General features: G+C 62.6%; 220 protein-coding genes, 3 tRNA genes and 1 riboswitch (1 of these 224 cut by a window edge). Of the genes, 135 read left to right on the top strand and 88 right to left on the bottom strand.

Features of this window, described 5'->3' with window-relative positions; translation table 11 throughout:
• Positions 1-1,003 (bottom strand): serine hydroxymethyltransferase (glyA, locus tag UB48_RS08485; RefSeq protein ID WP_045195922.1); only part of this gene is annotated, 1,003 nt, incomplete at its 3' end.
• A 196-nt stretch (positions 1,004-1,199) separates the two neighbouring features.
• Positions 1,200-5,030 (bottom strand): EAL domain-containing protein, encoded by a 3,831-nt coding sequence (locus UB48_RS08490; RefSeq protein WP_045195924.1) that lies wholly within the window; start codon positions 5,028-5,030, stop codon positions 1,200-1,202.
• Between the two features lie 267 nt (positions 5,031-5,297).
• Between UB48_RS08490 and ettA the strand changes: the two genes are divergently transcribed.
• Together ettA and gdhA are read left to right on the top strand one after the other, a co-directional pair.
• Positions 5,298-6,962, top strand: a complete 1,665-nt coding sequence (ettA, locus tag UB48_RS08495; RefSeq protein WP_045195926.1) for an energy-dependent translational throttle protein EttA — start codon at positions 5,298-5,300, stop codon at positions 6,960-6,962.
• Between the two features lie 232 nt (positions 6,963-7,194).
• Positions 7,195-8,532 carry an NADP-specific glutamate dehydrogenase gene (gene gdhA / locus UB48_RS08500; RefSeq protein WP_045196574.1) on the top strand — a complete coding sequence of 446 codons (1,338 nt, stop codon included), beginning with the start codon at positions 7,195-7,197 and terminating at the stop codon, positions 8,530-8,532.
• Positions 8,533-8,571: 39 nt separating this feature from the next.
• On the opposite strand, the gene UB48_RS08505 is transcribed toward gdhA, so the two are convergent.
• From UB48_RS08505 to UB48_RS08515, 3 genes are all read right to left on the bottom strand, one after another.
• A complete protein-coding gene (locus UB48_RS08505; RefSeq protein ID WP_045195929.1) occupies positions 8,572-8,928 on the bottom strand; it encodes a lipoprotein in 357 nt (118 codons plus the stop codon).
• An 88-nt stretch (positions 8,929-9,016) separates the two neighbouring features.
• On the bottom strand, positions 9,017-10,870 hold the full coding sequence (locus UB48_RS08510; RefSeq protein WP_045195931.1) for a DUF4105 domain-containing protein: 1,854 nt from the start codon (positions 10,868-10,870) through the stop codon (positions 9,017-9,019).
• A 77-nt stretch (positions 10,871-10,947) separates the two neighbouring features.
• Positions 10,948-11,436 carry a DUF3015 domain-containing protein gene (locus tag UB48_RS08515; RefSeq protein WP_045195933.1) on the bottom strand — a complete coding sequence of 163 codons (489 nt, stop codon included), beginning with the start codon at positions 11,434-11,436 and terminating at the stop codon, positions 10,948-10,950.
• Between the two features lie 277 nt (positions 11,437-11,713).
• Here UB48_RS08515 and UB48_RS08520 point away from each other — a divergent pair, with 277 nt between their 5' ends.
• The 5 genes from UB48_RS08520 (at position 11,714) to UB48_RS08540 (ending at position 16,401) form a co-directional block, all read left to right on the top strand.
• The gene (locus UB48_RS08520) at positions 11,714-14,152 is read left to right on the top strand and encodes a Lon protease family protein (RefSeq protein WP_045195935.1); all 2,439 of its coding nucleotides are present in this window, start codon (positions 11,714-11,716) and stop codon (positions 14,150-14,152) included.
• Positions 14,153-14,324: 172 nt separating this feature from the next.
• Positions 14,325-14,666: a hypothetical protein gene (locus UB48_RS08525; protein ID WP_010226382.1), complete on the top strand. Its 342-nt coding sequence runs from the start codon at positions 14,325-14,327 to the stop codon at positions 14,664-14,666.
• A 101-nt stretch (positions 14,667-14,767) separates the two neighbouring features.
• Positions 14,768-15,256, top strand: coding sequence for a TIGR00645 family protein (locus UB48_RS08530; RefSeq protein WP_010226381.1), 489 nt, complete (start codon positions 14,768-14,770; stop codon positions 15,254-15,256).
• Between the two features lie 135 nt (positions 15,257-15,391).
• Entirely contained in the window at positions 15,392-15,697 is a 306-nt protein-coding gene (locus UB48_RS08535) for a DUF6482 family protein (RefSeq protein ID WP_045195937.1), read from the top strand.
• A gap of 86 nt (positions 15,698-15,783) precedes the next feature.
• Positions 15,784-16,401 carry an FKBP-type peptidyl-prolyl cis-trans isomerase gene (locus UB48_RS08540; RefSeq protein WP_045195939.1) on the top strand — a complete coding sequence of 206 codons (618 nt, stop codon included), beginning with the start codon at positions 15,784-15,786 and terminating at the stop codon, positions 16,399-16,401.
• Between the two features lie 104 nt (positions 16,402-16,505).
• Here the strand turns inward: UB48_RS08540 and UB48_RS08545 are convergent, their stop codons facing one another.
• The 3 genes from UB48_RS08545 to UB48_RS08555 all read right to left on the bottom strand — a co-directional run bounded on the left by UB48_RS08545 (position 16,506) and on the right by UB48_RS08555 (position 18,291).
• Entirely contained in the window at positions 16,506-16,754 is a 249-nt protein-coding gene (locus UB48_RS08545; protein WP_038997219.1) for a hypothetical protein, read from the bottom strand.
• A 125-nt stretch (positions 16,755-16,879) separates the two neighbouring features.
• Positions 16,880-17,221 carry a zinc ribbon domain-containing protein YjdM gene (locus tag UB48_RS08550; RefSeq protein WP_045195941.1) on the bottom strand — a complete coding sequence of 114 codons (342 nt, stop codon included), beginning with the start codon at positions 17,219-17,221 and terminating at the stop codon, positions 16,880-16,882.
• Between the two features lie 101 nt (positions 17,222-17,322).
• Positions 17,323-18,291: a polyprenyl synthetase family protein gene (locus UB48_RS08555; protein ID WP_010225693.1), complete on the bottom strand. Its 969-nt coding sequence runs from the start codon at positions 18,289-18,291 to the stop codon at positions 17,323-17,325.
• Positions 18,292-18,543: 252 nt separating this feature from the next.
• Between UB48_RS08555 and rplU the strand changes: the two genes are divergently transcribed.
• The 5 genes from rplU to UB48_RS08580 all read left to right on the top strand — a co-directional run bounded on the left by rplU (position 18,544) and on the right by UB48_RS08580 (position 22,221).
• Entirely contained in the window at positions 18,544-18,855 is a 312-nt protein-coding gene (gene rplU, locus UB48_RS08560; RefSeq protein WP_010225695.1) for a 50S ribosomal protein L21, read from the top strand.
• Between the two features lie 32 nt (positions 18,856-18,887).
• Entirely contained in the window at positions 18,888-19,145 is a 258-nt protein-coding gene (rpmA, locus tag UB48_RS08565) for a 50S ribosomal protein L27 (RefSeq protein ID WP_010225698.1), read from the top strand.
• 192 nt (positions 19,146-19,337) lie between these two features.
• The gene (gene cgtA, locus UB48_RS08570; RefSeq protein WP_045195943.1) at positions 19,338-20,561 is read left to right on the top strand and encodes an Obg family GTPase CgtA; all 1,224 of its coding nucleotides are present in this window, start codon (positions 19,338-19,340) and stop codon (positions 20,559-20,561) included.
• A gap of 75 nt (positions 20,562-20,636) precedes the next feature.
• On the top strand, positions 20,637-21,755 hold the full coding sequence (gene proB / locus UB48_RS08575; RefSeq protein WP_045195944.1) for a glutamate 5-kinase: 1,119 nt from the start codon (positions 20,637-20,639) through the stop codon (positions 21,753-21,755).
• A 22-nt stretch (positions 21,756-21,777) separates the two neighbouring features.
• On the top strand, positions 21,778-22,221 hold the full coding sequence (locus tag UB48_RS08580; protein WP_045196576.1) for a CreA family protein: 444 nt from the start codon (positions 21,778-21,780) through the stop codon (positions 22,219-22,221).
• A gap of 108 nt (positions 22,222-22,329) precedes the next feature.
• Here UB48_RS08580 and mksF read toward each other — a convergent pair whose 3' ends face one another.
• Genes mksF through mksB form a run of 3 tightly spaced genes read right to left on the bottom strand, consistent with a single transcriptional unit; the run spans position 22,330 to position 27,126 of the window.
• Positions 22,330-25,161, bottom strand: coding sequence for an Mks condensin complex protein MksF (mksF, locus tag UB48_RS08585; protein ID WP_045195945.1), 2,832 nt, complete (start codon positions 25,159-25,161; stop codon positions 22,330-22,332).
• Positions 25,158-25,859, bottom strand: coding sequence for an Mks condensin complex protein MksE (mksE, locus tag UB48_RS08590; RefSeq protein WP_045195946.1), 702 nt, complete (start codon positions 25,857-25,859; stop codon positions 25,158-25,160). The genes mksF and mksE overlap by 4 nt, the downstream gene beginning before the upstream one ends.
• Positions 25,849-27,126: an Mks condensin complex protein MksB gene (mksB, locus tag UB48_RS08595; RefSeq protein WP_045195947.1), complete on the bottom strand. Its 1,278-nt coding sequence runs from the start codon at positions 27,124-27,126 to the stop codon at positions 25,849-25,851. The genes mksE and mksB overlap by 11 nt, the downstream gene beginning before the upstream one ends.
• Before the next feature lie 180 nt (positions 27,127-27,306).
• On the opposite strand from mksB, the gene UB48_RS08600 reads away from it, so the two are divergent.
• Positions 27,307-28,101: a hypothetical protein gene (locus UB48_RS08600; protein WP_045195949.1), complete on the top strand. Its 795-nt coding sequence runs from the start codon at positions 27,307-27,309 to the stop codon at positions 28,099-28,101.
• Complete coding sequence (rimI, locus tag UB48_RS08605; protein WP_045195951.1) at positions 28,094-28,546, top strand: ribosomal protein S18-alanine N-acetyltransferase; 453 nt, start codon at positions 28,094-28,096, stop codon at positions 28,544-28,546. Before UB48_RS08600 ends, rimI begins: the two co-directional genes overlap by 8 nt.
• A gap of 4 nt (positions 28,547-28,550) precedes the next feature.
• Here rimI and UB48_RS08610 read toward each other — a convergent pair whose 3' ends face one another.
• On the bottom strand, positions 28,551-28,874 hold the full coding sequence (locus UB48_RS08610; protein WP_045195953.1) for a hypothetical protein: 324 nt from the start codon (positions 28,872-28,874) through the stop codon (positions 28,551-28,553).
• A gap of 120 nt (positions 28,875-28,994) precedes the next feature.
• Here UB48_RS08610 and can point away from each other — a divergent pair, with 120 nt between their 5' ends.
• Positions 28,995-29,633: a carbonate dehydratase gene (gene can, locus UB48_RS08615; protein WP_038614773.1), complete on the top strand. Its 639-nt coding sequence runs from the start codon at positions 28,995-28,997 to the stop codon at positions 29,631-29,633.
• A gap of 70 nt (positions 29,634-29,703) precedes the next feature.
• Here can and UB48_RS08620 read toward each other — a convergent pair whose 3' ends face one another.
• Positions 29,704-30,843, bottom strand: a complete 1,140-nt coding sequence (locus UB48_RS08620; protein ID WP_045195955.1) for a hypothetical protein — start codon at positions 30,841-30,843, stop codon at positions 29,704-29,706.
• An 88-nt stretch (positions 30,844-30,931) separates the two neighbouring features.
• Here UB48_RS08620 and UB48_RS08625 point away from each other — a divergent pair, with 88 nt between their 5' ends.
• A complete protein-coding gene (locus UB48_RS08625) occupies positions 30,932-31,549 on the top strand; it encodes a D-Ala-D-Ala carboxypeptidase family metallohydrolase (RefSeq protein ID WP_045195956.1) in 618 nt (205 codons plus the stop codon).
• Here UB48_RS08625 and UB48_RS08630 read toward each other — a convergent pair.
• Positions 31,537-32,415: a LysR substrate-binding domain-containing protein gene (locus UB48_RS08630; protein WP_045195957.1), complete on the bottom strand. Its 879-nt coding sequence runs from the start codon at positions 32,413-32,415 to the stop codon at positions 31,537-31,539. The genes UB48_RS08625 and UB48_RS08630 overlap by 13 nt on opposite strands.
• 123 nt (positions 32,416-32,538) lie before the next feature.
• Between UB48_RS08630 and UB48_RS08635 the strand changes: the two genes are divergently transcribed.
• Positions 32,539-33,153, top strand: a complete 615-nt coding sequence (locus tag UB48_RS08635) for a LysE family translocator (RefSeq protein ID WP_045195958.1) — start codon at positions 32,539-32,541, stop codon at positions 33,151-33,153.
• Positions 33,154-33,219: 66 nt separating this feature from the next.
• Here UB48_RS08635 and UB48_RS08640 read toward each other — a convergent pair.
• The 4 genes from UB48_RS08640 to UB48_RS08655 all read right to left on the bottom strand — a co-directional run bounded on the left by UB48_RS08640 (position 33,220) and on the right by UB48_RS08655 (position 37,367).
• Positions 33,220-33,296, bottom strand: a tRNA-Met gene (locus UB48_RS08640).
• Positions 33,297-33,389: 93 nt separating this feature from the next.
• Positions 33,390-35,804, bottom strand: a complete 2,415-nt coding sequence (locus UB48_RS08645; RefSeq protein ID WP_045195959.1) for a TonB-dependent siderophore receptor — start codon at positions 35,802-35,804, stop codon at positions 33,390-33,392.
• Positions 35,805-35,907: 103 nt separating this feature from the next.
• Positions 35,908-36,849 (bottom strand): FecR family protein, encoded by a 942-nt coding sequence (locus UB48_RS08650; RefSeq protein ID WP_045195960.1) that lies wholly within the window; start codon positions 36,847-36,849, stop codon positions 35,908-35,910.
• A complete protein-coding gene (locus UB48_RS08655) occupies positions 36,846-37,367 on the bottom strand; it encodes an RNA polymerase sigma factor (RefSeq protein ID WP_045195961.1) in 522 nt (173 codons plus the stop codon). Before UB48_RS08655 ends, UB48_RS08650 begins: the two co-directional genes overlap by 4 nt.
• Positions 37,368-37,541: 174 nt before the next feature.
• Between UB48_RS08655 and UB48_RS08660 the strand changes: the two genes are divergently transcribed.
• The gene (locus UB48_RS08660) at positions 37,542-38,759 is read left to right on the top strand and encodes an MFS transporter (RefSeq protein ID WP_045195962.1); all 1,218 of its coding nucleotides are present in this window, start codon (positions 37,542-37,544) and stop codon (positions 38,757-38,759) included.
• A gap of 345 nt (positions 38,760-39,104) precedes the next feature.
• Positions 39,105-40,274, top strand: a complete 1,170-nt coding sequence (locus UB48_RS08665) for an MFS transporter (protein ID WP_045195964.1) — start codon at positions 39,105-39,107, stop codon at positions 40,272-40,274.
• A 13-nt stretch (positions 40,275-40,287) separates the two neighbouring features.
• Here UB48_RS08665 and ppk2 read toward each other — a convergent pair whose 3' ends face one another.
• The 9 genes from ppk2 to UB48_RS08710 form a co-directional block, all read right to left on the bottom strand.
• Positions 40,288-41,097: a polyphosphate kinase 2 gene (gene ppk2, locus UB48_RS08670; protein WP_045195966.1), complete on the bottom strand. Its 810-nt coding sequence runs from the start codon at positions 41,095-41,097 to the stop codon at positions 40,288-40,290.
• A 146-nt stretch (positions 41,098-41,243) separates the two neighbouring features.
• On the bottom strand, positions 41,244-42,344 hold the full coding sequence (gene ychF / locus UB48_RS08675) for a redox-regulated ATPase YchF (protein WP_045195968.1): 1,101 nt from the start codon (positions 42,342-42,344) through the stop codon (positions 41,244-41,246).
• 21 nt (positions 42,345-42,365) lie between these two features.
• Entirely contained in the window at positions 42,366-42,950 is a 585-nt protein-coding gene (gene pth, locus UB48_RS08680) for an aminoacyl-tRNA hydrolase (protein ID WP_038997179.1), read from the bottom strand.
• Positions 42,951-43,027: 77 nt separating this feature from the next.
• Positions 43,028-43,627: a 50S ribosomal protein L25/general stress protein Ctc gene (locus tag UB48_RS08685; RefSeq protein WP_045195970.1), complete on the bottom strand. Its 600-nt coding sequence runs from the start codon at positions 43,625-43,627 to the stop codon at positions 43,028-43,030.
• Positions 43,628-43,764: 137 nt separating this feature from the next.
• Entirely contained in the window at positions 43,765-44,706 is a 942-nt protein-coding gene (locus tag UB48_RS08690; protein ID WP_010225730.1) for a ribose-phosphate pyrophosphokinase, read from the bottom strand.
• A gap of 48 nt (positions 44,707-44,754) precedes the next feature.
• Positions 44,755-44,829 (bottom strand) — tRNA-Gln (locus UB48_RS08695).
• 34 nt (positions 44,830-44,863) lie between these two features.
• The gene (gene ispE, locus UB48_RS08700) at positions 44,864-45,715 is read right to left on the bottom strand and encodes a 4-(cytidine 5'-diphospho)-2-C-methyl-D-erythritol kinase (protein ID WP_045195972.1); all 852 of its coding nucleotides are present in this window, start codon (positions 45,713-45,715) and stop codon (positions 44,864-44,866) included.
• Between the two features lie 3 nt (positions 45,716-45,718).
• Positions 45,719-46,336: a lipoprotein insertase outer membrane protein LolB gene (gene lolB, locus UB48_RS08705; protein ID WP_045195974.1), complete on the bottom strand. Its 618-nt coding sequence runs from the start codon at positions 46,334-46,336 to the stop codon at positions 45,719-45,721.
• A 4-nt stretch (positions 46,337-46,340) separates the two neighbouring features.
• The gene (locus tag UB48_RS08710; protein WP_045195976.1) at positions 46,341-48,065 is read right to left on the bottom strand and encodes a tetratricopeptide repeat protein; all 1,725 of its coding nucleotides are present in this window, start codon (positions 48,063-48,065) and stop codon (positions 46,341-46,343) included.
• A 176-nt stretch (positions 48,066-48,241) separates the two neighbouring features.
• On the opposite strand from UB48_RS08710, the gene hemA reads away from it, so the two are divergent.
• The 6 genes from hemA (at position 48,242) to UB48_RS08740 (ending at position 53,605) form a co-directional block, all read left to right on the top strand.
• The gene (gene hemA / locus UB48_RS08715) at positions 48,242-49,519 is read left to right on the top strand and encodes a glutamyl-tRNA reductase (protein WP_045195978.1); all 1,278 of its coding nucleotides are present in this window, start codon (positions 48,242-48,244) and stop codon (positions 49,517-49,519) included.
• A complete protein-coding gene (gene prfA / locus UB48_RS08720; RefSeq protein ID WP_045195980.1) occupies positions 49,516-50,598 on the top strand; it encodes a peptide chain release factor 1 in 1,083 nt (360 codons plus the stop codon). The genes hemA and prfA overlap by 4 nt, the downstream gene beginning before the upstream one ends.
• Positions 50,599-51,429: a peptide chain release factor N(5)-glutamine methyltransferase gene (gene prmC, locus UB48_RS08725; RefSeq protein ID WP_045195982.1), complete on the top strand. Its 831-nt coding sequence runs from the start codon at positions 50,599-50,601 to the stop codon at positions 51,427-51,429.
• Positions 51,423-52,178: a molybdopterin-synthase adenylyltransferase MoeB gene (locus tag UB48_RS08730; RefSeq protein ID WP_045195984.1), complete on the top strand. Its 756-nt coding sequence runs from the start codon at positions 51,423-51,425 to the stop codon at positions 52,176-52,178. The genes prmC and UB48_RS08730 overlap by 7 nt, the downstream gene beginning before the upstream one ends.
• The gene (gene murI / locus UB48_RS08735) at positions 52,171-52,971 is read left to right on the top strand and encodes a glutamate racemase (protein WP_045195986.1); all 801 of its coding nucleotides are present in this window, start codon (positions 52,171-52,173) and stop codon (positions 52,969-52,971) included. The genes UB48_RS08730 and murI overlap by 8 nt, the downstream gene beginning before the upstream one ends.
• Positions 52,972-53,086: 115 nt before the next feature.
• Positions 53,087-53,605 carry an acyloxyacyl hydrolase gene (locus UB48_RS08740; protein ID WP_045195988.1) on the top strand — a complete coding sequence of 173 codons (519 nt, stop codon included), beginning with the start codon at positions 53,087-53,089 and terminating at the stop codon, positions 53,603-53,605.
• 24 nt (positions 53,606-53,629) lie between these two features.
• On the opposite strand, the gene UB48_RS08745 is transcribed toward UB48_RS08740, so the two are convergent.
• From UB48_RS08745 to UB48_RS08765, 5 genes are all read right to left on the bottom strand, one after another.
• Positions 53,630-54,352 carry an SDR family oxidoreductase gene (locus UB48_RS08745; RefSeq protein ID WP_045195990.1) on the bottom strand — a complete coding sequence of 241 codons (723 nt, stop codon included), beginning with the start codon at positions 54,350-54,352 and terminating at the stop codon, positions 53,630-53,632.
• Positions 54,349-55,791, bottom strand: a complete 1,443-nt coding sequence (gene phrB / locus UB48_RS08750) for a deoxyribodipyrimidine photo-lyase (protein ID WP_045195993.1) — start codon at positions 55,789-55,791, stop codon at positions 54,349-54,351. The genes UB48_RS08745 and phrB overlap by 4 nt, the downstream gene beginning before the upstream one ends.
• 9 nt (positions 55,792-55,800) lie before the next feature.
• Complete coding sequence (locus UB48_RS08755) at positions 55,801-56,706, bottom strand: MerR family transcriptional regulator (RefSeq protein ID WP_045195995.1); 906 nt, start codon at positions 56,704-56,706, stop codon at positions 55,801-55,803.
• Positions 56,696-57,664, bottom strand: coding sequence for a DUF523 and DUF1722 domain-containing protein (locus tag UB48_RS08760; RefSeq protein ID WP_045195997.1), 969 nt, complete (start codon positions 57,662-57,664; stop codon positions 56,696-56,698). The genes UB48_RS08755 and UB48_RS08760 overlap by 11 nt, the downstream gene beginning before the upstream one ends.
• Positions 57,665-57,819: 155 nt before the next feature.
• On the bottom strand, positions 57,820-58,806 hold the full coding sequence (locus UB48_RS08765; protein ID WP_045195999.1) for an NAD(P)/FAD-dependent oxidoreductase: 987 nt from the start codon (positions 58,804-58,806) through the stop codon (positions 57,820-57,822).
• Positions 58,807-58,992: 186 nt separating this feature from the next.
• On the opposite strand from UB48_RS08765, the gene UB48_RS08770 reads away from it, so the two are divergent.
• Positions 58,993-59,898, top strand: a complete 906-nt coding sequence (locus UB48_RS08770) for a TIGR01777 family oxidoreductase (protein WP_045196001.1) — start codon at positions 58,993-58,995, stop codon at positions 59,896-59,898.
• A gap of 13 nt (positions 59,899-59,911) precedes the next feature.
• Entirely contained in the window at positions 59,912-60,925 is a 1,014-nt protein-coding gene (gene hemH, locus UB48_RS08775) for a ferrochelatase (protein ID WP_045196002.1), read from the top strand.
• Positions 60,926-60,987: 62 nt separating this feature from the next.
• Here the strand turns inward: hemH and UB48_RS08780 are convergent, their stop codons facing one another.
• Both UB48_RS08780 and upp read right to left on the bottom strand, forming a co-directional pair.
• Positions 60,988-62,262 (bottom strand): uracil-xanthine permease family protein, encoded by a 1,275-nt coding sequence (locus UB48_RS08780; protein WP_045196004.1) that lies wholly within the window; start codon positions 62,260-62,262, stop codon positions 60,988-60,990.
• 2 nt (positions 62,263-62,264) lie between these two features.
• Positions 62,265-62,903, bottom strand: a complete 639-nt coding sequence (upp, locus tag UB48_RS08785) for a uracil phosphoribosyltransferase (RefSeq protein ID WP_045196006.1) — start codon at positions 62,901-62,903, stop codon at positions 62,265-62,267.
• Positions 62,904-63,067: 164 nt separating this feature from the next.
• Between upp and UB48_RS08790 the strand changes: the two genes are divergently transcribed.
• From UB48_RS08790 to UB48_RS08800, 3 genes are all read left to right on the top strand, one after another.
• On the top strand, positions 63,068-63,625 hold the full coding sequence (locus UB48_RS08790) for a hypoxanthine-guanine phosphoribosyltransferase (RefSeq protein WP_010225758.1): 558 nt from the start codon (positions 63,068-63,070) through the stop codon (positions 63,623-63,625).
• 86 nt (positions 63,626-63,711) lie between these two features.
• Complete coding sequence (locus tag UB48_RS08795; RefSeq protein ID WP_045196008.1) at positions 63,712-64,179, top strand: hypothetical protein; 468 nt, start codon at positions 63,712-63,714, stop codon at positions 64,177-64,179.
• A 70-nt stretch (positions 64,180-64,249) separates the two neighbouring features.
• On the top strand, positions 64,250-64,540 hold the full coding sequence (locus UB48_RS08800; RefSeq protein WP_045196010.1) for a PA4642 family protein: 291 nt from the start codon (positions 64,250-64,252) through the stop codon (positions 64,538-64,540).
• A 52-nt stretch (positions 64,541-64,592) separates the two neighbouring features.
• On the opposite strand, the gene mqo is transcribed toward UB48_RS08800, so the two are convergent.
• Positions 64,593-66,098 carry a malate dehydrogenase (quinone) gene (gene mqo, locus UB48_RS08805; RefSeq protein WP_045196012.1) on the bottom strand — a complete coding sequence of 502 codons (1,506 nt, stop codon included), beginning with the start codon at positions 66,096-66,098 and terminating at the stop codon, positions 64,593-64,595.
• Between the two features lie 605 nt (positions 66,099-66,703).
• Entirely contained in the window at positions 66,704-66,937 is a 234-nt protein-coding gene (locus UB48_RS08810) for a hypothetical protein (protein WP_045196014.1), read from the bottom strand.
• Between the two features lie 174 nt (positions 66,938-67,111).
• Here UB48_RS08810 and UB48_RS08815 point away from each other — a divergent pair, with 174 nt between their 5' ends.
• Complete coding sequence (locus tag UB48_RS08815) at positions 67,112-67,696, top strand: YajG family lipoprotein (RefSeq protein ID WP_038997150.1); 585 nt, start codon at positions 67,112-67,114, stop codon at positions 67,694-67,696.
• Positions 67,697-67,759: 63 nt separating this feature from the next.
• Here the strand turns inward: UB48_RS08815 and UB48_RS08820 are convergent, their stop codons facing one another.
• Positions 67,760-67,966: a hypothetical protein gene (locus UB48_RS08820; protein WP_045196016.1), complete on the bottom strand. Its 207-nt coding sequence runs from the start codon at positions 67,964-67,966 to the stop codon at positions 67,760-67,762.
• 169 nt (positions 67,967-68,135) lie between these two features.
• Here UB48_RS08820 and UB48_RS08825 point away from each other — a divergent pair, with 169 nt between their 5' ends.
• Positions 68,136-68,396: a hypothetical protein gene (locus UB48_RS08825; RefSeq protein ID WP_045196018.1), complete on the top strand. Its 261-nt coding sequence runs from the start codon at positions 68,136-68,138 to the stop codon at positions 68,394-68,396.
• Between the two features lie 48 nt (positions 68,397-68,444).
• Here UB48_RS08825 and UB48_RS08830 read toward each other — a convergent pair whose 3' ends face one another.
• Complete coding sequence (locus UB48_RS08830; RefSeq protein ID WP_045196020.1) at positions 68,445-69,608, bottom strand: 1-acyl-sn-glycerol-3-phosphate acyltransferase; 1,164 nt, start codon at positions 69,606-69,608, stop codon at positions 68,445-68,447.
• 124 nt (positions 69,609-69,732) lie between these two features.
• Between UB48_RS08830 and UB48_RS08835 the strand changes: the two genes are divergently transcribed.
• The 3 genes from UB48_RS08835 to UB48_RS08845 are packed head-to-tail and all read left to right on the top strand — an operon-like array spanning position 69,733 to position 70,811.
• A complete protein-coding gene (locus UB48_RS08835) occupies positions 69,733-69,915 on the top strand; it encodes a CPXCG motif-containing cysteine-rich protein (RefSeq protein ID WP_045196022.1) in 183 nt (60 codons plus the stop codon).
• Positions 69,915-70,175 carry a DUF2007 domain-containing protein gene (locus UB48_RS08840; RefSeq protein ID WP_038997143.1) on the top strand — a complete coding sequence of 87 codons (261 nt, stop codon included), beginning with the start codon at positions 69,915-69,917 and terminating at the stop codon, positions 70,173-70,175. Before UB48_RS08835 ends, UB48_RS08840 begins: the two co-directional genes overlap by 1 nt.
• 12 nt (positions 70,176-70,187) lie before the next feature.
• On the top strand, positions 70,188-70,811 hold the full coding sequence (locus UB48_RS08845) for an SOS response-associated peptidase (RefSeq protein ID WP_045196024.1): 624 nt from the start codon (positions 70,188-70,190) through the stop codon (positions 70,809-70,811).
• A 58-nt stretch (positions 70,812-70,869) separates the two neighbouring features.
• Here UB48_RS08845 and UB48_RS08850 read toward each other — a convergent pair whose 3' ends face one another.
• On the bottom strand, positions 70,870-73,011 hold the full coding sequence (locus UB48_RS08850; protein WP_045196026.1) for a methyl-accepting chemotaxis protein: 2,142 nt from the start codon (positions 73,009-73,011) through the stop codon (positions 70,870-70,872).
• Between the two features lie 155 nt (positions 73,012-73,166).
• Here UB48_RS08850 and UB48_RS08855 point away from each other — a divergent pair, with 155 nt between their 5' ends.
• Positions 73,167-73,982: a M48 family metallopeptidase gene (locus UB48_RS08855; RefSeq protein WP_045196578.1), complete on the top strand. Its 816-nt coding sequence runs from the start codon at positions 73,167-73,169 to the stop codon at positions 73,980-73,982.
• A 111-nt stretch (positions 73,983-74,093) separates the two neighbouring features.
• On the opposite strand, the gene UB48_RS08860 is transcribed toward UB48_RS08855, so the two are convergent.
• The 5 genes from UB48_RS08860 to UB48_RS08880 form a co-directional block, all read right to left on the bottom strand.
• Complete coding sequence (locus tag UB48_RS08860) at positions 74,094-74,681, bottom strand: TMEM165/GDT1 family protein (protein ID WP_045196027.1); 588 nt, start codon at positions 74,679-74,681, stop codon at positions 74,094-74,096.
• An 88-nt stretch (positions 74,682-74,769) separates the two neighbouring features.
• Positions 74,770-74,889: riboswitch (yybP-ykoY riboswitch) on the bottom strand.
• Positions 74,890-74,928: 39 nt separating this feature from the next.
• Positions 74,929-75,927, bottom strand: coding sequence for a class I SAM-dependent methyltransferase (locus tag UB48_RS08865; RefSeq protein ID WP_045196029.1), 999 nt, complete (start codon positions 75,925-75,927; stop codon positions 74,929-74,931).
• A 51-nt stretch (positions 75,928-75,978) separates the two neighbouring features.
• Positions 75,979-76,941 carry a 2-hydroxyacid dehydrogenase gene (locus tag UB48_RS08870; RefSeq protein WP_045196031.1) on the bottom strand — a complete coding sequence of 321 codons (963 nt, stop codon included), beginning with the start codon at positions 76,939-76,941 and terminating at the stop codon, positions 75,979-75,981.
• A 20-nt stretch (positions 76,942-76,961) separates the two neighbouring features.
• Positions 76,962-77,330, bottom strand: coding sequence for a MerR family transcriptional regulator (locus tag UB48_RS08875; protein ID WP_045196033.1), 369 nt, complete (start codon positions 77,328-77,330; stop codon positions 76,962-76,964).
• A gap of 12 nt (positions 77,331-77,342) precedes the next feature.
• Positions 77,343-77,921 carry an NAD(P)H-dependent oxidoreductase gene (locus UB48_RS08880; RefSeq protein ID WP_045196035.1) on the bottom strand — a complete coding sequence of 193 codons (579 nt, stop codon included), beginning with the start codon at positions 77,919-77,921 and terminating at the stop codon, positions 77,343-77,345.
• 147 nt (positions 77,922-78,068) lie between these two features.
• Here UB48_RS08880 and UB48_RS08885 point away from each other — a divergent pair, with 147 nt between their 5' ends.
• From UB48_RS08885 to UB48_RS08930, 10 genes are all read left to right on the top strand, one after another.
• The gene (locus UB48_RS08885) at positions 78,069-78,698 is read left to right on the top strand and encodes a LysE family translocator (RefSeq protein ID WP_045196037.1); all 630 of its coding nucleotides are present in this window, start codon (positions 78,069-78,071) and stop codon (positions 78,696-78,698) included.
• 129 nt (positions 78,699-78,827) lie between these two features.
• Positions 78,828-80,510, top strand: a complete 1,683-nt coding sequence (locus tag UB48_RS08890) for a fatty acid--CoA ligase (protein ID WP_045196039.1) — start codon at positions 78,828-78,830, stop codon at positions 80,508-80,510.
• Between the two features lie 334 nt (positions 80,511-80,844).
• On the top strand, positions 80,845-82,743 hold the full coding sequence (locus tag UB48_RS08895; protein WP_045196041.1) for a DUF1302 domain-containing protein: 1,899 nt from the start codon (positions 80,845-80,847) through the stop codon (positions 82,741-82,743).
• Between the two features lie 27 nt (positions 82,744-82,770).
• Positions 82,771-84,135: a DUF1329 domain-containing protein gene (locus UB48_RS08900; protein WP_045196580.1), complete on the top strand. Its 1,365-nt coding sequence runs from the start codon at positions 82,771-82,773 to the stop codon at positions 84,133-84,135.
• A gap of 205 nt (positions 84,136-84,340) precedes the next feature.
• Positions 84,341-87,061 carry a LuxR C-terminal-related transcriptional regulator gene (locus UB48_RS08905; RefSeq protein WP_045196043.1) on the top strand — a complete coding sequence of 907 codons (2,721 nt, stop codon included), beginning with the start codon at positions 84,341-84,343 and terminating at the stop codon, positions 87,059-87,061.
• Between the two features lie 235 nt (positions 87,062-87,296).
• On the top strand, positions 87,297-88,904 hold the full coding sequence (locus UB48_RS08910) for a tetratricopeptide repeat-containing response regulator (RefSeq protein WP_045196045.1): 1,608 nt from the start codon (positions 87,297-87,299) through the stop codon (positions 88,902-88,904).
• Entirely contained in the window at positions 88,901-89,593 is a 693-nt protein-coding gene (locus tag UB48_RS08915) for a sensor histidine kinase KdpD (RefSeq protein ID WP_045196047.1), read from the top strand. The genes UB48_RS08910 and UB48_RS08915 overlap by 4 nt, the downstream gene beginning before the upstream one ends.
• Before the next feature lie 92 nt (positions 89,594-89,685).
• Positions 89,686-90,330, top strand: coding sequence for an MBL fold metallo-hydrolase (locus tag UB48_RS08920; RefSeq protein ID WP_045196049.1), 645 nt, complete (start codon positions 89,686-89,688; stop codon positions 90,328-90,330).
• Positions 90,331-90,425: 95 nt separating this feature from the next.
• Entirely contained in the window at positions 90,426-91,121 is a 696-nt protein-coding gene (locus tag UB48_RS08925; protein ID WP_045196051.1) for an OmpA family protein, read from the top strand.
• Positions 91,122-91,533: 412 nt separating this feature from the next.
• Positions 91,534-91,839: a DUF3077 domain-containing protein gene (locus UB48_RS08930; protein ID WP_082075422.1), complete on the top strand. Its 306-nt coding sequence runs from the start codon at positions 91,534-91,536 to the stop codon at positions 91,837-91,839.
• A 94-nt stretch (positions 91,840-91,933) separates the two neighbouring features.
• On the opposite strand, the gene UB48_RS08935 is transcribed toward UB48_RS08930, so the two are convergent.
• The 4 genes from UB48_RS08935 to UB48_RS08950 all read right to left on the bottom strand — a co-directional run bounded on the left by UB48_RS08935 (position 91,934) and on the right by UB48_RS08950 (position 95,958).
• The gene (locus tag UB48_RS08935; protein ID WP_045196053.1) at positions 91,934-92,518 is read right to left on the bottom strand and encodes a hypothetical protein; all 585 of its coding nucleotides are present in this window, start codon (positions 92,516-92,518) and stop codon (positions 91,934-91,936) included.
• Between the two features lie 68 nt (positions 92,519-92,586).
• Entirely contained in the window at positions 92,587-93,489 is a 903-nt protein-coding gene (locus tag UB48_RS08940; RefSeq protein WP_045196055.1) for an acyltransferase, read from the bottom strand.
• A gap of 2 nt (positions 93,490-93,491) precedes the next feature.
• Positions 93,492-95,588 carry a phosphate acetyltransferase gene (gene pta, locus UB48_RS08945; RefSeq protein ID WP_045196057.1) on the bottom strand — a complete coding sequence of 699 codons (2,097 nt, stop codon included), beginning with the start codon at positions 95,586-95,588 and terminating at the stop codon, positions 93,492-93,494.
• Between the two features lie 31 nt (positions 95,589-95,619).
• Positions 95,620-95,958 carry a DUF3565 domain-containing protein gene (locus tag UB48_RS08950; RefSeq protein WP_082075423.1) on the bottom strand — a complete coding sequence of 113 codons (339 nt, stop codon included), beginning with the start codon at positions 95,956-95,958 and terminating at the stop codon, positions 95,620-95,622.
• Here UB48_RS08950 and UB48_RS08955 point away from each other — a divergent pair.
• The 3 genes from UB48_RS08955 to UB48_RS08965 all read left to right on the top strand — a co-directional run bounded on the left by UB48_RS08955 (position 95,927) and on the right by UB48_RS08965 (position 98,271).
• On the top strand, positions 95,927-96,412 hold the full coding sequence (locus tag UB48_RS08955) for a peptidylprolyl isomerase (RefSeq protein ID WP_045196060.1): 486 nt from the start codon (positions 95,927-95,929) through the stop codon (positions 96,410-96,412). The two genes, UB48_RS08950 and UB48_RS08955, sit on opposite strands and share 32 nt — an antisense overlap.
• 155 nt (positions 96,413-96,567) lie before the next feature.
• On the top strand, positions 96,568-97,050 hold the full coding sequence (locus tag UB48_RS08960) for a glutathione peroxidase (protein WP_045196062.1): 483 nt from the start codon (positions 96,568-96,570) through the stop codon (positions 97,048-97,050).
• A 117-nt stretch (positions 97,051-97,167) separates the two neighbouring features.
• A complete protein-coding gene (locus UB48_RS08965; protein ID WP_045196064.1) occupies positions 97,168-98,271 on the top strand; it encodes an NADH:flavin oxidoreductase in 1,104 nt (367 codons plus the stop codon).
• On the opposite strand, the gene UB48_RS08970 is transcribed toward UB48_RS08965, so the two are convergent.
• Positions 98,240-99,457 (bottom strand): glycosyltransferase family 1 protein, encoded by a 1,218-nt coding sequence (locus tag UB48_RS08970; RefSeq protein WP_045196066.1) that lies wholly within the window; start codon positions 99,455-99,457, stop codon positions 98,240-98,242. The genes UB48_RS08965 and UB48_RS08970 overlap by 32 nt on opposite strands.
• Before the next feature lie 177 nt (positions 99,458-99,634).
• On the opposite strand from UB48_RS08970, the gene UB48_RS08975 reads away from it, so the two are divergent.
• Positions 99,635-100,951, top strand: coding sequence for a PAS domain-containing methyl-accepting chemotaxis protein (locus UB48_RS08975; protein ID WP_045196068.1), 1,317 nt, complete (start codon positions 99,635-99,637; stop codon positions 100,949-100,951).
• Positions 100,952-100,990: 39 nt separating this feature from the next.
• Here the strand turns inward: UB48_RS08975 and cysZ are convergent, their stop codons facing one another.
• Positions 100,991-101,719: a sulfate transporter CysZ gene (cysZ, locus tag UB48_RS08980; RefSeq protein WP_045196071.1), complete on the bottom strand. Its 729-nt coding sequence runs from the start codon at positions 101,717-101,719 to the stop codon at positions 100,991-100,993.
• 271 nt (positions 101,720-101,990) lie between these two features.
• Between cysZ and UB48_RS08985 the strand changes: the two genes are divergently transcribed.
• Together UB48_RS08985 and trxB are read left to right on the top strand one after the other, a co-directional pair.
• Positions 101,991-102,590: a peroxiredoxin gene (locus UB48_RS08985; protein ID WP_038993853.1), complete on the top strand. Its 600-nt coding sequence runs from the start codon at positions 101,991-101,993 to the stop codon at positions 102,588-102,590.
• A gap of 135 nt (positions 102,591-102,725) precedes the next feature.
• Complete coding sequence (trxB, locus tag UB48_RS08990; RefSeq protein ID WP_045196073.1) at positions 102,726-103,688, top strand: thioredoxin-disulfide reductase; 963 nt, start codon at positions 102,726-102,728, stop codon at positions 103,686-103,688.
• 62 nt (positions 103,689-103,750) lie between these two features.
• On the opposite strand, the gene nadC is transcribed toward trxB, so the two are convergent.
• Positions 103,751-104,599, bottom strand: a complete 849-nt coding sequence (gene nadC, locus UB48_RS08995) for a carboxylating nicotinate-nucleotide diphosphorylase (protein ID WP_045196075.1) — start codon at positions 104,597-104,599, stop codon at positions 103,751-103,753.
• A 253-nt stretch (positions 104,600-104,852) separates the two neighbouring features.
• Here nadC and UB48_RS09000 point away from each other — a divergent pair, with 253 nt between their 5' ends.
• The 7 genes from UB48_RS09000 to UB48_RS09030 all read left to right on the top strand — a co-directional run bounded on the left by UB48_RS09000 (position 104,853) and on the right by UB48_RS09030 (position 113,911).
• Positions 104,853-107,042, top strand: a complete 2,190-nt coding sequence (locus tag UB48_RS09000) for a DUF1631 domain-containing protein (RefSeq protein ID WP_045196077.1) — start codon at positions 104,853-104,855, stop codon at positions 107,040-107,042.
• Between the two features lie 79 nt (positions 107,043-107,121).
• Entirely contained in the window at positions 107,122-107,688 is a 567-nt protein-coding gene (gene ampD / locus UB48_RS09005) for a 1,6-anhydro-N-acetylmuramyl-L-alanine amidase AmpD (protein WP_045196079.1), read from the top strand.
• Positions 107,685-108,518 (top strand): regulatory signaling modulator protein AmpE, encoded by an 834-nt coding sequence (gene ampE / locus UB48_RS09010; RefSeq protein WP_045196081.1) that lies wholly within the window; start codon positions 107,685-107,687, stop codon positions 108,516-108,518. Before ampD ends, ampE begins: the two co-directional genes overlap by 4 nt.
• A gap of 153 nt (positions 108,519-108,671) precedes the next feature.
• Complete coding sequence (locus UB48_RS09015; protein WP_045196084.1) at positions 108,672-110,702, top strand: methyl-accepting chemotaxis protein; 2,031 nt, start codon at positions 108,672-108,674, stop codon at positions 110,700-110,702.
• Positions 110,703-110,874: 172 nt separating this feature from the next.
• Positions 110,875-112,089, top strand: coding sequence for an enoyl-ACP reductase FabV (fabV, locus tag UB48_RS09020; protein ID WP_045196085.1), 1,215 nt, complete (start codon positions 110,875-110,877; stop codon positions 112,087-112,089).
• Positions 112,090-112,270: 181 nt separating this feature from the next.
• Positions 112,271-112,957: a GNAT family N-acetyltransferase gene (locus tag UB48_RS09025; protein ID WP_045196087.1), complete on the top strand. Its 687-nt coding sequence runs from the start codon at positions 112,271-112,273 to the stop codon at positions 112,955-112,957.
• A gap of 9 nt (positions 112,958-112,966) precedes the next feature.
• Positions 112,967-113,911 carry an alpha/beta fold hydrolase gene (locus UB48_RS09030; protein ID WP_045196088.1) on the top strand — a complete coding sequence of 315 codons (945 nt, stop codon included), beginning with the start codon at positions 112,967-112,969 and terminating at the stop codon, positions 113,909-113,911.
• Here the strand turns inward: UB48_RS09030 and UB48_RS09035 are convergent.
• From UB48_RS09035 to UB48_RS09050, 4 genes are read right to left on the bottom strand one after another with little or no spacing between them, the layout of a single operon-like run.
• On the bottom strand, positions 113,895-114,236 hold the full coding sequence (locus UB48_RS09035; RefSeq protein ID WP_045196090.1) for a HopJ type III effector protein: 342 nt from the start codon (positions 114,234-114,236) through the stop codon (positions 113,895-113,897). The genes UB48_RS09030 and UB48_RS09035 overlap by 17 nt on opposite strands.
• A complete protein-coding gene (locus UB48_RS09040) occupies positions 114,229-114,525 on the bottom strand; it encodes a DUF1244 domain-containing protein (RefSeq protein ID WP_045196092.1) in 297 nt (98 codons plus the stop codon). The genes UB48_RS09035 and UB48_RS09040 overlap by 8 nt, the downstream gene beginning before the upstream one ends.
• 24 nt (positions 114,526-114,549) lie before the next feature.
• Positions 114,550-115,248, bottom strand: coding sequence for a dihydromonapterin reductase (folM, locus tag UB48_RS09045; protein WP_045196094.1), 699 nt, complete (start codon positions 115,246-115,248; stop codon positions 114,550-114,552).
• A 55-nt stretch (positions 115,249-115,303) separates the two neighbouring features.
• Positions 115,304-115,873 carry an antibiotic biosynthesis monooxygenase gene (locus UB48_RS09050; RefSeq protein ID WP_045196096.1) on the bottom strand — a complete coding sequence of 190 codons (570 nt, stop codon included), beginning with the start codon at positions 115,871-115,873 and terminating at the stop codon, positions 115,304-115,306.
• Between the two features lie 238 nt (positions 115,874-116,111).
• Between UB48_RS09050 and UB48_RS09055 the strand changes: the two genes are divergently transcribed.
• Positions 116,112-117,062 (top strand): MerR family transcriptional regulator, encoded by a 951-nt coding sequence (locus UB48_RS09055; RefSeq protein WP_045196098.1) that lies wholly within the window; start codon positions 116,112-116,114, stop codon positions 117,060-117,062.
• Here the strand turns inward: UB48_RS09055 and UB48_RS09060 are convergent.
• Positions 117,047-117,664, bottom strand: coding sequence for a hypothetical protein (locus tag UB48_RS09060; protein WP_045196100.1), 618 nt, complete (start codon positions 117,662-117,664; stop codon positions 117,047-117,049). The genes UB48_RS09055 and UB48_RS09060 overlap by 16 nt on opposite strands.
• Positions 117,665-117,732: 68 nt before the next feature.
• Complete coding sequence (locus UB48_RS09065; RefSeq protein ID WP_045196101.1) at positions 117,733-118,194, bottom strand: PAS domain-containing protein; 462 nt, start codon at positions 118,192-118,194, stop codon at positions 117,733-117,735.
• A 142-nt stretch (positions 118,195-118,336) separates the two neighbouring features.
• Here UB48_RS09065 and UB48_RS09070 point away from each other — a divergent pair, with 142 nt between their 5' ends.
• On the top strand, positions 118,337-118,792 hold the full coding sequence (locus tag UB48_RS09070) for a flavodoxin (RefSeq protein ID WP_045196103.1): 456 nt from the start codon (positions 118,337-118,339) through the stop codon (positions 118,790-118,792).
• Positions 118,793-118,795: 3 nt separating this feature from the next.
• Here the strand turns inward: UB48_RS09070 and UB48_RS09075 are convergent, their stop codons facing one another.
• Positions 118,796-119,680 carry a LysR family transcriptional regulator gene (locus UB48_RS09075; protein WP_045196105.1) on the bottom strand — a complete coding sequence of 295 codons (885 nt, stop codon included), beginning with the start codon at positions 119,678-119,680 and terminating at the stop codon, positions 118,796-118,798.
• Between the two features lie 96 nt (positions 119,681-119,776).
• On the opposite strand from UB48_RS09075, the gene UB48_RS09080 reads away from it, so the two are divergent.
• From UB48_RS09080 to UB48_RS09105, 6 genes are all read left to right on the top strand, one after another.
• On the top strand, positions 119,777-120,163 hold the full coding sequence (locus UB48_RS09080) for a CidA/LrgA family protein (RefSeq protein WP_045196106.1): 387 nt from the start codon (positions 119,777-119,779) through the stop codon (positions 120,161-120,163).
• On the top strand, positions 120,153-120,839 hold the full coding sequence (locus UB48_RS09085; RefSeq protein WP_045196108.1) for an LrgB family protein: 687 nt from the start codon (positions 120,153-120,155) through the stop codon (positions 120,837-120,839). Before UB48_RS09080 ends, UB48_RS09085 begins: the two co-directional genes overlap by 11 nt.
• Before the next feature lie 186 nt (positions 120,840-121,025).
• Positions 121,026-121,931: an alpha/beta fold hydrolase gene (locus UB48_RS09090; RefSeq protein WP_045196110.1), complete on the top strand. Its 906-nt coding sequence runs from the start codon at positions 121,026-121,028 to the stop codon at positions 121,929-121,931.
• A 123-nt stretch (positions 121,932-122,054) separates the two neighbouring features.
• Positions 122,055-122,969 (top strand): SDR family oxidoreductase, encoded by a 915-nt coding sequence (locus tag UB48_RS09095; protein ID WP_045196585.1) that lies wholly within the window; start codon positions 122,055-122,057, stop codon positions 122,967-122,969.
• A gap of 75 nt (positions 122,970-123,044) precedes the next feature.
• The gene (locus UB48_RS09100) at positions 123,045-123,398 is read left to right on the top strand and encodes a hypothetical protein (RefSeq protein ID WP_045196112.1); all 354 of its coding nucleotides are present in this window, start codon (positions 123,045-123,047) and stop codon (positions 123,396-123,398) included.
• A gap of 503 nt (positions 123,399-123,901) precedes the next feature.
• On the top strand, positions 123,902-126,958 hold the full coding sequence (locus UB48_RS09105) for a hypothetical protein (RefSeq protein ID WP_045196114.1): 3,057 nt from the start codon (positions 123,902-123,904) through the stop codon (positions 126,956-126,958).
• 10 nt (positions 126,959-126,968) lie between these two features.
• Here UB48_RS09105 and UB48_RS09110 read toward each other — a convergent pair whose 3' ends face one another.
• Positions 126,969-127,748, bottom strand: a complete 780-nt coding sequence (locus UB48_RS09110) for an IclR family transcriptional regulator (RefSeq protein ID WP_045196116.1) — start codon at positions 127,746-127,748, stop codon at positions 126,969-126,971.
• A 173-nt stretch (positions 127,749-127,921) separates the two neighbouring features.
• Here UB48_RS09110 and hmgA point away from each other — a divergent pair, with 173 nt between their 5' ends.
• From hmgA to maiA, 3 genes are read left to right on the top strand one after another with little or no spacing between them, the layout of a single operon-like run.
• Positions 127,922-129,223, top strand: a complete 1,302-nt coding sequence (gene hmgA / locus UB48_RS09115) for a homogentisate 1,2-dioxygenase (RefSeq protein WP_045196118.1) — start codon at positions 127,922-127,924, stop codon at positions 129,221-129,223.
• Positions 129,224-129,226: 3 nt separating this feature from the next.
• Positions 129,227-130,519 carry a fumarylacetoacetase gene (gene fahA, locus UB48_RS09120; protein ID WP_045196120.1) on the top strand — a complete coding sequence of 431 codons (1,293 nt, stop codon included), beginning with the start codon at positions 129,227-129,229 and terminating at the stop codon, positions 130,517-130,519.
• Positions 130,520-130,531: 12 nt separating this feature from the next.
• Positions 130,532-131,158 carry a maleylacetoacetate isomerase gene (gene maiA, locus UB48_RS09125; protein WP_045196122.1) on the top strand — a complete coding sequence of 209 codons (627 nt, stop codon included), beginning with the start codon at positions 130,532-130,534 and terminating at the stop codon, positions 131,156-131,158.
• 28 nt (positions 131,159-131,186) lie between these two features.
• On the opposite strand, the gene UB48_RS09130 is transcribed toward maiA, so the two are convergent.
• On the bottom strand, positions 131,187-131,993 hold the full coding sequence (locus tag UB48_RS09130) for a SirB1 family protein (protein ID WP_045196124.1): 807 nt from the start codon (positions 131,991-131,993) through the stop codon (positions 131,187-131,189).
• Positions 131,994-132,118: 125 nt separating this feature from the next.
• Between UB48_RS09130 and UB48_RS09135 the strand changes: the two genes are divergently transcribed.
• Positions 132,119-133,138: a Glu/Leu/Phe/Val dehydrogenase dimerization domain-containing protein gene (locus tag UB48_RS09135; protein WP_045196126.1), complete on the top strand. Its 1,020-nt coding sequence runs from the start codon at positions 132,119-132,121 to the stop codon at positions 133,136-133,138.
• Positions 133,139-133,145: 7 nt separating this feature from the next.
• Here UB48_RS09135 and UB48_RS09140 read toward each other — a convergent pair whose 3' ends face one another.
• The gene (locus UB48_RS09140; protein ID WP_045196128.1) at positions 133,146-133,409 is read right to left on the bottom strand and encodes a YebG family protein; all 264 of its coding nucleotides are present in this window, start codon (positions 133,407-133,409) and stop codon (positions 133,146-133,148) included.
• Between the two features lie 226 nt (positions 133,410-133,635).
• On the opposite strand from UB48_RS09140, the gene UB48_RS09145 reads away from it, so the two are divergent.
• The 18 genes from UB48_RS09145 to UB48_RS09230 all read left to right on the top strand — a co-directional run bounded on the left by UB48_RS09145 (position 133,636) and on the right by UB48_RS09230 (position 152,324).
• Entirely contained in the window at positions 133,636-134,142 is a 507-nt protein-coding gene (locus UB48_RS09145; RefSeq protein WP_045196130.1) for a disulfide bond formation protein B, read from the top strand.
• Positions 134,143-134,707: 565 nt separating this feature from the next.
• Positions 134,708-135,652, top strand: a complete 945-nt coding sequence (gene cyoA, locus UB48_RS09150) for a ubiquinol oxidase subunit II (protein ID WP_045196132.1) — start codon at positions 134,708-134,710, stop codon at positions 135,650-135,652.
• 3 nt (positions 135,653-135,655) lie between these two features.
• Positions 135,656-137,674: a cytochrome o ubiquinol oxidase subunit I gene (gene cyoB, locus UB48_RS09155; RefSeq protein WP_045196135.1), complete on the top strand. Its 2,019-nt coding sequence runs from the start codon at positions 135,656-135,658 to the stop codon at positions 137,672-137,674.
• 3 nt (positions 137,675-137,677) lie between these two features.
• Positions 137,678-138,307: a cytochrome o ubiquinol oxidase subunit III gene (locus tag UB48_RS09160; protein ID WP_026001353.1), complete on the top strand. Its 630-nt coding sequence runs from the start codon at positions 137,678-137,680 to the stop codon at positions 138,305-138,307.
• The gene (cyoD, locus tag UB48_RS09165; protein ID WP_038997063.1) at positions 138,308-138,640 is read left to right on the top strand and encodes a cytochrome o ubiquinol oxidase subunit IV; all 333 of its coding nucleotides are present in this window, start codon (positions 138,308-138,310) and stop codon (positions 138,638-138,640) included.
• An 11-nt stretch (positions 138,641-138,651) separates the two neighbouring features.
• Positions 138,652-139,539: a heme o synthase gene (gene cyoE, locus UB48_RS09170; protein WP_038997062.1), complete on the top strand. Its 888-nt coding sequence runs from the start codon at positions 138,652-138,654 to the stop codon at positions 139,537-139,539.
• Positions 139,540-139,733: 194 nt separating this feature from the next.
• Positions 139,734-140,729, top strand: a complete 996-nt coding sequence (locus UB48_RS09175; protein ID WP_045196138.1) for an isocyanide synthase family protein — start codon at positions 139,734-139,736, stop codon at positions 140,727-140,729.
• The gene (locus tag UB48_RS09180; RefSeq protein WP_045196140.1) at positions 140,729-141,433 is read left to right on the top strand and encodes an HAD family hydrolase; all 705 of its coding nucleotides are present in this window, start codon (positions 140,729-140,731) and stop codon (positions 141,431-141,433) included. The genes UB48_RS09175 and UB48_RS09180 overlap by 1 nt, the downstream gene beginning before the upstream one ends.
• A 27-nt stretch (positions 141,434-141,460) precedes the next feature.
• Positions 141,461-143,221, top strand: a complete 1,761-nt coding sequence (locus UB48_RS09185) for an L-tyrosine/L-tryptophan isonitrile synthase family protein (RefSeq protein ID WP_045196142.1) — start codon at positions 141,461-141,463, stop codon at positions 143,219-143,221.
• A 113-nt stretch (positions 143,222-143,334) separates the two neighbouring features.
• Positions 143,335-144,468, top strand: coding sequence for a hypothetical protein (locus UB48_RS09190; RefSeq protein ID WP_045196144.1), 1,134 nt, complete (start codon positions 143,335-143,337; stop codon positions 144,466-144,468).
• A 113-nt stretch (positions 144,469-144,581) separates the two neighbouring features.
• Positions 144,582-145,802: an alanine transaminase gene (gene alaC, locus UB48_RS09195; RefSeq protein ID WP_045196146.1), complete on the top strand. Its 1,221-nt coding sequence runs from the start codon at positions 144,582-144,584 to the stop codon at positions 145,800-145,802.
• Positions 145,803-145,982: 180 nt separating this feature from the next.
• On the top strand, positions 145,983-146,357 hold the full coding sequence (locus UB48_RS09200) for a YkgJ family cysteine cluster protein (protein WP_045196148.1): 375 nt from the start codon (positions 145,983-145,985) through the stop codon (positions 146,355-146,357).
• 54 nt (positions 146,358-146,411) lie between these two features.
• On the top strand, positions 146,412-146,981 hold the full coding sequence (locus UB48_RS09205; RefSeq protein WP_045196150.1) for a GNAT family N-acetyltransferase: 570 nt from the start codon (positions 146,412-146,414) through the stop codon (positions 146,979-146,981).
• Between the two features lie 88 nt (positions 146,982-147,069).
• Complete coding sequence (locus UB48_RS09210) at positions 147,070-147,588, top strand: sigma-70 family RNA polymerase sigma factor (protein ID WP_045196152.1); 519 nt, start codon at positions 147,070-147,072, stop codon at positions 147,586-147,588.
• Positions 147,589-147,594: 6 nt separating this feature from the next.
• Positions 147,595-148,569, top strand: a complete 975-nt coding sequence (locus UB48_RS09215) for a FecR domain-containing protein (protein WP_045196154.1) — start codon at positions 147,595-147,597, stop codon at positions 148,567-148,569.
• An 80-nt stretch (positions 148,570-148,649) separates the two neighbouring features.
• Complete coding sequence (locus UB48_RS09220) at positions 148,650-151,169, top strand: TonB-dependent receptor (protein WP_045196156.1); 2,520 nt, start codon at positions 148,650-148,652, stop codon at positions 151,167-151,169.
• 73 nt (positions 151,170-151,242) lie between these two features.
• Positions 151,243-151,770, top strand: a complete 528-nt coding sequence (locus tag UB48_RS27080) for a hypothetical protein (RefSeq protein WP_052676506.1) — start codon at positions 151,243-151,245, stop codon at positions 151,768-151,770.
• Positions 151,770-152,324 (top strand): hypothetical protein, encoded by a 555-nt coding sequence (locus UB48_RS09230; RefSeq protein WP_045196158.1) that lies wholly within the window; start codon positions 151,770-151,772, stop codon positions 152,322-152,324. Before UB48_RS27080 ends, UB48_RS09230 begins: the two co-directional genes overlap by 1 nt.
• Here UB48_RS09230 and UB48_RS09235 read toward each other — a convergent pair.
• Complete coding sequence (locus UB48_RS09235; RefSeq protein ID WP_045196159.1) at positions 152,321-152,803, bottom strand: DMT family transporter; 483 nt, start codon at positions 152,801-152,803, stop codon at positions 152,321-152,323. The genes UB48_RS09230 and UB48_RS09235 overlap by 4 nt on opposite strands.
• Positions 152,804-152,891: 88 nt before the next feature.
• Between UB48_RS09235 and UB48_RS09240 the strand changes: the two genes are divergently transcribed.
• Together UB48_RS09240 and UB48_RS09245 are read left to right on the top strand one after the other, a co-directional pair.
• A complete protein-coding gene (locus UB48_RS09240; protein WP_045196160.1) occupies positions 152,892-153,863 on the top strand; it encodes a LysR family transcriptional regulator in 972 nt (323 codons plus the stop codon).
• Positions 153,860-154,243 (top strand): lysozyme inhibitor LprI family protein, encoded by a 384-nt coding sequence (locus tag UB48_RS09245; protein ID WP_045196161.1) that lies wholly within the window; start codon positions 153,860-153,862, stop codon positions 154,241-154,243. The genes UB48_RS09240 and UB48_RS09245 overlap by 4 nt, the downstream gene beginning before the upstream one ends.
• A gap of 2 nt (positions 154,244-154,245) precedes the next feature.
• On the opposite strand, the gene mnmH is transcribed toward UB48_RS09245, so the two are convergent.
• Both mnmH and selD read right to left on the bottom strand, forming a co-directional pair.
• Positions 154,246-155,349, bottom strand: coding sequence for a tRNA 2-selenouridine(34) synthase MnmH (gene mnmH / locus UB48_RS09250; RefSeq protein WP_045196163.1), 1,104 nt, complete (start codon positions 155,347-155,349; stop codon positions 154,246-154,248).
• Positions 155,349-156,383, bottom strand: coding sequence for a selenide, water dikinase SelD (gene selD / locus UB48_RS09255; RefSeq protein WP_045196165.1), 1,035 nt, complete (start codon positions 156,381-156,383; stop codon positions 155,349-155,351). The genes mnmH and selD overlap by 1 nt, the downstream gene beginning before the upstream one ends.
• Before the next feature lie 121 nt (positions 156,384-156,504).
• Here selD and UB48_RS09260 point away from each other — a divergent pair, with 121 nt between their 5' ends.
• The 4 genes from UB48_RS09260 to phnE are packed head-to-tail and all read left to right on the top strand — an operon-like array spanning position 156,505 to position 159,735.
• Positions 156,505-157,359: a putative selenate ABC transporter substrate-binding protein gene (locus tag UB48_RS09260; protein ID WP_045196167.1), complete on the top strand. Its 855-nt coding sequence runs from the start codon at positions 156,505-156,507 to the stop codon at positions 157,357-157,359.
• Entirely contained in the window at positions 157,356-158,150 is a 795-nt protein-coding gene (locus UB48_RS09265) for a phosphonate ABC transporter ATP-binding protein (protein ID WP_045196169.1), read from the top strand. The genes UB48_RS09260 and UB48_RS09265 overlap by 4 nt, the downstream gene beginning before the upstream one ends.
• Complete coding sequence (locus UB48_RS09270) at positions 158,144-158,971, top strand: ABC transporter permease (protein ID WP_045196171.1); 828 nt, start codon at positions 158,144-158,146, stop codon at positions 158,969-158,971. Before UB48_RS09265 ends, UB48_RS09270 begins: the two co-directional genes overlap by 7 nt.
• A complete protein-coding gene (gene phnE, locus UB48_RS09275) occupies positions 158,968-159,735 on the top strand; it encodes a phosphonate ABC transporter, permease protein PhnE (protein ID WP_045196173.1) in 768 nt (255 codons plus the stop codon). Before UB48_RS09270 ends, phnE begins: the two co-directional genes overlap by 4 nt.
• Before the next feature lie 14 nt (positions 159,736-159,749).
• Here phnE and UB48_RS09280 read toward each other — a convergent pair whose 3' ends face one another.
• Positions 159,750-160,415: a hypothetical protein gene (locus UB48_RS09280; RefSeq protein WP_045196175.1), complete on the bottom strand. Its 666-nt coding sequence runs from the start codon at positions 160,413-160,415 to the stop codon at positions 159,750-159,752.
• Positions 160,416-160,719: 304 nt separating this feature from the next.
• On the opposite strand from UB48_RS09280, the gene UB48_RS09285 reads away from it, so the two are divergent.
• The gene (locus UB48_RS09285; protein WP_045196177.1) at positions 160,720-161,013 is read left to right on the top strand and encodes a type II toxin-antitoxin system RelE/ParE family toxin; all 294 of its coding nucleotides are present in this window, start codon (positions 160,720-160,722) and stop codon (positions 161,011-161,013) included.
• A 1-nt stretch (position 161,014) separates the two neighbouring features.
• Positions 161,015-161,314, top strand: a complete 300-nt coding sequence (locus UB48_RS09290) for an addiction module antidote protein (RefSeq protein ID WP_045196178.1) — start codon at positions 161,015-161,017, stop codon at positions 161,312-161,314.
• Between the two features lie 135 nt (positions 161,315-161,449).
• Here UB48_RS09290 and UB48_RS09295 read toward each other — a convergent pair whose 3' ends face one another.
• A complete protein-coding gene (locus UB48_RS09295; RefSeq protein WP_045196180.1) occupies positions 161,450-161,926 on the bottom strand; it encodes a GNAT family N-acetyltransferase in 477 nt (158 codons plus the stop codon).
• A gap of 138 nt (positions 161,927-162,064) precedes the next feature.
• On the opposite strand from UB48_RS09295, the gene sodC reads away from it, so the two are divergent.
• Both sodC and UB48_RS09305 read left to right on the top strand, forming a co-directional pair.
• On the top strand, positions 162,065-162,577 hold the full coding sequence (gene sodC / locus UB48_RS09300; protein WP_045196182.1) for a superoxide dismutase family protein: 513 nt from the start codon (positions 162,065-162,067) through the stop codon (positions 162,575-162,577).
• 72 nt (positions 162,578-162,649) lie between these two features.
• Positions 162,650-162,955 carry a HigA family addiction module antitoxin gene (locus tag UB48_RS09305; RefSeq protein WP_045196588.1) on the top strand — a complete coding sequence of 102 codons (306 nt, stop codon included), beginning with the start codon at positions 162,650-162,652 and terminating at the stop codon, positions 162,953-162,955.
• A 49-nt stretch (positions 162,956-163,004) separates the two neighbouring features.
• Here the strand turns inward: UB48_RS09305 and UB48_RS09310 are convergent.
• Positions 163,005-163,089, bottom strand: a tRNA-Leu gene (locus UB48_RS09310).
• A 108-nt stretch (positions 163,090-163,197) separates the two neighbouring features.
• On the opposite strand from UB48_RS09310, the gene queA reads away from it, so the two are divergent.
• The 6 genes from queA (at position 163,198) to UB48_RS09340 (ending at position 169,279) form a co-directional block, all read left to right on the top strand.
• Entirely contained in the window at positions 163,198-164,247 is a 1,050-nt protein-coding gene (gene queA / locus UB48_RS09315; protein WP_045196183.1) for a tRNA preQ1(34) S-adenosylmethionine ribosyltransferase-isomerase QueA, read from the top strand.
• Positions 164,248-164,261: 14 nt separating this feature from the next.
• Positions 164,262-165,377 (top strand): tRNA guanosine(34) transglycosylase Tgt, encoded by a 1,116-nt coding sequence (gene tgt / locus UB48_RS09320; RefSeq protein ID WP_162195925.1) that lies wholly within the window; start codon positions 164,262-164,264, stop codon positions 165,375-165,377.
• Between the two features lie 47 nt (positions 165,378-165,424).
• Positions 165,425-165,760 carry a preprotein translocase subunit YajC gene (yajC, locus tag UB48_RS09325; RefSeq protein ID WP_010223473.1) on the top strand — a complete coding sequence of 112 codons (336 nt, stop codon included), beginning with the start codon at positions 165,425-165,427 and terminating at the stop codon, positions 165,758-165,760.
• Between the two features lie 63 nt (positions 165,761-165,823).
• Positions 165,824-167,689 carry a protein translocase subunit SecD gene (secD, locus tag UB48_RS09330; RefSeq protein WP_045196186.1) on the top strand — a complete coding sequence of 622 codons (1,866 nt, stop codon included), beginning with the start codon at positions 165,824-165,826 and terminating at the stop codon, positions 167,687-167,689.
• Between the two features lie 9 nt (positions 167,690-167,698).
• The gene (secF, locus tag UB48_RS09335) at positions 167,699-168,610 is read left to right on the top strand and encodes a protein translocase subunit SecF (RefSeq protein ID WP_045196188.1); all 912 of its coding nucleotides are present in this window, start codon (positions 167,699-167,701) and stop codon (positions 168,608-168,610) included.
• A 120-nt stretch (positions 168,611-168,730) separates the two neighbouring features.
• Complete coding sequence (locus UB48_RS09340; protein ID WP_045196190.1) at positions 168,731-169,279, top strand: glycine zipper 2TM domain-containing protein; 549 nt, start codon at positions 168,731-168,733, stop codon at positions 169,277-169,279.
• Positions 169,280-169,405: 126 nt separating this feature from the next.
• Here the strand turns inward: UB48_RS09340 and suhB are convergent, their stop codons facing one another.
• Positions 169,406-170,224, bottom strand: coding sequence for an inositol-phosphate phosphatase (suhB, locus tag UB48_RS09345; RefSeq protein ID WP_010223469.1), 819 nt, complete (start codon positions 170,222-170,224; stop codon positions 169,406-169,408).
• A gap of 145 nt (positions 170,225-170,369) precedes the next feature.
• Here suhB and trmJ point away from each other — a divergent pair, with 145 nt between their 5' ends.
• The 21 genes from trmJ (at position 170,370) to UB48_RS09450 (ending at position 189,007) form a co-directional block, all read left to right on the top strand.
• Complete coding sequence (gene trmJ / locus UB48_RS09350; protein WP_045196192.1) at positions 170,370-171,143, top strand: tRNA (cytosine(32)/uridine(32)-2'-O)-methyltransferase TrmJ; 774 nt, start codon at positions 170,370-170,372, stop codon at positions 171,141-171,143.
• Positions 171,144-171,926: a serine O-acetyltransferase gene (gene cysE / locus UB48_RS09355; protein ID WP_045196194.1), complete on the top strand. Its 783-nt coding sequence runs from the start codon at positions 171,144-171,146 to the stop codon at positions 171,924-171,926.
• 153 nt (positions 171,927-172,079) lie between these two features.
• A complete protein-coding gene (iscR, locus tag UB48_RS09360) occupies positions 172,080-172,571 on the top strand; it encodes a Fe-S cluster assembly transcriptional regulator IscR (RefSeq protein WP_036993915.1) in 492 nt (163 codons plus the stop codon).
• Between the two features lie 42 nt (positions 172,572-172,613).
• Complete coding sequence (locus tag UB48_RS09365; protein ID WP_045196198.1) at positions 172,614-173,828, top strand: IscS subfamily cysteine desulfurase; 1,215 nt, start codon at positions 172,614-172,616, stop codon at positions 173,826-173,828.
• A 46-nt stretch (positions 173,829-173,874) separates the two neighbouring features.
• Positions 173,875-174,261, top strand: a complete 387-nt coding sequence (iscU, locus tag UB48_RS09370; RefSeq protein ID WP_002552476.1) for a Fe-S cluster assembly scaffold IscU — start codon at positions 173,875-173,877, stop codon at positions 174,259-174,261.
• Positions 174,262-174,289: 28 nt separating this feature from the next.
• The gene (gene iscA / locus UB48_RS09375) at positions 174,290-174,613 is read left to right on the top strand and encodes an iron-sulfur cluster assembly protein IscA (RefSeq protein ID WP_045196204.1); all 324 of its coding nucleotides are present in this window, start codon (positions 174,290-174,292) and stop codon (positions 174,611-174,613) included.
• Positions 174,614-174,621: 8 nt separating this feature from the next.
• Positions 174,622-175,143, top strand: a complete 522-nt coding sequence (gene hscB / locus UB48_RS09380; protein ID WP_045196206.1) for a co-chaperone HscB — start codon at positions 174,622-174,624, stop codon at positions 175,141-175,143.
• Positions 175,144-175,185: 42 nt separating this feature from the next.
• Complete coding sequence (hscA, locus tag UB48_RS09385; protein WP_045196208.1) at positions 175,186-177,048, top strand: Fe-S protein assembly chaperone HscA; 1,863 nt, start codon at positions 175,186-175,188, stop codon at positions 177,046-177,048.
• 3 nt (positions 177,049-177,051) lie between these two features.
• The gene (gene fdx / locus UB48_RS09390) at positions 177,052-177,393 is read left to right on the top strand and encodes an ISC system 2Fe-2S type ferredoxin (protein WP_045196210.1); all 342 of its coding nucleotides are present in this window, start codon (positions 177,052-177,054) and stop codon (positions 177,391-177,393) included.
• Between the two features lie 13 nt (positions 177,394-177,406).
• Positions 177,407-177,607 (top strand): Fe-S cluster assembly protein IscX, encoded by a 201-nt coding sequence (iscX, locus tag UB48_RS09395; RefSeq protein ID WP_045196212.1) that lies wholly within the window; start codon positions 177,407-177,409, stop codon positions 177,605-177,607.
• 91 nt (positions 177,608-177,698) lie between these two features.
• On the top strand, positions 177,699-178,124 hold the full coding sequence (gene ndk, locus UB48_RS09400) for a nucleoside-diphosphate kinase (protein ID WP_007964426.1): 426 nt from the start codon (positions 177,699-177,701) through the stop codon (positions 178,122-178,124).
• A gap of 28 nt (positions 178,125-178,152) precedes the next feature.
• Complete coding sequence (gene rlmN / locus UB48_RS09405) at positions 178,153-179,298, top strand: 23S rRNA (adenine(2503)-C(2))-methyltransferase RlmN (protein WP_045196215.1); 1,146 nt, start codon at positions 178,153-178,155, stop codon at positions 179,296-179,298.
• Positions 179,299-179,311: 13 nt separating this feature from the next.
• A complete protein-coding gene (gene pilW / locus UB48_RS09410; protein WP_045196217.1) occupies positions 179,312-180,070 on the top strand; it encodes a type IV pilus biogenesis/stability protein PilW in 759 nt (252 codons plus the stop codon).
• On the top strand, positions 180,070-181,089 hold the full coding sequence (locus UB48_RS09415; RefSeq protein WP_045196219.1) for a RodZ family helix-turn-helix domain-containing protein: 1,020 nt from the start codon (positions 180,070-180,072) through the stop codon (positions 181,087-181,089). The genes pilW and UB48_RS09415 overlap by 1 nt, the downstream gene beginning before the upstream one ends.
• Positions 181,090-181,092: 3 nt before the next feature.
• Positions 181,093-182,202 (top strand): flavodoxin-dependent (E)-4-hydroxy-3-methylbut-2-enyl-diphosphate synthase, encoded by a 1,110-nt coding sequence (ispG, locus tag UB48_RS09420; RefSeq protein WP_038997015.1) that lies wholly within the window; start codon positions 181,093-181,095, stop codon positions 182,200-182,202.
• A 28-nt stretch (positions 182,203-182,230) separates the two neighbouring features.
• Positions 182,231-183,520, top strand: a complete 1,290-nt coding sequence (gene hisS, locus UB48_RS09425; protein ID WP_045196222.1) for a histidine--tRNA ligase — start codon at positions 182,231-182,233, stop codon at positions 183,518-183,520.
• 72 nt (positions 183,521-183,592) lie between these two features.
• Positions 183,593-184,201, top strand: a complete 609-nt coding sequence (locus tag UB48_RS09430) for a tetratricopeptide repeat protein (RefSeq protein WP_176470444.1) — start codon at positions 183,593-183,595, stop codon at positions 184,199-184,201.
• Positions 184,194-185,345, top strand: coding sequence for an outer membrane protein assembly factor BamB (gene bamB / locus UB48_RS09435; RefSeq protein ID WP_045196225.1), 1,152 nt, complete (start codon positions 184,194-184,196; stop codon positions 185,343-185,345). Before UB48_RS09430 ends, bamB begins: the two co-directional genes overlap by 8 nt.
• Before the next feature lie 116 nt (positions 185,346-185,461).
• On the top strand, positions 185,462-186,925 hold the full coding sequence (der, locus tag UB48_RS09440) for a ribosome biogenesis GTPase Der (protein WP_045196227.1): 1,464 nt from the start codon (positions 185,462-185,464) through the stop codon (positions 186,923-186,925).
• Positions 186,926-187,079: 154 nt separating this feature from the next.
• Entirely contained in the window at positions 187,080-188,228 is a 1,149-nt protein-coding gene (locus UB48_RS09445; RefSeq protein ID WP_045196229.1) for a pyridoxal phosphate-dependent aminotransferase, read from the top strand.
• On the top strand, positions 188,216-189,007 hold the full coding sequence (locus tag UB48_RS09450) for an amidohydrolase (protein WP_045196231.1): 792 nt from the start codon (positions 188,216-188,218) through the stop codon (positions 189,005-189,007). Before UB48_RS09445 ends, UB48_RS09450 begins: the two co-directional genes overlap by 13 nt.
• 72 nt (positions 189,008-189,079) lie before the next feature.
• Here the strand turns inward: UB48_RS09450 and UB48_RS09455 are convergent, their stop codons facing one another.
• Both UB48_RS09455 and UB48_RS09460 read right to left on the bottom strand, forming a co-directional pair.
• Positions 189,080-191,635: a sulfite reductase flavoprotein subunit alpha gene (locus UB48_RS09455; protein WP_045196590.1), complete on the bottom strand. Its 2,556-nt coding sequence runs from the start codon at positions 191,633-191,635 to the stop codon at positions 189,080-189,082.
• A 104-nt stretch (positions 191,636-191,739) separates the two neighbouring features.
• Positions 191,740-194,031 carry a TonB-dependent siderophore receptor gene (locus UB48_RS09460; RefSeq protein ID WP_045196234.1) on the bottom strand — a complete coding sequence of 764 codons (2,292 nt, stop codon included), beginning with the start codon at positions 194,029-194,031 and terminating at the stop codon, positions 191,740-191,742.
• Between the two features lie 216 nt (positions 194,032-194,247).
• On the opposite strand from UB48_RS09460, the gene UB48_RS09465 reads away from it, so the two are divergent.
• The 3 genes from UB48_RS09465 to UB48_RS09475 are packed head-to-tail and all read left to right on the top strand — an operon-like array spanning position 194,248 to position 196,281.
• On the top strand, positions 194,248-194,928 hold the full coding sequence (locus UB48_RS09465; RefSeq protein ID WP_045196236.1) for a Fe2+-dependent dioxygenase: 681 nt from the start codon (positions 194,248-194,250) through the stop codon (positions 194,926-194,928).
• Between the two features lie 3 nt (positions 194,929-194,931).
• Positions 194,932-195,690, top strand: a complete 759-nt coding sequence (locus UB48_RS09470; protein ID WP_045196238.1) for a tetratricopeptide repeat protein — start codon at positions 194,932-194,934, stop codon at positions 195,688-195,690.
• A 30-nt stretch (positions 195,691-195,720) separates the two neighbouring features.
• The gene (locus tag UB48_RS09475) at positions 195,721-196,281 is read left to right on the top strand and encodes a hypothetical protein (RefSeq protein ID WP_156160184.1); all 561 of its coding nucleotides are present in this window, start codon (positions 195,721-195,723) and stop codon (positions 196,279-196,281) included.
• Positions 196,282-196,365: 84 nt separating this feature from the next.
• Here the strand turns inward: UB48_RS09475 and UB48_RS09480 are convergent, their stop codons facing one another.
• Complete coding sequence (locus UB48_RS09480; RefSeq protein WP_036993923.1) at positions 196,366-197,529, bottom strand: type III PLP-dependent enzyme; 1,164 nt, start codon at positions 197,527-197,529, stop codon at positions 196,366-196,368.
• A 648-nt stretch (positions 197,530-198,177) separates the two neighbouring features.
• On the opposite strand from UB48_RS09480, the gene UB48_RS09485 reads away from it, so the two are divergent.
• From UB48_RS09485 to UB48_RS09495, 3 genes are all read left to right on the top strand, one after another.
• Complete coding sequence (locus UB48_RS09485) at positions 198,178-198,666, top strand: RNA polymerase sigma factor (protein ID WP_045196243.1); 489 nt, start codon at positions 198,178-198,180, stop codon at positions 198,664-198,666.
• 17 nt (positions 198,667-198,683) lie between these two features.
• A complete protein-coding gene (locus tag UB48_RS09490; protein ID WP_045196246.1) occupies positions 198,684-199,658 on the top strand; it encodes a FecR family protein in 975 nt (324 codons plus the stop codon).
• A 108-nt stretch (positions 199,659-199,766) separates the two neighbouring features.
• Positions 199,767-202,205 carry a TonB-dependent receptor gene (locus UB48_RS09495; protein ID WP_045196248.1) on the top strand — a complete coding sequence of 813 codons (2,439 nt, stop codon included), beginning with the start codon at positions 199,767-199,769 and terminating at the stop codon, positions 202,203-202,205.
• 96 nt (positions 202,206-202,301) lie between these two features.
• On the opposite strand, the gene UB48_RS09500 is transcribed toward UB48_RS09495, so the two are convergent.
• From UB48_RS09500 to UB48_RS09515, 4 genes are read right to left on the bottom strand one after another with little or no spacing between them, the layout of a single operon-like run.
• On the bottom strand, positions 202,302-203,456 hold the full coding sequence (locus tag UB48_RS09500; RefSeq protein WP_045196250.1) for a betaine/proline/choline family ABC transporter ATP-binding protein: 1,155 nt from the start codon (positions 203,454-203,456) through the stop codon (positions 202,302-202,304).
• Complete coding sequence (locus tag UB48_RS09505; RefSeq protein ID WP_045196252.1) at positions 203,453-204,100, bottom strand: ABC transporter permease; 648 nt, start codon at positions 204,098-204,100, stop codon at positions 203,453-203,455. The genes UB48_RS09500 and UB48_RS09505 overlap by 4 nt, the downstream gene beginning before the upstream one ends.
• A gap of 1 nt (position 204,101) precedes the next feature.
• The gene (locus UB48_RS09510) at positions 204,102-205,010 is read right to left on the bottom strand and encodes a glycine betaine ABC transporter substrate-binding protein (RefSeq protein WP_045196254.1); all 909 of its coding nucleotides are present in this window, start codon (positions 205,008-205,010) and stop codon (positions 204,102-204,104) included.
• 14 nt (positions 205,011-205,024) lie between these two features.
• Positions 205,025-205,711, bottom strand: a complete 687-nt coding sequence (locus tag UB48_RS09515; RefSeq protein ID WP_176794347.1) for an ABC transporter permease — start codon at positions 205,709-205,711, stop codon at positions 205,025-205,027.
• 407 nt (positions 205,712-206,118) lie between these two features.
• Between UB48_RS09515 and UB48_RS09520 the strand changes: the two genes are divergently transcribed.
• The 3 genes from UB48_RS09520 to UB48_RS09530 all read left to right on the top strand — a co-directional run bounded on the left by UB48_RS09520 (position 206,119) and on the right by UB48_RS09530 (position 208,518).
• Complete coding sequence (locus UB48_RS09520; RefSeq protein ID WP_275559377.1) at positions 206,119-206,448, top strand: type II toxin-antitoxin system RelE/ParE family toxin; 330 nt, start codon at positions 206,119-206,121, stop codon at positions 206,446-206,448.
• 51 nt (positions 206,449-206,499) lie between these two features.
• A complete protein-coding gene (locus UB48_RS09525) occupies positions 206,500-206,829 on the top strand; it encodes an XRE family transcriptional regulator (protein ID WP_045196258.1) in 330 nt (109 codons plus the stop codon).
• A 105-nt stretch (positions 206,830-206,934) separates the two neighbouring features.
• Positions 206,935-208,518 carry a peptide chain release factor 3 gene (locus tag UB48_RS09530; protein WP_010223431.1) on the top strand — a complete coding sequence of 528 codons (1,584 nt, stop codon included), beginning with the start codon at positions 206,935-206,937 and terminating at the stop codon, positions 208,516-208,518.
• A gap of 42 nt (positions 208,519-208,560) precedes the next feature.
• Here the strand turns inward: UB48_RS09530 and UB48_RS09535 are convergent, their stop codons facing one another.
• From UB48_RS09535 to UB48_RS09595, 13 genes are all read right to left on the bottom strand, one after another.
• Positions 208,561-211,998, bottom strand: coding sequence for a DUF6543 domain-containing protein (locus tag UB48_RS09535; RefSeq protein WP_045196260.1), 3,438 nt, complete (start codon positions 211,996-211,998; stop codon positions 208,561-208,563).
• A 95-nt stretch (positions 211,999-212,093) separates the two neighbouring features.
• A complete protein-coding gene (locus UB48_RS09540) occupies positions 212,094-213,173 on the bottom strand; it encodes a polyamine ABC transporter substrate-binding protein (protein ID WP_045196262.1) in 1,080 nt (359 codons plus the stop codon).
• Between the two features lie 55 nt (positions 213,174-213,228).
• Complete coding sequence (locus tag UB48_RS09545; protein WP_045196265.1) at positions 213,229-213,570, bottom strand: cupin domain-containing protein; 342 nt, start codon at positions 213,568-213,570, stop codon at positions 213,229-213,231.
• 32 nt (positions 213,571-213,602) lie between these two features.
• Positions 213,603-215,009: an FAD-binding oxidoreductase gene (locus UB48_RS09550; RefSeq protein ID WP_045196267.1), complete on the bottom strand. Its 1,407-nt coding sequence runs from the start codon at positions 215,007-215,009 to the stop codon at positions 213,603-213,605.
• A 61-nt stretch (positions 215,010-215,070) separates the two neighbouring features.
• On the bottom strand, positions 215,071-215,880 hold the full coding sequence (locus tag UB48_RS09555; RefSeq protein WP_045196270.1) for a nuclear transport factor 2 family protein: 810 nt from the start codon (positions 215,878-215,880) through the stop codon (positions 215,071-215,073).
• 150 nt (positions 215,881-216,030) lie between these two features.
• The gene (locus UB48_RS09560; RefSeq protein ID WP_045196272.1) at positions 216,031-216,999 is read right to left on the bottom strand and encodes a peptide ABC transporter ATP-binding protein; all 969 of its coding nucleotides are present in this window, start codon (positions 216,997-216,999) and stop codon (positions 216,031-216,033) included.
• On the bottom strand, positions 216,999-217,967 hold the full coding sequence (locus UB48_RS09565; protein WP_045196592.1) for an ABC transporter ATP-binding protein: 969 nt from the start codon (positions 217,965-217,967) through the stop codon (positions 216,999-217,001). Before UB48_RS09565 ends, UB48_RS09560 begins: the two co-directional genes overlap by 1 nt.
• 10 nt (positions 217,968-217,977) lie before the next feature.
• Positions 217,978-218,907, bottom strand: a complete 930-nt coding sequence (locus UB48_RS09570) for an ABC transporter permease subunit (RefSeq protein ID WP_045196274.1) — start codon at positions 218,905-218,907, stop codon at positions 217,978-217,980.
• A gap of 10 nt (positions 218,908-218,917) precedes the next feature.
• A complete protein-coding gene (locus UB48_RS09575; protein WP_036993941.1) occupies positions 218,918-219,928 on the bottom strand; it encodes an ABC transporter permease subunit in 1,011 nt (336 codons plus the stop codon).
• 74 nt (positions 219,929-220,002) lie between these two features.
• Entirely contained in the window at positions 220,003-221,598 is a 1,596-nt protein-coding gene (locus UB48_RS09580; protein WP_045196276.1) for an ABC transporter substrate-binding protein, read from the bottom strand.
• 72 nt (positions 221,599-221,670) lie between these two features.
• Entirely contained in the window at positions 221,671-222,996 is a 1,326-nt protein-coding gene (locus UB48_RS09585; protein ID WP_045196278.1) for an OprD family porin, read from the bottom strand.
• 225 nt (positions 222,997-223,221) lie between these two features.
• On the bottom strand, positions 223,222-224,814 hold the full coding sequence (locus UB48_RS09590; protein ID WP_045196594.1) for an ABC transporter substrate-binding protein: 1,593 nt from the start codon (positions 224,812-224,814) through the stop codon (positions 223,222-223,224).
• A 254-nt stretch (positions 224,815-225,068) separates the two neighbouring features.
• Positions 225,069-225,109: the final stretch of an ABC transporter substrate-binding protein gene (locus UB48_RS09595; RefSeq protein ID WP_045196280.1), read on the bottom strand. 1,585 nt of this gene lie beyond the right edge of the window; only the last 41 of its 1,626 coding nucleotides appear in the window; its start codon lies off the right edge, out of view; its stop codon occupies positions 225,069-225,071.

The following is a 225,109-nucleotide window of genomic DNA, read 5'->3' on the forward strand; positions in this document are numbered from 1 at the left end:
CGGCGTCGGCGTCTTTACCGGAGATTTCCTGCTTGATCAGCGACAGCAGGAACAGGTGGTTCTGGGTACCGCCGGAGACCACGTCAAAACCGCGCTCGATGAACACACCGGCCATGGCCTGGGCGTTCTTCACCACTTGTTGCTGGTAGGTCTTGAACTCAGGCTGCAGCGCTTCTTTGAAGCAGATGGCCTTGGCGGCGATCACGTGCTCCAGCGGGCCGCCCTGGGCGCCCGGGAATACTGCGGAGTTGAGCTTCTTCTCGATCTCGGCGTTGGCACGCGCGAGGATCAGGCCACCACGTGGACCGCGCAGGGTCTTGTGGGTAGTGGTGGTGACCACGTCGGCGAATGGCACCGGGTTCGGGTACACGCCTGCAGCGACCAGGCCGGCAACGTGGGCCATGTCGACGAACAGGTAGGCACCGACCTTGTCGGCGATTTCACGGAAGCGTGGGAAGTCGAGGATCTGCGAGTAGGCCGAGAAACCGGCAACGATCATTTTCGGCTTGTGCTCGACCGCCAGGCGCTCGACTTCGTCGTAGTCGATCAGGCCGTTGGCGTCGATGCCGTACTGAATGGCGTTGTACAGCTTGCCCGAGGAGCTGACGTTGGCGCCGTGGGTCAGGTGACCGCCGTGGGCCAGGCTCATGCCCAGGATGGTGTCGCCGGCCGACAGCAGGGCCAGGTAGACGGCGCTGTTGGCTTGCGAGCCAGCGTGCGGCTGGACGTTGGCGTAATCGGCGCCGAACAGCTCCTTGGCACGGTCGATGGCCAGTTGCTCGACCACGTCGACGTATTCGCAACCGCCGTAGTAGCGCTTGCCCGGGTAGCCTTCGGCGTACTTGTTGGTCAGCACCGAGCCCTGGGCTTCCATGACAGCGGGGCTTGTGTAGTTTTCCGAGGCGATCAGCTCGATATGTTCTTCCTGGCGCTGAGCTTCTTGCTCCATGGCGGCAAAGAGATCGGCGTCGTACTTGGCAATGGTCAAATCACGGCTGAACATGGCGGTCCTCAAGGATCGTGCTGAAATAGGCGGGCATTCTACCTCATCAGCTTTTGTCTGGCATATGAAAGGGCATCATGTCGCAGACAAATGGGGCTCATGAGCGACAAGCTGCAAGCTTCAAGCGGCAAGTCAAAGGCCGGACGCGTAACGCTTCTAACTTGCCGCTTGTAGCTTAAGGCTTGCAGCTTCCTGCCTATTCGAACATGAACAGGGTTTCGTTGCTGAACTGCGCCTCGAACTGATGCGCCGGCATCGGTCGGCCGAACAGGTAGCCCTGCACTTCGTCACAGCCGTGTTCACGGAGGAACTCCAGCTGTTCGTGGGTCTCGACGCCCTCGGCGATCACCGCCAGGTTCAGGCTGTGGGCCATGGCGATGATCGCCCGGGCGATCTGTGCATCCTGCTCGCCCTCAGGCAGACCGTCGACGAAGGTGCGGTCGATCTTCAGCACGTCGATGGGGAACTGCTTGAGGTAGTTGAGCGACGAATAGCCGGTGCCGAAGTCGTCAACGGCGATGCTCAGGCCGAGGTTCTTCAGGCTGTCGAGGATCACCATGGCCTCGTTGACCTCGCGCATCAGGATACTTTCGGTCAGCTCCAGCTCCAGGCATGCCGGCGGCAGGCCGGTTTCCTTGAGGATGGTGGCGATGCGTTCGCCCAGTTGACCGTCGGAGAATTGCCGCGCCGAAATGTTCACCGACACCTTCGGCACCCGCACCTTGGCCTGGTGCCAGGCCTTGAGCTGGCGGCTGGCTTCCTTGAGTACCCAGTCGCCGACATCGACCACCAGGCCCAGCTCCTCGATCACCGGGATGAAATCCCCCGGCGGTACCAGCCCGCGCCGCGGATGACGCCAGCGCAGCAACGCCTCGGCACCGGTCAGGCGCTTGCCGTCGCCGCTGAACTGCGGCTGGTAATAGAGGATGAATTCGTTCTGCTCCAGGGCATGGCGCAGGTCGCTTTCCAGCTCCAGGCGCTCCAGGGCACTGGCGTTCATGTCGGCCTGGTAGAACTGGAAGTTGTTCTTGCCGCGCTCCTTGGCGTGGTACATGGCGGTGTCGGCGTTCTTCATCAGCTGGCTGAGTTCGCTGCCGTCCTGCGGGCTCAGGGCGATGCCGATACTGGCGGTGACGAAGAACTCGCGGTTCTCCAGCACGAATGGCCGCACCAGGCTGCCAAGGATCTGCTCGGCCACGTGAATGGCCCGGTTCAGGGCCATTTCGCGGGTGGCGCGCGGTTGCAGCAGCAAGGTGAACTCGTCGCCGCCCATGCGCGCCACGGTGTCGTCGTCATCGACGCAGTCGAGCAGGCGCTCGGCCATGTCCTTGAGCATGCGGTCGCCCGCGGCATGGCCGAGGGAGTCGTTGATCGGCTTGAAGCGGTCGAGGTCGAGGAACATCAGCACCACCCAGGCCTTTTGTCGCTCGGCTTGCTGCAGGGCAGTGTGCAGGCGGTCCTGGAACAGGGTGCGGTTGGGCAAGTGGGTCAGGGCGTCGTAGTAGGCCAGGCGATGGATGCGCTGTTCGCTGGCCTTGCGCTCGCTGATGTCGGTAAAGAAGCACACGTAGCTGGCCAGGTCGCCTTCATCGTCGAGCACCGCGGTAATGCCGACCCAGGCCGGGTAATGTTCGCCGCTGCGGCGCTTGAGCCACACTTCACCTTCCCAGGTGCCGCGCTGGTGCAGTTGTTTGAGCACGTAGCGCAGGTGTGCATCCTGGTGCTCATCGACGGTCAGCAGGCTCGGCAACTGGTCCAGCACGTCGGCCACGGCATAGCCGCTGACGCGGCTGAAGGCTTCGTTGGCCTGGACGATGTAGCCGGCCGGGTCGGTAATGAGGATCGCCGAGGTCGAATGCTCGAACACCGTGGCGGCCATGCGCAGGTCTTTCTCGGCGCGGCGCTGCTGGCTGATGTCGCGGCCCACGCCAAGGATGCCCTCGAAGCGCTCCTGGTCATCCCAGACCAGCACCAGGCGCAGCTCGATCGGGATCTTGCGGCCATCGGCGCGCAGGCAATCGAACAGGAACAGCTGGGTCGGCAACTGGGTGCGCAGCAGTTCCATCTGTTCGGGGTCGCCCAGGGCCTTGTTGACCCGCTCGACCAGGCTGTAGATACCGGTGAGCTGGGCCGGGTTGGCGATGGTCGAGTGCCAGCCGTTCTCGAAAATCCACTCCACTTCAAAGCCCAGCACCGCCTGGATCGACGGGCTGACGTAGTTCAGTTGCAACTGGCTGTCGGTGGAGAAGATCACGTCGCTGATACTTTCGGCGAGCATGCGGTAGCGCTGTTCGCTGTCGCGCAGAGACTCGCTGGCCTCGATCTGCTCGGTAACGTCCTTGCCGACGCCAATGATCCGCGTCACGCAACCTACGCTGTCGCGGGTCAGGGCCTGCTCGCGGATGTCGAAACGCAGCCAGCGCTGGTCGTGGTGACGGAAGCGCAGCTGGCAATGCAGTTGCTCGACGTAGCCCGAATCGCGTTGCTGCTGGCGCAACTGGTGATAGAGCTGGGCGTCGTCCGGGTGCAGCAGCACCTCCCAGAAATGGTCGCCCATCTGCGCAAGCTCGGTGCGGCTGTAACCCAGGGTCTGGCCGAGGTTGCGGTTGCTGAAGATCATCAGCTGGCTATGCACGTCCTGGACGTACAACTGGTCGGGCACGGTGCGCACCACATCCGACCAGAAGCTTTCGCGCTCGAGCAACGACAGCTCGACCTGCTTGCGGCTGGTGATGTCGCTGATGCTGAGGATCACTGCCTGGTAATCGCGGCGCTGCTGCGGGAAACGCACCATCAGCCACAGGTGCAGGTCGTCGCCACCGGGCACCGGCAGGCGCACTTCCAGCTCCAGCTGCTGCTGGTTGTCGAGGATCGCCCCGAGGAGCTGGATGCCGATGCCTTCGTTGCCGGTCTGCGAGCCTTCGACCAGGCGTTGCCAGGCACTGTCGCAACAGTTGACGCCCAGCAGTTGCAAGGCCACCTGGTTGACCTCGGTGACTTTCAGCTCCTGGAGCAAAATCCGCCGCAATGGCTGGTCGAAAGCCAGGCGCTGTTCCAGCGCCGGGCGGCTGCGCAGGCGATAGCGCTCGAGCTGGCCGGGCAGGCCCGAGAGATCTAGCACGCACAGGGCGACCCCGGTGCCTTCGAAGATATCGTGATAGCGTCGGCGGCTTTCCTGCAGCAGGCGATGGCGGCGGCGCATGTTGATCAGCGCCAGCAGCGGGATCAGCGCGCAGAACAGCCCGAGCATGCATTTGCCGATCAGCGCCGGCAGCAGTTGCTGGCGGGCAAGGCCGGCATCGAACAGGCCGCGCAGTTGCCAGGTACTGTTGTCGAGGAACGCCAGCATCACGCTTTGCAGCGGCTCGTCGCTGCCGGGGGTCGGCTGATGGCGGTTGATGATCTCGCCGGTGCGGCTGTTTTCCAGCAGCCACAACGGGTGATTGGGGCGGTCCAGGTGGTTGGTCAGGTCGCTGTAGTAACCCGGGGCCAGGCGCAGGAACCAGTAGCCGCTGGGCGCCTCGCCCGGCTGGCGCAGCAACAGGTAGACCTGCTGGTTGTCGGCACTGTTGCTGTAATAGAAGTCGCGGCCCTGGTTGAGTCGCAGCAGTTCGTCCAGTGCCTGGTAATCGGGTGTATCCTTCAGGCTGTCGGCCTGCAGGCTGCCATCGGCACCAATCCAGGCGACGCTGAGCAGCTTGGGCTGCTGCTGGCGCAGTTGCGCGATGACCTGCGCCAGTTGCTCAGGGGCAGGCGATGAGCGGTAGGGCTGGATCTGGTTGAGCGCCACCTGGGCCTTGAGCGCCATGTTCAGGCTCATGTGGTCGGCGAGCTCGGCGCTGGCGTTCAGGCTGTGCTGGTACTGGTCAGCCTGGGTATGACGGAACTGGGCGATCAACTGCCACAGCAGCAGGCCTAGCAGCAACAGCACCAACAGGGCCAGCGCGCCTTTCAATGAGCCGCGCAGCGGCGAGCCTGACGCAGTGGCCGGCTTGCGCAGGGATGACGGCTGAGTGAGATTGGTCAAACGTTGATCCTGCGGTATGGCTGGATGGCAGGTTTAGAGCTGCTGGTTGGCAAGTGCCGCGTTCCTGGCGACGGCTCCGGTTGCGCACTATAAGCCGGACGCCCGAAGGGCGGCTAGCATGCCCGCAAACGTGGCAAAGTGCCAGCCCTGTTCGTCGGCGGTTTGCCCAACCCGGCGCATTACGGTAGCTTTGGCCCTTTCCTGGGCGCCACGGCGCCCTTCATCTGTTTCGTTTCTATTTTTTCGTCTCTGACGCTAGGTTTTTCCATGGCTCAATACGTCTATACCATGCATCGGCTGGGCAAGGTTGTCCCGCCGAAGCGGGAAATCCTCAAGAACATTTCGCTGTCCTTCTTCCCCGGCGCCAAGATCGGCGTGCTCGGCCTCAACGGCTCGGGTAAATCCACCCTGCTGAAAATCATGGCGGGTGTCGATACCGAGTTCGACGGCGAAGCCCGTCCGATGCCGGACCTGAACATCGGCTACCTGCCGCAGGAGCCACAGCTGGACCCGTCCAAGACCGTGCGTGAAGTGGTCGAGGAAGCGGTCAGCGTGATCAAGGATGCCCAGGCTCGCCTGGACGAAGTCTACGCCGCCTACGCCGAGCCGGATGCCGACTTCGACAAGCTGGCCGCCGAACAGGCCAAACTCGAAGCCATCCTCCAGGCCAGCGACGGTCACAACCTCGAGCGCCAGCTGGAAGTGGCCGCCGACGCCCTGCGCCTGCCAGCGTGGGAAGCCAAGGTCGAGCACCTGTCCGGTGGTGAGAAGCGCCGTGTGGCCCTGTGCCGCCTGCTGCTGTCGGCCCCCGACATGCTCCTGCTCGACGAACCGACCAACCACCTGGACGCCGATTCCGTCGCCTGGCTGGAACACTTCCTTCACGACTTCCCGGGCACCGTGGTCGCGATTACCCACGACCGGTACTTCCTCGACAACGTTGCCGGCTGGATCCTCGAGCTCGACCGCGGCGCCGGTATTCCGTATGAAGGCAACTATTCGGGTTGGCTGGAAGCCAAGTCCGATCGTCTGGCCCAGGAATCCAAGCAGCAGTCGGCCCATGAAAAGGCCATGAAGGAAGAACTGGAGTGGGTGCGCAAAGGCGCCAAGGCACGTCAGTCCAAGTCCAAGGCCCGCCTGCAACGCTTCGAAGAAATGCAGTCGCAGGAATTCCAGAAGCGCAGCGAGACCAACGAGATCTACATCCCGGCCGGTCCGCGCCTGGGTGACAAGGTCATCGAGTTCAAGAACGTCAGCAAGGGCTATGGCGATCGCGTGCTGATCGACAACCTGTCGTTCTCCATGCCAAAAGGCGCGATCGTCGGCGTGATCGGCGGTAACGGTGCCGGTAAATCGACTCTGTTCCGCATGCTGATGGGCAAGGAACAACCGGACTCGGGCAGCATCGAGATCGGTGAAACCGTGCAACTGGCCTGCGTCGACCAGAGCCGTGAAGACCTCGACGGCAACAAGACCGTGTTCCAGCAGATCTCCGACGGCTCCGACCAGCTGCGCATCGGCACCTACGAGATTCCGTCGCGCACCTACGTTGGCCGTTTCAACTTCAAGGGCGGCGACCAGCAGAAGTTCGTCAAGGACCTCTCCGGTGGTGAGCGCGGCCGTCTGCACCTGGCCCTGACCCTGAAAGAGGGCGCCAACGTCCTGCTGCTCGACGAACCGTCCAACGACCTCGACGTCGAAACCCTGCGTTCGCTGGAGGAAGCCCTGCTGGACTTCCCGGGCGCCGCCATCGTGATTTCTCACGATCGCTGGTTCCTGGACCGTGTGGCGACCCACATCCTGGCCTACGAAGACGATTCGCAGGCGGTATTCTTCGAAGGCAACTACACCGAGTACGAAGCCGATCGCAAGAAACGCCTGGGCGAAGCGGCTGCCCAGCCGCACCGCGTACGGCACAAAAAACTGGCATGACCCTCAGGGGTTTGCACTGAAACGGGGCCTTCGGGTCCCGTTTTTTTTGCCCGAAATTTACCCCGGCCCTGTAGGAGCGGGCTTGCCTCGCGATACGGCTTAACATGTATACACTTATACAAATGCACCATTTAATTTCATAAAAACGACATTGCGCCCTGTTGCGGTGCCGTGGCTTCTTGGTAAAGTCGAGGAAAAAACATAAGTCCAACTCCATCTGGTGAATGTCTACATGATCGAATCTGTCGAAGATTTCCTCGCCCGCCTCAAGCAACGCGACCCGGCCCAGCCTGAATTCCATCAGGCGGTCGAAGAGGTGCTGCGCAGCCTCTGGCCGTTCCTCGAAGCCAATCCACACTACCTGCAGGCCGGTATCCTCGAGCGTATGGTCGAGCCTGAGCGGGCGATCCTGTTTCGCGTGTCGTGGGTCGATGACCAGGGCAAGGTCCAGGTCAACCGCGGCTACCGCATCCAGATGAGCAGTGCCATCGGCCCGTACAAGGGCGGCCTGCGCTTCCACCGCTCGGTGAACCTCGGCGTGCTCAAATTCCTGGCCTTCGAACAGGTATTCAAGAACTCCCTGACCTCGCTGCCCATGGGCGGCGGCAAGGGCGGCTCGGACTTCGATCCGAAGGGTAAGAGCGATGCTGAAGTCATGCGCTTCTGCCAGGCATTCATGAGCGAGCTGTACCGCCACATCGGCGCCGACCTCGATGTGCCGGCCGGCGATATCGGCGTTGGCGCCCGCGAGATCGGCTTCCTGTTCGGCCAGTACAAGCGTCTGGCCAACCAGTTCACCTCGGTGCTGACTGGCAAAGGCATGACTTACGGCGGCAGCCTGATCCGCCCGGAAGCCACCGGCTACGGCTGCGTGTACTTCGCCGAAGAAATGCTCAAGCGCCAGGACCTGCGCATCGACGGTCGCCGGGTGGCCATCTCCGGCTCCGGCAACGTTGCCCAGTATGCGGCGCGCAAGGTCATGGACCTGGGCGGCAAGGTGATCTCGCTGTCCGACTCCGAAGGCACCCTGTACTGCGAAGCCGGCATGAGCGACGAGCAGTGGGATGCGCTGATGGAGCTGAAAAACGTCAAGCGCGGCCGTATCAGCGAGCTGGCCGAACGTTTCGGCCTGGAGTTCCGCAAGGGCCAGCGCCCCTGGAACCTGGCCTGCGACATTGCCCTGCCATGCGCGACGCAGAACGAACTGGACGCCGAAGACGCCCGCACCCTGCTGCGCAACGGCTGCCTCTGCGTGGCCGAAGGCGCCAACATGCCGACCACCCTCGAGGCTGTGGATATCTTCATCGAGGCCGGCATCCTCTTCGCCCCGGGCAAGGCCTCCAACGCCGGCGGCGTTGCCGTCAGTGGCCTGGAGATGTCGCAGAACGCCATGCGCCTGCTGTGGACCGCCGGTGAAGTGGACAGCAAGCTGCACAACATCATGCAGTCGATCCACCACGCCTGCGTGCACTACGGCGAAGAGAACGGCCGCATCAACTACGTCAAAGGCGCCAACATCGCCGGCTTCGTCAAGGTTGCCGATGCCATGCTGGCCCAGGGCGTGGTTTAAGTCTCGGGCTCGACGGCGACGACTTCGGGTGCTTGCGGCCTATTTGTGTCGATAGGCGCGCGCGGCGTCGCGATCCTTTTCTTCCTGCCACTGCTCATCGCGCTCATCCCAGTGACGGGCGCGATACTCCTGCAGGTCCTGGTTCTCCTGCATGGCGTGGCACTGGCGAAAGCCGTCGTCCCAGCCGGACTCGTACTGGCGGTTGTGCAGGTAGCGCGGCACGTCTTTGCGAAAGTCCCCGGCCATCACCCCGGCGGCCTGGCGACCGCTGCTGCAACCGTCCTGGAAGCCATCGGCATAGGCCGGTGGGTAACCTTGATTGATCAATTGCTCATGGGTTGTCTGGCAACCTGTGAGCACACCCATTACCACCATTACCAGCCAGTACCGCCGCATGTTCAGACTCTCCGCTTGCCAGGGAAAGTCTAGGCGGGCAATTGTCGGCGGCGTGTCAAAAGCATGTGATCAAGGTATTGGGGCCTTGCTAATAGTGATACCACTTGAGCTCCAGCATCACCTCGTTCTGCGCTGACGCAAGCTTGCTGAAGTCGCGGCTGGCACTCAAACGTACACCCAGATCGCGGGACAGCTCCCACTGCTGATTCAGACTCAGGCTACGGCGCACCTCGCCATTGGTGAAGTAGTCGGCCTTGGCCTCGACGCTCAGGTTGCCCAGCGGGTTGCGCCACAGCATCCCGGTATTGAAGCCTGCAGCCGGCGCAATGAAGCCGGCGAAGTCATTGTTGTGCTCGACGCGCACCGTGCCCAGGGCAAAGCCCAGTACGTCATCGGCCAACTGCCAGGTAGCGCCGGCGCCGCCATTGACGTGGCTGACCAGCGCCTCGTCGCCGTGCTTGCCCAGCACTCGCTCAAGCCCCCCGGCGACCTGCCAGGACCAAGGTTGCAGCAGGGCGTTGCGCGGGGTCAGCGAGCGGATGGTCGCCAGGTCCAGACGCTGCACCTGCCAGTCGTTGCCTTCGTACTGGCGCAGCTTGAGCTGGAGGATCTCGATCTGTGCGCCAAGGGGGAAGCCGTAGGCGTTGTCGTTGAGGTCGTGATAGGCCATGCGCAGGCCATATTCGGCGTAGGCGCGATCATCGCGGCTGCCCAGGCCCAATTGCCAGGTACGTGACTGGTGGCCGTCCTCAGGCAAGCCGGGGCGCTCGATCTCAAGCTCCGGCGGCGGGTTGCGGTTGATTGCCCGCAGCAGCTCGAAGCTGCGCTTGGTCCGCGCCGGGTCGCGCTCCTGACCGTTGGCGCGGTAACGCTCCAGGCGGTAGGCGGCGTCCTGCACCAGGGCCTGGCGCTCGCGGGGCAGGGCGGTGAACGCGGGGCTTTGTAGCTGCGCGGTGTCGGCACTGACGGCCAGCACCTGTTGCTGTTCCTCGGCCTCCAGCGGCTTGGCGCGCTCCAGCAGTTCGCGCTCGCGCGACGGCCGGTAGTCGATACGCTCGACCAGGCCGGCCTGCTTGACCGCCTTGACCGTGTCGGTGGGGATCGCGGTCAGCGGGAACTGCGAAGTCAGGTCCAGGCTCGGGCGCGCCACCTGCAGCAGCTCGAGCAGGCGGTAGGAGCAGTTTTCGTCGAAGAAGAAGTAGTCGAACTGGATCTGCTTGAGTTCCCAGACGTGCTCGACCATGCGCCCGGTTTCTTCCGGGGTCAGGTTCAGCCGGTATTCCCACAGGTCGCGGTTTTCCAGGCTACGGTACTCGGAGAGTTTCTCTTGGTAGGGCACCAGGGCGAACAGGCCCGGGTAGCCGCCCATCAGGCCCTTCCAGGCATAGAGGATGCTGTTGTCGCTGCCTTCGATATAGGCGCCGAAGTTGATCGCGTAGCTGAGCAGGGCGGTTTCGTTGCTCTGCACGTCGGCCTGGTCGATGCGTAGCAGGGTATGGCCGAACATCGACGAGGGACTGTTGAGGTAGGCGGCCGGGAAGATCATCACCGCACTGTGCGGCGAGACGTCCTTGAACCACTGGGTGTAGTCCTTGCAGTCCGGGCTCGGCAGGTCGTCCAGTTGCAACTGCTCGCGCAGCCAGCGGGTACGTGCCGGGAACACGCACTGGGCATGTTTGTCGCCCAGGCTCGCCGGTGCGTACAGCGCCTTGACGGTGGCGCGCAGCTCCTGGTCGGGGTGATGGGCACCGTCCTGGGCAAGAAAGAAGCGTTGGTCATCGACATAGCTGCGCCAGCCGCCCAGCTTGGCCGTCTCGTAATGGCCGAGGGCGATCCAGTAGCGGTCGGCCGCCAGTTGCTTAAGGCGTGCTTCATCGAATGAAGGGGCAGCATGCAGCGGGGCGCAGGCACAGAGCGCCAGGTAGGCAAGGCGTTTGAGCATGTCGGGCAACTAAGTCTGAATGATGCCGATAGAGGCGGACAACAACCCGCCCCGGTGAAGGGGCGGGTGGGCCGAGCTTAAGCCTGGGTGGCGTATTTGGCCAGGCGTGGATCGCTTTTCAGTACCGCGAGGGTGTTGCTGTGTACATCTTCAGCCGTGACATCGGCGGTTTTGAAGATGTCCTGGAAGTGTTGATGGGTAACCGCGGCGAAGTGCGCGCGATCTTCCGGTGCGACACCGAGCACCACGGCATAGGTGGTCAGTGCTTCACCTTGACCCTTGGCCATGTCTTCGGAGAGTTCGTTCATCATGCCGTTCATGGCGAACCATGATTTACCGCCATAGGTCAGCGCAGCGTTGGTCGAGCAGCCGTTGGTGCCCGAGGTCATGCCGAAAGTGGCGTTGCCGGAGGTGCCGTTGGTGGTGGATGCAAGGAAGTGGGCCGGTGTGCCGCGTTGGCCCTCGAACAGCATGTTGCCCCAGCCGCAATCCGGTCCGCCAGGGGCCTGGGCCATGGCATTGAGGGAGACCGCGGTGAACAGAGTACCCAGAAGAATCCGTTTCATAGCATTGTTCTCTTTCTAGAATTACATACCAAAGGTCAGGGTTGTCTGGCATATCTGTAGGACCAGTTGCCAGGGCGGGTCGGTTATTTACCCAGCCGCGCAGTTTGGAGTTTAGGCACGATCTAAGGGTTCCGTGATTTATTGCGAAAGATTGCCTGAAAATATTGACGTAGATCGGCTTTTCGCCCCTGCGACAATTAGCAGCGATGAGCCTTGCAACGTGCACGCGCACGGCGCCAGAATGCTGACATCCGCCCCGCCGAAGTAAGGAAGCCCGATGCCCGATCCTGTCGCTGCGAGCCTGCGTCTTGCGCCCGAAGCCCTGACCCGGCCGTTTTCCGCTGAACAGTTCGCTTTTTCCACCACCAATGATCTGGAGCCTTTTCGCGGTGTGCTTGGCCAGGAGCGTGCAGTCGAAGCCTTGCAGTTCGGCGTCGCCATGCCGCGTCCCGGGTATAACGTCTTCGTCATGGGCGAGCCCGGCACTGGCCGTTTCTCGTTCGTCAAACGCTACCTCAAGGCCGAAGGCAAGCGCCTGCAAACGCCGTCGGACTGGGTCTATGTCAACAACTACGACGAGCCACGCGAGCCGCGCGCGCTGGAGCTGCCACCGGGCAGCGCCGGTGCGTTCATCAGCGACATCGGTGGCCTGATCGACAACCTGCTGGCAACCTTTCCGGCAGTGTTCGAGCACCCGTCCTACCAGCAGAAAAAAAGCGCCATCGACCGCGCCTTCAACCAGCGATACGACCGTGCCCTGGATGTGATCGAGCGCGCCTCGCTGGAAAAGGACGTGGCCCTGTACCGCGACAGCAGCAACGTTGCCTTCACCCCGATGGCCGACGGCAAGGCGCTGGACGAAGCGGAATTTGCGCAACTGCCGGAAGCCGAGCGCGAGCGTTTCCACGACGATATCGCCGCGCTGGAAGAACGCCTCAACGAAGAACTGGCGAGCCTGCCGCAATGGAAGCGCGAATCGAGCAACCAGCTGCGTCAACTCAACGAAGAAACCATCACCCTGGCCTTGCAGCCATTGCTGGCGCCGCTGTCTGAAAAGTACGCCGAGAACGCCGCCGTCTGTGCCTACCTGCAAGCCATGCAGGTCTACCTGCTGCGCACAGTGGTCGAGCAACTGGTTGATGACAGCAAGACCGACGCCCAGGCGCGCAAGCTGCTCGAAGAGCAGTACGCACCGAGCCTGGTGGTCGGCCATCACGCCAGCGGCGGGGCGCCGGTGGTGTTCGAGCCACACCCGACCTACGACAACCTGTTCGGCCGTATCGAATACAGCACCGACCAGGGCGCGTTGTACACCACCTATCGGCAACTGCGCCCGGGGGCCCTGCACCGGGCCAACGGCGGCTTCCTGATTCTGGAAGCCGAGAAGATGCTCAGCGAGCCGTTTGTCTGGGACGCGCTCAAGCGCGCCCTGCAGTCGCGCAAGCTGAAGATGGAATCGCCGTTGGGCGAGTTCGGCCGCCTGGCCACCGTGACCCTCAACCCGCAGATGATCCCGCTGAACATCAAGGTGGTGATCATCGGTGCGCGCCAGCTGTACTACGCCCTGCAGGATCACGATCCGGACTTCCAGGAGATGTTCCGGGTGCTGGTCGACTTCGACGAAGACATCCCCATGGTCGACGAGAGCCTGGAGCAGTTCGCCCAGTTGCTCAAGACCCGCACCAGCGAGGAGGGCATGGCGCCGCTGAGCGCCGACGCGGTGGCGCGCCTGGCGACCTACAGCGCGCGCCTGGCCGAGCACCAGGGGCGTTTGTCGGCGCGTATTGGTGATTTGTTCCAGCTGGTCAGCGAGGCGGACTTCATCCGCCACCTGGCCAATGACGAAATGACCGACGCCGGGCACATCGAACGTGCGCTCAAGGCCAAGGCCACGCGCACCGGCCGTGTGTCGGCGCGGATTCTCGACGACATGCTGGCCGGCATCATCCTCATCGATACCGACGGCGCCGCGGTGGGCAAGTGCAACGGCCTGACCGTACTGGAAGTCGGCGACTCGGCCTTCGGGGTGCCGGCGCGGATCTCCGCCACGGTCTACCCCGGCGGCAGCGGTATCGTCGACATCGAGCGCGAGGTCAACCTCGGCCAGCCGATCCACTCCAAGGGGGTGATGATCCTCACCGGTTACCTGGGTAGCCGTTATGCCCAGGAATTCCCCCTGGCGATCTCCGCGAGTATCGCCTTGGAGCAGTCCTACGGTTATGTCGACGGCGACAGCGCCTCGCTGGGCGAGGCCTGCACGCTGATCTCGGCCTTGTCGAAAACCCCGCTCAAGCAGTGCTTCGCCATCACCGGCTCGATCAACCAGTTCGGTGAAGTGCAGGCGGTCGGTGGGGTCAACGAGAAGATCGAGGGCTTCTTCCGCCTTTGTGAAGCCCGTGGCCTGACTGGCGAGCAAGGCGCGATCATCCCGCGTGCCAACGTTGCCACGCTGATGCTCGACGAGCGAGTGCTGCAGGCGGTACGCGCCGGCATGTTCCACGTCTACGCCGTAAGCCAGGCCGACGAGGCCCTGAGCCTTTTGGTCGGTGAACCTGCCGGTGAGCCGGACGAAGAAGGCCAGTTCCCGGAAGGCAGCGTCAACGCCCGGGTCGTCGAGCGCCTGCGGGTAATTGCCGAGATGATCAGCGAAGAGGACCTCAAGGAGGCAGAAAAGGAGCACGCCGAGCAGGCCCTGGCCCAGGTCAAGCCGTCCTGATCTGAGTGGTACGAGTCAAAAAAACGGCGCTAAATGGAACATGACCATTCGGCGCCGGTTTTTCCACGCATGGGCGGAATTCTTCTATTCTTCAGTTCAGGGACAGTGGTAGGTACAGGAAGAGACAGCCTTCACCTGAAGGCTGAACAAGGGTTTACCGAGGACCTCCGCCATGCCGCGCAGCCTCAGCCTCACCCGTCAATGCCTGGGCCTGGTGACCCGCATTGAATGCAGCATCCGCCCATTGGCCGGTGACAACGGCATGTGGACCCTGCTGTTTGCCGCCGGCATGGCTGGCGAGCAGCCCTCTGCGATCAAGGCCCAGGGGCCGTTTCACGGGCCATTCGTGGCCGAATCGGTGCTCAACGCCATTGTCGACAGCCTGACCCTGCACGGTTACCAACTGGCTGACGATCCGCAGATCTGGTGCGTGCACCTGCAAGCGCAACTGCGCCGGATCAACGGTGAGCGTGTGCATCACGTCGGCGACTTCCAGTTCCATCCGGAAACCTGAGACGGCCTGCGCCGCGCCTGTGGCAGCGTGCCACGGGCTTTTTCTGTCATGGGTGGCTGTTATACTCGCGCTCGCTTTTTTGCCAACCTGACGAGTTTTCAATGGAACGTATTATCGAAAATGCGATGTATGCCTCGCGCTGGCTGCTCGCGCCCATCTACTTTGGTCTGTCGTTGGGCCTGTTGGCGCTGGCACTGAAGTTCTTCCAGGAGATCTTCCACGTCCTGCCCAACGTCTTCGCCCTGGCTGAAGCCGACCTGATCCTGGTGCTGCTGTCGCTGATCGACATGGCCCTGGTCGGCGGCCTGCTGGTGATGGTGATGATTTCCGGTTACGAGAACTTCGTCTCGCAGCTGGATATCGACGAAGACAAGGAAAAACTCAGCTGGCTGGGCAAGATGGACTCGTCTTCGCTGAAGATGAAAGTCGCAGCCTCGATCGTGGCGATTTCCTCGATCCACCTGCTGCGGGTGTTCATGGACGCGCGCAACATCGAACCCCAGTACCTGATGTGGTATGTGATCATTCACATGACCTTCGTGGTCTCGGCCTTTGCCATGGGTTACCTGGACAAGGTCACCAAGCACTGACCCAGGCCTTTTGCCAGTCTAAATACCGCCCGTCCGTTGCAAAACGGACGGGCGGTTGCGTTTTTGCCTTGTGCTTTGCCTGCCGCTGTACAAAAAATGAACGGTCACTCGAAGTTCCAGTAACGAGGTATCGCAATGAACCTTCAACAACTGAACACCGAGGCCAGGGCCGGTCATGTCGATGAGTTCAACCTGATTGCCCTCGAAGGCGGTGAGTTCGTTATCGAGGCCCGGGTAAGAGGCCATGCCCATCCGCTGGTTGATAAGCACGGCAAGCGTGTGCAAGTGCATTCGGTGGTCGACGCGCAGCGCCTGCTCGACGGTTTGCCAGCCGTGCCGCTGCACCTGGTGCACTGGTCGATGGACGACGAGATGTGCGGTGGCGCGGACGCCGGTGACGGCGACCTGAAAATCCCGATGCCACGACGTTCGGCCTGGTAGCTGATCTGCGCAAGCGCAGTGTGCTAGGCTGCTCGCCCTTTTCATAAAGGGCGCGGCTGTCGTGCGCCCTGCAGCGGAGCAAGCAAATGTCCGAACTCAACCTGTCTACCGACGAAACTCGCGTCAGCTACGGCATCGGCCGTCAGCTGGGTGGCCAACTGCGTGACAACCCGCCACCAGGTGTGAACCTGGACGCCATCCTGGCCGGCCTGACCGACGCCTTCAACGGCCAGGACAGCCGCGTCAGCGAAGCCGACCTGTCGGCCAGCTTCAAGGTTATCCGCGAAATCATGCAAGCCGAAGCTGCGGCCAAGGCCGAAGCTGCCGCTGGCGAAGGCAAGGCTTTCCTGGCTGAAAACGCCAAGCGTGACGGCATCACCACCCTGGCTTCGGGCCTGCAGTTCGAAGTACTGACTGCTGGCGAAGGCGCCAAGCCAAGCCGCGACGACAGCGTGCGTACCCACTACCACGGCACCCTGATCGACGGCACCGTGTTCGACAGCTCCTACGAGCGCGGCCAGCCAGCAGAGTTCCCGGTCAGCGGCGTGATCGCCGGCTGGACCGAAGCCCTGCAACTGATGAACGCCGGTAGCAAATGGCGTCTGTACGTGCCGAGCGAGCTGGCTTACGGCGCTCAGGGCGTTGGCAGCATCCCGCCGCACAGCGTGCTGGTGTTCGACGTCGAGCTGCTGGACGTTCTTTAAGAACGTCAGAGGGCCTTTCGGCCCTCATCGCTGGCAAGCCAGCTCCCACAGGATTCGCTTCACACCGGTCCATTGTGGGAGCCGGCCTTGCCGGCGATGCGGTTTCAGTTCCAATCGGTTCCACCGCCAGGGCGCAACGCCCGGGCATAGCAAAACAGGAACAGGTTTCGCACCAGCTCCTTGAGCACACTCGGCTCACTTGAATTCAAACCATTGAGATCCAGGTCGCCCTGGTCGCGCAGTTCGTCCAGTGCTTCTTCTTCAAGCACGGCACACACCTCGCCGGTTTCCCGGTGCAGGATGCGCAGGTAAGGATGGGGGCGGTCAAGCCAGGCGTCTATCAGATAAGTCATGGCTATTCTCCTTGAAAGCGCTCAATGAGAATAATTCTTATTATCAAAATAGCAAGTGCCTATTGGCGGTTTTTTCCCGCCGGTGGGTTGTCGAGGCCGCAGCGCGACCCCGAAACCCAGAAGAATCAGACCTTGCGGACGAATTCCGATTTCAGCTTCATCGGGCCGATGCCGTCGATCTTGCAGTCGATGTCGTGGTCGCCATCGCACAGGCGGATGTTCTTGACCTTGGTGCCGACCTTGACCACCAGCGAGGTGCCCTTGACCTTGAGGTCCTTGATCACGGTGATGGTGTCGCCGTCCTGCAGGACGTTGCCTACTGCATCCTTTTTCACCGCTTCGTCGCTGGCCGCTTCGGCTTCACCGGCAGCCGACCACTCGTGAGCGCACTCGGGGCAGATCAGCTGGGCGCCGTCTTCGTAGGTGTATTCGGAGTTGCATTTGGGGCAGGGTGGCAAAGTGCTCACTAAGGTTCCTCAAGACGTACAGGTACAAAACCTACATTGTATAGGGTTTTGTCCGTCAGAGGCTAATCGGGCCCATCGAGCGATGGGCCGGGGCAGGGCGATCAGTGCGTGCGGGCGACGGCGAATTCGCTGAGTTCGACCAGCGCATCGCGGTATTCGCTGGCTGGCAGCACGTCCAGGCAGGCGATGGCGCGGGCCACGTAGTCGCGGGCCAGCTTGGCGGTGTAGTCCAGCGAGCCCGAGGCTTCAACGGCCGCGCGGATGCTCTCGAGGTCTTCGATGCCGCCTTTCTGGATGGCCTGGCGGACCAGCGCAGCCTGTTCGGCGGTGCCTTCGCGCATGGTGTAGATCAGTGGCAGGGTCGGCTTGCCTTCGGCCAGGTCGTCACCGACGTTCTTGCCCAGGGTCTGCGCATCGCCCTTGTAGTCGAGCAGGTCGTCGACCAGCTGGAAGGCCACGCCCAGGTGGTCGCCGAAGGTGCGCAGGGCTTCGCTCTGCTCCTCGCTGGCCTGGGCCAGGGCCGCGGCGCTGTGGGTCGAGGCCTCGAACAGCATCGCGGTCTTGCCGCGGATGACGTCCATGTAGACTTCTTCGGTGGTGCTGGCGTCGCGCACTTTGGACAACTGCAGGACTTCGCCTTCGGCAATGACCCGGGTGGCCTTGGAGAGGATCTGCATGACCGGCATCGAGCCCAGTTCGACCATCATCTCGAACGAGCGCGAGTACAGGAAGTCACCGACCAGTACGCTCGGCGCGTTGCCCCACAGGGCGTTGGCGGTGGAGCGGCCACGGCGCATGCCGGACATGTCGACGACGTCGTCATGCAGCAGGGTGGCGGTGTGCAGGAACTCGATGGTGGCGGCCAGCAGGCGCAGGTCGTCGCCTTCGCGGCCCAGGGCCTTGCCGCACAGCAGCACCAGCAGCGGGCGCAGGCGCTTGCCGCCGGCCGAGGTAATGTAGTCGCCGATTTTCGATACCAGCGGTACACGCGAAGTCAGCTGTTTCTTGATAATCTCGTCAACGGCGCTGAAGTCGTCCGCTACCGCACGGTAGAAAGCTTGGGGTTGCATCGGCCACAGGTGCTCCATAAAGGTTGCGCGGCATGCTAGGTCGCGGGTCCCGGCGTGTCAAGGCGCGCTGCCCGCGGGCCGGGGGTGGGACTTGCAAGCAAAGCGGGGCTTGCGTACAATCGCGCACCCTGAACTTCCTGGGCAGCACCTGCCTTACGCAATTGCACTGGGCCGTTCCAGCCCTATGCAGCCATGCCAGCCAATACTCTTCCTATAAAGAGCTGGGTGAGCAGGATTATCGGAGAAATACCCATGTACGCAGTAATTGTTACCGGTGGCAAGCAGTACAAAGTCGCCGAAGGTGAATACCTGAAAATCGAAAAACTGGAAATCGCCACTGGCGAATCCGTGACTTTCGACCGCGTTCTGTTGGTTGCCAATGGCGACGACGTGAACATCGGCGCTCCAGTCGTTGCTGGTGCCAAGGTTGTTGCTGAAGTGATCTCCCAAGGTCGTCACGACAAAGTGCGCATCATCAAGTTCCGCCGCCGTAAGCACCACATGAAGCGTATGGGCCACCGCCAGTGGTTCACCGAAATCAAGATCACCGGTATTTCGGCTTAATCGCCTGAATCCATTTCTGGAGAATTTGAACCATGGCACACAAAAAAGCTGGTGGTAGTACCCGTAACGGTCGCGACTCAGAAGCCAAACGCCTTGGCGTGAAGATGTATGGCGGCCAGGCTATCATCCCTGGCAACATCATCGTGCGTCAGCGCGGCACCCAATTCCACGCTGGCTACGGCGTTGGCATGGGTAAAGATCACACCCTGTTCGCCAAGATCGCGGGTAAGATCAAGTTCGAAGTTAAAGGCGCCTTCGGTCGTCGTTACGTGAGCGTTGTCGCCGAGTAATCGCGCGAACGCTGGAAAAGCCCTGTCTCGCGACGGGGCTTTTTCGTTTGTGGGGTGAGTCTCTTGCAAAGCTGTTTGTATGGGCTGCCGGCGTGGGTTGTTACTGTCGTGACGGGGCCGCCGCGCTCACTTTTGCAAGAGCCTTATGTCTTTGTGTCACTCAGCTCGTCCAGCTGACGAGAGGCGGTTTTTATGAAGTTTGTTGACGAAGTATCGATCCGGGTCAAAGCCGGTGACGGCGGTAACGGTTGCATGAGCTTCCGCCGCGAAAAATTCATCGAGAACGGTGGTCCCAACGGCGGTGACGGTGGCGACGGCGGCTCGGTATACATGGTTGCCGACGATAACCTCAACACCCTGGTCGACTACCGTTACACCCGTCACTTCGAAGCCCAGCGCGGCTCCAACGGCGGCAGCACCGACTGCACCGGCAAGAAGGGCGACGACCTGATCCTGCGCGTGCCGGTCGGCACCACGGTGATCGACTCGGCCACCCAGGAAGTCATCGGCGACCTGGTCAAGCCGGGCCAGAAGCTGATGGTGGTCCAGGGCGGCTGGCACGGCCTGGGCAACACCCGTTTCAAATCCAGTACCAACCGTGCGCCACGCCAGACCACTCCGGGCAAGCCGGGTGAGCAGCGTGACCTGAAACTGGAAATGAAAGTACTGGCCGACGTCGGCCTGCTGGGCCTGCCGAACGCCGGCAAGAGTACCTTCATCCGCTCGGTATCGGCCGCCAAGCCGAAAGTCGCCGACTACCCGTTCACCACCCTGGTGCCGAACCTGGGCGTGGTCAGCGTCGATCGCTGGAAGAGCTTCGTCATCGCCGACATCCCCGGCCTGATCGAAGGTGCCTCCGACGGTGCCGGCCTGGGTATCCGCTTCCTCAAGCACCTGGCGCGTACCCGCCTGCTGCTGCACCTCGTCGACCTCGCGCCGCTGGATGAAAGCAGCAGCGCCGATGCCGCCGAAGTCATCGTCAACGAGCTGACCCGCTTCAGCCCGTCGCTGGCCGAGCGTGATCGCTGGCTGGTGCTGAACAAGACCGACATGCTGATGGACGACGAGCGTGACGAGCGGGTCAAGGAAGTGGTCGAGCGCCTGCAGTGGGAAGGCCCGGTCTATGTGATCTCGGCCATCTCCAAGCAGGGTACCGAGCAGCTCAGCCGCGACATCATGCGCTACCTCGAAGACCGCGCCGACCGTCTGGCCAACGACCCGGCCTACGCCGAAGAGCTGACCGAGCTCGACCAGCGCATCGAAGACGAAGCCCGTGCCCAGCTGCAGGCCCTGGACGACGCTCGCGCCCTGCGCCGCAGCGGGGTCAAGAGCGTGCACGACATCGGCGACGACGATGTCGATGATTGGGACGAGGACGACGAAGACGGCCCGGAAATCATTTACGTGCGCGACTGATTCGTTGCAGTACACTAAACGCCGCTCTCAGGAGCGGCGTTTTGGTATCTAAAGATCTGAATAGGTTGGAAGAAGATGCGGAGCAAGGTGACGGGTGCGCAGCGCTGGGTCGTGAAAATCGGCAGTGCCCTGCTGACAGCAGATGGCAAGGGCCTGGATCGCGCGGCCATGGGTGTCTGGGTCGAGCAGATGGTGGCGTTGCATGAGGCAGGTGTCGAGTTGGTGCTGGTGTCGTCCGGGGCGGTTGCCGCCGGGATGAGCCGATTGGGCTGGGCCAAGCGACCGAGTGCGATGAACGAGCTGCAGGCGGCGGCCTCGATCGGCCAGATGGGCCTGGTGCAGGCCTGGGAGTCGAGCTTTGCCGAGCATGGCCGGCATACCGCGCAGATCCTCCTGACCCACGACGACCTGTCGGACCGCAAGCGTTACCTCAATGCCCGCAGCACCCTGCGCACCCTGGTGGAGCTGGGCGTGGTGCCGGTGATCAACGAAAACGACACCGTGGTTACCGACGAGATCCGCTTCGGCGACAACGACACCCTGGCGGCGCTGGTGGCCAACCTGGTCGAAGCCGACCTGCTGGTGATCCTCACCGACCGCGACGGCATGTTCGACGCCGACCCGCGCAACAACCCTGATGCGCAGCTGATTTATGAAGCCCGTGCCGACGATCCGAGCCTCGACGCCGTGGCCGGCGGTACTGGCGGCGCCCTGGGCCGTGGCGGCATGCAGACCAAGTTGCGCGCCGCGCGCCTGGCGGCGCGTTCCGGTGCCCACACGATCATCGTCGGTGGTCGCCTTGAGCGCGTGCTCGACCGCCTCAAGGCGGGCGAGCGCCTGGGTACCTTGCTCTCGCCTGAGCGCGGCATGCTTGCCGCGCGCAAGCAGTGGCTGGCCGGGCACCTGCAGACCCGTGGCACCCTGGTGCTCGACGAGGGCGCGGCGAAGGCCTTGCGCAAGGACAACAAGAGCCTGTTGCCGGTCGGTGTGAAGACCGTGCAGGGCAGCTTCCGCCGTGGCGAGATGGTGGTTTGCGTCGGCCCGGATGGCCTTGAGGTCGCCCGCGGCCTGGCCAACTACAGCGCCCTGGAAGCACAGAAAATCATTGGCCAGCCGTCTGACGCGATCGAGGGCCTGCTGGGCTACATCGCCGAGCCGGAGCTGGTGCACCGCGACAACCTGATTCTGGTCTGAGGAACTACCTGTGTTCAAAGGGATGATTGCAGCGGCACTGCTGGCGTTGCCGGTAATGGCATCGGCCGAGGAGATTGGCCAGGTATCGACGGTGTTCAAGATCGTCGGGCCGAATGACCGCATCGTTGTCGAGGCGTTTGATGACCCCAAGGTCGAGGGCGTGACCTGCTATCTGTCACGGGCCAAGACTGGCGGACTGAAAGGTGGCCTGGGCCTGGCTGAAGACCGCGCCGAGGCGTCGATCGCCTGCCGTCAGGTCGGGCCGATTCGCTTCAAGGAGCAGCTCAAGGACGGTGACGAGGTGTTCAAGGAGCGCACCTCGCTGGTGTTCAAGACCATGCAGGTGGTGCGTTTCCTCGACAAGAAGCGCAATACCCTGGTCTACCTGGTGTACTCCGACCGGATCATCGAAGGCAGCCCGCAGAATGCGGTGACGGCGATTCCGATCTTGCCGTGGGCTCAGTAAAACCGAGTTGAATGCATCGCTGGCAAGCCAGCTCCCACAAGGACCAACCTGATCCCTGTGGGAGCCGGCCTTGCCGGCGATGGGGCCTGAAAGGCCCCTGGAGAGGCCTCAAGCCGAAGCTTCTTCCTCTTCTACCCGCACCACTGCCTTCTCCACATCCCGGCGGCTGATGTACTTCCAGTCTGCCTCGTCGATATAGATGCCGTTCGGCCCGCTGCCGCCTTCCAGGTCGATGGCGACATGCGCCGAAACCTGCGGCTTGACGCTCGCCAGAATCGGTACGAAGCCCAGCTGCAAGCTGGTTTCCAGCAGCGCTGCCTGGTTGCGTTCGTCGATGTCGGCCGCTTCGTCCAGGTAGTACGGCAGGCGCACGCGACCGGCCAGGTCGCGGTCCATCAGGTGCAGCAACAAGTACATGTTGGTCAGCGCCTTGATGGTCATGGTGGTGCCGTTGGACGCCGCACCGTCGATGTCGGTGTGGATCACCGGCTGGCCACCGACCTTGGTGATCTCGAAGGCCAGTTCGAACAGGTCCTTGAGGCCCAGCTGGTTGTGGTTGGCCGCGACCAGGCGCGCCAGGTATTCCTTGGCCTCTTCGTTCTTGTTGTCCTGCTCGGCGCTGGCGCTGAGGTCGAACACCGACAGGGTCTCGCCTTCCTCGTACTGACCGGCGCTGTGGATGATCTGGTCGATGTGCTTGAGCGCTTCCTTGTTGGGTGCCAAAACGATGCGGAAGCTCTGCAGGTTGGAGACCTGGCGCTTGTTGATCTCGCGGTTGAACAGCGCCAGCTGGTGCTCGAGGCTGTCGTAGTCGCTGCGGATGTTGCGCAGGGTCCGGGCGATGTCGGTGACTGCAGCGCGGCGCGCCTTGCCCAGGGTCAGGGCCTCTTCGGTACGGTGCGAGTAGGCGTTGATCAGCAGCTGCAGGCGGCGCTCCATGTCGTCTTCGCTGTCGAATTTGGCCACGCCCTTGAGGCGTACCTGGGCGTACAGCGCCTCGATCTGGCCATCGACCCGCAGCAGGCCCTGCCAGCTGTCCTGGTAGTCGTTGAGCAGCGGCAGCAGGTTGTCCATGCTGTCGTCGACCGGTTCCATGAACGGCGTGCCGAACGGCAGGTCGGCGGGTAGCAGCTGGCGGCGACGCAGGGCGTCGTCGAGGGTGCGCTGCTTGGCTTCCATGTCGGCGATCTGCCGGCCGACCAGTTGCAGCTTGGCCGACAGCTGCTGGACGCGTTCGGTGAAGGCGTCGCTGGAGCGCTTGAGCTCGTCCTGGGCCGCTTCCATCTGCGCCAGTTGCTCGAGCTTGTCGCCTTCCTCGGCGGACAGTGTCTCGCTGCGGCGGAAGTCTTCCAGGGCCTTTTGTGCATCCAGCACCTGTTGGTACAGGGCTTCGGTCTGGGTCTTGCTCGCGGCGCGGTCGGCGGCTACCGCCTGCTGGGTCTTGAGCTGCTTGAGCTCTTTTTCCAGGCGTTCCTTCTGGTCGCGCAGGGCGGCGCGGTCGGCCAGGGCCTGCAGGGCAGGCGGCTCGATGTGCGAGAGGTCGATGGACAGACCCGGGGCCTCGAAGCGCTCGCCCTTGAAGCCGTCGAGCACCGCTTCCAGGGATTTGACCCAGACATCGCTTTCGTCCAGCTCGATGCCGCGCTCGCCCAGCGGCAGGCTGAACAGCGCACCATTGAACAGGCGCATCAGGCGTTCGACGTCCTGCTGCGAGAACTCTTCACGCAGGCGCGCGTAGCTGTTGTTGTCGGCATGATCGAGCTGCTGCTTGACCGATTTGAGGCGTTTTTCCAGCTCGCGCAGACGCTCTTCGAGGTCTTCGGCGCTGAACTGGCGTGACTGCGCCAGGGCACCGGCCAGTTCGTCGTGGGCGTCCTTGGCGGCCAGCAGTTGCTGCTCCAGGACCTTGACGTCATCGACCAGGGCGAAGCGATGCTTGAGCACCGACAACTCGCCGAGCCAGCGCTGCACGCCAGTGATCTCGCGCTCCAGGCGCATCAGTTCCTGGGTGCCGCCACGCTGGTCGTTCTGCAGGCTGTCCTGTTCGTTCTTGTAGTGTTCGGCCTGGATCACCAGCTCTTCTTTGCGTGCGCTGGCGTAGTCCTGCCAGGTGCCGAGCAGCGAGTCGAGCAGAGGCGACAGGCGATGCAGCTTGCCGCGCAGGATGTCGCGCTGGGCTACGCCATTGGCCAGGGCCTCGACCAGCGGGCCGGCGGCGACCAGCGAGTTGTAGTCCTGCTCCATGCGCCGCACGTCGCGGAAGGCTTCTTCGCAGGCGGCGATGTAGTCGACGCTGCCCGAACGCAGGCTGTGCTCGAAGGCGTCGAGGAACAGCTGCTTGAGCTTGGCCGCGGTGATCTCGCGCATGTGCAGCAGGTTGATGAACAGTGCGCGGAAGGTCTTCAGGCTCTGCTCGCTGGTGGAGCGCAGCGGGATCAGGGTCAGGTCCAGCGGGATCGAGGTGTGGCCGCCGACCAGCAGGCGGCGCAGCTCGTCAGGCTTGAGCTCGTAGGCTTTGAGGCCGTTGCGCTCAAGGTTGCTGAACAGCTCTTTCTGGCGCAGGCAGGTGTCGTTCTTCTGGTAGTGGGCCAGGTCCAGTTCGCCGGCATAGGCGAAGAACTGGTGACCGAAACCGCCACCCGGGCCGCGGCCGACCACGCCGATCACGTGCGGGCCGTGGGGCAGGTTGACTTCGCAGAGGATGTAGCTGGTGTCGGTGGCAAAGTAGAAGCGGCGCGACTGCTCGAGGCTGTACTTGCCGAAGCTCATGTCCGACATGCGTGCCAGGATCGGGAACTGCAAGGCGTTGATCGAGGCACTCTTGCCCAGGTTGTTGGCACCGTAGACCGACAGCGGGTGTTCCAGGGGGAACAGGCCGAGGCTGTAGCCGGCGGTGTTGAGCAGTGCGAAGCGGCGAATGCCGTAGCGTTCCTGGCTCATGCGTCAATCTCCTGTTGCTCTTGCGCTATGGCTCGGGCCAGGGCGTCTTCTTCGCTTTCTTCGAACGGGCTGAGGTCCAGCGGGTCGTCGGTACGGTTGAGTTCTTCCGGGCTCTCTTCCTCGACCAGCACCGGCGTTGGCAGCGGCAGGGCGCTGTGCAGGCTGGCAGCCAGGTCGCGGTCCTGCTGCACCGACAGGCAGACGTCGAGGAAACGGTGCATCGGCGGCAGGAAGCGGTAGATGCCGTTCTCTTCGTGGGCAAAGCCGAGCTGGGTCATGCGGCGCATGATCTTCTCTTCCAGCTCGTCGGGGGTCTGTACTTCGGCCTGGATGAACAGGTCGCGGTATTTTTCCAGCAGCGAAGGCAGCTCGTCGCGGCCCAGGCTGCCGCCGTCGAGCACCGACATCGGGTCGCGGCCCTGGTCAGCCAGGTGCTCGACCAGGATGAAGGTGAACAGCGACAGGCGCTGGGCAGTCTTGTTGACCTGGGTGGCGGCCAGGTCCGGGACGAAGTAGTAGAAGCCGCGGGTGTCGCACACCAGTTCAAAGCCCAGGGCCTTGAACAGGCCGCGGTACTGGTCCTGGAAGTTCGACAGTTGGGCGTACAGCTCCGGGTCGCGGCGGCTGATGTGGAAGCCCTTGAACAGCTCGCGGAAGATCGGTGCGAGCTGGGACAGTTCGGAAAGATCAAGATGCATGGGCAGGGCTCGCAGTTGGCTCAGGCGATGGTTCGCGGCTCGATGTCAGAGCGAAGGAACGCAGGCTGACCAGGTGTTCGCGGGTGGTGTATTCGCGGCGCTCGAGGCGCGCGCGGGTAAAGCGTTTTTCCCGCGACAGGCGCGAGAACCAGTACAGCAGCTCGTCGGTGGCGCCCTCGGGCTCCTGGTCGAGCAGCCAGACCATCAGGTCCGGCAGCGGCAGGGCGTCTTCGCAGCGCTCGAGCATTTCCTTGACCGTACGCGGCGCACGCGGGGCATCGCCCTTGTGGCTCTTGTGGGCCTTGGGAAACTGCGCAGGCTTGGGCTCGAAGCGGGCCAGGGCATAGACGTAGGCTTCGACCTGGCTGGCGCTGCCGAGGAAGGTGCTCTGCGGGCGGGTGAACAGCGGCATGGCCGCCTGCGGCACAGCGTCCAGGCCTTTGCGGCGGATTACCGACAGGGCCAGGGCGGCGCCACGGGTCACGGCGTTGTGCCGGCGCGCTTCTTCACGCAGCGGCAGCAGCAGTTCACGGGCATGGCGCAGGGTCAGCTGGGCGCTGGTCTGCATCTCGAGGATGCGCGCGTGGGTGCGCAGGAGCATGTCATCGTCGACCAGATGGCCCAGACGGGCCTGCTCGCCGAGCAAGCGCAGCAGCACGGTCTCGACCTTGCGCACGCCTTGCTCGAAGGCGCCATCGGCGTTGACCAGCTGGATCATCGGCTCAACATATTCGTCCCAGGTCGCCAGGACTTCGGCGTAACGCTGGCGCAGGGGGATTTGCCGGTCGCTGGTCTTGGCCCGTTCGGCCACGGCGACCAGCGCCTGTTCGTCGTTGTCGAGCTTCTTCAGTACGTCGCGCACGCGCATGTCGAGCAGGCGCAGCTGGCGCGCCAGGTCATTGCCGTCGCGAATCTCGAAGGCGTCCTGGATGTGCCCGGCCAGGCGCTCGAGGTGGCGCAGGTAGGCTTCGATCTCCAGGCACAGGCCCAGGCGGTGCTCGCGGCGCAGGTAAGCGAGAAAGTCGTGGATCTGGGCGTTGAGCTCGAAACGGTTCGGGCTTTTTGCCACCGGCACCAGTATATCCAGGCGGATCCACACGTCGAGCAGGCTGGTGATGTCCTGGGGCGTGCTCTCCAGCTGCTGGGTGGCCAGTTGCTGGCGCAGTTCGGCCAGGCTCAGGGTGCCCCCGTCGAAGCGCTCGCACAACGGCTCGAGCAGGGCCCAGTGTTCGGCTAGGGCGCGCAGGACGCGCTTGGGTTCGATCATTGGCGGGTCGACTCGTTGCCAAATAAAAGCGCCGATTGTACTGCATCAGACGCCTGTCGATTCACCCCCTTGATCGCTTCAAGCTGCTGTCGGGCGGTTTTCTGCCGATCAACAGCGGCGCCGAGCGGCGAACAACGTTAGAATATCGGCCCTGACTTATCCACAGATGGCCGATCCTTCTTGTTAATCGAGTCCCGCCGCCGCGCTTATCTCAACGCCATGCAAGTGGTGCACTGGCTGCCGCGTGCCGAACTGCCGTTCGCCGCGCCGTCGCGCCCGCAGCTGTTGTTGCCGGTGGCGGCACTCGAGGAACCGGCGTTCGAGCCGCAGGAGCAGGCACCTGCCCCCGCCAGCGTTGCGCCGAGCGCGCCGCTGGTGCGTTCTGGCGAGCGCCCGAAGATCGAGATCCCGCGCCCAGGCAGCACGCCGAAAGTGACGGCCAAGGCGGTGGACGAAGCCGAAAAGCCCGTGGTTGCCAGGCCTGCGCCGGTACCACCGCCACGCTTTGCCCTGCAACTGCTGCGTGCCGGCAACTGCCTGCTGCTGGTCGAGCTTGCCACCGGCGAGCCGTTCCAGAGCCGCGACCCGTCCTACCTGCTGCTCAAGGACATGCTGCGCGCCGCCGGCCTGCCGGACAGCCCGCAGATCATCGGCGAGCCGGTGCGCTGGCCGTTGCTGGTGCGCGGCAATCTTGACCAGGGCCCGCAGGCTGCGACCGATTTCGTCCAGGGCTTTATCCAGGCCCGGCTTGAAGAGGCGCCGTGCGTCTGCCTGTGGCTGATTGGCCTGCCTGCCGTGCGCTTTGCCGGTGAGGCCGACGCCGAAGCTTATTACCGCGAGTTGCCGGTTGAAGGCCTGGGCGCTGCCTGGGCCTTGCCGGGGCTCGAACTGTTGATGGACGAGCCGCAGCGCAAGGCGCACGTCTGGCAAGCCATGCGCCGGCTGATGGCGCGCTGGAAACCAAGCAATGAGTGACACAATCAGCTTTCGCCGGATGACCGAGGCGGATCTGGATGCCGTACTGAAGATCGAATACGCCGCCTTCAGCCACCCCTGGACCCGCGGGATTTTCCTCGACGGGCTCAAGTCCTATGAAATCTGGCTGATGTTCGAAGGCGAGCAACAGGTCGGCCACGGCGTGATCAATGTGATCATCGACGAGGCGCACCTGCTCAACATTACCGTCAAGCCGGAAAGCCAGGGCCGCGGCCTGGGCCTGCGCCTGCTGGAAGAGCTGATGAGGCGCGCCTACCAGAGCAACGGTCGCGAGTGCTTCCTCGAAGTGCGCGCCAGCAACCAGTCGGCCTACCGCCTGTACGAGCGCTACGGCTTCAATGAAATCGGCCGCCGGCGTGACTACTACCCGGTTGCCGGCGGTCGCGAAGACGCCCTGGTCATGGCCTGCACCCTGTTCGAGTAGCGGCTCAGGGTTCGCGCTTGCCGTCCAGCGGATCGCGCCGGGCCAGTTCCGCTTCATCCAGGCCGTTGCCGCCGCCGATGTCGTCTTCGTCGACTACGCTCAAATCCCAGTCTGCCGGGTGATCCGCACCGGCTTCGCCGGGCGAGCGGGCGCCGTCTTCAGGGATCAGGGTTTCTGGCTCGAGGTCGTCGTCGGTTGGGTCGAAACCGGCATCGACATTGGGGGTATCCTTGTCAAAGTGCAGTTCTTCAACCGAGCCCATGCGGTCTTCGTCGGTGTCGATCGGGGCGGGTTGCGGGGCGTGCAGCGGGCGGTGTTCCTGGCTCATGGTCGATCCTCCTGCGGGTGGGCGTATGCGGTGGACCTGACGGTTGGCCGAAGATTCAAAGGCGTGACCTGAACGGGCCGGCGCCTGTCACAAGATGCGCACCAACCATGAGGCTTGAACATGCACGATCTACAAGAACTGATTGATAACAACGCGCGCTGGGCCGATGCGATCAAGCAGGAAGATCCGGATTTCTTCGCCAAGCTCGCGCGTCAGCAGACTCCGGAATTCCTCTGGATCGGCTGCTCGGACGCCCGGGTTCCGGCCAACGAGATCGTCGGCATGTTGCCGGGCGATCTGTTCGTTCATCGCAATGTCGCCAACGTGGTGCTGCACACCGACCTCAACTGCCTGTCGGTGATCCAGTACGCGGTGGACGTGCTCAAGGTCAAGCATATCCTGGTCACCGGCCACTACGGTTGCGGCGGGGTACGGGCCTCGATGCAGGATCGCCAATTGGGCCTGATCGACGGCTGGCTGCGTTCGATTCGCGACCTGTACTACGAGAACCGCGTGGAGCTGGCCAAGCTTGCGACCGAGGAAGAGCGGGTGGACCGCCTGTGCGAGCTGAACGTGATCCAGCAGGTGGCCAATGTCGGCCATACCACCATCGTCCAGAATGCCTGGCACCGTGGCCAGAGCCTGTCGGTGCATGGTTGCATCTATGGCATCAAGGATGGCCGCTGGAAGAGCCTGAACGCGACCATCAGCGGCCTCGACCAGTTGCCGCCGCAGTACCGCTTGCGTCCGCAGGATTGAGGCCATCGCGGGGCAAGCCCGCTCCCACAGGTCTACTGTAGGAGCGGGCTTGCCCCGCGATGGATTCACCTCAAGTATTCTGCAAATCGCGCAACGTCCGCGTCACCGCCCCGGTATTGCACTTGGCCCCAGCCTGCTCCGGGGTCATGTTGCGAATGCTGCGAAAATACAGCTCGCAGGTCTGCTTCTTCGCCGTCACCTGCCACTTCTGGGTACAGGCCCCCAGCGTTGCCTTGGCATCCGCCGCCGGGTTGCGGCCCATGCCCGCCTGCCAGCAGGCAGCGCTCAAATCCTGGCCCATCATCTTCAGGCCGGCCTGATCGGCCTTGTCCTGGTCGCCGCCATAGTTGGTTTTATCTGCCGCATACCAGATTGCGCTCGGGTGATTGGCGCCCAGCACCGGCACCTTTTGCCCAGGCGTCGGGCTGATGCTGGCCAGGCCCAGTACATAAAGCTTGGGCCCGTACTGCTGCTCGATCCAGCTGCGCACCGGCGAGCCGAAGGCAACCATCGGCAAGGCGGCGCCGTTGCCGGTTCGGGTCATCTCTTTGACCATTTGCAGCTGATAATCCTTGAAGTAGCCATATACGCCTTCAAGATCCTTGCCGGCGCTGGCTGGCGCGGCGATCGGGGCGATGTCGACGATGGTCTGGTAGGCCGGGGTCTGCTCGGCAGGAATGCCGTTGAAGGTCAGCAGCGTGGCCCAGCGGTCGGTGGTGTTGGAACGCAGGTAGTCCTGGGCCTGGGTCAGCGAGTAGTCCGGCGGAAAGTGCAGCAGCTCGATGCTGCGGCGCTTTTCCAGGGCCATGCCTAGGGGCAGGAACAGGTTCCAGTTGTAGGCCCACTTGCCTTCGCGGTTGAGCCGGGTGGCGCCCTGGTAGGCCAGCTCGCCGGTGTCGAGCAGCGCTTGCAGGGGCTTGCTGTAGTCGCTCGGTACGCCCTGGATGTCGGCATGCAGTGAGTTGTTGTCGCGCTTGACCTTTACCGTCGCCGCGGCGTAACCGTCGCGTTGCACGCTCTGGGTCAGGTAGTGCTCCACGGTTTGCTCAAGGGTCCAGTTGCGAAAGCAGATGACGTTACAGTTGTTGGGGTAGGCAAACAGCCGGGTCACCCGTTCCTGGCTGCCCAGGTCGATGCGGGCATCAGCCAGGGCGGCGCCGCTCAGGGTCATGGCGGCCAGGGCGAAGGTCAGTGGAGCAGTCGTGTGCATGCTTAACTCCTTGTCAGTTCCTCCCCGCAGTCGGGAGGGTTGCCATACTGGAGGAATTTCCCGGGGGTTGGGAAGGGGGAGCAGGCTGATGAAAACGTGGTGCAAGGCCGGGATCGGTGCAGGACTTTTACTGACAGCGCTCGCTGCCCGGCAGGCGCAGGCTGACGAGCGTGACCTGTACCTGTTTGCTCAGTGGGCGGGTGATCATCAGACCCGGCCCTTTCGTGAAATGCTGGTGGATGCGCGCCTGTATGGCGTGGTGCCTATCCACCAATTGCTGCGCTCGGCCAGTGACTGGCGTTTGTGCAAGGCCGAGCCGTTTGCGCTTGCGCCCGCGGCGCAGTGGCCGGCAGTACGTTCGACCCTACTGCTGCTCAAGACCCTGGGCGAGCAGGGCGTGCTCAAGCGCTATGAAGTGGTTTCGGCCTACCGCGACCCGGTGCTCAACCGCTGCGCCGGTGGCGCCGTGGCCAGCGCCCATACCCGCGCCTTTGCGGTCGACCTGCTGCTACCTGCCTGGGCCGACCCGAACCCGCTGTGCAGCTTCTGGCAGGCCCATGGCAAGGACTGGAACATGGGCCTGGGGCGTTACCCGTCGGGGCGCATTCACATCGACACGGCGGGCTACCGCACCTGGGGTGGCGACTTCAGTGCCGGCTCCTCCTTCTGTGCGCCGGCTACCGCCAGCAAGGCTCAGTCAAGGTGAGCGAGGCAGGCCTGTGACTGGCCGATCACCCACTCGGCGAAGCAGCGGCTTTTGTCGTCGTCGAGCAGCGTCTGGGGGCTGAGCAGGTAGTAGGCCGACTGGTCCTGGATAAAGCCGCGCGGCGCCTGCAACTGGCCGCTGTCGATTTCATCCTGGACCATCAGGCGCGAGGCCATGGCCACGCCCAGCCCGGCTGCCGCCGCCTGAATGCACAGGTAGAAGTGCTCGTAGTCAGCGCGGCTACTGCCCTTGGCCGACTCCCCGCTATGACGCAACCAGGTAGCCCAGGCGTTGGGGCGCGAAGCGCTGTGCAGCAGGCGTTGTCCGGCCAGGCCGTGTTCGGGAAAGTTATGGGTGGCACTGCACACCGGGCCAACCCATTCGTCGCAGATCTTCAGTGCGTGCAGATTGGCGTCCCAGCGAAAGTCATCGCGGCGCAGGGCCAGATCGACGCCGTTGCGGGCAAAATCGATCGGCCCGCCAGCCGCCACCAGGTGCAGGTGAATGTCCGGGTGGGCGGCATGAAAGGCCGGCAGCCGTGGGATCAGCCAGCGCATGGCGATGGTTGGCTCGCACGACAGCACCAGCACGTTCTCCCGCGCCTGTTGCTGCAGGCGGTACACCGCGCCTTCCAGTTGCTCGAACACCGACAGCGTGGTGCCGTGCAGGGCGCGGCCGGCGGCGGTGAGAAAGATCGCCCGGTTGCGCCGCTCGAACAGTTGCACGCCCAGCGTTTCTTCCAGCAGGCGCACCTGTCGGCTCACCGCACCGTGGGTGACATTGAGCAGCTCGGCGGCGCGCACAAAGCTCTGGGTTTGCGCGGCAACATCGAAATAGCGAAAGGCGGACAGCGCAGGCAGTTTCATATCTGTGAGAAAAACTAGCGGATTTGCCTCACTATAAATCGCTTTTGGCCTTACCCGAAGCTTTCGATAATGGCGGCGTGCAGAGCTATCTGTGCATTGTCCTAGCAGATCGAGGAGCTTTACGTGAATGAACTCATAGCCGTTGCCCTGTTTACCGTGCTGGCGGTGATCAGCCCGGGCGCCGACTTTGCCATGGTGACCCGCAGCAGCTACGCCTTTGGCCGCCGCGCCGGCCTGGCGGCGGCAATGGGCATCGCCCTGGGGGTGCAGGTGCATGTGCTGTACACGGTGCTGGGCATCGCGGTGATCATCAGCCAGAGCCCGGCGCTGTTTTTGGCGATGAAGGTGCTGGGGGCGGGGTACCTGATTTACCTGGGTTACAAGTCGCTGACCAACACTACGCGGATTTCCCTGGATGGCACCAGCGCCAGTCAGCTCGGCGTGCTGGCGGCATTTCGTTCGGGCTTTCTGACCAACGCCCTGAACCCCAAGACCATGCTCTTTGTGGTCAGTGCCTATACCCAGGTGGTGCAGCCGGGCAGTTCGCTGGCGGTCAACTTCGGCTATGGCGCGTTCATGTCGCTCGCCCACTGGTTGTGGTTCAGCCTGGTGGCGGTGTTTTTCTCAAGCGTGGTGTTGCGCCGGGCCATGCTCGAGCGCCAGCGTCTGGTTGACCGGGTGATTGGTGTGGCCTTGATCGGCTTGGGGCTGGCGGTAGTGTTCGCCAATGTGCGCTAAGCGGGCAGGGTAAAAATCGCAGGCAAGAAAAAAGGGCTTACCTTGCGGTAAGCCCTTTTTAGTACTTGGTGGCTACACAGGGACTTGAACCCCGGACCCCAGCATTATGAATGCTATGCTCTAACCAACTGAGCTATGTAGCCAAGTGGCGCGCATTATTCGCCTGAAACGGATTTGTGTCAACACTCTTTTTCAAAAAAATTAACGCGCGATCAACCGCTTAGCCGTAAACCGGCTCAGAAGTCGTATTTGAACGTGGTCATCAGGTTACGCGGCGCCCCGTAGTTGCCGTACGACGACGCCATCGAGTAGTACTCGCGGTCGAAGACGTTGTTGAGGTTGACCGTGGCGCTGAGGTTTTCGCTGATGTTGTAGCGCGCCATCAGGTTGACCAGCGCGTAGCTGCCCTGGTCGAAGCTGTGCAGGTCGGTGCCGACCTTGCTTTGCCAGTTGACCCCGCCACCCACGGTGACTTTGTCGAGCATGCCCGGCAGGCGGTAGCTGGTGAAGGTCTTGAGGCTGTGGCGCGGATACACGGTGGCAATGCGCTCATCCTGGTTGTCGGTGGTCAGGGTGTAGGTGTAGCCCGCCGACGCCTGCCAGCCTTCGGCCAGCTCGCCATTGAGCTCCATTTCCAGGCCTTTGGAGGTGGTGTCCTGCTTGGCGTCGTAGACGTTGTCGTGCACCCAGATCGCCAGGTTGTCCTGTTCGAGCTTGAACAGCGCCAGGCTGGAGTTCAGCTTGCCGTCGAAATGGCTGCCCTTGACGCCCAGCTCGTAGCCGACGCCTTGCATCGGGTCGAGCGGCTTGTTGTTCTCGTCGGTGACCCAGGAGGCTTGCGGGTTGAAGATTTTGGTGTAGCTGGCGTACAGCGCCCAGGTTTCATCAAGGTCGTAGACCACCCCGGCATAAGGGATGAACACACCGGTCTCTTTACGGTTGACCTCGGTCTTCTCACCGCCGTACGGGCGGTCCTCGGTGTCACGCTTCCAGTCGATGACCCGGCTGCCGAGAATCAGGTTGAGATCGTCGGTCAGGTGCAGGCGCGAGGTGAGGTAGGCGGCGTACTGGGTTTCTTCCATTGACGATTTGCCACTGATGCTCCAGTCCGGCTTGGGCTGCTTGCCGTCCCAGTCGAAGATGTTCTCCACCGACGCACCCGGGGTTGCGTTGTAGTCGTAGCGCCAGCCGCCCCAGCTCGGTACGTTTTCGTTGTACTTGGACAGGGTTACGCCGCCGATCAGTTCGTGTTCGCGGCCGAACAGGCTGAACGGGCCGGTCAGGTACAGGTCCAGGTTGTCCTGGCGCGGGGTGCCGGAAAAGCGCACCGGCAACTGGCTCAGGCCGCTGCCGTCGGGCTGCAGCTCGCCCATGAGAAAGCCGAACACTTCGTCGAACTTGTTTTCGGAATGGCTGTACTCGATCTTGCCGCTCCAGCCGTTGCCCAGTTGCTGCTCCACCGAGGCGAAATAGCTGGTCTGTTCGTGGTCGTTGTACGACCAGTCCGGAGCCATGTTGATCGAGCGCTTGAGATTGCTGCGCTCACCCGTGCTGAAGCGGGTTGGCAGGCCGGTGCGCAGCGGCGAGTCGACGTCGGTGCGCTGGTAGCTGAAGCCCATGGTCAGCAGGGTGTCTTCGCTCAGGTCGAACTCGGTGATGCCGTACAGCAGCTGGCTCTCCAGCTTGTAACGGTCGACCCAGGCGCCTTCAGTCTTGTAGTCGGCAACCAGGCGGCCACGCACATTGCCGCTTTCGGTCAGCGGCCCGGAAACATCGAAGCCGGTGCCATAGCGGTCCCAGGTGCCGGCCGAGCCGGTGACGCTGGCCTGGCCCTCGGCGGTCGGGCGCTTGCGGATCAGGTTGATGGTCGCCGACGGGTTGCCCATGCCGCTGATCAGGCCGCTGGCGCCGCGGACGATCTCGATGCGGTCGTACATCGCCATGCTCTGGGTGTAGTTGTCCATCCGCGTGACGGTCGGCACGCCGTCGATCTCGTAGTTCTGGATGACGAAGCCGCGCGAGTAGTAGCTGTCGGTCTCGGCGCCCAGGCCGTCGCGCACGACGATCACCCCGGGGGTCGCTTCGAGGGCATCGCTGAGATTGGTCAGGCGCTGGTCATCCAGGCGCTGGCGAGTCATGACGGTCAGCGACTGCGGGGTTTCCTGGGGTGTCAGGTTCAAGCGCGTCGAGCTGCTGGACGAGTAGGTGGTGTAAAGCCCGGTGCCTTCAGTGGTCGAGCCCGGTGCCTTGCCGGAAATGCTCATGGCATCCAGTTGCAGGGCGCTGCCCAGTTCCATCGGTAAATCGATGACAAAGCTGCTGGCGTTGGGTTGGCTCAGGCGTGCGCTGCTGCCGGCAGTCAGGGCCTGCAGTGCCTGGGTCGGGCTCATGCGGCCCTTGACCCCCGGCGACGAGCGCCCGGCCAGCTGGTTGGCGTCGTAGATCACCTGCAGCCCGCTTTGGGCGCTGAACTCGTCCAGGGCATCGGCCAAGGCTTGCGCGGGGATGTTGAAGTCCAGCGCCTGGGCCTGGGTCTGGGCAGACTCGGCGGCCTGCAGCGGCAGGCCCAGGGTTGTGGAAAACAGGCTGGCGGCAAGGATGGCGCAGGCCAGTGGCTGACGGCTGAATCGGAAATCGCGTGGGTACTGCATGTGTCCTCCCCCAGAGAATACAAACGATAATGCTTCTTATGTGGAGGTGTGACGCAGCAGCAAAGACAATTACCGAATGCCTGGGAAATATATTTTCACCGGCTTAGCGGACGATGATCCATTGCCCGGCCAGGTTGCTCACGTTGAGGTTCTGAGTGCGCGCCAGGGCATCGATGGCAGTGGCGGCCTGGTCGAGGTTAAAGCTGCCACTGACCGGGCGCCGGCCGACCTGTTCATCGATGTACAGCAGGCGGCTGCCCTGGTACTCGGCAAGCTGTTCGAGCACCCGGCGCAAGGGCACCTCACGCACCCGCAACTGCCCCTCGCGCCAGGCCAGCAGGCGTTCGGCATCGACCTTCTCGACCTGGTCCAGGCGGCTGCCGCTGAGCGTCACACGTTCACCAGGGGCGAGCATGCGTTTGTCGCCGGCGCTGCTGACCTCGACCTTGCCTTTGAGCAGCACCACTTCATCGTGATCGCGGCCGCGGCTGACCGAGAAGCGCGTACCCAGCACCTGTACCTGGGCCTCGTCGACATCGACCACGAAGGGCCGGCCATCGTGGGTCACTTCAATGAACATCTGCCCTTGCACCAGGCGCAGCGTGCGCACCGGCCCGCGCAGGTCGATATCGACGGCGCTGGCGCTGTCGAGGGTCAGCCGTGAGCCATCGGCCAGCTGGATCTGCCGGCGTTCGCCAACCGCGGTGGCGACATCGCTGTTCAAGCGCTGCAGCAATGGCAACTGCAACATCACCAGGCCGCTGATCAGCAGGATGCTCGCCGCCACCGCCCAGCCCCCCCAGGAGCGTGGGGCCGTACCCCGTTTGACCTTGTGCAGGCGACGCGCGGGCATCTCCAGTTGTTGCCAGAACAGCTCGACCTCGGCAAAGGTGCGGGCATTCTCGGGGTCCAGGCGCCAGCGTTCAAAGGCCTGGCGTTGCTCCCGCGGAACATCGTGGGCGCGCAGCCGGGTAAACCAGTCCAGGGCTTGCTGTTCGCGGTCGCCAGGCTCGTTCGGATGGGCAGAATTTGGCGATGGGTTCATGGCTGGTCAGTCTTGTTTCGGTTATGCAGGGCAGCCGCGGCGCAATGGCTCAGGGCTTTGTTCAAATGACGCTCGACCGCACGCGGGTCGAGTCCCAGGCGCGCGCCGATGTCCTTGTAGCTCAATTGCTCGACCCGGGCGAGTAAAAATACCTCGCGGGTCGGCGAGGGCAGGCCGTCGATCAGGCGTTCAAGATGGTCAAGGGTATTTCCGGCCACGGCACTGCGCTCGGGTGAGGTTTCGTTGAGCAGATGCTCCAGCGCCTGCTCGTCATTGACCCCACGTACCTGGTTGCGCCGAGCATGGTCGATGCTCAGGTTGTTGGCGATGCGGTACAGAAAGGCCCGCAGGTTGCCAACCTCGCCACGCTCGCTGTGCATCAGCCGCACAAAGGCATCCTGGAGCAGGTCGCGGGCGGTTTCCCGGCAGCGCACGCGGCGGGTCAGGAAGGCCAGCAGTTCACTGCGGTGATGCTGATAGAGCAGCGACAGGCTGCGGTTGTCCTGGTCGTCGGACATGGCGTATGCGGGCCTCGAATAGGCAGGCAGTGGAGTCTGTAAAAACGCAGCCGATGCTAACGTTATTGAGAATTATTAACAAGCACGTCAAAAGCACGTTGGTCGAAAAGAATAGTGCGCTTGCTAACGATTTCTGGATAATTGGATCCCGCCCCCCGGATGGAAGCTTTTGTCATGGCTGTGAGCACTGTCTCGTCAACGTCACCCGCCAGCACCGCAACTGCCCAGAGCAGCCCGCTGGTGATGCGTATCATCGCCGCCTGTGCCCTGGCGCACCTGATCAACGACCTGATCCAGGCCGTGCTGCCGTCGATCTATCCGCTGCTCAAGGCCAACTACGGCCTGACCTTTACCCAGATCGGGCTGATCACCCTGACCTTCCAGATCACTGCGTCGCTGCTGCAGCCCTGGGTCGGCTTTTACACCGACCGCAAGCCGATGCCGAACCTGTTGCCGCTGGGCACCCTGTGCACCCTGGTGGGGATCGTCATGCTTGCGTTTGTCGGCAGTTTCCCGATGATTCTGCTGGCGGCGGCGCTGGTGGGCATCGGTTCGTCGACCTTCCACCCGGAAACCTCGCGTATCGCCCGGCTGGCCTCCGGTGGGCGCTTCGGCCTGGCGCAGTCGACCTTCCAGGTCGGTGGCAACGCCGGCTCCGCTTTCGGCCCGTTACTGGCGGCGGCGATCATCATTCCCTTCGGCCAGGGCAATGTTGCCTGGTTCGGCCTGTTCGCGGTCTGCGCCGTGCTGGTCACCTACGGCCTGAGCCGCTGGTACAAGGAACACCTCAACCTGTTCAAGGCCAAGCAGGGCCAGCGCGCCACCCATGGCCTTTCCCGCCAGCGGGTGATCGGCGCCCTGGTTGTACTGGGGCTGCTGGTGTTCTCCAAGTACTTCTACATGTCCAGCCTCACCAGCTACTTCACCTTCTACCTGATCGAGAAGTTCGACCTGTCGGTGGCCAGCTCGCAGCTGTACCTGTTCCTGTTCCTCGGCGCGGTAGCGGCCGGGACCTTCTTTGGCGGCCCGATCGGTGACCGCATCGGGCGCAAGGCGGTGATCTGGTTCTCGATCCTCGGCGTTGCGCCGTTCACCCTGATGCTGCCTTATGCCGACCTGTTCTGGACCAGCGTGCTCAGTGTGATCATCGGCTTCATTCTCGCCTCGGCATTCTCGGCCATCGTCGTGTACGCCCAGGAGCTGGTGCCGGGTAACGTCGGCATGATCGCCGGGATCTTCTTCGGCCTGATGTTCGGTTTTGGCGGCATCGGCGCGGCGGCGCTGGGTTATCTGGCCGACCTCAAGGGCATCGAGTACGTCTACAGCCTGTGCTCGTTCCTGCCGCTGTTCGGCCTGCTGGCGATCCTGCTGCCGTCCACCGGCAAGCGCTGAAGGCTCAAGGACGGGCTATTGACGGGTGGCACGGGTTCTCCTAGAGTGCCGCCCATCCTTTACGGTGTAACCGACGTATGAGCCGCTTCAGCCACACATTCGCGCATCGCCAGCCGGTCGTCCTGACCCGCTGCTGCGACTGGCCGAGCGATACCGTCCTCAAGCGTCGGCGCAGTGTGCTGTTCGCCTTTACCTTCTCGCCTCACCGCCCCACCTCCTGACCTGGCAGCTGCATGCCCGGCGTTCTGCCGTGGCTGGCGCGCCTGTATGCAAATCTTATTACGGTCATGTATGCGCCTGCGCAGGTGCGATGTGGTGCTTTGCGCCGGTGAGTTCGGAGTGGTGATGAATACGCGTTTGTTGCTGGGCTTGTTGTTTGCGGTTTCGGTAGTCGGTTTCAGCCTTGGGGCGAGTTTGCCATTGGTGTCGCTGCGTTTGCTCGACGCTGGGGCCAGTACCTTGCAAATCGGCATCGTCTCGGCCATTCCGGCGGCGGGGATGATGCTCTCGGCGTTCATGGTCGATGCCTGCTGCCGGCACCTGACCCGGCGCACCATCTACCTGCTGTGTTTCGGCCTGTGCACCTTGAGCATCGGCCTGCTCGAATGGGGCTTCTCCTCGCTCTACCTGCTTGCCCTGTTGCGCCTGGCGCTGGGGATCGGCATGGGCATTGCCATCATTCTCGGCGAGTCGTGGGTCAACGAGCTGAGCCCGGAACACAACCGCGGCAAGATCATGGCCCTGTACGCCACCGCCTTTACCGGCTTCCAGATGCTCGGCCCGGCGATGCTGGCGCTTCTCGGCGCGCAGAGCGCCTGGGTGACCACGGTGGTGACAGGTTGCTATGGCCTGGCGCTGCTGTGCATCGTGCTGACGGTGCCCAATGACCACGTCGAGCATGGCGAGGAGGGCGGCAAGAGCTTTTCCCTGGCGGGCTTTTTCCGCGTGGCGCCGGCCTTGTGCATGGGCGTGCTGTTCTTCTCGTTCTTCGATGCGGTGATCCTTTCGCTGCTGCCGGTGTATGCCACCAACCATGCCTACGCCGTGGGCGTCGCAGCGTTGATGGTGACGGTGATCCTTACCGGCGACATGCTCTTCCAGTTGCCGATCGGCTGGTTGGCCGACCGCTGCGAGCGCACCACCGTACACCTGGTGTGCGGTGTGGTGGCGATGCTGATCGGCCTGGCGCTGCCATGGCTGATCGGTATGCAATGGCTGCTGTGGCCGGCCTTGGTGGTGTTCGGCGCGGTGGCCGGTGGGGTCTACACCCTGGCGCTGGTGCTGATCGGCCAGCAGTTCAAGGGCCAGGACCTGGTCACTGCCAACGCCAGCGTCGGCCTGCTCTGGGGTGTCGGCAGCCTGCTCGGGCCGCTGCTCAGTGGTGCGGCCATGGACGTCGCTCCCCATGGCCTGCCGATGGCGCTGACGGCCATGGCCGCGCTGTTCGTGGTATTCGCCCGCAGCGCCCGGCGCCGGGCCTTCCGCGCCCAGCGTGCCGGGCAGGGCGCTGCCTAGCACGCATGGCGCTTCAGAAGCGCTCAGGCACCATGCGCGAGGTGTAGCGGGTGCTCTTGTAGCGGCCGATCTTGCCGCGCTTGGGCAGCTCGATCTTCTGTTTGTGGGTGATGTCCTCGTAGGGCACCTGCTTGAGAAAGTGGCTGATGATGTTCAGGCGCACCCGCCGCTTGTCTTCGGAAACCGCCACATACCAGGGGGCCCAGGAGGTGTCGGAGGCGGCGAACATGTCATCGCGGGCGCGGGTGTAGTCGTCCCAGCGGGTGAAGGACTTGAGGTCCATCGGCGTCAGCTTCCAGATCTTGCGCCCGTCGGTAATGCGCTCCTTAAGGCGCCGCTCCTGCTCTTGAGGACTGACTTCCAGCCAGTACTTGACCAGCACGATGCCGGACTCGACCAGCATCTTCTCGAACGATGGCACCACTGACAGGAACTTGCTGGACTGCTCTTCGGTACAAAAGCCCATCACCCGCTCGACGCCGGCGCGGTTGTACCAGCTGCGGTCGAAGATCACCACTTCGCCGGCCGAGGGCATGTGCTGTATGTAGCGCTGGGCGTACATCTGGCTTTTTTCCCGTTCGGTCGGTGCTGGCAGCGCCACCACGCGAAACACCCGCGGGCTGACGCGCTCGGTGATGGCCTTGATGGTGCCGCCCTTGCCGGCGCCGTCGCGGCCTTCGAAGACAATACAGACCTTCAAACCCTTGGCCACCACCCACTGCTGCAACTTGACCAGCTCGATGTGCAGGGCCTTGAGGGCTTGCTCGTATTCTTTGCGGGGGAGGCGTTCGCTGCTGTCTTGCTTTTCCTTTTTCTTAGCCATGCGCCGATACCTGATCTGTGGACAAGAGCCGTTTGAATGCGGCTTTGAGTATAGATCCAGGTATTGGCTCGCGTTTGCTCATGGCGCAGGCAAAGAAAAACCCCTTGAGGCATGACCTCAAGGGGTTTCGGGCTGCTGGCAGCGGGTCAGACGTTGAAGCGGAAGTGCATCACGTCACCGTCCTTGACGATGTAGTCCTTGCCTTCCAGACGCCATTTACCGGCTTCTTTCGCGCCGCTTTCACCCTTGTACTGGATGAAGTCGTCGTAGGCGACCACTTCGGCACGGATGAAGCCTTTCTCGAAGTCGGTGTGGATCACGCCGGCCGCCTGCGGGGCGGTGGCGCCGACGCGCACGGTCCAGGCGCGGACTTCCTGCACGCCGGCAGTGAAGTAGGTCTGCAGGTTGAGCAGCGAGTAACCGGCGCGGATCACGCGGTTCAGGCCTGGCTCTTCGAGGCCCAGGGCTTCGAGGAACATGTCCTTCTCTTCACCGTCGTCGAGCTCGGCGATCTCGGCTTCGATCTTGTTGCACACCGGCACCACGATCGCACCTTCTTCTTCGGCAATGGCCTTGACCACGTCCAGGTGCGGGTTGTTGTCGAAACCGTCTTCGGCAACGTTGGCGATGTACATCACAGGCTTGCTGGTCAGCAGGTGGAAGCCGCGGATCAGGGCCTTCTCGTCGTCTGCCATGTTCTTCATCAGGCTGCGCGCAGGCTTGCCTTCGGTGAAGTGCGGGATCAGTTTTTCGAGGATGGCTTTCTGCGCCAGGGCGTCCTTGTCACCACCCTTGGCGTTGCGCGCAACCTTCTGCAGTTGCTTCTCGCAGCTGTCGAGGTCGGCGAAGATCAGTTCCAGGTCGATGATCTCGATGTCGCGCTTGGGGTTGACGCTGTTGGAGACGTGAATCACGTTCTCGTCTTCGAAGCAGCGCACCACGTGGGCGATGGCGTCGGTCTCGCGGATGTTGGCGAGGAACTTGTTGCCCAGGCCTTCACCTTTCGAGGCACCGGCAACCAGGCCGGCGATGTCGACGAATTCCATGGTGGTCGGCAGCACGCGGTTCGGCTTGACGATGGCCGCCAGCGCGTCCAGGCGTGCATCGGGCATCGGCACGATGCCGCTGTTCGGCTCGATGGTGCAGAACGGGAAGTTCTCAGCGGCGATGCCGGATTTGGTCAGGGCGTTGAACAGGGTGGACTTGCCGACGTTGGGCAGGCCGACGATGCCGCAATTGAAACCCATGGTGAATCCCTCTTCGTGGAGTCAGGCCTTTTGGCTGTGCAGCTCTCTCATCGCACGCGTCCAGTCGCCGGCGAGGATGTCCGGCAGCACGCCGAGGGCAAAATCGATACTGGCGTCCAGCTTCTCCTGCTCGGCGCGTGGCGCCTTGCCGAGGACGAAACCGGAGACCCTGCTGCTGTCACCCGGGTGGCCGATGCCAAGCCGCAGACGGTGAAAGTCATTCTGGTTGCCGAGCTGGGCGATGATGTCGCGCAGCCCGTTGTGCCCGCCATGGCCGCCGCCCTTTTTGAGCTTGGCGACGCCGGGAGGCAGGTCGAGTTCGTCGTGGGCCACCAGGATGGCATCTGGCGGGATGCGGAAAAAGTTCGCCAGTGCAGCAACGGCCTGGCCGCTGCGGTTCATGTAGGTGGTCGGGATCAGCAGACGAACGTCGTTGCCCTGATGGCTGAATTTAGCCGTCAGGCCGAAATACTTGCGGTCAGCGGTCAGGTTGACGCGCTGGGCGCTGGCAATGCGTTCTACGAAAAGAGCCCCTGCGTTATGCCGGGTCTGTTCGTATTCGGGGCCGGGGTTTCCCAGGCCGACGATCAGTTGGATGGCGGTCACGTCAGGGGCTCTTCCTTGGAGTTGTGGGTTACAGTGCGGGGCACTGTAACCCGGTCAACGCCGGCGTGCTGAGTAGATTACTCGGCAGCGCCTTCTGCAGCTTCAGGCGCAACACGCGGAGCGTGAACGTTGGCAACAGCCAGGTCGTTACCGTGAGCCAGAGCGACGAACTCGACGCCTTTCGGAGCTTTGAGGTCCGACAGGTGGATGATCGCGCCGACTTCGGCGTTGGCCAGGTCGACTTCGATGAACTCAGGCAGGTCTTTGGCTTCGCAGGAAACTTCGATCTCGTTGACAACGTGGGAGATCTCGCCGCCTTTCTTGACCGGAGCTTCTTCGTTGACGAAGTGCACTGGTACTTTGGCGGTCAGTTTCTGGCCAGCAACAACGCGGACGAAGTCAGCGTGCAGGATGAACTGCTTGGCTGGGTGACGCTGCATCGCTTTGACAACGACGTTTTCTTTCTTGCCGTCGATGTTCAGCTCGATAACGTGGCTGTAGGCAGCTTCGTTTTCGAACAGTTTGGCGATTTCCTTGGCCACGATGGTCAGGGATTGAGCTTCTTTGTCACCACCGTAAACAACGGCAGGGATCTGGGCGGCGAGACGACGCAGGCGGCGGCTCGCACCTTTCCCCAGGTCGGTACGCGCTTGGGCGTTCAGAGTGAAATCAGTCATTTTGTATCTCCAAAATAGCCATCTCCCGCAGGCGTTTGCGACCAGCGCCAAACGGGGTGGGCAAAAAAGCCCCGCCCCAACAACAGGTGTTGGGGCGGGGCGCTTTTCGTCAACGAGAGGTTCGCGAGGGAAAACCCTCAGCGGAACATCGCGCTGATCGATTCTTCATTGCTGATGCGGCGAACCGCCTCGGCAACAACCGGTGCAATATCCAGTTGGCGGATACGGTCACAGGCTTGTGCTGCAGCGGACAGCGGGATGGTGTTGGTCACCACCAGTGCGTCCAGCACGGAGTTCTCGATATTCTCGATCGCCCGACCCGAGAGGACAGGGTGCGTGCAGTAGGCGTAAACCTTGGCAGCGCCGTGTTCTTTCAGGGCCTTGGCCGCGTGGCACAGGGTGCCGGCGGTGTCGACCATGTCGTCGACGAGAATACAGGTACGTCCTTCGACGTCGCCGATGATATGCATCACTTCGGAGTGATTGGCCTTTTCACGGCGTTTGTCGATGATACCCAGATCGACACCCAGGGACTTGGCAACAGCACGTGCACGCACGACGCCGCCGATGTCCGGGGACACGATCATGAGGTTCTCGAAACGCTGGTCTTCGATGTCATCCACCAGAACGGGGGAGCCGTAGATGTTATCTACCGGAATATCGAAGAAACCCTGGATCTGGTCAGCGTGCAGGTCGACAGTGAGAACACGGTCGATACCGACGACGGTGAGCATGTCAGCGACGACTTTGGCGCTGATAGCAACACGCGCCGAACGCGGACGGCGATCCTGGCGGGCATATCCGAAGTAAGGAATCACGGCAGTGATTCGGGAAGCTGAGGAGCGGCGGAAGGCATCGGCCATCACTACCAGTTCCATCAGGTTATCGTTGGTTGGCGCGCAAGTCGGCTGAATGATGAAAACGTCCTTACCACGAACATTTTCATTAATCTCAGTGCTGATTTCGCCGTCGGAGAATTTGCCGACAGAAACATCACCCAGTGGGATATGCAGCTGACGTACGACACGCCGAGCCAGATCGGGGTTAGCGTTCCCCGTAAAGACCATCATCTTGGACACGCGCAGTACCTGAAGGCTGAGGGTATACCTGGATGAGTATAAGGAAAATGGCAGGGGCGGCTGGATTCGAACCAACGCATGGCAGGATCAAAACCTGCTGCCTTACCGCTTGGCGACGCCCCTGTATCTGTTGCTGCGAGCACCTTGTGCTCGATTCCTAGAGCAGACTCTGCAGCGTGCGATGCAACATCGAAACGTTGCTTCCCTTAGCTACAAACCCTGTTTGGGTCTCTGCAAGAAGGGCCAAAACTTTATCAGCTTCAGCTTTGTTTGGGAAGGCCCCAAACACACAACTTCCAGTTCCGGTAAGCCGAGCCTCAGTGAATTCGTTTAACAAATTCAATGAATTGCGTACCTCTGGGTAACGCTGCTCTACCACCGGTTGGCAGTCATTTCGACTGTTTCCCTTGGGAACGGGGCGCATCTTAAGGGGCAAGGAATCACGTGTCAACAGCGGATCTGAAAAAATTTCTGCTGTGCTAACAAATACTTGCGGGACCAGCACGACATACCAGGGCTCTTCGGGGTCGACCGGGGTCAGCTTCTCGCCCACGCCCTCGGCGAACGCCGCATGGCCGCGGACGAAAACCGGCACGTCGGCGCCCAGGGTCAGGCCCAGTTCAGCCAGCTGGTCTTCGCTCAAGCCCAGTTGCCATAAATGGTTGAGGCCGAGCAGGGTAGTGGCGGCGTCGGAGCTGCCGCCGCCAATGCCGCCGCCCATGGGCAGGATTTTTTTCAGCCAGATATCCACGCCCTTGTCGCAGCCGGTCAGGGCCTTGAGCTTGCGCGCGGCCTTGACGATCAGGTTGCTTTCATGGGGGACGTTGTCGATCTCGCTGTGCAGGCGCACTTCACCGTCTTCGCGCAGGGCGAAAGACAGCTCGTCGGCATGCTCGAGAAACTGGAACAGGGTTTCCAGCTCATGGTAGCCATCGGCGCGGCGGCCAAGAATGTGCAGCATCAGGTTGAGCTTGGCCGGGGCCGGCAGGGTCAGGGTTGCAGTGTTCATTGATCAGTGGCCCAGTTGCCGTGGTTGCCAGTCTTTGACCACCAGGGTCACGTCGAGGTTTTGCCCGTGCAGCTTGATCCGCTCGGGCAGCCAGTAGCCGTTCTGTTCGGCGTAGCTCAGGTACTGCACGTCCCAGCCGTCCTGCTTGAGGCTGGCCAGGCGGCTGTCGCCGTCGAGGGTCAGCTGGCTCTTGCTGTCGGGGGCGGGCAGGCCGCGAATCCACCAGACCAGGTGCGACACCGGCAGCTCCCAGCCCAGTTGTTCGGCCAGCAGGGCTTCCGGGCTTTGCGCCTCGAAGCGGCCCTGGTTGGCGACCTCGAGGGTGACGCCGCCGGGGCGCCCGGTCAGGCGTGCAGCGCCGCGGCCGAGCGGGCCGGACAGGCGGATGTCGTAGTAGTCCTGGCGTTGCAGCCAGAACAGCGTGCCGCTGCCGGAGTCTTTCGGCGCGCGGATGCCGACCTTGCCGTTGATCTGCCAGCCATCGAGGGTGCTCAGCTGTTGCTTGTGCTCGCGCCACAGCTGGGGGTTGCCTTCGCCCCGCAGGGCCTCACGGGAGCCGAAGCCGGCACAACCGGCAAGCAGGGCAATCAGGCAGAAGGTGATGCAGTGGCGCAAAAACATAGGCTTATAGAGTCTCGGATCCGGTCAGGCGCAGGACGGTCTTGCGCAGGATAGGGCTGTCGGGCTGGGCTTCGAAACCTTTGGCCCAGACCTGGCGGGCTTCGCGGCGCTTGCCGTTGGCCCAGAGCACTTCACCCAGGTGGGCAGCGACTTCGTGATCGGGGAAACGCTCGATGGCCTGGCGCAGCAGGCGCTCGGCTTCGTCGAGGTTGCCCATGCGGTAGTTGACCCAGCCGAGGCTGTCGAGCACCGCCGGATCGTCCGGGGTGATCTGGTGCGCCTTGTCGATCAGGGTCTTGGCTTCGGCATAACGGCTGGTGCGGTCAGCCAGGGTGTAGCCCAGGGCGTTGAGGGCCATGGCGTTTTCCGGCTCGCGGCTGATGATGCTGCGCAGGTCTTTTTCCATCTGCGCCAGGTCGTTGCGCTTTTCCGCAAGCATGGCCCGGGTGTACAGCAGGTTGAGGTCGTCCGGGTACTGCTTGATCGCTTGCTGCAGCACCTGCTCGGCCTGGGCGTCCTTGTCGTTGTTGCCCAGGGCTTCGGCTTCGATCAGGTACAGCTGGATGGCGTAGTCGGGCTGGGCTTCGCGGGCTGCGGCCAGGCGCCGCGAGGCCTCGGCGCTGCGGCCGTTGGCAATGAGGATGTCGGCCTGACGCAGTTGCGCTGGCAGATAGTCGTTGCCGGGGCCGACCAGGGCGTACTCGTTGAGGGCGCTTTCGGGGTCGTTGCGCTCTTCATGGATGCGCCCCAGGTTCAGGTGCGCGGCATCGACATGGCTGTCGCGGGCGATCAGCTCTTCGAGGTAGCCGGCGCCTTCGTCCCAGTCCTTGGTTTCCAGGCTGACCAGGGCCAGCGAGTAACGCAGTTCATCGTCGTCCGGGTATTGCTGGACCAGGCTGACAAACTCGGCCTTGGCATCGGCCAGGCGATCCTGCTCGACCAGCATGCGCGCGTAGGTCAGGCGCAGGCGTTTGTCGTCCGGGTACTGGCGAATGGTTTTCTGCAGCAGCGGCAGGGCCTCTTTGCCGCGGTCCAGGCCTTGCAGCAGGCGCGCGCGCAGCAGCACCGGGGCAATCTCGCCGGCTTCGGGCGGGTGTTCTTCGAGCAGGTCGAGGGCCGCCTGGGCCTTGCCATCCTGTTGCAGCAGCAGGGCCTTGCCGAACACCAGCTGACCGTTGTCAGGGTACTTCACCAGCAGACGATCGAAACTGTTTTGCAGGCCGGCGCGGGTATCGGGGTCGGTTTCCAGTGCCGACAGGGCGAGGAAGTCGAAGTGGGTGTCGCCCTGGCCCTGAAGGACCTTTTCCATGTAGACCATGGACTCGTCATAGCGACCGCTGCGAGCCAGCTGGATGGCGGCGGCGCGCTGGGAGTCGAGGTTGCCGGGGTCGTTTTTCGCCCAGATCAGCGAGGTGTCGAGCGCGGCCTGGTCGGCGCCCAGGTATTCGGCGATGCGGTAGGCGCGTTCGGAAATACCCGGGTCCTGAGTCTTGATTGCCTGGCTGACGTAATTGTCCAGGGCGATATCGAAACGATCGCGCTGGCCGGCAAGTTCTGCGGTCAGCAGGCTGTACACGGTGTCCTGGCTGAACGATCCGTAGACGGTGGGCTTGGCCGGTTGCACCGGGGCGGCATCTGCAGGCGCCTTGGCATCCGGGGAATCCGGAGCCAGGGTCTGGCAGCCCTGGAGCAAGGCAAGGGCAAGGAGCAACGCGTAGGATCTATTCATAATCGGGATTTGGGCGGCTTACCAGCGGTCGGATCATCATGACACAAGCGCCGGGGCAAACCCATAAGCGAAGGTCTCGGTAGGGGTAGACTATAGAGACAATAGCGAGCGGTGGTTGTTCTGCGCTCTGCGAAGTAGGACAATTATCGGCTTCTCGTCACAATCAGCGACCTTGCATGGCCTTTCTTGCCCTCGGTATCAACCATAAGACTGCCTCGGTAGACGTACGCGAGCGCGTGGCGTTTACCCCTGAGCAGCTGGTGGACGCCTTGCAGCAGCTCTGCCGACTGACCGCCAGCCGCGAAGCCGCGATCCTTTCGACCTGCAACCGCAGCGAGCTTTATATAGAGCAGGACCACCTGGCTGCAGAGAGCATCCTGCGCTGGCTGGCCGAATATCATCAACTGAGCCTGGATGAACTGCGCGCCAGCGCCTACATCCATGAAGATCACGATGCCGTGCGGCACATGATGCGGGTGGCCTCCGGGCTCGACTCGCTGGTGCTGGGCGAGCCGCAGATCCTCGGCCAGATGAAGTCGGCCTATGCCGTGGCGCGCGAAGCCGGAACCATCGGCCCGCTGCTCGGGCGGCTGTTCCAGGCGACCTTCAGCGCTGCCAAGCAGGTGCGTACCGATACCGCCATCGGCGAAAACCCGGTGTCGGTGGCCTTTGCCGCCGTGAGCCTGGCCAAGCAGATCTTCAGCGACCTGGGCCGCAGCCAGGCGCTACTGATCGGCGCCGGTGAAACCATCACCCTGGTCGCCCGCCATCTGCACGAGCAGGGCGTGCGGCGCATCGTCGTCGCCAACCGCACCCTGGAGCGCGCCAGCACCCTGGCCGAGCAGTTCGGCGCCCATGCGGTGCTGCTGGCCGACATTCCCCAGGAGCTGGTCAACAGCGATATCGTCATCAGCTCCACCGCCAGCCAGTTGCCGATCCTCGGCAAGGGTGCGGTGGAAAGCGCCCTTAAGCAGCGCCGGCACAAGCCGATCTTCATGGTCGACATCGCCGTGCCGCGCGATATCGAGCCACAGGTGGGCGAGCTCGATGACGTTTACCTGTACACCGTCGATGACCTGCACGAAGTGGTCGCCGAGAACCTCAAGAGCCGCCAGGGTGCTGCCCAGGCCGCTGAAGAGCTGGTCTCGGTGGGCGCCGAAGATTTCATGCTGCGCCTGCGCGAGCTGGCCGCGGTGGATGTACTCAAGGCTTACCGTCAGCAGAGCGAGCGCCTGCGCGACGAAGAGCTGCAAAAGGCCCAGCGCCTGCTGGCCAATGGCGCCAGTGCCGATGAGGTGCTGGTGCAACTGGCCCGTGGCCTGACCAACAAGCTGTTGCATGCGCCCAGCGTGCAACTGAAAAAGCTCTCTGCCGAAGGCCGCCTCGATGCGCTGGCCATGGCCCAGGAACTCTTTGCCCTCTCCGAGGGTTCGACGGATAAAACCCCGCAATGAAAGCGTCGCTGCTGAATAAACTGGACACGCTCCAGGACCGTTTCGAGGAACTGACCGCCCTGCTGGGCGATGCCGAGGTCATTTGCGACCAGACGCGCTTTCGCGCCTATTCCCGTGAATACGCTGAAGTCGAGCCGGTCGCCGTCGCCTACGCCCAGTGGCGCAAGGTCCAGGATGATCTGGCCGGCGCCCAGGCGCTGCTCAAGGACAGCGACCCGGACCTGCGCGAAATGGCCGTGGAAGAAGTGCGCGAAGCCAAGGAGCAACTGGCGCAGCTGGAAAACCAGCTGCAGCGCATGTTGCTGCCCAAGGACCCCAACGACGGGCGCAACGTGTTCCTGGAAATCCGCGCCGGTACCGGTGGTGACGAGGCGGCGATCTTTTCCGGCGACCTGTTCCGCATGTATTCGCGCTATGCCGAAAAGCGCGGCTGGCGCCTGGAAATTCTCTCGGAAAACGAGGGCGAACACGGCGGCTACAAGGAAATCATTGCCCGGGTCGAAGGCGACAGCGTCTACGGCAAGTTGAAATTCGAGTCCGGTGCCCACCGCGTCCAGCGTGTACCCGAGACCGAATCCCAGGGCCGCATTCACACCTCGGCCTGCACCGTGGCGGTGCTGCCGGAGCCGGATGAGCAGGTGGCGATCGAGATCAACCCGGCGGACCTGCGTGTCGACACCTACCGTGCCTCCGGTGCCGGTGGTCAGCACATCAACAAGACTGACTCGGCAATCCGCATCACCCACTTGCCCACCGGCATTGTCGTCGAGTGCCAGGAAGAACGTTCCCAGCACAAGAACCGTGCCCGGGCGATGTCCTGGCTGTCGGCCAAGCTCAACGACATCCAGACCAGCGCGGCGCAGAATGCCATGGCCAGCGAGCGCAAGCTGCTGGTCGGCTCGGGTGACCGTTCCGAACGAATTCGTACCTACAACTATCCACAGGGGCGGGTGACCGATCACCGCATCAACCTGACCCTGTATTCCCTGGATGACGTTCTGGCCGGTGGGGTCGACGCGGTAATCGAGCCGTTGCTGGCCGAGTATCAGGCGGATCAACTGGCGGCACTGGGTGAGTAAATGACGATTATTGCCAGCTTGCTCCGCGGTGCGGAGCTGCCGGATTCGCCGACCGCGCGTCTGGATATCGAACTGCTGTTGGCGGCGGCCATCGGCAAGTCGCGCAGCTACCTGCACACCTGGCCGGAGCGGATTGTCAGCAGCGAAGCGGCGTTGACTTTTGCCGACTACCTGCAGCGCCGCCGCGCCGGCGAGCCGGTGGCCTACATTCTGGGTCAGCAGGGGTTCTGGAACCTCGACCTGGAAGTGGCCCCGCATACCTTGATCCCGCGTCCGGAAACCGAGCTGCTGGTGGAAACCGCCCTGCAGTTGCTGCCGGGTAGTGCGGTCAAGCTGCTCGACCTGGGCACCGGCACCGGGGCGATTGCCCTGGCCCTGGCCAGTGAGCGCCCGTTGTGGCAGGTCACCGCGGTCGACCGCGTGCTCGAAGCCGTGGCCCTGGCCGAGCGCAACCGCCAGCGCCTGCAACTGAACAACGTCAACGTGCGCAGCAGCCACTGGTTCGATGCCCTGGCCGGCGAGCGCTTTGACCTGATCATCAGCAACCCGCCGTACATTGCCGCCGCCGACCCGCACCTGGTGGCCGGTGACGTGCGCTTTGAGCCCAGCAGCGCGCTGGTCTCTGGCGAAGACGGCCTGGACGACCTGCGCTGCATCGTCAGCCAGGCGCCGGCGCACCTGGCGCCGGCTGGCTGGCTGCTGCTCGAACACGGTTACGACCAGGCCGCCGCCGTGCGCGAGCTGCTGGCCAGGCATGATTTCGAGCAGATCGAAAGCCGCCTCGACCTCAACGGCCACGAGCGCATCACCCTGGGGCGGCTGTCGTGCTGAGCGACCAGGAGCTGTTGCGCTACAGCCGGCAGATCCTCCTGGCGCAGGTGGATATCGACGGTCAGCTGCGGCTGAAAAACAGCAAGGCGCTGATCGTCGGCCTCGGCGGTCTCGGCTCGCCAGTGGCGCTGTACCTGGCGGCCGCCGGGGTTGGCGAATTGCACCTGGCCGACTTCGATACGGTGGATGTCACCAACCTGCAGCGCCAGGTCTTGCACGACAGTGCGTCGGTAGGCCTGAGCAAGGTTGATTCGGCGCTTGCCCGGCTCACCGCGATCAACCCGCAAATCACCCTCAAAGCGCATCGCCGCGCGCTGGATGAGGACTCCCTGGCTGAAGCGGTCAAGGCCGTGGACCTGGTGCTCGATTGCTCGGACAACTTCGCCACCCGCGAAGCGGTCAATGCCGCCTGCGTCGCCCACGGCAAACCGTTGGTCAGCGGCGCGGCGATTCGCCTGGAAGGGCAGTTGTCGGTGTTCGACCCGCGTAACCCGCTAAGCCCCTGCTACCACTGCCTGTACGGGCACGGCAGCGAAGCCGAACTGACCTGCAGCGAAGCCGGCGTGTTGGGCCCGCTGGTGGGGCTGGTTGGCAGCCTGCAAGCACTTGAGGCGCTGAAGCTGCTGGCCGGTTTCGGCGAGCCGCTGGTGGGGCGCTTGCTGTTGATCGATGCCCTTGGCAGCCGCTTCCGTGAGCTGCGGGTCAAGCGCGACCCGGGCTGCAGCGTGTGTGGCGAGCATCATGGCTGACGCTGCGGCGGCGCCGGTCGGCGTTTTCGATTCCGGAGTCGGCGGCCTGTCGGTACTGGCCGAGATCCAGCGCCTGCTGCCCGACGAGTCGCTGCTGTACGTCGGCGACTGCGGCTACATCCCCTATGGCGAGAAGTCGCCGGCGTTCATCCGCCAGCGCTGTCGCATGGTCGCCGAGTTCTTCCGCGAGCAAGGCGCCAAGGCCATGGTCCTGGCTTGCAACACCGCCACCGTGGCGGCAGTGGCAGATTTGCGCGAACAGTATCCGCACTGGCCGATCGTCGGGATGGAGCCTGCGGTCAAACCCGCCGCTGCCGCGACCCGCAGCGGTGTGGTCGGCGTGCTGGCCACCACCGGCACCCTGCAAAGCGCCAAGTTCGTTGCCTTGCTCGATCGCTTTGCCAACGACATTCGCGTGATCACCCAGCCTTGCCCGGGCCTGGTGGAGTGCATCGAGGCTGGCGACCTGAGTAGCCCGGTGGTGCGTGAGATGCTCCAGGGGTATGTAAAGCCCTTGCTCGACGCCGGCTGCGATACCCTGATCCTGGGCTGCACCCATTACCCCTTCCTCAAGCCTCTGCTGGCGCAAATGATCCCCGCCTCGGTGGCGATCATCGATACCGGCGCCGCCGTTGCCCGGCAATTGCAGCGCCTGTTGGGCGAGGGTGAATTGCTGGCTGCAGGACCGGCGCGCGATGCGCAATTCTGGACCAGTGCCAGCCCTGAACATTTGCGAAAGATCCTTCCAATGTTGTGGAATAAATCTGACAGTGTGCGAAGCTTTCCAATGTAAAAAAAGTGTGAAAAGCACTCAACATTGACTGAACTAACGCAACGCTGCCGATTTCTATTTATTGTCTGGTGAGACAGAAAAACCAACAACAGCATTAGGAAAAAGGACGTTTCTCATGAAGAAACTGCTTTGCTTGGCTGCTCTTGCAGCCGTTACCCTGGGGCAATCTTTCACAACTCAAGCAGCGGACGTGTCGTTATCGGTCGGGCAGACCGGCGACTCGACCATGACCTATCGCCTCGGCCTGCAATCGAACTGGGATGTCAGTTGGTGGCAAACCAGCGTAGGCCGTATCACCGGCTATTGGGACGGTGCCTACACCTATTGGGATGGCGACGAGAAGTCGAGTAACCACAGCCTGTCGTTTGCGCCGGTGTTCGTTTACGAGTTCGCCGGTGAGTCGGTCAAACCCTATATCGAAGCCGGTATTGGTGTGGCCGCATTCTCCAGTACCGAAGTTGAAAGCAACAAACTCGGCTCTTCGTTCCAGTTCGAAGATCGCATCGGCTTTGGTTTGCGCTTTGCCGGCGGGCATGAAGTCGGCGTGCGGGCGATCCACTACTCCAACGCCGGGCTGCAAACGCCCAACGATGGGGTAGAAAGTTACGCGTTGCACTACCGCATGCCGCTCTGACCTGAAAGAGCACAGCCCTGTGTTTTACACAGGGCTTGCAGGTAGTTCGGGCAGTGGCCAGAGGCTGTTGAGGTTGAGGGCTTCGAGCAGTAGCTCGGGGGCGCGCTCTGGCAAACGCTGGATGATCACATCGGCAGCAGTTTCCGGCGTCCATTGTTCAGGTCGGACCTGAACCGCCAGCAGTGGCGTTTTCAACGCCTGTGGTGCGACCACGGTCAAGGCGATGCCTTTGCTCTCGAGCTTCTGCCGCTCAGCGCGAAACACTTGTGTCAGGTTGTTGTCCGGGGTTGCCGGCTGGCTGGGCTCGTAGAGTTGCAGCGCCGAATAACGGCTGAGCACAGCCAGCACCTGTGGCGCCTGGCCTTTTTCCAGCAGCGGCACTGCCACGTTCAAGCAATGAACCGAAGCGCTCAGGTTGCTGCTGGCGATGGCTTCGAAAATGGCCGTCGGCGGCAGGCCAGGGTCCAGGTAATCGCAGGTGCCAGCATTCACCAGCAGGCAATCGAGGGCGCCCCAGTGGGCCTGGAGTTGCTGGCCAGCGTGTGCGGCCTGCGTGCCATCATCGAGATTGCCGTCAAGCAGCAGCAACTGCTCGGGGTTGAGCTGCGAAAGGCCCTTGAGCTCGGGCGAAGGACGTCCGCTGGCAGCGACTTTCCAGCCCTGCTCAAGCAGTTGTTGCACCAGCGCCAGGCCCAGGCCGCTGCTTGCGCCGGTGACCCACACCTTGCGCGCGATGGGTTCGCTCACATGACTGCCCTCTCTTCCTGCCGCGTGGGTAAATTCTTGAATGCACTCAACGCACGTTGGCGACTGCTACCGAGGTCCACAATGGGCTGCGGATAATGATTAGTAGCAAAAAGATCGCCACCTGGCACGGGATTGTGGATTTTTTTTTCATCCAGGTCGGCAAGCTCAGGCAGCCATTGCCGAATGAAATGCCCTGCGCTATCGAAACGCTGAGACTGGCTCACAGGGTTGAAAATGCGGAAATAGGGCGCTGCGTCGGTGCCGGTCGAAGCACTCCACTGCCAGCCGCCGTTGTTGGCGGCCAGGTCGCCATCGATCAGGTGGCGCATGAAAAAGCGCTCGCCCTCGCGCCAGTCGATCAGCAGGTTCTTGGTCAGGAACATGGCAACGATCATGCGCAGGCGGTTGTGCATCCAGCCGGTGGCAAGCAATTGGCGCATGGCCGCATCGATGATCGGGATGCCGGTCTGTCCTTGCTGCCAGGCCTTGAGTTCCTCCGGTGCATGGCGCCAGGGCAGGGCCTCGGTTTCCGGGCGGAAGGCACGGTGCATCGAGACCCGTGGATAGCCCACCAGGATGTGTTTGTAGAACTCGCGCCAGAGCAGCTCGTTGATCCAGGTCACCAGGCCGCGGTTGCCACTGTCGAACTCGCCGAAGTTGTGGTTCAGCGCGGCATGCAGGCACTGACGCGGCGATATCACCCCGGCGGCCAGGTAGGCTGACAGCTGGCTGGTGCCGGCGACGGCGGGGAGGTCGCGCTGATTCTGGTAATCTTCGGCGCATTCGTCGATAAAGCGTTGCAGGCGGTGCTGTGCTTCTTCTTCACCGGCAGGCCAGAGCTCGCGCAAGGCCTGCGCAGGGTGTGGGAAACCGGCTACCTCAACGGGAACCGGATCGCTGGCGACAGCCGTCGGCGCTTGCGCCCTGATTGGGTTGACCAAGGGTGGCACGCCCAGGTGCAGGCGTTCGTAACACACTTTGCGAAACTGGCTGAAGACCTGAAAGTAGCTGGCGCTGCGGGTCAGGATGCTGCCTGGGCGGAACAGTAACTGGTCAAGATAGCCGTGCGCGGCAATACCGTGCTCGCCCAGGGCAGCCAGCACCGCCTGGTCGCGGGCGCTTTCATTAACGCCATATTCCTCGTTGAAGTGCAGCGCCTGCACCTGATGCTCCTGGCACAGCTGCAGCAAGACCTGCGGTGCCTGCTGCCAGGTGTCGGCGTGGCGGATCAGCAGGGGGATGTTCAACTGCGCCAGTGCCGCACGCAGGCTTTGCAGGTTGCGCAACCAGAAGTCGACCTTGCACGGCGCATCGTCATGGGCCTGCCACTGCCCAGGGCTGAGCAGCCATACTGCCAGGGTCGGGCCGCGTTCGCAGGCTGCTGCCAGTGCAGTGTTGTCAATTACGCGCAGGTCGCTGCGCAGCCAGATCAGTTGCATGCTGTTTGGTTACCCTTGAAGGTGAAATTCAGGCTGTTCGCCCCTGAGTTGGCGCAGGCACTGAAGCGCCGCCTGGGGCGAATCGAGGACAAACAGCGTCTCGTCCGTCCAGGCTTGCAGGGCATGCTTATGAATGCTGACTGCGCGGCCGCACAGGAGTTTCGGAATTTCGACGTCGGCCAGGTTTCTTTGTAAGCGGGCGATGTCCAGCGACTTGTCGATGCTCAGCAGCAACGCCCATGGCCGCAACTGGGCGACCGCCAGGCTCAGCTCGTTGCCCGGTGGTGGCCAGTCGAAGACCTGCACCGGGTAACCGGCATTGCTGGCCAGCCAGGCCGTCAGCCACAGCCGTGGGTCGAAGGCCAGGTCAGAGCCGTTTACCAGTAGCAAGGGGGCGCCGCCGAGCTGATGGTTGTTGTGATAGACCCGCGCCCCGAGCTTGCTGCGTAGCCACGAGAAAAAGAACACCTGCTCAAGGCCAGTGGCGAATTGGCCCTGCCAGCGCAGTTCGAGGTCGGCAAGCAGCGGCATCAACAGTTGTTCGCAGAGGGTTGCCGCCGGGTATAGGGCCATGGCCTGGTTCACCTGCTGCTCAAGCCGGCGCTCGGCGAGGGCGGCGATGGCTTCCTTGAGTTGCTCGCGCAGGGCCTGCCAGTCGCTGCCGGCCGGCGACGGTGACTCCCCCGGGCTGGCTTGCAGCAAGGCTTTGACCTGGCTGACCGCCGCGCCCCGGTCAAGCCAGGTGAGGATCTGCTGGATACGCTGGACGTCTTCCTGGCTGTAGAGGCGATGCCCCTTGCCGGTGCGTTGCGGCACGATCAAGCCGTAACGACGCTCCCACGCACGCAGGGTGACCGGGTTGATACCGGTCAGGCGCGTCACCTCGCGGATCGGCAACAGGGCTTCAGATGGCATTGCGCAGGCTCAGGTTTTCCGGGTGCGGTTGCAAGTACACCTGCTGCGCCAGGTAGGGGTCGGGATGGTTGCGCAAATGATGCTTGAGCAGGGTCAGCGGCACCACCAGCGGCACCACGCCGGCATGGTACTGGCTGATCAGTTGCTGGATTTCCTGCTTGTCGGCGCGGCTCAAGGCATCGCGCAGGTAACCGCTCAGGTGCAACAGTACATTGCTGTGGGTGCCACGGCTGGCGCAGCGGCTCAGGGCCTGGATCAACTGGCTGAAGTAACGCGGGGCGAGCAACTCGGGATCGTCGTCGCGGCCCATGCTGCCCAACAGCTTGCCCAGGACTTTGTACTGCTGCGGGTTGTGCGCCATCAGCTGGTACTTGTAGCGGGAATGAAACGCGATCAGGGCGCCGCGGCTGACGCCAGCGGCGATCAACTGCTGCCAGTCGGCGTAGGCATATACCCGGGTGATGAAGTTCTCGCGCAGCACCGGATCACAGAGCCTGCCGTCTTCTTCCACCGGTAAATCGGGACGCTGCTCACAGAAGGCGGCGGCGAACAACCCGCGGCCGCCCTCGGGCGCTGGATAGCCATTGGCCTGATAGACCTTGACTCGCTCCAGGCCGCAGGAGGGGGATTTGTGCATGAAGATGTAGCCGCAAATATCGTCGAGATCCTTGGCCATCTGCTGCCCGTAAGCGCGCAACGGGCCGGACAGATCCAGGCCGGGGTCGCGGCTGCACACGGCCTGCGGGTCGGCAGGATCACCTACCAGGCGGATGGGTGCACGTGGCACGCCCAGGCCGATGGCGACTTCTGGGCAAACCGGGACCAAATCGAAGTGTTCGCTGAGGACCTCGTTGCACAGGCGCGAGGCTTTGTGGCCGCCGTTGAAACGCACTTCCTGGCCGATCAGACAGGCGCTGACAGCAATGCGGGGCTTGCGCGGCAGGTCACGAGCGTTCATGAACAGATCCTGAAAAATATTGTACAAATAAAGTTTTATGTACAGGTAAATCCCATCATAGGGGCAAACCTGTGCAAGTCAAACCACTTGTACAACTTTTGTGCAGGATGTCGAAAATGTCAGGCGGGGCTGAACAGGAGCAGCCCCGGCAGCTGTTACTCCAGATGCTCAAGCAGCCGACGGGCCGCTTCCTGGCCGCTGAGCCAAGCGCCTTCGACCCGGCCCGACAGGCACCAGTCGCCACAGGCATACAGGCCCAGGTCAGCGTCGGCCAGGGCGCCCCATTCGTGATTGCTGGCCGGGCGGGCATACAGCCAGCGGTGGGCGAGGGAGAAGTTCGGGGCGGGCACCACGCAGCCGACCAGCTCGGCGAAATCGCCCCACAGTTGCTCGATCACCGCCTCCTTGGGCAGGTCGATGTGCTGCTTGCTCCAGCTGGAAGTGGCATGCAACACCCAGGTGTCCATGTGTTCGTCGCGCCCGGGTTTGCTCCGGTTGCGCGCCAGCCAGTCGAGGGCGCTGCCTTGTACGAAGCAGCCTTGCATCGGGGTGTCGAGCGGGGTGTCGAACGCCAGGGCGATGGCCCAGGTCGGGTCCATCTGCACGCCGGCGGCAGTGGCGGCCAGCTTGGGCGCAGCACTGAGCAGCTGGGTGGCCTGAGGCGCCGGCACGGCGACTACCACCCGGCTGAACGGCCCGTGGCTGCAGCCGTCGGTGTCCTGCAGGTGCCAGTACTTCTGGCCGCGATAGACTTCGGCAATACGGCAGCTGAAGTTTACCGTGACATCCTTGAGCAGGCCGCGGGTGATGGCGCTCATGCGCGGCACGCCAACCCAGCGCGTCTGCTCGTCGGGGGAGGGGCTCAGTACGCCATCCTGATAGTGATACAGCTGCGGCTTCCATTCGGCCGCCCAACCGGCCGCTACCCATTGCTGCAACTGGTCGACAAAGCGCCGGTCGCGGGCCGTGAAGTACTGGGCGCCGAGATCAAGGGCGCCGGCATCGCTGCGTTTGCTGGCCATGCGTCCGCCGCTGCCGTGGCCCTTGTCGAACAAATGAACGGTCTGCCCGGCCTTTTGCAACGCCTGGGCGGCGGACAGGCCGGCGATACCGGCCCCGATGATGGCAATAGGTACAGTCATGATGGCCTCTTCGAACCTAATGGTTGCAGACTACGCTGCCCGGCAAACCTGTACAATGCACGAATCCTGTATAAGATGATTCCGCTCGTTACCACAGGTTGGCCTATGTTTATCCGAGAGCGATCGGTCAAAAAAGTGCCTTGTTGTTAAAAATAGACCACTGGCGCGCCATGCGAGGACACAGCCATGCATATATTGCTGACCGGCGGTACCGGGTTGATCGGCCAACACCTGTGTCAGCACTGGCTGGCCCAGGGACATCGGCTGACGGTATGGAGTCGGCGCCCTGAACAGGTGGGCAAGTTGTGTGGCTCCGGGGTGCGTGGCATAGCCCGGCTCGATGAGCTGGCCGATGACGACGGCGTGGACGCGGTGATCAATCTGGCCGGCGCACCGATTGCCGACCGGCCCTGGAGCTCCAGCCGTCGCGCCTTGCTCTGGGCCAGTCGTATCACTTTGACCGAGCAATTGCTGGCCTGGCTGGAGAAACGTCAGCAGCGCCCCGAGGTACTGATCTCGGGTTCGGCGGTAGGCTGGTATGGCGATGGTGGCGAGCGCGAACTCACCGAGGCTTCGCAGCCGGTCAAGGAGGATTTCGCCAGCCAGCTGTGCATCGCCTGGGAAGAAACCGCCATGGCCGCACAACCGCTGGGGATTCGCGTGGTGCTGGTGCGTACCGGGCTGGTGCTGGCGAGCGAGGGCGGCTTTTTGTCGCGCCTGCGCCTGCCGTTCAAACTCGGGCTGGGCGGGCCTATCGGCGACGGTCGGCAGTGGGTGCCGTGGATCCATATACACGACCAGATCGCCCTGATTGATTTTCTCTTGCAGCACAAGGATGCCAGCGGTCCTTATAATGCCTGCGCCCCGGAGCCGGTGCGCAACCGCGAGTTCGCCAGGCGTCTGGGCCGGGCCCTGCACCGCCCGGCAGTGATGCCGATGCCGGCGCTGCTGCTCAAGGCCGGGCTGGGCGAATTGTCGACCTTGCTACTGGGCGGGCAACGGGCGCGGCCGGTACGTTTGCTGGCGGCCGGTTTTACCTTCCGCTTCAATGATCTGCAATCGGCCCTGGATGAACTGTCCAGGCGCCTCTGAAATAGGACGTTGCATGACCGATCACGCTTTGCTGCTGGTCAACCTGGGTTCACCGGCCTCCACCTCTGTCGCCGACGTGCGCCGGTACCTCAATCAGTTTCTCATGGACCCCTATGTCATCGACCTGCCGTGGCCGGTGCGGCGGCTGCTGGTGTCGCTGATCCTGATCAAGCGCCCGGAGCAATCGGCCCATGCCTATGCCTCGATCTGGTGGGACGAGGGTTCGCCGCTGGTGGTGCTGACCCGCCGCCTGCAGGCCGCAATGCGCGAGCAGTGGAGCCACGGCCCGGTGGAAATCGCCATGCGCTACGGCGAGCCTTCGTTGCCGACGGTGCTGACGCGCCTGGCCAGCCAGGGCGTGAAGAAGGTCACCTTGGCGCCGCTGTACCCGCAGTTTGCCGACAGCACCGTGACCACGGTCATCGAGCAGGCGAAACAGGTGATTGGCGAGCACAAGCTGCCGCTCGAGATGGCGATTCTGCAGCCGTTCTACGACAAGCCGGAATACATCGACGCCCTGGTAGCCAGCGCGCAGCCATACTTGCAGGAGGATTACGATCACCTGCTGCTCAGCTTCCATGGCCTGCCTGAGCGACACCTGAAAAAACTCGACCCCACCGGCAAGCATTGTTTCCAGGACGCCGATTGCTGCCGCACCGCTTCGCCCGAGGTGCTTGCGGTCTGCTATCGCGGCCAGTGCCTGCGCACCGCCCAGGCGTTCGCGCAGAAGATGGGCATCCCCGACGGCAAGTGGTCGGTGTCGTTCCAGTCAAGGCTGGGGCGGGCGAAGTGGATCGAGCCGTACACCGAAACGCGGCTGGACGAGTTGGGCAAGTCAGGGGTGAAAAAACTGCTGGTGATGTGCCCGGCGTTTGTCGCCGACTGCATCGAGACCCTGGAAGAGATCGGTGATCGCGGGCGCGAGCAGTTTGTCGAGGCCGGCGGCGAAGAGCTGGTGCTGGTGCCGTGCCTGAATGATCACCCGCAGTGGGTGCAGGCGTTGAAGGGGATGTGCGAAGAGGCTTGAGGGCCTCATCGCCGGTCTAGCCCGCTCCCACAGGCTGCTTGGGAGGGGGCTAGACCTTCAGATCAAGGCAACTGATCGTCCAGCGCCTTGTTTTTCCAGCTGTCGTTACCCGGCAGCAGCAGGTTCAGGGCGATAGCCACCACCGCGCACAGGGCGATGCCCTTCAGGCCCCAGTCATCGGGGCCGGTGCCGCTACCGATCAGCACGCCGCCGATACCGAACACCAGGGTCACCGAAACGATCACCAGGTTGCGCGCTTCGCTGAGGTCGATCTTGTGGCGGATCATGGTGTTCATGCCCACCGCCGCGATCGAGCCGAACAGCAGGCAGAGGATGCCGCCCATTACCGGCACCGGAATGCTCTGCAGCAGCGCGCCGAACTTGCCGATGAAGGCCAGGGTGATGGCAAAGACTGCCGCCCAGGTCATGATCTTCGGGTTGTAGTTCTTGGTCAGCATCACCGCGCCGGTCACTTCGGCGTAGGTGGTGTTGGGCGGCCCGCCGAACAGGCCGGCAGTGGTGGTAGCGATGCCGTCACCGAGCAGGGTGCGGTGCAGGCCAGGTTTTTTCAGGTAGTCGCGGCCGGTCACGCTGCCCACCGCAATCACCCCGCCAATGTGCTCGATCGCCGGCGCCAGGGCCACCGGTACGATGAACAGGATCGCCTGCCAGTTGAACGCAGGCGCGGTGAAGTGCGGCAGTGCCAGCCAGGGTGCGGCGGCGATCTTGGCGGTGTCGACCACGCCAAAGTAGAACGACAGGGCAAAGCCCACCAGCACGCCGGCGATGATCGGCACCAGGCGGAAGATACCCTTGCCGAACACCGCGACGATCAGGGTGGTCAGCAGCGCCGGCATGGAGATCATCATCGCGGTGCCGTACGGCAGCAGCTCGGCGCCGTCACCGGCCTTGCCCATGGCCATGTTGGCGGCTATCGGCGCCATTGCCAGGCCGATCGAGATGATCACCGGGCCGATCACCACCGGTGGCAGCAGGCGGTCGATAAAGCCGGTGCCTTTGATTTTTACCGCAAGGCCGAGGAAGGTGTAGACGAAGCCCGCCGCCATGACCCCGCCCATGGTCTCGGCCAGGCCGAACTGGCCCTTGGCGAGGATGATCGGGGTGATGAAAGCGAAACTCGAGGCCAGGAATACCGGCACCTGACGGCCGGTCACTATCTGAAACAGCAGAGTTCCCAAACCCGCCGTGAACAGCGCGACGTTGGGGTCGAGGCCGGTAATCAGCGGCATCAATACCAGCGCGCCAAAGGCGACGAAGAGCATCTGCGCGCCGGAGACGACCTGGCGCCAGAGCGGGTCGTTGAACTCATCCTGCATGTTCAGGCGTCCTTCTGCTTGGTACCGAAGATCTTGTCACCGGCATCGCCCAGGCCCGGGATGATGTAGCCGTGCTCGTTAAGGCACTGGTCGATCGAGGCGGTGTAGATCTGCACGTCCGGGTGGGCTTTCTCGACCACGGCGATGCCTTCGGGGGCAGCGACCAGGACCATGGCGCGAATATCCTTGCAGCCGGCCTTTTTCAGCAGGTCGATGGTGGCGACCATCGAGGCGCCGGTGGCCAGCATCGGGTCGATAATCAGCGCCAGGCGCTCGTTGATCTCCGGGGCGAGTTTTTCCAGGTAGGTGTGCGCCTCGAGGGTTTCCTCGTTGCGGGCCACGCCCACGGCGCTGACCTTGGCGCCCGGGATCAGGCTGAGCACGCCGTCGAGCATGCCGATGCCGGCGCGCAGGATCGGTACTACAGTAATCTTCTTGCCGGCGATCTTCTCGACCTGGACCTTGCCGCACCAGCCGTCGATTTCGTAGCTTTCCAGCGGCAGGTCTTTGGTTGCTTCGTAGGTCAGGAGCGTGCCGACTTCCTGGGCGAGCTCGCGAAAGTTCTTGGTGCTGATGTCGGCGCGGCGCATCAGGCCGAGCTTGTGGCGGATCAGCGGATGGCGGATCTCACGGGTAGGCATAGGGAAAAGCTCCGGGGGGCGGGCAAAAAAACCGCGCTAGATTAATCTATTCAGCCATGCATGTCCTCAGACTTACTGGACGTTAGTCCAGAAATGCTTGATCTGATGCGACGGGATGCGTACCTTTGCCCGCTTTTCTCAATTGCCGCCCCTTGGAGAGCGCCATGTCCGCCGATCTCGAGCACATCCGTCAAGTCATGCGCGAGGCTGACTGCCTGCACACCGAAGCCGAAGTCGAGGCCGCCATCGCCCGCGTGGGCGCGCAAATCACCGAGGTGCTGGCCGACAGCAACCCGGTAGTGTTCTGTGTGATGAACGGCGGGCTGATCTTCGCCGGCAAACTGCTGACCCATCTGCAATTCCCGCTGGAATCGTCCTACCTGCACGCCACCCGCTACCGCAACCAGACCAGCGGCGGCGACCTGTTCTGGAAGGCCAAGCCGGAAGTCTCGTTTATCGATCGTGACGTGCTGATCATCGACGACATTCTTGACGAAGGTCATACCCTCAGCGCAATCATCGATTTCTGCAAGCATGCCGGTGCCCGCGCCGTGCACACTGCCGTGCTGATCGACAAGGACCACGACCGCAAAGCCAGCGCCGACCTCAAGGCCGACTTCTGCGGCTTGAGCTGTGTTGACCGCTATGTGTTCGGTTATGGCATGGACTACAAAGGCTACTGGCGCAACGCTAACGGTATCTACGCTGTAAAGGGTCTCTGAGGTCCACAGGCGGGGCCGGTCGCCCCGGCTTGCCCCGTTTGCCTTACCCCATGCTAGAGTGCCAGGCTGCCCCCAAGGAGCCTGACATGCGTGCGATTTTCCCCCTGCTGTTCCTGCTGAGCATGCCGCTGGCCGCGGCGCCCCTGCACAGCCAGTTCCTGCCGCCCGACGACCTCGGGCTGCGTAAGGAAGTTGCCGATTCGCAGCAGTTGCTGCAGGTCACCAGCTATTCGGTGGTAGTGGGCAACCAGCGCCAGTCCAACCAGCAACCGATTCCGGTCACCTCACCGTTGATTCTGCGCCTCAAGGGCAAGCCGCTGAGCAAGGGCGCGACCATCAGCCAGGTACTGGTCAGCTTCGATGCCGAAAGCAAAAGCCTGAAAAAGCCGGTGTTCGACGACAAAAGCAAAACCCTCACACTCAACTACCCGCTGGCCCAGTACCGGGTGATGCTCGACCTGCTGCGCAACGATACCGTCTATGTGCAGTTCCTCAGCTACCCCAACGGTCACATCTGGGCCGATCTGCATACCGGAAGCGTACGCGCGCGTTGAGTGCCGGCGTTGCCCGGGGGTAAACTGCCGGCCCGTGAAAATGTCCGTGATGGTTCAGTTGGAGTCGGCAATGCGTAAAGACAAGAAGCAAGTGATTGGTGATGAGATCAGTGACGACTACATCAAGTCGTTCCTGCAATACGAGCCGGCCGATGGCGTAACTTCGCCCTCGCATCACAAGCTGATCAAGGGCTACCGCGGCCTGCGCGTCGATGACTTCGAGCGCTATGTCGGCTTCTTCGTCGAGGCTGGTTATGACCTGGACGGCAAGGACGAGCACGGTAAGACCTTCGTCGAAGCCATCGCGGATCAGCGCAATGCGCCCGAGTACACCGAGATCATCGACAAGGCTCGCGGCTGATACCAGCGCCCATAAAAAAACGCCCCGAAGGGCGTTTTTTTATGCCGGCAGATTATGCGTAGCTCTGCGCCGGGCTGCTTTCGACCAGGCCCAGGGCCTCGTCGTTGTACGCACTGATCTTGTGGTACAGGGCAGCGTCGGTGGCCAGGACCTTTTCCCGGGCCGGGAAAATTTCCTTGAGCTTGGCCGCCCAGGCGCCCTTGGCTTGCTCGGGGAAGCAGCGCTCGATCAGATCCAGCATGATCGACACGGTTACCGAAGCACCAGGGGAAGCACCGAGCAGGGCGGCCAGGGAGCCGTCCTTGGCTGCAACCAGTTCGGTACCGAACTGCAGGATGCCGCCTTTTTTCGGGTCTTTCTTGATGATCTGCACGCGCTGGCCAGCCACTTCCAGGCGCCAGTCCTCGGCCTTGGCCTCGGGGTAGAAGCGGCGCAGTGAATCCAGGCGCTGCTCCATCGACTGCATCACTTCGCTGACCAGGTACTTGGTCAGGTCCATGTTGTCGCGGGCCACGGCCAGCATCGGGCCGATGTTGCCCATGCGTACCGACAGCGGCAGGTCGAGGAACGAGCCGTGCTTGAGGAACTTGGTGGTGAAGCCTGCGTACGGGCCGAACAGCAGCGAGGTCTTACCGTCGACCACGCGGGTATCCAGGTGCGGCACCGACATCGGTGGCGAACCTACCGCGGCCTGGCTGTAGACCTTGGCCTGGTGGCGCTTGACCACTTCCGGGTTGTCGCAACGCAGCCACTGGCCGCTGACCGGGAAGCCGCCAAAGCCCTTGCTCTCTTCGATACCCGACAGTTGCAGCAGCGGCAGGGCCGCGCCACCGGCGCCGAGGAACACGAAGCGGGCATCGACTTCACGGCTGCTGCCGCTGTTGACGTCCTTGATGCTGACGGTCCAGCCGCTGCCGTTACGGCGCAGGCCGGTGACTTTCTTGCAGTACTTGACCTGTGCTTCGGGGGCGTTGGCCAGGTGCTTGAGCAGCTTGTTGGTCAGCGCGCCGAAGTTGACGTCGGTGCCTTTCATGACGCGGGTGGCGGCGATCTGCTGGTCGGCAGGGCGACCCGGCATCATCAGCGGCATCCACTCGTTCATCACCGCCTTGTCTTCGGTGTACTCCATTTCGCTGAAGGCGTGGTGCTGCTTGAGCATCTCGAAACGCTTCTTGAGGAAGCTGATGCCCTTCTCGCCCTCGACGTAGCTCAGGTGCGGCACGGGGTTGATGAACGCCCGCGGCGAGCTGAACGCACCCTTTTTGCTCAGGTAGGCCCAGAACTGCCGGGACACCTCGAACTGGGTATTGATATGCACCGCTTTCTTGATATCGATGCTGCCGTCGGCGGCCTGTGGCGTGTAGTTCAGTTCACACAGCCCGGCATGGCCGGTCCCGGCGTTGTTCCACGGGTTGGAACTTTCCGCGGCACCCGAATCCATCAACTCGACGACTTCCAGCTTGATCGCCGGGTCGAGTTCCTTGAGCAGTACGGCCAGGGTGGCACTCATGATGCCTGCCCCTACCAGTACTACATCGACTGCTTCGTTCTGCGCCATTAACGCGTCTCCAAAATCTTCAGCACCAAATTGACAGCATAGGATCCCTGGCTTGCCAGGATCGCCATGTCCGATTATTCGCAGTTTTTGCAACTTCAGCGGACACCACCAACCGGGCTTTGCGTTGCCTATGAACGCATTTTACAGCCGGTGCGGCAATTCGACTTATGGTCAAGGTATCCGTCGTGCGTTATGGACCGGTTTCAGGCACCCATTGAAAATGAGCGCTGTTGCCAGCTGTTCAGGGCTGTTCGGGACACTTTAGGTGCTTTTGCACATGCCAGACTGTTCATTGCTCGCCACACTCTCGTGAAGTTGTGAAAACCCGTTTTTTCACGCTCTTTTGGAGACGTGAACCTCAAAATGGGCTGCGCGATGGCAGACCCGGCAGGTTCAGGCAGAGCAGATGGCCGGATGACGCAGGCACACTGGCTGGTGCAAGACCTGTGTGGAAGGCTCTCTGTGGGCGGTGCGGGGGATGCGCAATGCTGGGCATTGGCGGTACTGCGAGGCCCGATCAGGAGACGTCCTTATAATCGGGGGGAGATTATAGCGATGTCGCGGGCAGAAAAGCTCTTTATTAGCGACTTTTATTGAGGCAAAACTCAGGCGGCGAGGCTGCGTTGCAGCCAGTTTCCACTGACACGCTTTGAAACACGGGCGCTGGCGGGCAGCGGACGGTTGAGCCAGGCGAGGCGAATTTCGCTGATTTCCACCCAGCCACTGGTCGCCGGGGCCTGCGCGCACTGCTTGAAGGCCTGGCAAAGGCCGTGGGCGTCGAGGCGGGCGAAGCAGCGTTGCGGGTTGCGTTTGAACAGCAGGGCCAGGAGCGAGGACATGGCGGGTATCCCTGTGAAGAACTGAGCCTAGGATAACCGGGCAGTGATGAAACGATTGTGACAGCGAACCGGGCCCGGGGATGCCTGTCTTATTCACTAATGGCACGCCGATAGCTGGGCTGCCCCGTGCTGGTTATACTGGCGGCCTTTGCTGCCTATTCTGGAGAGATGAGCATGTTGCAACGTTTGTTGTTCGGTTTGATCGCGGTGACCAGTCTGACCCTGGCCGGTTGTGCCCACAGCCCGCAACAACTCAGCCCGCAACCGAAACTCAACGCCCAGCTGGCGCCGGTCGGCCATGGCCAGCCAGTGGTGGTCAAGGTGGTCGATGGCCGCGCTTCGCAAACCCTCGGCACCCGTGGCGGCCTGTACCCTGAAACCAGCGCCATCACCGTGACCGGCAACGACATCCTGCCAAAACTGCAGGCCCAGGCCGAAGCAGCTGTGCGCCTGCTGGGCTTTACCCCGACGCCGAACGCCTACAACGCGCCGCAGCTGACCGTGACCCTGGCCGAGCTCAAGTACCAGTCGCCCAAAGAAGGCATGTACGTGACCGAAGCCACCATCGGCGCAACCTTCAAGGCTGACGTGGCCAACGCCAACCGTCGCTACAGCGGCCGCTACGGCGCGTCGCTGGACCAGCGCTTCGGCATGGCGCCGAACCAGGAAACCAACACCAAGCTGGTGGGTGATGTGCTCAGCGATGCGCTGACCCGCCTGTTCAAGGACCAGGCCATCGGCCAGATCCTCGGCGAATAAGCCTCACCAGCAAAAAGCCCGATGTCTGCATGGCAGGCATCGGGCTTTTGTGTTTTTGCAGGTTCAGGCGGCTTCGACGTAGAAGTCCAGCACGCTGATGCCGGTAGGGCCGTCGACCTCGGGCAGGTCTTCATGGGCATGCCCGCCCAGGGCGCAGTACACCAGCCATTGGCGGTCCTGGACGTTGAACGCCAGGCCGTCGATCAACGCCTGCTGCTCATCGCTCTGGGCGATCAGGTAGAGGCGGTCCTGGTTTTCGGCGTGCAGCATGACAAGCTCCGGTAAGTGGCGACGGCCAACAGAGTGGCGTGTCTTGATGACGAGCGTGTGACGCCGGGAATTAATCGTCATTTGTCGCAAAGCACAGGCAAGGGCACGGCGCTTGGGTAGAATGCCCGCCGTGTCGAAAGTATCGATGTACTTCTTTTGAGGTTTTGCGATGTCGTTGCAAGTGATCTGGGGGCTGTTTGCCGCCCATCCGGCCAAGCTGATCAATCTGCTGGCCCTGCTGCTGACCTGCCCGGGCGGCCTGCTGCTGCACAGTGCCCGCCGCCGCGCGGCGCAAACCCTGGCGGGCCTGGCTGGTGATGAAGCGGTGATCGATGGCATGAGCCTGCGCATCAACCGCTTCTACTACATTCTTGGCTTTGCCTTCCTGGCGCTGGCCTTGCTGTTGTCCTGGTTCAGCACCTGGGTGTGAAGCCTGCTCCCAAGTTAATTGTGGGAGCGGGCTTGACCCGCGATAAATTTACAACGCCAACCCCGCCTTGACCCGGTACTGATTGCGTACCGGCATCGCATACTGCTGCACCAGGTACGGCCGCTGTTCGGCCGGGCAGGCGTCCAGGCGGCGCTGCCATTCGGCCTGGGCGCGGGCCAGTTCATCGGCCGCAAACACCTTGGCCGCTGCTGGCACCTCCAGCGCCGGGTCGGCATCGGCCCACTGCGCATAGGCCAGGTAATGCACCGGGAACAACCGGTAGCCGGCCAGAATCTGCCGGTCAATCTCTGCTGCCAGTTGCTTGGTGTCCTCGACGAACTCCGTCACCGGCGGGGCAAAGTTGATGTGCACGCGGCCTTTGTAGCCGGTGATGCCCTGGGCGATGCTGATGTCGTCTTCACCCGGCGCCTTGCTGTAGGTGCCGGTGGTGGCGCGGATATACAGCTCGCGGGCCTTGGCTTGGTCGCAGGGGTCGTACTCGTAGCTGATCGACACCGGGCTCAGGTTCAGCGACTGGATCACGGCGCCGAACGGCTCGTCCTTGCGGCTCATGTGGAACATTTTCAGGATTGCCGAATCGGTACGGTCATCACCATCCTTGGCCCGGCCTTCGGCCTGGGCGATCCAGATCGACTGGCCGTCGTTGCGGATCGAGTGGTTGATGTAGGCCGACAGCAGCTGGTAAGCCGCGAGCTTTTCCCGTCGGCCGGTGATCGAGCGGTGCACGATGAAGCTCTTGTTCAGGCGCATCATGTCGCTGACGAACGGTTTTTGCAGCAGGTTGTCGCCGATGGCGATGCGCGGGGTCGGCAGGCCGGCGTGGTACACGGCATAGTTGACGAAGGCCGGGTCCATGACGATGTCGCGGTGGTTGGCCAGGAACAGGTAGGCGGTACCGGCCTTGAGCTGCTCGACGCCGGTGTAGGTCACGCCGTCGGTTGCCCGCTCGATGGTATGGTCGACGTAGTACTCGACTTTGTCCTGCAGGGTCGAAACGCAGGTGACCCCGGCAAACTCTTTGCGCAGGCGCCGGGCGATCAGCGGCTTGAGCAGCCAGCCGAAGGCCCCGGCCATGCGAGGGAAGCGGAAGTGGGTGAGGATATCGAGGAATGCCGGGTCGCTGAGCAGCCGTGCCAGAACGGCAGGGACTTCAGCGTCGTCGTACGGTCGGATGGCATCGAATTCGCCCATCATGCTCTCTTGTTGGAAACGGCTAGGGTAATAGGTAGGGCCGGGGTCTGAAAAACGGCTCAGACACACTCAGGGCCTGTAAATAGACCGGCAATTATACGCACAAGTCACTCGGGAGGCCGCGATGCTGGAGACAGCGCTTTACGATTGTCCTTATTGTGGTGAAGAAGTCGAGACGACAGTGGACCTGTCGGGCGGTGATCAGGAGTACATCGAAGACTGTCAGGTGTGCTGCAAGCCGATCCGTTTCGTGCTGCAGGTGCATGGCGAGGAATGGATGCTGGACGTTTATGGTGAGAATGACTGATGCAGCGAATCTACGACCCTGAAAGCCTGCTCGAAGCACAAATGCTCATCGGCATGCTCGCCAGCGAAGGCATCACAGTGCACCTGGTCGGCCGCGACCTGATGGGCGCCATGGGCGACCTGCCGATGCACGGTTTGCTCGGTTTGGCGGTGGCCGATGAGCAGGCTGCCTGCGCACGCGAGCTGATCGCCGCGTACAATAGCGCCCAGCCACTTGCCGGCGACGAACCGGAGAACATCCCCGGAACCCTGATTTGCTAGGTTTTTGCCCTCATGTGTGGACGTTATGCGCTGTTTCGCTGGTCTCCCGCCTTTGCTGCCCTGCCGGGATTTCCCAGTGACCAGCAAGCGCAATGGAATATCTCCCCCGGCGCCTCGGTGCTGATCCAGCGCCGCCTCGAGGGTGGCCAGCTGGAGCTGGCGCGGGCACGCTGGGGGCTGACCCCGGCCTGGCTCACCGACTTGTCGCGCACCCCGGCCCACGCCCGCGCCGAAACCCTGGCCGAACAGCCGATGTTCCGTGAGGCGTTTCGCCTGCGTCGCTGTCTGCTACCGGCCAACGGCTTTTACGAATGGCGCGGCACCCAGCGCAAGCGGCCGTACTGGCTGACGCCGGGGGAGGGCTCGTCGTTGTTTTTTGCGGCGATATGGGAGGCGTATCCGGTGCAGGATCAGGTCTGGCTGAGTACCGCGGTGGTAACCCAGGCGGCGCTGAACCAGCGCCGGCCGCTGATACTCGATGAGGCCGGGCAGGCTGCCTGGCTCGATCCCGAAACCCCGCCGGCGCGCTTGTACGAGCTGCTGGCGGGCGGCCAGGCGCCGCTGCGCGAGCGGGTGCTGGCCAATATGGTCAATGATCCCAAGCTCAATGGGCCGGAGTGTTTGACCCCGGCTTAAAAGCATCGCGGGTCAAGCCCGCTCCCTCAGCTGACCCTTTGCTCTGTGGGGGCTGGCTTTACACCCTGAACTGATTGATCAAGCGCCGCTGTTGCTCGGCCAGCTTGGTCAGCTCGGCGCTGGCGGTACTCGACTCATCCGCCCCGCCAGCCACCTCGTTGGCCACCTGGCCAATATTGATCACGTTACGGTTGATGTCTTCGGCCACCGCGCTCTGCTCTTCGGCAGCACTGGCAATCTGCGTGTTCATGTCGTTGATCACCGACACTGCCTGGGTAATGCTTTCCAGCGCCTGGGCAGCGCGCGCGGCTTGCTGCACGCTGTCGTCGGTCTTGCCCTGGCTGTCTTCCATGACCCGCACCACATCGCGGGTACCTTGCTGCAGTTGCTGGATCATCTGCTGGATTTCTTCGGTGGCCTGCTGGGTTTTCTGCGCCAGGTTGCGCACTTCATCAGCGACCACGGCAAAACCACGGCCCTGCTCACCGGCGCGAGCGGCCTCGATGGCGGCGTTAAGCGCCAGCAGGTTGGTCTGCTCGGCAATCGCGCGGATGGCGGTGAGGATGGCGTTGATGTTTTCGCTGTCGCGCGCCAGGTTCTGCACCACACCCACTGCTCGACCGATTTCCTCGGCCAGGGCGCTGATCGAACTGGAAGTATCGCGCACGATCGCCAGGCCCTGGTGTGCGGCCTGGTCGGCATTGCTGGCGGCCTGGGCGGCATGGGTGGCGTTGCGCGCGACGTCCTGGGCGGTAGCAGTCATTTCGTGCACGGCGGTGGCCACCAGGTCGATCTCGGCCATTTGTTTGTGTACGCCCTGGTTGGTGCGAATGGCGATGTCGGCGGTGTGCTCGGAGGAGTCGCTGACCTTCTGCACCGAGGCCACCACCTGGCTGATCATCGCCTGCAACTTGCTCAGGAAGGTGTTGAAGCCCTTGGCGATCGAGCCCAGTTCGTCGGCGCGGTCGCTGCTCAGGCGGCGGGTCAGGTCGCCTTCGCCCTGGGCGATGTCATCGAGCATCGCCACCATCTGCCGCAGTGGCCGGGCAATGCCGTGGGCCAGCAGCCAGATCACCAGCAGGCCAAGGGCGGCGATACCCAGGCCGACCACGGTCATGCCGGTGATGTCGGTGCGGCGCTGGTCGCTGAGGTCGCTTTGCAACTTCTGCACATCGGCCATCACCGCGCTGATCGGCAGTTCCAGCAGCAGGGTCCAGCGCGCGTCGGTATTGGCGATCTTGAACGGCAAGTACAGCTCGATGCGGCCTGCGCCCTGGTCGACTTCGTAGTGCAGGTTCTCGCCGCTCAGTTGTGCCAGGGTGGCGGCGGCATTGGCGTCGAGGACGTCGCTGGCTTTCTCGCCGAATTTGCCCGGGTCTTTGGTAAAGGCCACCAGGCGGCCGTTGCCGGACACCAGTGCCAGCTCGCCGGCACCGTCATAGAGCTGGCGGTCGGCGGTGTTGAGCAGTTCCTGGATGAAGTTCACCGACAGGTCGGCGCCGGCAATGCCCTGGAACGTGCCGTCGATCATGATCGGCTCGACGAACGAGGCGAGCATCACCACTTTGTCGCCTACCTTGTAAGGTGCCGGGTCGATCACGCAGGCTTTCTTTGATTCCCGCGGGCACAGGTAGTACTCACTGGCGCGCACGCCGGTGGCGAGGACGGTCTGGTCGTTGACGTCGGCCAGTTTGTCCAGGCCCAGGCTGCCGTCTTGATTGCGGAACCACCAGGGCAGAAAGCGCCCGCTGGTGCTGTCGATACCGGTGATCGAGGTGCCGACGAAGCGCGCGTCGTCGTGGTCCAGGGCGTTGCTTTCCCAGCCCAGGTAGGTGCCGAGGATCAGCGGGTTGGTCAGTGCTGTCTGCTTGAGCAGGGCGATCATTTGCTGGCGTTCGATCTTCAGCAGCGGATTGCCGCTGGCGTCCTGCATGCCGAGCATGGCGTTGCTGGTAGCCAGGCCCCTGGCAATCAGTAGCGGTGCTTCCAGGCCGCGCTGGATCTCGCTGACCTGGGTCCGCGCCAGGGCGGTCAGGCGCTGCTCGATCACCGCCTCGAATTGCTGCTGGGTGCGGCTTTGCACCAGCTCCTGGGTACGTTCGCCGGAATACACGGCGTACAGCACCAGGGCGGCGACAATGCTCAGGACAATGGCGCCGGCCAGGGCGGCGACGGAAAACTGGATCGACCGGAACTTCATGAGGGGGCTCCAAGCGCAAGGAAAGGCGTCTGCCTTGCGTTATCGGCCCGGCCGGGCGAAAGCATGAGCACCGTCTGGAGAATTCTTCGTCAGGGATATGGCGGGCTCAACGGAGTCGGCCTAGGATACGCGGCATGTTCGAAGGGAGTGTTTTCATGCGTAAGTCATTTGTAATCGGTGCATTGAGCGCCAGCGTCCTGCTCGCTGGCTGCCAGGCGGTGAACACCACCAGCGGCGGCGCCGTGGGTGTCGAGCGTAAGCAATACATGTTCAGCATGCTGTCGACCGATGAGGTCAACCAGATGTATGCCCAGTCCTACCAGCAAACCCTGGGCGAGGCATCCAGCAAGGGTGTGCTCGACAAGACCAGCAACAACGCCAAGCGCGTGCAACTGATCGCTGACCGCCTGATTGCCCAGGCCCCGCAGTTCCGCCCGGACTCGGCGCAGTGGAACTGGGAAGTCAACCTGATCAAGAGCGACGAGCTCAACGCCAACTGCGGCCCGGGTGGCAAGATCTTCGTCTACAGCGGCTTGATCGAAAAACTCAAGCTGACCGACGACGAGCTCGCTGCGGTCATGGGCCATGAAATCGCCCACGCCCTGCGTGAGCATGGTCGTGAGGCGATGTCCAAGGCCTATGGCGTGCAGATGGCTCGCCAGGGCGCCGGTGCCCTGCTGGGCCTGGGCCAGGACAGCATGGCGATCGCCGACACGGTGGTGCAGTACAGCATGACCCTGCCCAACAGCCGCGCCAACGAGAACGAAGCCGACCTGATCGGCCTGGAGCTGGCCGCCCGCGCCGGCTACAACCCGAATGCGGCGATCAGCCTGTGGGACAAGATGGCCCAGGCCTCGGGTGGCTCGCAGCCGGAGTTCATGAGCACTCACCCGGCGTCGGCCAGCCGTCAGGCTTCGTTGCAGGCGGCGATTCCGAAGGTGATGCCGTTGTACGAGCAGGCACGCAAGTAAAGGGTAACCGGGGCCGCGTTGCGGCCCATCGCCGGCAAGGCCGGCTCCCACAGGGGCCTGTGTATACAAGGCCTGTGGGAGCTGGCTTGCCAGCGATGAAGTCACCACCGATCAGCCGATCCAGCCACTGACCTGCATCGCCGAATACACCGCCACCGCGGCCAGGACGAAGAATGCAGCCGACGCCAGGCGGCGGATCAGGGTCAGTGGCAGTTTCTCTGCAGCAAAATTACCCGCCAATACCACCGGCACGTTGGCAATCAGCATGCCCAGGGTGGTACCGATAATGACCATGATCAGGTGCGGATACTGCGCCGCCAGCATCACCGTGGCGACCTGGGTCTTGTCGCCGATTTCAGCGATGAAGAACGCGATCAGGGTGGTCAGGAACGGGCCGAAGCGCCGTGCGGTGCTGGCTTCGTCATCGTCCATCTTGTCTGGGATCAGCGTCCACAGTGCCGTGGCGGCAAAGCTTGCGGCGAGAATCCAGTGCAGGGTGGCGGCGGAGAAGAAGGTGCTGAACCAGGCGCCGACGGCACCGGCCGCGGCATGGTTGGCCAGGGTAGCGGCAATGATACCGGCGATGATCGGCCAGGGCTTGCGAAAGCGCGCGGCAAGGATCAGCGCGAGCAATTGGGTTTTGTCGCCAATTTCGGCGAGGGCCACGATCGCGGTGGGGACGAGCAATGATTCCAGCATCAGGATTCCTACGGGGGCGGGTCGACACGGCTATGACACGTACAGCCTTCCCGCCCCGGGTAAGGTGTTCGTGTCATAGGTCTTGTCAAACCCTGGGTCCGTCTGTGCGGACCGTGGGTCGCACGCGCCATGGTCTGTGGACCAAGTATGTTGACGCGTACCGGGCGAGCTGGGTGCTCGCGGGAGACTACTCCCCTAGGACGGAGCGGATTCTGCCTAGGCAAATCCGTTTCGGCAAGCGCTCTTTTTAACCGCGTGTTGCCTGGTAGATGCGAAAGCCTTGGCCCTCGTCGCGGATCCGGCAGTTGCCCAGGGCCGCTTCGATCAGCGGCTGGTAGCGCAGGAAGCTATTTGCCACCAAGCGCATTTCGCCGCCTTTTTTCAGATGATCGGCTGATTTTCGCAGCAGGTTTTCCGAGGCCTGGTAATTGGTGTGAACACCTGTATGGAACGGCGGGTTGCTGATGATCACGTCCAGCTCGCGCGGCGCGGCATCGATGCCGTCGCCGCAGATCACCTCGCCTTCCAGACCATTGGCGGCCAGGGTCAGGCGGCTGCTGGCCACGGCAAAGGCGTCGACATCGAGCAGGGTGATGCGGTTTTGCGGATAACGGCGTTTGATCGCCGCCCCGAGAACACCCGCGCCACAGCCAAAATCCAGCACGTGGCCGGTTGGCAGCTGGTCGAGGTTTTCCAGCAGCAGGGCGCTGCCGCGATCCAGGCGCCCATGGCTGAATACGCCCGGCAGGCTGACGATCTGCAGCGGGCCATCGGCCAGCTCCAGCTGGAAATGCTCGGCCAGGCTTTCCAGCGGCCTGGCTTCAGGGGCGTGCTCGACGGTGACCTGCCACAGCTGGCAATGGCGGGCGCTGTCGAGTTTGCGCGGCTTGCCGAAGGCGTGCAGTTGTTTGGCCGCGCCTTCGATGCCGCCGCGTTTCTCGCCGACCAGGTACAGCTGGCGACCGGCCAGGCGCGAGGCCAGGGCGTTGAGCAGGTAATTGGCCAGGTCCCGGGATTTGGGCAAGAACAGCACGGCGGCGTCGAAAGCCTGGGCCGGTGCGTTTACATCGAAGTGGCTGCGCCCGGCGAAGCGTGCCTCGAGCGCCGCCTGGTCGCCGGCGTGCCAGCTCCAGCCATGGGCCGCCGGCAACTTGCCGAGCAGGTCGTCGGCAGGCAAACCGGCCAGCAACAGCGAGCCCTGGAAAAGATCGGCCTGACGAAGCAACACTTCACTGCGCGGGTCCATGGACGGCGACTCCTGAAAAAAGTGGCGCAGTTTACCAGAGCCTGGCCGGGCTTAGACCTGGCGGCGCGGGCTGCCGGCAAAAAACGCCTCGGCGTTCTCGCTCAATTGCTCGACGATACGCTGGCGTGACTCGACCGCGCCCCAGGCGCTGTGCGGGGTGACGATCAGCCGCGGGATATCGGCTGCCAGCAGCGGGTTGCCGTTGACCGGTGGTTCGACACTCAGCACGTCGGTAGCCGCGCCGCCCAGGTGGCCGGCGCGCAGGGCATCGGCCAGGGCCTGCTCGTCGATCAGGCCGCCGCGGGCGGTGTTGATCACAAAGGCGCCGGGCTTGAGCAGGGCCAGTTGACGGGCGCCGATCAGGTTGCGGGTGTGCTCGTTGAGCGGGCAGTGCAGGGTCAGCGCGTCGACCTGCGGCAGCAGCTCATCCAGCGCAATTCGGTCTTCGCGGGGCGGGCGTCCGGGCAACTGGCCAAGCAGTACGCGCATGCCGAAGGCTTCGGCCAGGCGTGCTACGGCGCCACCCAGTTCGCCATGGCCGAGCAGGCCGAGGGTCTTGCCTTCCAGCTCGACGATGGGGAAGTCCAGCAGGCAGAACTGTTTGGCCTGGCCCCACTGGCCGTTGGCGACGGCCTTTTGATAGTCGCTCAGGCGCGTGGCCAGGGCCAACAGCAAAGCCAGGGTGTGCTGGGCCACCGACGGCGTGCCGTAGCCCTGGCAGTTGCTGACCACCACGCCCTGGGCGCGGGCGGCCTGCAGGTCGACATTGTTGGTGCCGGTGGCGGCCACCAGAATCAGCTTCAGCTCGGGGCAGGCGGCGAGGGTGGCGGCGTCGATCATGACCTTGTTACTGATCGCCACGCTGGCGCCCTGCAGGCGTTCGGCGACCTGCCCGGGGGCGCTGGCCGGATAGAGCTGCAGCTCATCGAAACAGGCCTTGAGGCGATCCAGCGCCAGGTCACCGAGGTCCAGGGAGCTATGGTCGAGAAACACGGCGCGACGGGAGATGGACATAGGGTGGCTCCAGTAAGGGCTCAAGCGTTGTAGGCGAAGCAATCGTAATGGCTGTGCTCAAGGCTGCTTTGCAGTTCAAGCAGGCCTTGCTGTTGCTGCTGCAGTGCCTGGATCTGCGCCTGCAGCTGGGCGCTTTTGCCGGCAATCGCCTGGCGCACCCGCTCGATCGGCAAGCCGGCCTGATCATCACTCACCAGCGCTTGCATCTCCTTGAGGCTGAAGCCGAGCTTTTGCGCGCACTTGATCAGGCTCAGCAGGGCGACGCTGTGTTGGTCATACAGGCGATAACGGCCCTGGCGCCTGGGCGCCGGCAGCAGGCCGATGCGCTCATAATGGCGAATGCTTTTGATGGTTGCCCCGGACAGCTGCGCGGCTTTGCCGATGTACATCGAACGTCCTTGTTAGTGCCGGTGAGCCAGCCTGCGCGCCTGCTGCAACCAGGCATCGCGCTGGCCTGCGCTCGAGCTGATGATGGGGCCAAACGTTAACGTCTTTTGCGTCCTGATTCCACAGAAGCCCAGGGTAGTGCGGCGCATCTGCTGCAGCGCCGGCATGCGGTAGACCCAGCGGTAGTACCAGGGCGGGGTGTCCATGCTCACCAGCAGGTCGGCGCTGCGGCCCTTGAGCAACTGTTCGGGGAAGGGCGAGTTGTTGCGGTACTTGAAGGCAAAGCCGGGCAGCAGGATGCGATCGAGAAAGCCCTTGAGCAGCGCCGGAATCCCGCCCCACCAGACCGGGAAGACCAGCACCAGGTGCTCGGCCCAGCTGATCAGCTGCTGGGCGTGCAGCAGGTCGGGCTCCAAAGCTTGTACCTGTTGATAACCCTCGCGCAGGATCGGGTCGAAGGCCAGCTCGCCGAGCTCCAGCAGGCAGACTTCATGGCCTTTGTCGCGGGCACTGCTGATGTAGCTGTCGCTCAGTGCTGCGCAGAAACTGTTACGCGAAGGGTGGCCGAGTATCACCAGGATTCGTTTGCTCATCGAAGGCAGTTCCAGGGGCAAAGCGCTGAGGCTAACGCCTGCCCCAAGGGGGAGAGTCAAGGCGCCAGCACCCACAGGGATTGTTTCAAAGGTCTGCGAGGGCGTAGTGTGTTGCCCCCGTTTGACCTTTTGCCGCAAGGAGCCCCCATGTACTGGGCCGAATTTCTGACTGTCGCCTTGATCCACCTGCTGGCTGTAGCCAGCCCCGGCCCGGACTTTGCCGTGGTGGTGCGCGAGAGTGTTACCCACGGCCGGCGCGCCGGTACCTGGACGGCCTTTGGCGTCGGTACCGCGATTTTCCTGCATGTCGGCTATTCGCTGCTGGGTATCGGCCTGATCGTGTCGCAGTCGATCATGCTGTTCAATGCGCTGAAATGGCTGGCTGCCGCCTACTTGCTGTACATCGGCTTCAAGGCCCTGCGCGCCCGCCCGGCCGCGCCTGGCAGCGACGCCGTGCAGGCCTCCACGGTCGAGCGCACACCGCGGGCGGCCTTTGTCGCCGGCTTCATGACCAATGGCCTGAACCCCAAGGCGACGCTGTTTTTCCTGTCGCTGTTCACCGTGGTCATCAACCCGCACACGCCGCTGGCGATCCAGGCCGGTTACGGGTTGTACCTGGCCGTGGCCACCGGCCTGTGGTTCTGCCTGGTGGCCATGCTGTTCAGCCAGCAGCGGGTGCGCGCCGGCTTTGCGCGCATGGGTCACTGGTTCGATCGCACCATGGGCGCGGTGCTGATTGCCCTGGGGGTGAAGATCGCTTTCACCGAAATGCACTGACAATGATGTTCAAACGCCACTAATCCCTGCAGCGGTCAAATCATTCCTTTGGCTGATTTGGCCGCTGTGGAGGCGTTCTAGAGTAAGGCATGTCTTGCCCAGCCTGTGCACTCTAGAAAAGGGACTCCTATGTTGCAGACTCGCGTCATTCCTCCTGCCGAGGACGCTTATCAGTTTCCGCTGTTGATCAAGCGCCTGCTGCTGTCCGGCAGCCGTTACGAGAAAACCCGCGAGATCGTCTACCGCGATCAGCTGCGCTACAGCTACCTGACCCTCAACGAGCGCATCGCGCGGCTGGCCAATGTGCTCACCGAAGCGGGGGTCAAGGCTGGTGACACCGTGGCGGTGATGGACTGGGACAGCCATCGCTACCTCGAATGCATGTTCGCCATTCCGATGATTGGCGCGGTGGTGCACACCATCAACGTGCGCCTGTCGCCGGAGCAGATCCTTTACACCATGAACCACGCCGATGACCGCTTCGTGCTGGTCAACAGCGACTTTGTCGGCCTCTACCAGGCGATCGCCGGGCAACTGACCACGGTGGAGAAAACCCTGCTGCTGACCGATGGCGAGCAGAAAACCGCCGACCTGCCGAACCTGGTCGGCGAGTACGAGCAATTGCTGGCGGCCGCCAGCCCGGTCTATGACTTCCCTGATTTCGACGAGAACTCGGTTGCCACCACGTTCTACACCACCGGTACCACCGGTAACCCCAAGGGGGTGTATTTCACCCACCGGCAACTGGTGCTGCACACTCTGGCGGCTGCGACGGTCACCGGCAGTATCGACAGCGTGCGCCTGCTCGGCAGCAATGATGTGTACATGCCCATCACGCCGATGTTCCACGTCCATGCCTGGGGCATTCCCTACGTGGCGACCATGCTCGGCATCAAGCAGGTCTACCCCGGGCGCTACGAGCCGGAGATGCTTTGCGAACTGTGGCGCAACGAGAAGGTGACCTTCTCGCATTGCGTACCGACCATCCTGCAGATGCTGCTCAATGCCAAGGGTGCCCAGCAACAGGACTTCGGCGGCTGGAAAATCATCATTGGCGGCAGTGCCCTGAACCGCGCCCTGTACGAGGCGGCCAAGGCCCACGGAATTCAGCTGACCGCCGCTTACGGCATGTCCGAGACCTGCCCGCTGGTGTCCTGCGCCCACCTCAACGACGAGCTGCTGGCTGGCAGCGAAGACGAATGCATCACCTACCGGATCAAGGCCGGGGTGCCGGTGCCGCTGGTGGAAACCGCGATTGTCGATGGCAACGGCAACTTCCTGGCGGCCGACGGCGAGACCCAGGGCGAACTGGTGCTGCGCGCGCCGTGGCTGACCATGGGTTACTTCCGCGAGCCCGAGAAAGGCGCCGAACTCTGGCAGGGCGGCTGGCTGCACACCGGTGACGTCGCCACCCTCGACAGCATGGGCGTGATCGATATCCGTGACCGCATCAAGGACGTGATCAAGACCGGCGGTGAGTGGATCTCGTCGCTGGAGCTCGAAGACCTGATCAGCCGCCACCCGGCGATCCGCGAGGTGGCGGTGGTCGGTGTCGCCGACCCGCAGTGGGGCGAGCGGCCATTTGCCTTGCTGGTGATCCACGAAGGCCAGAGCATCGACGCCAAGGTCCTCAAGGAACACCTCAAGCCGTTCGTGGAGCTGGGGCACATCAACAAGTGGGCGATCCCCAGCCAGATCGCCCTTGTTACTGAAATTCCCAAGACCAGTGTCGGCAAGCTCGACAAGAAGCGCATCCGCCTGGACATCAGCCAGTGGCAAGCCAGTAACAGCACCTTCCTCTCGACCCTGTAATGCCGGGCGGGTCGCGCCTGAAGCGGCGCGACCCGCACGCCAGACGCATGGGCGCCTTGTCAAATGACGAAATTAAGCCATTCTTCCCCCAGCCAGCGTAGTGGCCGGTCATGCAGACCCTGCCTGAGGGGTTGGGATGCAAATCACACTTTAGAGGGATCAAGCAGTTCAACCTGCTGGCTATAGTCGGTTCAGGGGATTTTCAGGAACGGGGGATCGCACATGCATGTGCCCAGCCACTCGTTCGAGCAAAAAGGTGCGCTCACACCGCTCGAGCGATGCGTTTCTGCAAAGGACTCACTGCCATAAAAATAAAGTACATGGAGTAGCGTCGATGACATCAGCAAATCTGTTCTGGCGCCGGGCGAAACTGCCCCTGGCCGTCAGCCTCGCTTCTACGCTCGCCGGTCCTGCATTCGGCGTCAGTTTCAACATCGGTGAAATCGAAGGCTCGTTCGACTCGTCGCTGTCGGTGGGGGCGAGCTGGTCGACAGCCAGCCCGAACAAGAACCTGATCGGCGTCAACAACGGCGGCAAGGGGTTGTCGCAGACCTCCGATGACGGCCACCTGAACTTCAAGCGCGGTGAGACCTTCTCGAAAATCTTCAAGGGTATCCACGACCTGGAACTCAAGTACGGCGATACCGGGGTATTCGTCCGTGGCAAGTACTGGTACGACTTCGAACTCAAGGATGAGCATCGCGAGTTCAAGGACATCAGCGACACCAACCGCAAAGAGGGCGCCAAGTCGTCCGGCGGGCAGATCCTCGACGCCTTCGTCTACCACAACTACTCGATCGCCGATCAGCCGGGCTCGGTGCGCCTGGGCAAGCAGGTGGTCAGCTGGGGTGAAAGTACCTTCATCGGTAACGGTATCAACTCGATCAACCCGATCGACGTGGCGGCCTTCCGCCGTCCGGGTGCCGAAATCAAGGAAGGCCTGATTCCGGTCAACATGTTCTATGTGTCCCAGAGCCTGACCGACAACCTCTCGGGCGAAGCCTTCTACCAGCTCGAATGGGACCAGACCGTCGTCGACAACTGCGGCACCTTCTTCTCCCAGCCGGACATCATTGCCGACGGCTGTACCGATAACCTGCGCGTACTCAACAGTGCCAACGCGTTGCCAGCGGCCGCCCGCGGCTTCCTCGCAAGCCAGGGTGTGGACGTCAACGGCGAAGGTGTGCGGGTCGCCCGTGGCCCTGACCGCGATGCGCGAGACAGCGGCCAGTTCGGCGTGGCCTTGCGTTACATGTACGACCCGCTGGGCACCGAATTCGGCGCCTACTTCATGAACTACCACAGCCGTGCGCCGATCTTCAGCGCCCACGGTGCCGATCCGCGGGTCTATGCCGGCCTGGCCGGGCTGCCTGCAGCCTTGCGTCCGCTGGCACCGCTGATCGTCGCCGGCAACTCCAGCTACTTTGTCGAGTACCCGGAAGACATCCGCCTGTACGGCCTGAGTTTCTCCACCACCCTGCCTACCGGCACGGCGTGGAGCGGTGAAATCAGCTACCGGCCAAACGCCCCGGTGCAGCTCAACACCACCGATATCCTGTATGCCGGCGTGCGTCCGATTGGCGGCACCCTGGCCAACGCCTCGCTGCTCAACGGGGTGCCGGGCCAGGACCTGAACGGCTACCGGCGCAAGGAAATCACCCAGTTCCAGACCACCCTGACGCACTTCTTCGACCAGGTCATGGGCGCCAGCCGCCTGACCGTGGTGGGTGAAGTCGGCGTGACCCATGTCGGCGGCCTGGAAAGCGCCCACGATGTGCGTTACGGCCGCGACCCGGTCTACGGCCCAGGCCCGCTGCCGGCAACCCCAGGGGCAGGCAATCTCGATACCTGCTCGGCGATCATCAACACCGGCACCATCAACGGCGCAGGCCCTGGCGCTTCGGACGCCAACCGCAGCCGCAACTGCGAGAACGACGGTTACACCACCAGTACTTCCTGGGGCTACCGCGCGCGCGCCATCTGGGACTACCCGGATGTATTCGCCGGGGTCAACCTCAAGCCGAGCGTGGCCTGGTCCCATGACGTGTCGGGCTACTCGCCAGGCCCTGGCAGCAACTTCGAGGAAGGGCGCAAGGCGATCAGCCTGGGCCTGGATGCCGAGTACCAGAACACCTACACCACCAGCCTGTCGTACACCAACTTCTTCGACGGCAAGTACACCACCGTGGATGACCGCGATTTCATCGCCCTCAGCTTCGGCGTGAACTTCTAAGAATTCGGATTCAGGACGACCATGAAGATGAAAACAACCAAGACTCTGCTGCAAGCCGGTGTACTGGGCCTGTCCCTGTTGGCGACCAGTGTCATGGCGGCGGTTTCCGCCGATGAGGCGGCCAAGCTGGGCGCCAGCCTGACGCCGATGGGCGCTGAAAAGGCCGGTAACGCCGACGGCTCGATCACGGCCTGGAAGCCGCTTGCCAAAAGTGCCGGTAGCGTCGATAGCAAGGGCTTCCTTGCCGACCCTTATGGCAGCGAACAACCGAAGTTCACCATCACCGCGCAGAACGTCGACCAGTACAAGGACAAACTGTCCCCTGGCCAGGTCGCGATGTTCAAGCGCTACCCGGACACCTTCAAGATGCCGGTGTACACGACCCACCGGGGCGCTACCGTACCGGACGCGGTGTTCGCGGCGATCAAGAAGAACGCCACCAGCACCAACCTGGTCGGCGGCGGCAACGGTCTGGAAAACTTCGACACCGCCGTGCCGTTCCCGATTCCGAAAAGCGGCGTCGAGGTGATCTGGAACCACATCACCCGCTACCGTGGCGGCAGCGTGACTCGCCTGGTGACCCAGGCCACGCCGCAGCAGAACGGCTCGTTCAGCCTGGTGTACTTCCAGGACCAGTTCGTCTTCCGCGACCGGATGAAAGATTACGATCCGGCCAACCCGGGCAACGTGCTGTTCTACTTCAAGCAGAAGGTGACGGCGCCAGCGCGCCTGGCCGGTACCGTACTGCTGGTGCACGAGACCCTCGACCAGGTCAAGGAGCCGCGCAAGGCGTGGGTCTACAACGCCGGCCAGCGCCGGGTACGGGCAGCGCCACAAGTGTCCTACGACGGCCCGGGTACCGCCGCCGACGGCCTGCGCACCTCCGACAACCTGGACATGTACAACGGCGCGCCGGACCGTTACGACTGGAAGCTGGAAGGCAAGAAAGAGCTGTTCATTGCCTCCAACAGCTACAAGCTTGACGATCCCAAGCTCAAGTACGCCGACATCATCAAGGCCGGGCACATCAACCAGGACCTCGCCCGATACGAACTGCGCCGGGTATGGCATGTGGTCGCAACCCTGAAACCGGGCCAGCGCCACATCTACGCCAAGCGTGACTTCTACATCGACGAAGACACCTGGCAAGCGGCGGTGATCGACCAGTACGACGGTCGCAACCAGCTGTGGCGCGTGTCCGAAGCCCACTCCCAGGACTACTACAACGTCCAGGTGCCGTGGTACACCCTGGAAGCCATCTACGACCTGCAGTCCGGTCGCTACCTGGCCCTGGGCATGAAGAACGAGGAAAAGCGAGCCTACGACTTCGGGTTCACTGCCTCCAAGGCTGACTTCCAGCCTGCAGCGCTTCGCCAGGAAGGTGTGCGCTAAGTTTCAAACCTCCGTGTGATCTCCCAGAACGCCCCGGCTTGCCGGGGCGTTTCTGTTTGCGCATCCGTGTCGGCTGAGCCTTGTCGTTTTTTGTTGTAGTCTTTTTTCCGCAAAACGGGGCAATCATCTTCAAATGTGCGGTTTAACCCGCTAGTCTGCCCTGATCCGTACTGCCGACGATTCCCTAACTAAAAACGAGCCGGCCATGACTGATCTGTCCCGTACGCAAGGGTTCGCCAGCCAGGCCATGAGCGTCCTGGAGAGCCGTTTCTTTCGCCCGCCGCTGCCCGAAGGCCATGTGCCGCGGGCGCGCTTGTGTCAGCGTTTACAGGCGGGGCTCGGCGGGCGTTTGCTGCTGGTCAATGCACCGGCAGGGTTCGGTAAAAGTTCGCTGGCGGTGGAGTTCTGCCAGGGCCTGCCTAACCACTGGAGCAGCCTGTGGCTGGGGTTGAGCCGGCGCGACAACGATCCCGGGCGTTTTCTTGAGCGCCTGCTCGAGGGCTTGCAACAGTACTGCCCGGCACTTGGCGGCCAGGCCCTGGGATTGCTGAAGATGCGCCAGCGGCACCAGCCGTTTGCCTTCGAAGAATGGCTCGACGGCCTGCTCGATGAGCTGGCTCGCCACCTGCAGCCGCACAATCCCTTGCTGTTGGTACTGGATGATTACCACCTGGCCCAGGGCCCGGTGCTCGACCGCTGCCTGCAGTTCTTCCTCAATCACCTGCCGCCTGGCCTGGTGCTGCTGGTTACCAGTCGCCAGCGGCCGGACTGGCACCTGGCGCGCCTGCGCCTGTCGCGCCAGTTGCTCGAACTCAACGAGCAGGACTTGCGCCTGACCACCGATGAATCCCTTGCCGTGCTGGGCCAGCAACCGACGGTGTTGCGCGGCCAGGCGCTGGACAACCTGATCCAGCGCAGCGATGGCTGGGTCGCCGGTTTGCGGTTCTGGCTGCTGGCGGCCAACGAGGCCGGTGCCGACAGCGCCTTGCCACAGGCCCTGCACGGTGGCGAAGGGCTGATTCGCGACTACCTGCTTGAAGAAGTCATCGAGATGCTGCCGGCCGAAGTGCAGGGCTTTCTCTACGACACTGCCTGCCAGGAGCGCTTTTGCGCCGAGCTTTGCGATGCCCTGCGCGAAAGCCACGACAGCGCCGAGATTCTCCGTTACCTGCAGGCCCACCAGGTGTTCCTGGTGCCGCTGGACGAACATGGGCGGTGGTTTCGCTATCACCATTTGTTCTCCGACCTGCTGCGTACCCGCCAGGCCAGCCTGCCGCTGTCGAGCCTGCATTTGCGTGCCTGTCGCTGGTTCCATGGCCAGGGCCTGCTCGATGAAGCCGTTGAGCAGGCCTTGCGCGCCGGCCACCTGGACGTGGCCGCCAACCTGGTGCAGAACCTCTCCGAAGAGCAACTGCTGGCCGAGCAGAACGTCGGCATGCTGCTGCGCTGGAAGATGGACCTGCCCGACAGCCTGCTGATCAGCACACCGCGGCTGATCGTGCTGTACAGCTGGGCCCTGGGCCTGGCCGGGCAGCTGGATGCCGCCGAAGAACTGGCCAGCCACCTGAGCCGCTTCTTGCCGGCGCCTTCGGCCACCGCACAGAAATCCATGCTCGCTCAGTGGCTGGCGCTCAGCGGGGTGATCGCCCGTGGTCGCGGCGACCGCCAGCGTACCCTCGAATATTGCTCCGAAGCGCTGCACAGCTTGCCGTTCAAGCGTTACGGGCAGCGCCTGGTGTGCCTCTCGACGTTGTCCAACCTGGCCATCGCCGATGCCGATTTCTGGCGTGCCCGCGGCTGGAATCGCGAAGCACTGGAGCTGGCCCAGCGGGTCGGCAACCCGTTGTTCGAAGCCCTGGCCCATTACGACCGGGCACGGGTGCTGCACGCCCGTGGCGAGGTGTTGCGCGCCCTCGATGAAGTGCGCCAGGGCCAGCAGCGCCTGCAGGGTTTGTCGGCGCAACGGTTGTACGCGGCGCGGGCACGCCTGACCCTGTACGAAGGCTACCTGCTGGCGGCCCGGCTGCAACCGGAGGCCGGCCGCAGTCGCCTGCGGGCCGGGTTGATCGAGGCGCGCGCCTGTCGCGATATCAGCGTACTGATCGGCCACTGCGTGATCGCTTCGCTCGATGGCCGTGAAGGGCGCTTTGCCGAAGCCTTTGCCGAGCTTGCTGAAGCCGAACGGCTGATGCACATCTGGGACGTGCCGCCGATTTTCTATCTGGCGATGATCACCCTGGTCAAATGCGAGCTGTGGCTGGCCCAGGGACGCACCGACCTGGCCGAGTCCTGGCTGCTGCGCCTGGGCCAGACCTACGGGGGCGAGCAGGCGGCGGCCGCCCCGGAGTTCCACCCGTTGCTGCCGCTGCATATCGAATTGCAGCAGGCCTTGCTCGAACGCACCCAGGGCCGCCTGGAACAGGCCGCAAGGCGCTTGCAGGCACTGGTGGAGCGCGGCCAGGCCAGTGGCGGGCAGATGCTTTGCGTTACTGCGCTGTGCCAGTGGACGTTGCTGCTGCTGGCCAACAACAACGAAGCCCAGGCGCGCGGCCTGCTGGCGCTGGCGCTCGATTCCGCGCGCGGCGGCGTCCTGCAGCCGTTCCAGCGGCTGTTGCAGGATCACCCGCAATGGCTGCGCGAGCAGTTGCTGCTGCAACCCCAGGGGCCTGCGCAAAGCAGCTTGCTGGCGCTGTTGCCCGCGCTTGAATCGACTGACGCGGGCGGTAGCGGCGAGGCCTTGAGCGCCCGGGAAATGGCTGTGCTCGAACTGATCGCCCAGGGCTGCTCGAACCAGGAAATCAGCGAGCGCCTGTTCATCTCCCTGCACACGGTGAAAACCCACGCCAGCCATATCAACAGCAAGCTCGGCGTCGAGCGACGCACCCAGGCGGTGGCCCGGGCCAAGGCACTAGGCATGCTGCACTAGTTTTGACTCGGCGGTGAACATCCTCGATGATGGCTCAATGCCATTATTTGTTCCGTGGCTGGTACTTGCGTCCAGCAAATATGCGCTCTGTACGCCTCAAGCTATCGCCCTGTGTGGCCGATACTCTGCGAGTGCGGCCCGATTAAGCGCCGCAGCGAATCTACCCGCGAAGCCGAGCCTGTCCGTGAAGGTGTCTCTGCGTCTATTTTTTTATTTGCCATGACAGGTTTCGTGGATGCAGGTCTACAGCCAAAAAAGCTTTCTGATCGTCGATGATTTCTCCGATTTTCGCAGTTCGGCCCGCTCGATGCTGCGCGAGCTTGGCGTGCGTGATGTCGATACCGCCGACAGCGGCGAACAGGCGCTGCGCATGTGTGCGCAAAAACGCTATGACTTCATTCTTCAGGATTTCCACCTGGGTGATGGCAAGAAGAATGGCCAGCAGGTGCTCGAAGACCTGATCCTCGACAAGCTGATCAGCCATGAGTGCGTGTTCCTCATGGTCACCGCCGAAAGCAGCCAGGCGATTGTCCTCAGTGCCCTGGAGCATGAGCCCGACGCTTACCTGACCAAGCCGTTCAACCGCATCGGCCTGGCCCAGCGCCTGGAAAAACTGGTGCAGCGCAAGACCCTGCTCAAGCCGATCCTCCAGGCCCTGGACCGCGGCCGCCCGGCCGAGGTGCTGGCGGCCTGCGCCGAGCTGTGCAAGAAGGACCCGCGCTTCGCCCCGCTGTGCCTGCGCTACCGCGCCGATGCTCTGCGCGACCTGAACCGCTTCGATGAGCTGGAAAAATTCCTCACCACCATCATCGCCAGCCGGGCCACGCCCTGGGCCTATGCCGCCCTTGGCGGCCTGCTGTACAAGCGCAACCAGCTGACCCAGGCCCAGGGTGTGTACGAGCAGGCGCTCAAGGCCTTCCCGATGATGCCCGGCCTGTACGACGGCCTGGCCGAAGTGCTGGTGGCCCAGGGCGAAAGCAAGCGTGCCCAGGGTGTGCTGGAAGAGGCCGTGCGCCTCTCGCCCCTGGCTGTGCGCCGGCAGATGATGCTGGGCAAGCTGGCCCTGAGCAACGATGACTACGACACTTCGTCCAAGGCCTACCGGCATGCGGTCAACCAGGGCCAGAGCTCGCGCTACAAAGACCCGGAAAGCAACCTCGGGCTGGTCCAGGCATTGATGAACAAGAACGCCGGCAACGGCCTGGATGCGCGCACCCGGGTCGAGATCAACACGGTGCTCAGCGAAGTGGCCAAGGAGAACGTCGAAGACCAGGGCCTGCAGGTGCGTGCGCGGCTGATGAAAGCCGCCAGCCTGCAGCAGGCCGGCGACGCCGAAACCGCCGCCAAGCTGACCGAGCAGGCCATGGCCCGGCTGGAGAAGATGGACCAGTTTTTCTCGGTCGAGGCGGCGCTGGTAGTGGCTACGCAATTGCAGAAACTCGGCCAGGAATCTGCCGGTACCGCGATTCTCAAGGGCTGCGTGGAAACCTACGGTGACGACCCTAAAGTCATGCAGAGCGTGGCGCAACTGACCGATGACCCGAGCGTGCTCGGCGCGGTGACCGAAGCGGTCGACCTCAACCGCCAGGGCGTGCGCAGCTACCAGGCCGGCCAGCTCAGCGAAGCCCTGGCGCAGTTCCGCCGGGCACTGACGCTGCAGCCGAAGAACATCAGTATCGCCCTCAACACCGCCCAGGCGCTGTTGCGCATCGGTGGCGAGACACCGCCACCGGCGATCATGGACGAATGCCGCGCGTGCCTGGGCAGCGTCACCGGCATCCCGAAAAGCGATAACCGTTATGATCGCTACCGCAAACTGCACATCCGGGCTTTCGGCGCATGAACCAGGACAATCAGGGGCTGGATTTCTCCACGGTGATCGCCTCCACCGTGCACGACATGAAAAACTCCCTCGCCGCCTTGACCCAGGCCCACAGCCAGTGGCTGGCGCGCCTGCCCGAGGCGCTGCGCAGCGGCAGCGAGCAAGGGGTGATGGAGCATGAGTTCAGCCACCTCAACGGCATGCTGGTGCAGTTGCTGGGGCTGTACAAACTGGGCGTCAACCAATTGCCCATGTGCCCCGACTACCACGAGCTCGACGACTTCATCGAAGCCCAGCTGGCGGCCCAGCAGAACCTGCTGCAGCATCGCGACATCCTCGCCAGCTGGCGCATCGAAACCGCCAGCCCGCTGGGCTTTTTCGACCGTGAACTGGTCGGTTCGGTGGTCGCCAACATCCTCAACAACGCCATTCGCTACGCTGGCCACACCTTGCTGATCAGCGTCAATGACGAGGGCGAGCAACTGGTGCTGAGCATCAACGATGACGGCCCGGGCTTCCCGGCGCGCATGCTCGAGCGCCAGCAGGAATATGTGCAGGGTATCGATGGCCAGAGCGGCAGTACCGGCCTGGGTTTGTACTTTGCCGCACGGATTGCCGGCCTGCATGAGCGCAACGGGGTCAAAGGGCGGATCGAGATTGCCAACGGCGGGGTCCTGGGCGGCGGGCTGTTCAGGCTGTATCTGCCGTAACGCCGGGCGAGGCGGGGTTGGGCTGACGAGCGTCGTCGCAGGCTGTGCCGGCCTGTGCGACACTCCGTCATTTGCTCCACAGGACTGCTGCGATGAACCCGGCCAAGCCCACCCTGATCCGCGAAACCTTCCCCGTCGGCCCGCTGCAGTGCAATTGCACGATCATCGGCGACCCGATCAGCAAAAAGGCCATCGTCGTCGACCCGGGCGGCAACCCCGAGCAGATCCTCGCCCGCCTTGATGCCCATGGCCTCAAGGTGGTGAGCATCATCCATACCCACGCGCACCTGGATCACTTCCTCGCCTCCGGGCAGTTGAAGGAGATGACCGGCGCCACCTTGCACCTGCACAAGGACGACCAGTTCCTCTGGGACAACCTGGAAATGCAGTGCCAGATGTTCGGCGTGCCCTACACCCCGGTTCCGCCGCCGGACCGCTGGCTGGCCGACGACGAAGAGCTGGCCTGCGGCTGTGGCGTGGCCTTGCACACGCCCGGGCACACACCGGGCTCGATGAGCTTCTGGTTCGCCGAGGCCAAGCTGTTGATTGCAGGCGATACGCTTTTTCGTCGTGGGATTGGTCGCACCGATTTGTGGGGTGGCGACCAGGCGACTATCGTTCGTTCCATCAAGCAGCGCCTGTACAGCCTGGATGAAGAGGCTACGGTGGTCACCGGCCATGGCCCGGACACCCGCCTGGGGGATGAGATGCGCCAGAACCCGTTTGTGCGCGCCTGAGATTCCAGGGAATTTTTCTGCTTTGCTGCAATCCAAGGCTGGCATAGATCCGAATCAGATCCGCTGCACTTTCGAATTACAGTAGGAGCTTGTCCATGTTCACCATGCGTCGTTTGATTATCGTCGCTACCGCTGCCGCGCTGATGTCCGGGTGCGCCAGCCCCAACCCGTATGACAGCCAGGGTCAGGCGCAGCAGGGTTCCACAGGGATGAGCAAAACCGCCAAGTACGGCGGCCTGGGTGCGCTGGCCGGTGCCATCGCGGGCGCCGCCATCGACCATAACAACCGCGGCAAGGGTGCGCTGATCGGCGCTGCCGCCGTCGGTGCTGCGGCAGCAGGTTATGGCTACTACGCCGACAAACAGGAAGCCGAATTGCGTGCAAGCATGGCCAACACCGGTGTCGAGGTGCAGCGCCAGGGCGACCAGATCAAACTGATCATGCCGGGCAACATCACCTTTGCCACCGACTCGGCCAACATCGCGCCGAGCTTCTACTCGCCGCTGAACAACCTGGCAAACTCCTTCAAGCAGTTCAACCAGAACACCATTGAAGTGGTCGGCTACACCGACAGCACCGGCAGCCGCCAGCACAACATGGACCTGTCCCAGCGTCGTGCACAATCGGTGGTTACCTACCTGACTTCCCAGGGCGTCGATGGCAGCCGCGTCAGCGCCCGCGGCCTGGGCCCGGACCAGCCGATCGCCAGCAACGCCGACGCCAACGGCCGCGCGCAGAACCGTCGGGTAGAGGTCAACCTCAAGCCGATTCCTGGGCAGCAGTATCAGTAAATTCAGGGTGTAGAAAAGGGGAGCCAGGCTCCCCTTTTTTTGTGCCTGTAATGGCCTCATCGCTGGCAAACCAGCTCCCACAGAGGCCTGGCTAGCATCCTGCAACAGCCTTGTGCTGGTGATTTGAGTGTCCTAGGACCTATCCTACGAATTCTGTCGCCCTGCAGATGATTGCTCCGGGGGAAGTACGCCACTAGGCTCACCAGGTCGCTGAAGTATCAGCGATCGGGTTTGGCGACCCGAGTACATCATTCTGCTTCCATGACGTCAGTCGTTATGGCAGTTGTGCGCGGGAGGGCTTCGGCCCTGCCGGGTTGTCCTGATGTCTCGGTTCGCCAACCTGCGTACAGCTGCCACCATTTCTGTTTGGCGACAGAGGTGGTGCAGCTCCCTTAACATCAGGAGCTTCATTATGAAAAAGATCGTTCCAGACCCACCTGAATTCCACCTTCTCGAAACCACAGAGACGCCCTTCGGCCTCTGCGATGTCGGTCATCCACAGTTATTCGCCGTGCGCGCCGGGGTCAATGTCGAAGATGCGCTGGTGCATGCATCGCTGTATTTGAAGTGCGCGAGCCTGACCGGGCCGCTGGCGGTTGAGCATACCCGTGAGCCGGGGCGAGGGCTTCTTCAGGCGACCCTGCATTCCCATGAAATGGCCAAGGCATTGATCGATGCCTTGCTCGATGGGCTGGAGAGCCGGGCAATCAAGGCTTGAGGCGGCTGATCGCGGGTCAAGCCCGCTCCCACAGAGACAGCACAAAATCCTGTGGGAGCGGCGGTGCGACGTCTCGACTTGACCCGCGATGTACTTAGCTTGGGCTTTTGGTGGTGACTTTCAGCACATCGGTAAAAACGATGACCACAGACTGGCCGACCTTGAGTTTTTTCATGCGTTTCTGAAGGTCAGGATCTTCGACCTTAACGACCCTTTGCGGGCCTTCAGGCGGCATCAGCGTGACTTCGTGGGTTTTCAGGTCAATCTTGGTGATCTTCGAGGTGACCTTGATCTGCCGGAACGCCTCACCACCCGGGTTGGGGTTGTCCTTGGTGGCACGGATGACGCCAGCGTCCTTGCTGATGCCCGGGGCCTTGCTAAGGTCGGTTTCGAGCACGGTAGCAACCGAGCGGTTGACGGTGATGTTGACCAGGTCGCCGACCTTGAGGTTATGCAGGTCCTTGGCCTGTTCGCTCAGCTGAATCGGCACCTCGGAGTTCTTAGGGCCAGCCACTGTAACGATGCGCTTGTCATGGTCGATGGCAAGGACTTTGGTATCCACCATATCTTGGGTAGCGACAGCGTCGATCAGGATGTCTTCTGCCTGCACCGTGAAACTGGCTGCAGACAGAAGCGAAACGACAGCAACAGCATGGGCGAAGCGGCGCAGCGGTTTCATAGGCTTACGTTCCTTGTGATTGCTAGTGAAATCATCGTAGGAAGTGAGCATAGATGCTGTCTGGCAAATTACCCGTCGGCGTTTTGTCGCAGCCGTTCGAGCAGGGCGTCCTTGTCGCTCCACAGCTGGTTGATCCATTGCTGGAAAGCCAGGCGGTAGGTTTCATCCTGGTCGTAGTTCCTGCCGAGGAACTCGGCCGGAATCGCCAGCTCCTCGAAGTGCACGACAATGTGCCTGACCCGCCCGCACAACAAGTCCCAGAACCCTGGCGCACCGTTCGGATAATGAATGGTGACATTGACGATCGACTGCAATTGCTCGCCCATGGCATCAAGCACAAAGGCAATGCCGCCGGCCTTGGGCTTGAGCAGGTGCTTGAACGGTGACTGCTGCTGGCGATGCTTGGCTGCGGTGAAGCGCGTGCCTTCGGCGAAGTTGAAGATCGCCGTCGGCTTGCCGCGGAATTTGGCGCAGGTGCGGCGAGTGGTTTCCAGGTCTTTGCCGGCCTTTTCCGGGTGCTTGGCCAGGTACGCCTTGGAATAGCGCTTCATGAACGGGAAGCCCAGCGCCCACCAGGCCAGGCCGATCACCGGCACCCAGATCAGCACCTGCTTGAGGAAGAACTTCAGCGGGCGGATACGCCGATTGAGCACGTATTGCAGCACCAGGATATCGACCCAGCTCTGGTGGTTACTGGTGACCAGGTAGCTGTGCTGGTAATCCAGCCCGGCCAGGCCCTCGACCTGCCAGCGGGCCTTGCCCAGCAGGTTGATCCAGGCATTGTTGTTGCTGATCCAGGCCTCGTGAATGTGGCGCATCAGTTCATCGGTGAGGCGCTGCGCCGCGGCGAATGGCAGCAACAGCTTGAACAGGCTGACGATGAACAGCGGGGTGCAGCAGACGATGGTGTTGAGCCCCAGCAGCAGCGAGGCGATAACCCCGCGCAGTGGCGCGGGTAGCAATCCGAGCATGTTCAACTATCCAGTGAGCGGTTGGCCTGAATGGCGGTCAGGGCGATGGTGTAGACGATGTCGTCGACCTGGGCGCCGCGCGGCAGGTCGTTGACCGGCTTGCGCAGGCCTTGCAGCATCGGCCCCAGGCTGACGCAATCGGCGCTGCGCTGGACGGCCTTGTGGGTGGTGTTGCCGGTGTTCAGGTCGGGGAACACGAATACCGTGGCGCGGCCAGCCACCTGGCTGTTGGGCGCCAGTTGCCGGGCGATCTCCAGGTTGGCGGCGGCATCGTATTGCAACGGGCCATCGATCAGCAGGCCGCGCTGGGTTTCCTGGGCCAGCAGGGTGGCTTCGCGGACCTTCTCGACCTCTTCGCCAGTGGCCGAATCACCGCTGGAGTAGCTGATCATCGCCACCCGCGGGGCAATGCCGAAGGCTGCGGCGGAGTCGGCGCTCTGCAGGGCGATTTCCGCCAGTTCATTGGCCGTCGGGTGCGGGTTCATCACGCAGTCGCCGTACACCAGCACCTGCTCGGGAAAGAGCATGAAGAACACCGATGACACCAGGCTGCAGCCGGGGGCGGTCTTGATCAGTTGCAGGGCCGGGCGGATGGTGTTGGCGGTGGAGTGCACCAGGCCCGAGACCAGGCCGTCGACCTCGTCCAGGGCGAGCATCATGGTGCCGATCACCACCGGGTCTTCCAGTTGTTGCTCGGCCATCGGTGCATTGAGGCTTTTGCTCTTGCGCAGGCTGACCATTGGCTCGACGTAGCGCTCGCGGATCAGGTCCGGGTCAAGAATCTCCAGGCCCTCGGGCAAGGTGATGCCCTGGGCGCGGGCCACGGCCTGGACGTCGTCGGGCTTGGCCAGTAACACGCAGCGGGCGATGCCGCGAGCCTGGCAGATGGCGGCGGCCTGCACGGTCATCGGTTCTGCGCCTTCGGGCAGGACGATGCGTTTGTTGGCCTGCTGGGCGCGCTGGATCAACTGGTAGCGAAACACCGCTGGTGACAGGCGCAGTTCGCGCGGGGTGCCGCAGCGCTGGTGCAGCCAGTCGGCGTCCAGGTAGCTGGCGACGAAATCGGTGATCAGCTCGGCGCGCTCACGGTCATCCACCGGGATTTCCTTGTTCAGGCCGTTGAGCTGGTTGGCGGTGTCGTAGGAGCCGGTGCTCACCGAAAGGATCGGCAAGCCGGCCAGCAGCGCGCCCTGGCACAGTTCGAGGATGCGCGGGTCGGGCTTGCTGTCGCTGGTCAGCAGCAGGCCGGCCAGCGGTACGCCGTTGATCGCCGCCAGGCTCACGGCGAGGATGATGTCGTCGCGATCGCCCGGGGTCACCACCAGGGTGCCGGGCTTGAGCAGCGGCACGGTGTTGGCCACGGTCCGGGCGCAAATGATGATCTTGTTCATGCGCCGGGTTTCGTAGTCACCGGCGTTGAGCACCTGGGCACCGAGCAGCTCGGCGACGTCGCGGGTGCGCGGGTCGTTGAGGCCGGCCTGGAACGGGATGCAGCCGAGCAGGCGGAAGTCGCCGCCACGCAGCAGCGGCGAATGCTCGGTCAGGCGCGCGGCGAAGGCGTTCATGTCTTCGTCGGTGCGCACCTTGTTGAGGATCACCCCAAGCACTTTTGGGTCGCGCGGGCCGCCGAACAACTGGGCCTGCAGCTCGACGCGCCCGGACAGCTCGGTGAGCACTTCGTTTTCCGGCGCCGAGACCAGGATCACCTCGGCATCCAGGCTCTTGGCCAGGTGCAGGTTGACCCGCGCGGCGTAGCTGGCGTGGCGGGTCGGGACCATGCCTTCGACCACCACCACGTCCTTGCCGACGCAGGCCTGCTGGTACAGGGTGATGATCTCCTCGAGCAGTTCATCCAGCTGGCCATCGCCGAGCATGCGCTCGACATGGGCCAGGCTCAGCGGCTGGGGCGGCTTCAGGCCATGGGTGCGGGCAACCAGTTCGGTGGAGCGTTCCGGGCCGGTATCGCCCGGGTGCGGCTGGGCGATCGGCTTGAAGAAGCCGACCTTGAGGCCGGCGCGCTCCAGGGTGCGCACCAGGCCCAGGCTGATCGAAGTCAGGCCGACCCCAAAGTCGGTCGGCGCGATAAAAAATGTCTGCATGCGAGCTTCTCGAAATGAGCTGTGCAAAGAATCAATTGCCAAGGGTAGCGCTATCGGCCCCCTGAGCGCACCAGCCACAGGCAAATGCCTGGCCGATGCGTTGCTGGCGTTGCTCGGGGTCGAGCACCCAGCTGCGTGATTGCCAGGGCGGCTGGTGGCGCAGGTGCTGGGTGTGTCCGCACGACAGCTCGACCACCCAGTGGCCGTCCTCGTCCTGATGGAAACCCAGCACCTGGCTGAAGTATCCGGCAACCCGTTTGTCCGGGTTGCGTTCGCTTTCAGGCGATGCCTTGGTTACACTTGTTCGTTCTACATTCTTATGCAAAAGGTCTCGCCCCATGCTGATCGCCGCCAACAAGGCTGTCTCCATCGACTATACCCTCACCAACGACGCTGGTGAGGTCATCGACAGCTCCGCCGGCGGCGCTCCGCTGGTCTACCTGCATGGCGCAGGCAACATCATCCCGGGCCTGGAAAAAGCCCTGGAAGGCAAAACCACCGGTGACGAGCTGGACGTTGCCGTCGAGCCGGAAGACGCCTACGGCGAATACCTGGCCGAGCTGGTCAGCACCCTGAACCGCAGCATGTTCGAAGGTGTCGACGAGCTGGAAGTGGGCATGCAGTTCCACGCTTCGGCGCCGGATGGCCAGATGCAGATCGTCACCATTCGCGACCTGGACGGCGACGACGTCACCGTTGATGGCAACCACCCACTGGCTGGCCAGCGCCTGAACTTCAAGGTCAAGGTCGTCGATGTTCGTGATGCCAGCGAAGAAGAAATCGCTCATCGCCACATCCATGGCGAAGGTGGCCATCACCACTGATTTTCTGCGCTAAGCTCAGAGAGTCGCGAAGGCGCCCGGGCAAGTCCGTCGCACTCCAGCAGGGGAAGACGGCTTGGCAGGGCGCCTTTTTAATGGGCTGGTTTTATTGATTGCAGCCCGCAGCGACAACCGGGATCTGGAAAGGGGAGTACGTCATGAGTGCATTTCACGACCTGAAGTTGCAGGCACTGGATGGCCAGGAGTTGCCTCTGGCGCCGTTCAAGGGCCAGGTGGTGCTGGTGGTCAATGTCGCCTCCAAGTGTGGCCTGACCCCGCAGTACGCGGCGCTGGAAAACCTCTATCAGCAGTACAAGGGCAAAGGCTTCAGCGTACTGGGCCTGCCGTGCAACCAGTTTGCCGGGCAGGAGCCGGGCACTGAAGAAGAAATCCAGAAGTTCTGCAGCCTGAACTACGGCGTGACCTTTCCGTTGGGCAGCAAGCTGGAGGTCAATGGTCATGACCGCCATCAGTTGTACCGTTTGCTGGCCGGTGAAGGTGCCGAGTTCCCTGGCGATATCACCTGGAACTTCGAGAAGTTTCTGGTTGGCAAGGACGGCCGGGTATTGGCGCGCTTCTCGCCGCGTACCGCGCCGGATGATCCGGCGGTGGTGCAGGCGATCGAGAAGGCCTTGGCCTGATCGGTTGATCGCGGGGCTAGCCCCGCGATGCTGTTTAATCACCCAGATCAATAGTACTGGGCCACCCGAACGGCTCACCCTATCCTCAGGCGCATTCCCTCTTCCCAGGAGCGCCGCATGTCCGCCACCGCACTGTTCAAACCCTTCCAATTGGGCGCCCTCGAGCTGCCAAGCCGCGTGGTCATGGCACCGATGACCCGCACCTTCTGCCCCGGCGGCGTGCCCCACGCACAAGTGGTCGAGTACTACCGCCGCCGCGCCGCTGCCGGCGTTGGGCTGATCATCACCGAAGGCACCACCGTCGGTCACCAGGCTGCCAATGGCTACCCGAATGTGCCGCGTTTTTACGGCGACGACGCCCTGGCTGGCTGGAAGAATGTCGTCGATGCCGTGCACGCCGAAGGCGGGCGCATCGTGCCGCAGCTCTGGCACGTGGGCAGCGTGCGCCGCCTGGGCACTGAGCCGGACGCCAGCGTGCCGGGTTATGGCCCGAGCGAGAAGCTCAAGGATGGCCAGGTTGTGGTGCACGGCATGAGCAAGGCCGATATCCGCGAAGTGATCGAGGCGTTTGCCCAGGCCGCTCGCGATGCCCAGGCCATCGGCATGGATGGCGTCGAGATCCACGGTGCCCACGGCTACCTGATTGACCAGTTCTTCTGGGAGGCCAGCAACCAGCGCACGGATGAGTACGGCGGCGACCTGGCCGGCCGTTCGCGTTTTGCCATCGAACTGATCCAGGCGGTGCGTGCGGCGGTGGGCCCGGAATTCCCGATCATTTTCCGCTTTTCGCAGTGGAAGCAGCAGGACTACAGCGCCCGCCTGGTACAGAGCGCCGAGGCCCTCGGCGCCTTCCTGCAGCCATTGGTAGACGCCGGTGTGGATATCTTCCACTGCTCGACCCGGCGCTTCTGGGAGCCGGAGTTCGAAGGCTCGGACCTCAACCTGGCCGGCTGGACCCGCCAGCTCACCGGCAAGCCGACCATCACCGTCGGCAGCGTCGGCCTGGATGGCGAGTTCCTGCAGTTCATGGTGGCGACCGACAAGGTGGCGCAACCGGCCAGCCTTGAGAACCTGCTCAAGCGCCTGAACAACGATGAGTTCGACCTGGTGGCGGTGGGCCGGGCGCTGCTGGTCGACCCGGAGTGGGCCGCCAAGGTGCGCGATGGCCGCGAGCAAGACATCCTGCCGTTCAGCCGTGAGGCGTTGACGACCCTGGTTTGATCGCAAGCGTCGCCGGGCCTGGGCGCGCAATGCTGCCCTGGTCCTGGCGACAGGCTGCCTGCAGGTGCGCTTCGAACTGTTCGACAATCGCCGGCCAGCCTTGGCGGCTGGCGTGCTGGCGGGCATTGAGGCGCACCCGGCGCAGAGTTTCCGGCTCTTCCAGCAACCAGCAGGCGGCATCGATAAAGGCTGCTGCATCCCCCGGCATGGCCAGCGCACCGCTATGCCCGTGGCGAATGTGCTGGGCTGCCGCGGCTTGATCGTAGGCAACCACACCCAGGCCTGAGGCCAAGGCTTCTAGCACGACGTTGCCGAAGGTTTCGGTCAGGCTGGGAAACACAAAAATATCCCCTGATGCATAGTGTTCAGCCAGGCTTTCGCCGCGCTGGGCGCCGCAGAATATTGCGCCCGGCAGGCGTTGTTCGAGCACGCTGCGTTGCGGCCCGTCACCGACCACGATCAATTTGATGCGCCGTTGCGGATACTGCTGTTGCAGGGCGTCCAGGCAAGGTTGCAGCAAACCTAGGTTCTTCTCGGCGGCCAGGCGTCCGACATGCAACAGGGCAATATCATCGGCGCCCACCCCCCATTGCTCACGCAGCGCCTGGCTGCGCCGCGCCGGGTTGAACAACTGGCTATCGACTCCCCGGGCCATCAGGCTGAGGTTGTCGAAGCCGCGCCGTTCCAGCTCCAGGCGCTGGCTTGGGCTGGGCACCAGGGTGCTGTGGGTGCGCCGGTGGAACCAGCGTAGGTAGTGGGTCAGCAGGCGCGCCAGCAGGCCCAGGCCGTATTCGCTGGAGTACTGCTGGAAATTGGTGTGAAAACCGCTGACCACGGCGATCCCCAGGCGCCGCGCCGCGCGCAGGGCGCTCAGGCCCAGCGGGCCTTCGGTGGCGATGTACAGTACGTCCGGGCGCTGCCGGCGCCAGCGGCGCAGCAGCTTGTGCATCGACACCTGGCCCCATTGCAAACCCGGGTACCCCGGCAACGGCCAGCCGCGGCACAGCAGCAGGTTGTCGTCGCTGGCCGAGGGCAGTTCGGCCGCTTGCCGCGGGCGCACCAACTCGACCCGATGGCCGCGCGATCGCAAGCCATCGCTGAGGCGGCCAAGGGTGTTGGCCACGCCGTTGATCTCGGGTGGGAAGGTTTCGCTGATCAGGGTGACATGCAGGGGCGGTGTGCTCATGAAGCCAGTTTCGACCGTGCCGATTGCCGCTCTATGACCGCAAAATGACAGATCGATGACGCCTGATTACTGGCGATTTCAGGTGCGCAAATATTTCCCAGCAAGTGACTCAAGATTGCAGGTCCGCCAGCCGATGCAGAAGCATTCGAATGACTGATTTCGCTCCGGGAGAGCGTCATGTTCAACAGCAAACTCAAGCAAGAAATCCTCCGGCTGCGCGAAGAACTGCAATCAGTGGAGCAAGTAAAGTGCAGCCTCGACAGTGAGATGCTGGTGCTGCAGCTCGATCCGCAGGGGCGCATCGAATCGGTCAACAGCAATTTCGAAAAAGAGATGCTCTACAGCAGCCATCAACTGATTGGCCGCAACATCGAGGAAATCGTCCCGGCGCACGTCAAGCAACTCGACTTTTACCAGCGCATGAAGCACGCCATTGCCCGTAGCGAGCATCTCAATGGTGCTTTCCGCCTGCTGCGGGGCAATGGCGAAGAGGCCTGGCTGCGCTCGATCCTGCAGCCGGTGAAAAACAGCGAAGGGCGCATCAAGTATTTCACCCTGCACTCCAGCGACCTGACCCGCACCATTGAAACCTCCCGCGAGCACGAGAGCCTGATCAAGGCGCTGATGCGCTCCACGGCGGTGATCGAGTTCAACCTCAACGGTGAGGTGCTGGCCGCCAACGAGCGCTTCCTGCAGACCATGGGCTACAAGCTCGACCAGGTGGTGGGCAAGCATCACCGTCTGTTCTGCGAGCCGGAAGAGTACAACTCGGTGGGCTATCACGCGTTCTGGGACAAGCTGCGCCGTGGTGAGTTCGTCGCCGAACGCTTCAAGCGCATTGATGCCCATGGCCGCGTGGTGTGGCTGGAGGCGTCTTACAACCCGATCATCGATGCCCACGACGTGCTCTACAAAGTGGTCAAGTTCGCCACCGTGATCACCGATCAGGTCAACCAGGAAACGGCCGTGGCCCAGGCCGCCGACATTGCCTACACCACCTCGCTGGAAACCGACGCCTGTGCGCGCAAGGCCACCGAAGTGGTGACCCAGACCGTTGACGTCATGCGCGGCCTGGAAACTTACATGCAGGAGGCTGCCGAAGGCATCGAGGCGCTGGACAAGCAGTCGCAGGTGATCGGCTCGATCATCAAGACCATCAGCGACATTGCCGGGCAGACCAACCTGCTGGCCCTCAACGCCGCCATCGAGGCCGCACGTGCCGGTGAGCAGGGCCGCGGCTTTGCCGTGGTCGCCGACGAGGTCCGGCAACTGGCCTCGCGCACCAGCACCGCCACCGAGGAAATCGCCCGGGTGGTGCAGCAGAACGAACAACTGGCCAAGGCAGCGGTGGACATCATCGACAGCAGCAAGCGCCAGGCCGAGCAGGGCCTGTCACTGGCCGGGCAGACCGGCACGGTGATCGTCGAGATTCAGGACGGTGCACAGAAGGTGGTCAACGCGGTAGGGCAGTTTTCCAACCAGCTGTCGAGCTGATGGTAGTGCCGCGTAGCCGGGCGGCTACGCGGCGCTGCTTCAGGTACGCTCGCGGACCCAGAACAGCGTGGCGCCGGCCACTGCTGCCGGCATCATCAGGATGTTGAGAAACGGCACCAGCAGCACCAGGTACACCGAGCCACCAAAACCCAGGCTCTGCCAGCGCTTTTCGCGCAGCCAGGCGAGCATGTCCTGCCAGCTCATCTTGTGGTTGTCGGCCGGGTAGTCGATGTACTGGATGGCCATCATCCAGATCCCGAACAGCAGCCACAGCGGCGCGGCGATGATGTTCACCACCGGGATCAGCGAGAGGATGAACAGACCGATCGCCCGTGGCAGGAAGTAGCCCAGCTTGCGCGCTTCGCGGCCCAGGGTACGGGGCACCATGGCGGTGAGTTCGGCCCAGCTGAAGGCCGGAAAGTCATCGGTACCGCGCACCACCACTTCGACCTTTTCCGCCAGGAAACCATTGAACGGCGCGGCAATGATGTTGGCCAGCATGGTGAAGGTGAAGAACACCATCAGCCCCACCAACACCACGAACAGCGGCCACAGCACGTAGTTGAGAAAACTCAGCCAGCTCGGCAGGCTGGGCATCAGCGAGTCGACCCAGAGGCTGAACTGGTGGCCGGCCAGGTAGATCAGGCCGACGAACAGCAGCAGGTTGACTGCCAGCGGCAGCAACACGAACAGGCGCAGGCTCGGGCTCAGGACCAGTTTCAGCCCTTCACGCAGGTACTGTGGGCCAGAGAGGACAGGGGCTTGCATATAAGGGAAGGCTCCGGGTAAAGGCAAACGCGCTGACCTTACCGAGTTTGCGCGACGGGCGAAAGCGCGGCGCAGAGCGAGAAACGGGCTGTAACAAAACCTCGGCAGCATCTTCGGCCAGGGCTCATAGATAAACCGCGCGCGCCTTTGCTGATGAATAGAGCCGGCCTATAAGGTGGATTGTCTAAGGATATTTCCTTAATCTCTGCCACCTCGCTAAAGTGCGCACATCTTTTCAACGCCTTCGAATTCTGACTTTCAAGGAGTTTCCATGAGCATTCTGGTCAACAAGCAAGCCCCTGATTTCGACGCGGCGGCAGTGTTGGGCGACGGTTCGATCGTCGACAGCTTCAAGCTTTCTTCCCTGCGCGGCAAGTACGTCGTGCTGTTCTTCTGGCCGCTGGACTTCACCTTTGTCTGCCCGTCGGAAATCATTGCTCACAACAACCGCATGGACAAGTTCCGCGAGCTGGGTGTGGAAGTGGTCGGTGTTTCCATCGACTCGCAGTTCACCCACCACGCCTGGCGCAGCACGCCGGTGGAGAAGGGCGGTATCGGCGCGGTCGAGTTCACCATGGTCGCCGACGTCAAGCACGAGATCACCCGTGCCTACGGTATCGAGCACGATGACGGCGTGGCCCTGCGTGCCTCGTTCCTGATCGACCAGCAAGGCGTTGTCCAGCACCAGGTGGTCAACAACCTGCCGCTGGGCCGTGAAGTCGACGAGATGATCCGCCTGGTCGAAGCCCTGCAGTTCACCGAACAGCACGGTGAGGTCTGCCCGGCCGGTTGGCGCAAGGGCCAGAAAGGCATGAAGGCCGACGCCAAGGGCGTTGCCGACTACCTGGCCGAGAACGCTGCCAGCCTGTAAGGCTGTGGCTTAACGCTTTTCAGGACCTGCGACCCAAAGCCTTCCCCAAGTGCTTCGCAGGTTCTTTTTTATTCCAGCCGGCAATCCCGGCAAAACGATGCTGGCCAGCAAGTGCCAGGTCGAAAGGAGTGTGACATGTCTGAAGTACGCCATTCGCGAGTGATCATCCTCGGTTCCGGCCCTGCCGGTTACAGCGCCGCCGTCTACGCCGCGCGCGCCAACCTCAAGCCGCTGCTGATCACCGGCATGCAGGCCGGCGGCCAGCTGACCACCACCACCGAAGTCGACAACTGGCCGGGCGACGCCCACGGCCTGACCGGCCCGGCGCTGATGCAACGCATGCAGGAACACGCCGAGCGTTTCGAAACCGAAGTGGTGTTCGACCACATCAACGCCGTTGACCTGGCCAGCAAGCCGTACACCCTCAAGGGCGACAGCGCCACCTACACCTGTGACGCGCTGATCATCGCCACCGGCGCCAGCGCTCGCTACCTGGGCCTGCCATCGGAAGAAGCGTTCATGGGCAAAGGCGTTTCCGCCTGCGCGACCTGCGACGGTTTCTTCTACCGCAACAAGCCGGTCGCCGTGGTCGGTGGTGGCAACACCGCCGTCGAGGAAGCCCTGTACCTGGCCAACATCGCCAGCAAGGTCACCCTGGTTCACCGCCGCGAGACCTTCCGTGCCGAGAAGATCCTCATCGACAAGCTCAACGCCCGCGTGGCCGAAGGCAAGATCGAGCTGAAACTCAATGCCACCCTGGACGAAGTGCTGGGCGACGACATGGGCGTCACCGGTGCGCGCCTGAAGAACAACGACGGCAGCTTCGACGAAATCAAGGTCGACGGCGTGTTCATCGCCATCGGTCACACCCCGAACACCTCGCTGTTCGAAGGCCAATTGACCTTGAAAGACGGCTACCTGGTAGTCAACGGCGGCCGTGACGGCAACGCCACCGCGACCAACGTTGAAGGTGTGTTCGCTGCCGGTGACGTGGCTGACCACGTGTACCGCCAGGCCATCACCTCGGCCGGTGCCGGCTGCATGGCCGCGCTGGATGTCGAGCGTTACCTGGATGGGCTGCAGAACGCAGCGCTCTGACAGGTTTGATGGTGAACAAAAAACCGGCCTGATGGCCGGTTTTTTTGTCTCTGCATTCTGCCTCAGAGGCTCAGGCGCATGGACAGGTCCACCGCTTTTACATCCTTGGTCATCGCCCCGATGGAGATGTAGTCGACACCCGTTTCAGCGATCACCCGCAAGGTGCTTTCCGTCACCCCGCCGCTGGCTTCCAGCTTGGCCTTGCCGGCATTCAGGCGCACCGCTTCGCGCATGTCGTCCAGGCTCAGTTCATCGAGCATGATGATGTCGGCGCCCGCTTCCAGCGCTTCTTTGAGCTCATCCAGGCTTTCGACCTCGATTTCTACCGGCTTGCCCGGGGCAATGCGGTGCGCGGCGCTGATCGCCTGGGCGATGCCACCGCTGGCGGCGATGTGGTTTTCCTTGATCAGGAAGGCGTCGTAGAGGCCGATGCGGTGGTTATGGCAGCCGCCGCAGGTGACCGCGTACTTTTGCGCCAGGCGCAGGCCGGGCAGGGTCTTGCGAGTGTCGAGCAGTTTGACCTGGGTGTCGGCGACCTTGTCGGCGAGGAACTGCGCGTGGCTGGCAACGCCTGAGAGCATCTGCAGGAAGTTCAGCGCCGAGCGCTCGCCACTGAGCAAGGATCGGGCCGGGCCTTCAAGGTGGAACAGTACCTGGTTGGCGCTGGCGCGCTCGCCATCAGCGACCTGCCAGTGCACCGCAACCCGTGGGTCGAGTTGGCGGAACACCGCGTCGACCCAGGCCGTGCCGGCAATCACGCAGTCATCGCGGGTAATGATGGTGGCCTTGGCCAGGCGCTCGGCCGGGATCAACTGGGCGGTGATGTCGCCACTGCCGATGTCTTCAAGCAACGCACGGCGCACGTTGGCTTCGATTTCGGCGGTCAGGTCGGCGAGGCGTAAATTCGGCATGGCGGGCTCCACAAGCTAAGTGCTGGCGATTATAGGGCAGGGCAGCCCGCGCTTGCAGCAAACACTGTAGTGGCGGCCAAAGCTTGACCTTTGGTCAGGCCAACTGAGCTTTTTGTCCGGGCACCGGTCTATCAGCAGCGGCATGTGCGCACTGGCGAGCAGGAGGTTTTTACTCGATAATGCGCCTTGTATTTGGCGTCATAGCTTTGACGACCGCTAAAAAGCTCAAAATCGAACCTGCAAGGAGACCAGGATGCACAACGACGGGAAGGTGGTGCCGATCAAGGCCATCACCGATCAGGCGCACACAGCGCCCCTCGCTCGTCTGCCGGTGGTGCTTCTGCAGGTACGTGACAAGGCCGCGCTGCAACTGCGCCAGGGCCTGCAGGCGTTGTTCGACAACGCCGACGACACCCTGTTCGAGATGGCCGACAAGGCCGCGAGCAACGTTGAACAGAACATCCTTTTCGAAGCCATGCGCGACCTGCGCCTCAAGCGCAAGAACATCGAGCGCGGTTACCTCGACCATTTCTATGAAGCGTTCGTGCAGATCGGCCAGCCCGAGGCCCTGCACAGCCATGGCTACGACCGCCTGGCGCTGGTGGCCAATGACGAGCTGGAACGTACCGTGGCCCTGGATGCCATGGTCGCGCGGGTGCTGGCCCGCGACGGTATTGCCCTCAACCAGTTGACCTTGCGCTTCAGCGCCCTGGTCGGCCAGGCCCTGGACGATCCGCGCAACCCGCTGGGCCCGGCAATGCTGTGCGATTATTTTTTGCGCGCCGGGCGCAGCCTGGGCGTGGGCATCAAGGTCAAGCTGATCATCCTCAAATTGTTTGAGCGCTATGTGCTGCACGACGCCGACCAGTTGTACGGCGAGGCCAACCAGTTGCTGATTGCCACCGGCGTGTTGCCCGAACTCAAGGCCGTGCCGCGACGCCGCGCCCAGGACCGCCCGCCGGCTGAGCGCGAGGCTGCGGCCAGCACAACCGACCAGCAATCGCCCAGTGATCCGCTGGATGCCAACGGCCAGGCGGTATTTGCCTCGTTGCAGGCGCTGCTGTCGCCGGTGCGCGGGCGAGTTGCCCCGCGCCTGGAGGCCTGTGAGCAGGTCCAGGCGATCAGCACCCGTGACCTGTTGCGCCTGCTTTCGCACCTGCAGCATTACGTGCCGCCGACAGCGCAGACCGATGACTTCGACCTGCACCAGCAGCTTGAACAGTTGCTGACCCGGGTCAGCGTAAAGAGCGGCACCTACCGCAAGATCGAGGTGGTCGACGAAGATGTCATCAACCTGATCGCCATGCTCTTCGAGTTCATCCTCGCCGATCGCAACCTGCCGCGTTCACTGCGCGCCCTGATCGGCCGCATGCAAATCCCGATGCTCAAGGTCGCGGTCCTCGACAAGAGTTTTTTCAGCCGCAGCAGCCATCCGGCCCGGCGCCTGCTCAACGAAATCGCCACGGCGGCCATGGGCTGGGGCGCCAGCGATGATTGCCAGCGCGACAGCCTGTACCTGCGGGTAGAAAAAATCGTCCAGCGCCTGCTCAGCGACTTTGTCGACGACCCGGCGATATTTTCCGAACTGCTCGCCGAATTTCTCGCCTTCAGCAGTGATGAGCGACGTCGCAATGAGCTGCTCGAACAACGCACCCGCGACGCCGAAGAAGGCCGCGCACGTACTGCCTTGGCCCGTCAGCGGGTGCAGCAGGAGCTCAACCGGCGCCTGCTCGGCCGCTCGCTGCCGCGGGTGGTGGTGCGCTTGCTTGAAGAGGCCTGGAGCCAGGTGCTGTTGCTGGCCTGCCTCAAGCATGGCGACACCTCCAGCCAGTGGCTCGAAGCCCTGGAGACCATGGATGAGCTGATCTGGAGCGTGCAACCACACACTGAAGACGCAGCGCGCCTGCGCCTGCTGGAGCTGGTGCCGGGCCTGCTCAAGGCCTTGCGCGATGGCCTGGCCAGCGCCGCGTTCGATCCGTTTGCCACCAGCGAATTCTTTGCCCAGCTTGAAATTCTCCATGTGCAGATGTTCGATACGCCGGTGGTCGGTGGGCGGGTGGTGCCCAACGACGTCAGCGAGCGGGTGCTGGTGCTCGATGAAATCGTCCTGCGCGCGCCTGAGGCCGGCGAGCCGCAAGCAGCCCAGGTACGCCTGGCCGATGACGACCCGGCATTGCTGCAGGTCGAGCGCCTGCGCATCGGTGCCTGGGTCGAGCTGCTCGATGAAGACGAGGTGCAGCGCTGCAAGCTGATTGCCCAGATCGACAGCACCGACCGTTTCATCTTCGTCAACCGTACCGGCCTCAAGGTCCGCGAATGGTCGCGCATGGCCCTGGCCGTGGCCTTGCGCCGCGGGCATGTGCGCCAGCTGGACGACACCCTGCTGTTCGACCGGGCCCTGGACTCTGTGCTCAGCCAGTTACGCCAGGCGCAGGCACGCTAGTTTCCTGCGCGTTTTAACGATGCATCCCGCGTCACCACGGGGCATACTGAGCCAGTGCCCCCGTGTCTCAGGATTTTCTATGCAACTGGACCGCGCTACTGGCTGGTTCGCCGGCGTTTGCCACTGTCCCTCGCCCAACTGCAATGCCCGCGCCGAGGGCGAAGTCATCTCCCTGCTGGTTATCCACAACATCAGTCTGCCGCCAGCGCAGTTCGGTACCGGCAAGGTCCAGGAATTTTTCCAGAACCGCCTGGATGCCAGCGAACACCCGTATTTCGAAGGTATCCAGCACCTGCGCGTGTCGGCGCACTTTCTCATCGAACGTGACGGCAAGGTCACTCAGTTTGTCTCTTGTCTGGACCGCGCCTGGCATGCCGGAGTGTCCTGTTTCGACGGGCGTGAGGCATGCAACGACTTTTCCATCGGTATCGAGCTTGAGGGCACTGATGAACTGCCTTTCACCGATGCCCAGTATCAGGCGTTGCAAACATTGACCCGGCAGATCCTGGCTGCCTGGCCAGCCATTGGCACTGAACGGATTCAGGGCCACAGCGACATTGCCCCGGGACGCAAGACCGACCCTGGTGATGCATTTGACTGGCCGCGCTACCGCGCTGGCCTCAAGGACAAGGAGGAACACCCATGAGTTTTCTGGTGCTGTTGCTGGTGCTGTGGTTCGAGAAGTTCTCGGCCCTGCGCCAGCGCCTGCAACGCGACGGTTTTTTCGTCACCGAGCTTGCGCGCCTGGAGCGTGACGGCAGACGCCACCCCTGGTGGGTGTTGGGCATCCTGGTGTTGCTGCCGGTGGGCCTGCTGGCCTTGCTGCTGCACGTGCTGGAGCCGGTGGCCTACGGTTTGCTGGCCTTGCCGGTGCACCTGCTGGTGCTGATCTACAGCCTCGGTCGTGGCGACATCAAGGCCGCGCAAGGACCGTTTCGCGATGCCTGGCGGCGCGGCGATGAACAGGCAGCGGTGCATGTCGCCGAGCGCGACCTGGGCCTGACCGCCGACGATGCCCAGGCGTTGCTGGAACGGGTGCAGGGCAACCTGTTGTGGCAGGCCTACCAGAGCTTTTTCGCGGTGATTTTCTGGTACTTCCTGCTCGGCCCGGCGGCTGCCCTGGCCTATCGGCTATTGGCGCTGACCGCCGAACATGGGCGCACCCCCGCGTTGCGCGAGCATGCCTTGCAACTGCGCCACGCCTTTGACTGGGCGCCGGTGCGCGTGCTGGGCGTGAGTTTTGCCCTGGTTGGCAACTTCGTCGCGGTCAGCCGGGTGATGCTGCACGAACTGCTCAACTGGCACATCAGTGCCGCCGGCTTGATCAGCACAGTTGGCCGTGTAGCCGGTGATTTGCCGGCCAGCACGTCGGCAGGCCCCGATGGTCTGCTCGGGCTGGATAACCTGTGGGAGTTGCTGCTGCGCTCGGCAGTGCTCTGGTACGCCTGTTTCGCCCTGTGGACCGTGCTTGGCTAAGAGTCGTGACGGAGCGGCCGTTGGTCGCTCCGCAGCCGGTTAACCTTAAGTTACAAACCCCCGATCCGATATGCGCTATACAGGTGCTGCTGAATACACTCAGTGGCCTTGTGCCACTGTGCGCAGAACAATAAGAATCGGAGGGCGCCACCTGTGAACAGCCTGTTGTATCCGGCCATCGCGTTGATGAACCGACTGAGCTTCGGGATGAAGTTCAGCCTGATCAGTATTCTGTTTTTCCTGCCCATGCTGGTGACCAACTATTACCTGGTCCGCGATTCCTATGCGCAGTTCCACGCCACCCGCACCGAGCTGCAGAGCCTGGAGTTGCTGGCCAGCAGCCTGGCCCTGCGCGGCGAGGTGGAAGCCCTCGGCAACCTGGTGCAGATCAATGCCGTGCTCGGCCAATCGGGCAAGGCCGCGGATCTCGAGACGCAGATAGCCGGCGTCGAGCAACAGGTGCAGCGGCGCCTGTCCGCCTTGGCGGCAATGAGCGGCGATGAAGCACAGGTCAAGGCTTTTGATGACAAGCGCAGCGAGATGCTCGAGACCCTCAAGGCGGCCCAGGGCGAGTCTTCGCTGTCCAGCAAGGTGGCGTTTTTCGACAAGCTGCTGGGCCAGGCCCAGGTGCTCAGCAAAGTGATTGCCAGCCAGGCCGGGCTCAGTCAGGACAGTGACTCGGCGATTCGCCAGCTCAGTGAACTGATGACCACGGTCACTGCGCAGGTGACCCAGACCCTCGGCGAGGGACGGGCGATCGGCTCGTATTCGCTCGGCCAGGGCTTTGTCAATTCGGCGTCCAGCGCACGCTTCGATGACCTGCTGCAGAAACTGGAAAAACTCGGCGCCGACTACGCCATCCGCCTGGATGAAGCGCTGGCTACCGAGCCCGGCGCGCAAGCGCGGCTGGGCAGCCTGGCCAGCAGCAGCCAGGCGTCGCTCAAGCAGGCCAGTGAACTGATCGAGGAGCAGGTCGTGGTCGCCGACACCCTCGACGCGCCCTGGCCGGGGTTCTACAAGCAGTTCAGCGGTTTGATCGAGCAGACCTACACGCTCAACAGCGCCGTTGGCGAGTTCCTCGGCCACCAGCTCGAGCAACGCCTGGCGGAACACCGCTCGCACATGATCCTGCAGGTCTGCGCGCTGGCCGCGGTGTTCCTGCTGATTGTCTACCTCTACAGCGGCTTCTACGCCTCGACCCGCAACACCCTCAAAAGCCTCGGCGCGGTGATGGACAAGGTCGCTGCCGGTGACATGACGGTGAACTTCCAGGCCAGCAGCCGCGATGAGCTGGGCGAGTTGGGCCAGGTATTCAACGGCACCGTGCGGCGCATTCATGACCTGATCGAACAGGTCGGCCACACCGTCGCCGAGGTCGAGCGCCAGGCCGAGCAGGTGCACGCGGTGTCGGCGCGCAGCAACCAGGCGGTCAGCGGCCAGCGTGGGCAGATCGAACAGGTGGCCACGGCCATGAACCAGATGTCGGCCACCGCCCAGGAGGTAGCGCGCAGCGCTGCGGCGGCAGTCAGCAGCGCCCACGGCGTCAACCGCGAAACCGTCAGCGGCCGCGGCCTGGTGCAAACTCAGCAGGGAAATATCGCCCGCCTGGCCGGCGAAATCGACCAGTCGGTGGCGGTGATCAACCAGCTGGCCAGCGACAGCAAGGCCATCAGCCGGGTGCTGGAAGTGATCAAAAGCATCGCCGAGCAGACCAACCTGCTGGCCCTCAACGCTGCTATCGAAGCGGCCCGGGCGGGCGAGCAGGGCCGTGGCTTTGCCGTGGTCGCCGATGAAGTGCGGACCCTGGCCAAGCGCACCCAGCACTCCACCGAGGAGATCGAGCAGATGATCTCGCGCCTGCAAGGCGGGGTAGGGGCTGCCGTCAAGGCCATGGACAGCAGCCATCAGATGGCCTCGGGCACCGTCGGCGAGTCGCAACAGGTGCAGCAGGCGCTGGAGAACATCCTTGGCGCCATCGGCAGTATCGTCGACCAGAACCAGCAGATCGCCGCCGCAGTGGAGCAGCAGACGGCGGTGGCCCATGACATCGACCAGAACATCGTCGAGATCAACCGGGCGGCGGAAAACACCACCCAGGGCGCGCACCAGACCGAGGACGCCAGCCGCCAGCTGTCGACCCAGGTGCTGGAACTCAAGCGTCTGATCGGTGCGTTCCGGGTCTGAGATCAGCGGTTGCTGAAGTTTTCCGCGCTGTGACAAAGTAGCGCCCTGCAGGATTCCAGGGAGCCGGATGTGTCGGCAACGCTGCGGGTGTAGTCTCACCCTCACAGCAAAACGGAACCTCGAGTCCACGCGATTCGGCTCCCTCAGCAAATTCACTGACGAGGTACAGACATTGGCCATCATCCATCCCAAAGTCCGCGGTTTTATCTGCACCACTACGCACCCGACCGGTTGCGAGCTGAACGTACGTGATCAGATCGAAGCCACCCGCAAGCTGGGCGTGCGCGAGGATGGTCCGAAAAAAGTACTGGTGATCGGTGCATCCAGCGGCTACGGCCTGGCAGCGCGCATCACCGCAGCGTTCGGTTTCAAGGCCGACACCCTGGGCGTGTTCTTCGAAAAACCGGGCACTGAAACCAAGGCCGGCACCGCGGGCTGGTACAACGCTGCCGCCTTCGACAAGTTCGCCAAGGCCGAAGGCCTGTACAGCAAGTCGATCAATGGCGATGCCTTCTCTGACGAAGCGCGGGCCAAGGTCATCGAGCTGATCAAGAACGAAATGGGCGGCCAGGTCGACCTGGTGATCTACTCGCTGGCCTCGCCAGTGCGCAAACTGCCTGCCTCGGCCGGTGAGCGCGCAGGCGAGCTGGTTCGCTCGGCACTCAAGCCAATCGGCCAGCCGTACAAGTCGACCGCCATCGACACCAACAAGGACACCATCATCGAGGCGTCCATCGAGCCGGCTACCGAACAGGAAATTGCCGATACCGTCACCGTCATGGGCGGCCAGGACTGGGAGCTGTGGATCGACGCCCTGAACGCCGCCGGTGTTCTGGCGCCGCAAGCGCGCACCGTGGCCTTCAGCTACATCGGCACCGAGATCACCTGGCCGATCTACTGGCACGGTGCCCTGGGCAAGGCCAAGCAGGACCTGGACGAAACTGCCCTGCGCCTGAGCAAAAAGGTCGGTGGCAGCGCCAACGTGGCGGTGCTCAAGTCGGTGGTTACCCAGGCCAGCTCGGCCATTCCGGTAATGCCGCTGTACCTGTCGATGGTCTTCAAGATCATGCAGGAAAAGGGCGTTCACGAAGGGACCCAGGATCAACTGGATCGCATGTTCCGTGACCGTATGTACCGTGCGGACGGTGCCCCGGCGCAGCTGGACGAGAAAGGCCGCCTGCGCCTGGACGACTGGGAACTGCGTGACGACGTACAGGATGCCTGCAAGGCCCTGTGGCCGCAGGTGACCACCGAGAACCTGTTCGAAATGACCGACTACGCCGGTTACAAGAAGCAGTTCCTCAACCTGTTCGGTTTCGAGCGTCAGGATGTTGACTATGACGCCGATGTGGCGACCGACGTACGGTTCGACTGCGTCGAGCTGTAATTAGGCGTTGCTAACTCTTTGTTGTCGCACCTGTTTTTCCTCGGGTGCGGCAACAGTTTCAAACTCGAAACACAATTTGAAACAAGTATGTCAGTGGCCTTTTGCTACCCCCTCCTCGGCACTGATCTATACCACTCATTCAAATGCCCTTTAAACCGTCAAGGTTTCGACAGGAGGCACCATGAGTGGACTGCAAAAACTAAAAGAGCGGATCAGGCAAAAGGGTCTGCAAAAGGTCCTCAAAACCCTGTGTGAGCGCTACATCTTCTTCCATTGGGAGTTGCTGTGGATGGAGCGCGACCTGATCAGCCCGGTACCGCCGCACAATCTGCGTGAGCATCCTGCGGTGCGCCTGGTGCAAATCACCACGGACAACGCCGATGCCTTCGCCCGCTATTTTGGCGACCGCGTGCAGACCATGCGCGAACTGGCCGCCGAAGGTCACACCGGGCACATGTACCTGGACGAGCAGGGCGACGCCGTGGCGTTTATTTTTGCCAGCATGCGCGACTATCACGACCGTCATTACTACGGCTGCACCTTCCCGGTGAAGCCCGGCGAGTTCTTTGAGTTCGGCGGCGAGATGACCCGTGCCTTCTTTGGCACCCGGCTGTCGGTGGATGCCCAGGTCAATTTGTGGGAAGCCATGCGGGAAAAGGGCTGCCACAAGGTGGTGGACGTCTGCGAAACCCACAACATTCCGGCGCTCAAGCTGCATCTGCGCATGGGCTATCACGAGCAGGGGCGGGTGATGCACGTGTATGGCCTATTCGGACGCTGGCGCCTGTTCCGTGAAACCCGCTACGATGGCTCGCGACTGAGCGGTTTGCGCAAGGTCCCTGCACCGCGGGTAGCGGCTTCGGCATGACAGAGGTCGATGAGCAGTCTCGAAGCATTCCCGGCTTTGCCCGTTGCCAGCAACCGCGGCGAGGCCTTTCGTGAGATCACCGCCGATGGCTTTGCCCTCGGCGGTTTCTGTTGGCGCCAGCAGGTGCCGGACGCCACGCGCCCGCTGGTGATCATCAATGCCGCCACGTCGGTGCGCTGCAGCTACTACGCGCGTTTTGCCCAGTACCTGTTCGGCCATGGCCTGGATGTCATCACTTATGACTATCGTGGCATCGGTGAGTCGCGTCCGGCGTCCATGCGCCATTTCCAGGCGTCCTGGAGCGACTGGGGCGTGCTGGATTTCGAAGCCATCCTGCAACGTGCCCAGCGCGAGTTCCGCGGCCAGCCCATCGATGTGGTCGGCCACAGTTTTGGCGGTTGCGCGGCGGGGCTGGCGCCTTCGGCGGGGCAATTGCGCCGGCTGGTCACAGTGGGCGCGCAGTTTGCCTACTGGCGCGACTATGCCGCCGACAGCCGCTGGCAACTGTTCGGCAAATGGCACGTGCTGATGCCGTTGCTGACCCGCGTGTTCGGCTACTTTCCCGGCAAGCGCCTGGGCTGGCTGGAAGACACCCCGGCCGGGGTGGTGCGCGACTGGAGTACGCGCACGGCGGCGTATGAGCAGCGCCCCAGTGGCCGGGCGCTGGGTGAATTGCCCTTCGCCCGGGTCAGGGCGCAAACCCTGGCCATCAGCCTGAGTGACGACCCGTTTGGCACGGTGGCGGCGATCGAGCGCTTACTGGCGTACTTCGAGGCCAGTGAGCGCAGCCATCTGCGCATCGCCCCGGGGGATATCGATGAAAGCCGGATCGGTCATTTCGCCTTTTTCCACAGCCGCTTCCAGGACCGGCTGTGGCCAATTGCCCTGCACTGGTTGCAGCACGGGCAACTGGCCGAAGGCACGCCAGGGCGCTTGATCAGCCCAGGCGCTTGAGCGGCTGGGCGGCGAACTTGACGCCCGCCAGGCCATGCTCGATCAACGCGCGAATGTTGCTGTGGTCGCTGCCTTGCGGGGTGGCCAGCACCGAGCGGTAGTGCTCGCCAAACGCCAGCAGGGCTTCGTCATCGCTCAGGCCCTCAAGCAGGGCCAGGCCCAGGGTCTTGCACGAACCTTCGTTTTGCCCGGCTGCGTTGTCGACGCCGCCGTTGTTGAAGGCTTGTGGCTGGTAGCTGTAGTTGGCGGCGATGAAGGCCAGGGTGTCGGCGAAGGCATGTTCGCCGGATTTCAGGCTGGCGCGCAGGGTACTCAGGTCAGTCATTGGGTTTTCCTTTGGCGAACGCCGCTTGTTGTTCGGCGCTGGCTTCTTGCTGGTAAAGGGATTTCCATTCGGCGTAAGGCATGCCGTAGACCACTTCGCGGGCCTCATCCATGCTCAGCTCGATCTGCTTTTCGTCGGCGGCGGCCTTGTACCATTTGGACAGGCAGTTGCGGCAGAAGCCGGCGAGGTTCATCAGGTCGATGTTCTGCACGTCCTTGCGGCTGTCCAGGTGGGCAACCAGGCGGCGGAAGGCGGCGGCTTCAAGTTCAAGTTTCTGTTGATCGTTCATGGACGTTCTCGTGACAGCGGTAGTTCAGTCTACCGCGATGCGGTTTTTCAGGTGGCGGCCACCGTTGATGACCAGGTTGCTGCCGGTGCTGTACTGGCTGTCGAGCAGAAAACGCACGGCATCGATCAGCGGCTGGGCGCCGGGCTCGAATTCCAGCAGGGCCTTTTTCAGGGTCTGCTGGCGGTAGGCCTCGTCGCTGTTTTCCTTGAGGATCAGCAAGCCTGGGAGGATCGCGTTGACGCGAATGCTCGGCGCGTACTTGGCCGCGAACGACAGCACCATGTTCTGCAGCGCGGCCTTGGTGGCGGCATAGCCGATATGGCTGCCGCTGCCGCGCGAGGAGGTCTCGTCGCAGATATGGATGATGTCGGCTTTGTCGACTTTGGCCAGTTGCGCGCCGAGGGCCAGGTTCAGGTGGTAGGGCGCCTCGACGTGCAGCTTGAACATGGTGTTGAGGTTGGCCAGGTCATCGTCGAGCCACAACGAGGCGTTGTGCACGATCGCCCGCAAGCCGTCGTAGTTGCCTTGCAGGTGCTCGATCAGGGCCAGGCGGTCGGCTTCCTGACACAGGTCGGCCTGGAACTGGATGATGTTCGGGTGCGCGGCCTCGGGGCTTTTGCTGCGGCTGGCGCTGACCACGGTATGGCCGGCCTGCGCCAGGTTCAGGGCCAGCGCCAGCCCGACTCGCTGGCTGGCTCCGGTGACAAGAATTGGGCTGTTCATGGTGGGGGCGGTCAACTTTTACTGGTTCGCTTGGATAACCCCCAGCATACCCGAACTAAGCGGGATTGCGCGCGCCCTGCGGCCCCGGGCGGGCGGGGCTGGCGTTCAGCCAGTTGGCCAGCAGGCGGGTCGACAATGGAATAAAGAAATACACCATCAACGGCGTCAGCCCCAGGGTACTGAGAAGGATGCGCGGCACCAGCTCCAGTGCGCCCAGCCAGTGGCCGAAGATCAGGTTGAACAGCAGTGACACCGGAAAGAACGCCAGCCAGATCGCCACCGCCTGCTTCCAGCGCGGCGGGCGCTGCACCGGGTTATTGCCGAACCAGCCTTCCAGGCCGCTGACCCGCTGTTCCGATGGCTCGGCGAACAGGCCATTGCCACGGGCCAGCCAGGCCTTGCGCGAGGCCGAATGCTCCCAGGCATGCATGGTCTGCTCGTTGGCAAAGCGGAAGATAATCTGGAATTCGTCGCCTTGCGGCGGCGGCGCGAGCACGCCCGAGCCCAGGTAGCCGGGAAAGTCGGTGGCCAGCTGTTCGCCTTCGTGCAGCCAGGCCATCAGGTCCTGGTAGCGACCATCGGCGACGCGGCGGGTAACCATCAGGGTTACGGGTGGGGTAGACATGGTATATCTCCTGGCAACTGGGCGTGGCGGGTAGGCCTGCCCCTTGAACGCCGCCCGGGGTGCTGGGCGGTATTCGCTTCTGTGCAAGAATCGATGCAAGAATCGGGCGCGGATTATTCCTTAAATAAGCTGACTCGTCAGTGCTGGTACTCGCCCACCTGTTAGAAATGCCAATGGTGGTGCTGGTGATTGGCGGAGTAGAATGGCAATTGGCCCATAAACCCGCGGTTTCCCGGCAATGATCGAACCAGACCAGCCTTCATTGAATTCCCGTGAGTTTGACCACGAAGAACTGTTCCCGATCCGCGAAGTATCCCGCCTGACCGGTATCAATCCGGTCACCCTGCGTGCCTGGGAGCGCCGTTATGGGCTGATTCAGCCCACGCGCACCGAAAGTGGGCACCGTTTGTACTCGCAAGCGGACATCGACGAGGTACGTAGCATCCTCGGCTGGATCGAGCGCGGGGTTGCCGTCAGCAAGGTCGGGCGCATTTTGGCCAAAAGCCAGAATCTGAAGAGCGAAAGCCAGTCACCGCGTAGCGACGAATCCCAGGCCGATTTCAACCAATGGCAAACCCAGCTGCGCCAGGCCGTGAGGGCTTTCGACGAGCGCCGCCTGGAGCGGGTATACGGCCAGGTGTTCAGTAGTTATCCACAGCTGGTGGTGTTCCAGGACATCCTTATGCCGGTCTGGCAGGAGCTGCGCAGTACCCACGAAGCTTTCGGCCAGGCCAGTGAATGGCTGTTTCTCGACAGCTTCCTGCGCGGGCGGGCGTTGCAACGTTTGCAGCTGGCGCGTGAGCAGCAGGAAGTGCGCGTGCTGCTGGCGGCGATCCCCGGCCAGTGCCGGGAACTTGAGTTGCTGGTGGCGGCGCTGTTGCTCGGCACCAGCGAAATCGCCATCAGCGTGCTCGGCCTCGGTCAGCCGCTGGAAGAGCTTGGCCTGGTCTGCGAGCGCATGACCCCGCATGCCCTGGTGCTGTTTTCCAATCATCCGCCGGCCAGTGATTTACCCAAGCGCCTGGCGCGCCTGGCGCTGGCACTGGAGTGTCCGTTGTTGCTGGCGGGAGAGGCGGCGGACCTGGCTCAGGACAGCCTGATCGGCTCGCAAGTCGCGTGTTTGGGCAGCGAAGGACGCTTGATGCGCCGGCGGCTGCAGCAGTACCTGGCCGGTCACCTGGATTCTTGAGGGTGCAGCTCCGGATGGGCGCGCCGGTGTGCCTGGAGAATGTATTCGCGTAGCCGCTCGATTTCAGCCGGCAAGCTCTGGCCCAGGTTATAGGCGGCCAGGCGTTCGCCGGTGCGCCGCTGCAGGGTGCCGTGCAAGGCAATCGGGGCATCGCCGTCGGGGCTGAACCAGAGGTCGAAGTGTTTTGGTGGTTCGGGCAGCTCGCGCACTTCCAGCAGCACACCCTTGAACGAGATTTCCCGCACCCACAAGCCGGTACTCAGGCCCAGCTCGTCTTCCAGTGCCACCGGTTGCTCCAGGGGCAGGCGCCAGGGGCGAACCACGGCGCCTTCTTCATAGATGTTCGGTGCACCCAGTTGCAGGTGCAGGGCATGGAACTCGTCTTCAACCAACTGCAGCGGAAAGGTCATCTGCTGGTTGTTGAACTGGGCCTGCAGGGTTACCTGCTCGTCGGCGATCAGTCGGGTCAGCAGGTTTTTGATTGCGCTGCCGCCATTGACCATCAGGCGCGACGCCGGTTCAGCCGGGATGGGCTGGGCCGCGTGTTGCATGGAGCGGATGAAGTCCAGCTCATCCTGGGTCAGAAGGGCATCTGCTTGCATGGTCGAACTCGAAGTTACAATCGTGAATGCGTTTCTTCACCGTCATGGACAACCAAACGGCGTGTTTGTTAAGACCGTTGGTCGGCTTCCAGCGCCGCGATGCGCGCGCGGGCGTCGGCCAGTTGGCGCTCAAGCTCGACTACCCGCTGTTCGGCTTCGACCTGGCGGCTGACATCCTTCTGGATGCCGATGAAATACTTGCGCTTGTCAGCCTCATTGAGCACCGGGGTAATCGACAGTTCATTCCAGAACGCGCTGCCGTCCTTGCGGTAGTTGCGCAAGATTTCCCGGCTTGGCAGGCCATCCTTGATCGCCTGGCGGATTAATACCCGGGCGCCCTGGTCGCGATCGTCGTTCTGCAGGAAGCGGCAGTCGCGATAGAGGATGTCGTTGGCGTCATAGCCGGTCAGGCGCTCGAAGGCCGGGTTGACGTAGATCAGGATGGTGTCGTCGTCGCCTTCCTGTTCGGCCACCACGATCCCGTCGTTAGAGGCGTCAATCATGCGCTGCAGCAGTGTGGCATTGATCATCTTGTTAGGTCCGCAAGGGCTGTAGATCGGGCATGCTGGCTGATTCTAGTGGATTGGCCGTCGCTGTACAGCGGCAGATTAAGGCCTTTTGCCAGTGCCTGATGCTAGTATCCTACGTTTTTACTCAGTTTCGGAAACCTCTATGAAAGTCGTGATCCTTTCCGGTTCGGTCTATGGCACCGCCGAAGAAGTCGCTCGGCATGCCGAGAAGTTGCTCAAACAAGCGGGTTTCGAGGCCTGGCACGCCCACCGGGCTACCCTGCAGGACATCCAGGGCTTTGCCCCGCAGGCATTTTTGGCCGTGACCTCGACCACCGGCATGGGCGAGCTGCCGGACAACCTCATGCCGCTGTTCAGTACCATTCGCGATGCGCTGCCGGCCGAGTGGCGCGGCCTCAAGGGCGCGGTGATCGGCCTGGGCGATTCCAGCTATGGCGATACCTTCTGCGGTGGCGGCGAGCAACTGCGCGAGCTGTTCGCCGAGATGGGCCTGGTAGAGGTTCAGCCGATGCTGCGCCTGGATGCCAGCGAAACCGTTACCCCGGAAACCGACGCCGAGCCGTGGCTTGCCGAGCTGGCCAACAAGCTGCGCGGCTGATCATTACGACTGTGGCTGCTCGCGCAGCAGCTGCAGCCAGGCCTGGGCGGCGCGCGACAGGTAGGCGCCCTGGCGCCAGATGAAGGCGATGTCCCAGCGCAGGTCGGTCGGCGCGCTCAGGGCCAGGCGCACTACCCCCGATCGTTCCAGGCCGCGGGCCACCACACTGGGCAACAGCACCACCCCCTGGCCGGCCGCCACCAGCGCGGCGAGAAAGTCGGCCTGGCCGCTACGGCCACCCTCCCTGGGGGTGAAGCCCAACTGCTGGCAAGCGCCGAGCAATCGGTCATTGAGCACGAAGCTGCGCTGATAAAGCAGGAACGGCGTGTCGGCCAGTTGCGCCAGGCTGACCTGGCCGGCAGCGGCTAAAGGGTGCTCGGTGGGCAGCAGGGCATCGAGGGGCTCGTTGCAAAATGGCTGGAAGGCAAAGGCCGGGTCGCTGGGGGTGAGGCTGCCGCCCAGTTCCAGTTCACCGCTCAGTACGGCCTGCTCGACGCTGCGACTGCCGCCTTCGAACAGTTGAATGCTGATGTTCGGGTAGCGCCGCCGGTATTCGGCGAACAACCGTGCGAACAGCGCATCACTGCCCAGCAGTGGCAAGCCCAGGCGCAGTTCGCCGCGGGCCAGCTGGCTCAGGTCATCGAGCTCGCTGAGCAGTTCCTGGCGCAGGCGCAGCATGGCCTCGCCGCGTTCAAGCACGATCTTGCCGGCAGCGGTCAGGTGCAACTGCGAGCCCTGGCGCTCCAGCAGCGGCACGCCCAGGTCCTGCTCCAGTTGCGCAACCTGCTTGCTCACCGCCGACTGGCTGATGTGCAGGGTTTGCCCGGCCTGGGTAAAGCCGCCACGGTGCACCACTTCAAGAAAACTGCGTAGCTGTTTGAATTCCATAGCCTGAATTCCAATCTGGAATAGCTGGCAGTCTAACAATTCGCTTTTGGCGTGGGGAGCAGGCTTTTAAAATACAAGCCTGAGAGGACCCCCGCGATGAAACCCCCTGCGTTAAACCGATTGGCCCGCCTGCTCGCCGAGCTTGCGGTGTTGCTTGCTCTTTATAAGGTCGGTGGCCTGCTGGCCGCCTGGTTGGCCTGGCCGATTCCCGGCGGGGTCATGGGCCTTGCGCTGTTGCTGCTGCTGTTTGCTTTGGGTGTGCTCAAGCCGGCCATGTTGCAGCTCGGTGCCGGGTTGTTGATGGCCGAGATGCTGCTGTTCTTTATTCCGGCGCTGATGAGCCTGCTCGATTACGGCAGCCTGCTGCGCGATGAGGGCTGGCGGATTTTGCTGGTGATCGGCGTGAGTACCCTGCTGGTGATGGTGGTGACGGCGGTGACGGTGGAGTGGATCTGCCGCTGGAGGTTGCGCCATGACGCTTGAGCCGATGCCGCTGTTCTGGCTGGCCCTGACCCTGCTGGCCTATCTTGGCAGCCGCTGGTTGTACCGGCGCACCGGGCGTTACCTGCTGTCACCGTTGATCCTGGTGCCGGCCGTGCTGCTGGCGATCGCCGTGCCGCTGCACACCGCCTATGCCGAGTACGCGCGCAACACTCACTGGCTGATGTCGGTGCTGGGCCCGGTCACGGTGGCCTTTGCCGTACCGATCTGGCAACAGCGCGCCTTGCTCGCCCGCCACTGGCCGGCCCTGACCCTCGGCATGCTGATCGGCAGTGCGGCCTCGATTGGCAGTTCCTGGGGCCTGGCGCAGCTGTTGGCACTGGACAGCTCGGTGAGCCTGTCGCTGGTGCCGCGCTCGATCACCACGCCCTTTGCCATGCCGCTGGCCAAGGACCTGGGCGGCGTGCCGGAGCTGACCGCGGTGTTCGTGATGTTCACCGGAGTGCTCGGGGCGATGTTTGGTGGCGTGCTGCTCAAGTACCTGCCGCTGCGCACGCCGTTGGCCCGTGGCGCGCTGTTCGGCGTCGGCGCCCATGGAGCGGGCGTCAGCCGCGCACATGAAGTGGGCGGTGAAGAGGGTTCGGTGGCCGGCCTGGTGATGGTTCTCACCGGCCTGCTCAATCTGTTTGCCGCGCCGTTGCTGACCTTGCTGCTGTGATTCACCTCGCTATTTTGCGCCCTGACTCCCAAGGTCAATAAGCTGGCTGCCAACGCAACTCTCGGCCAGGGCCTGCCTGACTAGACTGACGATCAATAGAGCACACGTATGTGCCGAGGTGATTGCAATGATCGCAGCCGATGCCTTGCCCAACACGACTACCTGTAACTTACCGGGACCACTGTGATGCCTTTGGCCGAGATTCCATTGTGCGTCTGGCGGACCCGGGGCCTGAATTTCTCGTTCCGTGGCCAGACCATTCGTTACTGGAGCGCAGGGCAGGGCGAACCGCTACTGCTCATTCATGGCTTTCCCACCGCCAGTTGGGACTGGCACTACCTGTGGGCGCCGTTGGCCCAGCGTTTCCGGGTGATTGCCTGTGACATGCTCGGCTTTGGCGATTCGGCCAAACCGCTGCATCATGACTACAGCCTGCTGGAACAGGCCGACCTGCAACAGGCGCTGCTGGCGCACCTGCAGGTCGAGCAGCCGGTGCATGTGCTCGGCCATGACTATGGCGGCAGCGTCGCTCAGGAGTTGCTCGCCCGCCACCATGAGGGCCGGGTGCAGATCGCCAGTTGCGTGTTCCTCAATGGCGGTCTGTTCCCCGAGCGTCATCGGCCGCTGATGATCCAGAAACTGCTGCTCAGCCGCCTGGGCTGGCTGGTCGGGCGCTCGTTCGGGCGCGATGACCTGGTGCGCCACGTTACCCAGATCTACGGCCCCTGCACCCATCCCAGCGAGAGTGCGCTGGACGATTACTGGAGCCTGATTGCTTCCAACCGTGGCACGCGCATCCTGCACAAGCTCATTGCCTACCTGCCCGAGCGGGTCGCCCACCGCGAGCGCTGGGTTGGCGCGATGCAGGCCGAAGGGGTGCCGCTGCGGCTGATCAACGGCGCGGTCGATCCGGTGTCCGGGGCGCATATGCTCGAGCGTTACCAGGAGCTGGTGCCCAATGCCGATACGGTGATGCTCCAGGGCATCGGTCATTACCCCCATACCGAAGCACCGGTACAGGTGCTGCGCCATTACCTGGCGTTTCGTGAACAACCCTTGGTGAGAGTGCCGCAGAAAGTCGCCTGGTCCTGAGCGACCCGGCGTGCGCAATCATCGCCTGGCCTTATCGCCTGCCATTCAGCGCCTGCCCGCTTGATTGTGTGCCAGCCGCGGCTGGTCGACACTCGGGCATCCCTCCCTTGTTCTGCTGGAGAACTGAGCATGACGATTCGCTTGGACGATAAAGTGGTGATTGTCACCGGCGCTGGCGGTGGCCTGGGTCGCGCCCATGCCCTGCTGTTTGCCCGCCATGGCGCGCGAGTGGTGGTCAACGACCTGGGCGGTTCGACCCACGGCGAAGGCGCCAGCGCTTCGGCTGCCGATCGGGTAGTGGCGCAGATTCGCGAAGCGGGCGGTACGGCCGTGGCCAACCATGATTCGGTCACCGACGGCCAGCGCATTGTCGAGCAGGCCCTGGATAGCTTCGGCCGCGTCGATATCGTGATAAACAATGCCGGCATCCTGCGCGACAAGACCTTCCACAAGATGGACGACAGCGACTGGGAGCAGGTCTACCAGGTACACCTCGAAGGGGCCTACAAAGTCACCCGCGCCGCCTGGCCGCACTTGCGCGAGCAGAACTGGGGGCGGGTGATCTTCACCGCCTCGACCTCGGGCATCTATGGCAACTTCGGCCAGGCCAACTATGGCGCGGCCAAGCTCGGCCTGTATGGCCTGACCCGCACCCTGGCCATCGAAGGGCGCAAGCACGGCGTCCTGGTCAACGCCATCGCCCCCACGGGGGGCACGCGCATGACCGAAGGGCTGATTCCGCCACAGGTGTTCGAACAACTCAAGCCGGAGCTGGTCAGCCCGCTGGTGGTGTACCTGGGCAGTGACGCCTGCCAGGACAGCGGCGGCTTGTATGAAGTTGGCGGCGGCTGGGTTGGCAAGGTGCGCTGGGAGCGTAGCCTGGGTGTTGGCTTCGACCCGCGCGAGGGCTTTTCGCCTGAAGACATCGCCGCCAACTGGCAGCAGATCGGCAGCTTTGACAACGCCGTACATCCCAAGGACAGCCTCGAAGCCCTGCAACAGATGATGGCCAACCTGCAGAAGTATCCACAGGGCTGAACCTGGCCCAAGGTTGTGGTCGCCGGCTGAAGTTGCCTATGCTGGACGGCCACCTTGGTTGCAGGAGCACAGAGGATGTACGAATCCAGAACGGACGCTGTCATCTCTACCCGACAGTTCGGCTATCGCCTGATGTGGCACGGGATCGCAGCCTGCCTGTTGCTGATCGGCTCGATCCTGTTTGGCGTGGTTGGCCATCTGTACTTCGAGCCGCAAGTGCCCTGGCACGATGCCGTGTTCAACGCCACCTTGCTGCTGGGCGGGGTAGGGCCGGTGATCCTTCCCGAGTCTATTGGCGGCAAGCTGTTTTTTGCAGGTTACGGCCTGTATGTCGGCCTGGTGTTCGTCGCCAGCATCGGCCTGATCCTGGCGCCCATCGCTCACCGATTGTTGCACCGATTCCACTTTGATGACGCCGACGACGACTGAGTTGCAGGCATAAAAAAGGCCGCTGCAGTGCAGCGGCCAAGTAAGACGCAGATCAAGGAGCTTCAAAATCAACGTCGGTGAACCTGGAGAAGACGCCATCAGGCGGGGTGTGCACGCCGGTTGATGGAATGGGCTGACGCTTTGATTTGGCGTCTGCACCGTCTTGGTGTAACCAGAATAGGCGCCTGTCAGAATCGGAAAAATAGGTATTTCTGACATTCACTGTTACAACTTAGGTAACAGTCAGCCCCCAAGACAGTAACCCGCTGTTTCACGAAAGTCAGTAAGCGAGTGTAAGCAACTGTGCACACTGTCCTTTTATTCTTATATGGAAATGGGCTGTTGCTTTAGTTAGCTGTAGGGCGATTCATTGGGTTTGAAAAAACGGGAGCCTGGGCACTTTCCAGAGATAGCAACCGGGACGGGTTTCGCTGAAATTTCCCTGAAGGTGGGCAAGTCAATTAGTCGCTTTATGACTATCAACCACCAACGGACATCAGCATATGGAATCGACCCGTTCGCTTGACACACCCGCGTTGAGCTACGACGACAGTACTCTGGAGACACTGCTGCTGGAAATGACCAGTAGCACTTTTGAAATCCAGCGCCAGCTTGAGTCGGTGGCAACGCTGCAGGATGCGGCGCTGATCAGTTTCTGGGAGAGGGCACGCAAGCCGGGTACAAAGCCGCTGAGCCTGTTTGTGCACCTGACGAAATTGTTTTTTTTCGATCTGCGTTACTTTGCTTTGCGCCATCCCTGGCAGCAGCCGGAAATGGCAGCGCTGGAGGAGCAGATTTTCGATCCCGATGAGCACGTTCGCATGCTGACCCTCGATATTCAGGGACAGACGGCGATGTTGCCGTTGGCGTTTGTCATCAGCGAGTCGTTCGACCCGTCATCCACCAGCAAACTCTGGTTTTACAGCCTGCAGGAGGGGTTGCAAGCGCAGGGGGATGCGCGGCGATTCATCGACAGAATGACGCTGCGCCTGTGCGCACCGGCTGCCAAGGATCCCTTGGTGCAGCCGTTGCCGCACGGAATAAAACAACTACTTGCGCAAGGCCACACGCCGCTATTGAGCCTGGTATCGCTGAGCGAGAGTCCGTTTCGACAACAGGTAGACGATGTCCGCCAAGCCCTGCGCGGGGTTCCTGCCCACGATCTGCTGCAACAACGTCTCGCAACCAGGCTCAGGCAGCACCGCCACGCACAATTGCCTGAATGGTTACGTGTTCTTGAGGGTGAACAACGTACCGCCTTCGAGTTGCGCGAAGGCGCTGTTGCTTTGTGCCAGCAACGGGTCGATGAACACCTGCAAGGTAGGGCCAGCGTTGAGGACTACGCCGCTGCGCAGATCGCCGCTTACTTGTTGCAGGCCTTGGGTGTCGAGACAGATGCCGGGCAACTGCGCGTTCGAGTCAGGCATGCACTGGACGTCGAGGGCGAAACGATACTCGGTGAGCGCGAGATGCCGCTGGTGCAGTGGGTGTTGTGCGGTGGTTACTCCGGCAGTGAGTTTCAGGCCCATGTCATCGATGACACGTTGGCGGCGCGGCTGACACCGGATGTCATTCAACGAATGATTGATGAACTTGAGGTGCGCCGGAGTTATCCGCAAGCGCTGCAGTCTTCCTACCTTGAAGGCTACGGCCCTCAACTGATGAGCGACGTGGTCAATGCACGGTTGGCCTTGAGCGCCCTGGCCGCGCGCTACCAAGGGTTCGACCGGGAGGCTTGCGACGCTCTGGAAGCTGCTCGCAACCATACCGGCGCCCTGGCTGCGCTTGGGATCGACGCGGGTGCGGTGATCCTTGAGCCCTTGCAGTTGGCGTTCAAGGATATGCTCTACCTGAGTTTTGGCTCGCAGGACACTCATCGTTTCCTGCTCTATGCCCCTGGCGCGCCGGAGGCGGATCTGCGGGTGTTCAGCAATGTGGGGCAGCTCAGCCTGGAAATTGCCCGGTGGGCCCTGACCGACCAGGGGCAAACCTATCTGCTTGGCCAAGTGCCGGTCAACGCCAGGATGAGCTTCAGTCGGTTACTCAAGCAGACGCAAAAATTGCCGGGCACCTGGTCCCGACAAACAGTGGCACTGGAGCGCTGGCCCGATGCGAGCTGGCCGAGGGTGTTGTCGCACGTTGCTTTCAGGAAGGTCTCGGCGTTACTTGACCAACAGCAATTGGCCACGCCTCAGTGGTTCATCGATGCATCCCGAGTTCAACGCCAGCAACTGAGCCATGTTGATGCTCAACTGGGTGCGATCCAGGACGCCTACCAACAGCTCAACACTATCGAGCCCTTTGCCAAATACGCCCATCGCCAGGTGCAGGACTGGATCAAGAAGCTTCTACCTGCGTCTGATATAGACCCTGATACCGTACTGGTGGAGCTTGAGGACGGTGACATAAAGACGCTCACCCGCACGGTCATTGAAGGTTACGACAGCAGTTTCAACTTCGCCGACTTTGCCAGAATCACCTCCACCATCGGCCAGGACCTGTCGCGACTCGATCGTCTCTCTGTCGATGGCTACATTCGATCTGCCAGGCTGGGTGAGCGCTACATCCAGATGATTCGCCGGCGCCTGCTCGACCCCGTTGAGCCACAGTACAAGCGCCGTCGCCTGCTTCACCGCGAGCTGCTGCGTTTGCAGATCCGCCGCGCCTGGCTGAGTGAAAGCATGGCGGGGCGCCTGACGTCCGAGCAGAGCGGGTGGCTGGGCATTGCTGTCGACAAGCTGGTTGATCTGGAGCCTGCGGTCGTTGGCGGTGAGCGGACCTCTGGCAAGAACGGTCTGTTCCAGCTGGCCCTGAGGGGCCGAAGGGTCGAGGGTGTGTACCTGTTCAGGAACGTATCGCAAAGTGTTGTCGAAGATCTTGTCTACACCCCCGATGCGCCGGATGACCTGATCTTCCGTACGCCGCAAGCGTTGGCGCTTCAATGGGAAGCGCTGCAGGACTATTTCTACCTGCGCGTGAGCATCGATGATCAGCCGGCCATCGGCAGCCTGATCGACAGTGTTGAACGAGCAGCTGATGGTCAGGCAATGGTCCTCGAGGCGATCAGCGACTATAAGCGCGTGACCGATCTTGCCCATGAATTCGACGTGATGGTCGAGCGGATCATTGCCGATGTGGACGCCGACACCACCAGTGTGGCCAAACGAATCTGGGGCATCCTCTTCGAGGTCGCCATCGGCGTTGCGGCGATTCTTTCGATTCCCTTTCCGCCAGCCACCCTGGCGCTGAACGTGGTGCTGACCCTGCGCTCGTTCGTGCAAGGGGCGCTGGCCTACGAGGATGGCGATCGGGCTTCAGCTTTGAAGTGGTTTGTTGTCACGGCTGTGGGGGTCGTGTCGATTTCCGGCGTAGCAGGGCGCTTCGCCAGAACGTTATCGAAGCTGTCCAAGGGCCCCGGCTCGCCGACCACCGAGCTGCTGAAAAAGCTGGTCGCCGACTTTGGCAAGGCGGGTTCGGAAACAGTCTCCAGCGTCGGTGAGGCGTTGGACGATGAACTCACCTTGTTCCTCAAACACCTGGAGCGAACGGTTCCTGCCTGACGAGATGGGCTCAGGCCTCATACCCCATGCGCCAACTGATGGTCCTGGCGGTGGCCAGCAGTTGTTGCGCAGCGGGGCCCTGTTCATCCGCGTGGAAAATCGAGGTCGGGCCGACCACGGTCAGCACTGCGGCAATCTTGCCCACGGCGTTGAACACAGGAGCAGAAAGCGCATCGACTCCGGGCATCAGCAGGCCATGCACATGATGCAGGCCGCGTTGGCGGATGGTCGCAAACAATGCCTGGTATTCGTCGGCACTGTGACCTGATGCGGCCAGCTCTTGCTCGCGCAGCTCGATGGTTTCACGTTCTGGCAGGTAAGCGCCGAACACCAGGCCAGTGGAGGACGTCAGCAAGGGCAGCACCGAACCGATCTGGGTGACCACGGTAACCGCGCGCACCGCCGGCTCGATGTTGACCACAGTGGCGCCCTGGTTGCCCCACACGGCGATGAAGCAGCTTTCGTTGAGCTCGTCGCGCAGTTGCGACAGCGGCAGCGCCGCCTCTTTCAATACGTCCATCCCGCCCAGTGCCGCCAGGCCCACGCGCAGGGCTTCGCGGCCGAGGCCGTAATGGTTGGTGGCCGGATTCTGTTCGGCAAAGCCACTGGCAATCAAAGCCTGCAGGTAGCGGTGGACCTTGCTCGCCGGCATGTCGACGTGCTCGGCCAGGCGCGACAGCGAGGTGGACGGCGATAACTGGGCCAGGGCCTTGAGGATGTCGGTGCCGACCTCGGCCGAGCGGACCTTCTGTTTGCCGGAGCTGTCGGCGGGGGAGCTGGCTTTGGCCATGGAGAAGTCGATCCGGGGAGTTAGATGGGCGTCTTTATAGCTTGACGGTCTTCACCAATCAAATTACGTTATGCGTAATGTAATTACGATAAAAATAACGCAGAAGCGCTGCCATTCCTTCAAGGCCCGCAGCCAACTGCCATTGACCGGCCTGCACTGGGCCCGGAGGCTCGATGAACCTCGATAACACCCCCGTCCTTGGCTACCAGAGCGGTTTCGGCAACGAATTCGCCAGCGAAGCCTTGCCTGGCGCGCTGCCGGTCGGACAGAACTCGCCGCAAAAAGCCCCGTATGGCCTGTATGCCGAACTGTTTTCCGGCACTGCCTTCACCATGGCCCGCAACGAACAGCGCCGCACCTGGCTGTACCGCATTCGCCCTTCGGCCCTGCACCCGCGCTTCGAGCGCCTGCAGCGTCAACTGGCCGGTGGCCCGCTGGGCCCGGTGACGCCCAACCGCCTGCGCTGGAGCCCGCAACCGATGCCGAGCGAGGCCACCGACTTCATCGACGGCTGGGTGGCCATGGCGGCCAACTCGGCAGGCGAGAAACCCGCCGGCATCAGCATCTATACCTACTGCGCCAATCGCTCCATGGAGCGGGTGTTCTTCAACGCTGATGGCGAACTGCTGCTGGTGCCCGAGCAAGGTCGCCTGCGCATCGTCACCGAGCTGGGCGTGCTGGAAGTCGAGCCGCTGGAGATCGCCGTGTTGCCCCGTGGCCTGAAGTTTCGCGTCGAACTGCTCGACGGCAAGGCCCGTGGTTATCTGGCCGAGAACCACGGTGCGCCGCTGCGCATCCCGGACCTGGGGCCGATTGGCAGCAATGGCCTGGCCAACCCGCGCGATTTCCTCGCGCCGGTGGCCCATTACGAAGAAACCGACGCCCCGGTGCAGCTGGTGCAGAAGTTCCTCGGCGAACTGTGGGGCTGCCAGCTCAATCATTCGCCCCTGGACGTAGTCGCCTGGCACGGCAACAACGTGCCGTACAAATATGACCTGCGCCGCTTCAACACCATCGGCACGGTTAGCTTCGACCACCCGGACCCTTCGATCTTCACCGTGCTGACCTCGCCGACCAGCGTACCGGGCATGGCCAACCTCGACTTCGTGATCTTCCCGCCGCGCTGGATGGTGGCCGAGAACACCTTCCGTCCACCGTGGTTCCATCGCAACCTGATGAACGAGTTCATGGGCCTGATCAAGGGCGAGTACGACGCCAAGGCCGAAGGCTTCCTGCCCGGCGGTGCCTCGCTGCACAGCTGCATGAGCGCCCACGGCCCGGATGCCGAGACCTGCAGCAAGGCTATCGCTGTAGAGCTGGCACCGAACAAGATCGACAACACCATGGCCTTCATGTTCGAGACCAGCCAGGTGCTGCGCCCGAGCCGTCATGCGCTCGAATGCCCGCAATTGCAGGCCGACTACGATAGTTGCTGGGCCTCGTTGCCGAGCACCTTTACCCCGAATCGGAGATAACCCATGAATCAGTCCGCCCTTGCCCGCAGTTGGGTAGAACACGCCAACGGCCACGGCGACTTCCCGCTGCAGAACCTGCCGCTGGGCATCTTCAGCCGCAAGGACCAGGCGCCGCGCTGTGGCGTGGCCATCGGTGATGCCATCCTCGACCTCGAAGCAGCGCTGGCCGCCGGCCTGTTCGACGGCCAGGCCCGCGCCGCAGTCGAGGCCACCCGTGGTGGTGCGCTGAACGCTTTCTTCGCCCTTGGTCGTGGCGCCCGGGTGGCCCTGCGCGAGCGCCTGCTGCAACTGCTCGGCGAGCACAGCGAGCACCAGGCCGCGCTCAAGCCGCTGCTGTATGCGGCCAGCGAGTGCCAGCTGCACCTGCCGGCGCGCATCGGCGATTACACCGACTTCTATGTCGGCATCGAGCACGCCAAGAACGTTGGCAAGCTGTTCCGCCCCGACAACCCGCTGCTGCCCAACTATAAATATGTGCCGATCGGTTACCACGGCCGCGCCTCGACCATTCGCCCCTCGGGCACCGACGTGCGCCGGCCAAAAGGCCAGACCCTGCCCGCTGGCCAGAGCGAACCAAGCTTCGGCCCGTGCGCGCGGCTGGACTACGAGCTGGAACTGGGTATCTGGATCGGCCAGGGCAACGACATGGGCGATTCGATTCCGGTGGCCGAAGCCGCCGAGCACATCGCCGGTTTCTGCCTGCTCAACGACTGGTCGGCGCGTGACATCCAGGCCTGGGAATACCAGCCGCTGGGGCCGTTCCTGTCCAAGAGCTTCATCTCCACCGTTTCGCCGTGGGTAGTCACTGCCGAAGCCCTGGAGCCGTTCCGCTGCGCCCAGCCGGCGCGCCCGGAAGGTGATCCGCAGCCGCTGTCGTACCTGCTGGACAAACGCGACCAGGCCAATGGCGCTTTTGATATCGAGCTGGAGGTGCTGCTGCTGACCGAGCGCATGCGCGAGCAGAACCTGCCAGCCCATCGCCTGACCCTGAGCAACACCTTGAGCATGTACTGGACCGTGGCGCAGATGGTTGCTCACCACAGCGTCAACGGTTGCCAGTTGCAGCCGGGCGACCTGTTCGGCTCCGGCACCCTGTCCGGTGCCCAGCCTGGCCAGTTCGGCAGCCTGCTGGAAATCACCCAGGGCGGCAAGGAACCGGTCGAACTGGCCTCGGGCGAGGTGCGCAAGTTCCTTGAGGACGGCGACGAAATCATCCTGCGTGCCCGTTGCAAGCGCGACGGCGTGGCCTCGATCGGCTTCGGCGAGTGCCGCGGCAAGATCCTGCCGGCGCACTGAGAGGGCAGGGCCATGGAACTTTTTGGTTACTACCGCTCGACCTCATCCTACCGGGTGCGCATTGCCCTGGCGCTCAAGCAGCTGGAGGTCCAGCAGGTGCCGGTCAACCTGCTCAAGGGCGAACAGCGCGAAGCACAGTTCCTGGCCCTCAACCCGCAAGGGCGAGTGCCGGCGCTGAAGATCGACTCCGGTGAGCTGCTGGTGCAGTCGCCGGCGATCATCGAGTACCTGGAAGAAGTTTATCCACAACCCGCGCTGTTGCCCCAGGACCCGCTGCGCCGGGCCCAGGTGCGTGGCGTGGCGGCGCTGATCGGCTGCGACATCCACCCGTTGCACAACGTCAGCGTGCTCAATCAACTGCGCGGCCTGGGTCATGACGACGCCCAGGTCAACCAGTGGATCGGCCACTGGATCAGCCAGGGCCTTGCCGCGGTCGAGCAGTTGATCGGTGACCAGGGCTTCTGCTTTGGCGACGAGCCGGGGCTGGCCGATGTCTACCTTGTTCCGCAGTTGTACGCCGCCGAGCGCTTCAATACCGACCTCAGTGGCTTCCCGCGCATTCGCCGGGTCGCGGCCCTGGCCGAGGCACATTCGGCGTTTGCCCAGGCTCATCCGTCGAGGCAGCCCGACGCACCATAAATCATGCTGCTCAGCCCGGAGCAGAATGTCAGTGCACCGATTGCGACGCCGGCGGCAGATGGCTCAGGCGTTCCGTCAGGCGCAAGCGCTGGATTGGATCGTCGCTGAGCAGCAAGGCGTGCTCCAGGTCGAAGCGTTCGGCCTGGGGGCACTCCAGGTGCTGATACAGGGTGGCGCGGGCCATGTAGTCGGCGGCAGTGCCAGGGCCTAGCTGCAACACCCGTTCAGCGTCCTTCAGGGCTTCGAGATGATCGTCGTGGCTGGCGTGCAGCTGGCGCAGGTTGCGTGACAGGCGCTGGAGCATCTGCAGCGGGCTGGCGGTCAGCAGGTGGTCGGCGCTCAAGGCCAGTTGCGGGCCGAACTGGCGGCCCAGCAGCTCGCGGCAATCGGCCGGGTACAGGCGTCGGCCGCCACAGGGGTCGAGCAGATGGTCGGCACCGGGCACGCGCAAGAGAAAGTGCCCGGGGAAGTTCACCCCCTCAAGAGGGATCGACAGGCCGCGGGCCAGTTCCAGGCTCAGCAGGGCCAAGGCCAGGGGCTGGCCGCGGCGGCGTTGCATGACTTTGTCGAGCAGCGCCGCCTGGGGCCGCAGCGGGTGGTATTCGTCCTGCTGGAAGCCCAGGGCGTTGAGGCGGCGTAACAACGGCTGGGCCAGTTCGCTGAGCGGCAGCATCGGCAGCCCGGTGCTGACTTCCTGCTGCAGGGCCTGAACCTCGGCCATGACGCGCGCAGGCACCACGCTGTCATCGTGCTCGGCAGCGATCCACAGCGCCGCCTCCAGCAAGGCGACCGGGTCACGTTCAAGGCAAGCCAGGCAGGCACTACGTGGGTTCATCACAACCTCCGCTCAAGCTTCTGTTGTAGCGCTGGCGCGGCCTTTCGTCCAGTGGTCCGAGTGTTGTCATCGGGGTGTAAAGCGCGACCTATACTGGGATCAGCACCTCATCGAGGAGCCTGCCGATGTTCGCTCTCATGCAAAGCACTCGCACGCAGTCGCTGCACCTGTGCATCGACCCGCCGACCGGCCTCAAAGCAGTGGTCGCCATTCATAGCGAACACCTGGGCCCGGCCATGGGAGGCTGTCGCTACCTGGCTTACCCGGACGACGACAGCGCCATGGTCGACGCCATTCGCCTGGCCCAGGGCATGAGCTACAAGGCCGCCCTGGCCGGGTTGCCGTTGGGTGGCGGCAAGGCGGTGATCATTCGCAACCCCCATGTGGAAAACCGCGCGGCCTTGTTCGAGGCGTTCGGGCGCTTCGTCGAAACCCTGCAGGGGCGCTTCATCACGGCCGTGGACAGCGGCACCTCGACCCTGGACATGGACTGCATCGCCCAGACCACCCAACACGTCACCAGCACCACCGCTGCCGGTGATCCGTCACCCCATGCGGCCATGGGCGTGTTCGCCGGCATTCGCGCCACCTCGATGGCGCGCCTGGGCAGTGACAACCTCGAAGGTTTGCGCATCGCCGTGCAGGGCTTGGGCAATGTCGGCTACGCCCTGGCCGAGCAGCTGCATGCCGCGGGCGCCGAGCTATTGGTCAGTGACCATGACCCGGGCCGGGTGCAACTGGCGATCGAGCAGTTCAATGCCCGGCCGGTGGCCAATGAAATGTTGATCAGCACGCCCTGCGACATTTTTGCCCCGTGCGGGGTAGGGCCGATACTCACCGGCCAGAGCGTGATGCAGTTGCGCTGTGCGGCGGTGGCGGGGGCGGCGAACAATCAGCTGACCACCCTGCAGGTGGCCGACCAGCTGGAAAGCCGCGGCATTTTGTATGCGCCCGATTACGTGATCAATGCCGGCGGGTTGATCTATGTGGCGCTCAAGCACCGTGGCGAGGACCTGGGCACCATTACCGCGCACCTGGCGCGCATTCCCTCGCGCCTGACCGAAGTGTTCGCCCACGCCCAGGCAGAAAAACGCTCGCCGGCGCGAGTGGCGCAGATGCTCGCCGAGCAGATGATCTACAACTGAACGGCGCCTACTCGGCGGCGCCCTCGGCGAGCAGCTCGGACAGGGCGTCGGGCTGGCTCTTGAAGGCCTTGGCGAACACGTCACGGTTTTTCGCCATATAGATACCGGCATCCTCGACCTGCTGTTCGCTCAGCGACGGCACGGCTTTTTTCAGGACCTCGGCCAGCAGCTCGGCCAGCTCCAGCATCTTGTCGTGACGGTCTGCTTCGGCTTTATCCATGAACAAGCGCTCCAGGTCGCGGCTGCTGCGGTATACCACTTCGACGGCCATTCATCACCTCACATGCCTTTGGTAATCGATGTATTCGATACTGTTTATTTGTACAGTGTTAATGATAGGGTAATCCACAGGACTAAGATAGTGGCAAATCAGTATTCTGCTGTTGCCCATTCTTCACCAGGGCCTGGGACGGCACTTTTGCCGCTCTCTATGGTCTGCTTCAGCGTGTAGAATTGCGCATCGGCAGTCGAGCCATCCAGTCTACGAAGGAACAGCAATGAACGAGCAAACATCGCGCCTGAATCGGGAACGGCGCTTTCTGGTACTGCTGGGGGTGATCTGCCTGGCGCTGATCGGCGGTGCGCTGTACATGCAGATCGTGCTCGGCGAGGCGCCATGCCCGCTGTGCATCCTGCAGCGCTATGCGTTGCTGCTGATCGCCGTGTTTGCCTTCATTGGCGCAGCCATGCCCGGCAAGCGCAGCCTGACCCTGCTCGAAGGCCTGGTGGTGCTCAGCGCCATTGGTGGCATCGCCGCTGCCGGTAACCACGTGTACATCCTCGCCAATCCGGCGGTCAGCTGCGGCATCGACACCTTGCAACCGATCGTCGACGGCCTGCCGCTGGCCTCGGTGCTGCCGCTGGTGTTCCAGGTCGATGGCTTCTGTTCCACGCCGTACCCGCCGGTCATGGGCCTGTCCCTGGCGCAATGGGCACTGGTAGCCTTTATACTGACCGCCGTACTGGTACCCCTGGGCATCTACCGCAACCGCCGTCAGGCTTAGACAAAAGTCATGTATTGACGCAAGCCTGTTGTGCAATCAGATTTGCAAAGTTTGTCGCACCAAACTTGATCCTGATCAAGTTCTAACCCTTGTAGAACGGGCGTTCCAGGGGTATTGAAAGGGGTGCGACAAACTGTCGCGAAACTGATTTTTCGGGCGCGATTGTTACACAATTGGTAAAGGACTGTTGCTCAATAAGTCATAGTCAACGATAGGTTACCTATCTACAATCGCCCCCAATTTCCGTTCGGCACCGCTTGCGAGTCGCAGGATTAAAGGAGCTCCAGGGCTCTTTTCGCTGACTCTGACGAGCATCGCCTGCGGCGATGCCGGGCTGACCCCCCTCCGTGATTTCCCGCACCAAATGGAATTGGTCTGAATACAGGCCTGTTGCCTACTGAAGTCAAAATAATAAACACCGCAATACCCGGTTTATGCCGAGCCGCCGCAGCTGGCCTCAAGGTATGACCGTATTCGATCCCATAAATGCTGACGCTTGGCAGGACGAAGTGTTGGCGACCAAAACACAAATTGCATTGAAGCAAGCTGCTCTAGAGGTCGTGAGATGAGTAAAAAGCGTTACCCCAGACTGTTTGGCATTCTGCCCTTTTTAGGCATGCTTTTACTCAGTGGGTGCAACTGGACCCTGCTCGACCCGAAGGGCCAGGTCGGCATTGAGCAAAAGAACCTTATCCTGATCGCTACCGGCTTGATGTTGCTGGTGGTGATTCCTGTCATTTTCATGACCCTGGCGTTTGCCTGGAAGTACCGCGCTTCCAACAAGGCAGCCACCTACACCCCGGACTGGTCGCACTCGACCAAGATCGAAGTGGCGGTCTGGACCATCCCGGTCCTGATCATCATTGCCCTGGGTTACGTGACCTACAAGACCACCCATGAGCTGGACCCGTATCGTCCGCTGGTTTCCGACGTGAAGCCGGTGCAGATCGACGTGGTCGCCCTGGACTGGAAATGGCTGTTCATCTACCCGGAACAAGGCATTGCCACGGTCAACAAGATCGTCTTCCCGGCCAACACTCCGGTCAACTTCCGCGTGACCTCGGATTCGGTGATGAACTCCTTCTTCATCCCGGGCCTGGGCGGGCAGATCTACGCAATGGCTGGCATGACCACCAAACTGCACCTGATCGCCAACGAGAACGGTGAGTTCGACGGTATCTCCGCCAACTACAGCGGTGCTGGTTTCACCGGTATGAAGTTCAAGGCAACCGCCACTTCCCAGGCTGATTTCGAAGCATGGGTGAACGAAGTCAAGCAATCGCCTAAAAAGCTGGATGCCGCTGAATACGCAGCATTGGCCAAAACGAGCGAAAACAATCCAGTCGCGCTGTACAGCGTGGCCTCGCCTGAGCAGTTCCAGTCCATCGTCGACAAGTACGAAGGCATGAACCGCGGCCGGCCGGTCCACGAACAAGAGCAGAGCAAAGAAGCGGCCGGTACCGAAGGGATGGACGTGAGTATGCATTCAGCTGCTGGGGCAGAGGAGTAAGAGATGTTCGGTAAACTAAGTCTGGATGCGATTCCGTATCACGAGCCGATAGTCATGGTGACGCTTGCCATGATCGCGCTCGGCGGTCTCGCGCTCGTTGGTGCTATCACCTATTTCAAGAAGTGGACCTACCTGTGGTCCGAGTGGCTGACTTCGGTCGACCACAAGAAGATCGGGGTGATGTACATCATCGTCGCGATGATCATGCTGCTGCGCGGCTTTGCCGACGCCATCATGATGCGCACGCAGCTGGCCATGGCCACCGGCGGATCCGAGGGCTACCTGCCGCCCGAACACTATGACCAGATCTTCACCGCTCACGGTGTGATCATGATCATCTTCATGGCAATGCCATTCTTCACCGGCCTGATGAACCTGGCCCTGCCTCTGCAGATCGGTGCGCGTGACGTTGCCTTCCCGTTCCTCAACTCCCTGAGCTTCTGGCTGCTGGTGTCCGGCGTCGTGCTGGTCAACGTCTCGCTGGGTGTTGGTGAGTTCGCCAAGACCGGCTGGGTCGCTTATCCACCGTTGGCGGGTATCCAGTACAGTCCTGGTGTGGGTGTCGACTACTACATCTGGGCGCTACAGCTATCGGGCCTGGGTACGACGCTAACGGGTGTCAACTTCCTCGCCACCGTGCTGAAAATGCGCGCGCCTGGCATGAAGCTGATGGACATGCCGATCTTCACCTGGACCTGCACCTGGGCCAACGTGCTGATCGTCGCTTCGTTCCCGATCCTGACCGCTGCACTGGCTCTGCTGACCGTTGACCGTTATCTGGACTTCCACATTTTCACCAACGAGCTTGGTGGGAACCCGATGATGTACGTCAACCTGTTCTGGGCCTGGGGTCACCCTGAGGTTTACATCCTGATCCTGCCGGCCTTCGGTGTGTTCTCGGAAGTCACCTCGACCTTCGCCGGCAAACGCCTGTTCGGCCACAAGTCGATGATCTACGCTTCGGGCGCGATCGCGGTACTGGGCTTTGCGGTATGGCTGCACCACTTCTTCACCATGGGTTCGGGCGCCAGCGTCAACACCTTCTTCGGTCTGGCGACCATGCTGATCTCGATCCCAACCGGGGTGAAGCTGTTCAACTGGCTGTTCACGATCTACCAGGGCCGTCTGCGTTTCACCGCGCCGATCATGTGGACCCTGGGCTTCATGGTGACCTTCTCGATCGGTGGTATGACCGGCGTACTGCTGGCTGTTCCAGGTGCTGACTTCGTTCTGCACAACAGCCTGTTCGTAATCGCTCACTTCCACAACGTGATCATCGGTGGTGCGGTATTCGGCTACATCGCCGGCTTCGCCTTCTGGTTCCCGAAAGCCTTCGGTTTCACCCTGAACGAGAAGTGGGGCAAAGCTGCCTTCTGGTTCTGGATCTCCGGTTTCTACGTGGCCTTCATGCCGCTGTACGCACTGGGCTTCATGGGTATGACCCGTCGTCTGAACCACTCCGACAACCCACTGTGGGAACCCTACCTGTACGTAGCCGTTGTCGGCGCCGTGCTGATCCTGTTCGGTATCGCTTGCCAGCTGATCCAGCTGTACGTGTCGATCCGCGACCGCAAGGACAACATGGACGTGACCGGCGACCCATGGGGCGGCCGTACCCTGGAATGGTCGACTTCGTCGCCACCACCGTTCTACAACTTCGCCACCATGCCTGAGAAAGTCGGCCTGGATGCCTGGCACGAAGCCAAGGAAGCCGGTGTTGCCTACAAGGTTCCAGCCAAGTACGAAGCGATCCACATGCCGAACAACACCTCTACCGGTGTGTTCATGGGTGCCTTGCTGACCGTGTTCGGTTTCGCCTTCATCTGGCACATCTGGTGGCTGGTCGGCGCAAGCCTGATCGGTACCATCGCGGTCTTCGTCGCCCACGCTGCTCGTGACGACCAGGGTTACATGGTTCCAGCCGAGGAAGTGGCGCGCATCGAAGGTGAGCGCATGAAGTCCCTGGGCCTGGCTACCGGTACTCCGGTTGGCGCACGTGTCGAATCGTTTGAACGGGTTTAATCAATGTCCAGTCATGTAATTAACGCTGATACTCATGCTCATGGTCACGACCATGGGCATGACGACCACCACCACGACTCGGGCCAGATGACCGTATTCGGTTTCTGGCTGTACCTGATGACCGACTGCATCCTGTTTGCGTCGCTCTTCGCCACCTACGCGGTGCTGTCCGGCAGTTTTGCCGGCGGCCCGTCGGGTCACGACATTTTCCAGCTGGACTTTGTCGCGGTCGAAACCGCACTGCTGCTGTTCTCGAGTATCACCTTCGGCTTCGCCATGTTGCAGATGTTCAAAGGCAACAAGGGCGGCGTGCTGGGCTGGCTGGCTGTCACCTTCCTGTTCGGTGCCGGCTTCATCGCGATGGAAGTCTATGAGTTCCATCACCTGATCGCCGAGGGCTTCGGCCCGCAGCGCAGTGGCTTCCTGTCGGCGTTCTTCGCGCTGGTCGGTACCCACGGTCTGCACGTAACCGCAGGTCTGATCTGGATGGCGGTAATGATGTACCAGATCAACAAGCACGGTATCACTGGCACCGCCAAGACCCGCATGAGCTGCCTGAGCCTGTTCTGGCACTTCCTGGACGTGGTCTGGATCTGCGTGTTCACCGTCGTGTATCTGCTGGGGGTTCTGTAAATGGCTAACGCACATAACAGCCACGCCGAGGGCAACCACGGTAGCGTCAAGTCCTATGTGATCGGTTTCATCCTGTCGGTCATCCTGACAGCGATTCCGTTCGGCCTGGTGATGTTCCCGAGCATGCCCAAGGACATCACGATCATGGTCGTGGTGGCCCTGGCGGTCATCCAGGTCGTGGTTCACCTGGTGTACTTCCTGCACATGGACCGTTCCGCCGAGCAGCGCTCCAACGTGTCGACCTTCATGTTTACCGTGATGGTCATTGCACTGTTGGTCGGCCTGTCGCTGTGGATCATGTTCAGCATCCACACCAGCATGATGGCGAAGTGAGGTAAGACGACATGTCCGTTAAGCACTTTATCCAAATCACCAAACCGGGGATCATTTTCGGTAACGTGCTTTCTGTGGCAGGCGGTTTCTTCCTTGCCGCGCAAGGGCATGTCGACTTCATGCTGTTCCTGGCCACGGTGATTGGCACTTCGTTGGTGGTGGCGTCTGGTTGCGTGTTCAACAACTGCATCGACCGTGACATCGACATCAAGATGGAGCGCACCAAGAACCGGGCGATGGTCCAGGGCCAGATCTCGCTGAAAGTCGCGCTGGCCTACGCCACCCTGCTCGGGGTGGCCGGCCTTGGCCTGCTGTATGTGCAGGCCAATGCTCTGGCAGCGTTGTTCGGCCTGATCGGCTTTGTCATCTACGTGGGGTTCTACAGCCTGTACCTCAAGCGCAAATCGGTGCACGGCACCCTGGTGGGCAGCCTGTCCGGTGCCATGCCTCCGGTGATCGGCTATTGCGCGGTAAGCAACAGCTTCGACCTGGCTGCACTGACCCTGCTGGTGATGTTCAGCCTGTGGCAAATGCCGCATTCCTACGCCATTGCGATTTTCCGTTTCAACGACTACCTGGCCGCATCGATTCCGGTGCTGCCGGTCAAGCGCGGGATTCTGGTGGCCAAGAAGCACATCCTCTGGTACATCGTGGCGTTCCTGGTAGCGACCCTGATGCTGACCCTGGGTGGCTACGCCGGCATGAGCTACATGGCCGTAGCCGCGGCCATGGGCATGTACTGGCTGTACATGGCCTGGACCGGCTACAAGGCTGTCGATGACCGCCTGTGGGCACGCAAGCTGTTCGTGTTCTCGATCTTCACCATCACTGCCCTGAGCGTGATGATGTCGCTGGACACCAAAGTGCCGACCGAGCTGCTGCTGACTTACGCGCACTGATTCATCAGCGTGTAATGAAAACGCCCCAGGCTGCGAAGCCTGGGGCGTTTTTGTTTGTGCGGCGTTTCTACAAACGACCGAAACTGCTGTTGACAAGTACCCCGTGTTTGCCGGATTTTATCGCCGCGCAGGTAAGGAGTATCTGCGCAGGGCCAGAGGATGCTGGCCGTGATTCATCACACAAGGGACTGTTCATGACCGAGCCAAACGCCGTTGCTCAACGGGCGTGCCTCGCGCTGTTGCGCGAACGCCACACTTCCGCTCATTTCGACACCGCCTTGCAGGTGCTCGATTGCCTGTTCCGTCGTCGCAGCCTGGCGCCCGGGCAGGATGACGAGCTGTCGGCCGAGGTGCTCGAACCGCATCTGGATAAAGTCCTCACCGCCATCGAAGCCGGCCAGCGCATCGAGATGGTTCTGCCGGCCTTCCCGGGCAAATCGCCGAACCGGCAGAAAACCCTCAGCCACCTGCCAGACCTTGCCGAGCGCCACGCCATCGACGAGCTGCAGCAGCTGTGCGCGGAAATCCAGTCCCTGTACGCACCGGGTGCGTTGATTCACATCTGCTCCGACGGCTATGTGTTCTCCGACCTGGTGCGCGTGCCGGATGAGCACGTCAAAGCTTACACCGACGAGATCCAGCGCTACGCCGAGCAGCACTACCCGAACAGCTTCGCCCTGTTCGATCTCAAGGATGCCTATCCGCAACTGGGTTGCCTGGACTCCATGCGCGAAGAGCTGATGATCGAGTACGGCCAGTCGCTGATTGCGCTGGGCCAGCGCTTTCAGGACGAGCCACACATGATGCTGATGTACTGCGGCATCCACCGCTTTCTGTCCGAGGATTACTCAGGCCTTGGCGAGTTCGCCGGCATGAGCCTGAACGCGGTGAAGAAGATCGCCAAGCCGGCCTCGCAACGGGTGATCCAGCGCAGTGAAGCCTGGAGTGCCTTGCTGCAGGCGCGTTATCCACAGTGCCTGCGCCTGTCGATCCACCCGCAGTTGGCGGTATCGGCGAAAATCGGCATTCGCCTGGTGCCTACCAGCGACCTCTGGCGTACGCCCTGGCACTCGGTGGCGATCAAGCGTAGCGGGGTGGTGATGCTCGACAAGCGCAGCAACATCGATGAGCGCTACAGCCGCCTGGTGTTCCGCCAGGGCCGTCCTTGCCACTACGCCAGTGCGCAATGATGCCGGTAGCGCTGGCGGCTGATGCGGTGATCTTCGACCTCGACGGCACCCTGGTCGACACCTTGCCCGATATCGTCTGGTGCCTGAACCACGTGCTGCAAGAGCAGGGCTACCCGCCGCTGTCACTGGAGACCATCAGTGCCTACGTAGGCGGCGGTACCGGGGCGATGCTCGAGCGGGTTGCTGCGCGCCTGGGGATTGTCGACGACAAGGCTCTGCATGAGCACTACATCGCCTGCTACCAGCAGCACCTGGTGCAGTTCTCGCGACCGTTCGATGGCGTGCCGGAGCTGCTTGAAGGCTGTCGCAGCCTGCAACTGCCGATGGCCGTCGTCACCAACAAGGCCCATGACATGGCGCTGCAGGTGGCTGCGCAGCTGTTCCCGTCGGGTACCTTCGAGCTTGTCCTTGGCCAGCGCCGCGGCCACCCGCTCAAGCCGCAGCCTGACGCGGCTCTGGAGGCGGCCCGCTACCTGGCCGTCGAGCCCGCGCGTTGCCTGTTTGTCGGCGATACCGTCATCGATCTGATGACCGCGCGGGCGGCCGGCATGCACTGCGCCGCCGTGACCTGGGGCTATGGCCCGGTCTATGCCTTGCAGGCACAGGCGGCGGATCTTTACTGCGAGCAGCCGGCAGAGCTGTTGCGGGCCCTGCAACAGGCACTCACTTCTTGCATGGCTGGCACTCTCGCCAGCCAGCGTTGAAACACCACCTCTCAAGGAAGAAAGGTCATGCAACACAAGGACACCTGGATCAAGGCGGTCAGCGACGTGCTGGCGGGTTATCTGCTCAAGGACAATGACGATCGCTTCGACGCGGCGGGCAGGGCCAATCTGGCCGTCAGCCTGGCCCGCTTCTACGATCAGCAGGCGCCGGTGCGTCTGGTGCTGCCGGGCTTCCCGTGCAAGTCGCCGAACGCCCGCGACCAGACCTTCGGCACGATGCCGGATTACGGCGAAGCCATGGCCATCGAGCGCCTCGACCAACTCGGCCAGGACATTGCCGCGCTGCACGCGCCGGGCTGCGTGGTGTCGATCCTCAGCGATGGCACCACCTTCAACGACATCGTTGGTGTACCTGATGACCTGCGCAAAGCCTACAACCAGGCCTTGCGCGAGTTGTGCACCACCCACACGATCAACTGGGTGAGCATGGAAGACCTGTTCCCCCAGGCCAGCAGTGCCGATGCCGTACGCGCGACCCTGGTCAAACAGGCACGTTTGCCGTGGAAGAACGTCGAGGCACTGATCGAGCAGAGCCGCCATGATGAAACCCTCAGCCACGCCCACGACAAGCTCTGCAGCCACCTCTACAACGACTTGCGCCTGTGCCGCGAAGCTGGGCAGAGCGAAGACGAGCACCTGCAGCAGATCGGCTACAAGGCCTACCAGATGATGTTCCGCGGCCAGGCGTTGAACGCTGCGGTCAATCGCTTCTTCCCCGACGACATCCGCCTGTCGGTGCATCAGTACGACAATGCCGGGCCAAAATTCACCGTGGCCCTGGCCGACGGTCTGACCCGGGTGTCCAGCCCCTGGCATGCGGTGCCGGTGCGCCACCTGGATGGCAGCCAGACTCTGCGCGGCCGTGCCGAGGTGGACATCGACAAGCATGTGCTGGTGCAGTACCAGGGGCGCCCGTGGCTGTACCACGAGAGCACCGGCGAAGCGCTGCAGGGCTTCGAGTTCGAGCTGCAGAAGCGCCCATTGTTCGGCTTGGTGGTACGTGACCCGTTGGGGCTGGGCTTCGAACGTTTTTCGACGCAGCTGCTCGAAGCGCTGGTGGAGACCTTCGGCTTTGTCTGCCTGCGTGGCTGCCGCTTCGAAGACCGCGACAGCTTTGCCCGCGACTGCGAGCGCTTTGGCACCATCTACCAGTGGGCGTTCGGCAAGGTGCATGTGGTCAAGCCGGCGGACAAACCCGAAGGCGTGGTGCACTCGCTGGAAAAGACTCCATTGCATTGGGACCTGAACATGCTGCCGGACAGCGATGCTCAGGTTCAGCGCGATCCGAAGTTCTGCGCAAGCAAGTTCATGCTCTATTGCAAGACTGCGCCGCAACCGGGGGAAGGGCAGACCACCATCGTCGACAGCCGCAATGCCTTGCGCAAGGTTGGCAACCAGGTGGCGCGGTTGTGGCAGGCGGTTGATATCACCTATTACACGCGTATGACTTACTTTGGTGGTTCGCCGCGTCACTACAGCCTGGTCGACCTGCACCCGCGCACCGGCGAACGTATTCTGCGCTATCAGGAAGGCACCGACTCCAGCCTGCAGACCTTGAGCCAGGAGGTGCAAGGCTTCGAGGCGCAGGCCCAGCAGGCCCTGCTTGAGCAGCTCAATGCCCTGGTCTACGACGATGAATGCCTGATCGCCCATGACTGGGTCGAAGGTGATCTGGTGCTGATCGACAACTACCAGACCCTGCATGGCCGCTTGCCTATGTCGCCGGCCTCGGCCTCCCGTGAGCTGTGGCGGGTTCAGGTGTACTGAGCCGAACACTCCCTGGCAGCGGTCGGTGCCCGCTGCCCGGGAGGCTTTCCGCCTGCCGCGGGTGCTGTGCCGGCGGTAGCGTGTCGTGATCTTCAACCTGACAGGATCATGGCATGAGTGTTTTGACCGTGTATTTTTGCGGCACCGGGTCGCACCGATTCGACGACAACAACCCCAACTTCTGGAATGGCGAGCTGGTTTCGACCCTCGCTTCAAACGACCAGGGCAAGGAGTATGCCCACTGGATCGCCGTCGATGGCCCGGGCAGTGGCAACCTGCAAGCCGATGAACTGTTCGTCGAACCCGGTGGTTATTACAACTGGAACCAGACCTTGTTCGGCAAAGGCTGGGAGGAGAACGTCCAGCACGCACTGCAGATCATCAAGGGGCAGAGCAACTGGCAGCGCACGGAACTGAGCGAGGAGGAGTATCAGCGCCTGAAGGCTGCTGGCATCCCTATCCCCAACTCGACCGCTACGGCGTCCTGGTTCTGGCGCACCTACAACTACGGCAATCGCAAGATTACCCCGCAGTTGCTCCAGGAGCAGATCATCAAGCAGTTTCGCAAGGAAGGCGTCATTCCCACCCAGGTCAACCTTGTGGGGTGGAGCAGGGGCGCCGTCAGCTGCCACATGCTGGCCAATGCCATGCTTGGCGACAGTGAGCTGAAAAAGCTTCCAGTGAATATATTCGCCATCGATCCGGTGCCGGGCATTGGTAACTTCGACCGCCATCGCGTGCAACTGGGCGAGAACGTCAAACAGTACGTAGGTTTCTTCTCCCGCGACGAGCGCTCCAAGGGCTTTGCCTGCGTAGTTCCCAAAACCCATGACGCCACCCGTTGCCATGTCTACCCGATGCCGGGGCGCCACGCCACACTGGTGGGCAACGCGGCCGCCGACGGCGCCGCTGGCGGCAAGGTACTGGCCGAGCCCGGGCTGATCGTTCGCCATTTTGCCGAAGTCTGCCTGACCCGCTGGGGCGTCAAATTGCAGAAGATGCTTAACCTCAACGAACGTGACTTGCAGGCCTATCATCAGGTGCTTGAGCGTGACGAAAGCAAGTACCAGGCAATGCGCAAACATTCCTATATCGTGCTGACCGAAGCTGAAAAGGGTGAGCGCGCCGTTTCGCTGGGCAACCAGGGTACGAGTTTTTCAGCGGTGAAAGGCAGCGGTCTTATGCCCACCGAGGGCCTGGCTGCAGCCGTGAAATGGCAGGCATCGTCCTACAAGGAAATCCGTTAACACCTGTTTTTGTGCTGGACAGCGCGGCGGTCGAGGCCCTATCTTCTGCTTCGGCCACCGCAGTGGCCAACGTCGCTCGGACGGTTCCGGGCGCTTACGTCTTCGAGGAAGCCATGGCTGACCAAGGTTCGCCGCGCCGCTTTGCGCGCATTGATCGTCTCCCCCCCTACGTCTTCAACATTACCGCCGAGCTCAAGATGGCTGCACGCCGTCGTGGCGAAGACATCATCGACCTGAGCATGGGCAACCCCGACGGGGCCACGCCGCCGCACATCGTTGAGAAACTGGTGCAGGTCGCCCAGCGCGAAGACACCCACGGCTATTCGACGTCCCGCGGCATCCCGCGCCTGCGCCGGGCGATTTCGCGCTGGTACAAGGACCGCTACGAGGTCGAGATCGACCCGGAAAGCGAAGCCATCGTCACCATCGGCTCCAAAGAGGGACTGGCGCACCTGATGCTCGCCACCCTCGACCATGGCGACACCGTGCTAGTACCCAACCCCAGCTACCCGATTCACATCTATGGCGCGGTGATAGCCGGTGCCCAGGTGCGTTCGGTGCCGCTGATTCCGGGCGTGGACTTCTTTAATGAGCTGGAGCGGGCGATCCGCGAATCCATTCCGAAACCGAAGATGATGATCCTCGGCTTCCCGTCCAACCCGACCGCGCAGTGCGTCGAGCTGGACTTCTTCGAGCGGGTGGTGGCCCTGGCCAAGCAGTATGACGTGCTGGTGATCCACGACCTGGCTTACGCCGACATCGTCTACGACGGCTGGAAGGCGCCGTCGATCATGCAGGTGCCGGGGGCCAAGGACATTGCCGTGGAGTTCTTCACCCTGTCCAAGAGCTACAACATGGCCGGCTGGCGAATCGGCTTCATGGTCGGCAACCCCGAGCTGGTCAGCGCCCTGGCCCGCATCAAGAGTTACCACGACTACGGCACCTTCACCCCGCTGCAGGTCGCGGCCATTGCTGCTCTGGAAGGCGACCAGCAGTGCGTGCGCGATATCGCCGAGCAGTATCGCCAGCGCCGCAACGTGCTGGTCAAGGGCCTGCACGAGCTGGGCTGGATGGTCGAGAACCCCAAGGCGTCGATGTACGTCTGGGCGAAGATTCCCGAAGAGTATGCACACCTGGGCTCGCTGGAGTTCGCCAAGAAGCTGCTGGCCGAGGCCAAGGTCTGTGTGTCGCCGGGCATCGGCTTTGGTGACTATGGCGATGATCATGTGCGCTTTGCCCTGATCGAGAACCAGGACCGTATCCGCCAGGCGGTACGCGGTATTCGCCAGATGTTCCGGGCTGATGGCATCGGCAGCAAGCCGGCCCAGAAGTAAGCACTGACCCGGGCGCGGGTCAAACCTGTTCCTACAGCTGGAGCAGGTTTTTCCCGCGAAACAACCGTCCGTCAGCGGCGATTTATTTCTGCATTACCCCCCTTCTCAAACACCCGGCAAAGCATAGAATGGCGGCGGGTTTCTCCCTATAACGATAATCAACCTCCCCCCCTTCTCATCATGTCCGAACATAATCCTTGTTTGAACTGCGGCGCCTGCTGCGGGTATTTCCGTGTGTCTTTCTTCTGGGGTGAGTGCACGTCGGCGGGTGGTGTCGTGCCCGACGATCTGGTGGTCCAGATCAGCCCCAGCCGCGTTGCGATGATCGGCACCGACAGCAAGCCCTGTCGCTGCATCGGGCTTGAGGGCGAGATCGGCAAAGGGGTCAGCTGCAGCCTGTATGAACAGCGCTCAACCCCTTGTCGCGAGTTCGATGCGGCCTGGGTCAATGGCGAAGCCAACCCCAGCTGCGATGCCGCCCGTGCCGCCTATGGCCTGCCACCGCTGGAGGCCAACGAGCCAATCTGGCCGGACGAGGGCGCCGAAGTCGCCTGAGGCGCGACTTGAAGGTTACACTGCCGGGTTGATGAATCGGACAGGAGGTCCCGCGTGACCCGCATGTACAGTTTTCCCGCTGACCTGTGCCTCGAAAGCCCGCGCCTGCAACTGCGCCCGATGGTGGCCGAAGATGCTGCGGCGTGGTTTGCCATCATGGCCGACCCTCAGGTCATGCGTTACTGGAACCACGGCCCCTGGCAAGTGCTGGCAGAGGCTCAGGCAGCGCTGGCCGAAGACCGCGACGCATACGCCGCCGGGCAGATGCTCAAGCTGGGAATCTATCGGCGCGACAATAGCGAGCTGATCGGCATGACCCAGCTGTTCAACCTGGAGCCCACCTCGCGCCGTGGCGAAATCGGCTATTGCCTGGCCAGTTGCGCGCAGGGCCGTGGCTACATGGACGAGGCGCTGACCTGTTTCATCGATTACCTGGCCCATGGCCTGCACCTGCGCCGGCTGGAGGCCGAGATCGACCCGCGCAACCAGGGGTCGGCGCGTACCCTGGAGCGCCAGGGTTTCGTCCTTGAAGGGCTGTTGCGCCAGCGCTGGTGCGTGGCCGGAGAGCTTTCGGACTCGGGGCTGTACGGGCTGCTGCTCGATCAGGCGCCGCTGGACGGTTGAATCCTGACCGCTGCCTGGCGGTTGCGTTGCGGTCGGGCATCTGGATATTATTCGGAACAATTCTCACTTACACACTTGCGAGTGCGCCATGTCCGTCGCCGAGCCGCCGCTGCAACGCGCGATCCATACGCTGTATTGCGAGCACCATGGCTGGTTGTTCAACTGGCTGCGGCGCAAGTTGCGCTGTTCACAGCATGCGGCGGACCTGGCACAGGACACCTTTGTACGCATCCTCGGCTCGCGCGACACGCTCCTGGGTATTCGCGAGCCGCGTGCCTTCCTCAGTACCACGGCGCGACGCCTGATCATCGATCGGGCACGTCGCCAGCAGATCGAAGACGCCTACCTGCGCGAACTGGCCCTGACTGTCGAGGTCATGGAGGGCCATCAGTCGCCCGAGCAGATCCTCCTGACCCTGGAGGCGCTGGAGCAGATTACCTTCATGCTCGAGGGCTTGCATGAAAAGGCCCGCCAGGCCTTTGTCGACTATTACCTGGACGAGCTGAGCCAGGTGCAGATCGCCGAGCGCCTGCAGGTTTCGCCACGCATGGTGCGCAAGTACCTGATGCAGGCCCTGGTGCATTGCCACCAGGCCGTTAATGTTTGATTGCCGATGACGGCCCAAGCGTCAATCGAGCAGCACGCCGCCGAATGGATTTTGCGCCTGGGTGAGGGTGAGCTGAGTGAGGCAGAGCGCCAGGCGCTGGATGCCTGGCGTCGGCAGGACGCTCGCCATGAAGCCACCTTCACTCGCATGCAGGCGATCCTCGAACAGATGCACAGCCTGCGCCCGCAACGCCAGCCGGTGCGCGCCGCACTGCGCACGCCTGCAAATGCCCAGCGGCGTGCGCAGTACCCACGCCGGGTGCTGTTGGGCCTGGCTTTGCTGGCAGCACTGGGCGTGCCCCTGAGCCTGTCCGGCTGGCATCCGCAAAACCTGCTGGCCGACCTGCACACCGCGCCGGCGCAATGGCAGAGCCACACGCTGAGCGACGGCACGCGGGTCATCCTCGAAGGCAACTCGGCCCTGGACGTGCGCTTCAGCGCCCACGAGCGACGTATCGAACTGTTGCGCGGCAAGGTGCTGGTGGATGTCGCGCACGACAGCAGCCGGCCTTTCGTGGTGGCCACCGCCGACGGCACGTTCCAGGCCCTGGGCACGCGCTTCGTGGTTGCCCGTGGCGGTGCCGGCAGCGAACTGACCATGCTCGAATCCCAGGTGATGGTGCGCAGTGCCGAGCAGGACAAGTCGCTGGCGGTGGGCAAAGGCGGGCGGGCCTGGGTTCGCCGGGATGATCTGGGGCTGCTGGCCAGTATTGATCCGGCCAGCGTTGACCAAGCCTGGCAGCGTCATCAACTGGTGGTTGAGCAATCGCCGCTGGTGGATGTCCTCGATGCCCTGGCCCGCCAGCGCCGCGGCCATCTGAGCTTCGACCGCAAGGCGCTGGCTGATCTGCGGGTGTCGGCAGTGCTGCCGCTGGACGACAGCGAGCGGGCCCTGCAGCTGCTGGCTGAAGTGCTGCCGATATCGATTCATTCGCATACGGCCTGGTGGACGCGTATCGAGCGCCGCAGTGCTGATAAGTAATTGTTCGCGACTGGTTCCTCATTCTCATCTTGGCCCGTCCTTCTAGAAGCCAACATGATTAAACAAGGAGCCTTTTCACCATGCGCCGATTTACTGGCCGCCCCGTTTTGAGCCCTCTGGCGCTCTGTGTACAGCTGGCCTGCAGCGGCCTGCTGCTGACTGCAGTCGCTGTGCCAGCAATGGCCCAGGGTCAACAACAGCGCTTCGACGTGCCTGCTGGTGCGCTGAGCACAGCGCTCAACCGCTTCGCCCAGCAAGCCGGCGTCGCCCTGGCCTTCGATCCGGCTGATTTGGCGGGGCGTAACACAGCCGGCCTGCAGGGCAGCTTCGCCCTTGAAGACGGTTTTGCCCGCTTGCTCGAGGGCAGCGGCTACCGTATTGCCCAGGGTGACAACGGTTATGTGTTGCTACCGCAAGCCGCTACACCGGCAGCCCAGGTGCTGGAGCTGGGGGTCACCACGGTGGCCGGCCAGGGCATGGGCGAAAGTACGGAAAATACCGGCTCCTATGCGCCGGGGCTTATCAGCGTAGGCTCCAAGTCACCGACCAGCCTGCGCGAAACGCCGCAGTCGGTGGCGGTGATCACCCGTCAGCTGATCGAAGACCAGCAGCTCACCGACATCAACGAAGCGATGAAGGCGACACCGGGAGTGATTACCCAGAGCACGACTTTCCGCATCCAGGATTTCATCTCGCGCGGCTTTTCCATCCAGAACCTGCAGATCGATGGCGCCGCCCCGCAGGCGCTGGGCACGGCCATGGGCTCGTTCTATTCGTCGAACATCTTCGACCTGGCCGAGTTCGACCACGTCGAGGTGCTGCGTGGTAGCGGGGCCTTGTTCGGCGGCTCGGGCGACCCGGGCGGGATCATCAACATGGTGCGCAAGCGGCCGATGTCCGAGAACCAGCTCAAACTGAGCCTGTCGGCCGGCAGCTGGGACAACTATCGCCAGGAACTCGACATCACCGGGCCCATGGGCTGGGACGGCCGCTTGCGTGGGCGCCTGGTGGTGGCCAACACCGACCGCCAGTACTTCATCGACAAGCGCAGCACGGAAAAGCCGCTGGTGTACGGCGTGATGGAAGCCGACGTGAGCGATGACACCATGCTCACCTTCGGCGTGCGCTACAACAAGTCCCATGAGAACGGCACCAACGCCGCTGTGCCGCGCTACAGCAATGGTGCCGATCTGGGCCTGCCACGGCACACCGGCCTGACCCAGTCCTGGGCATTCACCGACACCACGGCGCGCGAGTATTTCGCCAAGGTCGACCATCGCTTCAACGACGACTGGAAACTCAACCTGTCGTACACCAACATCTGGGATGTGTCCTGGTTCAAGACCGCGTCGACCCTCAATGCGGTTGACCCGATCAGCGGCAGCGGCGTGACCTGGTACGGTACCCAGAGCCGCCAGGAAAACGAACAGCACCTGTACGACGTCAACCTGGCCGGCAATTTCCAGGCCTTTGGCCTGGATCACCAGCTGATACTGGGGGCTGACTACCAGCGCATCGACAGCCGCTGGCTGGGCACCGCGCCACATCCCGGCTTTGGCGGGCCGGTGAATGTCTTCGACCCCGACGCCACGCCCTGGCCGGAGCCTGCCAACCACACCGACTACAGCCGCGACTACAACCCCAACGCCCAGCGTCAGTACGGCCTTTACTCCAGCCTGCGCCTGCAACTGGCCGAACCGCTGCACCTGATCCTCGGTGCCCGCGCCCAGCGTTACCACTTCGAGCAGACGTACCAGACCCGCACCGGCGAGCAATGGAACGTGGCTTCGCAAGTCGACCAGCGCATCGGCACCAAGCTCACGCCGTTTGGTGGCGTGGTCTATGACCTTGATGAGCAGTGGTCGGCCTACGCCAGCTACTCGCAGATCTACAAGCCGCAGGCCAACAAGCTGGCCGGCCCGCAACCGGGCAGCCCGTTGCAGCCGATGACCGGCAAGACCTACGAGACCGGCCTCAAGGGCGAGCTGTTCGACGGCGCGTTGAACACCAACATTGCCTTGTACTACACCACCCGTGAAAACGAAGCGGTGCGTGACCCGCGCTTCACCTCGGCGAGCAATCTGTTTGCCGGCAGCTGCTGCTACCTGGACAACGGTGAAGTGGTCAGCAAGGGCATCGATATCGAAGCGTCGGGGGAACTGCTGCCGGACTGGATGCTGATCGGTGGCTATACCTTCAACCTCAATCGCAACCGCAGTGCCAATACCTCGCTGAGCACGGTGATGCCCAAGCACCTGTTCAAGCTCTACACCACTTACCGGCTGCCGGGTGTGCTGCAGGACTTCAAGGTTGGTGGCGGCGTGCAGGCGCAGAGTGCGACTTACGTATCCGGCACCACCAACCGTTTCAATGGCGATGGTTCAATCGCCGAGCGTGATGTGCCGTTCGACTTCACCCAAGGGGGGTATGCGACCTGGAGTGCACTGGTCGAGTACAAGGTCGACGAGCACTGGGACCTGACCCTCAACGGCAACAACCTGTTCGACAAGAAGTACTACCAGACCGTGGGAACCTCCACCTATGGCAACTACTACGGCGACCCCCGCAACTTCATGCTGACCCTGCGCGGCACCTACTAAGCGCCGGGCGACTTTGCGCAGGCCACCGGTCTGCGCTATTGTCGCGCGCTCTTTTACCAGCAAGGATTGCCTGGTGCCGTTCAATTATCTGACCTTAAGCCTGGCCTGCTACCTCACCAGCCTGTTCCTCCAGGCCTGCGCCCGTGAGCACGATGTAATGCGCGGCATGCACGCCCTGGCCCTGGGGGTGTTGAACGGGTCCTTCTGGTTTGCCAACCCACTGTATTTCGCCGCCCTGGTGATGCACCGGACCAAGCCGCAGGTAGCCCTGTACCTGGGCTGCGCGGCGTTGGCGCTCAGTGGCCTGATGGTGCCGCTGGGCTGGCTCGGCTTGACCCCGGTGCCTGATTCGGCCAACGGACCGGGGCTGCTGATCGGTTACTACGTGTGGCTGCTGGCGATGCTGGTGTTCATTCTCGGCCAGTGGCGTTACCGCCACGAACCTGCGGACAGCAGCAAGGTGCCGCTGCTGGGCTGGCCGGCCTGGGGGCTGGTCGCCGGCATCGTGTTGACCGTGCCGCTGGCCTTCACGCCCTGGAGTAAAGTGCCGTTTCGCTCGGCCCCCGAGCCAACCTCGTGCATTGAATGTGGAGGCAATTGATGGCCCGCTTTTACGTTGCGATCACCCTGGCGCTGTACCTGCTGAGTCTGAGTTGCAAGGCCATTCACCTGTCGGCCGATGGCTCTTTGCATGCCCTGCAGGTGCTGTTGCTCGGGCCTTGGGGCATCGTCATGCAGATCTACGGCTGGTTTGCCAACCCGTTGCTGGGGCTGGCGATCCTTATGCACCGGCGCTGGCGCTGGCTGGCCCTGGTGCTTGGCCTCGGCGCCTTGTACCTGGGCCTCAGTGCCTTGATGGTGGAGCGCCTGCCCGACAATCACAGCTACAGCTTTCTCGACGTTACCGGTTTTGGCCCGGGTTATTACCTCTGGTTGCTGTCGATCAGCTTCTTCTGCGTCATGCAGGCCTGGTGGTGTCGGCAGGGGCTCAAGGGCGCGCAGCTACCCGGTTGGAATTGGCTGGATGGCGGCCTGTCAATCGTATTGAACATTGTCATCGTCTACGCCATCCAGACCCCCAGCCTGCACTTTCAGATAAAGAAAGTGATCGAACCGCCGCCACCACCGATCGAGATCGACAAGGACGCCATCTAGCGGGCGGACGCCGAGGTTCCCCACTGCACTACCAGCATGCCGACCACGATCAGCCCGACCCCGGCCAGGCGCAGGCCGTTGACCGGGCGTTCGGGCAAACCCATCAGGCCCCATTGGTCGATGATCAACGACGACAGCACCTGCCCGGCAATTACGCAAACGATGAAGCCGGCGGCGCCCAGCCTTGGCGTCAGCACCAGTGCGGCGGTGATGTAGGCAACCCCGGCAACGCCGCCCAACCAGGCCCACCAGGGCGCTTGGGCCAAGGCATTGAGTTGTGGCAGCGGCGCCCGCAAAACCAGCAATGCCGGGATCACCATCAGCACACTCACCGCCAGCGACACCAGCGACGCCCACAACGGGTGCCCGAGCAGGCGGCCGAGCGCTGCGTTGCTGCCGGCCTGGAAGGGCACGGCGGCGCCGGCCAGCAGGGCGATAGTCAGGGGCAGCAAGGTGGCGGTAATAGCGGGCAGGTTCATGGCATGGCTCTCAAAAGTGGCTTGCCAAAGTCTTTGCTATCCATCCCAATAATGGAAATTCGAATGCTGCACAGGAGTTATTCGTCTGATGGATGATCTGCGCCGGATCGACCTCAACCTGCTGTTGACCCTGCACGCGCTGCTGGCCGAGCAGCATGTCTCGCGCGCGGCCTTGCGCCTGCATCGTAGCCAGCCGGCGGTCAGCCATGCCCTGGCGCAACTGCGTGAGCTGTTCGGTGATCCGTTGCTGGTGCGTCGCGGTGGTCGTCTGCACGCCACGGCGCGCGCCCAGGCCCTGATCGAGCCTTTGCAGCAGGCGCTGGAGCAGCTCGACGGCTTGCTCGGCAGCCCCGGTTTCGACCCGCGTCGGGCGCAGCGCAGTTTTCGTCTGGCGATGTCTGATTACGGCGCGCGGGTAGTGTTGCCCGGCTTGATGCGCATGTTGCGCGAAGAGGCGCCGGGGATCGATCTGATTGTCTCCCAGGGCAGCCGTGAGGCCATGCTCGGCCAGCTGTTCGACGGCGAGGCCGACCTGGCTCTGGCGGTGTTTCCGCAAATGGCCGAGGAGCTGCGGGCGCAGACGCTGTTCGACGAGTCCTTCACCTGCATCGCCGATCGCAGCAGTTTGCCTGTGCGGGGCGGCCTGAGCCTGGATGCGTGGCTGGCACGGCCGCATGTGCTGGTGGCAGTGCGTCCGGGTATCGACAACGAGATTGACCTGGCGCTCCAGGGCATCGGTGCCCGGCGCCGGGTGGCGCTGGCCTTGCCCCATTGGACCGCGGCCCAGGAAGTGATTGCCGGCACCGACCTGATCCTGACCGTGGCCCGCCGCAGCCTGGACAGCGGTGCGCTGGATTCACGCCTGCGCAGGTTTGCGCCACCATTGGCAATCAAACCCTTTGCCTTCCAGCAGGCCTGGCATCAGCGCCGCGAAGGGGAGGCGGGGCATCGCTGGTTGCGCGAGAAGGTGATGCAGGTGTGTCAATATGGCCGGCCTGATCGCGGGGCAAGTCGAGGCGTCGCACCGCCGCTCCCACCCAAGAAGGTGTCCGCAGAATGAAACATCCATTTTTGCTTGTCGGCCTGTTGGCCTGTTGTTCTTCAATAGCCCAGGCCCAGGACGAATACTCACAGGCCTACAGCGCCTGCATGAAAACCGCCGAATCCACCCTGGCCATGAACAACTGCAACGGCGCCGAGATCAAACGCCAGGACAGCCGCCTCAACAGTGCCTACAAAAAGGCCATGGCCGGCCTCGAAGGGCCGCAGCAAACCCAGCTGCGTGAAGCCCAGCGGGCCTGGATCAAGTACCGCGACGCCAACTGCAACCTGTATTACAGCCTCACCGGCGGCACCATGGATCAGCTCAATGGTGCCGGTTGCATCCTCGGCAGTACCCGCGACCGCGCCGATGAACTGCAGGCCTTGCTGCAGCCTTGAGGTCAGCGCCGGGTGGCGCGAGCACGCAGGTACTCGCGCACTTCGCGCTGGTCGCCGGCAAACTCGATACGCTCGGCCTTGCTCTGGCGCTGGTAGGCGTACATCGGGTCGTAGTACTCGTTGAGCAGGCCGCTGATCCAGGCTCGGTGCAGGTCCACCTCACCCGTGTGAAGCTGCTCTTGCAGCGCTTGCTCGAGTAACGCCGACAACCGCTGGTAACGCTCGCCGCCGAGGCGCTTGAGGATGTTGGCCATGCTTTGGGTCAGGCGTTCGGCAAACTGCGGCAGGCCGTTTTCATCCCCGTGCAAGGCAACGAACTCGGCGCTCAGGTCGATCACGTAATCGCGCAGAATCCGCTCGACCCGGTTGTCAAAGCTGTCTTCCAGCCACACCAGCGGGTAGTGCTGCATGCCCTGGTAAAGCTCCAGCGGCAGGGTGCAACTGCCGACGATGCGGCCTTCATCTTCGAGTACAAATTGCTCGACGCCGCGTGCGCGTTTTTTCAGTACGTCGATGGCCAGCTGGTTCTCGAAGTCGATCTGCGCCGGCTGGCCGGTAGCGCGTTTACCGAAGCTTGAGCCGCGGTGATTGGCGTGGCCTTCCAGATCAAGCGCATTGTCCAGCGTTTGCAGCACCTCGGTCTTGCCGGTGCCGGTGAGGCCGCCGATCAGCACGAAGTCACAGTCGGTTACCGCTTGCTGGGTGGTATGCAGCAGGAAGTTGCGCATCGCCTTGTAGCCGCCGACCACCTTGGGGTAGTGGATGCCGGCTTCGGCCTTGAGCCACTGCTGGGCGATCTGCGAGCGCAGGCCGCCGCGAAAGCAGTAGAGGTAACCCTGGGGGTTGGCCCGGGCGAAGGCCGCCCAGGCGGCAATGCGTTGGTCCTTGAGCGGGCCGCTGACCAGTTGATGGCCGAGGTCGATGGCGGCCTGCTGGCCCTGCTGCTTGTAGCAGGTGCCGACCTTCTGCCGTTCAAGGTCGTTCATCAGCGGTAGGTTGATTACGTGGGGGAAGGCGCCCTTGCTGAATTCGACCGGGGCGCGCATGTCCATCATGGCTACATCGTTAAGAAACAGCTGGCGGTAGTCGGTGCAGTTGTCGCGCATCAAAGCACCTCAACTGCATGGCTCTGTCGCTCGACCAGCTCGCCGATTGGCGCCAGGTTCAAGCCCAGTTCGCCGGCCACGGCGAGAAACTCCGCTTCACCCTCTGGCGCCACCGCCACCAGCAGGCCGCCGCTGGTTTGCGGGTCGCACAGTAAGTGCTTTTGCTCGTCGCTCAGCGCGGCGATTTTTTCGCCATAGCTGTCGAAGTTGCGCAGGGTGCCGCCCGGAACGCAGCCCTCACTCAGGTAGTGCTCAACGCTCGGCAGGCGGGGCACCGCGCTGTAGTTGAGGCGGGCGCTGAGGCCGCTGCCGTCGGCCAGTTCCACCAGGTGGCCGAGCAGGCCGAAGCCGGTGACGTCGGTCATGGCCTTGACCCCGGCCAGCTTGCCGAAGCGGCTGCCCGGGGTGTTCAAGGTGCACATCCAGTCGCGGGCCAGGCCCTTGTCCTGGTCGCGCAGCTTGGCTTTTTTCTCGGCGGTGGTGAGGATACCGATGCCCAGCGGCTTGGTCAGGTACAGGCGACAACCGACGGTGGCGGTATCGTTGCGCTTCATATGGCGCTTTTGCACCACGCCGGTCACGGCCAGGCCGAAGATCGGCTCGGGGGCATCGATGGAGTGGCCCCCAGCGAGCGGAATACCGGCCTCGGCGCAGACGGCGCGGCCGCCACGGATCACTTCACGGGCCACTTCCGGGGCCAGCACGTTGACCGGCCAGCCAAGAATGGCGATGGCCATCAGCGGGTCACCGCCCATGGCGTAGATGTCGCTGATGGCGTTGGTGGCGGCGATGCGGCCGAAGTCATAGGGGTCATCGACGATGGGCATGAAAAAGTCAGTGGTCGAAACCACACCGCGTTCGTCATCGAGGGCGTAGACGGCTGCGTCGTCGCGCGAGGCGTTGCCGACCCAGAGCTTGGGGTCCAGGGCCTGGGTGCCGCTTTCGGCGAGGATCACCTCGAGCATCTTCGGAGAGATCTTGCAGCCACAGCCGGCGCCATGGCTGTACTGGGTCAGGCGAATCGGCTCGCTCATACGCACCTCGAAAATTCGTGAAGGCCCGAGTGTAGCAAAGCTGGTCTTTACGCCGATGCCTCTTATAATTTCCGGGGTGGCCCGTGTGGCCCTTTCCCCGCTATTGAACCGGAGAATCCCCATGCTCAAACGTCCCCTGGCGCTGTTTGCCGGCCTGGTATTGTCGTGCTCGTCCTACCTGGCCATGGCGGCCGACACACTGCGAGTCAGTGCCATCCCTGACGAAGCGCCGACCGAACTGCTGCGCAAGTTCAAGCCATTGGGCGAGTACCTGGAGCAGAAGCTGGGGATGAAGGTCCAGTTTGTGCCGGTGGCCGACTACCCGGCGGTGGTCGAGGCGCTGGCTACCGATCGCCTGGATCTGGCCTGGCTCGGCGGCTTTACGTTCGTCCAGGTACATCTCAAGGACCCGACCGCCACGCCTTTGGTGCAGCGCGAACAGGATGCCAAGTTCACCAGCAAATTCATCACTGCCAATCCTGATGTGAAGAGCCTTGCCGACCTCAAGGGCAAGACCTTTGCCTTCGGTTCTGTTTCGTCCACCTCGGGCAGCCTGATGCCGCGCTACTTCATGCTCAAGAATGACAACATCAAGCCGGAGAGTTACTTCAGCCGTGTTGCCTATTCCGGTGCCCACGACGCCACTGCCGCCTGGGTCCAGGCCGGCAAGGTCGACGCCGGCGTGCTCAACGCCAGCGTCTGGGACAAATTGGTGGCCGCAGGCAAGGTCGATACCAACAAGGTCAAGGTGTTCGCCACCACCCCAAGCTACTACGACTACAACTGGACCGTGCGCGGCAGCCTCGAGCCGGCACTCAAAGCCAGGATCAAGCAGGCCTTCCTCGACCTCGATCCGGCCAAACCTGACGACAAAGCCATCCTCGACCTACAGGCTGCGAGCCGCTTCATCGAAACCAGCCCGGATAACTACAAGGGCATCGAAGAGGCCGCGCGCGCCGCCGACTTGCTGAAATGACCATCCGTTTGCGCGGCGCCAGCCTGCGCCACGGCCAGGTCCAGGCGCTGCACGGCATTGACCTGCAGGTTGGCGTCGGCGAGCGGGTGGCGATCATCGGCCCGTCGGGGGCGGGCAAGTCGAGCTTGCTGCAACTGCTGGGCACGGCCATCGCGCCCAGTACCGGCAACGTAGAGCTGCTCGGCGTGACACCCTGGCGCTTGTCGGCCGCTGCGCTTCAGCGCCTGCGCGCGCGCATCGCCCTGATCCACCAGACGCCGCCGTTGCCACCACGCCAGCGGGTGGTAACTGCAGTGCTGGCCGGGCGCCTGGGACAGTGGAGCACCTTGCGCGGGCTGCTCAACCTGCTGCACCCGACGGATGTCGCCGGTGTGCGTGAGGTGCTGACGACCCTTGGCATGGCCGAGAAGATTTTTGTCCAGTGCGGGCAATTGTCCGGTGGCCAGTTGCAGCGGGTCGGCATTGCCCGCGCGTTGTACCAGCAACCGCAGATTTTGCTGGCTGACGAACCGGTCTCGGCGATGGACCCGGTGCTCGCCGAACACAGCCTGAAAACCCTCAACCAGCATGCCAGCGAACGCCGCGTGACCCTGATCGCCAGCCTGCATGCGGTAGAGCTGGCGCTGGCGCATTTTGCGCGGGTTATCGGTATTCGCGAGGGGCGCATCGTCTTTGACCGCCCGGCGAGCGAGGTGTCCAGCGCCATGCTCGATGCCTTGTATGCCAACGAGCAACTGCTGCCGCCGGCGTTACCGCTGCCGGCCTTGAACCTGCAGATTCCCCGATGCTGAAGGCCGATCGCCGTGACCCGGCGGCGTTGCCCAGGCTGTTGCTGGCGCTGCTGGCGATAGCCTTGCTGTGGCCGGGTATCCGCCTCAGCGAGCTCAACCCTGGGGTGCTTCTGCAGGCCGATAACCGCCGGGAGATGGGTAATTTTGTCAGCGCCTTCTGGCCGCCAGCCCATGAAGCGGACTTTCTTCGGCTGCTGCTTGAGGCCACCTTGCAAACCCTGGCCGTAGCCACCGCCGGCATGACCCTGGCGTTGCTGCTGGCGATCCCGGCCAGCCTGCTGGCCAGCCGGGCGCTGTCGTTGCGCGCCGCTTCCCGTGGCGGTCGCCTGGGATTCTGGTCGCGGACCCTGCGTCTGCCGGTGCGCGGCCTGTTGATCTTTTTGCGCAGCGTGCCGGAGATCGTTTGGGCGCTGCTGTTCGTGCGTGCCGTGGGCCTGGGCCCGACCGCCGGGGTGCTGGCCATCGCCATCACCTACAGCGGCATGCTTGGCAAGGTCTATGCCGAGATTTTCGAATCGATCGACCAGCGCCCGGCGCATGCCTTGTTGCAGACCGGCAGCAGCCGCTTGAGCGCGTTCTGCTACGGCATCCTGCCGACTGCGGCGGCGGAGCTGGTGTCTTATACGGTGTACCGCTGGGAGTGTGCGATCCGTGCCTCGGTGGTGATGGGTTTTGTCGGTGCAGGGGGGCTCGGCCAGCAGATCGACCTCTCCATGCGCATGTTCGCCGGCGCCGAGGTGGCGAGCATGCTGCTGACATTTCTGTTGCTGGTATGGCTGGCCGACCAGCTCAGCCGCCTGCTGCGCGGGAGGTTGGCATGAGAGTGCTGATCAATACCGCGCTGGTGCTGGCACTGGTGGCGGCGGTGGCAGCTTCGTTCGCTTACTTGAGCCTTGATCTGCAGGCGCTGTTTGGCAACGGCGGGTTAGGGCAGATGGGCGCTTATGCGCTGCGCTTCCTCAGCCCCGAGCTGAGCCCCGAGCACCTGCGGGCGGTCGCCAAGGGCGCATTGGAAACCCTGGCCATGTCGGGCCTGGGTACTTTGCTAGCGGTGGTGCTCGGGCTGATGCTGGCCTTGCCGGCCGCCGGGCGGTTCGGCTGGCCGCTGCAAGGCGTTGCGCGCCTGCTGCTTAACGCCCTGCGCGCGATACCAGAGCTGGTGTGGGCGGCCTTGACCGTCCTGGCCGCGGGCCTTGGGCCCAATGCCGGGACCCTGGCCCTGGCCTTGCACACCTCAGGTGTTCTCGGCCGGCTGTTCGCCGAGGCACTGGAAAACGCCCCGCCAGAGCCGGCTGCGGCCATTCGTCTGCAAGGCGGCAGCCAGGTCACTGCATTCTGCTTCGGCACCTTGCCTAACCTCTGGCCGCAGATGCTTGCCTACAGCCTGTACCGCTGGGAAAACAACATCCGCATGGCCAGCGTGCTGGGCTTTGTCGGTGCCGGCGGCCTGGGGCAGATGCTCTACACCACCCTGAGCCTGTTCCAGGAAGCCCGGGCCAGCACGGTGATCATCGCCATGCTGGTGCTGGTGCTGCTGGTCGATGCCTTGAGCGATGTGCTCCGGCAGCGCTTTGTGCGGGCTTGAAAGCCGCAGGATGATCAGGGCTTGGGCAGATCATGGCTGGCCCATTCCAGGTAGCGGATGATCCGCTCCTTGTAGTGCAGGTGATCACGCACCACCATCAAGCCGAACCACAGCACCAGCAACACGGCGAAGGTCAACAGGATGACCAGGTTGCCTTTGCCGAACGCCCACAGCTCGGTGAGCTTGGCCTTCTCGGCGGCGATGGTGGCGAGGAAGGTGATGATCGCCACGAACATCGCGTTCTGGGTCAGGTTCAACGACTTGGGCGGGTTTTCGGAGATCTTCGCAAACGCCGCGATCTCGCCAGCCTGGGCTGCACTGACAGCGTTCTGCTCAAGCATCTGCAGGAAATGCGCGTAGCGCAGGTAGCTGTCGCGCTGCAGCAGCGGCTGGCTGGCGATGGCATGGCGTTGATACAGCCTTTTGAACTGCTCGGCGACAAAGTACTCACGGGCCAGCAACATCGCCCACATGCACAGGCTGGTGCTGAGCATCACCGTGACCGGGCCTAGGGGGTGCTGTTGCACGCTGAACGAGGCGCTGACCACCAGGACGGTTGCCAGCACCACCAGCCAGGTCGGCAACAGGTGCGGGGCCAGCGGATTGTTGCGGATGGCGTGCCAATAGTTCGGGCGGCTGCGTTTGTAGAGCTGCAGCATTTCGCTCCATTGTTGAAACATCGTTACCTCATGGGCAGGGGCTTACCATGAGGATAACGGCCGCGCCGGGGAAATCATCACTGGGTTTTGGTTGGTGCGTTCTTAGGGAGCGCTCGTAATCAGTGGCCCCGGGCACAGACGAGGGTTGCGCTTGAGAAATGGGCTACGCGAAACAGCGAAGCAGCCGTACCCAGCCACCTCTCTCTTAGTGTCATTGTGCGATCTTCAGGCATCTGCATACCCGGACCAAACTTCTGGCCAGGTGATGAGAGGTGTGGATTGCTGATTGCTTGTTTGTATCCAAAGGGATACATTGGTGTGAGCCTTGAAATATAGTGTTTTGCAGACACCCAGATTTACCTCGTGGTTAGTTTCTGTGCGCGACCTCCGTGCAAGGTTGGCCATCGCACGGCGAATAGAGCGTGCAACGGCAGGAAACCTGGGGGATGTGAAGTCCGTCGGTGGCCAGGTTTCCGAGATGCGCATCGATGTGGGTGCGGGTTATCGGGTGTACTTCACGGTTCGGGACGGGATGGTCATTGTTTTGTTGGCAGGGGGTGACAAGTCATCTCAATCTGCTGATATCCAACTAGCCAGGAAGTTGGCCAAGGAAATCTGATATGAGCTTGTCACTCACCACCTTTGATATGGCAGCCTTGCTCGATAGTGATGAAGCTATCAGCGAGTACCTTTCCCAAGTTCTGGCGGATGGAGATCATGACGAACTGATACGTGCCCTTGGCCATATCGCCAAGGCGCGCGGCATGAGTCAGATTGCAAGCGCAAGTGGGTTGGGGCGCGAGAGTCTGTACAAGGCATTAACCCCGGGTGCGAAGCCTCGTTTTGATACTGTACTGAAGGTCATTCGAGCGTTAGGGATTGATCTTCTGGCTCATCCTCACACTTCCTCGAGGCTCTGAGCCGCTCGTACTCCACTCGGGTTAGTGGGCAGATTCGCCAACCAGCTCCCCACGCTGCGCATCTCGCTGCATCGACTCCAGATTTCTTTCAATGGTTTCACAAATCGCATCCATCTGAATCTGGTGCTCGATCGGCTACAGCGCCTGCTTCATCTGCACCAGCGCCACCCGCGTATTGCCAGGGCCCTGGCGCTCCTCGATGGCAAAAGGCTCAAAGCCCAGCTGTGGATAAAGCAGCAGCCCGGCGGCATTGCTGTTGAAACACGACACCTGCACCTCGCGCGCTTCGAACTGGCTGCGAGCCAGCTCGATCATGCTCTGCACCAGAAAACGCGCCACGCCATGACCGCGCGCGGCGGGGGCCACCACCACATTGCCGAGGGCGCACACGCCGCCGTGCTCGGCCTTGTAGAAGTTGGCAAAGGCCAGCACCGTCCCGTCGCCCTCGACCACAGTGGAGCCGCTGCGCTGGGCGATGGCCTCGCTCAATTGCGCGGGTGTCAGCGGGTACGCAGCTTTGGGGAACATGTAGAACAGCTCGTCAGGGCCTTGGGGGAAGCAGCAGATGGCAGCGATGTCCTGAGGCTGGACGGGGCGGTGGGTCAATTGCATGGCGCGACTCGATCAGCAAATGAGGGGAACAGTGATCCTACACACTTCGACAAAGCTGGTAATGGAATCCCCACGCTGCGCCAGGGTCCACCTTGATAAGGTGCCCTTCGGCTGCATCGACCCACAAGGAGCAACATCATGAAAGCACTTCTGTTCACCGCCGCCCTGGCAACAGCGGGCCTGGCTCAGGCCCAGACCGTGGAAATGGCCCTGGTGGGCGCCGACGGCAGCGCCAAACCTGTCGGTACCATTACCCTTGAACAGAATAAGTACGGCACTTTGCTCACGCCTGACCTGCGCGACTTGCCGCCGGGCGTACACGGCTTTCACCTGCACGAAAGCCCCTCCTGCGCACCGGCCACCGCCGACGGCAAGACCACGCCGGCAGGTTCTGCGGGCGGGCATTGGGACCCGCAGCAGAGTAAAAAACACCTGGGTCCGTACGACGATGCCGGGCACAAGGGCGACTTGCCCGCCCTGTATGTCAGCGCCGACGGCACCGCCCGCTACCCGGTCTTGGCCCCACGCCTGAAGGCCGACGAGTTCAAGGGCCATGCGCTGATGGTGCATGGCGGCGGCGATAACCACAGCGATCACCCGCAGGCGTTGGGGGGTGGTGGGGCGCGGATTGCGTGTGGGGTGGTGCAATAAAGGGCTATCCACTGCGCAATGCGCTAGGCCTGCACGTGTTGCAATAACGGACTTTCACTGAGGTGCATCATGATCTGCAAAAACGCCATGCGTCCGGTACACCCAGGGGAAGTCCTGCGCGAAGATTTTCAGAGTGAGTTGGGTGTTAGTGTCGCCGCTTTGGCTCGCGCGTTGGGCGTGTCTGCCTCTGCGATAAATGCGGTTCTTTCTCGGCGTCGCGGCGTTTCGGCAGACATGGCCTTGCGCCTCGCCACTTGCCTGGACACTACGCCGGAGTTCTGGCTCAACCTGCAGACGGCGTTTGACCTGCGCACGGCCGAGTTGAATCACGGCGATGAGATCCACCGGCAAGTGCGGCGCCTGGTGGCTTGTGCTTGAATTGCCGGGCACAAAAAAACCGACCCTGGGGTCGGTTTCTTTTTGCGTTTGGTGCCCCGAGGGAGACTCGAACTCCCACTCCTTTCGAAAACGGATTTTGAATCCGCCGCGTCTACCAATTCCGCCATCAGGGCTTGTGGCGGCGAAGTATAGAGAGGCGCCTACCGTTGGTCAATCAGCTTTCATGGTCAATTTTCACGGTTTCGGCTAAACTTTCCGGCCCTGTCGAACCGAACACCATCATGCGCGTCGCCGATTTCTCCTTTGAGCTCCCTGATTCCCTGATCGCTCGCCATCCGCTGGCGCAGCGCCATAGCAGCCGGCTGTTGACCCTGGACGGGCCGAGCGGGGCACTGGCGCATCGCCAGTTCACCGACCTGCTCGAGCATCTGCGTCCGGGCGATCTGATGGTGTTCAACAATACCCGGGTGATTCCGGCGCGTCTGTTCGGCCAGAAGGCCAGCGGCGGCAAGCTGGAAATCCTCGTCGAGCGCGTGCTCGACAGCCACCGGGTACTGGCCCACGTGCGTTCGAGCAAGGCGCCCAAGCCTGGCACGCAGATTCTCATCGATGGCGGTGGCGAGGCCGAGATGTTCGCCCGTCACGATGCGCTGTTCGAGCTGCGTTTTGCCGAGGAGGTGCTGCCGCTGCTTGATCGCGTTGGCCACATGCCGCTGCCGCCGTATATCGACCGTCCGGATGAAGGCGCCGACCGCGAGCGCTACCAGACGGTGTACGCCGAGCGCGCTGGCGCCGTGGCCGCGCCAACCGCCGGCCTGCACTTCGACGAAGAACTGCTGGCCAAAATCGCCGCCAAGGGTGTGGAAACCGCCTTTGTCACTCTGCATGTAGGTGCTGGTACCTTCCAGCCGGTGCGGGTCGAGCGCATCGAAGATCACCACATGCATAAAGAGTGGCTGGAGGTCAGCCAGGATGTGGTTGACGCCGTGGCTGCTTGCCGGGCCCGTGGCGGGCGCGTGGTTGCCGTGGGCACCACCAGCGTGCGTTCGCTGGAAAGCGCCGCCCGTGATGGCGAGCTCAAGGCCTTCAGTGGCGATACCGATATCTTCATCTTCCCGGGCCGGCCGTTCCATGTGGTCGATGCCCTGGTGACCAACTTCCATTTGCCTGAATCCACGCTGCTGATGCTGGTTTCGGCCTTCGCCGGTTACCCCGAGACCATGGCTGCCTACGCGGCGGCGGTCGAACACGGGTACCGCTTCTTCAGTTACGGTGATGCCATGTTCATCACCCGCAATCCGGCGCCACGCGGCCCCGAGGATCAAGCATGAGTCGCACCTGTCGTATGTCCTTCGAATTGCTCGCCACTGACGGCAAGGCCCGTCGCGGCCGCCTGACTTTCCCGCGTGGCGTGGTCGAGACCCCGGCGTTCATGCCGGTGGGCACCTATGGCACGGTCAAGGGCATGCTGCCGCGCGACATCGAGGCGATCGGCGCGCACATGATCCTCGGCAACACCTTCCACCTGTGGCTGCGCCCGGGCACCGAGGTGATCAAGGCCCACGGCGACTTGCACGACTTCATGAAGTGGCAGGGCCCGATCCTCACCGACTCCGGCGGTTTCCAGGTGTTCAGCCTGGGCGCCATGCGCAAGATCCGCGAAGAGGGCGTGACCTTCGCCTCGCCGGTCGACGGCTCCAAGGTGTTCATGGGCCCGGAAGAGTCGATGCAGGTCCAGCGTGACCTGGGCTCGGACGTGGTGATGATCTTCGACGAATGCACCCCGTACCCGGCCGATGAAGACGTCGCCCGGGTGTCCATGGAGTTGTCCCTGCGCTGGGCACAGCGCTCGAAGAACGCCCACGGCGACAGCACTGCGGCGCTGTTCGGCATTGTTCAGGGTGGCATGCACGAGAACCTGCGCATGCGCTCGCTCGAAGGCCTGGAAAAGATCGGCTTCGACGGCCTGGCCATCGGCGGCCTGTCGGTGGGCGAGCCCAAGCACGAAATGATCAAGGTCCTGGACTACCTGCCAGGGCGGATGCCGGCTGACAAACCTCGTTACCTTATGGGGGTAGGCAAGCCGGAAGATCTCGTTGAGGGTGTGCGCCGCGGCGTCGACATGTTCGATTGCGTGATGCCCACGCGCAACGCGCGCAACGGCCATCTGTTTGTCGATACCGGCGTGCTGAAAATCCGTAACGCGTTCCATCGCCACGATGATTCGCCCCTGGACGCGACCTGCGATTGCTATACCTGCCAGAACTTCTCCCGCGCGTATCTGCATCATCTGGATAAATGCGGCGAAATGTTGGGCAGTATGTTGAATACGATCCATAACTTGCGTCATTACCAGCGCTTGATGGCTGGTTTACGCGAGGCTATTCAACAAGGTACATTGGCCGCCTTTGTCGATGCCTTTTACGCCAAGCGCGGGCTGCCTGTGCCGCCCTTGGACTGATGTTCTGTCGATCCCTAACAAGTACTGATTTGCAACTGGAGTGCTAAATGAGCTTTCTGATCCCTGCCGCATACGCGGACGCAGCTGCCCCAGCCGCCGGCCCAGCCGGTACTGGCTTCGAGTGGATTTTCCTGGTCGGTTTCCTGGTCATCTTCTACCTGATGATCTGGCGCCCGCAGGCCAAACGTGCCAAAGAGCAGAAAAACCTGCTGAGCAACCTGCAAAAAGGTGACGAAGTTGTCACCAACGGCGGTATCGCCGGCAAGATCGTCAAAGTTGCCGACGACTTCGTGGTTCTGGAAGTGTCCGACAACGTCGAGCTGAAGTTCCAGAAGGGCGCCGTAGCCGCGACCCTGCCTAAAGGCACGCTCAAAGCGATCTAAGTTTCAGTTTTTTACCAATCGACGGGGCGCGCAAGGCGCCCCGCGTCTTGAACGGGCGGCGTGATGCTGAACAAATACCCTCTGTGGAAATACGCACTGATCCTGGTGGTACTGGCGATCGGTTTTATTTATTCCGCTCCCAACCTCTACCCTGATGATCCGGCCGTTCAGGTCAGCGGTGCCAGTACTGCACTGCAGGTCACTCAGGCCGATCTGGACCGCGTGAGCAAGGCGCTCAACGAGTCCGGTATCCAGGTCAAGGCCGCGAGCCTGGGCGAGAAGGGCAAGGTTGGCCTGGTGCGCCTGAGCAAACAGGAAGACCAACTGCCAGCCAAGGATGTAGTGCGCAAGGCACTGGGCGACGACTATGTAGTAGCGCTCAACCTGGCCCCGACTACCCCGCAATGGCTGCGCAACCTGGGCGCAAGCCCGATGAAGCTGGGCCTGGACCTTTCCGGTGGTGTGCACTTCCTGCTTGAAGTGGACATGGACAAAGCCATGTCGGCGCGCCTGAAAGTCTACGAAGGCGAAGTCAAGAGCCTGCTGCGCAAAGAGCGCGTGCGCTACCGCAGCCTGCCGCAACAAGATGGCGGCATCCAGCTGGGCTTCTCCGATGACGAATCCCGCGAACAGGCCCGTAGCCTGATCCGCAAGAATTTCAACGATTTCGAGCTGACCACCACCGAGCGCAACGGCCTGTCGGTGCTGCGCCTGGCGATTACTCCGGCCAAGGTCGCGGAAATCCGTGAATACTCGATCAAGCAGAACCTGACCACGGTACGTAACCGTGTCAACGAGCTGGGTGTCGCCGAGCCACTGGTTCAGCGCCAAGGTGCCAACCGCATCGTGGTCGAGCTGCCAGGCGTGCAGGACACCGCCGAAGCCAAGCGTATTCTCGGCAAGACCGCCAACCTCGAATTCCGCCTGGGTGCTGAGCCTGGTGCCTCGAAAGCCACCACCGAAACCTTCGAGTTCCGTGAAGGCGGTCGTTCGGCTGCGGTCGAGCGTGGCCTGATCATCACCGGTGACCAGGTGACCGACGCCCAGGCCAGCTTCGACGAGCAGGGCCGTCCGCAGGTGAACATCCGTCTGGATGGTCATGGTGGCGAGCTGATGAGCCGCGCTACCCGTAGCAACGTCGGCCGCAGCATGGCGGTGATCTTCATCGAGCAGCGTCCAACAACGCGCTACGTCAAGCAGATGGTCGACGGCGTCGAGAAAGACGTTGCCGTACAGACTTTCACCGAAGAGAAGAAGATCATCAGCCTGGCGACCATCCAGTCGCCACTGGGCAGCCAGTTCCGCATCACTGGCCTGAACGGTCAGGGCGAGTCGTCGGAACTGGCCCTGCTGCTGCGCGCTGGTGGCCTGGCGGCGCCGATGTACTTTGCTGAAGAGCGCACCATTGGCCCGAGCCTGGGTGCCGACAACATCACCAAGGGTATCGACGCATCCTTGTGGGGCATGCTGTTCGTCTCGCTGTTCATCATGGCCATCTACCGCTTCTTCGGCCTGATCGCGACCATCGCCCTGGCCGGTAACATGGTCATGCTGCTGGCGCTTATGTCGCTGCTGGGGGCAACGCTGACCCTGCCGGGTATTGCCGGTATCGTCCTGACCATGGGTATGGCGGTTGACGCCAACGTGCTGATCTTCTCGCGGATCCGCGAAGAGCTGGCCAATGGCATGTCGGTGCAACGCGCCATCCACGAAGGTTTCAACCGTGCCTACACGGCGATTGTCGACGCCAACCTGACCACCTTGCTGGTCGGCGGCATCCTCTTCGCCATGGGTACCGGCCCGGTCAAGGGCTTCGCGGTTACCATGTCCCTCGGGATTTTCACCTCGATGTTCACGGCCGTCATGGTCACCCGCGCAATGGTCAACCTGACCTGCGGCGGGCGTGATATCAAGAAGCTGTGGGTATAAGGGGCTGCCATGTTACGTACAATCAACTTCATGGGTGTGCGCAACCTTGCGTTCGGCATCACCCTGCTTCTGACCGTGCTGGCGCTGTTCAGCTGGTTCTACAAAGGCCTCAACTTTGGTCTGGACTTCACCGGCGGTACGCTCATCGAGCTGACCTACGAGCGTCCGGCCAACCTTGGCGAGGTCCGTGAAGAACTGGTCAAGGCCGGCTTCCAGGACGCCGTGGTGCAGAGTTTCGGTGCTACCACCGACCTGCTGGTGCGTATGCCGGGCGATGATCCGCAACTGGGTAACCGCGTGTCCGAGGCGCTGCAAAAGGTCAGCACCGACAACCCGGCGGTGGTCAAGCGTGTCGAGTTCGTTGGCCCGCAGGTCGGTGAAGAGCTGCGCGACCAGGGTGGCCTGGGCATGCTGCTGGCCCTGGGCGGCATCATGATCTACCTGGCCTTCCGCTTTCAGTGGAAGTTCGCCCTGGGTGCGATCCTGTCGCTGATCCACGACGTGGTCGTGACCATGGGTATCCTCTCGTTCTTCCAGATCACCTTCGACCTGACGGTGCTGGCGGCGGTGCTGGCGATCATTGGCTACTCGCTCAACGACACCATCGTCGTATTCGACCGGGTACGTGAGAACTTCCGGGTTCTGCGCAAGGCTTCGCTGATCGAGAACATCAACATCTCGACCACCCAGACCCTGCTGCGGACCGTGGCGACCTCGGTGTCGACCTTGCTGGCGATTGCCGCGCTGCTGTTCTTCGGTGGCGACAACCTGTGGGGCTTCTCCCTGGCGCTGTTCATCGGTGTCATGGCCGGTACCTACTCGTCGATCTACATCGCCAACGTGGTGCTGATCTGGCTGAACCTGAACAGTGAAGACCTGATCCCGACGGTGAAAGCCGAAGGTGTGGACGACCGTCCATAAGGGAATTTCCCGCACTGTTGGTCGTACAAAAGGGCGCGAGTGTTGAACTCGCGCCTTTTTTTATGCTCCAAGGCAGGGAGAAGGCGGGCAATGTTCCGCAGGTATGATCAGGAGGTTCAGGTGAACAAATCGATGCTGGTGGGTGCGGTTCTGGGTGCTGTCGGTGTAACAGCCGGAGGTGCTGTTGCCACCTACAGCCTGGTCAAGGGCGGGCCGGAATACGCCGAAGTTTTGGCGGTGCAGCCGGTCAAGCAGACGGTCAAGACACCCCGTGAAGTGTGCAAGGACGTCACTGTGACGCGTCAGGCGCCGGTCAAGGATCAACACCAGATTGCCGGTACCGTAGTCGGTGCGCTGGCAGGTGGCCTGCTGGGTAACCAGATCGGTGGCGGTACCGGCAAGAAGATTGCGACCGTGGCCGGTGCGGTCGGTGGCGGCTATGCCGGCAACAAGGTGCAGGAAGGCATGCAGGAGCGTGATACCTACACCACCACGCAAACCCGCTGCAACACGGTCAACGACCTGAGCGAGAAGGTGGTCGGCTATGACGTGAAATACTCGATCGGCGACAAGGTCGGTCAAGTGCGCATGGACCGTGACCCGGGTTCGCAAATTCCGCTGGATAAAGAAGGCAAGCTGGTACTGAGCCAGGCTCAGGCTGGCCAGTAATCTACTGTAGGAGCGGGCTTGCCCCGCGATGCGGTGTAACGGTTAGATCGCTATCGCGGGGCAAGCCCGCTCCTACAGGCCAAAAAAAAGCACCCCGAAGGGTGCTTTTTTTGTGCTCGATCGTACTCAGCGTTTGATCGAAGCAGGCAGGTGCGGCTGGATGGCAGTCAGAACGGCCTTGAAGCACTTGGTGTTGCCAGCAACGATGTGACCCTTCTCGAGGAAGTCGTGGCCACCGGTGAAGTCGCTCACCAGGCCGCCCGCTTCCTGGATCAGCAGGGCGCCTGCAGCCATGTCCCATTCCGACAGGCCCGATTCCCAGAAGGCATCGAAACGACCGGCGGCAACGTAGGCCAGGTCCAGGCTGGCAGCACCGGCGCGGCGGATGCCGGCGGTCTGGCCAACCAGGGCGCGGAACATGCCCAGGTAGTTGTCCAGGTCAGCCATCTGGTTGTCGCGGAACGGGAAGCCGGTACCCAGCAGGGCGCCTTCCAGGCTGGTGCGAGGGCTGACGCGCAGGCGGCGGCCGTTCAGCTGGGCGCCACGGCCACGGCTGGCGGTGAATTCTTCCTGGCGGACAGGGTCCAGCACCACGGCGTGCTCAAGGCGGCCACGGTATTTGCAGGCAATGCTGACAGCAAAGTGCGGAACGCCACGCAGGAAGTTGGTGGTGCCATCCAGTGGGTCGATGATCCACAGGTAGTCCTTGCCTTCTTCGCCGCTACCGGCATGCAGGCCGGTCTCTTCGCCGTAGATGGAGTGGTTCGGGTAGGCCTTGCGCAGGGCATCGATGATTTTCTGCTCTGCGGCGCGATCGACTTCGGAGACGTAATCCTTGGCGTCTTTTTCATCAACCTTGATGCTATCCAGGCGCTCGATGGAGCGGAAAATCAATTCACTGGCGCTGCGGGCGGCGCGCAGCGCGATATTCAGCATGGGCTGCATGGACGTTTCACCTGGGTCGTTAAAGAAAGCCGAACATTCTAGCAGAAAACTTTGCGCGAAGAAGGGTGACATTTGCTTTCGTAGCGTAAAGTCGGTCGCTTCTGTAAGATTTGCTCCCCCTTCGCAACGTCTGTGAGCGCTCGCCTTGCTGCAAAATATTCGTGTTGTTCTGGTCAATACCAGCCACCCCGGCAATATCGGCGGCGCTGCGCGTGCCATGAAAAACATGGGCTTGTCGCGCTTGGTGCTGGTCGATCCGCAGCATTTTCCCTCGCCTGAGGCGGATGCCCGTGCGTCGGGTGCCGATGATGTGCTGGGCGGCGCACAAGTGGTCGCCACCCTTGAAGAGGCGCTGGTCGGCTGCAACCTGGTGTTCGGTACCAGTGCCCGCGAGCGCCGCATCCCCTGGCCGCTGGTCGACCCGCGCGAGTGCGCCAGCAAGGTCATCGAGCATGCCGTTCAGGGCGAAGAGATTGCCCTGGTGTTCGGCCGTGAGCACGCCGGCCTGACCAACGAAGAACTGCAGCGTTGCCATTTCCATGTGCACATCCCCTCGAACCCGGACTTCAGCTCGCTGAACCTCGGCGCCGCAGTGCAGGTGCTGGCCTATGAGGTGCGCATGGCCTGGCTGGCGCAGGAGCAGCAGGCGGCGCCGGTGGAAAAAGTCGAAGTGGCGCACGAGCGTGGCCACGAGCTGGCGACCATGGATGAAATGGAGCTGTTCTACCAGCACCTGGAAAAGACCCTGGTCGATATCGGCTTTCTCGACCCGCTCAAGCCCAGGCACCTGATGCCGCGCCTGCGTCGCCTGTACGGGCGCAGCTCGGTGGATCGTTCGGAAATGAGTATTTTGCGCGGCATTCTCACCGAAACCCAGAAAGCGGCCCGTGGCGAGCCGCATAAGCGCAAGGATCAATAGATGTTCGAGCGTCTGCGTGAAGATATCCAGAGCGTTTTCCACCGCGACCCGGCGGCGCGCAATGCCTTTGAAGTGCTGACCTGCTACCCCGGCATGCACGCGATCTGGCTGCATCGCGCGGCGCACGCGCTGTGGCGACGGGACTGCAAGTGGCTGGCGCGGCTGGTGTCGAACTTCGGCCGCTGGCTGACCGGGATCGAGATTCACCCTGGTGCCAAGGTGGGGCGGCGCTTCTTCATTGACCACGGCATGGGCATCGTCATCGGCGAAACCGCCGAGATCGGCGACGACGTCACTCTGTACCAGGGCGTGACCTTGGGCGGCACCACCTGGAACAAGGGCAAGCGTCACCCGACCCTGGAAGACGGCGTGGTCGTTGGTGCCGGGGCCAAGGTGCTGGGGCCGTTCACCGTCGGCGCCGGAGCCAAGATCGGCTCCAACGCGGTGGTCACCAAGGCGGTACCGGCCGGCGCGACTGCGGTGGGTATCCCCGGGCGGATCATCGTCAAGACCGATGCCGAGGTCGAGGCCCGGCGCAAGGCCATGGCCGAGAAGATCGGCTTCGATGCCTATGGCGTCAGCGAAGACATGCCCGACCCGGTGGCCCGCGCCATTGGTCAGTTGCTTGACCACCTGCAGGCGGTCGACGGGCGCCTGGAAGACATGTGCGGCGCGCTTAAGAATCTTGGCAGCGACTACTGCGCCAAGGAGCTGCCGGCACTGCGTGAAGAGGACTTCGCCGAGATCAAGGATGAGGCCCGCAGCGACGCGTCGACGCATTGACAGAAGGGGCGTGCGCAAGCGCCCCTTAGTTTGCTATCATTCCGCCGCCCTCTTGCGGTAAACCCGACTAAAGCACTAGGTCTTATAGTTGACTTAAATGCTCGGGAATAGCATACTCGCTCCCATCCCGTAACCCCGTGGTACCTACTAGCCATGCGACTGACTACAAAAGGCCGATACGCCGTGACCGCCATGCTCGACCTGGCGTTGCACGCGCAGAATGGGCCGGTGTCTCTGGCCGACATTTCCGAGCGCCAAGGCATTTCCCTCTCTTATCTGGAGCAGCTGTTTGCAAAGCTGCGCCGCAGCAGCCTGGTTTCCAGTGTGCGCGGCCCTGGCGGCGGCTACCAGCTGTCGCGAAGCATGGAGAGCATTCAGGTCGCCCAGGTCATCGACGCGGTCAACGAATCGGTCGATGCCACGCGCTGCCAGGGGCTGGGTGATTGCCACGCCGGCGACACCTGCCTGACCCACCACCTGTGGTGCGACCTCAGCCAGCAGATTCACGAATTCCTCAGCGGCATCAGCCTGGCTGACCTTGTCACTCGCCGTGAGGTACAAGAAGTCGCCCAGCGCCAGGACCTGCGTCGTATCGCAGGCCGGGCACCGCAGCTGGACAAGATTGAGACGTCCGCCGTCGAATGACCGTTTCGACGCGCGGCGCGACCGCCTGATAGGAGATATTCAATGAAGTTGCCGATCTACCTCGATTACTCCGCGACCACCCCGGTCGATCCACGCGTTGCCCAGAAGATGAGCGACTGCCTGCTGGTCGACGGGAACTTCGGTAACCCGGCGTCGCGCTCCCACGTCTTTGGCTGGAAAGCCGAAGAAGCGGTCGAGAACGCCCGTCGCCAGGTCGCCGACCTGGTCAATGCCGATCCGCGTGAAATTGTCTGGACCAGCGGTGCCACCGAGTCCGACAACCTGGCAATCAAGGGCGTCGCGCACTTCTACAGCACCAAGGGCAAGCACCTGATCACCTCCAAGATCGAGCACAAGGCTGTCCTGGACAGCACTCGTCAGCTGGAGCGTGAAGGCTTTGAAGTGACCTACATCGAGCCAGGCGCCGATGGCCTGATCACCCCGGCCATGGTTGAAGCTGCCCTGCGTGAAGACACCATTCTGGTGTCGATCATGCACGTGAACAACGAAATCGGCACCATCAACGACATCGCCGCCATTGGCGAGCTGACCCGCGCCCGCGGCGTCATGTTCCACGTCGATGCCGCGCAGTCCACCGGCAAGGTCGAGATCGACCTGCAAAAGCTCAAGGTCGACCTGATGTCGTTCTCGGCGCACAAGACCTATGGCCCTAAAGGCATTGGCGCGCTGTACGTCAGCCGCAAGCCTCGCGTGCGCCTGGAAGCCACCATGCACGGCGGCGGTCACGAGCGCGGCATGCGTTCGGGCACCCTGGCCACCCACCAGATCGTCGGCATGGGCGAAGCCTTCGCCATCGCCAAAGAGCTGATGGCCAGCGAGAACCTGCGCATCAAGGCCCTGAGCGACCGCTTCTACAAGCAGGTTGAAGGCCTCGAAGAGCTGTACATCAACGGCAGCATGACCGCGCGCATTCCGCACAACCTGAACCTGAGCTTCAACTACGTCGAAGGCGAGTCGCTGATCATGGCGCTCAAGGACCTGGCCGTTTCGTCCGGCTCGGCCTGTACTTCGGCTTCGCTCGAGCCGTCCTACGTGCTGCGTGCCCTGGGCCGCAACGACGAACTGGCACACAGCTCGATCCGCTTTACCTTCGGTCGCTTCACCACCGAAGAAGAAATCGACTACGCCGCGCAGAAGGTTTGCGAGGCCGTAACCAAGCTGCGCGAATTGTCGCCGCTGTGGGATATGTACAAAGACGGCGTCGACATCTCCAAGATCGAGTGGGCTGCGCACTAAGTAGTCGCCGGCAAGAGCGGCTCTCTGATGAGGAAGGAATTGCACCATGGCATACAGTGAAAAGGTCATCGACCACTACGAAAACCCGCGTAACGTCGGCAAGATGAATGCCGAGGACCCGGATGTCGGCACCGGCATGGTCGGCGCTCCAGCGTGCGGCGACGTCATGCGCCTGCAGATCAAGGTCAACGAGCAGGGCGTTATCGAAGACGCCAAGTTCAAGACCTACGGCTGCGGTTCGGCCATCGCTTCCAGCTCCCTCGCTACCGAGTGGATGAAGGGCAAGACCCTGGACGAAGCGGAAACCATCAAGAACACCCAGCTGGCCGAAGAACTGGCGCTGCCGCCGGTTAAAATCCACTGCTCGGTACTCGCCGAGGACGCCATCAAGGCGGCCGTGCGCGATTACAAGCAGAAGAAAGGTTTGCTCTAAGGTCGCCTGTTGCAGGTAAGGAGTCTCGATGGCTATCAGCATGACAGAAGCCGCCGCCAAACATGTGCGGCGCTCCCTCGACGGACGCGGCAAGGGTGAAGGTATTCGCCTTGGCGTGCGCACCACTGGCTGCTCGGGCCTGGCCTATGTGCTGGAGTTCGTCGATGAAGTAACCTCCGATGACCAGGTCTTCGAAAGCCATGGCGAAAAGGTCATCATCGATCCGAAAAGCCTGACGTACCTCGACGGTACCGAGCTGGATTTCGTCAAGGAAGGGTTGAACGAAGGCTTCAAGTTCAACAACCCCAACGTGCGCGGTGAGTGTGGCTGCGGCGAAAGCTTCAACGTCTGAGGCTGCGCGTGGGTACTCCTTGTCATTTCGCCCTGTTTGACCTGCAACCTGGCTTCCGTCTGGACCTCGACAAGCTGGCTGTTCGCTATCGCGAGCTGGCCCGCGAGGTCCATCCGGATCGCTTCGCCGATGCCTCCGAACGTGAACAGCGCATTGCGCTGGAGCGTTCGGCTGCGCTGAACGAGGCCTACCAGACTCTCAAGAGCGCGCCCCGGCGTGCCCGCTACCTGTTGGCGATCGGCGGCCATGAAGTGCCGCAGGAAGTCACCGTCCATGATCCCGAGTTCCTGCTGCAGCAGATGCAGCTGCGTGAAGAGCTCGAAGACCTCCAGGACAGTGCCGACCTCGATGGCGTGGCCGTCTTCAAGCGTCGCTTGAAAGCCGCCCAGGAAGCACTCAACGAGGACTTCGCCGCCTGCTGGGATGATCCTGCGCAGCGTGAACAGGCCGAGCGCCTGATGCGCCGCATGCAGTTTCTCGACAAGCTCGCCTACGAAGTGCGCCAGCTGGAAGAGCGCCTCGACGATTAACCCGGCGCTGCTTCTGGCGGCGCCCCTGGTATTCAGATAAGCATGGCCCTACTGCAGATCGCCGAACCCGGTCAGAGCCCCCAGCCGCACCAGCGTCGCCTGGCGGTGGGTATTGACCTTGGTACCACCAATTCCCTGGTTGCTGCCCTGCGCAGCGGCCGCAGCGAGCCCCTGCCCGATGCCCAAGGCCGGGTGATCCTGCCGTCCGCAGTGCGCTATCACGCTGACCACATCGATGTCGGTCAGAGCGCCCGCGACGCCGCCGCCAGCGACCCGCTCAACACCGTGCTGTCGGTCAAGCGCCTGATGGGCCGTGGCCTGGCAGACGTCAAGCAACTGGGTGAGCAACTGCCGTACCGCTTTGTCGGCGGCGAGTCGCACATGCCGTTCATCGACACCGTCCAGGGCCCGAAAAGCCCGGTGGAAGTCTCGGCCGACATCCTCAAGGTGCTGCGCCAGCGTGCCGAAGAGACCCTCGGCGGCGAACTGGTTGGCGCGGTGATCACCGTGCCGGCGTATTTCGACGACGCCCAGCGCCAGGCCACCAAGGACGCCGCGCGTCTGGCCGGCCTGAACGTGTTGCGCCTGCTCAACGAGCCGACCGCGGCGGCCGTGGCCTATGGCCTGGACCAGAATGCCGAAGGCCTGGTGGCCATCTATGACCTGGGTGGCGGTACCTTCGATATCTCGATCCTGCGCCTGACCGGCGGTGTCTTTGAAGTGCTGGCCACCGGTGGCGACAGCGCCCTGGGCGGCGACGACTTCGACCATGCCATCGCCAGCTGGATCGTCGAGCAGGCCGGCCTGTCCTCGGACCTCGATCCGGGTGCCCAGCGCCAGCTGCTGCAGACCGCCTGCGCAGCCAAAGAAGCCCTGACCAATGCTGATGTAGTCACGGTCGCCTATGGCAACTGGCAGGCCGAGCTGACCCGCAGTGCCTTCGATGCCCTGATCGAGCCCATGGTCGCCCGCAGCCTAAAGGCCTGCCGCCGCGCCGTGCGTGACAGCGGCGTCGAGCTCGAAGAAGTTGCCGCAGTGGTCATGGTCGGTGGTTCGACCCGCGTGCCGCGTGTGCGCGAGGCCGTCGGCACGTTGTTTGGGCGTACCCCGCTGACCGAAATCGACCCGGACCAGGTAGTCGCCATCGGCGCCGCCATCCAGGCCGATACCCTGGCTGGCAACCGCCGTGATGGTGGCGAATTGCTGCTGCTGGACGTGATTCCGTTGTCCCTGGGTCTGGAAACCATGGGTGGGCTGATGGAGAAGGTGATTCCGCGCAACACCACCATCCCGGTCGCCCGCGCCCAGGAGTTCACCACCTACAAAGATGGCCAGTCGGCCATGATGATTCATGTGCTGCAGGGCGAGCGCGAACTGATCAGTGACTGCCGCTCCCTGGCGCGCTTCGAACTGCGTGGCATCCCGGCGATGGTTGCCGGTGCGGCGAAGATCCGCGTGACCTTCCAGGTCGATGCCGACGGCCTGCTCAGCGTTTCGGCGCGCGAGCTGGGCTCGGGCGTCGAATCGAGCATTCAGGTCAAGCCGTCCTACGGCCTGACCGACGGTGAAATCGCCCGTATGCTCAAGGACTCCTTCGAGCATGCCGGTTTCGACAAGGTGGCGCGCCAGCTGCGCGAGCACCAGGTCGACGCCGAGCGCCTGCTCGAAGCGGTACAGGGCGCCCTGGACGCCGATGGCGAGCGCCTGCTGGACGCCGAAGAGCGCCTGGCAATCGAGCAACAGATGCAAGACTTGCGTGATTTGATCAACGGCACCGATGGCGCGGCCATCGAGCAACAGACCAAGCGTCTGTCGCAGGTGACCGATGCCTTTGCCGCCCGTCGCCTTGATTCGACGGTAAAAGCCGCTTTGGCCGGGCGCAACCTGAATGAGATCGAGGAATAACTGATGCCGCAGGTGATTTTTCTGCCCCACGAGAGATTCTGCCCGGATGGCATGGTCGTGGAGGCCGAGACCGGGAAATCCATTCTCGAGGTGGCCCATGACAACCACATTGAGATCGAAAGCGCTTGTGGTGGCGTCTGCGCCTGTACCACGTGCCACTGCGTCATTCGCGAAGGTTTCAATTCGCTCAATGAGGCTGACGAGCTGGAAGAGGACTTCCTGGATCGCGCATGGGGCCTTGAGCCTACGTCGCGCCTGACCTGTCAGGCCGTGGTCGGTACCGAGGATGTAACTGTCGAGATTCCGAAATACTCGCTCAACCACGCTGCCGAAGCGCCGCATTGATCCTGGAGCCGACATGAGCCTGAAATGGGTTGATGTACTTGAAATTGCAATCCAGCTTGCCGAAAGCAAGCCGGAAGTCGATCCTCGTTATGTGAACTTCGTCGATCTGCACCGTTGGGTGCTGGCATTGCCGGAATTCAGTGACGATCCGACCCGTGGCGGCGAGAAGGTTCTCGAAGCCATCCAGGCGGCCTGGATCGAAGAAGCCGACTGAGCGCGCTCGGCAGGTTAGGCAATCCCCCGGAACCCGCGTATAATTCGCGGGTTTAATTTTTCGCTTCACTCAACGTTTCTGGAGTTTCACCATGGCTGTTCAACGTACTTTCTCGATCATCAAGCCTGACGCCGTTGCTAAAAACGTGATCGGCGAGATCACCACCCGTTTCGAAAAAGCCGGCCTGCGCGTCGTTGCCTCGAAACTCAAGCAACTGTCCAAAGCCGAAGCCGAAGGCTTCTACGCTGAGCACAAAGAGCGCGGTTTCTTCGGCGACCTGGTTGCCTTCATGATCTCCGGTCCTGTTGTTGTCCAGGTTCTGGAAGGCGAAAACGCCATCGCTCTGAACCGTGAGCTGATGGGCGCTACCAACCCTAAAGAAGCTGCTGCCGGCACCATCCGTGCTGACTTCGCCGAGTCCATCGACGCCAACGCCGTTCACGGTTCGGACTCCGAAGCCGCCGCTGCTCGCGAAATCTCGTACTTCTTCGCAGCTACCGAGGTAACCACTCGCTAAGCGAAAGCTTACGGGTGAGGGTGAATCCATGACGACATCGACTGGCAAAACTAACCTGTTGGGGCTTACCCAGCCGGAAATGGAAAAATTCTTCGACTCTATCGGGGAGAAGCGTTTCCGTGCCGGTCAGGTAATGAAATGGATTCACCACTTTGGCGTCGATGATTTCGACGCCATGACGAATGTCGGCAAGGCCTTGCGCGAAAAGCTCAAGGCTGTTGCCGAGATTCGCGGTCCGGAAGTGGTCAGCGAGGACATCTCCAGCGACGGCACCCGTAAATGGGTGGTGCGCGTGGCGTCCGGCAGCTGCGTCGAGACCGTGTACATCCCCCAGGGCAAGCGTGGCACCCTGTGTGTCTCGTCCCAGGCCGGTTGCGCCCTGGACTGCAGTTTCTGCTCCACCGGCAAGCAAGGATTCAACAGCAACCTCACCGCCGCCGAAGTGATCGGCCAGGTGTGGATTGCCAACAAGTCGTTCGGCAGCGTGCCGGCCACCATCGACCGTGCCATCACCAACGTGGTGATGATGGGCATGGGTGAGCCACTGCTGAACTTCGACAACGTGGTCGCCGCCATGCACCTGATGATGGACGACCTCGGCTATGGCATTTCCAAGCGCCGGGTGACCCTGTCCACTTCCGGCGTGGTACCGATGATCGAAGAGCTGGCCAAGCACATCGACGTCTCCCTGGCCCTCTCGCTGCACGCGCCGAACGATGCCCTGCGCAACGAGCTGGTACCGCTCAACAAGAAGTACCCGCTCAAGGTCCTGCTCGAAGCCTGCATGAACTACATGTCGCAGCTGGGCGAAAAGCGCGTGCTGACCATTGAGTACACCCTGCTCAAGGACGTCAACGACAAGCTCGAACACGCCGTGGAAATGGCCGAGTTGCTCAAGAACGTGCCGTGCAAGATCAACCTGATTCCGTTCAACCCGTTCCCGCATTCCGGTTACGAGCGGCCGAGCAACAACGCCATCCGTCGTTTCCAGGACCACCTGCATCACGCCGGCTACAACGTTACCGTGCGCACCACCCGTGGTGAAGACATCGACGCGGCGTGCGGCCAGCTGGTCGGCCAGGTGATGGACCGCACCCGCCGCAGCGAGCGCTATATCGCCGTACGTCAGTTGAATGCCGACGGTGACGTGCAAGAAAGCGCCGCGCGCAACTGAAGAGAGGACCTCCATGACCCTGCGCTTCGCGCTGTCGATCCTGGCGCTCGCCCTGCTTGCAGGTTGCGTGTCCGGCGGGAGTTCGGACGCGCTGGGCAGTCGTGAAGGTCGCGAGCAGGCACGCCAGGCCTATGTGCAGTTGGGCCTGGGTTATTTGCAACAAGGTTTGACCGAGCAGGCCAAGGCGCCGCTGAAAAAAGCCCTCGACCTCGATAGCCAGGATGCCGCAGCCCATGCGGCCCTGGCTTTGGTGTTTCAGGCCGAAGACGAGCCGGAACTGGCCGAGGCGCACTTTCGCAAGGCCCTGGCCCGGCGCCCGGACGACACCCGAATTCGCAACAATTACGGCAGTTTCCTTTATGCTCGTGGGCAATACGCCCAGGCGCAGCAGATGTTTGCCCAAGCGGCGGCCGATACCCTGTATCCTGAACGCTCCCGGGTGTTCGAGAACCTTGGCCTGACCGCGCTCAGGCTGGGGCAGCGCGCCGAAGCGCAGGAATACCTGGTAAAAGCTTTGCGACTCAACCAGCAGCAGCCGCGCGCGTTGCTGGAAATGGCTGAGTTGTCTTACGAAGACAGGCATTATGTGCCGGCCCGTGACTACTACGATCGTTTCAGCCAGCTGAGCGACCACAGTGCCCGCAGCCTGCTGCTGGGCAGCCGCCTGGCCAGCGTCTTCGAAGAACGGAACAAGGCCAGCGAACTGGGCCTGCAATTACAACGACTTTATCCCGGTACGCCGGAATATCAGCAATACCTGTCGGAGCAATGATGAAAGCGGCGCATCCCGAAGCAGCAGCAGCGACTCGCGAAAATCCCGGTGAAATCCTGCGTCAGGCCCGCGAGAGCAGGGACTGGTCCCAGGCCGAAGTGGCCCGCAAGCTCAACCTCACCGTGAGTTCCCTGAACAATCTAGAAGCCGGCGCCTTCGACAAGCTGCCGGGGCATACCTTTGCCCGTGGCTACATACGCGCCTATGCCAAGCTGCTGGACATGGACCAGGCTGCCCTGGTGCAAGCTTTCGACCAGTGCACTGGCACCCACGCCCAGGGCAGCGACGTTCACGCCCTTGGCCGCATCGAAGAGCCGGTGCGCCTGTCCCACAACATCCTGCGTATCGTCAGCCTGGTGCTGCTGGTGGTGGTGATCGGTGGTGGCTTCTTCTGGTGGCAGGACCAGACCAGCCTGCGTGGCAAGGACCTGGCCAACATGGCCCTGGAGCACGTCGAAGTCGAAAGCGCCGACGGCACCACCCAGATTCACCCGCTGGACGAGCCTGAAGACCAGGCTGTGAGCGCTGGCCAGCAACCGCAAAGCACTGCCTTGAGCCTTGAGCAGGCCCCGACAGAACCGGCTGGCGCCGCACCTGCCGAACAAGCACCGGCCAGCCCTGCTGCCACGCCTGCTGCGCCTGCCGCCAGCACCGCGACCACGCCGGTGGCGCCGGTTGTACCGGCTCCAGCGCCAGCCCCGGTGGCGCCCGTGGTCAACAGTGCAGTGGTTGGCGCAGCGCCAGCAGCACCTGCTGTCGCCGCTCCAGCCCCGGCCGGTAGCGGCCAGCTGCACATGCAATTCAACGCCGATTGCTGGACCTCGGTCACCGACGGCAACGGCAAGCTGCTGTTCAGCGCCATCAAGCGCAAGGGCGACAGCCTGGACCTGACCGGCAAGCCGCCGTTTTCGGTACGCCTGGGCTTTGCCCGCGGCGTGCAGGTCAGCTACAACGGCCAGCCTGTCGACGTTGCGCCGTTCACCAGTGGCGAGACCGCTCGCCTGAAGTTGGGACAATAAGTCATGCACGGCGAATCTCCGATCAAACGTCGCGAATCCCGGAAAATCTGGGTTGGTAATGTGCCTGTTGGCGGCGATGCTCCCATCGCGGTCCAGAGCATGACCAACACCGACACCAATGATGTGGCCGCGACCGTGGCGCAGATCAACCGCCTGATCGATGCCGGCGTCGACATCGTGCGTGTCTCGGTACCGGACATGGACGCTGCCGAAGCCTTCGGCAAGATCAAGCAACAGGTCAGCGTACCGCTGGTTGCCGACATCCATTTCGACTACCGCATCGCCTTGCGCGTCGCCGAGCTGGGCGTTGATTGCCTGCGCATCAACCCGGGCAACATCGGTCGCGAAGACCGCGTCCGTGCGGTGGTCGATGCCGCTCGTGATCGCGGTATCCCGATCCGTATCGGTGTCAACGCCGGCTCCCTGGAAAAAGACCTGCAGAAAAAGTACGGCGAGCCGACCCCGGCGGCGCTGGTCGAGTCGGCCATGCGCCACGTCGAGCACCTCGACCGCCTGGATTTCCAGGACTTCAAGGTCAGCGTTAAAGCCTCTGACGTGTTCATGGCCGTCGAAGCCTACCGCCTGCTGGCCAAGCAGATCATCCAGCCGCTGCACCTGGGCATCACCGAAGCCGGCGGCCTGCGCTCGGGCACGGTGAAATCCGCGGTGGGCCTCGGTATGCTGCTTGCCGACGGGATTGGCGATACTATTCGCATTTCGCTGGCCGCCGACCCGGTCGAAGAGGTCAAGGTCGGCTACGACATCCTCAAGTCCCTGCACCTGCGTTCGCGTGGCATCAACTTCATCGCCTGCCCGAGCTGCTCGCGGCAGAACTTCGATGTGGTCAAGACCATGAACGAGCTGGAAGGGCGCCTGGAAGACCTGCTGGTACCGCTGGACGTCGCCGTGATCGGTTGCGTGGTCAACGGCCCGGGCGAGGCCAAGGAAGCCCACGTGGGGCTCACCGGTGGCACACCGAACCTGATCTACATCGACGGCAAGCCTGCGCAGAAGCTGACCAATGACAACCTGGTCGATGAGCTGGAAAAGCTCATCCGCCAGAAAGCGGCTGAAAAAGCCGAGGCCGACGCGGCGCTGATCGCCCGTGGCTGACTGACACAGAATTGTTAAGGGATTTTCCGTGAGCAAATCGCTGCAAGCCATTCGTGGCATGAACGACATCCTGCCCGAGCAGACGCCGCTGTGGCGTTATTTCGAGAACACCGTGGCCGGACTGCTGGATACCTATGGCTATCGCCAGATCCGCACGCCGATCGTCGAGTTCACCGAGCTGTTCAAGCGCTCGATCGGCGAAGTCACCGACATCGTCGAAAAAGAGATGTACACCTTCGACGATCGTAACGGCGACTCTCTGACCCTGCGTCCGGAAGGCACCGCCGCCTGCGTGCGCGCTGTGCTCGAACACGGCATCACCGGCAGCGGCCAGGTACAGAAACTCTGGTACATCGGCCAGATGTTCCGCCACGAGCGCCCGCAAAAAGGTCGTTATCGCCAGTTCAACCAGATTGGCGTTGAAGTCTTCAACCTCGACGGCCCGGATATCGACGCCGAGCTGATCATGCTCACCTGGCGCCTCTGGGGCCAGTTGGGCATTCGCGACGCGGTCAAGCTCGAACTCAACAGCCTGGGTACCAGCGAAGCCCGGGCCCGCTACCGTGACGCGCTGGTCGAGTTCCTCTCGGCGCGCCTGGAGCACCTGGACGAAGACAGTCAGCGCCGCCTGAAAAGCAACCCGCTGCGCATCCTCGACAGCAAGGACGCCAATACCCAGGCGGTGCTGGTCGATGCGCCGAAGCTCGAAGACTACCTGGACGAAGAGTCCCGCGTGCACTTTGAGGGCCTCAAGGCACGCCTGGATGCCGCCGGCATTCCGTTCGTGATCAACACCAAACTGGTGCGCGGCCTGGACTACTACAGCAAGACCGTTTTCGAATGGGTCACCGACAAGCTCGGCTCCCAGGGCACCGTATGTGCCGGTGGTCGCTACGACGGCCTGGTCGAGCAGATGGGCGGCAAGCCGACCCCGGGCGTTGGTTTCGCCATGGGTATCGAGCGCCTGATCCTGCTGCTGGAAACCCTCGAGCAGGTACCCGAGTCGATCAACCGTCAGGTCGACGTCTACCTGTGCGCCTTCGGCGAGCAGGCCGAGCTTGCCGGCCTGGCCCTGAGCGAGCGCCTGCGTGACCGTCTGCCGAACCTGCGCCTGCAGGTCAACGCCGGTGCTGGCAGCTTCAAGAGCCAGTTCAAGAAGGCCGACAAGAGCAACGCGCTGTTCGCCTTGATCCTGGGGGACGACGAGTTGGCGCAACAAGTGGTAGGTTTCAAACCCCTGCGCGGTCAGGGCGAACAACAAAACATTGCCTGGGATGCTCTGGCAGAGCACCTGGAAGCCTCGCTCGCGCAGGCGTGAGGCGAGTCAACAGCCGATTTGGTGAAAAGGAGTATTGGGGTGTCGAGTACCGATGATGAACAACTGGTCGCGATGAAGGACTGGTGGGACCGCAATGGCAAGCCGCTGGTAACCGGTGGCCTGCTGGCGCTGGTCGTGGTGTTCGGCTGGCAAGCCTGGCAGAAATACCAGACCAACCAGTCGCAAGGCGCCTCGAACCTTTACCAGGCCCTGCTGGAGACTACCCTGACGCCAAGCGGCGAGCCCGACGCGGCCAAGGTTGCCGAGCTGTCCGGCAAACTCAAGAACGAATTCGGCGGCTCGGCCTATGCCCAGTACGCCAGCCTGTTCGTCGCCAAGGTAGCCGTCGAGAGCGGCAAGCTCGATGACGCCGCGGCCGAGCTGAAGCTTGTGATGGACAAGCCGGCCGACGCGACCCTGGGTGAGATCGCCCGTCAGCGCCTGGCCCGTGTGCTGGCCGCGCAGAAAAAGGTCGACGAAGCGCTGAAGCTGCTCGAAGGCGATGCCGACAAGGCGTTCCTGGCCAGCCGCGAAGAGCTCAAGGGCGACCTGCTGGTGCAACTGGGCCGCGCTGGCGACGCCCATGCCGCTTACGAAAAAGCCAAGGCTGCGCTGTCTGACGACGCCGCGATCGGTGGCCTGCAACTCAAGCTCGACGACCTGGCCAAAGGGGATGCGTGACGTGATCGGTTGGAAACATGCAGCAGTGCTGACCCTGGCCCTTCTGGCCGTGGGTTGCAGCAGCAACAGCAAAAAGGAATTGCCACCGGCCGAACTCACCAAGTTCACCGAAGAAGTGGTGCTGAAGAAGCAGTGGAGCCGTTCGATCGGTGACGGTCAGGGCGAAACCTTCAACATGCTGGTGCCGGCGATCGAAAACGACCGCATCTACGCCGCCGATGTTACCGGCGTGGTGATGGCGCTGGATCGCAGCAACGGCGACGTGGCCTGGAAGAAGGACCTCGAACTGCCAGTGTCCGGTGCCGTTGGCGTCGGTTACGGCATGGTCATGCTCGGCACCCTCAAGGGCGAAGTGATTGCCCTGGATGCCAGCACCGGTGAGGAGCGCTGGCGCTCGCGCGTTACCAGTGAAGTGCTGGCGCCACCAGCGACCAACGGTGACGTGGTGGTAGTACAGACCCAGGACGACCGCGTCATTGGCCTGGACGCCAGCACTGGCGACCGTCGCTGGATCTACGAAAGCACTCCGGCGGTACTGACCCTGCGCGGTACTGGCGCTCCAATCGTGACCAACCGTCTGGCCGTTGCTGGCCTTTCGACCGGTAAAGTGGTTGCCCTCGACACCCAGAACGGTGCACCGGTCTGGGAGCAGCGTGTGGCCATCCCGCAAGGTCGCTCGGAGCTCGACCGGGTTGTGGATATCGACGGCGGTCTGCTGCTGTCCGGCGGTACCCTGTACGTTTCCAGCTACCAGGGCCGCGTTGCCGGCCTGGACCTGGAGAGCGGCCGGTTGCTGTGGCAGCGTGATGCTTCCAGCTACACCGGTGTGGCCCAGGGCTTCGGTAACGTCTACGTGAGCCTGGCTTCGGGCACTGTGGAAGGCATCGACGAGCGCTCGTCCAGCGCCCTGTGGAGCAACGATTCGCTGGCACGCCGCCAGCTGTCGGCGCCGGAAGTGTTCTCCAGCTACGTAGCGGTGGGTGACCTGGAAGGCTACCTGCACCTGCTCAGCCAGGTCGATGGTCGTTTCGTCGGTCGTGAGCGTATCGACAGCGATGGCCTGCGCGCCCGTCCGCTGGTGGTGGGTGACACCATCTATGTGTACGGCAACAGCGGCAAGCTCGAGGCGCTGACCATCCGCTGAGGCTATGCTTGAGGCCATGCCGGCCTCGGGCTGCGGCACTTCGGGTGCCGCTCGAACTCCGGCCGCTGCAGTGCAGCGGCCTTTGTATTTTTCGAATTTATGAAGTGGAGAGCCGAATGGTTCCCGTAATCGCCCTGGTGGGCCGACCGAACGTCGGTAAATCCACCATGTTCAACCGCCTGACCAGGACCCGCGACGCTATTGTCGGCGACCTGTCCGGGCTGACCCGAGACCGCCAGTACGGTGAAGCACGCTGGCAAGGCCGTTCGTACATCCTGGTCGACACCGGTGGTATTTCCGGTGACGAAGAAGGCATGGACGAGAAAATGGCCGAGCAGTCGCTGCTGGCCATTGAAGAAGCCGATGTGGTCTTGTTCCTGGTCGATGCCCGCGCCGGTCTGACCGCCGCCGACCAGATGATTTCCGAGCACCTGCGCAAGCGCAACAAACGCTCGTTCCTGGTTGCCAACAAGATCGACAACATCGATCCGCTGGCCGCCATCGCCGAATTTTCGCCACTGGGCATGGGTAACGCCATCGGTGTTGCCGGCGCCCAGGGCCGTGGCGTCAACAACCTGCTGGAAGCTGTACTCAGCGACTTCCCGCGGGACAAGGACGAGGAAGAGATCGACACCGACGTCGCTGAAGGCGAGGAAGCGGTGCGTATCCCTGGCCCGAGCGAAAAAGACGGGATCAAGATCGCCATCATCGGCCGGCCTAACGTCGGCAAGTCGACCCTGGTCAACCGCATGCTCGGTGAAGAACGGGTCATCGTCTATGACCAGCCCGGCACCACCCGCGACAGTATCTACATTCCCTTCGAGCGTAACGAAGAGAAATACACCCTGATCGACACCGCCGGGGTGCGCAAGCGCGGCAAGATCCACGAAGAAGTCGAGAAGTTCTCCGTGGTCAAGACCCTGCAGGCGATCAAGGACGCCAACGTGGTGATCTTCGTCATGGACGCCCGCGAAGGCGTGGTCGACCATGACCTGAACCTGCTGGGCTTTGCCCTGGAAGCCGGTCGCGCCATCGTTATCGCCCTGAACAAGTGGGACGGCATGCAGCCGAGCGAGCGCGACTACGTGAAGACCGAGCTGGAACGCCGGCTGTTCTTCGTCGACTTCGCCGACATCCACTTCATCTCGGCGCTGCACGGCACTGGCGTGGGTAACCTGTACCAGTCGGTGCAGAACTCGTTCAAGTCGGCAGTCACCCGCTGGCCGACCAGCCGCCTGACCCAGATCCTCGAAGATGCGGTCAGCGAGCACCAGCCGCCGATGGTCAACAGCCGCCGGATCAAGCTGCGCTATGCCCACCTCGGTGGCGCCAACCCGCCGATCATCGTGATCCACGGCAACCAGGTCGAGAAGGTACCCAAGTCCTACTCGCGCTACCTGGAAAACACCTACCGCCGCGTGCTCAAGCTGGTCGGTACGCCGATCCGCATCGAGTACAAGGGCAGTGACAACCCGTATGAAGGCAACAAGAACACGCTGACCGACCGCCAGGTCAACAAGAAGCGTCGCTTGATGTCGCACCACAAGAAAGCCGAGAAGAAGCGTAAAGACAAGCGCTAGAAGCATCGCGGGGCAAGCCCGCTCCTACGGGAGCGGGTTTGACCGGCGATTGGCCTGCGACCGTAACAACCTTTTTCCTGACTGATCAATCCGCTATGCTCGGTCCCAGACCGCGCCGCCTCGAGCCGGATAGTGCTGCAGGAAAGAGGGCTCCATGATCAGTAGCAAGTTGCCGAACGTCGGCACTACCATCTTTACCACCATGTCCCAGCTCGCCGCGCAAACCGGCGCCTTGAACCTGTCCCAGGGTTTCCCCGATTTCAACGGCCCGCAAGCATTGCTCGATGCGGTCGGCCGGCATGTCAGTGCCGGGCACAACCAGTACAGCCCCATGACCGGCTTGCCGGCCTTGCGCCAGCAGGTGGCGAACAAGATCGCCCGCAGCTATGGCGTCAGCGTCGATGCCGAGCATGAAGTGACCATCACCCCAGGTGCCACCGAAGCGATCTTCTGCGCCATCCATGCAGTGATCCGCGCAGGCGACGAGGTCATCGTCTTCGATCCCAGTTACGACAGCTATGAGCCCTCGGTAGAGCTGGCCGGCGGGCGTTGCGTGCATGTGCAACTGAGCGACGGCGAGTTTGCCATCGACTGGCAGAAGCTCACCGACGCCCTCAGCCCGCGTACGCGGATGATCATCCTCAACTCGCCGCACAATCCTAGCGGCGCCTTGATCAGCCGCGATGATCTGGACAAGTTGGCGCTGTTGATCGCCGACCGCGATATCTACCTGATCAGCGACGAAGTCTACGAGCACCTGGTGTTCGACGGTGTACAGCACGCCAGCGTATTGGCCCACGAGGCGCTGTATCAGCGTGCATTCGTGGTCAGCTCGTTCGGCAAGACCTACCACGTCACTGGCTGGAAAACCGGTTATGTGGTGGCGCCAGCGGCGCTCAGCGCCGAGCTGCGCAAGGTCCACCAGTACGTCAACTTTTGTGGCGTGACCCCGCTGCAATGGGCGCTGGCCGATTTCATGGCCGCGCACCCCGAGCACGTCGAAGAGCTGCCGGCCTTTTACCAGGCCAAGCGCGACCTGTTCTGCCAGTTGCTGGGCTCTTCGCGTTTTCAGTTCAAGCCCACCCCGGGCACGTACTTCCAGTTGGTGGATTATTCGCACATTCGCCCGGATTTGAACGACGTCGAGATGTCGCTGTGGCTGACCCGCGAGCATGGCGTGGCGACCATTCCGGTGTCGGTGTTCTACCAGCAACCCATCCCCGCGCAGCGCCTGGTGCGCCTGTGCTTTGCCAAACGCGAGGAGACGCTGCGTCAGGCAGCGGAAAAACTATGCGCGATCTGAGTAGCCTGCCCAACCTGAACATTGCGTTGGTGCAGACCAGCCTGGCCTGGCACGACCGCCTGGCCAACTACGAGCATTTCGAAGGCCTGCTGGAACAGGCTCGTGGCGCCGACCTGATCATCCTCCCGGAGATGTTCACCACTGGTTTTTCCATGGACTCCGAAAGCCTCGCCGAGCCCGAGAACGGCCCGACCTACAAGTGGCTCAAGAGCCAGGCCAAGAAGCTTGATGCAGTGGTTACCGGCAGCGTGATCATCCAGGCTGCCGACGGCAGCCACCGCAACCGCTTGCTGTGGGCGCGGCCCGATGGCGAGATCCTGTACTACGACAAGCGCCACCTGTTTCGCATGGCCGGCGAGCACAAGCACTACACCCCGGGCGAACGCCAGGTGCAGTTCGAGCTCAAGGGCTGGCGGGTACGGCCGCTGATCTGCTACGACCTGCGCTTCCCGGTGTGGAGCCGCGATGCCCAGGACACTGACCTGCTGTTGTACACCGCCAACTGGCCGGCCGCCCGCCGCCAGCACTGGAACCGCTTGTTGCCGGCGCGGGGCATCGAGAACCTGTGTTATGTCGCCGCGGTGAACCGCGTGGGCACCGACGGCAAGGGCTTTGCCTATACCGGCGACAGCCAGGTGCTGGATTTTCAGGGCGAGAGCCTGCTCAGTGCAGGCGAGGCGGACGGGGTGTTTACCGTGGTGCTCAGTGCGGCAGACCTGGCGGCCTATCGCACGCGGTTTCCGGCCAATCTGGATGCTGACACTTTCGATCTTCATTGATCGCAATTGCTGGCAAGCCAGCCCCACACCGTACCTGTGGGAGCTGGCTTGCCAGCGAAGAGGCCCTATAGGCTAGTACACATCCCGCCGATACCGCCCCAGCTCGATCAACCGCTCAACCTCGACAGCCCCGAGCACCTCGTTAAGTACCTCATCAACGCCACTGGCCATGCCCTGCAAACTGCCGCAGATATAGATCGATGCACCCTGGTCGAGCCAGCGTCGCAGTTCTGTCGCCTGCTCGCGCAAACGGTCCTGCACGTAGACCTTGTGGCTCTGATCGCGGGAAAAGGCCAGCTCCAGCCGGGCCAGATCGCCGCTGCGCTGCCAGCCTTGCAGTTCATCCCCACAGAGGAAGTCATAGGCCTGGTTGCGTTCACCGAACAGCAGCCAGTTGCTGCGCTCGCCGGCCACAATGCGGCCCTTGAGCAGGCTGCGCAGCCCGGCTAGCCCGGTTCCGTTGCCGATCAGGATCATCGGCGTGGCCGGCGCCGGCAGGTGGAAACCACTGTTGCGGCGCAGGCGCAGGCTGACACTGTTATCCACAGACAGATGCTCGGTCAGCCAGCCTGAACCCAGGCCGAGGCTGCCGTCAGGGTGGCGTTCCTGGCGCACGATCAGCTCCAGCACGCCGTCACTGGCGATCGAGGCAATCGAGTATTCCCGTGCTGCCAGCGGGATCAATGCATCGACCAATGCTTGCGCATGCAGGCCGACCAGGTGCTCACGGCTCTTGGGCAACTGCCGACTGGCCAGGGCTTGCAACAGGCTCTCTTGCAGGCCATCGACCTGCACGGGTGTTTCGCCATCAAGGCCCAGGCCCTTGAGAAACTGCTCAAGACTGTGGGCACTGTTACGCGGCAGGATCTCCACCAGGTCTCCAGCTTCCCACTGCGCAGGTTGCTCAGGCCTGAGGCCGAGCAGATACACCGCCGAACCCTGACTGCCCGGGTTCATCAGTTCGCGACTGATCAAGGTCCAGTTGGCAAATTCGGGTGCCTGCCAGGCCGCTGGTGGCGCGCTGCCAGTCAGTTGTGCGAGCTGTTGTTGCCAGTGTTGCAGGGCCGCAGGGTCAGCGCTGTCGACTTCAACCGGGGCGAAGGCGCTGGTGGCGCCGCGTTCGCCGAGCCAGGCCTGCAAGCGCCGGGCAAAGCCGCAGAAGTGCGGGTACTGGCGGTCGCCCAGGGCCAGCAGGGCATAGTTGAGGTTGCCCAGCGCCCAAGGCTGTCCAAGCACCTTGCGCTCGAAAGCGCGAGCGCTGTCGGGGGCTTCGCCGTCGCCGAAGGTACTGACGACGAACAGCGCTTGCCGAGCCTGGTTGAGGTCCTGTTCGGTCAGCTCAGCCAGGGAGCGGACCTGTACCGCGACGCCGGCAGCCTGCAGTTGCCCGGCGCTTTGCCAAGCCAGTTGCTCGGCAAAGCCGCTCTGGCTGGCAAAGCCCACCAGCCAGCCGTGGTCCTGCCCGTTCAACGGCGCGAAGTTACCTCGCGCGGCACGCACCTGGCGCTTTTTACGGCGGCGATCGAGGTACAACAGCCAGCCGGTGACGAAGAACAGCGGCATGGTCAGACTGGCGATGGTCACCACAATGCGCCCGGTCAGGCCAAAGTAGCTGCCCACGTGCAGGGCGTAGACGCTGGCCAGCAGTTGCGCCTTGAACGACTTGTCGGCATAGCGCTCGTTGCTCTTCACCTGGCCTGTGGCCGGGTCCAGGTTGAGGGTGTTGAGGGCGCGCTCGTGTTCGGCGCCTTCAAGCAGATAAAAGATCATCGCCGGTTGCCCGCCAGCTGGCGGCAGGCGCAGGTTGTAGCTGCTCATACCGGGGCCGGCGGCAGCTTGCAGGCTGGCCCAGACGGCGTCGTAGTCGACCACCAGCGGCTTGGCGTCTTTACCTGCGCCACCTCCAGGACGTCCGCCGCGGCCTTCGCCGCGCTTGTGTTGCTGGCCAGCGGCCGGGCTGTCGGCGAGCAGTTTGTTCAGGCCTTCGCGGTACCACTCGTAGCTCCAGAACAGGCCGGTGAGGGCAAACAGCAGGTAGAACAGCAGGCACCAGGTACCGGCCACGGCGTGCAGGTCCCAGTTGAAGGCGCGGCCTTTCTTGGCCCAGTCCAGGGTCAGCCAGGTCCGCCAATTCAGCGCCTTGCGCGGCCAGCGCAGATACAGGCCGGACAGGCAGAAGAAAATCAGCATCAAGGTACAGGCGCCGGTGATCTGCCGGCCGGTGTCGCCCATGGCCAGAAAACGGTGCAGTTGCAGCATCAGGTCGAAAAAGCCCTGGCCGGCGACGTCGCCCTGCAGCTTGCCGGTGTAAGGGTCGGCATAGCGCATCAAGCCCCGGCGTTCGCCCGGGGGAGGGGTGAAGAAGACCCGCGCCGCCTTGTCGTTGTCGGCCTGGACCCAGAGCATGGCGACCTTGTCACCCTGTTCGGCCTCGATCCTGCGCACCAGCTCGGGCATTGGCAGCACGCCTTCCTGGCGTACTTCGACGGTGAGCACATCAGGGTTGAACAGCTCCAGCAGCTCATCCTGGAACGACCAGATGGCACCGGTAATGCCCATCAGTGCCAGCACCAGGCCTGCGGTAATACCGAAGAACCAGTGCAGTTGAAACAGGGATTTCTTCACCACATCAATCACCTTGTCGTGTCGCAAATGCGAATGCGACGCACATTATGCCTTGATACACAAAAGCCCCGTTCACCTAAATGAACGGGGCTTGCCAGTCAGCTCACTCAGAAGTGGAAGCTGGTGGTCAGCAGGGCAGTGCGCCCGGCGGCCTGGTTGGCGTAGTGGGCAGCGTAGGCTTTGTCGTAGTACACCTCGTTGGTGAGGTTTTGTACGTTCAACTGCAGGTCGACGTTCTTGGTCAGCTTGTAGCTGGCCATAGCGTCGTAACGCCAGTAGGAATCGACCATCACGGTGTTGTTGACGTTGCCGAACACGTCATCGACGTAGAAGGCACCGCCGCCGACGGTCAGTTTCGGCGTGACGTTGTAGGTAGTCCACAAGGTCAGGCTGTTGTTCGGCGTGTTGGGCATCTGGTTGTCGTTGTTCGGGCTGTCGACAAACACGCCGCCGACGTTCTGCTTGCCCCCATCGATCAGCTTGGCATCCATGTAGGTGTAGCCGGCGAAGACCTGCCAGTCGTTGGTCAGCTTGCCGGTGGCGGTCAGTTCCAGACCGTCAACCCGGCTCTTGCCGACGTTCTCGTAAGTGTTGGTGCTGACCAGAACACGAGCGTTCTCTTTTTCGGTACGGAAGATTGCTGCGGTGAGGGCCAGGCGTTCGTCCAGCAGGTTCCACTTGGTGCCGATTTCGTAGTTGGTGGTTTCTTCCGGCTTCAGGTCACTGGTGGTGGTGGCGGTCAGCAATGGATTGCCGTCGCTGCCTTCACCGAGCGATGCACCGGCGGGGGTCGCCGAAGTCGCGTAGGAAATGTACACGCTACCATTCTCGGCCGGCTTCCAGGTCAGGCCCAGCTGGCCGGTGACGAACTCGCTGGTGTCTTCGGTCTTGAAGCTGGTTGCGCCGCTGGCGATTTTGGTTTTGGCTTTGGTATCGAAGTGGTCGTAACGCAGGCCCATGGTCAGCAGCCAGGCCGGGTCCAGTTCCAGGGTGTCGGTCAGGTAGATGGCGCGGGTGTTGCTGGTGGTATCGGCGCCAGCCAGAGTGCGGCTAACGGTGCCATCCCAGGCTTCGTTCGGGTTCGGATCGGTGAACGAGGTGCAGACTCCGGAGATCTGTCCGGTGGCGCTGCTGCAGTTGCCCGAGGCAAAGCCGGTGACGTTGTAGCCGGTCTTGACCGAGGCTTCGCGGCTCAGTTCGATACCGGTCGAGAAGTTGTTCTTGAAGCCGCCGATGTAGACCTCGCCGAACAGGTCGGTCTGGTTGGTGGTGGTGCGGGTGTTGGCCACGCGGTTGTTCGGACGGCGCCAGACTTCACCGTTGAGGATGTTGCCCTTGCTGTCGTCCGGCTGGCTAAAGATGTAGTCCTGCAGGGTGTTGCCATGGCGCAGGGTGTTCTTGATCGTCAGCGCATCGCTGAGGTCGTGCTCGAGGGCGATGGTGGTGATGTCGGCGCGGCTCTTGTAGAAGTCGCGGCCGACCAGGCCATAGAAGTTGTCGCTGTCACCGCCATCGGTCGGTTTGTCCGGGTTGGCCGAAGTGCGGTTGGCGGAGCTGCCGGATTTCAGGCTGTAGGGGATGCCCGAGTCAGGCAGGTCATCGCTCTCCATGTGGTAGTAGTCCAGGCTCAGGCGGGTGTCGGTACCCAGGCCGAAGACCAGCGACGGTGCCACGCCCCAACGGTCGTAGTTGACCTCGTCGCGGCCGGCGACGTTGCTTTCGTGGCTCATCAGGTTAAGGCGGAACGCGGCGGTGTCGAGGAACTGATAGTTGCCATCGAAGGTGTAGCGTTTGGTCTGGTCCGATCCCCAGGTGAAGGCACCATCGGTGGAGTTGCCCAAGTGCGCGCGCTTGCTCACCAGGTTGATGGTGCCGCCTGCTGCGCCGCGGCCACCGATGGCCGAGTTGGGGCCCTTGGCCACTTCGACCGATTCGATGGCGAAGATTTCCCGGGTTTGCGAGCCGGTGTCGCGAACGCCATCCAGGTACATCGAGCTCTGCGAGTCGAAACCGCGAATGAACGGACGGTCGCCGGACGGGTTGCCACCTTCGCCGGCACCCATGGTGATGCCCGGCACGGTACGCAGGGCGTCCTGCAGGTTAAGGGCGTTGGTGTCCTTGATCACTTGCTGGGGGACCACCGTCACTGTGCGCGGAATATCTACCAGCGGCGCGGTGTACTTCTGCGAAGACGCGCGTTCGACCTTGTAGTCAGTGCTGGCGGTTTCGGCCTGGCCGGTGACGCTGGTGGCATCCAGGGCGATGGCACCGTCCTTGGCAGGCTCGGCATCGGCGGCAAATGCCAGGTGCCCGGCGGAGGTCGCGGTGAGCGCTACACCAATGGCGCAGGTAAGCAAGCGTGGTGAACTGACAGCGGTTGGCACGTAGTGACGCGGCATGGTGGTCCCCTTCCCCAGGTTTTTAGGCCGCGAAATATAATGTAAACAAATATGAGTAACAATTGAGAAGAATTGCTATTTGTGCGGAATTTACAATCTTTACAATTTGTGACTGGCGGTTTTTCCGTGCTGAAACGTCCCACCTGCGGAAAGGGCTTGTAGAGAGTCAATGGGAATCAATACCATTGACGTCTTTCACCTTCAGGTGCCCGCGCCATGCTGCTACATATTTCCGGCCTGTTTTCCACCGAGGAGGTCCAGCGTATTCGCCAGGCGCTGGAGCAGACTGAATGGGCCGATGGCAAGATCACCGCGGGCTACCAGTCGGTCAAGGCCAAGCACAACCTGCAGCTGCCCGAAGGCCATCCACTGGCCAAGGAAATCGGTACGGCGCTGATCGAACGCCTGTGGCAGCACCCGCAATTCATGTCGGCGGCTTTGCCGCACAAGGTGTTCCCGCCGCTGATCAACTGCTATCGCGAAGGCGGCAATTTTGGCTTTCATATCGACAACGCCCTGCGCCAGCCCCGTGGAAGCCACGAGCGGGTGCGCACCGATCTGTCCTCGACACTGTTTTTGAGCAATCCCGAGGACTACGACGGTGGTGAGCTGGTGATTCAGGATACTTTTGGCGTACAGCAGGTGAAGCTGGCGGCAGGGGACCTGGTGCTGTATCCAGGCACCAGCCTGCACAAGGTCAACCCGGTGACCCGCGGCGCGCGTTACGCGGCGTTCTTCTGGACCCAGAGCCTGGTGCGCGAAGACAGCCAGCGCGCGCTGCTGTACGAGATGGATAACGCCATCCAGCAACTGGGCGCCGATGTGCCGGATCACCCGGCGCTGATCCAGTTGACCGGCACCTACCACAACCTGTTGCGCCGCTGGGTCGAGGTCTGAGCCATGACCTTCGCCTTGCGCAATCGCCAGGAGCTGGACAGCGAACAGTTCGCCCAGATGCTCGAACACAGCCCGGCCAAGGCGGCCCAGGCACTGCTGGCTGCAGCCGGGCAGGACATTGTCGAGGCGCAGGTGCTGCTTGGGCAGATCCTTCTTGACGGTCGCGGCATCGAGAAAGACCCGGTTCTGGCCCGGCGCTGGTTCGCGATTGCCGCCAGCCGTGGCAGCGCTATGGCGCACAACATGCTCGGGCGCTGCCAGGAGCATGGCTGGGGAGGAGGGGCTGATGTGTCGGCTGCGGCCAGGGCCTATTGCCAGGCTGCTGAAATGGGGCTGGACTGGGGCCTGTACAACTACGCCAACTTGCTGGCTACTGGCCGTGGGGTGGCTCAGAACCATCCCTTGGCATTGCTCTGCTATCGACAGGCCGCACACCTGGGCCATGCCAAGTCGATGAACCTTTATGGGCGTTATCTGGAGCAGGGACTGGCCTGTGAGCGGGACGTTGGCCAGGCGCAAGAATGGTATCGCCGCTCTGCCGAGGCGGGTGATTTTCGCGGGCAATTCAGCTATGCCACGGTGTTGGTCGAGAGCAATCAGCTTGATGCAGCATTAGTCTGGTTCGACACCGCGCTGCGAGGCGGCAATCTGAATTTCCTGCGCAGTAGCGTCTGCACCCTGCGGCAGGTTCAGGATGAGCGCTTGCTGCCTGTCCTGCGAGCCTATGAGCAACGGCTGACGTTCATGCAACTTCACCCTTAGCAAAGCCTTCGACGACTTTCCAGGGAATCAATGCAGCCTGCCCTGCTCACGACGGAACGCCCAAGCTCAATGTGCCTGCCCGATATTTTAAAGGACTTGAGAATGGTGGATCTTGTTGATAAATCGTTTATCGCTACCCTGTATTCAACCAAATCCGGCCGTTCAGGACAGGTTGGCATCAGTGCACAACGTACCGAATTTGATTTTGCAGAAAGTGGCTGGCTACAGATAGTGGGGCATGGGCTGCGGGTACGGCCGATCGATTTTCATTTTCAGTTCGTTGAAGATCAAGGTGACCGGATTCATTACGACATTACCTGCGCATCCAGGGTCGATGGTTACCTGGGAAAGAAGCTGGGCAGAAGTAGTGGGGGCTATCTCGGCTTGTACGGTAAAAATGAAATTACCTTCTTCTGGAAAGTTCAGCCGCACGCAGAGTGGTACGGTCAGCATGAACGCCACTTCATCCTGCGTGACTATGAGGGTCACGAGATAAAGAGCTACGACAGGAATCGGGATGGCGACAGGTATTTGAATGCATATGAAGGTGCGCCATTGAGCTTCGCGGTCAGGATTAAGGAAGTCCTGTAGACCGTGCTCACGCATTGATAGCCCTGATCACGCAGATGATGACCAAGGGAGCCCGGGGGCAATGATGCCCCCGGTTTTTTTGTGTTACAGGTAGTAGGCTTTCAGCGGCGGGAAGCCGTTGAATTCCACCGCGCTGTAGCTGGTGGTGTAGGCGCCGGTCGACAGCCAGTACAGACGGTCACCGATCGCCAGGTTCAGCGGCAGGCCGTACTTGTAGTGCTCGTACATGATGTCGGCGCTGTCGCAGGTGGGGCCGGCGATCACTACTTCTTCCATCTCGCCTTTCTTCTCGGTCCAGATCGGGAACTTGATCGACTCGTCCATGGTTTCGATCAGGCCGGAGAACTTGCCGACATCGGTGTACACCCAGCGCTCGACGGCGGTACGCGATTTACGCGCCACCAGCACTACTTCACTGACCAGGATGCCGGCGTTGGCGATCAGCGAACGGCCTGGCTCGAGGATGATTTCTGGCAGGTCGTCACCGAAGTCTTCCTTGAGGAAGCGGATGATTTCCTCGGCGTAGGTTTCCAGGCTGTTGGTGCGGGTGATGTAGTTGGCCGGGAAGCCGCCACCCATGTTGATCAGCTTGAGCTCGATGCCGTCTTCTTCTTTCAGGCGCTCGAAGATCACCTTCACTTTGGCGATGGCTGCATCCCAGACGCTGATGTCGCGCTGTTGCGAGCCCACATGGAACGACACGCCGTAAGGCACCAGGCCCAGGTCGCGGGCGAGGATCAACAGGTCCATGGCCATGTCGGTCTGGCAGCCGAACTTGCGCGACAGTGGCCAGTCGGCGGTGGTCGAGCCTTCGGTGAGGATGCGTACGTAGACTTTCGAGCCCGGGGCGGCCTTGGCGATGTTGCGCAGGTCGGCTTCGGAGTCGGTGGCGTACAGGCGCACGCCCTTCTCGTAGAAGTAGCGGATGTCCTTGGACTTCTTGATGGTGTTGCCGTAGCTGATGCGATCGGCGCTGACACCGCGGCCCATCACTTTGTCCAGCTCGTAGATCGAGGCGATGTCGAAGCTCGAGCCTTTTTCCTTGAGCAGGTCGATGATCTCAACGGCCGGGTTGGCCTTGACCGCGTAGTAGACCTTGGCGAATTCGAAACCGGCGCGCAGGTCGTCGTAGGCCTGGCTGATCATCTGCGTGTCGATGAGCACGAACGGGGTTTCTTGCTTGTCGGCGAAGGCCTTCATTTTCTGGAAGGTATCGCGCGCGAAGTAGTCTTCGACCTGAATCGACATGCTTAGGGACTCCATGGGCAAACTGAAAAAATAAGTGGCTGCAACTGAACGTCCTCCGTATCCCCACTTTGGTTCGCCTACTTCCCAAGGCATGTCGCCGAAAGCAAAAAGGTCAACCGTGCGTGATGAAGCGAGCTACGGGTGACCTTGCTGTCTCGTCGTCAGTACTTGAGCCGGATGGATCGTTTCCAGCATGGACGTTCGGCGCGAACTTTAGGACCTGAGGGGCTCGAGATCAACAAAAAATGTCGCGTTTTTGCACGCGTCCGTCGCCCGGGGTTGGCCAGCCACTTTCTAACCGACCCAGGTAAACAGTAGATGTTCAATTTGATGACAAAAGCGTTAAAAATACCGGTATACGCCGGGATCTATCGTAGAACACGCAAATGGATGCAATAGTCAAAGTTGGTGGCGAAAGTACGGGAAAAGGCGGTAACTTTGGCGCGCAATGAGGTGACGGCGTAACCATGAATCGAAGGCTGGCCGTTCATATTTTTTTCCGCTCTGGCAGCCGATTATCTACACACATTTTCGTGATTTTTTTTCCGCTCGCACGCTTCGTCGGCAGCGGTGATCTTCGATTGCCGGCCTTAATAAGAAACATTACTATTCGCGCCATTCCTCATCGCCTGCGAAGAGCTGTGCATCGTGTCGCGACACAAAGGCTTTCTCGACCACTACCATGAGCTGATCGGCACCTGGACGCGCAAATTGCGCAGTCGTCAGCAGGCCGAGGACCTGGCGCATGATGCGTTTGTGCGGGTACTGGAAAATGACCAGGCGGGGGTCGAACAACCGCGCGCCTATTTGCACCAGACCGCACGCAACATTGCCGTGGACGGTTACCGCCGTGAAGACCGCCGCCAGGCCCTGGAGCAGGACGCGTTCGAGCCGGGCATCGACGCCAGCGGCGATCCCGAGGCCTACATGAATGCTGTGGAGCTGGCCGACAGCGTCGAACGGGCCTTGGCCGAACTGCCGCTCAACTGCCGGCGGGTGTTCATCTGGCAGAAGCTCGAAGGCCTGACCCAGGCCGAGATCGCCGAGCGCATGGGCTTGACCAAGAACATGGTCGAAAAGTATATGATCCGCACGCTCCGGCATCTGCGTGAGCACCTGGATGTGTCGACGAGATGAGTCAGGCGAATGTTTTCATGAATCAGCAGGCGTGCCCGTGCGGCAACGAGACCGTGCGCGAGCAGGCAGCCCAGTGGTTTGCCCGCAGCCGCGATGGCGCGCTGGCGCCGGCGCAACAGGGCGAGTTGCAGCGCTGGCTGGCCGAGCACTCGCAGCATCAAGCTGAATTCGATCTGCTGGGCACGCTCTGGGGCGCAGCCGGGCAGGTGCCGCGTGCGCGTCTCGAAGCGCTGTGCCAGGCCGATCCGCTCAGCCAGTTGCCGCGTCGACGCTTTGTTCGCCAGGCGCTGGCGGCCGGCGTCGCGACCCTGGCGCTGGGGTTGGGCTGGTTTGGCTGGCAGCAGCATCAACTTAATTACCAGGGCCAGCTGCAAACCGCCCTGGGCGAGCGGCGCCAACTCGACCTGCCGGATGGCTCACAGCTGGAGGTCAACGGTCGTACGCAACTGGTCGTGCAATTCAGCGCCGGTCAGCGGCATATCCAGTTGCGCCAGGGCGAGGTGATGTTCAGCGTCGCCCACGACAGCGCGCGGCCCTTTGTGGTCAGCACCGACAACGGCACGGTAACCGTGACCGGCACTCGTTTCGATGTGCGCCAGGACCCGGAGCAAACCCGTGTGGCGGTCGAAAACGGCTCGGTGCGGGTTGAAGGTCGCGATGCTTCCAAGGCTTTGCTGAGCGCAGGCCTGGGGGCGCATATCGATGCTCGCGGCCAGGTGACGGCTCCCTATGCGGTAGATACCGCAGCTGTGACCGCCTGGCGCAAGGGCAAGCTGGTGTTCAACGACGCGCCGCTCAGCGAGGTGGTCAAGGAAGTCTCGCGCTACCGCCAGCAGCCCCTGCGTGTCGCCCCCGGCAAAATTGCCGCGCTGCGCCTGAGCAGTACCTTCAACGCCGACGACACCGACGCCTTGCTGCGGGCGCTGCCGAGCATCCTGCCGGTGGCGATCAAGGCCCATGCCGACGGCTCCCGCGAAATAATCGCAAAATAAATTCAGGTTTTTTTCCAGTTGTTCGTCTTCCTGGCCAACTGCAACTGCCAAGCATTTCCATTTGCATGGCATTGACATTTATATGGACCCTCAGGACCTCTCGACGACGTGAACAACAACAACGTTTCCCCGCGTTCTTCCCGCTGGTTGCCCCTGGCCCTGGCACTGGCTGTCAGTGGCGGTATCGCCAGCACTTATGCCGCCCCGGCACCAGCCAGCATCCAGATCCAGGCCCAACCGCTGGCTTCGGCCTTGAGCCAACTGGGCCAGCAGACGTCGCTGCAACTGTTCTTCAGCCCCGAGCTGGTGGCCGGCAAGCAGGCACCAGCGGTCTCCGGCAACCTGCAACCGGAAGAGGCGCTGCGGGCGTTGCTTGAGGGCAGCGGCCTGACTTATGAAATTTCTCAGGGCACCGTGGTCCTGCACCCGGCGCAAAGCGCCGGCACCCTGACCACCGGCAGCCTCGAGCTGGCACCCACCGACGTCAAAGTCGTCGGTGACTGGCTGGGCAGCGCCGAAGAAACCGTGGTCCACAACCATCCCGGTGCGCGTACCGTGGTGCGCCGCGAGGCGATGATCGAGCAGGGCGCCTTGAACGTACGCGATGTGCTGCGCGGCGTGCCGGGTGTGCAGGTGCAGGACTCCAACGGTACCGGCGGCAGCGACATCGCCCTGAACGTTGGTGTGCGCGGCCTGACCTCACGGCTGTCGCCACGCTCCACGGTATTGATCGATGGCATTCCGGCAGCCTTTGCGCCTTACGGCCAGCCACAACTGTCAATGGCGCCGATCTCGTCCGGCAACCTCGACAGCATCGACGTGGTGCGCGGTGCTGGGTCGGTGCGCTACGGCCCGCAGAACGTCGGCGGGGTGATCAACTTCGTCACCCGGGCCATTCCCGAGAAAGCCACCGGCGAGTTGTCGACGACGATGGAAACCTCCCGCCATGGCGGCTGGAAGCACATCGAATCGGCCTTCCTCGGCGGCACTGCCGACAATGGCCTGGGTGCGGCGCTGCTGTACTCCGGGGTCAACGGCAACGGTTATCGCAGCAGCAACAACGACAACGATATCGATGACGTGTTGCTCAAGACCCATTGGGCGGTGACCGACAGTGACGAATTCTGGCTCAACTTTCATTACTACGACGCCAAGGCCGACATGCCCGGTGGCCTGACCCAGGCCCAGTTCGACGATGATCCGTACCAGTCCGACCGCGACTACGACACCTTCAGCGGCCGGCGCAAGGACGTGTCGTTCAAGTACCTGCGCCAGATCGACGACGTCACCCAGTTCGAAGTGCAGACCTACTACACCGACAGCTTCCGCGGCAGCAGCATCGCTGCCCGTGACCAGAAGACCCTGTCGTCGTACCCGCGCAGCTACCACACCTTCGCCATCGAGCCGCGGCTGTCGCGGATCTTCTTCGCAGGCCCGACCACTCAGGAAGTCAGCGTTGGTTACCGCTACCTGAAAGAAGCGATGCACGAACAGTCGACCCGCCTGGCGCTGATCAACAATGTCCCGACCGTGACCCCGGGCTCCGACGGCCATGTCTTCCAGGACCGCACCGGTGGCACCGAAGCCAGCGCCTACTACATCGATGACAAGATCGATGTCGGCAACTGGACCATCACCCCGGGGATCCGTTTCGAGCACATCAACACCGACTGGCATGAGCGCCCGGTGCGTGGTACCAACGGCGTGCCGGTGCAGGAAAAGAACCGCAGCGTGACCAGCAACGAGCCGCTACCGGCGCTGAGCGTGATGTATCACCTGTCGGATGAATGGAAGCTGTTCGCCAACTACGAGACCTCGTTCGGCAGCCTGCAGTACTTCCAGCTCGGCCAGGGTGGCAGTGGCGACCAGACCGCCAACGGCCTGCAGGCCGAGAAAGCCAAGACCTATGAAGTCGGCACCCGCTACAACAACGGTACCTGGGGTGGTGAGCTGACCGCGTTCTACATCGACTTCGATGACGAGTTGCAGTACATCAGCAACGACATCGGCTGGACCAACCTTGGCGCCACCAAGCACCAGGGTATCGAAGCCTCCATGCACTACGACCTGTCAGGGCTCGACCCGCGTCTGCAGGGCCTGAGTGCCAATGCCGGGTTCACCTACACCCGGGCCACCTATGAAGGCGAGATCCCCGGCTTCAAGGGCCGTGACTTGCCGTTTTATTCGCGGCAAATCGTCAATGCCGGGCTGCGCTATGAGATCAATCGCTGGACCTGGAACCTCGATGCCTACGCTCAATCGAAACAACGCGCACCGGGCACCGGCATGAATGCCGACGGCAGCTTTAACGGCAATTACATCACCGAACCGAGTGCCGATGGCCAGTACGGCGACATTCCTGGTTACGTGACCTGGGCGGCGCGCGGTGGTTATGACTTCGGCAAGGAGCTGTCGAACCTCAAGCTCGCGGCCGGGGTGAAGAACATCTTCGACAAGCAGTACTACACCCGCTCCAGCGACAACAACTCGGGGATCTACCTGGGCGAGCCGCGCACCTTCTATGTGCAGGCCAGTGTAGGTTTCTGAGGCCTGATCGCGGGGCAAGTCGGGTCGCCCCGCGATGCTCCCACATGTAGGAGCGGCGGTGCGGCGACCCGACTTGCCCCGCGATGCTTTTCAGCGTTACGCGACCGCTTCAGCCGGCGACACAATGCTGGTCTTGCCCCCCCGCGACCGCCCCGAGCTCAGGTAAGCGGCGATCGATTCCTGGGTCACCTCGCCGAGGAACACCTGCTCGGCGTCCAGCACCGGCAGCCACGAGCGATTGAACTCATACATCCGCGACAACAGGATGCGCAGGTGCTCATCGTGCGAGGCGGTGGCGTTGAAGGTGCGCAGAAAATCAACGCAGCTGCCTTGCTGGCGATGCAGGTCGCGACGACGCACGTAACCCATGGCCTTGTTCTGCCCATCGGTGACCACCACGTAGCGGCGATCATGTTCGTCCATCAGCTCCAGGGCGTCGGCCACTGGCGTTTGCGGGCTGACCGACGGCGCGTTGTCGGCGGCGTCTTCGGCACGCACCAGCAACAGGCGCTTGAGGGTGCTGTCCTGGCCAACGAAGTTGCTGACGAAGTCGTCGGCAGGGTGCGCCAGCAGGGTGTCCGGGTGGTCGATCTGGATCAGCTTGCCGGCACGGAAAATCGCAATCTTGTCACCCAGCTTGATCGCCTCGTCGATGTCGTGGCTGACCATGATCACGGTCTTGTTCAGCGCCCGCTGCATCTCGAAGAACTCGTTCTGGATCATCTCGCGGTTGATCGGGTCGACCGCACCGAACGGCTCGTCCATCAGCAGCAACGGCGCTTCGGCGGCCAGGGCGCGGATCACGCCGATACGCTGTTGCTGGCCACCGGACAACTCACGCGGGTAGCGTTGCAGGTATTGCTTGGGCTCGAGCTTGATCATGCTCATCAACTCGCGGGCGCGCTCGTGGCATTTTTGCTTGTCCCAGCCGAGCAGGCGCGGGACCACGGTGATGTTCTCCTCGATGGTCATGTTGGGGAACAGACCGATCTGCTGGATCACGTAGCCGATGCGCCGGCGCAGGGTCACTTCATCAAGGCCGGTGGTGTCTTCGCCGTTGATCAGCACCTTGCCGGAGGTCGGCGCAATCAAGCGGTTGATCATTTTCAGCGTGGTGCTCTTGCCGCAACCGGAGGGGCCGAGGAACACGCAGATCTCGCCTTCGTTGACGGTCAGGCTGACCGAGTCGACGGCTTTGACGTCTTTGCCGTTGGCGTGGAAGGTCTTGCTGAGGTTCTGAAGTTCGATCATGGGCGCAGTCCTTTTGGAGTCAGGGAGCGTTGCAGGGCTTGCAGGAGCAGGTCGGCGAAGATGGCCAGGAGGCTCACCAGCACCGCGCCGACCAGCAGCATCGACATGTCGCTGCGGCTGATGGAGGTGAGGATGAGCACGCCCAGGCCACCGGCGCCGATGGTTGCGGCGATGGTCATGACGCCGATGTTCATGACCACGGCGGTGCGTACGCCGGCGAGGATCACCGGCACGGCGATGGGCAGCTCGACCATGCGCAGGCGCTGGCCGAAGGTCATGCCGATGCCGCGGGCGGCTTCACGAATACCCGGTTCGACATTGGTCAGGGCCAGGTAGGTGTTGCGCAGGATCGGCAACAGCGAATAGAGGAACACCGCAGTGATTGCCGGCAGCGGCCCCAGGCCCTGGCCGAACTTGGAGTAGAACGGCAGCAACAGGCCGAACAGGGCGATCGAGGGGATGGTCAGCAGCACCGTGGCGCTGGCCTGCAGGGGGCCGGCGAGGGCCGGGAAGCGGGTCATGAGGATGCCCAGCGGCACGCCGAAGACAATCGCCAGGCTGACGGCGATGCCGACCAGGGTGATGTGCTGCCAGGTCAGGTGCAGTACCTGGGCCCAGTCGAGGTGGGTAAAGGTATCGAGCATGTTATGGCTGCTCCTGTGCAGGTGGGTGCTGGCGCAGGTACTCGGCGGCGACTTTGCCCGGGCTCTGGTGTTCGACATCGACCTTGGCGTTGAGCTGGCGCATGGTCTCGTCGTCGAGTTGCTCGGCCAGCGGTTTGAGCAGGCTGGCCAGTTGCGGGTTGGCGTCGAGCACGGCCTTGCGCACTACCGGGGCTGCGGTGTAGTCGGGGAAGTAGTGCTTGTCGTCTTCCAGCAGCTTGAGGTCGAAGGCGCTCAGGCGCCCGTCGGTGGTGTACACCAGGCCACTGAACACCTGGCCGTTGCGCAGCGCGGTGTAGACCAGGCCGGCGTCCATCTGGCGGATGTCGCGGCGGGTCAGTTGCAGGTCGTAGGTTTCGGTCAGGCCCACCAAGCCGTCGGGACGGTTGGCAAACTCGGTGTCCAGGGCCACCACGTGGGTGCGGTCCTTCTCGTCACGCAGCACCTGGTTCAGCTCACTGATGCTGTTGACCTGCGGGTATTGGTCGGCAACCTTGCGCGGCAGGGCCAGGGCGTAGGTGTTGCTGAACTTCGACGGTGTCAGCCAGATCAGGTCTTTTTGCGCATCCAGCTCCTTGACCCTGGCGTAGGTGGCCGCTGCGCTGGGCATGCGTTCGTCGATATGGTTGTAGGACACCAGCGAGACACCGGTGTATTCCCAGACCATGTCCAGCTGCCCGGTTTCGTGGGCGCTGCGGGCCAGGTTGCTGCCCAGGCCGCCGGTGATGCGCACGTCAAAACCATGCTGGTTGAGGTACTGGGCGGTGATTTCAGCCAGTACCGTTTGCTCGGTGAAGACCCGCGCACCGAGGCGGATCACAGGTTTGTTCGCGGCCTGGGCAAATCCTGCGAACAGCAGGGCCGCGCCCAACAACAAGGCGATTCTTTTCATGACAGTTCCTTCGCTTAGTGGGCCAGGCCGCGTTCAAGCCAACGGCGGCTGGACTGCGCCACCAGGGCGTCGAGCAGCAGGGCGAGCAGGGCGGTGCAGGCAGCGCCAAGCAGCAGTTGCGGCTGATTGTTCAGGGCAATGCCGGGAAAAATCAGGCTGCCCAGGCTGTTGGCGCCGATCAGGAACGACAGCGGTGCGGTACCGACGTTGATCGCCAGGGCCACCCGCACACCGCCGACGATGATCGGCACGGCGTTGGGCAACTCGACCCGCCAGAGGGTCTGGCCCGGGGTCATGCCGATGCCGGTGGCGGCTTCCTTGAGCGAGGCGGGTACGTTTTTCAGGCCTTCGTAAGTGTTGCGCACGATTGGCAGGAGGGAAGCGAGGAACAGCGCGAAGATCGCAGGACCGGCGCCAATGCCCAGGAAACTCAGGGCAATGGCCAGAACGGCCAGAGGGGGGATGGTGTTGCCAATGTTGAAAAACTGCATGAAGCGTTCGGCGCGGTCGACCCGGTGCGGTCGACTCAAGGCAATCCCGGCGGGTATGCCCACGGCTAACGCCGCCACCATCGACAGCAACACCAGCATCAGGTGCGCTTGCAGGTAGAACCACAGATCGGCGCGGTAGTGCGCGATCGTATCGATGCCGATCCAGTGGATCAGCAGGGCCAGGATGACGAGCACGAAGGCACATCCCATCAGCCCCTTGCCATAGCTTTTAGCCACAGGCGGACTCCTTTTGTTGTCGGCGAACACACTCCCGTGGCGGCCACCATTCCAGGCGGCAGGCAGTGTGATCGCGATAAGCAGCGCGTTGTCCGGAAACGGAGCGGAACACGCCATAAGCGAAGCCTCGTCAGGCTCGTAGTGCCGGTGAAACCAACCCTGACGAACGGTCATGACCGATTGCGTATCAGGGCAGTGGACGCCTCCACAGCCGTAAAGGTTCCCATCTGAAGCGGCATTTGGCCAGCGTTAATCCCTGAAACACGAGGAACTTCGCACGAAAAAACCGGGCATTTCCTTCCTGGTGTCATTGAAGCGCCTGCTATCAGGCCGTCCGTCATGAAGCTCAGCATTGCAGTGGAAAAGTTCATGATAGTCGCTTGAGGGAATATTCCTCTGGAGGTATTTTATTGCCATGGTCAATTGGGTTCTGTGCTGAGTTTCTTGCTGATTTCGAGGGTCTGCATGAAAAGGTTCAGGACGAATTGCTCGGCCAGCTTAGGTTGCTGGAAAGCTGTGGACCCGCCCTTGGGCGTCCGCGAGTGGATACATTGAACGGATCTCGACACCCCAATATGAAGGAGTTGCGGTTTGAAGCTATGAATGGCGTCTGGCGGGTGGCTTTTGCATTCGACCCCAAGCGTCGCGCCGTTATCCTGGTTGCGGTGACAAGGCTGGAGTCAGCCAGAAACGGTTTTATCGAAATTTGATTCGGCGCGCCGATGAGCGCTTCGACAGGTATCTGTCAGGAGGTGAGGAGCATGTCCAAAACACTTGATGATGTCATCAACAGCCTTGCGCCCGAACGAAGGGCGCGTGTCGAACAACGCGGGCGTGAGTTGATCCGCGAGGAAATGACCCTGCAGGCGTTGCGCAAACAGCTGGAGTTGACTCAGGAAGGAATGTCCAAGCGGCTGGAGGTAGGTCAGGCGAATATTTCCAAGATTGAAAAACGTAGCGATATGTTGATCTCGACTCTGCGTAGCTATGTCGAGGCAATGGGTGGAACACTCGAGCTGGTTGCACACATGCCAGACCGCGGGGCTGTCACTCTTGAGGGCTTCACTGAAAATTTGCCTGGACACAAGTAGCCTACACTTCGTTTCGCGCGACAGGCGGAGGCCTCAGGCTTTGGTCCCCGTTCGACTTCGGGTATGATACTGGCCCTTTTTGAATCACCTGCCAGGCGATTTCCCATGACCAACCAGGCCGCCGAAGTCGCGAAACGCCGCACCTTCGCCATTATTTCCCACCCCGATGCGGGTAAGACCACCATCACCGAGAAGCTGTTGCTGATGGGCAAGGCGATTGCCGTTGCCGGTACGGTGAAATCGCGAAAGTCCGACCGCCATGCCACCTCCGACTGGATGGAAATGGAGAAGCAGCGTGGTATCTCCATCACCACCTCGGTGATGCAGTTCCCCTATCGCGAGCACATGATCAACCTGCTCGACACCCCGGGCCACGAAGACTTCTCGGAAGATACCTACCGCACCCTGACCGCCGTCGACTCGGCGCTGATGGTGCTCGACGGCGGTAAGGGCGTCGAGCCGCGGACCATCGCCCTGATGGATGTCTGCCGGCTGCGCGACACGCCGATCGTCAGCTTCATCAACAAACTCGACCGTGACATCCGCGACCCGATCGAACTGCTCGACGAAATCGAAGCGGTATTGAAGATCAAGGCGGCGCCGATCACCTGGCCGATCGGTTGCTACCGCGACTTCAAGGGCGTGTATCACCTGGCCGGCGACTACATCATTGTCTACACCCCGGGCCACGGCCACGAGCGCACCGAGGTGAAGATCATCGAGAAGCTCGACTCCGATGAGGCCCGTGCCCACCTGGGCGACGAATACGAGCGCTTCCTCGAGCAGCTGGAACTGGTACAGGGCGCCTGCCACGAATTCGACCAGGGCGAGTTCATGCGCGGCGAGCTGACCCCGGTGTTCTTCGGTACCGCGCTGGGCAACTTCGGTGTCGACCATGTGCTCGATGCCGTCGTCGACTGGGCGCCACGCCCGCTGCCGCGCGAGGCCAACGAGCGCGCCGTCGAGCCGACCGAAGAGAAGTTCAGCGGTTTCGTGTTCAAGATCCAGGCGAACATGGACCCCAAGCACCGCGACCGTATCGCCTTCATGCGTATCTGCTCCGGTCGTTACGAAAAAGGCATGAAGATGCGCCATGTGCGTACCGGCAAGGACCTGCGTATCGGCGATGCGCTGACCTTCTTCTCCTCCGAGCGTGAGCAACTGGAAGAGGCCTGGGCCGGCGACATCATTGGCTTGCACAACCACGGCACGATCCAGATCGGTGACACCTTCACCGAAGGCGAGGCCCTGGGTTTCACCGGTATTCCGCACTTCGCCCCGGAGCTGTTCCGCCGCGTGCGCCTGAAAGACCCGCTCAAGTCCAAGCAACTGCGCCAGGGCCTGCAGCAGCTGGCCGAAGAAGGCGCGACCCAGGTGTTCTTCCCCGAGCGCAGCAACGACATCATCCTCGGCGCCGTCGGTGTGCTGCAGTTCGATGTGGTCGCCAGCCGCCTGAAGGAAGAGTACAAGGTCGAGTGTGCCTACGAGCCGATCACCGTCTGGTCGGCGCGCTGGATCAGCTGCGACGACAAGAAGAAGCTTGAGGAATTCAAGAACAAGGCCGTGGAGAACCTGGCCATCGACGGCGGTGGTCACCTGACCTACCTGGCCCCGACCCGGGTCAACCTGGCGCTGATGGAAGAGCGCTGGCCGGATGTGAAGTTCCGCGCTACCCGCGAGCATCATTGATTGCCCGACCCCGCCGCTTCTGGGTGGCGGGGTCGCCTCCTTTCAAGGGTGCATTTCTGCGCCCAACCGGTAGATCAGCAATGCCAGGCTGTCGGCATTGAACAGCATGATCTGCGCGCGTTTTTCGCTGTCACTCAGGAACACCTGACGAGCTTGCTGCAGATCCTGCGCGCCGGTGATCTTCAGGATCAGTTTCTTGCCTTTGCGATCGCTGCGACGCAAGTCGCGCAGCCTGCCAGTGTCTTCATCGTACAACGTGAACAACTTGTTCATCGGCGTCATGGCGCTGAGGCCGCTTTCGTGGGCGCGTTCCAGCCAGGCGCGCTCGGGGCCGGGGATCAGCCAGTCGGCGTACGGGGCAACACCCAGGGTGTAGGTGATGTCGCGGGTCTGGCAGGCCAGGTGAGACAGTTCATGCAGCAAGGTAAAGGCGCGGGTGAGGTTGGCGGCTGCCGGCTGGGCGTATCGGCGTTGTAGCGGCAACTGGTTGATGGTCGGGTTGTCGAAGAAGGCGTCGAGCAGAAAGATCTGCCGGCTGCGGTCGGCCGGGTTGACGAAGGCGCTGGCATCGATGGGCGCACCGACTCTGCTGCCCATGACATAACGGGTCGAATGAGCGGGTGAGTAATTGCGCGACAACAGCAGCGTCAGCAGTTTTTCTATCGGCCTGCTGACTTGCAGCAGAAGTGTGTCGGATACATCCGCGACGTTGAAGAAGTCCCTGAGGACCCTGGCCGTTTGCAGGGGTAGCTGGCGGGCTGTGGTGCGGCTGATGTTGAAGTGGCAGTTCACCAGGTAGGTTACTGCAGTATCGTGCGCTTCGCGGATCAGGTTGCCGCGATAAGGGTTTACGCGCTGGATCTGTGGCATGCCAACTGCGAGTATCGCGATCTGTTCCCGGGAGACGACCCGACGGGTATGGCGGCCGCTGAGCTCGCTCAGCACACCGCCGGCTTCGACCGGTTGCGGGCGTTCGGGCGCCGGGCTGCTCTCCTGCTTTTTCCAGAACTTCTCCAGCGATTCGACCCCGACGGCGTCTTTGCCAACCAGCAGGCCCTGCACCAGCGCTGCGCAGAGTTCGGCCAGTGACTGGCTCCAGTTGCTGCGGTCGGCTTTTTCCAGGGTTTGCAGCACACTGGTTTCGGTCTGGAAAATACCCAGCAGCGTGCCCAGCCTGCCCGGCAGAAACAGGCTGGCTTGCAACCACAGCTGACCGAGCAGGTTCTTCAAGGTTTGCCAGCGCGCCTCTTCGAGGGTCACCAATTGGGCGTGGGCCATGTCCTGGAGCATCTGGGCGTTATCCACGAACAGTTGCTTGAACAGGTTGCCCGCGATCGGACGCCAGGCCAGGGTGATGGGGCCGGGGCGGGAAAACGGCAGGTCGAAATCCGATTCCACACTAAATGGCAGGTGTGGCTCTTCAAAGCCACCGCGCCCATAGCGTTTGCGCATCTGCGCTGGCATACGCCCGAGCAGCAAGGCCTGCAACGCTGGCGTGGTCCTGATCTTTTTCAGTAGGTCACGGCTATCGGCAAATTGCCGATAGGCCTGGCGGCTGTCGTAGGGGCTGTACAGCACCAGCGGGCCCGCCTGCTGATTGCCGATCAGGTACAGGCCAGGCAGCTGGTCCGGTTCAAGCCCGCTATCGGCCACCAACAGCAGTGGTGTCATGTGCTGTGTGCGGTCTTCTGGCAGTTCCAGTACCTGGGTAACCGTCTGTAGCGCTGCGCCATCGAGCTCGCCTTTGAGGCGGGCACGCCAGGCCGCTTCGAGCATTTGCCCGGGCAGTTGCCGGCAGAAGGTTGCCAGGCGCCGGGCATAGTCGGGGTCGTGTTCGGCGAATTTCTGCTGCAGCAGGCGCTGGTAGTGGCCGCCAATATCCAGCGCCTTGGCCACCTTGCGAACATACTGGCTGCGCAAGGTGGGTGGCAGCAGCTCACCCTTCTGGTCGGTCACCAGGGTGATTACGTTGTCCCAGTCGCGGTAATGATCGAGCGCATAGTCAACCAGGGACTGGCGATGGCGCACGTAGCTGGCCGGCAGTGACAAGGGGATTTCCCCGGGTAGTGGCGGCGCAGTGATCCAGCGGTTGGTGGTGACCTGGATATCTTCAGGCCGGTAGTGGCCGGGGCCGAAATCCTGGTCCAGGCGCTGCTGCAGTTGTTCGCGGGCATAGGTGTCGATTTCGGGGATATCGAACAGGTAATCATCGTTTGCGCCCAGCAGGTTGCTGGCCAACACGCGCAAGTAGGCATGTTGATCTTCTACCGAGGCCTGGCGCAGCCACTCGGGTGCATGGGCTGCAACAGCCTCTGCCCTGGCGCGATCCTGCAGGTCGCGCAGGGCTGCGCCAATGGCATCGGTTTCGCTGATATAGCGGTTGAAGGCCTTGACCACGTTGCCCGGCAGGCGCGCAGCGATGGCCCGGTCGTACAGGGCCAGAATCCGCGCCCGCCGAGAGGGCAGTGCAGCAGGCGCAAAGGCAACGTCCAGGCGTTCGGCCAGCGTGCCGAGCAGGGCCAGCAATTGCTCCTGGTAGTCTTGGCTCAACTGCTCGTCGCGCATCAATACCGCTTGCAGTTGCCCGCGAAGGCGCTGGCGCAAGCGCCCGGCGCTGTGGCTGAGCAAGGCCGGCGGGAGCAACGGCAAGGGGGTCGGCAGTTCAGCCGCGGTGCTGGCGCTGGCACGCCATTGGCTGTTATCGGCGGGGTGCCAGATCAGCTCGAGCAGCGACAGGACCGGGGTACTGCGGCCCTCCGGTTGCACGCTGATGGCGTGCAGGGGAGGGGCTTTGTGCAGAAAGCTGGACAGTTCGTGCTTGAGCAGTGCCCGGGTGACTGAGCTGAGGCTCGGGCGCTGGGCGAGCATGGCCTGGTACTCCTGGGCCAATTGTCCGACCTGGGTTTGCAGCGATTGCGCATCCAGGCTGGCGTTGCCGAGGGTGCGGGCAAGTTGCTGCAATGTGGCGGTCGAGGGCGCTGCTTGCTGGGTGTGCAGGGGGGCGGCCTGGTCGGCAAGGCGATCATTGATCGTCAACATCAGGCTGTCGAACAGCGGCGCAGCCAGCAGATTGACCTGAAAATCCACAGCAGGTTGGCGCTGCAGTAACTGCTGTTGCGCCTGTGGTGCGTAACGCAGCACTGTTGCCATCAGCGCAGGTTGATCCTGCAGGCCCAGCAGCGTCTGCTTGGCCTGGCGCCGATCGGCAAAGCGTTGCAGGCCGATGTCGGGGTTGTAGATGAACACTTCGGGCCAGTCGGCGCGGCTGAGCAGAAAGGTGGTGTCCAGGGCTATGGCCTGGCCATCGCCGGTCACCGCATCCAGGCGGTCGACGCGCAGCGCCGGGTCGTCGCCCAGTCGTTGCAGGGATTGTCGTTGCGCGGCGCTCAGCGGTTGCCTGGCGTCGAGGTGCTCGAGGTGACGCAGATAACCTGCGCGCAGGGCATCAGGATGAAAGTAGGGCAGGTTGGCCAACGGCATGAAAGTGTCCCGGCGGTACAAGGCAGCCGGGGGCCGATCCCCGCGGCAATCACTGGAGATTGCCGCGGGTAAGCAGGGCCGGGGCGTTACTTATATCAATTGCCGGCCTTGATGCTGGTCCAGATGCGCGTGCGGATGCGGTCGATCTTGGCTGGCATCGCCTCCAGGGCGTAGAGCTTGCCGAGCATCTCGTCGCTCGGGTAAATCATGGTATTGGCCTTGAGCGCCGGGTCGACCAGGGTGTCGGCCTTGAGGTTGCCGTTGGCGTACTGCACATGGTTGCTGATGTTGGCCATCACCTCGGGCTGCAACAGGTAGTTCATGTAGGCGTAACCGGCTTTTTCGTCCGGGGCATCAGCCGGCATGGCGACCATGTCGAACCACATCGGCGCGCCTTCCTTGGGAATCGAGTAGCCGACCTTCACGCCGTTGTTGGCTTCTTCGGCGCGGTTCCTGGCTTGCAGCACGTCGCCGGAGAAGCCCACCACCACGCAGATATCGCCATTGGCCAGGTCGCCGGTGTACTTGGAGGAGTGGAAGTAGCTGATGTACGGGCGCACCTTCATCAGCAGTTGCTTGGCCTTGTCGTAATCTTCGGGCTTCTGGCTGTGGTGTGGCAGGCCCAGGTAGTTGAGGGCGATCGGCAACAGCTCCGGGCCGTTGTCGAGCATCGCCACGCCGCAGCTTTTCAGCTTGCTGATGTACTCGGGCTTGAAGATCAGGTCCCAGGAATCCAGCGGGGCGTTGTCGCCGAGCACCGCCTTGACCTTGTCGATGTTGTAGCCTATCCCGGTGCTGCCCCACAGGTAAGGGAAGCCGTACTGGTTGCCCGGGTCGTTGACCTCCAGGGCCTTGAGCAGCACCGGGTTGAGGTTCTTCCAGTTGGGCAGCTGGGTCTTGTCCAGTTGCTTGAGCGCCTTGCCCTGGATCTGCCGGGCCATGAAGTGGTTGGAGGGGAACACCACGTCGTAGCCGGAGTTGCCGGTCATCAGCTTGCCGTCGAGGGTTTCGTTGCTGTCGAACACGTCGTAGGTCGGCACGATGCCGCTGGCCTGCTGGAAGTTCTTCAGGGTGTCGGGGGCGATGTAGCTGGACCAGTTGTAGATCTTTACCGAGTCGGCCGCCTGGGCGACGGAGGCGGCCAGCAACACAGGTGCGAAGAGCAATGGGCGCATGTCTGGATTCCTTGCTTGGTCTGTTTTTTATCGAAGGAGGCAGGCGATCAAATGATCAGAAAATCAGCACATAGGTTTTGCGCACGGTCTCCTGGATGTCCCAGGTGCCGGTGCTGTTGGCCGGCAGCATGATCGCGTCGCCGGCTTCGATGGTCAGCGGCTCGCCGCCATCCGGGGTGAAGGTGCAGCGGCCCTTGATGAAGTGGCAGAACTCCTGCTGGACGATCTGCCGGCGCCAGCGCCCCGGGGTGCATTCCCAGATGCCGGTTTCGACGCCGTCGCTGCGCTCGACGCTGGTGACCGAGGCGATCGAGACCGGCTCGCCGAGTGGCACCGCCACCGGGTTGGATTCGGCCAGGGTGACACTGTCGGTGTTCTTGAACTGGGTAATGCTCATAGCGGTGGATCCTGTGCAGGGGGTTCAAAAAGTCAGCGCATGAAACCTTCCATGAAGTCCGCTACGCCGCTGGCCAGGCGTCGGCGCCAGGGGGCGCTGGCCGGGTTGGCGAGGGTCTGGTCTTCATGGACGAAACTCTTGATGATCGCGTTGTAGCCCAGCCAGCGGCAGGGTTCCGGCTCCCAGCCGGGCAGGCTGTGCAGGGCGCGGTCGTGGCTGGCCCAGGGCTGCTCGGTGAGCGGGCTGCGCCGCTCGAGGATCAGCTCGGCCAGGGTCCGCCCGCCGAGGTTGCTGGCGCCAACGCCTTCGCCGCCATAGCCGCCGGCCAGGGCGATGCCCTGTTTGCGGTCGCAGAACATGTGCGGCTGAAAGCGCCGGGCCATGCCCAGGTTGCCGCCCCAGGCGTGGGTGATCCTGACCTTCTGCAACTGCGGGAACAGCTCGCCGAACAGGTAGCGGCGCAGTTCGATTTCGCTGTCGGTGAGGTCGAAGTTGTCGCGCAGGCGGCCGGCAAAGCGATAGCCGCCGCGGGCGCCGAACACCAGGCGGTTGTCCAGGCTGCGCTGGCCATAGGTGACCTGGCGGCTGTTCTCGCTGAAGGCCTGGCCATGGTTGAGGCCGATCTGCTCCCAGACCTGTTCGGGCAGCGGCTCGGTGGCCACCAGCAGGCTTTGCACCGGCATCTGGTAGCGCCCCAGCGGCGGCAGGTTGACCGAATAGCCTTCGACCGCCGGCACCAGCCATTGGCATTTGACCCGTGCCTGCAAGGTGCGTGCTTCACCGGAACGCCACTGGGTTACGGGGCTGTTCTCATAGAGCTTCACGCCCATGGCCTCTACCGTGCGGGCCAGGCCGCGCACCAGTTTGGCCGGCTGGATTGTGGCGACATTGGGGTTGAAGATCGCGCCATAGGGGCGGCTGATACGCAGCTGCGATGCCAGCTCATCGGGGCTTAGCCAGCGGTAGTCGGCTTCGTTCAGGCCCTGCTTGTAGAGCTTGTTCAGATACGCGCGCAGGCTGGTTTCCTGCTCGGGGTAGCGCGCGGCGCAGTACAGCACGCCGCCCTTGCGGTAGTCGCAGTCGATGCCTTCGCGTTCGAGCACCTGGGCCACTTCATCGGGAATGCCGTGCAACAGGTCATAGGCGGCGCGCCGCTGCTCGGGCGAGCTGCCGGCGAGCAGGCGGTCTTCACCGAGCAGGTTGCCCATCAGCCAGCCGCCATTGCGTCCGGAGGCGCCGAAGCCTGCAATCTGCGCTTCGACGATGGCGATGTTCAGCTGTGGTGCCAGGCGCTTGAGGTAGTAGGCGGTCCACAGCCCGGTGTAGCCAGCGCCGATGATGCAGACGTCGACGTCCAGGTCCTGTTGCAGCGCCGGGCGTGCGCTCAACGGCTCATCGAGTTGGTCCATCCACAGGCTGATACTGCGCCATGCCAGCATTGTTCGGCTCCACATCGGTAACGGTCTGTGGCGATCCTAGAAGCTTGCGGGGCGCTGTGTCTTACGTGCGTGCACGCAGAGAATTCTGCTTCACGTAGGCCTTGGGCGACAGGCCGGTGTGCTGGCGGAAACTTTTGTAGAACGCCGACAGCGAATTGAAACCGGCAGCAAAGGCCAGCTCGTCGATGCGTGCAACCGTGGCGGTGGCGCCGAGGCTGGTGAGCAGGTGCTGCAGGCGTGCCTGGTTGACGTAGCGGTAGAAGCTCTGGCCGAGCACCTGGTTGAGCAGGTAGGAGATCTGGTTGCGGCTGTAGCCGCTTTCGCGGGCCACCCGTTGCAGGTCCAGCTCCGGGTCGAGGTAGGGCTGCTGGCGCTGGAAGTACTGCTCCAGGTCCTGGGCCATGAAGCTCAGCTGGCGTGGTGACAGGCCCAGGCGGCTGGCGGCCGGGCGCAGGTCATTGTGGCCAGTGTCCTGGCTGGGCGCGCGGACCAGCGAGGCGTACTCGTTGACCCGCCAGATCAGGCCGTCGCGCACGGTGATCGCTTCGCTGGCCTGGAACGCCACCAGGCCTTCGCCACCGCGCAGGGTGACCTGATACTGGATGAAGGCGGTGCAGCCATCGACGCGGATGCGGTCGCTGTGGACGATGTCTTCACCGGCTTCGCGGGGCATGCTCACACGCACGTATTCGCGCAGCTCATCGAGGTGCAGGACGCGGTTCTGGAAATAGTCGTTGTACTGGATATCGGGGTGATACAAGGCCATGACCCCGTCGAGGTCGCGATGCTTCCAGCACAGGTGGTAGCGCAGGACGGTGGCGGCGGTTTCCGGGGTTTGCTCCGGGCCGTCGGGGATAGGGGATGGGGTCATTGACTGATAGTGCCCCAAGGCTGATCAAGGCTCAACTGCCGTTGGGGCCGCTGCGCGCCCCAATCGCCGGCAAGGCCGGCTCCCACAGGATCCGGGACACAGGGAACCTGTGGGAGCTGGCGTTGCCAGCGATGGGCTGCAAAGCAGCCCTTAGAGGAACTGCTCGGCGTAATGGCACGCCACCTGCCGCGTCCCCACCTGCCTGAACGCCGGTTCCTCGGCAGCACAGCGCTCGGTGGCATACGGGCAGCGTTTGTGGAAAGCACAGCCAGGCGGCGGGTTCAGCGGGTTGGGCAGCTCGCCGGAAATCTTGATCTTCGGCTTCAGCGGGTCCGGATGAATGGTCGGCGTGGCCGACAGCAAGGCCTGGGTGTAAGGGTGCAGCGGCTTGCTGTAAATGTCCTCCTTGGGGCCCATTTCCGCCGGCCGGCCCAGGTACATCACCAGCACCTGGTCTGCCACGTGGCGCACTACCGCGAGGTTGTGGGAGATGAACACGTAGGCAGTGTTGAACTCCTTCTGCAGGTCCATGAACAGGTTCAGCACCTGGGCCTGGATCGAGACGTCGAGGGCCGACGTCGGCTCATCGGCCACCAGTACTTTTGGTTGCAGCATCATCGCCCGGGCCAGGGCGATGCGCTGGCGCTGGCCACCGGAAAACATGTGCGGGTAGCGCTGGTAATGCTCGGGGCGCAGGCCGACCTGTTGCATCATCGCCTGGACCTTCTCGCGCCGCTCGGCGCGGGTCAGGTTGGTGTTGATCAGCAGCGGCTCACCCAGCTGGTCGCCGATCTTCTGTCGCGGGTTGAGCGAGGCGTACGGGCTCTGGAAGACCATCTGCACGTCCTTGCGCAATTGCTTGCGCTCGGCCTTGTTGGCGCCGGCGACTTCCTGGCCGGCGATCTTCAGCGAGCCGGACGAGGGCTCTTCGATCAGGGTCAGGGCCCGGGCCAGGGTCGACTTGCCACAGCCGGACTCGCCGACCACGGCCAGGGTCTTGCCGGCTTCCAGTTCGAACGACACGCCGTTGAGTGCGCGCACCAGGGCATGGCCCTTGAACAGGCCGCGGGAAACTTCATAGTGACGGGTCAGTTCACGGGCGGTAAGGACGACGGTCATTACGCCACCTCCTGGTTCAGCGGGTAGAAACAACGCACCTGGCTATGGGCCTGGGGATCGAGGGTCGGTCGTTGCCGGCGGCAGTTTTCCTGCACGTAAGGGCAGCGCGGCGACAGCAGGCAACCTTGAGGACGGTCATAGCGGCCGGGGACGATGCCCGGCAGGGTCGCCAGGCGCTCGGCGCCTTCGCTGTGCTCCGGAATCGCCGCCAGCAGTGCTTCGCTGTAGGGGTGGGCGGGGACGTCGAACAGTTCCGGCACCTGGCCGACTTCCACCGCTTGGCCGGCGTACATCACGCACACCCGCTTGGCGGTTTCGGCGACCACGGCGAGGTCGTGGGTGATCAGGATCAGCGCCATGTTCTGCTCTTTTTGCAGGTTCAGCAGCAGCTCCATGATCTGCGCCTGGATGGTCACGTCGAGGGCGGTGGTCGGCTCGTCGGCGATCAGCAGCTTGGGTTCGCCGGCAATCGCCATGGCGATCGCCACCCGTTGGCTCATGCCACCGGAAAGCTGGTGCGGGTAGGCGTCCAGGCGGCTTTCGGCGCCAGGGATTTCAACCTTCTTGAGCAGCTCTAGGGCACGCTGGCGGGCCGCCTTGCCGCGCAGGCCAAGGTGCTGGCGCAGCACTTCCTCGATCTGGAAGCCTACGGTGTAGCTGGGGTTGAGGGCGGTCATCGGGTCCTGGAAGACCATGGCCATATCCTTGCCGACCACCTTGCGCCGTTGCCGGCCGCTGAGCTTGAGCATGTTGGTGCCATCGAAGGTCAGGGCATCGGCGGTGATGCGCCCGGGGGCGTCGATCAGGCCCATCAGCGCCATCATGGTCACCGATTTGCCCGAGCCCGACTCACCGACGATGGCCAGGACCTCACCTTCATCGACCGTCAGGTCCAGTCCATCGACCACCGGTACCGCATTGGCGTCGCCAAAGCGCACGTTCAGATTGTTGATTTGCAGAAGTGACATGGCGATCTCCTCAGGCGGCATTCTTGAGTTTCGGGTCCAGCGCGTCGCGCAGTCCGTCACCCATCAGGTTGATTGCCAGCACGCTGAGCAAAATGGTCAGGCCAGGCAGGCTCACTACCCACCAGGCGCGTTCGATGTAGTCGCGGGCCGAGGCCAGCATAGTGCCCCACTCGGGGGTTGGCGGCTGTACGCCGAGGCCGAGAAAGCCCAGGGCGGCGGCGTCGAGGATTGCCGAGGAGAAGCTCAGGGTGGCCTGCACGATCAGCGGCGCCATGCAGTTGGGCAGCACGGTGACGAACATCAGCCGGGGCAGGCTGGCACCGGCCAGGCGCGCGGCGGTGACGTAGTCGCGGTTCAGTTCGCCCATCACCGCGGCACGGGTCAGGCGCACATAGGACGGCAGCGAGACGATGGCGATGGCGATCACGGTGTTGATCAGGCCAGGGCCGAGGATGGCGACAATCGCCACGGCCAGCAGCAGCGAGGGCAGGGCCAGCATCACGTCCATCAGGCGCATGATCGACGGGCCGAGGATGCGCGGAAAGAACCCGGCCAACAGGCCGAGGAAAATCCCCGGAATCAGCGAGATCACCACCGATGACAGGCCGATCAGCAGCGACAGCCGCGAGCCCTGGATCAGCCGCGAAAGCAGGTCGCGGCCGAGCTCGTCGGTGCCGAGGATGAACTGCCAGTTGCCGCCTTCCAGCCACACCGGCGGGGTCAGCAGAAAATCACGGTACTGCTCGCTGGGGCTGTGCGGCGCCACCCAGGGGGCGAACAGTGCGCAGAACACGATCAGGCTCATGAACATCAGCCCGGCGACCGCGCCCTTGTTGCGTGAAAAGGCCTGCCAGAACTCCTTGTACGGCGAGGGGTAAAGCAGGCTCTGGTCGACAGCGGTGGCCGGGGTGGTGACAGATTTTGCAAGTGGGGTAGTCATGACGAGGCCCTCAGCGCTGATGACGGATGCGTGGGTTGGCCAGGCCGTAGAGGATGTCCACGACGAAGTTGACCAGGATCACCAGGCAGGCAATCAACAGGATGCCGTTCTGTACCACGGGGTAATCACGGGCGCCGATGGCTTCGATCAGCCACTTGCCGATGCCCGGCCAGGAAAAAATGGTTTCGGTCAGTACCGCACCGGCGAGCAGGGTGCCGACCTGCAGGCCGAACACCGTCAGTACCGGGATCAGCGCGTTGCGCAAGCCGTGCACGAACACCACCCGGGCCGGCGACAGGCCCTTGGCGCGGGCGGTGCGGATGTAGTCTTCGCGCAGCACTTCGAGCATCGAGGAGCGGGTCATGCGCGCGATCACCGCCAGCGGAATGGTGCCCAGCACGATGGCCGGCAGGATCAGGTGCATCAGTGCATCCTTGAAGGCGCCTTCTTCGTCGCTGAGCAGGGTGTCGATGAGCATGAAGCCGGTTTTCGGCTCGATGTCGTAAAGCAGGTCGATGCGCCCGGACACCGGGGTCCAGCCCAGGCTCACGGAGAAGAACATGATCAGGATCAGGCCCCACCAGAAGATCGGCATCGAGTAGCCGGCAAGGGAGATACCCATGACCCCATGATCGAACAATGAGCCACGCTTGAGCGCGGCGATGACCCCGGCCAGCAGGCCGATCACCCCGGCAAAGAACAGCGCCGCCATGGCCAGTTCCAGGGTTGCCGGGAACAGTGCGAGGAACTCGGTCCAGACGCTTTCGCGGGTGCGCAGCGATTCGCCGAGGTCACCCTGGGCGAGCTTGCTGACGTAGTCCAGGTACTGTTCGGGCAGCGGTTTGTTCAGGCCCAGTCGCTCCATGGCCTGGGCGTGCATTTCCGGGTCGACCCGCCGTTCACCCATCATGACTTCAACCGGATCGCCGGGTATCAGCCGTATGAGCGCAAACGTCAGCAAGGTGATGCCGAAGAAGGTCGGGATCAGCAATCCCAGTCGCCGGGCAATAAAACTAAACATCTTCTGGAGTACCTCATCAGCCGGTCAGGCATGCCCGCCGGCACCCGGGTGGGGCGCCGGCGGTCGTTCTTGTTCTACTTCACCTGGGTAGTGGCGAAGTTGTTATTGGTGAGGGGGTTGATGTGGTACCCCTCAACGTTGTTGCGCATGGCGGTAAACATCTGCGGATGGGCCATGCTGATCCACGGTTGATCTTCATCGTACACCGCCAGGGCCTTTACATAGAGCGCTGCACGCTCATTGTTGTCGGTAACCTCGCGGGCCTTGGTGATCAACTGCTGGAAGGTTTGATTGCACCAGCGCGCATAGTTCTCGCCGCTTTTCACCGCGTCGCAACTAAGCAGCGGGCTGAGGAAGTTGTCCGGGTCGCCGTTGTCGCTGGCCCAGCCGGTCGAGACCATGTCGGCTTCGCCCTTCTTGGCCCGGCGCAGCATCTCGGCCCATTCCATCACGCGGATATCGACGGTCAGGCCGATCCTGGCCAGGTCCGCCTGAAGCATTTCAGCGCTCAGGCGCGGGTTGGGGTTGGTCGGGCCACCGCCGTTGCGGGTGAACAGGGTCAGCACCGTGCCTTCGGGCACGCCGGCTTCCTTGAGCAGGGCGCGGGCCTTGTCGAGGTCACGGGGCGGGTTCTGGTTGTCGGTGTTGTAGCCGATCATGCTCGGCGGGTAAGGGTTGACCGCGACCAGCGCGTTGCCCTTGCCGAACAGCTGGTCGACGTGGGTCTGGCGGTCGAAGGCAATGTTGATGGCTTTGCGCACGCGCACATCGCTCAGGTACTTGTGTTCGGTGTTGAGCGAGATGTAGCCGGTGGTCAGCGCTTCCATCTCGGCCACTTTCAATTTGGGGTCGGCCTTGATACTGGGAATGTCATCGGGCTTGGGGTACAGCGCCACCTGGCACTCGTTGGCCTTGAGCTTTTGCAGGCGCACATTGTTGTCGTTGGCGATGGCGAAGATCAGCGCATCGGCCGGAGGCTTGCCACGGAAGTAGTCCGGGTTGGCCTTGTAGCGCACCTGGGCGTCCTTGTTGTAGCGCTGGAAGATGAACGGGCCGGTGCCGATCGGCTTGTTGTTGAGGTCGCCGGTCTTGTTGGCCTTGAGCAACTGGTCGCCGTATTCGGCGGAGTAGATCGAGGTGAAGGCCATGGCCAGGTCACGCAAAAAAGGCGCTTCGGGCCGGGTCAGGGTGAAGACCACAGTGTGCTCGTCGGTCTTCTCGACGCTTTTGAGCAGGTCCTTGAAACCCATGCTCTCGAAGTAGGGGAAACCGATGCTGGTCTTGTTGTGCCACGGGTGATTAGGGTCCAGCTGTCGTCGGAAACTCCACAGCACGTCGTCGGCATTCATCTCGCGGGTAGGGGTGAAATAGTCGGTGGTGTGGAACTTGACCCCTTCGCGCAAGTGGAAGGTGTAGGTCAGGCCGTCATCGCTGATGTCCCAGCGCTCGGCCAGGGCCGGCTGGATATCGGTGGTGCCCGGGCGGAAGTCGACCAGGCGGTTGAAGATGGCCTCGGCCGAGGCGTCGGCGGTTACGGCGGTGGTGTACTGGACGATATCGAAGCCTTCCGGGCTGGCCTCGGTACACACCACCAGCGGCTTGGCTGAGAGGCCCGCCGCAGTACTCAACAGGACGGCTGCCAGGGCAGCCTGTAGCGGTAGCAGTTTCATGAAACCTCCTGCAATCGATTAACCAGAGTAGCCGTCCCGGCCGATTCGGCGAACCGACCGGGAAACCGCGTTCTAGAGGAAGTTGAAGGGAATGGTGGTGACAATCCGCAGCTCGTCCAGGCTACCGTCGATCTGGGCCTTGCTGGCCCGGTGCGCGGTGTAGGTGGCACGAATGGTGGTGTCCTTGAGCGAGCCGCTCTGCACCGCATAGGTGGTGCCGATACCCCACTCGTAGTGGTTCTCGCCGTCCAGGCCACGCACGTCGTAGCCGCTGCCGGTGTAGTGGGTGCCGTCGATGCCCCAGCCGCGCGCGTTATAGAGGTTGAACTTGAGGCCCGGCACGCCGTACTGGGCCATGTTCAGCACGTAGGCGATCTGCATCGATTTTTCGTTCGGGCCGTTGAAGTCCGAAAGCAGGGAGTTGGCCAGGAAGATCGCGTTGGTGTCGTGCAGGTAGTCGAAGTACTCGTTACCGTTGACCTGCTGGTAGGAGAAGGTCAGGTTGTGGGCCTGGTGGGTCAGGCCGAACGACAGGCTGTAGGTGTCGTTGTCGATGTCGCCAAGCTTGCTTTGGCCTTCATCCTTGGTCTTGTAGTAGTTCAGGCCGGTGGTCAGGCTCAGCACCGCGCTGTCGCCCAGCTCATGGCTGGCGCCGAAGTAATACTGGTTCCACAGGTCTTCGACGTTGGACACGTAGAAGCTGGTTTTCAGGCTTTTCAGCGGCTGGTAGTTCACACCGGCAATGTTGACGTGATCGGCTGAAAAGGCGCGATCACCGTACTCGGCAACGAATTTGCTGGTGCCCTGTTCGGTCCGGTTCGAGAGCCGGTCGAAGGTGCCGATGTCAAACGACAGGTTGTCGAATTCTTCGCTGTGCAAGCTCACACCTTCGAAGCTCGACGGCAAGGCGCGGTTGCCGATGTAGGCCAGTACCGGGGTGTCCATCGATTGGCGGCCGGCGGTCAGGGTGGTGTTGGACACCCGCGCCTTGACGTTGGCCAGGCCCATCTTGCTCCACTGGCCGATGACATCGCCGTCGCTGTGGGTCAGGGTGCGGTTGTTCGGCCCGGCCACCGCCGCGCGGCCACGCTCCAGGGCGATGGCGTTGTAGACGGCGACCTCGGTGCTGAAGCCGAAGGTACCTTCGGTAAAGCCCGAGGTGTAGTTGAGGATGGTGCCCTGCACCCAGTTGTCACGACTGTGGGTGTCGTGCTGGCTGCCGTCGCTCTTGTAGTACTTGAACAGCGGTGCGCGGGTGGCGCGTTCGCGGCCATACCAGTTGCGGGTCGAGCCGGACAGGCTCTGGCCTTCGATGAAGCCCTTGGCTTCACTCTGGGCGCTGGTGGCTTTGACGCTGACCGGAACATAGTCCTGGCTGGCGGGTTCGGCCTGGGCCATGGCTGACAGACCACTGAGGGACAGTGCCAGTACTGCGGTTTGGGTTCGTCTCAAGGTAAAGCTCCCTTTTCTTTTCTTCTTTTTAGTTACCGCCTGGCCTTGTGAGCTGGGCGTCTTGCCGGTTGGAACAAGGGTTTGCAATCGTTTGCTGCAAGGCAATCGGGCATATTCAGGCTGAGTTCGCCCGCGAAGGCGCTGCGCGCCCCCGAGGGAGAAAGCGGTTTTTTATTCGGTACTGACGCCTGAGAAGTTGTTGCGCCCGAAAGGACTTACCTTGAAATCCACGACCTTGGCACTGAGCGGCTGGTTGACCGTCGAGTGGGCGATCGGGGTGATGGGCAACTGTTGCCTGAGGCGCTGCTGCGCCTGCTGGTAGAGCAGGGTGCGTTGCTCGCGGTCGGTGATGGTCTTGGCTTTCTTGACCAGCGCGTCGTACTGCGGGTCGCACCACATGGAGTAGTTGTTGCTGCCTATCGCGTCACAGCTGTACAGGGTGCCCAACCAGTTGTCCGGGTCGCCGTTGTCGCCGGTCCAGCCGATCAGCGAGATGTCGTGTTCACCGTCCTTGGTGCGCTTGAGATATTCGCCCCACTCGTAGCTGACGATTTTCACTTTGAGGCCGACCTTGCCCCAGTCGGCCTGAAGCATTTCGGCCATCAGCTTGGCGTTGGGGTTGTACGGGCGTTGCACGGGCATGGCCCAGAGGGTGATTTCAGTGCCTTCCTTGACCCCGGCGGCCTTGAGCAGTTCGCGAGCCTTTTGCAGGTTGTAGCCGGCATCCTTGATGCTGTCGTCGTAGGACCACTGGGTCGGCGGCATGCTGCCCACCGCCAGTTGCCCGGCCTCCTGGTACACCGCCTTGACGATGGCCGGCTTGTTCACCGCCATGTCCAGGGCCTGGCGTACTTCAAGCTGGTCGAAGGGTTTGTGCTGAACGTTGTAGGCGATGTAGCCGAGGTTGAAGCCGGGTTTTTCGATGACCTGCAGCTTGGGGTCGCTCTTGAGTGCATCGAGATCGGCCGGGCGTGGATGCAGGGTGACCTGGCATTCGTTCTTGCGCAGTTTCTGGATGCGCACCGAGGGGTCGGTATTGATCGAGAAGATCAACTGCTCGATCTTCACCTGGCTCGGGTCCCAGTAGTCCTTGTTGCCGCGGTAGCGGATCTGCGAGTCCTTCTGGTAGCGCTGGAACACGAACGGGCCAGTGCCGATCGGCTTCTGGTTGATGTCGCTGGGGCGCCCGGAGGCCATCAACTGTTCAGCGTATTCGGCCGAGAGTACGGCGGCAAAACTCATTGCCAGGTTCTGCACGAAGGCGGCATCGATGCTGTTGAGGGTAAAGACCACGGTCATCGGCGCGGTCTTTTCGATGCGGGCGATGTTCTTGTCCAGGCTCATGCCGACGAAGTAGGGGAATTCGGTGGGGTAGGCCTTGCGAAACGGGTGGTCGCGGTCGAGCATGCGATTGAAGGTGAACAGCACGTCGTCAGCGTTGAAATCGCGACTGGGGGTGAAATCCTTGTTGTTGTGGAACTTGACCCCTTCGCGTAGGTGGAAGGTGTAGGTCAGGCCGCCGTCGGACACCTCCCAGCTCTTTGCCAGGGCCGGTTTGACGGCGGTCGCGCCGCGTTCGAATTCCACCAGGCGGTTGTAGATCGGCTCGGCGGCGTCGTTGTCGGTGGCGCTGGTGTATTGGGCGGTATCAAAACCGCCGGGGCTGCCTTCGGAGCAGAACACCAGGTTCTTGGCCAGGCCCGCAGGGGCCTGGGCGAGCAGGCCGAAGCCCAGCAGCGCTGCATAGATTGGAGTGTGGCGCATGACGATCCCTTCTCTCTTGTTGTTTTTTTCGCGGTCCATGGCGCACAGCCATACGAATCGCGCCGACTCTGCTGCACCCTTGACGGTAGAGCCATCAAAGCGCTGCAGATAGGTGCGATTACGCAGAGGTGTGTAGGAGGTATCCGATAGGGCGTGCGACGGTTCCGTGTCGATGCACTAGCGGCTGACCTGCCAGGCCATCAGGCTGCGGCCCCGGCTGCCGTGTGGCGTCGCGGGGCCGAGCCAGATGGCTGCTATTTGGTCACGCTGACCCCATAGAAGGAGTTCAAGCCAA

Origin of the sequence: Pseudomonas sp. 2(2015), assembly GCF_000955865.1 — a bacterium.
Lineage (GTDB): Bacteria > Pseudomonadota > Gammaproteobacteria > Pseudomonadales > Pseudomonadaceae > Aquipseudomonas.

Bases quoted from the DNA above. Each gene is read 5' to 3' on its own strand.
- UB48_RS08790 (WP_010225758.1), top strand. From the start codon at position 63,068: ATGTCCGCCGATCTCGAGCACATCCGTCAAGTCATGCGCGAGGCTGAC.
- UB48_RS09220 (WP_045196156.1), top strand. From the start codon at position 148,650: ATGCGCCGATTTACTGGCCGCCCCGTTTTGAGCCCTCTGGCGCTCTGT.
- UB48_RS09555 (WP_045196270.1), bottom strand. From the start codon at position 215,880: ATGACCCCATCCCCTATCCCCGACGGCCCGGAGCAAACCCCGGAAACC.
- UB48_RS08875 (WP_045196033.1), bottom strand. From the start codon at position 77,330: ATGTACATCGGCAAAGCCGCGCAGCTGTCCGGGGCAACCATCAAAAGC.
- UB48_RS08800 (WP_045196010.1), top strand. From the start codon at position 64,250: ATGCGTAAAGACAAGAAGCAAGTGATTGGTGATGAGATCAGTGACGAC.
- UB48_RS08530 (WP_010226381.1), top strand. From the start codon at position 14,768: ATGGAACGTATTATCGAAAATGCGATGTATGCCTCGCGCTGGCTGCTC.
- ndk (WP_007964426.1), top strand. From the start codon at position 177,699: ATGGCTGTTCAACGTACTTTCTCGATCATCAAGCCTGACGCCGTTGCT.
- UB48_RS08840 (WP_038997143.1), top strand. From the start codon at position 69,915: ATGCAGCGAATCTACGACCCTGAAAGCCTGCTCGAAGCACAAATGCTC.
- secD (WP_045196186.1), top strand. From the start codon at position 165,824: ATGCTGAACAAATACCCTCTGTGGAAATACGCACTGATCCTGGTGGTA.
- UB48_RS09070 (WP_045196103.1), top strand. From the start codon at position 118,337: ATGAAAGTCGTGATCCTTTCCGGTTCGGTCTATGGCACCGCCGAAGAA.
- UB48_RS08740 (WP_045195988.1), top strand. From the start codon at position 53,087: ATGAAGAAACTGCTTTGCTTGGCTGCTCTTGCAGCCGTTACCCTGGGG.
- UB48_RS08885 (WP_045196037.1), top strand. From the start codon at position 78,069: ATGTACTGGGCCGAATTTCTGACTGTCGCCTTGATCCACCTGCTGGCT.
- UB48_RS08940 (WP_045196055.1), bottom strand. From the start codon at position 93,489: ATGCTCGGATTGCTACCCGCGCCACTGCGCGGGGTTATCGCCTCGCTG.
- UB48_RS09080 (WP_045196106.1), top strand. From the start codon at position 119,777: ATGAAACCCCCTGCGTTAAACCGATTGGCCCGCCTGCTCGCCGAGCTT.
- UB48_RS08540 (WP_045195939.1), top strand. From the start codon at position 15,784: ATGTCCGAACTCAACCTGTCTACCGACGAAACTCGCGTCAGCTACGGC.
- UB48_RS09060 (WP_045196100.1), bottom strand. From the start codon at position 117,664: ATGCAAGCAGATGCCCTTCTGACCCAGGATGAGCTGGACTTCATCCGC.
- proB (WP_045195944.1), top strand. From the start codon at position 20,637: ATGCGGAGCAAGGTGACGGGTGCGCAGCGCTGGGTCGTGAAAATCGGC.
- hscA (WP_045196208.1), top strand. From the start codon at position 175,186: ATGGCCCTACTGCAGATCGCCGAACCCGGTCAGAGCCCCCAGCCGCAC.
- UB48_RS08900 (WP_045196580.1), top strand. From the start codon at position 82,771: ATGAAAACAACCAAGACTCTGCTGCAAGCCGGTGTACTGGGCCTGTCC.
- maiA (WP_045196122.1), top strand. From the start codon at position 130,532: ATGGAACTTTTTGGTTACTACCGCTCGACCTCATCCTACCGGGTGCGC.
- UB48_RS09490 (WP_045196246.1), top strand. From the start codon at position 198,684: ATGAATCAGCAGGCGTGCCCGTGCGGCAACGAGACCGTGCGCGAGCAG.
- UB48_RS09475 (WP_156160184.1), top strand. From the start codon at position 195,721: ATGCAGCCTGCCCTGCTCACGACGGAACGCCCAAGCTCAATGTGCCTG.
- UB48_RS08515 (WP_045195933.1), bottom strand. From the start codon at position 11,436: ATGAAACGGATTCTTCTGGGTACTCTGTTCACCGCGGTCTCCCTCAAT.
- UB48_RS08915 (WP_045196047.1), top strand. From the start codon at position 88,901: ATGAACCAGGACAATCAGGGGCTGGATTTCTCCACGGTGATCGCCTCC.
- hemH (WP_045196002.1), top strand. From the start codon at position 59,912: ATGACCGATCACGCTTTGCTGCTGGTCAACCTGGGTTCACCGGCCTCC.
- ispG (WP_038997015.1), top strand. From the start codon at position 181,093: ATGCACGGCGAATCTCCGATCAAACGTCGCGAATCCCGGAAAATCTGG.
- UB48_RS09210 (WP_045196152.1), top strand. From the start codon at position 147,070: ATGTCCGTCGCCGAGCCGCCGCTGCAACGCGCGATCCATACGCTGTAT.
- UB48_RS08685 (WP_045195970.1), bottom strand. From the start codon at position 43,627: ATGACTGATTTCACTCTGAACGCCCAAGCGCGTACCGACCTGGGGAAA.
- UB48_RS09245 (WP_045196161.1), top strand. From the start codon at position 153,860: ATGAAACATCCATTTTTGCTTGTCGGCCTGTTGGCCTGTTGTTCTTCA.
- suhB (WP_010223469.1), bottom strand. From the start codon at position 170,224: ATGCAGCCCATGCTGAATATCGCGCTGCGCGCCGCCCGCAGCGCCAGT.
- lolB (WP_045195974.1), bottom strand. From the start codon at position 46,336: ATGTTTTTGCGCCACTGCATCACCTTCTGCCTGATTGCCCTGCTTGCC.
- UB48_RS08890 (WP_045196039.1), top strand. From the start codon at position 78,828: ATGTTGCAGACTCGCGTCATTCCTCCTGCCGAGGACGCTTATCAGTTT.
- murI (WP_045195986.1), top strand. From the start codon at position 52,171: ATGGCTGACGCTGCGGCGGCGCCGGTCGGCGTTTTCGATTCCGGAGTC.
- UB48_RS09175 (WP_045196138.1), top strand. From the start codon at position 139,734: ATGACCGAGCCAAACGCCGTTGCTCAACGGGCGTGCCTCGCGCTGTTG.
- UB48_RS09050 (WP_045196096.1), bottom strand. From the start codon at position 115,873: ATGTCTACCCCACCCGTAACCCTGATGGTTACCCGCCGCGTCGCCGAT.
- mksF (WP_045195945.1), bottom strand. From the start codon at position 25,161: ATGAGCCAGGAACGCTACGGCATTCGCCGCTTCGCACTGCTCAACACC.
- prmC (WP_045195982.1), top strand. From the start codon at position 50,599: ATGACGATTATTGCCAGCTTGCTCCGCGGTGCGGAGCTGCCGGATTCG.
- UB48_RS09230 (WP_045196158.1), top strand. From the start codon at position 151,770: ATGGCCCGCTTTTACGTTGCGATCACCCTGGCGCTGTACCTGCTGAGT.
- UB48_RS08810 (WP_045196014.1), bottom strand. From the start codon at position 66,937: ATGTCCTCGCTCCTGGCCCTGCTGTTCAAACGCAACCCGCAACGCTGC.
- UB48_RS09090 (WP_045196110.1), top strand. From the start codon at position 121,026: ATGCCTTTGGCCGAGATTCCATTGTGCGTCTGGCGGACCCGGGGCCTG.
- UB48_RS09450 (WP_045196231.1), top strand. From the start codon at position 188,216: ATGCGCGATCTGAGTAGCCTGCCCAACCTGAACATTGCGTTGGTGCAG.
- UB48_RS09570 (WP_045196274.1), bottom strand. From the start codon at position 218,907: ATGACTACCCCACTTGCAAAATCTGTCACCACCCCGGCCACCGCTGTC.
- UB48_RS09460 (WP_045196234.1), bottom strand. From the start codon at position 194,031: ATGCCGCGTCACTACGTGCCAACCGCTGTCAGTTCACCACGCTTGCTT.
- UB48_RS09075 (WP_045196105.1), bottom strand. From the start codon at position 119,680: ATGGAATTCAAACAGCTACGCAGTTTTCTTGAAGTGGTGCACCGTGGC.
- UB48_RS08920 (WP_045196049.1), top strand. From the start codon at position 89,686: ATGAACCCGGCCAAGCCCACCCTGATCCGCGAAACCTTCCCCGTCGGC.
- UB48_RS08555 (WP_010225693.1), bottom strand. From the start codon at position 18,291: ATGCAACCCCAAGCTTTCTACCGTGCGGTAGCGGACGACTTCAGCGCC.
- UB48_RS09295 (WP_045196180.1), bottom strand. From the start codon at position 161,926: ATGCAATTGACCCACCGCCCCGTCCAGCCTCAGGACATCGCTGCCATC.
- secF (WP_045196188.1), top strand. From the start codon at position 167,699: ATGTTACGTACAATCAACTTCATGGGTGTGCGCAACCTTGCGTTCGGC.
- cysE (WP_045196194.1), top strand. From the start codon at position 171,144: ATGTTCGAGCGTCTGCGTGAAGATATCCAGAGCGTTTTCCACCGCGAC.
- der (WP_045196227.1), top strand. From the start codon at position 185,462: ATGGTTCCCGTAATCGCCCTGGTGGGCCGACCGAACGTCGGTAAATCC.
- UB48_RS09585 (WP_045196278.1), bottom strand. From the start codon at position 222,996: ATGGCCCAGGCCGAACCCGCCAGCCAGGACTATGTTCCGGTCAGCGTC.
- nadC (WP_045196075.1), bottom strand. From the start codon at position 104,599: ATGCCGAATTTACGCCTCGCCGACCTGACCGCCGAAATCGAAGCCAAC.
- trxB (WP_045196073.1), top strand. From the start codon at position 102,726: ATGTCTGAAGTACGCCATTCGCGAGTGATCATCCTCGGTTCCGGCCCT.
- UB48_RS09525 (WP_045196258.1), top strand. From the start codon at position 206,500: ATGTCCAAAACACTTGATGATGTCATCAACAGCCTTGCGCCCGAACGA.
- UB48_RS09035 (WP_045196090.1), bottom strand. From the start codon at position 114,236: ATGACTGACCTGAGTACCCTGCGCGCCAGCCTGAAATCCGGCGAACAT.
- UB48_RS09180 (WP_045196140.1), top strand. From the start codon at position 140,729: ATGCCGGTAGCGCTGGCGGCTGATGCGGTGATCTTCGACCTCGACGGC.
- iscR (WP_036993915.1), top strand. From the start codon at position 172,080: ATGCGACTGACTACAAAAGGCCGATACGCCGTGACCGCCATGCTCGAC.
- UB48_RS08660 (WP_045195962.1), top strand. From the start codon at position 37,542: ATGGCTGTGAGCACTGTCTCGTCAACGTCACCCGCCAGCACCGCAACT.
- ispE (WP_045195972.1), bottom strand. From the start codon at position 45,715: ATGAACACTGCAACCCTGACCCTGCCGGCCCCGGCCAAGCTCAACCTG.
- UB48_RS08755 (WP_045195995.1), bottom strand. From the start codon at position 56,706: ATGCCATCTGAAGCCCTGTTGCCGATCCGCGAGGTGACGCGCCTGACC.
- UB48_RS09500 (WP_045196250.1), bottom strand. From the start codon at position 203,456: ATGATCGAACTTCAGAACCTCAGCAAGACCTTCCACGCCAACGGCAAA.
- UB48_RS09545 (WP_045196265.1), bottom strand. From the start codon at position 213,570: ATGAGCATTACCCAGTTCAAGAACACCGACAGTGTCACCCTGGCCGAA.
- rimI (WP_045195951.1), top strand. From the start codon at position 28,094: ATGAGTGACACAATCAGCTTTCGCCGGATGACCGAGGCGGATCTGGAT.
- UB48_RS08950 (WP_082075423.1), bottom strand. From the start codon at position 95,958: ATGGAGACAGCCTTGTTGGCGGCGATCAGCATGGGGCGAGACCTTTTG.
- UB48_RS09430 (WP_176470444.1), top strand. From the start codon at position 183,593: ATGAAGGACTGGTGGGACCGCAATGGCAAGCCGCTGGTAACCGGTGGC.
- UB48_RS09145 (WP_045196130.1), top strand. From the start codon at position 133,636: ATGAACGAGCAAACATCGCGCCTGAATCGGGAACGGCGCTTTCTGGTA.
- iscU (WP_002552476.1), top strand. From the start codon at position 173,875: ATGGCATACAGTGAAAAGGTCATCGACCACTACGAAAACCCGCGTAAC.
- UB48_RS09560 (WP_045196272.1), bottom strand. From the start codon at position 216,999: ATGACCGTCGTCCTTACCGCCCGTGAACTGACCCGTCACTATGAAGTT.
- UB48_RS09590 (WP_045196594.1), bottom strand. From the start codon at position 224,814: ATGCGCCACACTCCAATCTATGCAGCGCTGCTGGGCTTCGGCCTGCTC.
- UB48_RS08825 (WP_045196018.1), top strand. From the start codon at position 68,136: ATGTCGTTGCAAGTGATCTGGGGGCTGTTTGCCGCCCATCCGGCCAAG.
- phrB (WP_045195993.1), bottom strand. From the start codon at position 55,791: ATGCAACTGATCTGGCTGCGCAGCGACCTGCGCGTAATTGACAACACT.
- UB48_RS08545 (WP_038997219.1), bottom strand. From the start codon at position 16,754: ATGACTTATCTGATAGACGCCTGGCTTGACCGCCCCCATCCTTACCTG.
- UB48_RS09550 (WP_045196267.1), bottom strand. From the start codon at position 215,009: ATGCTGGCATGGCGCAGTATCAGCCTGTGGATGGACCAACTCGATGAG.
- UB48_RS08850 (WP_045196026.1), bottom strand. From the start codon at position 73,011: ATGAAGTTCCGGTCGATCCAGTTTTCCGTCGCCGCCCTGGCCGGCGCC.
- cyoA (WP_045196132.1), top strand. From the start codon at position 134,708: ATGAGTAAAAAGCGTTACCCCAGACTGTTTGGCATTCTGCCCTTTTTA.
- phnE (WP_045196173.1), top strand. From the start codon at position 158,968: ATGAGAGTGCTGATCAATACCGCGCTGGTGCTGGCACTGGTGGCGGCG.
- ampE (WP_045196081.1), top strand. From the start codon at position 107,685: ATGAGTTTTCTGGTGCTGTTGCTGGTGCTGTGGTTCGAGAAGTTCTCG.
- UB48_RS08925 (WP_045196051.1), top strand. From the start codon at position 90,426: ATGTTCACCATGCGTCGTTTGATTATCGTCGCTACCGCTGCCGCGCTG.
- UB48_RS08930 (WP_082075422.1), top strand. From the start codon at position 91,534: ATGAAAAAGATCGTTCCAGACCCACCTGAATTCCACCTTCTCGAAACC.
- UB48_RS08845 (WP_045196024.1), top strand. From the start codon at position 70,188: ATGTGTGGACGTTATGCGCTGTTTCGCTGGTCTCCCGCCTTTGCTGCC.
- UB48_RS08610 (WP_045195953.1), bottom strand. From the start codon at position 28,874: ATGAGCCAGGAACACCGCCCGCTGCACGCCCCGCAACCCGCCCCGATC.
- UB48_RS08895 (WP_045196041.1), top strand. From the start codon at position 80,845: ATGACATCAGCAAATCTGTTCTGGCGCCGGGCGAAACTGCCCCTGGCC.
- UB48_RS08795 (WP_045196008.1), top strand. From the start codon at position 63,712: ATGCGTGCGATTTTCCCCCTGCTGTTCCTGCTGAGCATGCCGCTGGCC.
- UB48_RS09365 (WP_045196198.1), top strand. From the start codon at position 172,614: ATGAAGTTGCCGATCTACCTCGATTACTCCGCGACCACCCCGGTCGAT.
- sodC (WP_045196182.1), top strand. From the start codon at position 162,065: ATGAAAGCACTTCTGTTCACCGCCGCCCTGGCAACAGCGGGCCTGGCT.
- UB48_RS08960 (WP_045196062.1), top strand. From the start codon at position 96,568: ATGAGTGCATTTCACGACCTGAAGTTGCAGGCACTGGATGGCCAGGAG.
- UB48_RS09535 (WP_045196260.1), bottom strand. From the start codon at position 211,998: ATGCCGTTGGCCAACCTGCCCTACTTTCATCCTGATGCCCTGCGCGCA.
- UB48_RS09470 (WP_045196238.1), top strand. From the start codon at position 194,932: ATGACCTTCGCCTTGCGCAATCGCCAGGAGCTGGACAGCGAACAGTTC.
- queA (WP_045196183.1), top strand. From the start codon at position 163,198: ATGCGCGTCGCCGATTTCTCCTTTGAGCTCCCTGATTCCCTGATCGCT.
- UB48_RS08935 (WP_045196053.1), bottom strand. From the start codon at position 92,518: ATGAAACCGCTGCGCCGCTTCGCCCATGCTGTTGCTGTCGTTTCGCTT.
- UB48_RS09235 (WP_045196159.1), bottom strand. From the start codon at position 152,803: ATGAACCTGCCCGCTATTACCGCCACCTTGCTGCCCCTGACTATCGCC.
- UB48_RS09270 (WP_045196171.1), top strand. From the start codon at position 158,144: ATGCTGAAGGCCGATCGCCGTGACCCGGCGGCGTTGCCCAGGCTGTTG.
- UB48_RS08625 (WP_045195956.1), top strand. From the start codon at position 30,932: ATGAAAACGTGGTGCAAGGCCGGGATCGGTGCAGGACTTTTACTGACA.
- UB48_RS08620 (WP_045195955.1), bottom strand. From the start codon at position 30,843: ATGCACACGACTGCTCCACTGACCTTCGCCCTGGCCGCCATGACCCTG.
- UB48_RS08760 (WP_045195997.1), bottom strand. From the start codon at position 57,664: ATGAACGCTCGTGACCTGCCGCGCAAGCCCCGCATTGCTGTCAGCGCC.
- UB48_RS09160 (WP_026001353.1), top strand. From the start codon at position 137,678: ATGTCCAGTCATGTAATTAACGCTGATACTCATGCTCATGGTCACGAC.
- UB48_RS08770 (WP_045196001.1), top strand. From the start codon at position 58,993: ATGCATATATTGCTGACCGGCGGTACCGGGTTGATCGGCCAACACCTG.
- mqo (WP_045196012.1), bottom strand. From the start codon at position 66,098: ATGGCGCAGAACGAAGCAGTCGATGTAGTACTGGTAGGGGCAGGCATC.
- fdx (WP_045196210.1), top strand. From the start codon at position 177,052: ATGCCGCAGGTGATTTTTCTGCCCCACGAGAGATTCTGCCCGGATGGC.
- UB48_RS08630 (WP_045195957.1), bottom strand. From the start codon at position 32,415: ATGAAACTGCCTGCGCTGTCCGCCTTTCGCTATTTCGATGTTGCCGCG.
- mksE (WP_045195946.1), bottom strand. From the start codon at position 25,859: ATGCATCTTGATCTTTCCGAACTGTCCCAGCTCGCACCGATCTTCCGC.
- UB48_RS08835 (WP_045196022.1), top strand. From the start codon at position 69,733: ATGCTGGAGACAGCGCTTTACGATTGTCCTTATTGTGGTGAAGAAGTC.
- rpmA (WP_010225698.1), top strand. From the start codon at position 18,888: ATGGCACACAAAAAAGCTGGTGGTAGTACCCGTAACGGTCGCGACTCA.
- UB48_RS08905 (WP_045196043.1), top strand. From the start codon at position 84,341: ATGACTGATCTGTCCCGTACGCAAGGGTTCGCCAGCCAGGCCATGAGC.
- UB48_RS09265 (WP_045196169.1), top strand. From the start codon at position 157,356: ATGACCATCCGTTTGCGCGGCGCCAGCCTGCGCCACGGCCAGGTCCAG.
- UB48_RS08650 (WP_045195960.1), bottom strand. From the start codon at position 36,849: ATGAACCCATCGCCAAATTCTGCCCATCCGAACGAGCCTGGCGACCGC.
- UB48_RS09065 (WP_045196101.1), bottom strand. From the start codon at position 118,194: ATGATCAATGCCACACTGCTGCAGCGCATGATTGACGCCTCTAACGAC.
- UB48_RS09100 (WP_045196112.1), top strand. From the start codon at position 123,045: ATGTACGAATCCAGAACGGACGCTGTCATCTCTACCCGACAGTTCGGC.
- UB48_RS08665 (WP_045195964.1), top strand. From the start codon at position 39,105: ATGAATACGCGTTTGTTGCTGGGCTTGTTGTTTGCGGTTTCGGTAGTC.
- cyoE (WP_038997062.1), top strand. From the start codon at position 138,652: ATGTCCGTTAAGCACTTTATCCAAATCACCAAACCGGGGATCATTTTC.
- mksB (WP_045195947.1), bottom strand. From the start codon at position 27,126: ATGATCGAACCCAAGCGCGTCCTGCGCGCCCTAGCCGAACACTGGGCC.
- tgt (WP_162195925.1), top strand. From the start codon at position 164,262: ATGTCCTTCGAATTGCTCGCCACTGACGGCAAGGCCCGTCGCGGCCGC.
- UB48_RS09130 (WP_045196124.1), bottom strand. From the start codon at position 131,993: ATGAACCCACGTAGTGCCTGCCTGGCTTGCCTTGAACGTGACCCGGTC.
- rlmN (WP_045196215.1), top strand. From the start codon at position 178,153: ATGACGACATCGACTGGCAAAACTAACCTGTTGGGGCTTACCCAGCCG.
- folM (WP_045196094.1), bottom strand. From the start codon at position 115,248: ATGAACAGCCCAATTCTTGTCACCGGAGCCAGCCAGCGAGTCGGGCTG.
- UB48_RS08965 (WP_045196064.1), top strand. From the start codon at position 97,168: ATGTCCGCCACCGCACTGTTCAAACCCTTCCAATTGGGCGCCCTCGAG.
- UB48_RS08655 (WP_045195961.1), bottom strand. From the start codon at position 37,367: ATGTCCGACGACCAGGACAACCGCAGCCTGTCGCTGCTCTATCAGCAT.
- UB48_RS08780 (WP_045196004.1), bottom strand. From the start codon at position 62,262: ATGCAGGATGAGTTCAACGACCCGCTCTGGCGCCAGGTCGTCTCCGGC.
- selD (WP_045196165.1), bottom strand. From the start codon at position 156,383: ATGAGCGAGCCGATTCGCCTGACCCAGTACAGCCATGGCGCCGGCTGT.
- UB48_RS09140 (WP_045196128.1), bottom strand. From the start codon at position 133,409: ATGGCCGTCGAAGTGGTATACCGCAGCAGCCGCGACCTGGAGCGCTTG.
- UB48_RS08525 (WP_010226382.1), top strand. From the start codon at position 14,325: ATGCCGCGCAGCCTCAGCCTCACCCGTCAATGCCTGGGCCTGGTGACC.
- pta (WP_045196057.1), bottom strand. From the start codon at position 95,588: ATGCAGACATTTTTTATCGCGCCGACCGACTTTGGGGTCGGCCTGACT.
- UB48_RS08765 (WP_045195999.1), bottom strand. From the start codon at position 58,806: ATGACTGTACCTATTGCCATCATCGGGGCCGGTATCGCCGGCCTGTCC.
- UB48_RS09055 (WP_045196098.1), top strand. From the start codon at position 116,112: ATGATCGAACCAGACCAGCCTTCATTGAATTCCCGTGAGTTTGACCAC.
- UB48_RS09135 (WP_045196126.1), top strand. From the start codon at position 132,119: ATGTTCGCTCTCATGCAAAGCACTCGCACGCAGTCGCTGCACCTGTGC.
- UB48_RS08975 (WP_045196068.1), top strand. From the start codon at position 99,635: ATGTTCAACAGCAAACTCAAGCAAGAAATCCTCCGGCTGCGCGAAGAA.
- UB48_RS09240 (WP_045196160.1), top strand. From the start codon at position 152,892: ATGGATGATCTGCGCCGGATCGACCTCAACCTGCTGTTGACCCTGCAC.
- UB48_RS08535 (WP_045195937.1), top strand. From the start codon at position 15,392: ATGAACCTTCAACAACTGAACACCGAGGCCAGGGCCGGTCATGTCGAT.
- UB48_RS09000 (WP_045196077.1), top strand. From the start codon at position 104,853: ATGCACAACGACGGGAAGGTGGTGCCGATCAAGGCCATCACCGATCAG.
- upp (WP_045196006.1), bottom strand. From the start codon at position 62,903: ATGCCTACCCGTGAGATCCGCCATCCGCTGATCCGCCACAAGCTCGGC.
- iscA (WP_045196204.1), top strand. From the start codon at position 174,290: ATGGCTATCAGCATGACAGAAGCCGCCGCCAAACATGTGCGGCGCTCC.
- UB48_RS09110 (WP_045196116.1), bottom strand. From the start codon at position 127,748: ATGGCCAAAGCCAGCTCCCCCGCCGACAGCTCCGGCAAACAGAAGGTC.
- UB48_RS08815 (WP_038997150.1), top strand. From the start codon at position 67,112: ATGTTGCAACGTTTGTTGTTCGGTTTGATCGCGGTGACCAGTCTGACC.
- UB48_RS09085 (WP_045196108.1), top strand. From the start codon at position 120,153: ATGACGCTTGAGCCGATGCCGCTGTTCTGGCTGGCCCTGACCCTGCTG.
- UB48_RS09105 (WP_045196114.1), top strand. From the start codon at position 123,902: ATGGAATCGACCCGTTCGCTTGACACACCCGCGTTGAGCTACGACGAC.
- ppk2 (WP_045195966.1), bottom strand. From the start codon at position 41,097: ATGGCTAAGAAAAAGGAAAAGCAAGACAGCAGCGAACGCCTCCCCCGC.
- fahA (WP_045196120.1), top strand. From the start codon at position 129,227: ATGAATCAGTCCGCCCTTGCCCGCAGTTGGGTAGAACACGCCAACGGC.
- UB48_RS09415 (WP_045196219.1), top strand. From the start codon at position 180,070: ATGAAAGCGGCGCATCCCGAAGCAGCAGCAGCGACTCGCGAAAATCCC.
- UB48_RS09200 (WP_045196148.1), top strand. From the start codon at position 145,983: ATGTCCGAACATAATCCTTGTTTGAACTGCGGCGCCTGCTGCGGGTAT.
- mnmH (WP_045196163.1), bottom strand. From the start codon at position 155,349: ATGCGCGACAACTGCACCGACTACCGCCAGCTGTTTCTTAACGATGTA.
- cyoB (WP_045196135.1), top strand. From the start codon at position 135,656: ATGTTCGGTAAACTAAGTCTGGATGCGATTCCGTATCACGAGCCGATA.
- alaC (WP_045196146.1), top strand. From the start codon at position 144,582: ATGGCTGACCAAGGTTCGCCGCGCCGCTTTGCGCGCATTGATCGTCTC.
- UB48_RS09025 (WP_045196087.1), top strand. From the start codon at position 112,271: ATGAGTGGACTGCAAAAACTAAAAGAGCGGATCAGGCAAAAGGGTCTG.
- UB48_RS09445 (WP_045196229.1), top strand. From the start codon at position 187,080: ATGATCAGTAGCAAGTTGCCGAACGTCGGCACTACCATCTTTACCACC.
- UB48_RS08955 (WP_045196060.1), top strand. From the start codon at position 95,927: ATGCTGATCGCCGCCAACAAGGCTGTCTCCATCGACTATACCCTCACC.
- UB48_RS09185 (WP_045196142.1), top strand. From the start codon at position 141,461: ATGCAACACAAGGACACCTGGATCAAGGCGGTCAGCGACGTGCTGGCG.
- UB48_RS09260 (WP_045196167.1), top strand. From the start codon at position 156,505: ATGCTCAAACGTCCCCTGGCGCTGTTTGCCGGCCTGGTATTGTCGTGC.
- UB48_RS08510 (WP_045195931.1), bottom strand. From the start codon at position 10,870: ATGCTCAAACGCCTTGCCTACCTGGCGCTCTGTGCCTGCGCCCCGCTG.
- UB48_RS09505 (WP_045196252.1), bottom strand. From the start codon at position 204,100: ATGCTCGATACCTTTACCCACCTCGACTGGGCCCAGGTACTGCACCTG.
- UB48_RS09480 (WP_036993923.1), bottom strand. From the start codon at position 197,529: ATGTCGATTCAGGTCGAAGACTACTTCGCGCGCGATACCTTCCAGAAA.
- UB48_RS09565 (WP_045196592.1), bottom strand. From the start codon at position 217,967: ATGTCACTTCTGCAAATCAACAATCTGAACGTGCGCTTTGGCGACGCC.
- UB48_RS09215 (WP_045196154.1), top strand. From the start codon at position 147,595: ATGACGGCCCAAGCGTCAATCGAGCAGCACGCCGCCGAATGGATTTTG.
- bamB (WP_045196225.1), top strand. From the start codon at position 184,194: ATGCGTGACGTGATCGGTTGGAAACATGCAGCAGTGCTGACCCTGGCC.
- UB48_RS08865 (WP_045196029.1), bottom strand. From the start codon at position 75,927: ATGGACCCGCGCAGTGAAGTGTTGCTTCGTCAGGCCGATCTTTTCCAG.
- UB48_RS08910 (WP_045196045.1), top strand. From the start codon at position 87,297: ATGCAGGTCTACAGCCAAAAAAGCTTTCTGATCGTCGATGATTTCTCC.
- UB48_RS08830 (WP_045196020.1), bottom strand. From the start codon at position 69,608: ATGGGCGAATTCGATGCCATCCGACCGTACGACGACGCTGAAGTCCCT.
- UB48_RS08580 (WP_045196576.1), top strand. From the start codon at position 21,778: ATGATTGCAGCGGCACTGCTGGCGTTGCCGGTAATGGCATCGGCCGAG.
- UB48_RS09465 (WP_045196236.1), top strand. From the start codon at position 194,248: ATGCTGCTACATATTTCCGGCCTGTTTTCCACCGAGGAGGTCCAGCGT.
- ampD (WP_045196079.1), top strand. From the start codon at position 107,122: ATGCAACTGGACCGCGCTACTGGCTGGTTCGCCGGCGTTTGCCACTGT.
- UB48_RS08820 (WP_045196016.1), bottom strand. From the start codon at position 67,966: ATGCTGCACGCCGAAAACCAGGACCGCCTCTACCTGATCGCCCAGAGC.
- hmgA (WP_045196118.1), top strand. From the start codon at position 127,922: ATGAACCTCGATAACACCCCCGTCCTTGGCTACCAGAGCGGTTTCGGC.
- UB48_RS08880 (WP_045196035.1), bottom strand. From the start codon at position 77,921: ATGAGCAAACGAATCCTGGTGATACTCGGCCACCCTTCGCGTAACAGT.
- UB48_RS09190 (WP_045196144.1), top strand. From the start codon at position 143,335: ATGAGTGTTTTGACCGTGTATTTTTGCGGCACCGGGTCGCACCGATTC.
- UB48_RS09540 (WP_045196262.1), bottom strand. From the start codon at position 213,173: ATGCGCCCATTGCTCTTCGCACCTGTGTTGCTGGCCGCCTCCGTCGCC.
- UB48_RS08860 (WP_045196027.1), bottom strand. From the start codon at position 74,681: ATGCTGGAATCATTGCTCGTCCCCACCGCGATCGTGGCCCTCGCCGAA.
- hemA (WP_045195978.1), top strand. From the start codon at position 48,242: ATGGCCTTTCTTGCCCTCGGTATCAACCATAAGACTGCCTCGGTAGAC.
- UB48_RS08855 (WP_045196578.1), top strand. From the start codon at position 73,167: ATGCGTAAGTCATTTGTAATCGGTGCATTGAGCGCCAGCGTCCTGCTC.
- UB48_RS09575 (WP_036993941.1), bottom strand. From the start codon at position 219,928: ATGTTTAGTTTTATTGCCCGGCGACTGGGATTGCTGATCCCGACCTTC.
- UB48_RS09280 (WP_045196175.1), bottom strand. From the start codon at position 160,415: ATGTTTCAACAATGGAGCGAAATGCTGCAGCTCTACAAACGCAGCCGC.
- cgtA (WP_045195943.1), top strand. From the start codon at position 19,338: ATGAAGTTTGTTGACGAAGTATCGATCCGGGTCAAAGCCGGTGACGGC.
- UB48_RS08985 (WP_038993853.1), top strand. From the start codon at position 101,991: ATGAGCATTCTGGTCAACAAGCAAGCCCCTGATTTCGACGCGGCGGCA.
- cysZ (WP_045196071.1), bottom strand. From the start codon at position 101,719: ATGCAAGCCCCTGTCCTCTCTGGCCCACAGTACCTGCGTGAAGGGCTG.
- pilW (WP_045196217.1), top strand. From the start codon at position 179,312: ATGACCCTGCGCTTCGCGCTGTCGATCCTGGCGCTCGCCCTGCTTGCA.
- UB48_RS09290 (WP_045196178.1), top strand. From the start codon at position 161,015: ATGAGCTTGTCACTCACCACCTTTGATATGGCAGCCTTGCTCGATAGT.
- ettA (WP_045195926.1), top strand. From the start codon at position 5,298: ATGGCTCAATACGTCTATACCATGCATCGGCTGGGCAAGGTTGTCCCG.
- UB48_RS09510 (WP_045196254.1), bottom strand. From the start codon at position 205,010: ATGAAAAGAATCGCCTTGTTGTTGGGCGCGGCCCTGCTGTTCGCAGGA.
- prfA (WP_045195980.1), top strand. From the start codon at position 49,516: ATGAAAGCGTCGCTGCTGAATAAACTGGACACGCTCCAGGACCGTTTC.
- yajC (WP_010223473.1), top strand. From the start codon at position 165,425: ATGAGCTTTCTGATCCCTGCCGCATACGCGGACGCAGCTGCCCCAGCC.
- UB48_RS08520 (WP_045195935.1), top strand. From the start codon at position 11,714: ATGCCCGATCCTGTCGCTGCGAGCCTGCGTCTTGCGCCCGAAGCCCTG.
- UB48_RS08870 (WP_045196031.1), bottom strand. From the start codon at position 76,941: ATGTCCATCTCCCGTCGCGCCGTGTTTCTCGACCATAGCTCCCTGGAC.
- UB48_RS08970 (WP_045196066.1), bottom strand. From the start codon at position 99,457: ATGAGCACACCGCCCCTGCATGTCACCCTGATCAGCGAAACCTTCCCA.
- can (WP_038614773.1), top strand. From the start codon at position 28,995: ATGCACGATCTACAAGAACTGATTGATAACAACGCGCGCTGGGCCGAT.
- UB48_RS09040 (WP_045196092.1), bottom strand. From the start codon at position 114,525: ATGAACGATCAACAGAAACTTGAACTTGAAGCCGCCGCCTTCCGCCGC.
- iscX (WP_045196212.1), top strand. From the start codon at position 177,407: ATGAGCCTGAAATGGGTTGATGTACTTGAAATTGCAATCCAGCTTGCC.
- rplU (WP_010225695.1), top strand. From the start codon at position 18,544: ATGTACGCAGTAATTGTTACCGGTGGCAAGCAGTACAAAGTCGCCGAA.
- UB48_RS09530 (WP_010223431.1), top strand. From the start codon at position 206,935: ATGACCAACCAGGCCGCCGAAGTCGCGAAACGCCGCACCTTCGCCATT.
- UB48_RS09515 (WP_176794347.1), bottom strand. From the start codon at position 205,711: ATGGGATGTGCCTTCGTGCTCGTCATCCTGGCCCTGCTGATCCACTGG.
- UB48_RS09580 (WP_045196276.1), bottom strand. From the start codon at position 221,598: ATGAAACTGCTACCGCTACAGGCTGCCCTGGCAGCCGTCCTGTTGAGT.
- gdhA (WP_045196574.1), top strand. From the start codon at position 7,195: ATGATCGAATCTGTCGAAGATTTCCTCGCCCGCCTCAAGCAACGCGAC.
- cyoD (WP_038997063.1), top strand. From the start codon at position 138,308: ATGGCTAACGCACATAACAGCCACGCCGAGGGCAACCACGGTAGCGTC.
- UB48_RS08505 (WP_045195929.1), bottom strand. From the start codon at position 8,928: ATGCGGCGGTACTGGCTGGTAATGGTGGTAATGGGTGTGCTCACAGGT.
- UB48_RS08645 (WP_045195959.1), bottom strand. From the start codon at position 35,804: ATGCAGTACCCACGCGATTTCCGATTCAGCCGTCAGCCACTGGCCTGC.
- ychF (WP_045195968.1), bottom strand. From the start codon at position 42,344: ATGGGTTTCAATTGCGGCATCGTCGGCCTGCCCAACGTCGGCAAGTCC.
- UB48_RS08710 (WP_045195976.1), bottom strand. From the start codon at position 48,065: ATGAATAGATCCTACGCGTTGCTCCTTGCCCTTGCCTTGCTCCAGGGC.
- UB48_RS09030 (WP_045196088.1), top strand. From the start codon at position 112,967: ATGAGCAGTCTCGAAGCATTCCCGGCTTTGCCCGTTGCCAGCAACCGC.